Origin of the sequence: Aeromonas molluscorum, from assembly GCF_051376105.1 — a bacterium.
Taxonomy (GTDB): Bacteria; Pseudomonadota; Gammaproteobacteria; order Enterobacterales; family Aeromonadaceae; genus Aeromonas; species Aeromonas molluscorum.
The window spans coordinates 1,021,030-1,251,715 of the sequence record NZ_JBPQCY010000002.1 but is presented as its reverse complement, the minus strand read 5'-3'; the positions used below and the strand labels follow the sequence as shown (position 1 = coordinate 1,251,715).

Annotated in this window: 195 protein-coding genes, 1 tRNA gene, 5 pseudogenes and 3 riboswitches (2 of these 204 running past the window's edge); of the genes and pseudogenes, 72 read left to right on the top strand and 129 right to left on the bottom strand. The window is 60.3% G+C overall.

Going from position 1 to position 230,686, the window contains the following annotated elements; genetic code table 11:
- The 43 genes from ACSMDR_RS16380 to ACSMDR_RS16170 all read right to left on the bottom strand — a co-directional run.
- Window positions 1-428, bottom strand: the 5' portion of a protein-coding gene (locus ACSMDR_RS16380) for a DsbE family thiol:disulfide interchange protein (RefSeq protein ID WP_005907429.1). Its footprint begins 103 nt before the window's first position; only the first 428 of its 531 coding nucleotides appear in the window; it begins with the start codon at window positions 426-428; its stop codon lies beyond the left edge, outside the window.
- Complete coding sequence (locus ACSMDR_RS16375; RefSeq protein ID WP_005907431.1) at window positions 425-2,383, bottom strand: heme lyase CcmF/NrfE family subunit; 1,959 nt, start codon at window positions 2,381-2,383, stop codon at window positions 425-427. Before ACSMDR_RS16375 ends, ACSMDR_RS16380 begins: the two co-directional genes overlap by 4 nt.
- Before the next feature lie 64 nt (window positions 2,384-2,447).
- The gene (ccmE, locus tag ACSMDR_RS16370; protein ID WP_005907433.1) at window positions 2,448-2,942 is read right to left on the bottom strand and encodes a cytochrome c maturation protein CcmE; all 495 of its coding nucleotides are present in this window, start codon (window positions 2,940-2,942) and stop codon (window positions 2,448-2,450) included.
- Between the two features lie 40 nt (window positions 2,943-2,982).
- Entirely contained in the window at window positions 2,983-3,189 is a 207-nt protein-coding gene (gene ccmD / locus ACSMDR_RS16365) for a heme exporter protein CcmD (RefSeq protein ID WP_005907436.1), read from the bottom strand.
- Between the two features lies 1 nt (window position 3,190).
- Window positions 3,191-3,931: a heme ABC transporter permease gene (locus tag ACSMDR_RS16360; protein WP_436468919.1), complete on the bottom strand. Its 741-nt coding sequence runs from the start codon at window positions 3,929-3,931 to the stop codon at window positions 3,191-3,193.
- Window positions 3,932-4,160: 229 nt separating this feature from the next.
- Window positions 4,161-4,829: a heme exporter protein CcmB gene (gene ccmB, locus ACSMDR_RS16355; RefSeq protein ID WP_005907438.1), complete on the bottom strand. Its 669-nt coding sequence runs from the start codon at window positions 4,827-4,829 to the stop codon at window positions 4,161-4,163.
- Entirely contained in the window at window positions 4,823-5,467 is a 645-nt protein-coding gene (ccmA, locus tag ACSMDR_RS16350) for a cytochrome c biogenesis heme-transporting ATPase CcmA (RefSeq protein ID WP_005907440.1), read from the bottom strand. Before ccmA ends, ccmB begins: the two co-directional genes overlap by 7 nt.
- Before the next feature lie 190 nt (window positions 5,468-5,657).
- Window positions 5,658-6,044: a DUF2802 domain-containing protein gene (locus tag ACSMDR_RS16345; RefSeq protein WP_436469338.1), complete on the bottom strand. Its 387-nt coding sequence runs from the start codon at window positions 6,042-6,044 to the stop codon at window positions 5,658-5,660.
- A gap of 80 nt (window positions 6,045-6,124) precedes the next feature.
- Window positions 6,125-6,613, bottom strand: a complete 489-nt coding sequence (locus ACSMDR_RS16340; RefSeq protein ID WP_005907442.1) for a chemotaxis protein CheW — start codon at window positions 6,611-6,613, stop codon at window positions 6,125-6,127.
- Between the two features lie 53 nt (window positions 6,614-6,666).
- A complete protein-coding gene (locus tag ACSMDR_RS16335) occupies window positions 6,667-7,557 on the bottom strand; it encodes a chemotaxis protein CheW (protein WP_436468918.1) in 891 nt (296 codons plus the stop codon).
- A complete protein-coding gene (locus ACSMDR_RS16330; RefSeq protein WP_005912726.1) occupies window positions 7,554-8,348 on the bottom strand; it encodes a ParA family protein in 795 nt (264 codons plus the stop codon). Before ACSMDR_RS16330 ends, ACSMDR_RS16335 begins: the two co-directional genes overlap by 4 nt.
- A 4-nt stretch (window positions 8,349-8,352) precedes the next feature.
- Complete coding sequence (locus ACSMDR_RS16325) at window positions 8,353-9,267, bottom strand: OmpA family protein (RefSeq protein WP_436468917.1); 915 nt, start codon at window positions 9,265-9,267, stop codon at window positions 8,353-8,355.
- Between the two features lie 2 nt (window positions 9,268-9,269).
- Complete coding sequence (locus tag ACSMDR_RS16320; protein WP_005899662.1) at window positions 9,270-10,007, bottom strand: flagellar motor protein; 738 nt, start codon at window positions 10,005-10,007, stop codon at window positions 9,270-9,272.
- On the bottom strand, window positions 10,008-11,135 hold the full coding sequence (locus ACSMDR_RS16315) for a protein-glutamate methylesterase/protein-glutamine glutaminase (RefSeq protein WP_436468916.1): 1,128 nt from the start codon (window positions 11,133-11,135) through the stop codon (window positions 10,008-10,010).
- A gap of 32 nt (window positions 11,136-11,167) precedes the next feature.
- On the bottom strand, window positions 11,168-13,321 hold the full coding sequence (locus ACSMDR_RS16310; protein ID WP_436468915.1) for a chemotaxis protein CheA: 2,154 nt from the start codon (window positions 13,319-13,321) through the stop codon (window positions 11,168-11,170).
- A gap of 167 nt (window positions 13,322-13,488) precedes the next feature.
- Complete coding sequence (locus tag ACSMDR_RS16305) at window positions 13,489-14,229, bottom strand: protein phosphatase CheZ (protein ID WP_005899656.1); 741 nt, start codon at window positions 14,227-14,229, stop codon at window positions 13,489-13,491.
- 10 nt (window positions 14,230-14,239) lie between these two features.
- The gene (gene cheY / locus ACSMDR_RS16300; RefSeq protein WP_436469337.1) at window positions 14,240-14,611 is read right to left on the bottom strand and encodes a chemotaxis response regulator CheY; all 372 of its coding nucleotides are present in this window, start codon (window positions 14,609-14,611) and stop codon (window positions 14,240-14,242) included.
- 121 nt (window positions 14,612-14,732) lie between these two features.
- Entirely contained in the window at window positions 14,733-15,449 is a 717-nt protein-coding gene (locus ACSMDR_RS16295; protein WP_005899651.1) for an RNA polymerase sigma factor FliA, read from the bottom strand.
- Complete coding sequence (locus ACSMDR_RS16290; RefSeq protein WP_040319084.1) at window positions 15,442-16,326, bottom strand: MinD/ParA family protein; 885 nt, start codon at window positions 16,324-16,326, stop codon at window positions 15,442-15,444. Before ACSMDR_RS16290 ends, ACSMDR_RS16295 begins: the two co-directional genes overlap by 8 nt.
- Window positions 16,319-17,764 (bottom strand): flagellar biosynthesis GTPase FlhF, encoded by a 1,446-nt coding sequence (gene flhF / locus ACSMDR_RS16285; protein WP_005899647.1) that lies wholly within the window; start codon window positions 17,762-17,764, stop codon window positions 16,319-16,321. Before flhF ends, ACSMDR_RS16290 begins: the two co-directional genes overlap by 8 nt.
- A 16-nt stretch (window positions 17,765-17,780) precedes the next feature.
- Window positions 17,781-19,883: a flagellar biosynthesis protein FlhA gene (flhA, locus tag ACSMDR_RS16280; protein WP_005899645.1), complete on the bottom strand. Its 2,103-nt coding sequence runs from the start codon at window positions 19,881-19,883 to the stop codon at window positions 17,781-17,783.
- A gap of 495 nt (window positions 19,884-20,378) precedes the next feature.
- A complete protein-coding gene (gene flhB, locus ACSMDR_RS16275; protein WP_005899643.1) occupies window positions 20,379-21,509 on the bottom strand; it encodes a flagellar biosynthesis protein FlhB in 1,131 nt (376 codons plus the stop codon).
- Window positions 21,510-21,565: 56 nt separating this feature from the next.
- Entirely contained in the window at window positions 21,566-22,363 is a 798-nt protein-coding gene (gene fliR, locus ACSMDR_RS16270; RefSeq protein WP_005899641.1) for a flagellar biosynthetic protein FliR, read from the bottom strand.
- A 25-nt stretch (window positions 22,364-22,388) separates the two neighbouring features.
- Window positions 22,389-22,658, bottom strand: coding sequence for a flagellar biosynthesis protein FliQ (gene fliQ, locus ACSMDR_RS16265; protein ID WP_005899639.1), 270 nt, complete (start codon window positions 22,656-22,658; stop codon window positions 22,389-22,391).
- A gap of 135 nt (window positions 22,659-22,793) precedes the next feature.
- Window positions 22,794-23,573, bottom strand: coding sequence for a flagellar type III secretion system pore protein FliP (gene fliP, locus ACSMDR_RS16260; RefSeq protein WP_436468914.1), 780 nt, complete (start codon window positions 23,571-23,573; stop codon window positions 22,794-22,796).
- Window positions 23,560-23,940: a flagellar biosynthetic protein FliO gene (gene fliO / locus ACSMDR_RS16255; RefSeq protein WP_436468913.1), complete on the bottom strand. Its 381-nt coding sequence runs from the start codon at window positions 23,938-23,940 to the stop codon at window positions 23,560-23,562. The genes fliP and fliO overlap by 14 nt, the downstream gene beginning before the upstream one ends.
- Complete coding sequence (gene fliN, locus ACSMDR_RS16250) at window positions 23,937-24,332, bottom strand: flagellar motor switch protein FliN (RefSeq protein ID WP_005899632.1); 396 nt, start codon at window positions 24,330-24,332, stop codon at window positions 23,937-23,939. Before fliN ends, fliO begins: the two co-directional genes overlap by 4 nt.
- A 42-nt stretch (window positions 24,333-24,374) precedes the next feature.
- Complete coding sequence (fliM, locus tag ACSMDR_RS16245; RefSeq protein ID WP_005899630.1) at window positions 24,375-25,445, bottom strand: flagellar motor switch protein FliM; 1,071 nt, start codon at window positions 25,443-25,445, stop codon at window positions 24,375-24,377.
- 7 nt (window positions 25,446-25,452) lie between these two features.
- Window positions 25,453-25,971 carry a flagellar basal body-associated protein FliL gene (gene fliL / locus ACSMDR_RS16240; protein ID WP_436468912.1) on the bottom strand — a complete coding sequence of 173 codons (519 nt, stop codon included), beginning with the start codon at window positions 25,969-25,971 and terminating at the stop codon, window positions 25,453-25,455.
- A gap of 57 nt (window positions 25,972-26,028) precedes the next feature.
- Entirely contained in the window at window positions 26,029-27,828 is a 1,800-nt protein-coding gene (locus ACSMDR_RS16235; RefSeq protein WP_436468911.1) for a flagellar hook-length control protein FliK, read from the bottom strand.
- Window positions 27,829-27,912: 84 nt separating this feature from the next.
- Window positions 27,913-28,353 carry a flagellar export protein FliJ gene (gene fliJ, locus ACSMDR_RS16230; protein WP_005899623.1) on the bottom strand — a complete coding sequence of 147 codons (441 nt, stop codon included), beginning with the start codon at window positions 28,351-28,353 and terminating at the stop codon, window positions 27,913-27,915.
- A 110-nt stretch (window positions 28,354-28,463) separates the two neighbouring features.
- Window positions 28,464-29,795 carry a flagellar protein export ATPase FliI gene (gene fliI, locus ACSMDR_RS16225; RefSeq protein ID WP_005899622.1) on the bottom strand — a complete coding sequence of 444 codons (1,332 nt, stop codon included), beginning with the start codon at window positions 29,793-29,795 and terminating at the stop codon, window positions 28,464-28,466.
- Window positions 29,796-29,965: 170 nt separating this feature from the next.
- Window positions 29,966-30,766, bottom strand: a complete 801-nt coding sequence (gene fliH / locus ACSMDR_RS16220) for a flagellar assembly protein FliH (RefSeq protein ID WP_436468910.1) — start codon at window positions 30,764-30,766, stop codon at window positions 29,966-29,968.
- A gap of 61 nt (window positions 30,767-30,827) precedes the next feature.
- Window positions 30,828-31,889 (bottom strand): flagellar motor switch protein FliG, encoded by a 1,062-nt coding sequence (gene fliG, locus ACSMDR_RS16215; RefSeq protein ID WP_005899616.1) that lies wholly within the window; start codon window positions 31,887-31,889, stop codon window positions 30,828-30,830.
- Entirely contained in the window at window positions 31,882-33,582 is a 1,701-nt protein-coding gene (gene fliF / locus ACSMDR_RS16210) for a flagellar basal-body MS-ring/collar protein FliF (RefSeq protein WP_436468909.1), read from the bottom strand. Before fliF ends, fliG begins: the two co-directional genes overlap by 8 nt.
- Before the next feature lie 101 nt (window positions 33,583-33,683).
- Entirely contained in the window at window positions 33,684-34,001 is a 318-nt protein-coding gene (fliE, locus tag ACSMDR_RS16205; RefSeq protein ID WP_005902844.1) for a flagellar hook-basal body complex protein FliE, read from the bottom strand.
- Window positions 34,002-34,185: 184 nt separating this feature from the next.
- Window positions 34,186-34,560, bottom strand: a complete 375-nt coding sequence (locus ACSMDR_RS16200) for a hypothetical protein (RefSeq protein ID WP_436468908.1) — start codon at window positions 34,558-34,560, stop codon at window positions 34,186-34,188.
- Window positions 34,561-34,702: 142 nt separating this feature from the next.
- Window positions 34,703-35,479 (bottom strand): beta cell expansion factor BefA, encoded by a 777-nt coding sequence (befA, locus tag ACSMDR_RS16195; protein WP_436468907.1) that lies wholly within the window; start codon window positions 35,477-35,479, stop codon window positions 34,703-34,705.
- A 218-nt stretch (window positions 35,480-35,697) separates the two neighbouring features.
- Window positions 35,698-36,774 carry an ACR3 family arsenite efflux transporter gene (gene arsB / locus ACSMDR_RS16190; RefSeq protein ID WP_436468906.1) on the bottom strand — a complete coding sequence of 359 codons (1,077 nt, stop codon included), beginning with the start codon at window positions 36,772-36,774 and terminating at the stop codon, window positions 35,698-35,700.
- A complete protein-coding gene (gene arsJ, locus ACSMDR_RS16185; protein WP_436468905.1) occupies window positions 36,774-38,015 on the bottom strand; it encodes an organoarsenical effux MFS transporter ArsJ in 1,242 nt (413 codons plus the stop codon). The genes arsB and arsJ overlap by 1 nt, the downstream gene beginning before the upstream one ends.
- Window positions 38,016-38,022: 7 nt before the next feature.
- Window positions 38,023-39,039 (bottom strand): ArsJ-associated glyceraldehyde-3-phosphate dehydrogenase, encoded by a 1,017-nt coding sequence (locus ACSMDR_RS16180; RefSeq protein WP_436468904.1) that lies wholly within the window; start codon window positions 39,037-39,039, stop codon window positions 38,023-38,025.
- 10 nt (window positions 39,040-39,049) lie between these two features.
- A complete protein-coding gene (locus ACSMDR_RS16175; RefSeq protein WP_436468903.1) occupies window positions 39,050-39,547 on the bottom strand; it encodes a phosphatase domain-containing protein in 498 nt (165 codons plus the stop codon).
- Window positions 39,548-39,705: 158 nt separating this feature from the next.
- Window positions 39,706-40,032, bottom strand: a complete 327-nt coding sequence (locus ACSMDR_RS16170; RefSeq protein ID WP_436469336.1) for an ArsR/SmtB family transcription factor — start codon at window positions 40,030-40,032, stop codon at window positions 39,706-39,708.
- A 267-nt stretch (window positions 40,033-40,299) separates the two neighbouring features.
- Between ACSMDR_RS16170 and ACSMDR_RS16165 the strand changes: the two genes are divergently transcribed.
- The 3 genes from ACSMDR_RS16165 to rimO all read left to right on the top strand — a co-directional run bounded on the left by ACSMDR_RS16165 (window position 40,300) and on the right by rimO (window position 44,309).
- Entirely contained in the window at window positions 40,300-41,790 is a 1,491-nt protein-coding gene (locus ACSMDR_RS16165) for a SulP family inorganic anion transporter (protein ID WP_436468902.1), read from the top strand.
- A gap of 9 nt (window positions 41,791-41,799) precedes the next feature.
- Window positions 41,800-42,645, top strand: coding sequence for a universal stress protein (locus ACSMDR_RS16160; protein WP_436468901.1), 846 nt, complete (start codon window positions 41,800-41,802; stop codon window positions 42,643-42,645).
- A 335-nt stretch (window positions 42,646-42,980) separates the two neighbouring features.
- A complete protein-coding gene (rimO, locus tag ACSMDR_RS16155; RefSeq protein WP_436468900.1) occupies window positions 42,981-44,309 on the top strand; it encodes a 30S ribosomal protein S12 methylthiotransferase RimO in 1,329 nt (442 codons plus the stop codon).
- 310 nt (window positions 44,310-44,619) lie between these two features.
- Here rimO and ACSMDR_RS16150 read toward each other — a convergent pair whose 3' ends face one another.
- Window positions 44,620-44,844, bottom strand: coding sequence for a DUF6500 family protein (locus ACSMDR_RS16150; RefSeq protein WP_436468899.1), 225 nt, complete (start codon window positions 44,842-44,844; stop codon window positions 44,620-44,622).
- Window positions 44,845-45,203: 359 nt separating this feature from the next.
- On the opposite strand from ACSMDR_RS16150, the gene ACSMDR_RS16145 reads away from it, so the two are divergent.
- The 8 genes from ACSMDR_RS16145 (at window position 45,204) to ACSMDR_RS16110 (ending at window position 64,331) form a co-directional block, all read left to right on the top strand.
- Complete coding sequence (locus tag ACSMDR_RS16145) at window positions 45,204-45,878, top strand: response regulator (RefSeq protein WP_436468898.1); 675 nt, start codon at window positions 45,204-45,206, stop codon at window positions 45,876-45,878.
- Window positions 45,879-45,954: 76 nt separating this feature from the next.
- A complete protein-coding gene (locus tag ACSMDR_RS16140) occupies window positions 45,955-47,316 on the top strand; it encodes an ATP-binding protein (RefSeq protein WP_436468897.1) in 1,362 nt (453 codons plus the stop codon).
- Between the two features lie 139 nt (window positions 47,317-47,455).
- Window positions 47,456-51,400, top strand: coding sequence for a DUF4347 domain-containing protein (locus ACSMDR_RS16135; protein WP_436468896.1), 3,945 nt, complete (start codon window positions 47,456-47,458; stop codon window positions 51,398-51,400).
- On the top strand, window positions 51,397-58,632 hold the full coding sequence (locus tag ACSMDR_RS16130; RefSeq protein ID WP_436468895.1) for a cadherin-like domain-containing protein: 7,236 nt from the start codon (window positions 51,397-51,399) through the stop codon (window positions 58,630-58,632). Before ACSMDR_RS16135 ends, ACSMDR_RS16130 begins: the two co-directional genes overlap by 4 nt.
- Window positions 58,633-58,647: 15 nt before the next feature.
- Window positions 58,648-60,174 carry a TolC family protein gene (locus tag ACSMDR_RS16125; protein ID WP_436468894.1) on the top strand — a complete coding sequence of 509 codons (1,527 nt, stop codon included), beginning with the start codon at window positions 58,648-58,650 and terminating at the stop codon, window positions 60,172-60,174.
- Window positions 60,158-60,952: an efflux RND transporter periplasmic adaptor subunit gene (locus ACSMDR_RS16120; RefSeq protein ID WP_083940379.1), complete on the top strand. Its 795-nt coding sequence runs from the start codon at window positions 60,158-60,160 to the stop codon at window positions 60,950-60,952. Before ACSMDR_RS16125 ends, ACSMDR_RS16120 begins: the two co-directional genes overlap by 17 nt.
- The gene (locus tag ACSMDR_RS16115) at window positions 60,949-62,232 is read left to right on the top strand and encodes an efflux RND transporter periplasmic adaptor subunit (RefSeq protein WP_436468893.1); all 1,284 of its coding nucleotides are present in this window, start codon (window positions 60,949-60,951) and stop codon (window positions 62,230-62,232) included. Before ACSMDR_RS16120 ends, ACSMDR_RS16115 begins: the two co-directional genes overlap by 4 nt.
- Complete coding sequence (locus tag ACSMDR_RS16110) at window positions 62,232-64,331, top strand: site-2 protease family protein (protein WP_436468892.1); 2,100 nt, start codon at window positions 62,232-62,234, stop codon at window positions 64,329-64,331. The genes ACSMDR_RS16115 and ACSMDR_RS16110 overlap by 1 nt, the downstream gene beginning before the upstream one ends.
- 189 nt (window positions 64,332-64,520) lie before the next feature.
- Here the strand turns inward: ACSMDR_RS16110 and glk are convergent, their stop codons facing one another.
- Window positions 64,521-65,489: a glucokinase gene (glk, locus tag ACSMDR_RS16105; protein ID WP_436468891.1), complete on the bottom strand. Its 969-nt coding sequence runs from the start codon at window positions 65,487-65,489 to the stop codon at window positions 64,521-64,523.
- Window positions 65,490-65,839: 350 nt separating this feature from the next.
- Between glk and ACSMDR_RS16100 the strand changes: the two genes are divergently transcribed.
- Window positions 65,840-66,694, top strand: a complete 855-nt coding sequence (locus ACSMDR_RS16100) for a MurR/RpiR family transcriptional regulator (RefSeq protein WP_169510552.1) — start codon at window positions 65,840-65,842, stop codon at window positions 66,692-66,694.
- A gap of 149 nt (window positions 66,695-66,843) precedes the next feature.
- Window positions 66,844-68,283, top strand: coding sequence for a pyruvate kinase (gene pyk / locus ACSMDR_RS16095; protein ID WP_436468890.1), 1,440 nt, complete (start codon window positions 66,844-66,846; stop codon window positions 68,281-68,283).
- Window positions 68,284-68,368: 85 nt separating this feature from the next.
- On the opposite strand, the gene ACSMDR_RS16090 is transcribed toward pyk, so the two are convergent.
- The 4 genes from ACSMDR_RS16090 to psrA all read right to left on the bottom strand — a co-directional run bounded on the left by ACSMDR_RS16090 (window position 68,369) and on the right by psrA (window position 75,694).
- Window positions 68,369-69,394, bottom strand: a complete 1,026-nt coding sequence (locus ACSMDR_RS16090; protein WP_436468889.1) for an efflux RND transporter periplasmic adaptor subunit — start codon at window positions 69,392-69,394, stop codon at window positions 68,369-68,371.
- A gap of 46 nt (window positions 69,395-69,440) precedes the next feature.
- Window positions 69,441-72,503: an efflux RND transporter permease subunit gene (locus ACSMDR_RS16085; RefSeq protein WP_436468888.1), complete on the bottom strand. Its 3,063-nt coding sequence runs from the start codon at window positions 72,501-72,503 to the stop codon at window positions 69,441-69,443.
- Between the two features lie 166 nt (window positions 72,504-72,669).
- On the bottom strand, window positions 72,670-74,994 hold the full coding sequence (locus tag ACSMDR_RS16080) for an acyl-CoA dehydrogenase (protein ID WP_436468887.1): 2,325 nt from the start codon (window positions 74,992-74,994) through the stop codon (window positions 72,670-72,672).
- A 46-nt stretch (window positions 74,995-75,040) separates the two neighbouring features.
- Entirely contained in the window at window positions 75,041-75,694 is a 654-nt protein-coding gene (psrA, locus tag ACSMDR_RS16075; RefSeq protein WP_005907173.1) for a TetR family transcriptional repressor PsrA, read from the bottom strand.
- Window positions 75,695-76,196: 502 nt separating this feature from the next.
- Between psrA and ACSMDR_RS16070 the strand changes: the two genes are divergently transcribed.
- Together ACSMDR_RS16070 and ACSMDR_RS16065 are read left to right on the top strand one after the other, a co-directional pair.
- Complete coding sequence (locus tag ACSMDR_RS16070; protein WP_436468886.1) at window positions 76,197-76,937, top strand: phosphatase; 741 nt, start codon at window positions 76,197-76,199, stop codon at window positions 76,935-76,937.
- Between the two features lie 85 nt (window positions 76,938-77,022).
- A tRNA-Thr gene (locus ACSMDR_RS16065) sits at window positions 77,023-77,098 on the top strand.
- Window positions 77,099-77,112: 14 nt separating this feature from the next.
- Here the strand turns inward: ACSMDR_RS16065 and ACSMDR_RS16060 are convergent.
- Complete coding sequence (locus ACSMDR_RS16060) at window positions 77,113-80,265, bottom strand: multidrug efflux RND transporter permease subunit (protein ID WP_436468885.1); 3,153 nt, start codon at window positions 80,263-80,265, stop codon at window positions 77,113-77,115.
- Between the two features lie 15 nt (window positions 80,266-80,280).
- Window positions 80,281-81,438 (bottom strand): efflux RND transporter periplasmic adaptor subunit, encoded by a 1,158-nt coding sequence (locus ACSMDR_RS16055; protein ID WP_436468884.1) that lies wholly within the window; start codon window positions 81,436-81,438, stop codon window positions 80,281-80,283.
- A gap of 157 nt (window positions 81,439-81,595) precedes the next feature.
- Here ACSMDR_RS16055 and ACSMDR_RS16050 point away from each other — a divergent pair, with 157 nt between their 5' ends.
- Together ACSMDR_RS16050 and ACSMDR_RS16045 are read left to right on the top strand one after the other, a co-directional pair.
- Window positions 81,596-82,324, top strand: coding sequence for a response regulator (locus ACSMDR_RS16050; RefSeq protein WP_436468883.1), 729 nt, complete (start codon window positions 81,596-81,598; stop codon window positions 82,322-82,324).
- A complete protein-coding gene (locus ACSMDR_RS16045) occupies window positions 82,321-83,400 on the top strand; it encodes an ATP-binding protein (protein WP_436468882.1) in 1,080 nt (359 codons plus the stop codon). Before ACSMDR_RS16050 ends, ACSMDR_RS16045 begins: the two co-directional genes overlap by 4 nt.
- 366 nt (window positions 83,401-83,766) lie before the next feature.
- On the opposite strand, the gene ACSMDR_RS16040 is transcribed toward ACSMDR_RS16045, so the two are convergent.
- The 9 genes and pseudogenes from ACSMDR_RS16040 to ACSMDR_RS16000 form a co-directional block, all read right to left on the bottom strand.
- A complete protein-coding gene (locus ACSMDR_RS16040) occupies window positions 83,767-84,999 on the bottom strand; it encodes an MFS transporter (RefSeq protein ID WP_436468881.1) in 1,233 nt (410 codons plus the stop codon).
- Window positions 85,000-85,093: 94 nt separating this feature from the next.
- Complete coding sequence (locus ACSMDR_RS16035) at window positions 85,094-85,864, bottom strand: ABC transporter ATP-binding protein (protein WP_436468880.1); 771 nt, start codon at window positions 85,862-85,864, stop codon at window positions 85,094-85,096.
- Window positions 85,857-86,909, bottom strand: coding sequence for a FecCD family ABC transporter permease (locus tag ACSMDR_RS16030; RefSeq protein ID WP_436468879.1), 1,053 nt, complete (start codon window positions 86,907-86,909; stop codon window positions 85,857-85,859). Before ACSMDR_RS16030 ends, ACSMDR_RS16035 begins: the two co-directional genes overlap by 8 nt.
- 119 nt (window positions 86,910-87,028) lie before the next feature.
- A complete protein-coding gene (locus ACSMDR_RS16025; protein ID WP_436468878.1) occupies window positions 87,029-88,135 on the bottom strand; it encodes an ABC transporter substrate-binding protein in 1,107 nt (368 codons plus the stop codon).
- A 618-nt stretch (window positions 88,136-88,753) separates the two neighbouring features.
- The gene (locus ACSMDR_RS16020) at window positions 88,754-89,632 is read right to left on the bottom strand and encodes a F0F1 ATP synthase subunit gamma (RefSeq protein ID WP_436468877.1); all 879 of its coding nucleotides are present in this window, start codon (window positions 89,630-89,632) and stop codon (window positions 88,754-88,756) included.
- Window positions 89,629-89,868, bottom strand: coding sequence for a hypothetical protein (locus tag ACSMDR_RS16015; protein ID WP_436468876.1), 240 nt, complete (start codon window positions 89,866-89,868; stop codon window positions 89,629-89,631). The genes ACSMDR_RS16020 and ACSMDR_RS16015 overlap by 4 nt, the downstream gene beginning before the upstream one ends.
- 68 nt (window positions 89,869-89,936) lie before the next feature.
- Window positions 89,937-91,319 (bottom strand): annotated as a pseudogene (gene atpD, locus ACSMDR_RS16010) (F0F1 ATP synthase subunit beta); the annotation flags it as partial.
- A 518-nt stretch (window positions 91,320-91,837) separates the two neighbouring features.
- Window positions 91,838-92,869: pseudogene (locus ACSMDR_RS16005) on the bottom strand (MFS transporter); the annotation flags it as partial.
- 184 nt (window positions 92,870-93,053) lie between these two features.
- Window positions 93,054-94,007 carry a LysR family transcriptional regulator gene (locus ACSMDR_RS16000; RefSeq protein ID WP_436468875.1) on the bottom strand — a complete coding sequence of 318 codons (954 nt, stop codon included), beginning with the start codon at window positions 94,005-94,007 and terminating at the stop codon, window positions 93,054-93,056.
- A 495-nt stretch (window positions 94,008-94,502) separates the two neighbouring features.
- Between ACSMDR_RS16000 and ACSMDR_RS15995 the strand changes: the two genes are divergently transcribed.
- Window positions 94,503-95,279: a MurR/RpiR family transcriptional regulator gene (locus ACSMDR_RS15995; protein WP_436468874.1), complete on the top strand. Its 777-nt coding sequence runs from the start codon at window positions 94,503-94,505 to the stop codon at window positions 95,277-95,279.
- Between the two features lie 192 nt (window positions 95,280-95,471).
- Window positions 95,472-96,908, top strand: a complete 1,437-nt coding sequence (locus ACSMDR_RS15990; RefSeq protein ID WP_436468873.1) for a 6-phospho-beta-glucosidase — start codon at window positions 95,472-95,474, stop codon at window positions 96,906-96,908.
- 116 nt (window positions 96,909-97,024) lie between these two features.
- On the opposite strand, the gene ACSMDR_RS15985 is transcribed toward ACSMDR_RS15990, so the two are convergent.
- Complete coding sequence (locus ACSMDR_RS15985; protein WP_005906398.1) at window positions 97,025-97,447, bottom strand: GNAT family N-acetyltransferase; 423 nt, start codon at window positions 97,445-97,447, stop codon at window positions 97,025-97,027.
- Window positions 97,448-97,614: 167 nt separating this feature from the next.
- On the opposite strand from ACSMDR_RS15985, the gene ACSMDR_RS15980 reads away from it, so the two are divergent.
- A complete protein-coding gene (locus ACSMDR_RS15980) occupies window positions 97,615-98,115 on the top strand; it encodes an SRPBCC family protein (RefSeq protein ID WP_042040626.1) in 501 nt (166 codons plus the stop codon).
- Between the two features lie 165 nt (window positions 98,116-98,280).
- Here the strand turns inward: ACSMDR_RS15980 and ACSMDR_RS15975 are convergent, their stop codons facing one another.
- Window positions 98,281-99,558 (bottom strand): NAD(P)/FAD-dependent oxidoreductase, encoded by a 1,278-nt coding sequence (locus ACSMDR_RS15975; protein ID WP_436468872.1) that lies wholly within the window; start codon window positions 99,556-99,558, stop codon window positions 98,281-98,283.
- Between the two features lie 323 nt (window positions 99,559-99,881).
- Here ACSMDR_RS15975 and ACSMDR_RS15970 point away from each other — a divergent pair, with 323 nt between their 5' ends.
- From ACSMDR_RS15970 to ACSMDR_RS15955, 4 genes are all read left to right on the top strand, one after another.
- On the top strand, window positions 99,882-101,345 hold the full coding sequence (locus ACSMDR_RS15970; RefSeq protein WP_436468871.1) for an NAD-dependent succinate-semialdehyde dehydrogenase: 1,464 nt from the start codon (window positions 99,882-99,884) through the stop codon (window positions 101,343-101,345).
- 150 nt (window positions 101,346-101,495) lie between these two features.
- Window positions 101,496-102,773 (top strand): 4-aminobutyrate--2-oxoglutarate transaminase, encoded by a 1,278-nt coding sequence (gabT, locus tag ACSMDR_RS15965; protein WP_436468870.1) that lies wholly within the window; start codon window positions 101,496-101,498, stop codon window positions 102,771-102,773.
- 305 nt (window positions 102,774-103,078) lie between these two features.
- Complete coding sequence (locus ACSMDR_RS15960) at window positions 103,079-103,234, top strand: hypothetical protein (protein ID WP_161618918.1); 156 nt, start codon at window positions 103,079-103,081, stop codon at window positions 103,232-103,234.
- The gene (locus ACSMDR_RS15955; RefSeq protein ID WP_005906408.1) at window positions 103,234-104,580 is read left to right on the top strand and encodes an APC family permease; all 1,347 of its coding nucleotides are present in this window, start codon (window positions 103,234-103,236) and stop codon (window positions 104,578-104,580) included. The genes ACSMDR_RS15960 and ACSMDR_RS15955 overlap by 1 nt, the downstream gene beginning before the upstream one ends.
- A 165-nt stretch (window positions 104,581-104,745) precedes the next feature.
- Here the strand turns inward: ACSMDR_RS15955 and ACSMDR_RS15950 are convergent, their stop codons facing one another.
- Window positions 104,746-105,039: a hypothetical protein gene (locus tag ACSMDR_RS15950; protein WP_005906410.1), complete on the bottom strand. Its 294-nt coding sequence runs from the start codon at window positions 105,037-105,039 to the stop codon at window positions 104,746-104,748.
- Window positions 105,040-105,302: 263 nt separating this feature from the next.
- Entirely contained in the window at window positions 105,303-105,842 is a 540-nt protein-coding gene (locus ACSMDR_RS15945; RefSeq protein WP_436468869.1) for a hypothetical protein, read from the bottom strand.
- Between the two features lie 316 nt (window positions 105,843-106,158).
- Here ACSMDR_RS15945 and ACSMDR_RS15940 point away from each other — a divergent pair, with 316 nt between their 5' ends.
- The 3 genes from ACSMDR_RS15940 to ACSMDR_RS15930 all read left to right on the top strand — a co-directional run bounded on the left by ACSMDR_RS15940 (window position 106,159) and on the right by ACSMDR_RS15930 (window position 108,869).
- Complete coding sequence (locus ACSMDR_RS15940) at window positions 106,159-107,313, top strand: Na/Pi cotransporter family protein (RefSeq protein ID WP_436468868.1); 1,155 nt, start codon at window positions 106,159-106,161, stop codon at window positions 107,311-107,313.
- Between the two features lie 125 nt (window positions 107,314-107,438).
- The gene (locus tag ACSMDR_RS15935; RefSeq protein ID WP_005908215.1) at window positions 107,439-107,909 is read left to right on the top strand and encodes an FKBP-type peptidyl-prolyl cis-trans isomerase; all 471 of its coding nucleotides are present in this window, start codon (window positions 107,439-107,441) and stop codon (window positions 107,907-107,909) included.
- Window positions 107,910-108,110: 201 nt separating this feature from the next.
- Window positions 108,111-108,869: a DODA-type extradiol aromatic ring-opening family dioxygenase gene (locus ACSMDR_RS15930; RefSeq protein ID WP_436468867.1), complete on the top strand. Its 759-nt coding sequence runs from the start codon at window positions 108,111-108,113 to the stop codon at window positions 108,867-108,869.
- A gap of 121 nt (window positions 108,870-108,990) precedes the next feature.
- Here the strand turns inward: ACSMDR_RS15930 and ACSMDR_RS15925 are convergent, their stop codons facing one another.
- Window positions 108,991-109,923, bottom strand: a complete 933-nt coding sequence (locus tag ACSMDR_RS15925; protein ID WP_436468866.1) for a Gfo/Idh/MocA family protein — start codon at window positions 109,921-109,923, stop codon at window positions 108,991-108,993.
- 103 nt (window positions 109,924-110,026) lie between these two features.
- Between ACSMDR_RS15925 and ACSMDR_RS15920 the strand changes: the two genes are divergently transcribed.
- Window positions 110,027-110,638 carry a histidine phosphatase family protein gene (locus tag ACSMDR_RS15920; RefSeq protein ID WP_436468865.1) on the top strand — a complete coding sequence of 204 codons (612 nt, stop codon included), beginning with the start codon at window positions 110,027-110,029 and terminating at the stop codon, window positions 110,636-110,638.
- A 105-nt stretch (window positions 110,639-110,743) separates the two neighbouring features.
- Here ACSMDR_RS15920 and ACSMDR_RS15915 read toward each other — a convergent pair whose 3' ends face one another.
- On the bottom strand, window positions 110,744-110,965 hold the full coding sequence (locus tag ACSMDR_RS15915; protein ID WP_436468864.1) for a hypothetical protein: 222 nt from the start codon (window positions 110,963-110,965) through the stop codon (window positions 110,744-110,746).
- Window positions 110,966-111,293: 328 nt separating this feature from the next.
- Here ACSMDR_RS15915 and ACSMDR_RS15910 point away from each other — a divergent pair, with 328 nt between their 5' ends.
- The 5 genes and pseudogenes from ACSMDR_RS15910 to ACSMDR_RS15890 all read left to right on the top strand — a co-directional run bounded on the left by ACSMDR_RS15910 (window position 111,294) and on the right by ACSMDR_RS15890 (window position 115,563).
- Complete coding sequence (locus ACSMDR_RS15910; RefSeq protein WP_436468863.1) at window positions 111,294-111,884, top strand: dTMP kinase; 591 nt, start codon at window positions 111,294-111,296, stop codon at window positions 111,882-111,884.
- Window positions 111,885-112,339: 455 nt separating this feature from the next.
- Entirely contained in the window at window positions 112,340-113,290 is a 951-nt protein-coding gene (locus ACSMDR_RS15905; protein WP_436468862.1) for an IS30-like element ISAeca1 family transposase, read from the top strand.
- A gap of 332 nt (window positions 113,291-113,622) precedes the next feature.
- A pseudogene (locus tag ACSMDR_RS15900) lies at window positions 113,623-113,889 on the top strand (IS30 family transposase); the annotation flags it as partial.
- 442 nt (window positions 113,890-114,331) lie between these two features.
- Window positions 114,332-114,754, top strand: a complete 423-nt coding sequence (locus tag ACSMDR_RS15895) for a hypothetical protein (RefSeq protein ID WP_436468861.1) — start codon at window positions 114,332-114,334, stop codon at window positions 114,752-114,754.
- Window positions 114,751-115,563 carry a phosphoribosyltransferase gene (locus ACSMDR_RS15890; RefSeq protein ID WP_436468860.1) on the top strand — a complete coding sequence of 271 codons (813 nt, stop codon included), beginning with the start codon at window positions 114,751-114,753 and terminating at the stop codon, window positions 115,561-115,563. The genes ACSMDR_RS15895 and ACSMDR_RS15890 overlap by 4 nt, the downstream gene beginning before the upstream one ends.
- 90 nt (window positions 115,564-115,653) lie before the next feature.
- Here ACSMDR_RS15890 and ACSMDR_RS15885 read toward each other — a convergent pair.
- The 4 genes and pseudogenes from ACSMDR_RS15885 to ACSMDR_RS15870 all read right to left on the bottom strand — a co-directional run bounded on the left by ACSMDR_RS15885 (window position 115,654) and on the right by ACSMDR_RS15870 (window position 122,664).
- Window positions 115,654-117,944 (bottom strand): annotated as a pseudogene (locus ACSMDR_RS15885) (YgiQ family radical SAM protein).
- A 111-nt stretch (window positions 117,945-118,055) separates the two neighbouring features.
- The gene (locus ACSMDR_RS15880; protein ID WP_436468859.1) at window positions 118,056-118,433 is read right to left on the bottom strand and encodes a hypothetical protein; all 378 of its coding nucleotides are present in this window, start codon (window positions 118,431-118,433) and stop codon (window positions 118,056-118,058) included.
- A gap of 86 nt (window positions 118,434-118,519) precedes the next feature.
- Window positions 118,520-121,615 (bottom strand): efflux RND transporter permease subunit, encoded by a 3,096-nt coding sequence (locus ACSMDR_RS15875; protein WP_436468858.1) that lies wholly within the window; start codon window positions 121,613-121,615, stop codon window positions 118,520-118,522.
- Window positions 121,615-122,664, bottom strand: a complete 1,050-nt coding sequence (locus ACSMDR_RS15870; RefSeq protein ID WP_436468857.1) for an efflux RND transporter periplasmic adaptor subunit — start codon at window positions 122,662-122,664, stop codon at window positions 121,615-121,617. Before ACSMDR_RS15870 ends, ACSMDR_RS15875 begins: the two co-directional genes overlap by 1 nt.
- A gap of 189 nt (window positions 122,665-122,853) precedes the next feature.
- On the opposite strand from ACSMDR_RS15870, the gene rssA reads away from it, so the two are divergent.
- Window positions 122,854-123,756, top strand: coding sequence for a patatin-like phospholipase RssA (rssA, locus tag ACSMDR_RS15865; protein WP_436468856.1), 903 nt, complete (start codon window positions 122,854-122,856; stop codon window positions 123,754-123,756).
- A gap of 241 nt (window positions 123,757-123,997) precedes the next feature.
- Here the strand turns inward: rssA and ACSMDR_RS15860 are convergent, their stop codons facing one another.
- Window positions 123,998-124,264: a helix-turn-helix domain-containing protein gene (locus ACSMDR_RS15860; RefSeq protein WP_005904289.1), complete on the bottom strand. Its 267-nt coding sequence runs from the start codon at window positions 124,262-124,264 to the stop codon at window positions 123,998-124,000.
- A gap of 256 nt (window positions 124,265-124,520) precedes the next feature.
- Between ACSMDR_RS15860 and ACSMDR_RS15855 the strand changes: the two genes are divergently transcribed.
- The 4 genes from ACSMDR_RS15855 (at window position 124,521) to ACSMDR_RS15840 (ending at window position 129,217) form a co-directional block, all read left to right on the top strand.
- Entirely contained in the window at window positions 124,521-125,117 is a 597-nt protein-coding gene (locus ACSMDR_RS15855; protein WP_005904287.1) for a hypothetical protein, read from the top strand.
- Between the two features lie 293 nt (window positions 125,118-125,410).
- A complete protein-coding gene (gene ompA / locus ACSMDR_RS15850) occupies window positions 125,411-126,439 on the top strand; it encodes a porin OmpA (RefSeq protein ID WP_005904285.1) in 1,029 nt (342 codons plus the stop codon).
- 394 nt (window positions 126,440-126,833) lie between these two features.
- Window positions 126,834-127,862, top strand: a complete 1,029-nt coding sequence (ompA, locus tag ACSMDR_RS15845; RefSeq protein WP_005904283.1) for a porin OmpA — start codon at window positions 126,834-126,836, stop codon at window positions 127,860-127,862.
- 269 nt (window positions 127,863-128,131) lie between these two features.
- Window positions 128,132-129,217 carry an OmpA family protein gene (locus ACSMDR_RS15840; RefSeq protein WP_436468855.1) on the top strand — a complete coding sequence of 362 codons (1,086 nt, stop codon included), beginning with the start codon at window positions 128,132-128,134 and terminating at the stop codon, window positions 129,215-129,217.
- Between the two features lie 72 nt (window positions 129,218-129,289).
- On the opposite strand, the gene ACSMDR_RS15835 is transcribed toward ACSMDR_RS15840, so the two are convergent.
- Both ACSMDR_RS15835 and ACSMDR_RS15830 read right to left on the bottom strand, forming a co-directional pair.
- On the bottom strand, window positions 129,290-130,984 hold the full coding sequence (locus ACSMDR_RS15835; protein ID WP_436468854.1) for an NAD-dependent malic enzyme: 1,695 nt from the start codon (window positions 130,982-130,984) through the stop codon (window positions 129,290-129,292).
- A 64-nt stretch (window positions 130,985-131,048) separates the two neighbouring features.
- On the bottom strand, window positions 131,049-131,867 hold the full coding sequence (locus tag ACSMDR_RS15830; protein WP_436469335.1) for a helix-turn-helix transcriptional regulator: 819 nt from the start codon (window positions 131,865-131,867) through the stop codon (window positions 131,049-131,051).
- A 177-nt stretch (window positions 131,868-132,044) separates the two neighbouring features.
- Between ACSMDR_RS15830 and ACSMDR_RS15825 the strand changes: the two genes are divergently transcribed.
- Window positions 132,045-133,424, top strand: a complete 1,380-nt coding sequence (locus ACSMDR_RS15825; RefSeq protein WP_436468853.1) for an MATE family efflux transporter — start codon at window positions 132,045-132,047, stop codon at window positions 133,422-133,424.
- Window positions 133,425-133,567: 143 nt separating this feature from the next.
- On the top strand, window positions 133,568-133,816 hold the full coding sequence (locus ACSMDR_RS15820; protein WP_005907960.1) for a YciN family protein: 249 nt from the start codon (window positions 133,568-133,570) through the stop codon (window positions 133,814-133,816).
- 57 nt (window positions 133,817-133,873) lie between these two features.
- Here ACSMDR_RS15820 and ACSMDR_RS15815 read toward each other — a convergent pair whose 3' ends face one another.
- Window positions 133,874-134,992 (bottom strand): GGDEF domain-containing protein, encoded by a 1,119-nt coding sequence (locus tag ACSMDR_RS15815; RefSeq protein ID WP_436468852.1) that lies wholly within the window; start codon window positions 134,990-134,992, stop codon window positions 133,874-133,876.
- Between the two features lie 247 nt (window positions 134,993-135,239).
- Here ACSMDR_RS15815 and ACSMDR_RS15810 point away from each other — a divergent pair, with 247 nt between their 5' ends.
- Window positions 135,240-136,634, top strand: coding sequence for a nucleobase:cation symporter-2 family protein (locus ACSMDR_RS15810; protein ID WP_436468851.1), 1,395 nt, complete (start codon window positions 135,240-135,242; stop codon window positions 136,632-136,634).
- A 93-nt stretch (window positions 136,635-136,727) separates the two neighbouring features.
- Window positions 136,728-137,431: pseudogene (locus ACSMDR_RS15805) on the top strand (lipoyl protein ligase domain-containing protein).
- Window positions 137,432-137,521: 90 nt separating this feature from the next.
- Here the strand turns inward: ACSMDR_RS15805 and ACSMDR_RS15800 are convergent.
- The gene (locus ACSMDR_RS15800) at window positions 137,522-138,898 is read right to left on the bottom strand and encodes an alanine/glycine:cation symporter family protein (protein WP_436468850.1); all 1,377 of its coding nucleotides are present in this window, start codon (window positions 138,896-138,898) and stop codon (window positions 137,522-137,524) included.
- Window positions 138,899-139,003: 105 nt separating this feature from the next.
- A riboswitch (glycine riboswitch) is annotated at window positions 139,004-139,112 on the bottom strand.
- A gap of 5 nt (window positions 139,113-139,117) precedes the next feature.
- A riboswitch (glycine riboswitch) is annotated at window positions 139,118-139,197 on the bottom strand.
- Window positions 139,198-139,617: 420 nt separating this feature from the next.
- On the opposite strand from ACSMDR_RS15800, the gene ACSMDR_RS15795 reads away from it, so the two are divergent.
- Window positions 139,618-140,769, top strand: a complete 1,152-nt coding sequence (locus ACSMDR_RS15795) for a type III PLP-dependent enzyme (RefSeq protein ID WP_005897139.1) — start codon at window positions 139,618-139,620, stop codon at window positions 140,767-140,769.
- A gap of 78 nt (window positions 140,770-140,847) precedes the next feature.
- Here the strand turns inward: ACSMDR_RS15795 and ACSMDR_RS15790 are convergent, their stop codons facing one another.
- From ACSMDR_RS15790 to ACSMDR_RS15760, 7 genes are all read right to left on the bottom strand, one after another.
- Window positions 140,848-141,813 (bottom strand): calcium/sodium antiporter, encoded by a 966-nt coding sequence (locus tag ACSMDR_RS15790; RefSeq protein WP_005897141.1) that lies wholly within the window; start codon window positions 141,811-141,813, stop codon window positions 140,848-140,850.
- Window positions 141,814-141,953: 140 nt separating this feature from the next.
- Entirely contained in the window at window positions 141,954-142,430 is a 477-nt protein-coding gene (locus ACSMDR_RS15785; protein WP_436468849.1) for a peroxiredoxin, read from the bottom strand.
- A 69-nt stretch (window positions 142,431-142,499) separates the two neighbouring features.
- Window positions 142,500-143,006, bottom strand: coding sequence for an NUDIX hydrolase YfcD (yfcD, locus tag ACSMDR_RS15780; protein WP_269077625.1), 507 nt, complete (start codon window positions 143,004-143,006; stop codon window positions 142,500-142,502).
- 144 nt (window positions 143,007-143,150) lie between these two features.
- Window positions 143,151-143,894 (bottom strand): amino acid ABC transporter ATP-binding protein, encoded by a 744-nt coding sequence (locus ACSMDR_RS15775; RefSeq protein ID WP_005897150.1) that lies wholly within the window; start codon window positions 143,892-143,894, stop codon window positions 143,151-143,153.
- 12 nt (window positions 143,895-143,906) lie between these two features.
- On the bottom strand, window positions 143,907-145,001 hold the full coding sequence (locus ACSMDR_RS15770; protein WP_005897152.1) for an amino acid ABC transporter permease: 1,095 nt from the start codon (window positions 144,999-145,001) through the stop codon (window positions 143,907-143,909).
- Between the two features lie 78 nt (window positions 145,002-145,079).
- Complete coding sequence (locus ACSMDR_RS15765) at window positions 145,080-146,267, bottom strand: amino acid ABC transporter permease (protein ID WP_040318980.1); 1,188 nt, start codon at window positions 146,265-146,267, stop codon at window positions 145,080-145,082.
- Window positions 146,268-146,333: 66 nt separating this feature from the next.
- On the bottom strand, window positions 146,334-147,353 hold the full coding sequence (locus ACSMDR_RS15760) for an amino acid ABC transporter substrate-binding protein (protein WP_436468848.1): 1,020 nt from the start codon (window positions 147,351-147,353) through the stop codon (window positions 146,334-146,336).
- Between the two features lie 372 nt (window positions 147,354-147,725).
- On the opposite strand from ACSMDR_RS15760, the gene ACSMDR_RS15755 reads away from it, so the two are divergent.
- Window positions 147,726-147,941: a DUF1107 family protein gene (locus tag ACSMDR_RS15755; RefSeq protein ID WP_040318987.1), complete on the top strand. Its 216-nt coding sequence runs from the start codon at window positions 147,726-147,728 to the stop codon at window positions 147,939-147,941.
- 54 nt (window positions 147,942-147,995) lie between these two features.
- On the opposite strand, the gene ACSMDR_RS15750 is transcribed toward ACSMDR_RS15755, so the two are convergent.
- From ACSMDR_RS15750 to ACSMDR_RS15680, 15 genes are all read right to left on the bottom strand, one after another.
- Window positions 147,996-148,313, bottom strand: a complete 318-nt coding sequence (locus ACSMDR_RS15750) for a DUF2845 domain-containing protein (RefSeq protein WP_040318981.1) — start codon at window positions 148,311-148,313, stop codon at window positions 147,996-147,998.
- Entirely contained in the window at window positions 148,298-149,311 is a 1,014-nt protein-coding gene (locus ACSMDR_RS15745; RefSeq protein WP_005897164.1) for an ABC transporter permease, read from the bottom strand. The genes ACSMDR_RS15750 and ACSMDR_RS15745 overlap by 16 nt, the downstream gene beginning before the upstream one ends.
- 55 nt (window positions 149,312-149,366) lie before the next feature.
- On the bottom strand, window positions 149,367-150,248 hold the full coding sequence (locus ACSMDR_RS15740; protein ID WP_436468847.1) for an ABC transporter ATP-binding protein: 882 nt from the start codon (window positions 150,246-150,248) through the stop codon (window positions 149,367-149,369).
- Window positions 150,249-150,372: 124 nt separating this feature from the next.
- Complete coding sequence (bamJ, locus tag ACSMDR_RS15735) at window positions 150,373-150,984, bottom strand: BamJ family beta-barrel-assembly machinery protein (protein ID WP_005897170.1); 612 nt, start codon at window positions 150,982-150,984, stop codon at window positions 150,373-150,375.
- A 249-nt stretch (window positions 150,985-151,233) separates the two neighbouring features.
- The gene (locus ACSMDR_RS15730) at window positions 151,234-151,956 is read right to left on the bottom strand and encodes a copper homeostasis protein CutC (protein WP_436468846.1); all 723 of its coding nucleotides are present in this window, start codon (window positions 151,954-151,956) and stop codon (window positions 151,234-151,236) included.
- A 43-nt stretch (window positions 151,957-151,999) separates the two neighbouring features.
- Entirely contained in the window at window positions 152,000-152,902 is a 903-nt protein-coding gene (locus ACSMDR_RS15725) for an ROK family protein (RefSeq protein WP_436468845.1), read from the bottom strand.
- A gap of 105 nt (window positions 152,903-153,007) precedes the next feature.
- The gene (locus tag ACSMDR_RS15720) at window positions 153,008-153,514 is read right to left on the bottom strand and encodes a GNAT family N-acetyltransferase (RefSeq protein ID WP_436469334.1); all 507 of its coding nucleotides are present in this window, start codon (window positions 153,512-153,514) and stop codon (window positions 153,008-153,010) included.
- Window positions 153,514-154,320, bottom strand: coding sequence for a M48 family metallopeptidase (locus tag ACSMDR_RS15715; RefSeq protein ID WP_436468844.1), 807 nt, complete (start codon window positions 154,318-154,320; stop codon window positions 153,514-153,516). Before ACSMDR_RS15715 ends, ACSMDR_RS15720 begins: the two co-directional genes overlap by 1 nt.
- Before the next feature lie 146 nt (window positions 154,321-154,466).
- Window positions 154,467-155,441, bottom strand: a complete 975-nt coding sequence (locus ACSMDR_RS15710) for a PstS family phosphate ABC transporter substrate-binding protein (protein ID WP_436468843.1) — start codon at window positions 155,439-155,441, stop codon at window positions 154,467-154,469.
- 182 nt (window positions 155,442-155,623) lie between these two features.
- Window positions 155,624-156,934: a phosphate regulon sensor histidine kinase PhoR gene (phoR, locus tag ACSMDR_RS15705; RefSeq protein WP_040318983.1), complete on the bottom strand. Its 1,311-nt coding sequence runs from the start codon at window positions 156,932-156,934 to the stop codon at window positions 155,624-155,626.
- 8 nt (window positions 156,935-156,942) lie between these two features.
- On the bottom strand, window positions 156,943-157,632 hold the full coding sequence (gene phoB, locus ACSMDR_RS15700; RefSeq protein WP_005897186.1) for a phosphate regulon transcriptional regulator PhoB: 690 nt from the start codon (window positions 157,630-157,632) through the stop codon (window positions 156,943-156,945).
- Window positions 157,633-157,727: 95 nt separating this feature from the next.
- Window positions 157,728-158,144 (bottom strand): VOC family protein, encoded by a 417-nt coding sequence (locus ACSMDR_RS15695; protein WP_005897189.1) that lies wholly within the window; start codon window positions 158,142-158,144, stop codon window positions 157,728-157,730.
- A 147-nt stretch (window positions 158,145-158,291) separates the two neighbouring features.
- Window positions 158,292-159,008, bottom strand: a complete 717-nt coding sequence (locus ACSMDR_RS15690) for a MaoC family dehydratase (RefSeq protein WP_005897193.1) — start codon at window positions 159,006-159,008, stop codon at window positions 158,292-158,294.
- A 551-nt stretch (window positions 159,009-159,559) separates the two neighbouring features.
- On the bottom strand, window positions 159,560-160,492 hold the full coding sequence (gene rlmF, locus ACSMDR_RS15685; RefSeq protein ID WP_436468842.1) for a 23S rRNA (adenine(1618)-N(6))-methyltransferase RlmF: 933 nt from the start codon (window positions 160,490-160,492) through the stop codon (window positions 159,560-159,562).
- A gap of 174 nt (window positions 160,493-160,666) precedes the next feature.
- Window positions 160,667-161,155, bottom strand: a complete 489-nt coding sequence (locus ACSMDR_RS15680; RefSeq protein WP_005897199.1) for a C40 family peptidase — start codon at window positions 161,153-161,155, stop codon at window positions 160,667-160,669.
- Between the two features lie 300 nt (window positions 161,156-161,455).
- Here ACSMDR_RS15680 and ACSMDR_RS15675 point away from each other — a divergent pair, with 300 nt between their 5' ends.
- Both ACSMDR_RS15675 and ACSMDR_RS15670 read left to right on the top strand, forming a co-directional pair.
- The gene (locus ACSMDR_RS15675; RefSeq protein WP_232301930.1) at window positions 161,456-162,148 is read left to right on the top strand and encodes a 4'-phosphopantetheinyl transferase family protein; all 693 of its coding nucleotides are present in this window, start codon (window positions 161,456-161,458) and stop codon (window positions 162,146-162,148) included.
- Window positions 162,149-162,163: 15 nt separating this feature from the next.
- Complete coding sequence (locus ACSMDR_RS15670) at window positions 162,164-163,012, top strand: tetratricopeptide repeat protein (protein ID WP_436468841.1); 849 nt, start codon at window positions 162,164-162,166, stop codon at window positions 163,010-163,012.
- Between the two features lie 188 nt (window positions 163,013-163,200).
- Here the strand turns inward: ACSMDR_RS15670 and ACSMDR_RS15665 are convergent, their stop codons facing one another.
- Together ACSMDR_RS15665 and ribB are read right to left on the bottom strand one after the other, a co-directional pair.
- Window positions 163,201-163,443, bottom strand: a complete 243-nt coding sequence (locus tag ACSMDR_RS15665; RefSeq protein ID WP_005897212.1) for an Lpp/OprI family alanine-zipper lipoprotein — start codon at window positions 163,441-163,443, stop codon at window positions 163,201-163,203.
- Between the two features lie 223 nt (window positions 163,444-163,666).
- Window positions 163,667-164,320, bottom strand: coding sequence for a 3,4-dihydroxy-2-butanone-4-phosphate synthase (gene ribB / locus ACSMDR_RS15660; RefSeq protein ID WP_005897215.1), 654 nt, complete (start codon window positions 164,318-164,320; stop codon window positions 163,667-163,669).
- Window positions 164,321-164,422: 102 nt separating this feature from the next.
- A riboswitch (FMN riboswitch) is annotated at window positions 164,423-164,569 on the bottom strand.
- A 186-nt stretch (window positions 164,570-164,755) separates the two neighbouring features.
- Between ribB and purU the strand changes: the two genes are divergently transcribed.
- The gene (purU, locus tag ACSMDR_RS15655) at window positions 164,756-165,592 is read left to right on the top strand and encodes a formyltetrahydrofolate deformylase (protein ID WP_436468840.1); all 837 of its coding nucleotides are present in this window, start codon (window positions 164,756-164,758) and stop codon (window positions 165,590-165,592) included.
- A gap of 274 nt (window positions 165,593-165,866) precedes the next feature.
- On the opposite strand, the gene ACSMDR_RS15650 is transcribed toward purU, so the two are convergent.
- Together ACSMDR_RS15650 and cls are read right to left on the bottom strand one after the other, a co-directional pair.
- Window positions 165,867-167,135: a DUF945 family protein gene (locus tag ACSMDR_RS15650; protein ID WP_436468839.1), complete on the bottom strand. Its 1,269-nt coding sequence runs from the start codon at window positions 167,133-167,135 to the stop codon at window positions 165,867-165,869.
- A gap of 73 nt (window positions 167,136-167,208) precedes the next feature.
- Complete coding sequence (cls, locus tag ACSMDR_RS15645; RefSeq protein ID WP_436468838.1) at window positions 167,209-168,690, bottom strand: cardiolipin synthase; 1,482 nt, start codon at window positions 168,688-168,690, stop codon at window positions 167,209-167,211.
- Between the two features lie 97 nt (window positions 168,691-168,787).
- Between cls and ACSMDR_RS15640 the strand changes: the two genes are divergently transcribed.
- The gene (locus ACSMDR_RS15640; protein ID WP_436468837.1) at window positions 168,788-169,330 is read left to right on the top strand and encodes a YceB family lipoprotein; all 543 of its coding nucleotides are present in this window, start codon (window positions 168,788-168,790) and stop codon (window positions 169,328-169,330) included.
- Here ACSMDR_RS15640 and ACSMDR_RS15635 read toward each other — a convergent pair.
- Window positions 169,325-169,768, bottom strand: coding sequence for a GNAT family N-acetyltransferase (locus tag ACSMDR_RS15635; protein ID WP_005909419.1), 444 nt, complete (start codon window positions 169,766-169,768; stop codon window positions 169,325-169,327). The two genes, ACSMDR_RS15640 and ACSMDR_RS15635, sit on opposite strands and share 6 nt — an antisense overlap.
- Window positions 169,769-170,047: 279 nt before the next feature.
- Between ACSMDR_RS15635 and ACSMDR_RS15630 the strand changes: the two genes are divergently transcribed.
- Window positions 170,048-170,731: a lytic transglycosylase domain-containing protein gene (locus ACSMDR_RS15630; protein WP_436468836.1), complete on the top strand. Its 684-nt coding sequence runs from the start codon at window positions 170,048-170,050 to the stop codon at window positions 170,729-170,731.
- 91 nt (window positions 170,732-170,822) lie between these two features.
- Here the strand turns inward: ACSMDR_RS15630 and aqpZ are convergent, their stop codons facing one another.
- The 4 genes from aqpZ to ACSMDR_RS15610 all read right to left on the bottom strand — a co-directional run bounded on the left by aqpZ (window position 170,823) and on the right by ACSMDR_RS15610 (window position 175,575).
- The gene (gene aqpZ / locus ACSMDR_RS15625; RefSeq protein WP_005909414.1) at window positions 170,823-171,512 is read right to left on the bottom strand and encodes an aquaporin Z; all 690 of its coding nucleotides are present in this window, start codon (window positions 171,510-171,512) and stop codon (window positions 170,823-170,825) included.
- A gap of 298 nt (window positions 171,513-171,810) precedes the next feature.
- Window positions 171,811-172,332 (bottom strand): crossover junction endodeoxyribonuclease RuvC, encoded by a 522-nt coding sequence (gene ruvC / locus ACSMDR_RS15620; RefSeq protein ID WP_005909411.1) that lies wholly within the window; start codon window positions 172,330-172,332, stop codon window positions 171,811-171,813.
- A gap of 178 nt (window positions 172,333-172,510) precedes the next feature.
- Window positions 172,511-173,788, bottom strand: coding sequence for a GGDEF domain-containing protein (locus tag ACSMDR_RS15615; protein ID WP_436468835.1), 1,278 nt, complete (start codon window positions 173,786-173,788; stop codon window positions 172,511-172,513).
- Between the two features lie 161 nt (window positions 173,789-173,949).
- Entirely contained in the window at window positions 173,950-175,575 is a 1,626-nt protein-coding gene (locus tag ACSMDR_RS15610) for a sigma-54-dependent Fis family transcriptional regulator (RefSeq protein ID WP_436468834.1), read from the bottom strand.
- A gap of 258 nt (window positions 175,576-175,833) precedes the next feature.
- Between ACSMDR_RS15610 and exaC the strand changes: the two genes are divergently transcribed.
- Entirely contained in the window at window positions 175,834-177,351 is a 1,518-nt protein-coding gene (exaC, locus tag ACSMDR_RS15605; protein WP_005898316.1) for an acetaldehyde dehydrogenase ExaC, read from the top strand.
- Between the two features lie 50 nt (window positions 177,352-177,401).
- On the opposite strand, the gene ACSMDR_RS15600 is transcribed toward exaC, so the two are convergent.
- Window positions 177,402-178,208, bottom strand: a complete 807-nt coding sequence (locus tag ACSMDR_RS15600) for an AraC family transcriptional regulator (RefSeq protein ID WP_005898317.1) — start codon at window positions 178,206-178,208, stop codon at window positions 177,402-177,404.
- Window positions 178,209-178,303: 95 nt separating this feature from the next.
- On the opposite strand from ACSMDR_RS15600, the gene ACSMDR_RS15595 reads away from it, so the two are divergent.
- Entirely contained in the window at window positions 178,304-179,203 is a 900-nt protein-coding gene (locus ACSMDR_RS15595; protein ID WP_436468833.1) for a DMT family transporter, read from the top strand.
- A gap of 84 nt (window positions 179,204-179,287) precedes the next feature.
- Here the strand turns inward: ACSMDR_RS15595 and ACSMDR_RS15590 are convergent, their stop codons facing one another.
- The 4 genes from ACSMDR_RS15590 to ACSMDR_RS15575 are packed head-to-tail and all read right to left on the bottom strand — an operon-like array spanning window position 179,288 to window position 184,444.
- On the bottom strand, window positions 179,288-179,980 hold the full coding sequence (locus ACSMDR_RS15590) for a response regulator (RefSeq protein ID WP_005898319.1): 693 nt from the start codon (window positions 179,978-179,980) through the stop codon (window positions 179,288-179,290).
- 3 nt (window positions 179,981-179,983) lie between these two features.
- Window positions 179,984-181,552 (bottom strand): ATP-binding protein, encoded by a 1,569-nt coding sequence (locus ACSMDR_RS15585; protein WP_005898321.1) that lies wholly within the window; start codon window positions 181,550-181,552, stop codon window positions 179,984-179,986.
- A gap of 17 nt (window positions 181,553-181,569) precedes the next feature.
- A complete protein-coding gene (gene maeA, locus ACSMDR_RS15580; protein ID WP_436468832.1) occupies window positions 181,570-183,120 on the bottom strand; it encodes an oxaloacetate-decarboxylating malate dehydrogenase in 1,551 nt (516 codons plus the stop codon).
- A gap of 22 nt (window positions 183,121-183,142) precedes the next feature.
- Window positions 183,143-184,444 carry a 2-hydroxycarboxylate transporter family protein gene (locus tag ACSMDR_RS15575; RefSeq protein WP_436468831.1) on the bottom strand — a complete coding sequence of 434 codons (1,302 nt, stop codon included), beginning with the start codon at window positions 184,442-184,444 and terminating at the stop codon, window positions 183,143-183,145.
- Window positions 184,445-184,704: 260 nt separating this feature from the next.
- Here ACSMDR_RS15575 and slyA point away from each other — a divergent pair, with 260 nt between their 5' ends.
- The 4 genes from slyA to ACSMDR_RS15555 all read left to right on the top strand — a co-directional run bounded on the left by slyA (window position 184,705) and on the right by ACSMDR_RS15555 (window position 187,941).
- A complete protein-coding gene (slyA, locus tag ACSMDR_RS15570; RefSeq protein ID WP_005898329.1) occupies window positions 184,705-185,178 on the top strand; it encodes a transcriptional regulator SlyA in 474 nt (157 codons plus the stop codon).
- 1 nt (window position 185,179) lies between these two features.
- On the top strand, window positions 185,180-186,235 hold the full coding sequence (locus ACSMDR_RS15565) for an HlyD family secretion protein (protein WP_005898331.1): 1,056 nt from the start codon (window positions 185,180-185,182) through the stop codon (window positions 186,233-186,235).
- Window positions 186,236-186,259: 24 nt separating this feature from the next.
- Entirely contained in the window at window positions 186,260-187,312 is a 1,053-nt protein-coding gene (locus ACSMDR_RS15560) for a DUF2955 domain-containing protein (protein ID WP_436468830.1), read from the top strand.
- Window positions 187,313-187,584: 272 nt separating this feature from the next.
- On the top strand, window positions 187,585-187,941 hold the full coding sequence (locus ACSMDR_RS15555; protein WP_005898336.1) for an MliC family protein: 357 nt from the start codon (window positions 187,585-187,587) through the stop codon (window positions 187,939-187,941).
- 515 nt (window positions 187,942-188,456) lie between these two features.
- Here ACSMDR_RS15555 and ACSMDR_RS15550 read toward each other — a convergent pair.
- From ACSMDR_RS15550 to ACSMDR_RS15525, 6 genes are all read right to left on the bottom strand, one after another.
- Window positions 188,457-188,627, bottom strand: coding sequence for a YqaE/Pmp3 family membrane protein (locus ACSMDR_RS15550; RefSeq protein ID WP_005898342.1), 171 nt, complete (start codon window positions 188,625-188,627; stop codon window positions 188,457-188,459).
- A 103-nt stretch (window positions 188,628-188,730) separates the two neighbouring features.
- Window positions 188,731-189,231 (bottom strand): anaerobic ribonucleoside-triphosphate reductase-activating protein, encoded by a 501-nt coding sequence (gene nrdG, locus ACSMDR_RS15545; RefSeq protein ID WP_436468829.1) that lies wholly within the window; start codon window positions 189,229-189,231, stop codon window positions 188,731-188,733.
- Between the two features lie 169 nt (window positions 189,232-189,400).
- A complete protein-coding gene (gene nrdD, locus ACSMDR_RS15540) occupies window positions 189,401-191,518 on the bottom strand; it encodes an anaerobic ribonucleoside-triphosphate reductase (RefSeq protein WP_436468828.1) in 2,118 nt (705 codons plus the stop codon).
- A 580-nt stretch (window positions 191,519-192,098) separates the two neighbouring features.
- Complete coding sequence (gene ligA, locus ACSMDR_RS15535) at window positions 192,099-194,105, bottom strand: NAD-dependent DNA ligase LigA (protein WP_436468827.1); 2,007 nt, start codon at window positions 194,103-194,105, stop codon at window positions 192,099-192,101.
- 100 nt (window positions 194,106-194,205) lie between these two features.
- Complete coding sequence (gene zipA, locus ACSMDR_RS15530) at window positions 194,206-195,336, bottom strand: cell division protein ZipA (protein ID WP_005898350.1); 1,131 nt, start codon at window positions 195,334-195,336, stop codon at window positions 194,206-194,208.
- Between the two features lie 15 nt (window positions 195,337-195,351).
- Window positions 195,352-198,723, bottom strand: a complete 3,372-nt coding sequence (locus ACSMDR_RS15525; RefSeq protein ID WP_436468826.1) for an AAA family ATPase — start codon at window positions 198,721-198,723, stop codon at window positions 195,352-195,354.
- A gap of 107 nt (window positions 198,724-198,830) precedes the next feature.
- Between ACSMDR_RS15525 and cysZ the strand changes: the two genes are divergently transcribed.
- A complete protein-coding gene (gene cysZ / locus ACSMDR_RS15520; protein WP_005898354.1) occupies window positions 198,831-199,595 on the top strand; it encodes a sulfate transporter CysZ in 765 nt (254 codons plus the stop codon).
- 135 nt (window positions 199,596-199,730) lie between these two features.
- On the top strand, window positions 199,731-200,345 hold the full coding sequence (locus tag ACSMDR_RS15515; RefSeq protein ID WP_436468825.1) for a trimeric intracellular cation channel family protein: 615 nt from the start codon (window positions 199,731-199,733) through the stop codon (window positions 200,343-200,345).
- A gap of 76 nt (window positions 200,346-200,421) precedes the next feature.
- Here ACSMDR_RS15515 and ACSMDR_RS15510 read toward each other — a convergent pair whose 3' ends face one another.
- The 4 genes from ACSMDR_RS15510 to ACSMDR_RS15495 all read right to left on the bottom strand — a co-directional run bounded on the left by ACSMDR_RS15510 (window position 200,422) and on the right by ACSMDR_RS15495 (window position 203,765).
- On the bottom strand, window positions 200,422-200,673 hold the full coding sequence (locus ACSMDR_RS15510; protein ID WP_436468824.1) for a DUF3862 domain-containing protein: 252 nt from the start codon (window positions 200,671-200,673) through the stop codon (window positions 200,422-200,424).
- 75 nt (window positions 200,674-200,748) lie between these two features.
- On the bottom strand, window positions 200,749-201,294 hold the full coding sequence (gene mepK / locus ACSMDR_RS15505) for a peptidoglycan L,D-endopeptidase MepK (RefSeq protein ID WP_005892151.1): 546 nt from the start codon (window positions 201,292-201,294) through the stop codon (window positions 200,749-200,751).
- 132 nt (window positions 201,295-201,426) lie between these two features.
- Window positions 201,427-202,911, bottom strand: coding sequence for a L,D-transpeptidase family protein (locus ACSMDR_RS15500; protein WP_436468823.1), 1,485 nt, complete (start codon window positions 202,909-202,911; stop codon window positions 201,427-201,429).
- 86 nt (window positions 202,912-202,997) lie between these two features.
- Window positions 202,998-203,765: a substrate-binding periplasmic protein gene (locus ACSMDR_RS15495; RefSeq protein ID WP_436468822.1), complete on the bottom strand. Its 768-nt coding sequence runs from the start codon at window positions 203,763-203,765 to the stop codon at window positions 202,998-203,000.
- A gap of 326 nt (window positions 203,766-204,091) precedes the next feature.
- On the opposite strand from ACSMDR_RS15495, the gene ACSMDR_RS15490 reads away from it, so the two are divergent.
- The 5 genes from ACSMDR_RS15490 to ACSMDR_RS15470 all read left to right on the top strand — a co-directional run bounded on the left by ACSMDR_RS15490 (window position 204,092) and on the right by ACSMDR_RS15470 (window position 209,546).
- Window positions 204,092-204,643: a hypothetical protein gene (locus ACSMDR_RS15490; protein ID WP_436468821.1), complete on the top strand. Its 552-nt coding sequence runs from the start codon at window positions 204,092-204,094 to the stop codon at window positions 204,641-204,643.
- Between the two features lie 41 nt (window positions 204,644-204,684).
- Window positions 204,685-205,743 carry a glycosyltransferase family 2 protein gene (locus ACSMDR_RS15485; RefSeq protein ID WP_436468820.1) on the top strand — a complete coding sequence of 353 codons (1,059 nt, stop codon included), beginning with the start codon at window positions 204,685-204,687 and terminating at the stop codon, window positions 205,741-205,743.
- A complete protein-coding gene (locus ACSMDR_RS15480) occupies window positions 205,740-206,111 on the top strand; it encodes a GtrA family protein (protein ID WP_436468819.1) in 372 nt (123 codons plus the stop codon). The genes ACSMDR_RS15485 and ACSMDR_RS15480 overlap by 4 nt, the downstream gene beginning before the upstream one ends.
- Window positions 206,111-207,268: a hypothetical protein gene (locus ACSMDR_RS15475; RefSeq protein WP_436468818.1), complete on the top strand. Its 1,158-nt coding sequence runs from the start codon at window positions 206,111-206,113 to the stop codon at window positions 207,266-207,268. Before ACSMDR_RS15480 ends, ACSMDR_RS15475 begins: the two co-directional genes overlap by 1 nt.
- A gap of 190 nt (window positions 207,269-207,458) precedes the next feature.
- Window positions 207,459-209,546, top strand: a complete 2,088-nt coding sequence (locus ACSMDR_RS15470; RefSeq protein WP_436468817.1) for an alpha-amylase — start codon at window positions 207,459-207,461, stop codon at window positions 209,544-209,546.
- A gap of 150 nt (window positions 209,547-209,696) precedes the next feature.
- Here ACSMDR_RS15470 and ACSMDR_RS15465 read toward each other — a convergent pair whose 3' ends face one another.
- Entirely contained in the window at window positions 209,697-210,326 is a 630-nt protein-coding gene (locus tag ACSMDR_RS15465) for a glutathione S-transferase N-terminal domain-containing protein (RefSeq protein ID WP_436468816.1), read from the bottom strand.
- A 192-nt stretch (window positions 210,327-210,518) separates the two neighbouring features.
- On the opposite strand from ACSMDR_RS15465, the gene ACSMDR_RS15460 reads away from it, so the two are divergent.
- From ACSMDR_RS15460 to ACSMDR_RS15450, 3 genes are all read left to right on the top strand, one after another.
- On the top strand, window positions 210,519-211,163 hold the full coding sequence (locus ACSMDR_RS15460; RefSeq protein ID WP_005892126.1) for a response regulator: 645 nt from the start codon (window positions 210,519-210,521) through the stop codon (window positions 211,161-211,163).
- Window positions 211,164-211,270: 107 nt separating this feature from the next.
- Complete coding sequence (locus ACSMDR_RS15455) at window positions 211,271-211,858, top strand: TetR/AcrR family transcriptional regulator (protein ID WP_436468815.1); 588 nt, start codon at window positions 211,271-211,273, stop codon at window positions 211,856-211,858.
- Window positions 211,859-211,986: 128 nt separating this feature from the next.
- The gene (locus tag ACSMDR_RS15450; protein WP_436468814.1) at window positions 211,987-212,838 is read left to right on the top strand and encodes an alpha/beta fold hydrolase; all 852 of its coding nucleotides are present in this window, start codon (window positions 211,987-211,989) and stop codon (window positions 212,836-212,838) included.
- A 69-nt stretch (window positions 212,839-212,907) separates the two neighbouring features.
- Here ACSMDR_RS15450 and ACSMDR_RS15445 read toward each other — a convergent pair whose 3' ends face one another.
- Genes ACSMDR_RS15445 through ACSMDR_RS15435 form a run of 3 tightly spaced genes read right to left on the bottom strand, consistent with a single transcriptional unit; the run spans window position 212,908 to window position 215,705 of the window.
- Window positions 212,908-214,614 carry an ArnT family glycosyltransferase gene (locus tag ACSMDR_RS15445; protein WP_436468813.1) on the bottom strand — a complete coding sequence of 569 codons (1,707 nt, stop codon included), beginning with the start codon at window positions 214,612-214,614 and terminating at the stop codon, window positions 212,908-212,910.
- A 15-nt stretch (window positions 214,615-214,629) separates the two neighbouring features.
- Window positions 214,630-214,959, bottom strand: coding sequence for a lipid-A-disaccharide synthase N-terminal domain-containing protein (locus ACSMDR_RS15440; protein WP_005892118.1), 330 nt, complete (start codon window positions 214,957-214,959; stop codon window positions 214,630-214,632).
- A gap of 2 nt (window positions 214,960-214,961) precedes the next feature.
- The gene (locus ACSMDR_RS15435) at window positions 214,962-215,705 is read right to left on the bottom strand and encodes a glycosyltransferase family 2 protein (RefSeq protein WP_436468812.1); all 744 of its coding nucleotides are present in this window, start codon (window positions 215,703-215,705) and stop codon (window positions 214,962-214,964) included.
- A 290-nt stretch (window positions 215,706-215,995) separates the two neighbouring features.
- On the opposite strand from ACSMDR_RS15435, the gene ACSMDR_RS15430 reads away from it, so the two are divergent.
- On the top strand, window positions 215,996-217,165 hold the full coding sequence (locus ACSMDR_RS15430) for a patatin-like phospholipase family protein (RefSeq protein WP_436468811.1): 1,170 nt from the start codon (window positions 215,996-215,998) through the stop codon (window positions 217,163-217,165).
- Between the two features lie 96 nt (window positions 217,166-217,261).
- Here ACSMDR_RS15430 and ACSMDR_RS15425 read toward each other — a convergent pair whose 3' ends face one another.
- Entirely contained in the window at window positions 217,262-219,214 is a 1,953-nt protein-coding gene (locus ACSMDR_RS15425) for a monovalent cation:proton antiporter family protein (protein ID WP_436468810.1), read from the bottom strand.
- Between the two features lie 128 nt (window positions 219,215-219,342).
- On the opposite strand from ACSMDR_RS15425, the gene ACSMDR_RS15420 reads away from it, so the two are divergent.
- A complete protein-coding gene (locus tag ACSMDR_RS15420; protein ID WP_436468809.1) occupies window positions 219,343-220,248 on the top strand; it encodes a GGDEF domain-containing protein in 906 nt (301 codons plus the stop codon).
- A gap of 95 nt (window positions 220,249-220,343) precedes the next feature.
- Here ACSMDR_RS15420 and tilS read toward each other — a convergent pair whose 3' ends face one another.
- Entirely contained in the window at window positions 220,344-221,693 is a 1,350-nt protein-coding gene (tilS, locus tag ACSMDR_RS15415) for a tRNA lysidine(34) synthetase TilS (protein ID WP_436468808.1), read from the bottom strand.
- Between the two features lie 132 nt (window positions 221,694-221,825).
- Between tilS and ACSMDR_RS15410 the strand changes: the two genes are divergently transcribed.
- The 3 genes from ACSMDR_RS15410 to ACSMDR_RS15400 all read left to right on the top strand — a co-directional run bounded on the left by ACSMDR_RS15410 (window position 221,826) and on the right by ACSMDR_RS15400 (window position 226,524).
- A complete protein-coding gene (locus tag ACSMDR_RS15410) occupies window positions 221,826-223,856 on the top strand; it encodes a M13 family metallopeptidase (protein ID WP_436468807.1) in 2,031 nt (676 codons plus the stop codon).
- 116 nt (window positions 223,857-223,972) lie between these two features.
- Window positions 223,973-224,410 carry a PliI family lysozyme inhibitor of I-type lysozyme gene (locus ACSMDR_RS15405; RefSeq protein ID WP_436468806.1) on the top strand — a complete coding sequence of 146 codons (438 nt, stop codon included), beginning with the start codon at window positions 223,973-223,975 and terminating at the stop codon, window positions 224,408-224,410.
- A 380-nt stretch (window positions 224,411-224,790) separates the two neighbouring features.
- Window positions 224,791-226,524: an ABC-F family ATP-binding cassette domain-containing protein gene (locus tag ACSMDR_RS15400; RefSeq protein ID WP_436468805.1), complete on the top strand. Its 1,734-nt coding sequence runs from the start codon at window positions 224,791-224,793 to the stop codon at window positions 226,522-226,524.
- Between the two features lie 78 nt (window positions 226,525-226,602).
- Here ACSMDR_RS15400 and yjeH read toward each other — a convergent pair whose 3' ends face one another.
- Window positions 226,603-227,892 carry an L-methionine/branched-chain amino acid transporter gene (gene yjeH / locus ACSMDR_RS15395; RefSeq protein WP_436468804.1) on the bottom strand — a complete coding sequence of 430 codons (1,290 nt, stop codon included), beginning with the start codon at window positions 227,890-227,892 and terminating at the stop codon, window positions 226,603-226,605.
- Between the two features lie 160 nt (window positions 227,893-228,052).
- Here yjeH and ACSMDR_RS15390 point away from each other — a divergent pair, with 160 nt between their 5' ends.
- Window positions 228,053-228,478 (top strand): Lrp/AsnC family transcriptional regulator, encoded by a 426-nt coding sequence (locus tag ACSMDR_RS15390; RefSeq protein WP_436468803.1) that lies wholly within the window; start codon window positions 228,053-228,055, stop codon window positions 228,476-228,478.
- Window positions 228,479-228,544: 66 nt separating this feature from the next.
- On the opposite strand, the gene ACSMDR_RS15385 is transcribed toward ACSMDR_RS15390, so the two are convergent.
- Window positions 228,545-229,843 (bottom strand): HAAAP family serine/threonine permease, encoded by a 1,299-nt coding sequence (locus ACSMDR_RS15385; RefSeq protein ID WP_436468802.1) that lies wholly within the window; start codon window positions 229,841-229,843, stop codon window positions 228,545-228,547.
- A gap of 481 nt (window positions 229,844-230,324) precedes the next feature.
- Between ACSMDR_RS15385 and ACSMDR_RS15380 the strand changes: the two genes are divergently transcribed.
- Window positions 230,325-230,686, top strand: partial view of a LysR substrate-binding domain-containing protein gene (locus ACSMDR_RS15380; protein ID WP_436468801.1) — the start only. The gene runs 544 nt beyond the window's last position; 362 of the gene's 906 nt are visible here — the first part of the coding sequence; its start codon is at window positions 230,325-230,327; the stop codon falls past the right edge of the window.

The following is a 230,686-nucleotide window of genomic DNA, read 5'->3' as shown; positions in this document are numbered from 1 at the left end:
AAGGTCTCGGGGGCGCCGTAGACGCCGAGATCCAGGCCCAGCATGCCATCCGGATCGTAGAGACTGACCTTGTAGGGGTCTCCCAGCTCGTCCAGCCACTTGAGGGCCTTGTCGCGCTCATCCTTGTAGTTCATGCCGACTATGGTCACCCCTTGCCCTGCCAGCTCCTTGAGGTAGGTGTGCTCGGCGTAACAGGTGGGGCACCAGGTGGCCCACACGTTGAGCAACATGGGCCGCCCCTTGAACAGGCTGCTGTCGTGTTGCTTGTTGAGATCGTGCAAGTCTTGCAGGGTGAACAGGGGCACCTCCTTGCCGACCATCACGGATTCGAGCTTGCGCGGATCGGAATAGAGCCCCTTGAACAGGAACACGGCCCCCAGCATGAAAATGACGAAGGGGATCAGAAACAGCCAGGTCTTCTTGCTCATGGCTTGATCTCCTCTTCTTCACGCCGACCAAACCGATAACGCTTGTCCAGCATGGCGAGCACGCCACCGATGGCCATGAAGACGCCACCAAACCAGATCCAGCGCACGAACGGCTTGTAATAGATGCGCACGGCCCAGGCACCATTATCAAGCGGCTCGCCCAGCGCCGCATAGAGATCCCGGGTGAAACCGGCATCGATGGCCGCTTCCGTCATCGGCATGCGGCTGACGAGGTAGTTGCGCTTCTCCGGCTTGAGCAGGGCGACCTGCTTGCCGTCACGGTGCACCTCAAGCACGCCCTTGAAACCTTCGTAGTTGGGGCCGTTCTTCTCCTTGATACCGGTGAAGACAAACTCGTAGTCGGCGAAATGCACCCTGTCCCCGGCCTGCATGCGCAGGTCCTTTTCGATGCTGTAGTTCTGGGTACAGGCGATGCCTATGATGCTGACCGCCAGACCCACGTGGCCGAAGATCATGGCCCAGTGGCTGTTGCCGAGCCGGCGAACACCCACTGCGAAGCTGTGCTTGTGGGTGGCGCGCACCCAGGTCTCCTGAATGCTGGTAATGATGATCCAGGCGCCCAGGCCTATGCCAAGCGCGGCCCAGGGTTTGAATGCCTCGGCAAAGAACCAGGGCAGCAGCAGGGCGGCGGCCAGACTCAATACCAGGGCGAGGATGACCTTGCCCTTGAGCTCGCCTACCGCCTGACGGCGCCAGCGGAACAGCGGGCCAACCCCCAGCAGGGCGGCGAAGGGGATGATGAGCCAGCTGTAGATATGGTTGAAGAAGGGGGTACCGATGGAGATGCTCCCCAGACCCAGCTCCTTGTGCACCAAGGGCAACAGGGTACCGAGCAGCACGGTCAGCAGCCCGGCCATCAGCAGTATGTTGTTGCCAAGCAGCAGGGTCTCGCGACTCCAGAACTCATGCTTGCCATGGCTCTTTACCTGGGACCCCTTGAAGGCAAACAGCAGCAGGGAGCTGCCGATCACCGCCAGCAGGAAACCGAGAATGAAGAGGCCTCGGGTCGGATCCGAAGCAAACGCATGCACCGAGACCAGCACGCCGGAGCGCACCAGGAAGGTACCCAGCAGACTCAGGGAGAAGGCCGACAGCGCCAGCAGCACTGTCCAGGCCTTGAAGGTGGCCCGCTTCTCGCTGACGGCCAGAGAGTGCAGCAGGGCAGTGCCCGCCAGCCAGGGCATGAAGGAGGCATTTTCCACCGGGTCCCAGAACCACCAGCCACCCCAGCCGAGCTCGTAATAGGCCCACCAGGAGCCAAGCACTATGCCCAAAGTCAGGAAGACCCAGGCCGCCATGGTCCAGGGACGGGACCAGCGCGCCCAGGTGGCGTCGAGACGCCCGGTCATCAGGGATGCGATGGCAAAGGCAAAGGCAACCGAGAAGCCTACATAACCCATGTAGAGCATGGGCGGATGGAAGATGAGGCCCGGATCCTGCAACAGGGGGTTGAGATCGCGCCCATCGACCGGGAAGAACGGCAGGGTGCGGGTGAAGGGATCCGACGTGAAGAGCACGAAGGCGGTGAAACCAACTGCAATCAGGCCCAGCACCCCCAGCACCCGTGCCACCGCATCCAGCGGCAGGCTGCGACTGAACAACGCCACGGCCGCCGTCCAGCCTCCCAAGGTCAGTACCCAGAGCAGCAAGGAGCCCTCATGAGCCCCCCACACCGCCGAGATCCGGTACTGCAGCGGCAACAGGCTGTTGGAGTTGGTCGCCACATATTGCACGGTGAAGTCATTGTCGACAAAGGCCCAGGTCAGGCACAGAAACGACAGCAGCAACAGCAGGAACTGGGCATAGGCGAGCGGGCGGGCGGCTTGCATCATGCCAATCCGCCCCCACTTGGCGCCAAGCAGCGGGTAGCTGCCGAGCAGCAAGGAGGTGGCGAAAGCCAGGATCAGGGCAAACTGGCCAAGTTCCGGGATCATAATGGGCATCCTTTCAGAATCGAAGAGCGGGCGGCAAGGGGCGAGAGATCACTCAGGCGGCGCATCATGGCTTGCCACCCTGAAGCTGCGCCTCGGTGTAATCCGGTTTGTAGTGCTTCATCCCCTTGAGGGCATCGGCTACTTCCGGCGGCATGTAGTTCTCATCATGCTTGGCGAGCACCTCGAAGGCGGTCACGGTCCGGGCATCCTTGAGGTTGCCCTGGGCCACTATGCCCTGCCCCTCGCGAAACAGATCCGGCAGTATGCCGTCATAGGTGACGGTGACCCGCTCGCCGCTGGCATCGATCAGATCGAAGGCCACCAACAGGCTGTGGCTGTCACGCTTTACCGAACCAGGCACCACCATGCCGCCGATGCGAAGGCGTTGCCCCTCCTCGGGCTTGATCTTGTCCGGCCCCTTGCCCAGCACCAGCTCACCCGGGGTGTAAAAAAGATCGATATTCTGGCTGAGGGCATAGAGCACCAGGCCAATCACGGCGGCAACCCCCGTGCTGATGGCCAAGATGATGGTCAGACGCTTCTTGCGGCGCGGGTTCATAACAGAGTCTCCATCGAGAGAGTGCCGGATGAGGGGGGGATCACAGGGTGTTCTCCATCTGCTGGGCCGCCAGGCGACGCGACTCGCGAGCCTGCTTGTTGCGCAGATCGCTGAGCAGAGTACGGTGTTTGATGCGGGTGGTCACTATGATGCCGACCAGACAGAGCCAGGAGAGACCAAAGGACAGCCACACATAAAAGCCGTAGCCTCCCATGGCCAAAAATTCGCTCAAAGACGAAAAGTGCATGTTATTTCTCCTGCTCGACCAGGGCCTTGACCCAGGGCCTGTGCCACTCGCGCATGATCAGCTCATTGCGAAAACGCATCAGGGTAAGGGCGCCGAGGAAGGTGGCAAAAGCCACTATCATCACCAGCAGCGGCCACAGCATGCTGGGGGCAATGGAAGGCTTGGCAAACTTGGTGATGCTGGCGCCCTGATGCAGGGTGTTCCACCACTCCACCGAGTAGTGAATGATCGGCAGGTTGATGACGCCGACCAGGGCCAGGATACCGGCGGCGCGACCGGCTACCACCTTGTCGCTGAAGGCGTTGTAGAGGGCTATCACCCCGAGATAGAGGAACAATAGAATAAGCTCTGAGGTGAGGCGGGCATCCCATACCCACCAGGCGCCCCACATGGGCTTGCCCCAGGCTGCGCCGGTAAAGAGGGCAATAAAGGTGAACACGGCGCCGACCGGGGCGATGGCGGCCACCGTCATGTCGGCCATACGCAGTTGCCACACCATGCCGATGAAGGCGGCGATGGCCATGGTGGAGTAAGCCCCCATGGAGAGAATGGCGGCGGGCACGTGGAGATAAATGATCCGGAAGGAGTCACCCTGCTGATAGTCGGCGGGCGCGAAGGCCAGCCCCCAGACGGTGCCTATGATGAAGGCGAGCAGACTTATCACCGCAAACCAGGGCAATAAGCGACCGGCCAGCCGATAGGCTTGCTCCGGTTTGGCATAGGGATGCAACCATTTCCACATAGCTCACAAAACCTTTCTGTTATTAATATCGTTGGCGCCGCCTACCTTACTCACTGCCTTCGGCGTGCAAATACCCCGAAAGAAATAAGCGGCGCTCTCCTTGATCCATCGCAACCTAATTGGCCAACAAATGACGACTGCGAGCCAAACGAGCGGGCGCATTATGCCCAGCCAATGCTAACCCAGAGTGAACGAAGTCAGCAGCGGAGTAATTATTCAATGAAATCCGTCAGTTTACACTCACCCTCAGGGAAGCGGAGACGGCAAACGGCGTCATGATCAGGGCGCCCACCAGCATGGCGCCCAGAATGGCGAGCTGGCCGCTATAAGGCAGCCCCAGACCGGCCGCATCAATGGCCGAGGTAGCGAAGATCAGTACCGGGATATAGAGCGGCAGAATAAGCAGGCTGAGCAGCACCCCCCCCTTGCGCAGGGCTACCGTCAGCGCGACCCCGACGGCGCCAAGCAGACTGAGGATGGGGGTGCCCAGGGCCAGGGTCGCCGCCATGGCGAGCCAGGTATTGACGTCCAGAGAGAGCAGCACGGCAATGAGCGGCGAGACAAGCAATAGCGGCAAGCCGGTCAGCAACCAGTGCGCAGTCACCTTGGCCAGGGCCAGCAGTCCGAGGGGATGAGGCATCAGCATCATCTGCTCCAGCGCGCCATCGGCAAAGTCATCCCGAAACAGTCGCTCCAGAGAGAGCATGGCCGCCAGCAGCGCCGCCACCCAGATGATACCGGGTGCTATGCGAGCCAGCAGCTGGGGTTCAGGGCCTATGCCCAGGGGAAAGAGGGTGATCACTATCAGGAAAAACCAGAGCGGATTGAGAATGTCGGCCCGCTGGCGAAACGCCATCAACAACTCGCGATGGATCAGGGTCAACACGGCACTCAGCATGGGGCCTCCATACGACCAGGGGTGAGGGAAAGCGTCTTGAGCCGGCCCTGCATCAGGCTCATGTCCTGATGGGTGGTGAGTATCACAATGCCACCCCGTTCCCCATGGCGCAGCATCAACCGCTCCAGCACCTTGACCCCCTGCTTGTCGATGGCCGTAAAGGGCTCATCAAGCACCCACAATGCCGGTGTATCGCAGAGCCAGAGCCGGGCCAGGGCGACCCGCCTCTGCTGTCCGGCCGAGAGCTGGGCACTGGGGTAGTCCTCGAAACCGGCCAGGCCAACCTGGGCCAGGATCTGCCACAGATCGGCTTCTACGGCGCCGTTTTGATGCAGTTTTTGATAGAAGCTGAGGTTCTCGAGGGGAGTCAGCCCCCCCTTGACCCCGGGCTGATGGCCCAGATAGAGCAGGTTGGCATGATACTCATCGCGGCAGTGACGGATGTTTTCACCCCGCCAGCGTACCTCACCGGCAAAGGGTTGGGAGAGCCCGGTGATCAGGCGCAGCAAGCTGGTCTTGCCCACCCCGTTCGGGCCTTCAATCTGGAGCAGATCGCCGGGAGAAACGGAGAAAGAGAGGTGCTCAAACAGGGTGCGATCTTCACGCACGCAGCTCAGATTGTGAACGTCAAGCAGCATGGGGATGGGTTCAGATGAAAAGTAGCGGTCTGCATGTTAACACAGTATTGGAATGGGTCTTTTCAAAGATAGAAACCGGGCACCGGTTTTGTGGGGGAGATCCCGCCGACGCCTGCCCGGCAAGCAGATGAGGTGCAAAGGGAGACTAACAGGAGAAGAGGCAACGGGAAGGCGACTGCCTTCCCGTGGATTATGAGCGACCCTTGCGCAATGAGATCAACAACTCGGCTTCCGCCTTGGGCAACTCACATTCGTTCATCACCTCGTCCAGATCCGCCCCCAGCTCCACCATCTTGGCGGCACGACTGTAGAGCCGGCGATCCGGATCCTGCAGGGTCAGCTCCTGCTGGCGATCCCCAAGCTGCTGGGCGTGAGCCTCAACCCCTTGCAGGCGCTGACCCATGCCGATGGCACCGGTGTGCAGCTCCATCATCTGCTTGCGCAGGCTATCGAGCTGGCCTTTCAGAGCCGTCGCCTTCGCCTCGGACTCCTGTCCGGCGCGCCGAGCCTGGCGCCATCCGGCCAGGGCAACAGCCAACGCCAGCAGGGACAACCCCAAGGCAATCGCTTCAAGTATCAATTCATCATCCTCATCTGCTCACGCCGGGCCTGCTGCCAAAGAGCGGCAACAACCGGCATCATCCATTGGCCTCAGCCTTAGAGAGAGCCGATATCGTCCCACTCTTCGTCTGACAGCAACTTGTTGAGATCGACCAGGATCAGCAGTTGGCCATCGCGATTGCTGACCCCCTGAATGAACTTGGCGCTCTCCTCGGTTCCCACGGCAGGTGCCGCGTCTATCTCGGAGGAACGAAGGTAAACCACCTCGGCCACGCTGTCGACCATGATGCCGATCACCTGCTTCTCCGCCTCTATGATGACGATGCGGGAATTCTCGCTCACTTCACCACCGGGCAGACCGAACCGGGAGCGGGTGTCGATGACGGTCACCACGTTGCCGCGCAGGTTGATGATACCGAGCACATAGTCAGGGGCACCGGGCACCGGGGCAATCTCGGTGTAGCGCAACACCTCCTGCACCTGCATCACATTGATGCCATAAGTCTCGTTTTCGAGCTGGAAGGTGACCCATTGCAGCACTTCGTCTTCCGCCAGATTCTGGGCAATATTGCGCTTTTGTGTCATGTCTTGTTCCTTGTATGAAAACATCTCGTTCCGGCAACACGGCCGGGTGGCGATCAGTACCCTGTAATATTGACGCCCCGCGCCAGCAGGACCAGCAACTCCCTGACGTGAAGCAGGGCGCACATCTTCTCTTTGACCATGCCGGCGAGCCAGGGGCGTTTGCCCTCCTGATGACGCCACTTGACCTGATCCCGATGCAGCAGCTCGGTCCCCTTCAAGTGATGGCAAGCAAGTCCCCAATTGGACTCACCCAACATGATCAAGTAATTGTAATCAGCGACCTCGAGGTCTTTCTCCGGCATTACCCAGAGTGCGGTATCGACCACACTCATCTGTTGCTCACGCTGGGTCATGATGCCACGGTACCACTTGGGTTGACCGAACAATGCACTCACCTCCCCCAACTGATGGATGCCACCCAGCTCCATCAGCGGCACGGCGAAGGTCACGCCGGCCACTTCGAAGAAGAGGGCCTGGAACTCATTGCCCATCTCGATATTCTGCCAAGGCGCGGCGTCTGGCAGCAGACTCTCGGCAAGTTCGGCGGCCGTCTCGCTCTGCAGCGTCTCTACCGGCAACACGACAGGAACAGGCTCGTACTGGGGTTCAGGCTCGGCCAGCAATGCCTCGGTGACGACAGTCAGCGTCTCCACGTCCGGGGAGGCCTCAACCTCCACATGACTCGCCAGAGCGAAGGGCTCAACCGTCGCCTCCTGGCTCAGGCTGTCCATCTCGACCTGCACCTTGCTCACTTGAGCCAGCAAGGAACTCAGCTGGGCCAGGCGCTCATCTTCCACCTCGACATAGGGGACACGATAAGCCTTGGCCACCACCTTGGGCTGAGGCGCTGGCTCGGGCGCCATATCCTCCTCCAGCAGGAGATCATCGATTAGCAGCGAATGGAAGTAGTCATCCATCGCCCGGGTCTGGGTGACCTCGCTCATACCACCACCTCCTGCACCCGTTTGCGCTCCAGAGCGTCCAGGTGCGTCAACAACGTCTGATAGGCATAGCAACCCCGGCTGGCGGGGGCAAAAATGGAGGGAGGCATGTGCTCCAGGCTGGCATCCCTGAACTTGGTGTCGATGGGGATCACGGCATTCCACACCGCCTCGCCATACTGCTCCTTGATCGATTTCAACGTCAGCAGGGAGGCGCGGGTACGCTTGTCGAACATGGTCGGGATCACGGTAAAACGGAACTTGTCACGTTTGGAACGCTGCATGATCTCGAAGGTTTTCATCATCCGCTCCAACCCCTTCAAGGCCAGGAACTCGGTCTGAACCGGCACCAGAATGCGATCGCACGCCGCCAGGGCGTTGACCATCATGACCCCGAGTACAGGGGGGCAGTCGATCAGCACATAATCATAGCTGTCCTGAATGCGCAGCAGCGCCCGTTTGAGCACCAGCCCCATCCCCTCCCGGTTGCCCATGACCCTGTCCAGGGTCGCGAGCGTGATGGAGGCAGGCAGCAGGCTGATATTGTCAAAGCGCGTCTTCAAGGTCACCTTGTTGATCAGCTCACTGCTGGGTTTTACCGCCTGAAACAGCTCATACAGGGTGCCATCGAGCCGGTCTGAGTCATAGTCGAAATAGGAAGTAAGAGATGCATGGGGATCGGTATCGATCAACAGCACCCGCTGCCCCTTCTGGGCGAGGATCCCGGCCAGTGAGACGACTGTGGTGGTTTTACCTACCCCACCTTTTTGATTGGCAACCGCCCAGACAATCACAGTGTTAATCCTGTCTCGTGGTAATTCGTATGCCGCCGCCCGGTAAGGCAATGACTCTAATGGCTTGTGCATCGGTCTGGGGAGCGCTTTGCTCGACCTGGGCCACGACGGGTTGTGCTGCCGGTGCCGGTGGGGCAACCCAACGCAGGCGAGAGATGGCGACCACGACCTGACGATTCTTTGCCCTGCCCCCCTCGGTCTCATTGCTGGCGAAGGGAGAAAACTCCCCGTAGGCCTCAAAGGCGAGCCGCTGTGGCGCAATGCCCTGACCGATGAGGGTCGTGAGCACCGCCTCGGCCCTGGCCGCAGAAAGTGCCCAGTTGGAGCTGAAAATCTCATTATGGATCTGCTGGTTATCGGTGTAGCCCCGAATCCTCACATAGTTATCGACCGGTTTGAGAATACTTGAGAGGCTATTGAGCAGTGGCGATGCGTTCGGCCCCATAAAGGCGCTGCCGCTCGAAAAAAGCAGGGCAGAATCGAGGGCAATATTGAGCCACTCCTTGTCCTGCTGGATATCGACCAGACCGGCCTCAAGCAGGGGCGCCATCGCCTTGCGCAGCTGGGCATCCAGGGTGGGGAGCGGTTCCCCCTGCTGGGCCATGGGCACCCCGGAGATGGGGGCCAGGGCAATTGCCTGCGCCTGCGAGGGGTCGGGTATGATCTTGTCCGGCGCCGGGGCCGGGGGGACGATGGCGGGCCCCTCCCGCTCCAGCAGTCCCTCGCCCTGCAAAGGACGCGCCTCAAAGGCCTGGGTCATGCCTTCGATCACGACCCGAAACTTGTCCTTGTCGACCATGGCCACCGAATAGAGCACCACGAACAGCGCGAAGATCAGGGTCATGTAATCGGCGTAGGATACCAGCCAGCGATCCAGCTGTTCATGGCCTCGCAGGTGAAGACGATAGCGCTTGCGCATGTTCACTCCCCCTTGAGGTAGACCCTGAGCCGACGCTCCAGCTGCAAGCTGTTCTCGCCATGGGCGATAGCCAGCAGTCCCTCCAGGGTCATCTCCTGGTAGAGGCCATAGTGGTAATGGAAAGCCCGCAGCCGGTTGGCGAGCGGCAAATAGACAAGGTTGGCAAAGCCCACCCCATAGATAGTCGCCACGAAGGCCACGGCAATACCGGCGCCAAGCGCCGCCGGGTCTTCCAGATGAAACATGGCTTGGATGAGGCCGAGCACCGCCCCTATGATGCCGATGGTCGGGCTGTAGCCACCCATGGATTCAAACACCCGGGCCGCATGCTCATTGTGCTCCTGGCTGATATCGATATCGGCCTCGAGCAGCTGGCGCATCTGCTCGACCGGCACCCCATCCACCAACATGGTGAGCCCCTGGTTGGTAAAGGGATCCACTTCACCATCGGCCGCCTCTTCCAGGGCCAGCAACCCCTGCTGACGGGCAAACATGGCCCAGCGTTTCAGCCGCTCCCCCTGCTGGGCGAGATCCCAGGCGGGCGGGTTCAGCACCCAACCGAGCTGGCCAAAGGCCTGCAGCAAATATTGGCGCGGAGTCTGCAGTATGACGGCACCCAGGGTGCCGCCCACCACGATGAGAAAGGCGGGGCCGTCGAGCAGGGTCAGCAAGCTGCCACCATGCCACCATTGGGCTATGGCAATGGCCGCCAGCGCCAGCGCTAACCCAAGCAGCGCCATTTAGCGACCTAACTCGACCAGGATGCGCTGGGCGACCCTGTCCAGAGGCAGAGATTCGGAGGCGATACCCGCCTTGGCGACCGCTTGCGGCATCCCATAGACGACGCAAGAGGCCTCGTCCTGAGCCCAGATAGTGGAACCCTGCTCCTTGAGCAGGCGCGCACCATCGCGGCCATCTGCGCCCATGCCGGTCAGTACTATGGCCAGCACCTTGTCACCATACGTCTTGGCGGCGGAGGCAAAGGTGATGTCGACGCAGGGTTTGTAGTTGACCTTGTCATTGCCCTCTATGATGCGCAACCGGGCACCGGTGCCACGCCCCTCGAGCAACATCTGTTTGCCGCCCGGCGCCAGATAGGCATGACCGGGTTTGAGCACGTCGCCATCCTGCGCCTCCTTGACTCCTATCTGGCACAGGCCATTGAGGCGAGCCGCAAAGGCGGCGGTGAAGGTGGCCGGCATGTGCTGGATCAACAGGATCGGATGGGGGAAATCGATGGGCAGCTTGGTCAACACATTCTGCAAGGCGACCGGACCGCCGGTCGAGGTGCCGATGGCCACCAGCTGATAGCTCTTGCCGCTGCGCTTGAAGCTGGCAACCGGCGCGGTGCGCTCAGTGCCCAAGGCGCGCTCGGTCAAGGCCGGACGTTCGCGCAGGGACGCCGCGCCCAGAGCTGGCCTGGCCGCAGGAGCGGCCGCCACCGGTTGCGGGCGGGCCGACATCATGAAGCGCTTGCGAGAGATCTCTTTGACCCTCTGCTGCAACAGACGTACCGCTTCATCCTTGTCGCGGGCGATGTCTTCGAATTTCTTGGGCAAAAAATCCAGGGCCCCGGCATCCAGGGCATCCAGGGTAGAGCGAGCCCCCTCATGGGTCAGGGAGGAGAACATCAGTATGGGCGTGGGGCACTTGGCCATGATCTCACGCACCGCACTGATGCCATCGAGCACCGGCATCTCTATGTCCATGGTGATGACATCGGGGCGCAGGGCGATGGCCTTGTCTACCGCCTCACGGCCATTTTGGGCCGTGTCTATCACGGTCAGCTGGGGATCCTGATTGATGATCTCGCTGACCCTGCGGCGAAAGAAGCTCGAATCGTCGACGACTAATACCTTGACTGCCATTGTTATTTTTCTAACTCCTTGGACCCGAAGGATTATTGTCTACGCGCATAGGCCTTGAGCAGACTGGGGACATCGAGAATAAGTGCAATGCCGCCATCGCTGGTAATAGTGGCACCCGCCATACCCGGCGTGCCTTGCAACAGGTTGTCCAGCGGCTTGATCACCACCTCTTCCTGCCCGATGAGATTGTCGACCACGAAGCCGACCTGCTGGGTACCAATCTGCACGATCACCACGTGACCGGTCTCTTGTTTGCCATGGCGATTGGCGCCACGGATCAACCACTTGTGCAGGTAGAAAAGCGGGATTGCCTTGTCGCGCACTATGATGGTCAGCTGACCATCCACCACATTGGCCTTCTTCAGGTCCAAGTGGAAGATCTCGTTGACGCAGCCCAGTGGCAGCGCAAAGGTCTGCTCCCCTACCTCGACCATCAGGGTCGGCAATATCGCCAGGGTGAGCGGCACCTTGATCTCGAGACGCGTTCCTTTGCCAAAGGTTGAGTCGATGTGCACCGAGCCGTTCAGGCTCACTATGCTGGTCTTGACCACGTCCATGCCGACGCCACGGCCCGAGATGTCGGAGATCTCTGACTTGGTGGAGAAACCGGGGGCAAAGATCAGGTTGTAAGCATCGGTATCGCTCATGCGGGCCGCGCTGTCGGCGTCGAGTACCCCGCGGCTGATGGCGATGGACTTGAGTTTCTCAGGATCCATACCGGCACCGTCATCTTCGATGCAGAGCAAGATATGATCCCCCTGCTGGGAGGCACTCAGGGTAATGGTGCCCTGACGCGGTTTACCCGCCTTCTCCCGCACATCAGGCATCTCGACCCCATGGTCGCAAGAGTTGCGAACCAGGTGAACCAGCGGGTCGGCCAGAGCCTCCACCAGGTTTTTATCAAGGTCGGTCTCTTCCCCGACCATGATGAGTTCAATGTCTTTCTTCAGGCTGCGGGCCAAATCGCGCACCACCCGCGGGAAGCGGCCAAACACCTTCTTGATTGGCTGCATGCGGGTCTTCATCACCGCCCCTTGCAGATCCGCGGTGACCACATCCAGATTGGCAACCGCCTTGGACATCTCTTCGTCATTGCTGTTGATGCCAAGACTTACCAGACGGTTACGCACCAGGACCAGCTCGCCCACCATGTTCATGATGACGTCCAGGGTCTTGGTATCTACCCGCACAGTGCTGTCGTTTTGGACCGCATTGTTCTCGGAGGCCGCGGGCTTGGCCGGTGCCTTGGCGACTGGTGCAGGGGCTGTGGCCGGTTTAGGAGCGAGCGGGGCCGAAGCCTTGGCCACAACAGGTGCTGCCGCGACCGGACTTGCTGGCACCACTGGCGTGCTGGGCGTTGCAGCAGCAGGCGCGGCCGATTTCATGGTGACGGCAGGACCCTGGCCACGGCCATGGAGTTCATCGAGCAGGCGTTCGAACTCGTCGTCATCGATCAGGGAGTCCACTTCGCTCTGTACCGACGGCAGCGGAGATGGCGTCGGTGCCCCCAGATGCTGACCATGACCGTGGAGCTGATCGAGCAGGGCTTCGAATTCGTCGTCCGTGATATCACCGCTGGCCGAAGGGGCGGCAGAGGGTGCAACCAGTGTCGTCGGTGAGGCGCCCGCCCCGTGCAACTCGTCGAGCAGACGCTCGAACTCGTCATCGGAGATCTCGTCGATGGAACCACCACCCTGTCCGGCCAGGACCGGGGCCGCGTCAGGTGCAGGCTCAGACTCGATGGCAGGTGCCACCGGGCTCTGGTCCGTACTGGCATTGAGCAGTTGCTCTTCCCCCTGGGGCTTGCACAACTCATGGAGATTGTGCAGCAGCTCGGGGGCTGCGGCACTGGTCGGCTCACGGTTTTGCACCTGAACGAACATAACGTTGATGGCGTCGAGGGCCTGCAGGATCACGTCCATCAGTTCAGCACTGAGGGTTCGCTTGCCATTGCGCAGCATGTCGAACAAGTTCTCGGCCCCATGGCAGACATCGACCAATTCGGTCAGCGACAGGAAGCCGGCGCCCCCTTTGACGGTATGAAAACCGCGAAAGATGGCGTTGAGCAGGTTCTTGTCGTCGGGGCGCTTCTCGAGTTCGACCAGTTGTTCAGACAACTGTTCCAATATTTCGGATGCTTCGACCAGAAAGTCTTGCAGTATGTCTTCATCAACTTCGAAGGCCATTCGTCACTCCATTAGAATCCGGGGTTGAACAACAGATCGTCCACATCATCTAGGGTCCGAGCCTGGACAGCAGATCGTCCACATCTCATTTAGGATCCGAGACCGGACTGCAGAACATCCATATCTCATTCAGGATCCGAGGCTGGACAGTAAACTGTCCATATCATCTAGAATCCGAGGCTGGACAGCAGATCGTCCACATCATCCTGACCGTTTACCACGTCATTTCGGGTATGAGGGTTCATGATGGGCCCTTCCGCCTCTATCCCGCTCACGGGTGGCTGGGGAGGGGCAGGCTCAGTCGTCGCGTCACCAAACATGGTCAGCATTTCGATCAATTTGGTTTCAACTTCCTGCACCAGGGTGATTACCCGGCGGATCATTTGTCCGGTCAGGTCCTGGAAATCCTGAGCCATCAGGATATCAGTCAGCAATTGTCGTAATTTATCGGCATCGGATTCAGAAGCCTTAATAAAATCATCCAGTTGATGACACAAAGCCTTGAATTGACCCAGGCTGAGCTCCCGGGACATCAGCGCCTGCCAGTTCGGCAGCACCAACTGGATATTGTCATTGAGGCGATCGGCAATGGGCAGACTGGCCTCGACGGCGTCCATGGTGCGGTTGGCGGCCTTGTCGGTCATGTCGATGACATAACTGAGCCGCTCGCGAGCATCCGGGATCTCCTGATTGGCGAGGGAGGGCAGTCTGGGATCGAGCTGGAAATCGCGCAGTGAATCGTGCAGTTGACGGGTCAGCTGGCCAACCTTGTCAAACAGCATGGCCGCATTAGGGGCACAGACATCGGCGAGCAGTGAATCAGCCGACTCAAACTCCCCCTGCTCCAGATGGGTGACCAGCATTCTCGCTTGCTCGAGGGAGATCATGGCACTCGTTTTGGCCGTCATGGCGGGCCCCTTAGCCGATCCGCTCGAAGATCTTGTCGAGTTTCTCTTTGAGAGTGGCGGCGGTGAACGGCTTGACGATGTAACCGTTGACGCCGGCCTGGGCCGCTTCGATGATCTGCTCGCGCTTGGCTTCAGCGGTCACCATCAACACCGGCAGGTGCTTGAGTTTGTCGTCGAGGCGAATGGCCCTGAGCAAATCGATGCCTTGCATACCGGGCATGTTCCAGTCGGTAACCACGAACTGGTAGTCGCCATTCTTGAGCATCGGCAATGCCGTATTGCCGTCATCCGCTTCATGGGTGTTGTTGAAGCCGAGATCGCGCAGCAAGTTCTTGATAATCCGGCGCATCGTCGAGAAGTCGTCGACGATGAGGATTTTCATGTTCTTGTCCAAATTTTCCTCCTAGAGAGCCGTCGTGGCGGCTTACTTAATGATGCAATAGCGCAGGTTTCAGGGTGCGGATTATGCCTGAGAGTCGGTGGCCAGTGTAGCCATGACACGCTTATGCGTGCCAATCTCGCAGGCGAGCACGCAATCTGTGCATCGCCTGACTGTGGATCTGGCTCACCCGAGACTCACTTACGTTCAATACTTCGCCAATTTCGCGCAGATTCAACTCTTCGTCGTAGTAGAGGGAAAGCACCAGGGCTTCCCGCTCCGGCAAACGGCCTATGTTCTCGGCCAGGGCGCTCTGGAAGCGCTCGGCCGCCAGTTCGTCAAAGCCCAGGTTATTACCCGTATCGGGCCCACCAATCACATCCTCGCTGATCCCAAGATCCTCGATGCCGATGATCTTGCCACAGGAGACATCCTGCAACATGGTGTGATATTCGCCAAGGCCAACCCCCATATAGGCGGCAACCTCGGTGTCGCGGGCATCACGGCCATGGGCCTGTTCCACGTTCTCTATGGCATCCGCTATGGTGCGACTGTTGCGGTGTACCGAACGGGGCACCCAGTCACCACGGCGGATCTCGTCGAGCATGGAGCCGCGAATGCGGATGCCAGCATAGGTCTCGAAACTCGCACCCTTGCTACCGTCAAAGTTGCGGGAGGCTTCGAGCAGCCCAATCATACCTGCCTGGATCAGGTCATCCAGCAAGACACTGCTCGGCAGACGAGCCAACAGATGCTGGGCGATCCGTTTCACCAACGGAGCGTGGCGCTCCACCAGCACATAGGAATCCTGATGACGCAAGTACGCTTGGGCTTTATTCACGAGCACCTTCCTCTGTGATTGCCGGTTTTTGCAGCAGATTTTCCAGGAAGAACTCCAGGTGACCACCGGGCTGATGCGGGATGGGCCAACTGGCAGCCTTGTTGCCCAAGGCGCGGAATGCCAATGCAGCCGGCGACTTGGGGAAGGCTTCAATGATCAACTTCTGCTTGCGTACCGCGGCCCGCAAGTTGGTGTCATAGGGAACACAAGCGACCAATTCCAGGGAGGTATCAAGGAAGCGATCGGTCACCCGGGTCAGTTTGGCATAAAGCTCCTGTCCTTCACGCAGGGAGCGCACCATGTTCGCCACCACCTTGAAGCGGAAGACCCCATGGTCCTTGGAGAGGATCTTGATGAGGGCATAAGCATCCGTGATGGAGGTCGGCTCGTCGCACACCACTATCATGATGTCCTGGGCGGCACGGGTGAAGCTCAACACCATGTCGGAGATACCGGCGGCGGTATCCACCAGCAGTATGTCGACCTGAGTCTTCATCTCGCTGAACGCGCGGATGAGCCCCACGTGCTGGGCTGGTGAGAGCTCAACCATCGACTGGGTACCCGAGGTGGCCGGCACTATCATCATGCCGTAGGGACCCTCGACGATGATGTCGTCCAGGGTGCACTCTCCCGCCAACACGTGGGAGAGGTTGCGATGTACCCGCAGCCCCAGCATGACGTCCACGTTGGCCAGCCCCAGGTCGGCATCCAGCACCATCACCCGCTTGCCTTGCGCCGCCATGGCACCGGCCACGTTCAGGGTGACGTTGGTCTTGCCGACGCCCCCCTTACCACCGGAGACAGCGATCACTTTCACTCGATTATTTGTACGCATTTTGCGCAGACCACTCGCCTGATCCATAGGTATGTTACTCATAAGATTCTGAATCCTCGCCCTCGCCAAAACCCGCACCCCAGAAATAGGGCTCTTCACTCTGCCGGTCCAGCGACCCCATGGCCGCGCCGACGAGCTGGGCTGCGTTGGCAATTTGAATATCTTCCGGAACCCGCTGGCCATCGGTGATGTAACTGATGGGCAGCGCATTCTGGATGCACACGTTAATCACTTCCCCCAGATTGAGACTCTCATCCAGCTTGGTAAGAATGCAGCCGGAGAGCGGTATGCGGCGAAAGTGATCCATGGCCTCTTGCATGACCCGACGCTGGGAAGTCGCCGACATCACCAGATAACTGCGGATCTGCACCTTTGAGCTCTTGACCAGGGTGTCGAGCTGCTCGGTGAGCCTGATATCCCGTTGCCCCATGCCAGCGGTGTCAATCAACACCAATCGACGGTGGCGGAACTGATAAAGGGCGGCCGACAGCTCTTCCGCGTCCCGTACCTGACGCACCGGACACCCCATAATACGCCCATAGGTTTGCAACTGCTCGTGGGCACCGATCCGATAGTTGTCCGTGGTGATCAAGGCTACCTGCTCGGCGCCATACTTCATGGCAAAACGGGCCGCCAACTTGGCGATGGTAGTGGTCTTGCCCACCCCGGTCGGTCCCAGCAGCGCAACGGCGCCCCCTTGACGCAAGATGTCGTCCTCGCTCACCTTGAGCTGTGCCGTCAACACCTCGGCCAACTGGGCCAGTGCCTGATGCACAGAGACATCTTCCGGTATGAGACCTGCCAGCTGATCGGCAAAAGCATCATCGAAGCCAATCTTCTTGAGCTCCTTGATGAGCAAGGCTCGCATCGGCTCACGGCGCTCCACTTCCTGCCACATCAGACCGGAGATCTGGTGTTCGAGCAGCTTGCGAATGGAAGCCATCTCATGACGCATGCCCTCCATCTCCTGGTCGCGCTGGGCCGGTTGCGGCGCACGCTGGGCAGCAGGGCGCGCTTTGGGCTTGGCGGCTTCCGGGGCCGTCCAGTTGCTCTGTTCGGCCAAGGTACGTGGCGCCTGTGCCGGTTGAGAGGCCCCGCGCCCCGCGCCCAGTCCGCTCTGGCCGGGGGTCAGCTGCTGCTGGCGTGCCAACAGGGCAGCCAGGGTATCGGCATACTGCTCGTTCCTGCTCTGCCCGCCTTTGCCCGGCTCCTGGGCCAGGGCTGCGCCGGAAAGCTGGCTGGTCGGGCGCACGGCCTGACGCGCCGCAGACGAAATATTGACACTCTCTTCGTGCAACTGACGGCGAACCGGCAGATCCCTCGGGATGCTGACCTGAGACTGATAGTCTATCGCGGCAACGATCTCGACTCCGCCGGTGACCTTTTTGTTGGACATGATGACGGCGTCCGGCCCGAGAGTCTCTTTGACTTCGGCCAGGGCCGTGCGCATATCCTTGGCAAAAAACCGCTTAATCTTCACCCGTCATCTCCGCTAACTAGTTCTGCCCTACCGCGCTGACAATACGGATCTGCTTGTCATCCGGCACTTCCTGATAAGACAGGACACGCAATCCTGGAATGGCATTCTTGACAAACTTGGCCAGGGTATTGCGTAAAATCCCCGATGTCAGAAGCACCGCCGGTTGACCTTCCAACTCTTGTCGCTGGGTGGCCTCAAGCAGAGAGCGTTGCATCCGCTCCGCCAGGCCCGGCTCTATACCGGCCCCTTCGCCACCACCCGCCTGCAATGATTGATGCAATATACGTTCCAACTCTGGCGCCAATGTAATGACCGGCAACTCGGGGTCCGGGCCCGCGATCTCCTGCACGATCAACCGGCGCAGGGCGATACGGCAGGCCGCGGTCAGCACCTCGGGATCCGGGCTGCGGGGACCATATTCCACCAGGGTCTGCAGTATGGTGCGCATGTCACGAATAGGCACGCCTTCATTGAGGAGATTCTGCAGCACCTTGACCAGGTTACCCATGCTGATCACCTCGGGAACCAGCCCTTCCACCAACTTGCTCTGGTGCCTTCCTATCATGTCGAGCAGTTGCTGTACTTCATCGTGGCCAAGCAGCAGCGCCGCCTGGTTGGAGAGGATCTGGCTCATGTGAGTTGCCACTACGGTGGCGGCATCCACCACCGTATAGCCTAGAGTCTGCGCCTGGGAGACCTGATCCTTGGCGACCCAGACCGCCTCAAGCCCGAAGGCGGGATCCTGGGTCGGGATCCCCTGGATCTGGCCGAACACCTGGCCTGGGTTGATGGCCATCTCCTTGTCGTGGTAGACATTCGCCTCCCCCGTACTCACCCCCATCAGGGTAATGCGGTACTGATTCGGTGCGAGATCCAGGTTGTCGCGGATATGCACAGCCGGTACCAGAAAACCGAGCTCCTGGGAGAGCTTCTTGCGCACCCCCTTGATCCGGTTGAGCAGCTCGCCACCCTGGCTCTTGTCCACCAGGGGGATCAGCTGATAGCCAACCTCGAGTCCGATGATGTCCACCGGCATGACGTCATCCCAGCTCAGGTCTTTCTGCTCGATCGGTGCATCGCCATTGGCCGGCAGCAATTCACCGCTCGCCGCCTTCGCCTTGTTCTGCTTCTCGCGGCGCAACAACCACCAGGCGCCAAGCGCCGCACCACCACCAAGACTCAGGAAGGCAAGGTGCGGCATGCCCGGCACCAACCCCATCATCAGCAAGATGCTGGCGGAGATGACCAAGGCCTTGGGGTTGTCGAACAGCTGGCTCAGCATGGCAGTACCCATGTCCTGATCCGTGTTCTGACGCGTCACTATGATGGCGGCGGCAATGGAGAGCAGCAGTGAGGGGATCTGGGCAACCAGACCGTCACCTATGGCAAGCAGAGTATAAATTTCAGCCGCCTCGCCGAAGCTGAGATCGTGCTGCATCATGCCGATGATGAAACCACCGATGATGTTGATGAAGAGGATCATGATGCCGGCGATGGCATCCCCCTTGACGAATTTGGAGGCTCCGTCCATCGAGCCGTAGAAATCCGCCTCCTGAGTCACCTCGGCGCGGCGTTTGCGAGCATCTTCCTGATTGATGAGACCCGCATTGAGATCGGCATCTATCGCCATCTGCTTGCCGGGCATGGCATCGAGCGTGAAGCGGGCGCTGACTTCCGAGATCCGTCCTGCCCCCTTGGTAACCACCACGAAGTTGATGATGACCAGAATGAGGAAAACGATGATGCCGACCGCATAGTTGCCGCCGATCACCACATTGCCGAACGCCTCGATCACATGACCCGCGGCGTCGCCACCATTATGGCCTTCAAGCAGTACCACCCGGGTCGAGGCGACGTTGAGCGCCAGACGCAGCAAGGTCGCTATCAAAAGCACCGTTGGGAAGGCGGCGAATTCGAGGGGGCGGCGGGTGTAGACGGCCACCAGCAGAACCACGATGGAGAGGGCAATGTTGAAGGAGAACAGGGTGTCCAGCATCAGCGGCGGTATGGGCAGCACCACCATGCCGAGGGAGGCTAACACCAGCAGCGGTGTACCCAAGCCCTTGCTCAGTAGTCCGCGGTACTCTTTCAACCGGCCCAATGATGCCCGCACTGTCATGACGACTCTCAGTTCTTTATCCCAGATGGGCAGATTAAAGCAAACATCGAGCCAATAAAGCAATTTGTTGATTTTAAATGATTTTATTTTGACTGCGTCAGAAGTTTGTCATTTTCGATTTTCGCTAGAAATAGAGAGAACCAGGCCATGGATTGCGGGTGAGGACATCTGAATTGCCGTCATATGCCCGCGTTATTTGCGGCATGCGGTGGGGATATAGACAGATCCGTTCCAAAAAGCGGCAAGTGCCGTCATCAAGTACCCATGTTATTTGCGATATTCGTTGGGAAGAGAGACAGACCCGTTCCAAAAAGCGGCGAGTGCCGTCATCAAGTACCCCATGTTATTTGCGGTATTCGTTGGGAAGAGAGACAGATCCGTTCCAAAAAGCGGCGAGTGCCGTCATCAAGTACCCCATGTTATTTGCGGTATTCGTTGGGAAGAGAGACAGATCCGTTCCAAAAAGCGGCGAGTGCCGTCATCAAGTACCCCATGTTATTTGCGGTATTCGCTGGGTATTGGCAGATCCTTGCCAAGAGGCTGCGGGCGGCGGCCCCGGCCACGGCGGAATTTCTTGAGCTGATAGACATAGGCAAGCACCTGGGCCACGGCGGCAAACAGCCCCTCTGGGATCTCCTGACCTATCTCGGCACTGTGGTAGATGGCGCGGGTCAGCGCCGGGGATGGCAGTATGGGGATCTCATATTCGCGGCCTATCTCGCGGATCTTGAGCGCTATATCGTCCACCCCCTTGGCCAGCACCTTGGGCGCAGCCCCCGGCTTGCTCTGATCATATTGCAACGCCACCGAGTAGTGGGTCGGGTTGGTGATGATGACGTCGGCCTTGGGCACGTCCCCCATCATGCGCCGCGCCGCCATCTCCATCTGCAAGCGGCGGATACGACCCTTGACCTCGGGCTTGCCCTCGGAATCCTTGTACTCGTCCTTGACCTCCTGCTTGGTCATCTTGAGCTGACGGGCATGGTTCCAGCTCTGGAAGGGAATATCGATGGCAACGATGGGCAGCAAGGCGCAACACAGAATGATCAGCATCCACAGAAACAGCTCGAGGGCATCGATGATGCCGCCAGGAAAGGCTTCCAGAGAGAGATTGAGCAGGTGGCTGAACTGACTCGACAAGGTCCACCAGGCAAACAGGCTGATGAAGAGCACCTTGGCGATGGACTTGACCAGCTCCACCCAGGATTGCACCCCGAACATACGCTTGAGGCCGGCAAGGGGGCTGAGCTTGCTCCACTTGGGCATCATGGCCTCGGCAGAAAAGTTGAGTCCACCGAGCAGGGTATTGCCGACGAAGGCCGCCAGCGCCACAAAGGCGAACAGCAGCCCCAGGGGTGCCACCACCTCGCCGATCAGGATGGGCACCATGGCCCCCATGGCATTGGGATCGAATGCCTGCTCCCGCTCCAGGGTGAACCCCATGGTCATCACCTTGAGCATGGCGGTGGCCAGGCGCTCCTTGACCATCAGCAGGCCGAACACGGCGGCCAGCAGCACGCTGGCGGTTCCCAACTCTTTGGACCGGGCGATCTGCCCCTTCTCACGGGCTTGCTGTAATCGCTTGCCGGTCGCCTGTTCACTGCGTTCCTGATCGGAATCAGCCATGGGGGCCAGCTCCGCAGAAACCCAGGGGCAGGTTGCCCCCGCTCAACCAGGCCCCATCAACCATGGGCACCTCCCAGACACTGGGTATCGATGAGCTGGCAGCTCGTCTCCTGCACCCGTTCCCAGAGGGCATCGAAGTGGCCGAGGAAGCCACCTATGGTCAACCAGAGAATGAAGAGCCCCGACATCATGCTGACCGCAAAACCGATGCTGAAGATGTTGAGCTGGGGAGCGGCCCGGGTCATGACCCCGAACGCAAAATTGATGAGCAGCAAGGCGACGATGGCGGAGAGGGACATCACCAGGGCGGCCTGGAACATGACGCCTATAAAGCCAGCCAGAGTACGCAAAGACGCAACCGAGAGGCCCACTGTGCCCACCGGCAGGGTATCGAAACTCAAGATAACCATCCGCAGCATGATGAGGTGACCGTCGAGGGCGAGGAACACCAGGGTCGCCAGCATCAGGTAGAACTGGCCCACCACGGGGGCGGACTGGCCGTTCATGGGATCCACCAGGGAGGCAAAACCCAGGCTGGTCTGCATCGAGATGACCTGACCGGCCAGCACGAAGCTCTCCATCAGAAACTGGGTCATCAGGCCGAGGGCTGCGCCTATCAGGATCTGCTGGCCGAGAATGAGAAAACTGCCGAGGGAGAAGAGCTCGACAGCGGGCATGGGCGGCAACAGGGGAACGATCAGGAAGGTGATGGCCAACGAGAGCCCCATGCGCACATTCATGGGGGCCAGCTTGCTGCCGAACACCGCCATCACCATCAGCAGGCTGCTGACCCGGGCCAGCGGCCAGAGCACGGCGGCGAGCCACTCCAGAATGAGCTGGCTGGAGAAGGTCACGATGCTCGCCCCGGGTCTGTGCGACTCACCCCACCACCTCGGGGATCTGACTCACCATCAGCTGGAAGAAATCCATCAGGCTCTGCAGACCCCAATGAGCACCGGCGCCCAGGGCCAGCAGGGTCACCACCAGTCGGGGCAGGAAGCTCAAGGTCTGTTCGTTGATGGAGGTGGCCGCCTGGAAGATGGCCACCAGCAGACCGACGAACAGACTCGGCAGTATGACGGCACACACCATGATGGTGACCAGCCAGAGCGCCTCGCGAAATACGTCGACAAAGGTTTCCGGACTCATGTTACCAGCTCCTTTCCATTGGCCCGCTTGGCCACCTGCCTGCCGGCCGAGACAGCCGGCCAGAAAAGTCGGCATCAGACCCCAGCCATCCAGCATGGCATGCCAGACAGGTTTCAACGGCTGGGATAGCTGACATCATCCCCCGCTGCCCAGACCAAAGCTGGTCGCCAGGGATCCCAGAATGAGGTTCCAGCCGTCGACCATGACAAAGAGCATCAGCTTGAAGGGCAGCGAGACCAGCATGGGAGAAAGCATCATCATCCCCATGGCCATCAGAATGCTGGCGACCACCAGGTCGATGACCAGAAAGGGCAGAAACAGCATGAAACCTATCTGGAAGGCGGTCTTGAGTTCGCTGGTGACGAACGCCGGGATCAAGACCCGCAGCGGCACGTCGGCAGGCTTGTCCACCTGCACGTTGGCGATCTCCATGAAGGTATTGAGATCCTTGATACGGGTCTGGGCCAGCATGAACTGGTGCAGGGGCAGTTGCGCCTTCTCCAGCGCCTCCTGGGTGGTGATGGTCTCGGCCAGATAGGGCTGCAATGCCTCTTCGTTGATGCGATCCAGCACGGGGGACATGATGAAGAAGGACATGAACAACGCGATGCCGACCAGCACCTGGTTTGAGGGGCTCTGCTGCAGACCTATCGCCTGCCTGAGAATGCCGAGCACCACTATGATGCGGGTAAAGGAGGTCATCATGATGACCACCGCTGGCAGGAAGGAGAGGGCCGTCATCAGCGCCAGCACCTGCAGGGTCAGGCTGTACTCCTGACTGCCGTCCGCCATGGTCTTGATGGTCACAGCCGACATGCCATCCTGGGCCAGTACCAGCGGCGAGAAGAGCACCAGCAACAGCCAGCTCCAGTGACGCTTCATCAATAGACTTTTCATTCCGTTATTCTTTGTCATTGCGCGTCATCAGCTTGTTTAGCTGCTGGGCGAAAGCCTGGGGTTGACGCTCATCCAGCGGCTGCTCCAGACGATAGAGGAAGTTGACCTGCTGGGGAGTCACGCCGAGCAGCAGCTGCTGCTCGCCCACCTTGACCACCAGCAACTTCTCCTTGTAGCCAAGGGGCAAGCTGGCGATCACCTTCATCTGGCCGCCCCCCATCACCTGGGTGAGCTTGCTCTTCTTGAGCAGAAAACCCAGCACCAGGATGAGGCCTATCACCAGCAGGCTGGAGAGTAGCCAGGAGCCGAAGCTCGGCAGTGTGGCGGTAGTCTCTGCCAATGCAGGCAACGGCAACAGCAGTAGCAAGATGGCGGCACGCATCATTTGAGTTTCTTGATCCGCTCTATCTGGCTTATCACGTCGGTCAGCCGGATCCCGAATTTGTCATTGACCACCACCACCTCGCCATGGGCGATCAGGGTGCCGTTGACCAGCACGTCCAGGGGCTCACCGGCCACCCGATCCAGCTCTACCACAGATCCCTGGTTGAGCTGCAGCAGGTTGCGGATGCTGATCTGGCTGCGACCGACCTCCATGGCGATGGTCACCGGGATGTCGAGTATGGTGTCGAGCTTGCGACGCTCCTCGGCACTGATGGGCGCATCGTCTCTCAGCTCTTCGAGGGGAGCCGGTTTGACTTCGGTCGTGACCTGCTCTTCGAGGGCCGCGGCCCAGGCATCGGCCATCAGATCCTGCTCGTCTTCGGGTGTGCTCATCTTACTTCCTTACTGTTCATGATTGGGCGGGCTCTGGGCCTGTTATCTGTGGGGATTTTCTATGCTGCGTTCGAGCTCTTCGAGCTCGGCTTCGCCATCGATGCGCACGCCGCCACGGGTGACCAGGTGCATCTCCGTCTTGACCCCGTCCGGGCGTTTGAGTTTGTCGACAATCTTGAGCGCCACATTCTCCTTGGAGCGCCCCATCTTGGCATGGAAGGTCGGCAAGTCCTCCACATAGACCAGCAGGTTCTCCGGCATCTCCACCGGGATGATGTCGCCGGGTTGCAGCTCCATCAGCTCGCGCAGGGTCAGCTCTGTCTCCAGCAACTTGGCCTTGAGCTCCACCTTGACGTCCATGATTTCGTCACGCAGCGCCTTGCTCCAGCGCACGTCCGTGTCGCCCTTGTCGCTCTGCACACCGGCGTCGAGCAACTCGCGAATGGGCTCGAGCATGGAGTAAGGCATGGCCACGTGGAAGTCGCCGCCACCGCCATCGAGTTCGATGTGGAAGGAGCTGACCACGATCACCTCGGTCGGGCTCACTATGTTGGCCATGGCCGGGTTCACTTCCGAATCCAGATACTCGAAGCCGACGTCCATCACCGGCGCCCAGGCATCCTTGTAATCCTCGAACACCAGCTTGAGCAGCATCTGGATGATGCGCCGCTCCGTGGGGGTGAATTCGCGCCCCTCTATCTTGGCGTGGTAACGGCCGTCGCCACCGAAGAAGTTCTCCACCAGGATGAACACCAGGCGGGCCTCCATGGTGATCAGCGCCGTCCCCTTGAGGGGACGAAAACGCACCATGTTCAGACTGGTTGGCACGAACAGGGTATGCACATATTCGCCGAATTTGAGCATCTGCACGCCATTGATCGACACCTCGGCGGTGCGCCGCATCATGTTGAACAGGCTGATGCGCATGTGACGGGCGAAACGCTCGTTCACCAACTCCAGGGTGGGCATGCGCCCACGGACGATGCGATCCTGGGAGGAGAAGTCAAACTGGGCGACACCGGGATCGCCTGCCGCACCTAACTCCTCCTCTTCGACATCGTCGACCCCGTGCAAGAGGGCATCAATTTCGTCCTGGCTTAACAGATCGCTCACGCTTCACCTATTGCATTACAAAGCCGGTAAACAGCACTTGTTCGATTACGGGGGAAGAGGTCAGGTCTTTCAAGACCCGACGGCACTCTTCCAGTGAGTCATTTCGCAATTTTTCCTTGCCCTCGAAGGTAACCAGCTGCTCGGCGCTGGCTGCGCTGAAGACCCGCAGCAACGTCCCCTCGATGAGCGGTACATGCTGCTTGGCAAGGGCCTCGCTCGGGGCACCTCTCACCATCAACTGCACCTTGATCTGTACCAGCCTGTCCCGGCTCTGGCCCGCCACGTTGAACACGAAGGGACGGGGCATGCCGACATAGAGGGCCGGCAAGGTCGCGGGGTCTTGAACCTGACCATCCGCCTGGGCGCTGGCCTGCGCCTTGCTCGCCTCGTCGCCATCCGAGAGCAGCAACCAGGCGGCAACGCCGCCGCCAATCAGCAGTACCAGCACTATGACTGCCATGATGATCAGCTTTTTCTTGCTGGCCGTCGCCGGGTCTTTTAGCGTGAGTTCGCTATCGTCCGCCATCCCTTGTCCACCCTAGTATCAAACTTGTTCGTTATCATAAACTTAACTTGGGGCGCATCAAGCATAGAAATCAATTCCGCTCTCGTTTGCCGCATCCATGGACAAAGTGAGTCGAGTGACGCCGCTTTCGGCCTCATGTCGGGCGCTATGACCGCCCTCTCGACCGGACTGACCATGGCCCTGCCCCGAGAAACCCTGAGCCTGCTGTTGCGACTGTTGCTGAGTCTGTTGCTGGGTCTGCTGTTGCACGGACGTCTGGCCAAGCTGGATGCCCTGCCCCGCCAGCATCTCCCTGAGCCTGGGCATGGCCTGCTCCAGCATCTCCCGGGTCTGGCCATGTTGCACTACGAAGTTGACACTGGCCTGGCTGTCCTGGCCTAGCTGGATCTGGATTTTCATCTTGCCAAGGCCGAGGGGATCGAGCTGGATCTCCGCCTGTTGCAGCTTGTCCGCCAGCATGACGTTGACCCTCTGCTGCAACTCCGTCGGGGCATCCTGGCTGGCAAGTTTCAGGTGGGGCAAAGAGGGAGCATCGGCACGGGGCTGGTTCAGAGCCGTCTGGCTAACCCGGGGCTCGGCCACAGCGTGCGGCCCTTGATGTTGGCTGGGGGGCACAGCGTCGCCCTCCACCTTCTGACCGCTGGCAACGAAGGACTCGCTGCGCTCAAGGCTTGCCAGCTTGCCCTTGATGATGGGCTCTTTTTTCGCTGACGCTGCGGCTGCGTCGATGGCGGCGGCGGATATCCCCTGAGGCAGGCTGGTCACCGGGGCCTGATTCCCCTGGGATTGAGCCTGGGCCAACACTTGCGAAGACGCGACCAGCGTCGGTGTCACCGAGCTGCCAGTCTGGGGCGCCCCATGCTGACCTGCGGCTGTGACTGGCGTGGCGGCCTGCTTGTCGCCAGCGGTCTTGGCCGCGGCATCCTGACTGACCTCCCCTTCCGTATTCGCTGGCGACAGCGCCCTGTCTTGCTCTTGCTGCTGCGGCCCATGGGACTGAGCACTGGCCGGCAGCGGCCCCCCTTGCTGGGCGAGCTGGGTACCGGCCGCAAAGGCCTGGGCCGGTGTGCTGACATCCGGCTTGCGCCCGGACTCGGTGACCTGCTTGGCGCTCTCAGCGTCTGACCGGACCGCATCGCCCCCTGTCAGCGCCTCCGCGGGCAAAGTATTGGGCAAGACGCCGGACAGGGTCTTGCTGCCCGAATCCACACCGGTCTCGAGCATGGCCGTCACCAGCTTGCCGTTGCGCTCACCAGTCTCTGCTTGTATCTCATCTGCGAGGGCTGGCTGATCCAGGCTCTGGGGCGCAACGGGCTCGCCAGGCTTGCCGGATGTGATTGCGGTTGCTGATGTTGCTGCCGCGCCAGCCTCTGCGAGGCCGGAAGCAGGCGGCAACATGTTGCCATCCGTGGGACGCTGACTGCCTGGTGGCGAGACCAGGCGCGTATCTTGTTTGAGGGAGTCTTGCAGATGAGCGAGGAAAGGGTGGCCGGCCAGGGAGTTGAGCGCCTGAGTGCCGTCCTCGATGACCTCACCCTTAACCTGCTCGACATCTTGGGTCTGAGCGAGGGTTTTGCCTGGCTTGGCGTCAGTCTCTTGACGCGCGAGGCTGACGGCGATGTCCGCCTCGGCCGACTCGCTGTCTGGCTGCAAAGCCTTATCAGCCCCATCCACCTTGACCGTGCCCTCAGCCCGCGTCTCTTTGGAGTGCACTGTCTGCTCCCCTTGCCGGTACTGGCTCATGAGATCGGCAAACTCGGCTTTATCCTCCCCCTGCGAGGGAGCAGCCTGGACAGCCAGGGCACTCTTGTCAGCGCTAGCGGGTGGAGTAATGGGGCTCAACAATGTTTGCATCATCCTGGATTCCGGGGTCTGGGCGCCGATGAGGCATGAATGGGAGTATGGGCGCGCCTTGGTGCGCCATGAGCAACAGAAAGCAAGTTACAGGCCAGAATGCTGGGTTCGGCTGCGCAGGGAGAACTCATCCAGCATCTTCTGCTCCTGACGCTGGGCCTGTTGCTGGGCCCGAACGGCCTGTTTGTCGAGCAGCAGGGCCACCGCCTTGCGTCGCTGCTGGGCCGCCAGCCACTCTTCCCGACGCTGGGTGAGCACCTCGCGGATCTGCAATACCCCTTCATATTGCTGGGTCGCAGCCTGTTCCAGCTTGCTGATGAAGGCGTGGTATTGGGCGTTCTGCTGGGCAGGGATCCCCTGCAAGCCGCGATCTGTCCATTGCTGGTGATAGACCTGACGGTATTGGTTGAGGGCATCTTGCTGCTGCTGATACAGCTTCAAGTCCTGCTGAGCCTTGGCCAGAGAGAGCGCAGCCTGCTGCTCCGCCACCAACAGCCGCTCGGCCAGCAACACCAATCCCTTGCTCATGACTGGCCTCCTGCTGCCACCAGCAACGGCTTCTCGGCCAGTAATACCAATACCTTGCTCATTGACTACCTCGCGCTGGATGAAGGCAGGCTTTCGCCCCGCACTCTGAGTCACTGCATCAACGGCATGGCCACCAGTTGCAGTGCCTGCAGGCCATCATCATAGTGAACGACCTCACGCATGCTTTGTTGCAAGAAGCGATCCAGATACGGCTTCTGGTTGATGGCTCTGTCGATGCGCGGATCCGCCCCCTGGCTATAGGCGCCAATGGTGATGAGATCCCGGTTCTGCTGATAGAGGGAGTAATACTGCTTGAGGGCCCGCGCCAGCCCCTGATGCTCGGCAGAGGTGACCTGAGGCATGACCCGGCTGATGGATTTCTCGATGTCGATGGCCGGATAGTGGCCCGAATCAGCGAGTTCGCGCGACAGCACTATGTGGCCATCGAGAATGGCCCGGGCCGCATCTGCGATGGGATCTTGCAGATCGTCCCCTTCGGTCAGCACAGTGAAAAAGGCGGTGATAGACCCCTGACCATCGCTGCCATTCCCCGCTCGCTCCACCAGCGCCGGTAATTTGGCAAATACCGACGGCGGATAGCCCTTGGTTGCAGGCGGCTCTCCCACGGCCAGGGCAATTTCCCGCTGGGCCTGGGCATAGCGGGTCAAGGAGTCCATCAGCAGCAGGACATTGAGCCCCTGATCCCGGAAATATTCGGCGATGGCCAGCGCCGTCTCGCAGCCCTTGAGCCGCATCAGCGGCGAGGCATCGGCAGGGGCGGCCACCACCACGGCGCGCTCGCGTCCCTCGGCCCCCAGAATATCTTCGATAAACTCTTTCACCTCCCGGCCCCGTTCGCCGATGAGGCCGACCACCACCACATCCGCCACCGAGCCCCGGGTCATCATGCCCAGCAACACGGATTTACCGACCCCGGAGCCAGCAAAGAGTCCCATACGCTGCCCCTGGCCGACGGTGAGCACGGCATTGATGGCGCGCACCCCCACATCCATCGGCTTGTGAATGGGACGACGGGCAAGCGGGTTGATGCGGGTCTGGGCAAATTGCACCGTCTGCGCCGCGATAATGGGGCCCAGTCCATCCAGCGGCTGGCCGATGCCATCGATGACGCGGCCGAGCAGATTCATGCCGACCGGTATGCCATACGCCTCGGTAATGGGCACCACACGGGCGCCGGGGATCACTCCCTTGAGCTGCTCGCTCGGCATCAGGAACAGACGATCGCCGCTAAAGCCCACTACTTCGGCCTCCAGGGTGCCTTCCTGGGTATCGATGCGGCACAGGGCACCGATGGCCGCCCGGCAGCCCACGGCCTCCAGGGTCAGCCCCACCACCCGCGTCAACTTTCCGGCAACCGGTGTCTTGGGGGCTATCTCTCCGACCCGATAACGTTGCAGTCGCTGCCCCAGGCTATTTGTCATCTCAGGTTTCCTTGTGTGTGGTGGCAGGCGGTGCGACAGGGAAGTATCGGGCTCGCGGGCTCGCGGCCTGGCGGCTAAAACCTGACCCTCTCACCAGGCAGTGTTGCAGTCGTTGGCACCAGCGGTTGGTCATGACGGCATCCCGGGGCGACAGGAGAGAGGGCCTTGAGTCAGTCGCGCTGATTGTCGCGCAGGAAGTTGCGCAGTAACTGGTCGATGCGCCCGGAGAGAGCCAGATCCACGCTGGAGAGTTCGGTGGCAAGCTGAATATCCCCAGGCAGCAGGGTCGGATCGCTCTCGAGTCGCCAATGGCGCCGCTCGCACTCCTCCTCGCCGAATGCCGCCACCACCCGGGCAAGATCATCCGGATGCAGGGAGAGGGTGACCCCCTGATTCGAGGCGGGCAACAGGGCCAGTCCCTCCTTCAAGGCACCGAGCAGCAAGGTGGGTGAGGTCACCGCCTCCTGCTTGATCAACGCGCGGGCCAGCTGCATCACCAGGGCGACAAGCTGCTGCTCCACCTCGGCGTCCTGCTCGGCCAGGGGGTCGGCCAGACGGGAGGCGAGCAGGCGCCAGTGGCCCTGCTCCTGCTCGACCAACTCGCGCCCCAGCGCCAGGCCCTCCTCCTTGCCTTGGCTGAGGCCGGCATCGTGACCCTGCTTGAGGCCTTCGAGCTTGCCCTCCTCCAGCCCCTTGGCAAAGCCGGCGGCCTGCCCCTCGGCCATGCCCTCCTCCCAGGCTGCCTGGCGAATGGCTTCCAGCTCCTCGGCCGTGATGCTGGGCGTCGGTTCGGGATCGGGTTCAGGCTCCGGTTGCTGCTCCGATTGACGATACCAATCCTGGGGCAGGCCCAAGGCATTGGTCTCTATCTCGGACTCGACTTCCATCTCTGGCCAACCCCAGGTCTCTATCTGGGTATCGGCCGTGTCAGGCCTGACATATCCGCGCAGCTTGCTGTTCTTGGTATTCATGCTGAGATGAACTCCTCGTCACTACCGGCCTGACTTCACCGCGCAGCTTATGATTCATGGTTTAGAGGAACTCGTCGCCGCCACCGGCGCCCAGCATGATCTCGCCGGCATCGGCCAGACGACGGGCGATGGAGAGGATCTCCTTCTGGGCCGCCTCCACTTCTGAGACCCGAATTGGCCCCATTGCTTCCAGGTCGTCCGCCAGCATCTCGGCGGCCCGCTTGGACATGTTCTTGAAAATTTTCTCGCGCATCTGATCGTCCGAGCCCTTGAGGGCCCGCTGCAACAGATCCCCCGGCACTTCCCGCAGCATGGTCTGGATGCCGCGATCGTCCACGTCGATGAGGTTCTCGAACACGAACATCAAGTCCTGGATCTGCTGGCTCATCTCTTCGTCGGAGTCGCGGATGGCATCCATCAACTGACCTTCGACGTTGGTGTCCAGGTAGTTCATGATGTTGGCCGCCGCCTTCATGCCGCCCATCTTGGCGGCCTGCGCGCCTGCCGCACCGGCAAACTGTTTCTCCATGATGTCGTTGAGCTCTTGCAGCGCCGCAGGTTGCACCTCTTCGAGGTTGGCGATCCGCATCACCAGATCCAGCCGTACCTGCTCCGGGAATTGACTCAGGATCTCGGCAGACTGCTCCGGCTCCAGATAAGAGAGCACTATGGTTTGGATCTGCGGGTGTTCGTTCTGGATGATGCTGGCCACCTGACGCGCATCCATCCACTTGAGGGAGTCCAGACCCCGGGCACCTGACCCCAGAATGATCTGATCCACCAGGTTGCTGGCCTTGTCTTCACCAAGGGCCGCCACCAGTGCCTTGCGCACGAAATCTTCGCTGCCGATGCCGATGTTGGTGTACTTCTGGATATCGTCGATAAATTGACGATGCACCGCCGCCACCCTGTCGTGACTGAAATCGGACATGGAGGCCATGGACATGCCGAGCCGTTGCACCTGCTTGGGCTCGAGATGGCGGAAGATCTGGGCCGCATCCTCTTCGTTGAGGCTCAGCATCAGCACGGCGGCCATCTCTATCCCCGTCATCTGTTCGAGGATCTGGCGCTGACCATCGCTGATGTCGTTGCCGGTCACTTGATTCTTATTTTCTTCAGGCATCTTTGGTTACCCATTCTTTAATGACCTGAGCGGCCAAGTCCGGTTCATTCGCCACCAAGGCTCGCACGGCCTTGAGCAGGTCTTCATCACGATGGAGATCCGGCAGCTTGAGGTGGCCATCGCGCACCCCGAAGATGGGCTCTGCCTCGGCTTGGGCCGCCAGCAGACTCAGTTCGTCGTCGCCGCCCAGCACTATGCTGTTGTCCAGATCCAGCTCGCCATCGGGTCTGACATCCGGGTAGAGCAGGCGCTTGAGCATGGGCCGTACCACAGTCACGATGAGCACTATGATGACCAGCACTGAGGCGGCGATACGCACCGCGCGCCAGAACCAGGGCTCCTCATAGATCGGCAGATCCGGCATCACGTCCAGCTCGGGGCGGTTGAAGGGGATGGCGACCACTTCCAGGGTATCACCCCGGGTCACATCGAACCCCAAACCACCACTGATGAGGCGACGCAAGGTATCAATCTCTCCCTGGCTGCGTGGCTCGCGGGTGACGGCGCCATCGGCACCGGTGATCGACTTGTAATCCACCGCCACCGACACCGTCATGCGGCGAATGCCGCCCATCTGACGTCGGGTATGGCTGACGGTGGTATCGAGTTCGTAGTTGCGGGTCGCCTCTTTGCGCGAACGACCGGCGCTGGCACCGCCCTCGCCCCCATCGGCCTTCTCCGGAATACCTGAGGCGGCGGGTGGCTGGTTGGAGAGGGCACCAGGAATACCGCCATTGGCACCGCTGGCACTGTTCTCTTCCAGGGTCATCTCGGAGCGCACCGCAGGCAGGTCCGGGTTGTAGGTCTTGCGGGTCTGCTCCTGCTGGGAGAAGTCCAGGGCCAAGTCCACCTCGGCGGTGTAGTTGTCCATCCCGAGCACGGGGATCAGGATGGCGTCAATTTTCTGTTTGTACTCCAGCTCCTGCTTCTGCTGCATGGCAAATTCTTTGCGGGTCTGGGCGGAGACCGGATCCTGGGAGCCGGAGTTGAGCAGGCGACCACTCTGATCGGTGACAGTCACCCGGGTTGGCTCCAGACCGTGAACGGCGGAGGCGACCATGTCGACGATGGAGTCCACCTCTCCCTGACCCAACGCCGAGCCCTTGAGGGTCAACACCACGGTGGCACTGGGTTTGCGCTCGTTGCGGGCGAACACATTGTCTTTGGGAATGGCCAGCAACACCTGGGCCTTGGCCACGTTCTGGAACTGTTCGATGGCGCTGGCGAGCTGGCGCTCGCGGCTGAGTTTGAGGCGCTCAGATTCCATGCGCTGACTGACGCCGAAGCTGGAATCCTTGAGCAAGATGGCCTCGCCATCATTGCTGCTGGCGCTGTTGGTACCTAACCCTGCCCGGGTCAACCGCAGTCTGATGTCGCCGTAGTTTTCGGCGCTGACCAGCACGCTCTTGCCATCGACCTGATAGGGGATCTTCTGCTGATCCAGATAGTCGAGGGTGGAGACCAGCTCCTCGGTGCTATAGGTGCCAAGGGGCCGCATCTCCGGCTCCTTGCCCCACAGCAGGATGAAGACGGCGATGGCCAGGCAGATGGCCAGCCCCAGGATCAGGGTGATCTGGCGCAGCACGTCGCTGTTGGAGAGGAACCCCAGCGCCGAACTCTTCTGTTCATTCTCGTCAAGGGCACTCGCCCCTTCATGGTTGATCAGCAGATCGCCATTTTGATCGTTAGCCACGGGTCAGATCCTTATCTTCTGGTCTGGTTCATGAGAAAGGGAGGGAGAGAGGAAGGAAAATGCGCTCTCCAGTACCTGGCCAAATAGCAAAATCAACACCCTTAAACCGGCATGTTCATGATGGTCTTGTAGGCATCGACCATCTTGTTGCGCACCTGTACCGTCGCCTCGAAGGCGATGGAAGCTTTCTGGCCGGCGATCATCACATCGGAGAGATCCACCGATTTGTCACCCATGTCGAGCCGGGTGCGCAAGTCGTTGGCATTGCCCTGCAAGCCATTGACATTGCCAAGGGCCTGTTGCAGCAGCTGGCCAAAATCCGAACTGACCTGACCGCTTGGCTGACTGATTGCAGGAATACCCGCTTCCACCTTGAGCGCCTGCATCTCTTGCATCAGGCTGCTTGCACTAATTTCCATTGCTCTTCCCCAGACAAATCATTGACGCTGGCAAGAGATAAGCAATAAGAGTGCCAACCAGGGTGATTCGCTGCGCATCCGGAAGCTGGAGCAGCGGCGCCCTCAGCCCTGCAGGGCCTCCCGGTACTGCACGCGGAGCCTGGCTGACGCACTCGTCTCGCGGCGTAGCCAGCACTAGCAAGTGCTATCCGAGCAGCAACCGCAGATAGCTGAGGTGCAGATCCCTGTGCTCGTCGGCGGGCAGCTTGACCAGCACCTCATCGTGGAGATAGCGGCTCTTGGCATCGGTTTGTCCCGGATCCACCAGCCCCACCTCCACCAGCTTGGCGACGATGGCAACCGCCAGGGCCATGCACTCCGCACTCTCCCGCCCCCAACCAAAACCGCCATCATGATCAAACAAATCTGGGCGAGCCAGGAGGGGGACGACCTCCTCTCCCCAGACCCAGAAGACCATGGGGCTCCCCTCTTGCAGGCGTAGGTAGATGCTCTGTCTATCCCATTCCCGCTGTTGCACTGCGGCGCTATCCTGTCCAGCCGATGTGGGCTCCTGCTCCATCTTGCACTCCTTGTCTTTCCGATAGCTGTGATTTGCCCATGAAAAAGAGGGCTCAAGGCCCTCTTTTACTGCAAGTAGCGTCATTTAAACAGACAGTATTTCAATATGATATAAGAAAATTGCAGCAAAACTTTCCAGATGGCTACTGCTTGTTCAGATCATCATCCAGCCAGTACTTGGAACCCGCAATACTGGCGGCGAGCAACAGGCCTTTTTCGCCAATCTGGTAGATCGCCATGCCGCCATTGTACTTGGCGGTGAGTCCGGCGCTCTCTTCGCCTGCCACGGCCCCCACCTCGGAGGTCGCCTCCCAGCCCTGATGGACGAAGGCATCAAACCTGGCCTTGTCCTCAAACAGGATCACCTGTTGATAGAACTTGCCCCCCAGGCCTGCGGAGAGGCCGCCACCGAACATCTTCATGTAGGTACGGTTGTTATCCTGGCGGCTGACAGCCACCCCGGCCCCCTGGTTGGTGCTGAGCATCAGGGAAAACTTGCGAGAATCAAACACCGCGTAGCCATAGGCATTGTCAAACAGCAGCTTGGCTGAAGGCTGCTCATTGAACAGCCGAACCAGAGCCGTATCGGCCATGGTGTCGAGGGCGCTACGGGCCTGCTCTGCCGTCGTGGGCTCGACCATCTCATCGAGCTTCTTGTCTGCAACCGTCAGCCACTCCTTGCTGGTCGCCACGCTCTTGTCGGTCCACTCCCCTGCGGTGTTGAACGCCTCCTCCCCCCACTGGGAGGCGGAGTCCCAAGTCTGTTTGGAGAAATCGCTGACATCACGCCACGCCTCCTTGCTGGTCTCACTCACGGCCTCGCCCAGATCGGAGGCGGCGCTCTTGAGCTTGTCCCAATCGGCATGACCGGGCATGGCCACCAATGCCACCATGAGCAGGGGCAGAGTTCGCATCTTCATGACTATCTCCATATCAGATACCCGCAAGGGGCGAGAAGCTGTTTGCCCCCTTAGCATACACCGCCAGGGAGCTCGGCACAGCCCCGCAGGGGCCAAGCCCCTGTTTTCCCGGTCGTTTGTTGATCAGGGGTACAGGCTGTGCACCCAGCGCCAGAGTGCGCAATAGCATGCCTGGCGGGGCGCTTGCCAGATGGCGATAGAGAGTGATCAGGTGTCGCTCATGAGTGAGTCTGCGGAGTCACATAATTGCGCTTCATTCTCAAGGCGACATTGACCAGGGCGATCAGCACGGGCACCTCCACCAGCGGGCCTATGACGCCGGCGAAGGCCTGATCCGAACTCAAGCCAAACACGGCGATGGAGACCGCAATGGCCAGCTCGAAGTTGTTGCCGGTGGCGGTAAAGGCGATGGAGGCGTTCTTGTCATAGGGAATGCCCAGCTTCTTGCCCACCAGGAAGCTGGTGAAGAACATCAGCACAAAGTAGACCACCAGGGGCACGGCGACCCGCAGCACATCCATGGGCAGCTCGACGATCATCTCCCCCTTGAGGCTGAACATCAGCACGATTGTGGCCAAGAGGGCGATCAACGTGATGGGGGAGATGGCCGGAATGAAGCGCTCGCTGTACCACTTCTCCCCTTTTGCCTTGACCAGATAGTGACGGCTCAAAAAGCCTGCCAGGAAAGGAATGCCGAGATAAATCAACACGCTCTGCGCGATATCCAGCATGGTGATCTCCACCGCGAAGCCTTGCAGGCCGAACAGGGGCGGCAGCACGGTGATGAACAGCCAGGCCATGAAGCTGTAGGTGAGGATCTGGAACGCGCTGTTGAGCGCCACCAGGCCAGCACCGTACTCCTTGCTGCCGCCACCGAGATCGTTCCACACCAGCACCATGGCGATGCAGCGCGCCAGGCCGATCAGGATGAGACCCACCATGTAGCCCGGGTAGTCATGCAAAAACACCAGGGCGATGACGAACATCAATATGGGGCCCACCAGCCAGTTCATCACCAGGGAGAGGGTAATGGCCTGACGGTCGCGAGTCATGGTACCCATGGTGGCGTAGTTCACCTTGGCGAGCGGCGGATACATCATCAGGATGAGACCGATGGCGAGCGGCACATTGGTGGTGCCGACCGACATGGCCTCGTTCCACTGCGCCACCTGAGGGAACAGATAGCCAATGCCCACCCCTATTGCCATGGCGACAAAGATCCAGAGGGTGAGATTGCGGTCGAGAAAACCCATTTTTTGGCTGACGGGCAGATCGCCGCAGGCTGTTGTACTCATCACGAGACTCCATGAGGATTGGATGAAACGGGCGGCTGATGGCGGGGCAAACCGATTGAAATCAACGCCGCCAACAGGATAAAGAGGGTGGAGATCCAGAGGCAGGCCTCGAGACCATAGAGCTGGAATACCAGCCCGGAGAGCAGGGTGCCGAGCAGACGCCCCAGGGCATTGGCCATGTAATAGAAGCCCACATCGAGCGACACTCCGTCAGCTCCGGCATAGCTGACGATGAGGTAGCTGTGCAGGGAGGAGTTGATGGCAAACAGGGCGCCGAACACCATCAGACCGCCTACCAGGCTGATGGCCGGATGCAGATCGACATGCAGCGCCAGGGCAATCAGGGCTGGGATCAGGGCCAGCAACAGCGCCCAGCCCATGGCGGCCTTGCCATCGGGTACCCGACCCTCTCGCTTGCCGGTAAAGCGCGGCGCCAGGGTCTGAACCACGCCGTAGGCGATGATCCAGAGCGCCAGGAAGCCCCCCACATACCAGTGATCCCAGCCAAAGGTGGAGGCGAGGTAGACGGGCAGTGCCACCACAAACCAGACATCGCGGGCACCGAACAGGAAGAGGCGGGCGGCGGAGAGGTAATTGATGGCGCGGCTCTTGGAGAAGATCTCCCTGAACCTGGGCTTGTTCTTGGCTTTGCCGAGATCCCGTTTCAGGGTCAGCATGCTGACGCCCCACACCAGCGCCAACGCCAGTGCCATGACCAGCACGGCCCCCTGAAACCCGAGCAGGCTCAACAGGGCGCCGCCAAGGAAGAAGCCCATCCCTTTCAGGGCATTCTTCGAACCGGTCAGGAGGGCCACCAACTGGTAGAGCTGACCCTGCGCCTCTCCCGGCACCAGCAACTTGATGGAACTCTTGGCACTCATCTTGTTGAGGTCTTTGGCTACTCCCGAGAGTGCCTGGGCAGCCATCACCCAGGGCACCGTCAACCAGAGCGGCGGCACCAGCAACATGGCGAGCGCCAGCACCTGGAGGGCGAGGCCTATGTTCATGGTGCGGTTGAGCCCGAGGCGAGCCCCGAGCCAGCCCCCCACCAGATTGGTCACCACCCCGAAGATCTCGTAGAAGAGAAACAGGGAGGCGATGGCCAAGGGGCTGTAGCCCAGCCCATGGAAATAGAGCACCACCAGCATGCGCAGGGCGCCGTCGGTCAGGGTAAAGGCCCAGTAGTTGCCGGTCACCAGCAGATACTGGCGAGCCTCGGGGGAGAGTCGGGTCAGTGCCATGGCCGGGTTATCCTTGCGCCTTGTCCATCCGGCCTACCATGCGCATCAGCTCGGCGGTGCGGTTGGCATAGCCCCACTCGTTGTCATACCAGGCGTAGATCTTCACCTGGGTGCCATTGATCACCATGGTGGAGAGCGCATCTATGGTGCAGGAGCGCGGATCCGTCTTGTAATCCACCGACACCAGGGGGCGCTCCTCATAGCCCATGATCCCCTCGAGCTCGCTCATGGCTGCCGCCTTGAGCAGGCTGTTGACCTCGTCCTCGGTGGTGGGGCGGCTCACCTCGAACACGCAATCGGTGAGGGAGGCGTTGGCCAGCGGCACCCGCACCGCATGACCATTCAGCTTGCCCTTGAGCTCGGGGAAGATGTGGGTGATGGCGGTGGCGGAGCCCGTGGTGGTGGGGATCAGGCTCAGGCCGCAGGCGCGGGCACGGCGCAGGTCGGCGTGGGGGGCATCCAGAATGGTCTGGGTGTTGGTGATGTCGTGGATGGTGGTCATGGAGCCGTGCCTGATACCGAGCTGCTCGTGAATCACCTTCACCACGGGCGCCAGGCAGTTGGTGGTACAGGAGGCCGCCGTCACTATGGGGTGCTGCGCCTTGTCATAAAGATGGTGGTTGACCCCCATCACGACGTTGAGCACACCTTCCTCATTGACCGGAGCAGTCACCACGACCCTTTTCACCCCCTGCGCCAGATAGGCGTCAAGCAAGGCCTTGGTCTTCATCTTGCCGGAGGCCTCGATCACCACGTCACAGCCGGACCAGTCGGTCTGACCTATCTCCTTGTTGCGGGTACAGAGGATGCGGTGGGTACCTATCACCATCTGGTCCCCATCGCTGCTCGCTTCATGATGCCAGCGGCCATGGACGGAATCGAAGGTGATGAGGTGTGCCAGGGAGGCGGCATCGCCAGCCGGGTCATTGATGCGCACAAACTCCACATCCGCCCAGTCGAAGGCGGCGCGAAACGAGAGGCGCCCCATGCGGCCAAAGCCGTTGATACCCACTTTGATGGTCATGCTGTTTTCCTTAATCGGCAAATGAATAGTGGCTGTTGAGATAGTCAACGTGGGGCGCCAGGGTCAGCGCCTTGGGACGCAGCCCCTGCACCAGCGTCTTGACCCTGGCGGGGGCATAGCCTGATTCCAGCAGCAGTATGGCCGCCATCAGCCCAGTACGTCCCGAGCCACCACGGCAATGAATGGCCAGGGTCTGGCCCGCGCCAAGCCGCACCAGCAGATCCGCCTTGTGGTTGGCAAAGGCGGCGGCAAACGGTGCCTCGGGGGCACAATCGTCCTCCACCGGCAGTTGGAACCAGGACAGCCCCAACGCCTCGCACTCGGCGGGCAAGGTATCGGCCTTGAATTCGCTAAGCTCGGCATCGGGCATCATGGTGACTACCGCATCGGCCCCGGCGGCTTGCAGGGTCTTGAGGGAGGCTTGCAGGGAAGCCTCCTTGGTGCCAGGGCAGGGAGTGAAGATAAGGCGGGCGCCATTATCCAGGTTCAGGATGTCAAAAGGGTGCATGATAAGCAGCGGCTCCATGTCTCATTGAAAATGTCTGGTGGATTGAAAAGAGGTCAATGGTACGCAACCTTGGCCACACTCTGCCCCTAGCCACGGGCACAACGACTCGCAGCGCGTCACTGTATGTTGCCACGAGGCGGCGCTGTCAACTCACGAGCTCAGCACTTGGGCTGTGCAGGCACAATGCCGCAGGCCTCGGGGTGACCGGCGCAGCACTCCTCGGTCAGGTAACCAATCAGGCTCTGCATCAGCGCGATGTTGGCGCGATAGCGCAGGTAACGCCCCTCTTGTTCCACCGAGATCAGGCCCGCATGCAGCATGGCTTTCAGATGAAATGACAGGGCGTTCTGGGCTATGTCCAGCTCGCTGGCGAGCTGGCCCGCAACCCGCCCCTCCAAGCCAGCCTTGACCAATAGCCGCCAGACATCGAGCCGCACCCCTGAGGCGAGCGACTCAAACAGCTTGCTGGCGACGACCTTGTTCATTTCAACCATGACTCCCCCCCATTCCAGTAGTTGATTCAACTATACAACTATCATTGAAATGATCCATCCAACCACAACACTTTTCCTCCCGGCCCTGCTTTGTTACCCTGCGCGGCCAAATAATCAGCGGCCCGGCCCTGATGCTGCCTGAGCAGGATGCACGCCAGCGCCCAACAAGATTGGCCATCGCTGGCCCCATAACAATGACTCCCCCCGCACGCCTCATGGGCTCAGGGCGGTGAGCGACAACAGAGCGAGAGAATCGACATGCGCCAACGCATACAACAAGAGTGGTTCGCCAACATACGCGGCGACCTGCTAGCCGGCACAGTGGTCGCGCTGGCCCTGATCCCGGAGGCGATCGCCTTCTCCATCATCGCTGGCGTCGATCCCAAGGTGGGCCTCTATGCCTCCTTCTGTATCGCCGTCATCATCGCCTTCGTCGGCGGGCGTCCCGGCATGATCTCCGCCGCCACCGGTGCCATGGCCCTGCTGATGGTCACCCTGGTCAAGGATCACGGCCTGCAATACCTGCTGGCGGCGACCCTGCTCACCGGGATCTTGCAGATAGGGGCTGGCTACCTCAAGCTCGGCAGCCTGATGCGTTTCGTCTCCCGCTCGGTGGTGACCGGCTTCGTCAACGCCCTGGCCATTCTGATCTTCATGGCCCAGTTGCCCGAACTGACCAACGTCACCTGGCAGGTCTATGCCATGACGGCGGGCGGTCTTGGCATCATCTATCTATTCCCGCTGATCCCGGTGGTAGGCAAGCTGATCCCCTCCCCGCTGCTCTGCATCGTCATTCTGACGGCGATTGCCATCACCATGGGCATCGACATTCGCACCGTGGGCGACATGGGCGAGCTGCCCGATACCCTGCCCATCCTCCTCTGGCCGGACGTGCCGCTCAACCTTGAGACCCTGGCGATTATCTTCCCCTATTCTGCGGCGCTGGCCGTGGTCGGCCTGCTTGAGTCGCTGATGACGGCAGCCATCGTCGACGACCTGACCGACACCAAGAGCGATCGCAACCGCGAATGCAAGGGACAGGGTCTGGCCAACATAGGCGCCGGCCTGATGGGCGGCATGGCGGGTTGCGCCATGATTGGCCAGTCGATCATCAACATCAAATCCGGCGGTCGCGGCCGCCTCTCCACCTTTGTGGCAGGCACCCTGCTGATCCTGATGGTGGTCTTCATGGATCAGTGGATCCGTCAGATCCCCATGGCCGCCCTGGTCGCCGTCATGATCATGGTCTCTATCGGTACCTTCTCCTGGGACTCCATCCGCAACCTGAAAAAACACCCGCTCTCCACCAATATCGTGATGGTGGCCACGGTTGCCGTCGTGGTTGCTACCCATAACCTTGCCCTTGGGGTATTTGTCGGGGTACTGCTTGCCTCTCTCTTCTTCGCCGCCAAGGTGGCCCGCTTCATGCTGGTCAAGAGCGAGAGCAGCAGAGAGGGTGACGAGCGCCATTATCAGGTGCGAGGCCAGGTGTTCTTCGCCTCTGCCGAACAGTTCATCGCCGCCTTTGACTTCAAAGAGGTGCTCGGCCGGGTGACCATCGATCTCAGCCAGGCCCACTTCTGGGACATCACAGCGGTGACGGCCCTGGACAAGGTGGTACTCAAGTTCCGCCGCGAGGGGACCCAGGTCGACGTGATCGGCCTGAACGAGGCGAGCGCGACGCTGGTCGACCGGTTCGGGGTACAGGATAAGCCCGAAGAGATAGAAAAACTGCTGGCCAACCACTAAGGAGAGACCATGACCCATATCCTCGCCTGCCTCGATGGGATCGCCAGCCAGGAGGCCATCTGCGATGCCTCAGCTTGGGCTGCGGCCATCACTGGTGACACTGTGACCCTGCTGCATGTGCTGGAGCGCCACCAAAACGTGCTACCCGACTTGAGCGGCACCATTGGTCTGGGGAGCCGGGAGACCTTGCTGGCCGAGCTGGCCGAACTAGACCAGCAACGCAGCCAGCTGGCTCGCCAACAAGGCAAGTTGCAGCTGGATGCGGCCGCCCATCAGCTGGCGGAGCACGGCATCTTGGCCAATCGCCTGCAACGCCACGGTGACTTACTCGATACCCTGAGCGATTTTGCCGAGCAGACTCGCTTGCTGGTACTCGGCAAGTGCGGCGCCCGGCACGAGGGTGAAGATGCCGTGGTGGGCAGCCAGCTCGAGAGTTTGCTGCGCACCCAGCGCACCCCGGCGCTGGTCGTACAGCGCCAGTTCACCACCCCCACCAGCCTGCTCTTTGCCTTTGATGGCAGTGAGACGGCACACCGGGCCCTGAAGCAGCTGGCTGGCAGCGCCTTGCTCAAAGGCTTGACCTGCCATCTGGTGATGGTGGCCGACGCCAGCGCCGAGCACAGCGCTCAGCTCGATGCAGCCGCCACCTCACTGCGCCAGGGGGGCTGGCAGGTGATCTCCAGCCTGCAACAAGGTGAACTCATCCCGACCCTGACCCGCTATCTCACGCAACATCAGATAACCCTGCTGGTAATGGGGGCCTACGGCCACTCCCGCATGCGCCAGTTCGTGCTCGGCAGCCATACCAGCGCCATGCTGCAAGCCCTGCCTTGCACGCTATTGCTGTTGCGCTGACCATCAGGGCCGCCGCGTATACCCCGGGCGGCCCTCTCCTCACTTGCGTTGATAGACTCACCGCCTGCTTCTGCGCTCAAAGCGGTATCATCGTCCTGTCGCAAGCTATCTGCTTAACGCTGGCATGGGCTCCATTTTTGCAGCCATCCCCAGAAAACCCGCACTGGTGCTGCATTTGCGACTGGGAATATCAACGTCTTCGTACGTTTAACGCCTGCGCCCCCGCTCTTTGACATAAATTGTTCCAGTCAACGCGCCCAGTTGTATAGTTTTTGGTTAACCATTCCGGTAAAATCCGCGCCCTTATAAGAGAGCCACCTAAGAGCGATTGAGCGATGTCCAACACAAAACAGGCCCCCAAAGTAGGATTCGTCTCCTTGGGTTGCCCCAAAAATCTGGTCGATTCCGAGCGTATCCTCACCCAGCTGCGTACCGAAGGGTACGACGTGGTGCCCAGCTATGACGATGCCGAGCTGGTCGTGGTCAACACCTGCGGCTTCATCGACAGCGCGGTGCAGGAATCGCTCGAAGCCATAGGCGAAGCCCTGGCCGAGAACGGTAAAGTGATAGTTACCGGCTGCCTCGGTGCCAAAGTGGATCAGATCCGCGAGATCCACCCCAAGGTGCTCGAGATCACCGGCCCCCACGCCTATGAAGAAGTACTGGGACATGTGCACAAGTACGTGGCCAAGCCGACCCACAACCCCTTCACCAGCCTGGTACCGGCCCACGGCATCAAGCTGACCCCGCGCCACTACGCCTATCTCAAGATTTCCGAAGGCTGCAACCACCGCTGCACCTTCTGCATCATCCCCTCCATGCGCGGGGATCTGGTGAGCCGCCCCATCGGCGACGTGCTGGCCGAAGCCAAACGCTTGAAAGAGGCCGGCGTGAAGGAGTTGCTGGTGATCTCCCAAGACACCTCCGCCTATGGCGTGGACGTCAAGCATCGCACCGGTTTCTATGACGGCATGCCGGTCAAGACCAGCATGGTGGCACTGTGCGAAGAGCTGGCCAAGCTCGACATCTGGGTACGCCTGCATTATGTCTACCCCTACCCGCACGTGGATGACGTCATCCCGCTGATGCGCGATGGCAAAGTGCTGCCCTACCTCGACATCCCGCTGCAACACGCCAGCCCGCGCATCCTCAAGTTGATGAAGCGCCCGGGTACCGTTGAGCGCACCCTGGAACGCATCCAGAAGTGGCGCGAGATCTGCCCCGAGATCACCCTGCGTTCCACCTTCATCGTCGGCTTCCCCGGCGAGACCGAAGAAGAGTTCCAGATGCTGCTGGACTTCATCGACAAGGCGGAACTGGACCGGGTCGGCTGCTTCAAATACAGCCCGGTCGATGGCGCCAAAGCCAACGAGCTGCCGGATCCGGTGCCGGCAGAGATCCAGGAAGAGCGCTTCGTGCGCTTCATGGAGCTGCAACAGCAGGTTTCCATCCGCAAGCTGGCCCGCAAAGTCGGCCAGGAGATGACAGTCCTTATCGATGAAGTTGACGAAGAGGGCGCCACCGGCCGCTCCTTCGCCGATGCCCCCGAGATTGACGGTCTGGTCTACCTGAACGGTGAAACCGGCCTCAAGCCCGGCGACATGGTCAAAGTCCGCATCGATGAATCGGACGAATATGACTTGTGGGCCAGCCTGGTAGGCTAACCCCGGAGACAGAAAGACGCCGGTCAGAACGGTGCCAATAAAAAGCCAGTCAGCCTTCACTGACTGGCTTTTATATTTTCAACTCAAGATGATGCCACGATAAGCATCCCGTGCTGGTCTTGATGTAAGCCACTCACAACATATTATCAAGATAATCCGACTCAATAAGGGTATAACTCTCCCTCTTTAAACTGCTTTTAGGTGACTATGGCCAATATGACTATGAGTCACAGTTTCAGTGGTATTTCTCCTGCACTCTTCACTGCGCCTAAACAGCGATATATGGCCTTGTCCGAACAGGTTGAATAGCTTAGGCATGCTCGCTGGCATAGATTAACGCCTTTATCTTGGTGGCTTTCTCAAAGTGGTCGAGCCTGTGCGTCATGATCCACCAGGTGGCCGCCTCCATGAGCAACTCAGGATCGTCATTCTTGTTTGCGAAAAAAGCATAGAATGACAGGCCCACCTCAGGTCCCTTGCTGGCAATCTTTTTGTCACACACGTCAATGAACTTTCTCTTCAAACTTTCCCGCATTCAGCCTCCATCTATTAATTCCTGTCTTAGCGCACCACGATATTTTTAAACGGTAATGCCATGGTTCATCGGTATGATCATAACGCCCTGCCTCACGGAGGGAAGTGGCGAGAGGAGAAAATCCAAGGCGGGTCAATCAATAGTCCGTTAGCTGACCAGGGATGTAGTGCGCCACTATGCGGGGCCTGGGGAGATTACCCGGGCAATCAGGCGGCGCTATCATGGATTCCCCCCTGTTATCCAGTTCACAGTTAGCGTCGATTCAGTCCCGATACAGGCCTTATCCACTACTATCTGAATTGACTCTACCAGCTTAACCCCCTCTAATTAGCATCTCGGATCTCATGCACGAACATCTTATGAAAATTCTGTTGGTCGAAGACGACAAGCTGCTTAATCATCATCTCACCACCCTGCTCGGTGAGGCGCAAAATCAGGTGCATGGCACCGACAGCGCCCAGGTAGCGTTGCACTATGCCGAGGATTACCCCATCGATGTGGCCATTATCGATCTCGGCCTGCCAGACATGGATGGCCTACTGCTGATCCGCACCTTGAGAGAGCGGCAGATTGCCTTCCCCATCATAGTGCTGACCGCCCGCGGCAACTGGCAAGACAAGGTCGAGGGACTCGAAGCGGGGGCCGATGACTATCTGGTCAAGCCTTTTCAGAAAGACGAACTGCTGGCCCGGCTCAATGCCCTGGTGCGGCGCAGCGCCGGTTTTATCTCGCCCAAGGTACAAGCGGGCGATTACGAGCTGGATCTGTCGCGCAAAGAGCTGACCATCGCCGGCGAGGTGGTGGTGCTGACCAGTTTTGAATATCTGATCCTGGAATACCTGATGCGCAATGCTCGCCAGGTGGTCTCCAAGCAACAGCTGCTCGACCAGCTATATGGTGATGGTGAAGGCGATCCCAATACCATCGAAGTGATGGTAAGCCGACTGCGCAAGAAGCTGGATCCGGATGGGGATATACAACCCATCTCCACCATCCGTCGCCAGGGCTACATCTTCAATCTGTCCTGCAGATGACCCTCGCCTTCTTGCTCACCGTTCAGCCAGGTGAGTCCTTGGCATCGCGTTCCCTGACATTGATAGAGGCCAGCTCATGCCGTTGATCCGCCGCTCCCTGCTGGCCAAGCTGATGCTGAGCACCATGCTGGTCATCGCACTCATTCTGGCGTTTGCCGTCTATGCCCTCTATCTGGCCAAGCAGGAGGAGCTCATCAAGCAGACCAGCACCCAGATGCAGGAGAACCTCTCCAAGCTCTTCTCCTCCAAGCTCCCCGAGAGTCAGGGCCAGCCCGGATTTGATACTCTGGATGAAAGTGCCGCCGATCCCAGATTAGACACCCTGATCTGCCGCGCCGATGGCCAGATAAGCTGGGCCAGTCTGCACAAGCCCGAGGTACTCGAGACTAAAGAGACCCTCTGTCAGGATCTGATGAACTACCTTGGCAAGATGGATCATGACTACTTCTTCAAGCTCATCACCATCAAGAGCGGCAACCGCTACTTCATCTACAGTCTGCGTTTCATGCGCAACCATGGCCAGGGTCCCGTCACCTACTACGTGGTGATGATCGATTCTGCCAAACAATATCAGCAGCATATGCAGGATTACCTCTATCAATGCATTCGCCAGGCACTGCTGGCCTATGCTCTGCTCGGGGCCCTGCTGTTGCTCACCAGCATCTGGAGCCTCTCTTCACTGCGAGCCATGGCACGTCAGCTCGATGAGATCCGCGCCGGAAAGCGTGAATCCCTGTCCCAGGATTACGAACGCGAGCTGACCCCCCTCACCGAATCCGTCAACCAGCTATTGGAGAACGAACGCCAGCAGACTCAGCGCTATCAGCACGCCCTCAATGACCTTGCTCACAGTCTCAAGACCCGGTTAGCGCTTATACAGATGACGACACAAGATGTCGCAATGGGGCGGGAGCTGCACGACAACATCAACGAGCAGATCCTGACCATGGATCAGATGGTGCAGTACCAGCTGCGCCGAGCCGTGACCGGTCGAAAACGCCTCGCAGGCAAGGGGACGGAGCCCGTGCCGCTCATCGAGAAACTGCTGGCCAGTCTCGCCAAGGTTTATCGCCACAAGAAGCTCCAGACCCGTTTTCTGTTTGACGATGATGTCTTCTTCCATGGAGAGCAGGGCGACCTGATGGAACTGATGGGCAACCTGCTCGATAACGCCTGCAAGTTTGCCATCAGCGAGATCCGGGTCCAGGTACACCGCCAAGGCAGCAACCTGCTGATCGAGGTCGAGGATGATGGCCCGGGCATAGAACCGAGCAAATCGCAGCAGATATTCCAGCGGGGAGTGCGCGCCGATACATCACCAGGCCAGGGCATAGGGCTGGCCGTGGTCACCGAGATAGTGCACAGCTATGGTGGCGAGATCCGGGTGGATGAATCCCCTCTGGGCGGTGCCAGATTTCAATTGAAACTGCCTCAATGATTTACACATGAACATTTCATGACCTAGAACAATAGGTTAAGTCACTGCCTTATGCATTTTTGCTCCATGTGGTGCATGGAAAATGTGCCTCATATGTGACATAACTAGAGCCATTCTCTGCCGCACGGAAGCGATAGCCATGGCCAAGCACTTTTCATCTGCAATTCTAAGACCCCATCAACAGATGCTGGCCCTGGAGCCACGCATACTGTTCGATGGTGCAGCCGCCGTCGCCGTGGACCATCAAAGCCAGGATAATCAGGACGCCCCCCAAACGGGGCCCGATCATGCCGAGCCCAGCCAGAGCAGCCAGCCTCGCCAGTTGCTGGTCGTCGATGCCCGTATCGAACAGGCCAGCCAGCTGACCAAAAACCTCGACAGCAACGTCAGCCTGCTTGTCATCGACAGCAAAACCGATGCCCTGACTGCCATCGGCGCCAAACTGGCCGAACTGGGCCAGGTCGACGCCATCCAGATCCTCTCCCACGGCGCCGCCGGGCAATTCACCCTGGGCGATCGCACGATCACGGCAGATAACCTGGCCAGCGTCGCCCAGCAGTTGCAAGGCTGGCAGAACCATCTGAGCGAGAATGCCGATATCCAGTTCTACGGCTGCCGGGTCGGCGCCGGCGACTCAGGCCAAGCCCTGGTCAGTGCCCTGGCCAAGTGGACCGGGGCAGATGTGGCTGCCTCCAGCGACGATACCGGCGCCAGCAACAAGGGAGGAGATTGGGATCTGGAGGTGCGCAGCGGCCTTATCGATCAACCGCTGGCCCTCAGCCGGGAAGCCGTGCAAGGTTTCGACAGCCTGCTCGCCAACGCCAGTCCCGAGACCAGCCTGCCAACGGGCAGCGGCACTGTACTGCTGGGTGATACTTTCGAGTTCACGGTGAATCTGAGCAATGGTGCCAGCCAGATTGGCTATGCCCCCTATGTGGATCTCTACCTGACCAGCACGGGCAAGGATGGCGACGATGGCATCAGCTTCGTCAAGGCAACCTACCTGGATCAGACCCTGAAGTTCCATCAGGTCGTCTTCGACGCTTCCGGCAACGCAGCCCACCCGCTCGCGGTCGACAGCAATGGCAACCCGCTCATCATCAGGGCGGCCGATGTCGGGCTCAGGGCCGGGGATACCATGATAGTGCTGGAGATCCCCTTTGGCAGCCTGAGCCAGGGGCAGCCGGACATTCCCATCGAGGTCACGGCGCGGCTGAGCAATCTGGCCGACACCAGCTACTCCAATGGCTCGCCTAGCCTCATCATAGGCACCCGCAGCGGCTTCCAGTACGGCAATGACTCCCTCAACAACCCCCAGAGCGACCCCAGCCTGGTCGAGAGCAGCATCCACAACTTTGTGGTCAACCCGACGGTAATCAGCTTCGAACAAAGCCTGGACATGCGGGAAGGGGAGACGGCCACCGGCCCCAACTTCGGTCATACCCTGACCCTGACCGCCATTCCGGCCGACGGCCAACCCTTGAGCAATGTGGTCATCACCCAGACCCTGCCCGCCAATATGCAGGTGACCGCCATCATCCCCGGTGCCAACGGCACCCTGACCTCCATCACCCTCTCCGATGGTCGCGTCATCACCAACCCGGCCCTGATGGATGCCGCCATCAATAGTGACAGCCTCTTTATCAGCGCCTTCACGGTCGAATACAGCACCCTGACCAGCGCCACCGATACCCTGGTCAAGTTTTACGTGCCCGATGCCGATGCCAACGGCCAGCAGGTGATAGATCCCAACAGCGGCGATGCGGTCCAGATAGTCATCGATGCCCCGACCGCCAGCGGCGAATGGGTTCCTCTCGACCCCAGGGATCTGATGGCACCGGCCACCAGCATAGATTTCGCAGGCCAGGGGGACATAGTCACCTTCACCGCCCGATCCATCGCCTTGCAAAAAGATGTCACCCTGAGCGTCGATGGCGGCAAGGCGGGTATCAGCCCGGGGGATACCCTGGATTACAGCGTCAAGATGGCGCTGTCTGACTACTTTGCCTTCGGAAAAACTATCTTTGGCGAGGGTCAGTTTGTCGTGACCGACACCCTGAGCGATGGTCAGACGCTGACCGGTGTTCCGACGCTGACCCTGACCCGCAACGGGGTCAGTGAAACCATCGCGCTGGTCTACAGCCAGACCCTCAATGCCGATGGCACCACCAGCATTACCTTCGACATAGGCCAGTCTCTGGCCAACGCCTTCCCGCTGATGAGCTGGCTGGCTGGCGATCTCGCCTTTGACACTGACCAGCAGGGCGCTACGCTGGCACTGTTGAGCTATAGCGCCCTGATCAGCCAAAGCTATACCCCCCCGGCCGGAAACCCCCAAAGCGAGATCAATGAGGGCGACGTGATTGGCAACAATGCCAGCGTCACCGCCACCATAGTAGAGAGCAATGTCAACCTGACCGGTGGTAGCGAGTCTGACAGCTCCCAGACCACCACCCGTATCCCCACCAGCCAGGTCGCCATCGACCTCACCGATATCAATGGCGGCGGTAATCCGGGGGGCGCCGTCGAACTTCACCCCGGCGATGATGTCACCTTCCAGCTCAGTTACGATCTGGTCACCGGGGATTATGAGCAGTTCAAACTTACCGTTTATCTGCCCCTGCCACTGTTTGATGTCAGCGGGATCAACTGGACGGAAGGCACAGGCGCCGGTCAGTGGCACTTCGGCAGTGGTGATACCAACCTGGGCGACATCGTCAGTGTCACCAATGGCCCGGGCAACTCCCTCATCTTCGACTTTGGCAACTATGCCACCAGCGACCTGAACGGCAGCCGTATCGAGATAGCCTTTACCCTGACCGTCGGCGATCAACCCTTCGCCGATCAGCGCGCACTCGATGTGCTTGCCCAGTCAAGCCAGGTCACCACCCTGGACAAGACTCAGCTCAGCAGCTCGGATGTCACCGTCATCACCTCAGTCGCCGAACCGGATCTCGCCATCGGCCACGGCGTCGTCTCTTCCAGCAATGGCACAGTCTCCGGTGCCACTGGCGCCTGGAATCCCCCCGGCTCTGGCGGCATTCCTTTCACTGCCCCAGTGACCGATATCAGCGCGGTGAATGGCGATGTCACCGACATAGACGGCGCTGATGCCCTGCGCCTGTCCACCGCCATCGAGAACCGGGGCGGTGGTGGCGCCTTCGATGTGGTCACCAGCATCAATTTACCCAGCGGCCTCTCCTTCGTGAATGGCTCCCTGGCCGATGCCAACCTGACGATTTATCGCGGCGATGGCACCTTGCTGGTGCTGGGCACCGATTACCAAGTCAGCGGCAATACCATCAGCTTCCTTGATGCGGGAGGCCAAGCCACTCTGCTGGCAGGACGGGATGGTTCAGATGCCGACGTGCTTGGCAGCAACCTCGTCATCATCACTTACGATGTGCAGGTCGCCGATGACATCAGGGCCAGCAGCACCCTGGAAACCAGCGCAGTATTGAGCAACTACGCCAGCATAGATAACGGCAACGATTTTACCCCCACGGACCTGGCCGACACGGCGGGCCAGCAGATCGCCGCCCCCACCCTCAGCATCGACTTCACCGGCGGCGATGCCGCCAATGCCTCCAGTGCGGGGCACACTTCCGGGACCAACCTGGTGGTCGGCGAGAGCATGGGGTACGACATAGTGGTGACCCTGCCGGAGGGAAGCACCCAGCAGCTGGACATAGACGACCTGATCCCCCCGGGGTTCAGGCTCGATACCGGCTACAACGGCGATCTGGGGTATGAGCTCATCACCACAGGATTCGCTGGCACCATCAGCACTCCCCTGCTCGCCGGTCTGGGGGGCACCCTGGACAGTGACGGAGTGGGTGCCCGCTTCAGCTTCAGTGTCAGCAGCGCCGATGCCGACAACGACGCGGGCAACAACAGCTTCACCATCCGGGTGCGTCTCATCGCCGATAACGTCGCCAGCAACCAGGATGGCATCACGCTCAGCAATGGCGCCGTCCTGCACTACCAGGATCCCGATGGTGATGTGGCGGGAGGCAGCGCCCAACTGCGTGATGTCACTGCGACCCCGGCCCCCAATGCCATCCCATCAGCCAGGGTCTGGTGAACCCTCCTCCCGAATACGGTTTCGAACAAGGGGATCTCGTCACAGTACAGATAGTGGTAGACAACAGCGGCCCGCTGGATGCCTTTGACATTCGGTTTACCGATAATCTGCCCGAGCAACTGAACAACTACACGCTGCTCTCCGTCTTCTATGACGGCATCGATGTCACAAGCCAGTTCGAGATAGTGAATAACGTGCTGCAGACCAAGGCGGATGCCGATCTGGATATCGCGGTTGGCAAGCAGCTGGTTGTGAACGTCAGCGGCGTGGTGCTGGCCACCGCCACCGATTTTGCCCAGATCAACAACCAGGCCGAGGTGCAGTGGACCAGCCTGGACGGCAGCGTTGGCACCAGTGCAGACCCAACTGGCGAGCGGACCGGCGCCGATGGTGTGCCGGGCAACGGCATCCTCAATGACTATCGCGCCGTCAGCCAGGGGTTGATCCCCATCGCCAGCGGCATCCTCATCTCCCGGGTGGGCGGGGTGACCGAAACCGGCGGTGGCGCCACGGATGCCATCAATGAGCAGGTGACGGTGGGCGAGATCATCCGCTACAAAGTGGTTGCCCTGATCCCGGAGGGGAACAACGACAACTATGAACTGCGCATAAGCCTGCCCAAGGGACTCAGTTTCCTCGACAAGGATCAGGTACGTCTGGCCTTCATCTCCAATGGCGGGGGGCTCAGCAGCAACCTGGACGGCAGCGCTATCACCAACGCCGATGTGATTGGCAATGGCAGCAGCAGCGAAGCCCAGGCCATATCCCCCACCCTGGCCAGCGAGCTGCAAGGCATGCTGGACGCCGGTCAGATCGAGATAGTGACCGATGCCGATGGCAATCAGACCATCATCTTCCGCCTGGGCGATATCAGCAACCTGGACTCGGACAGTGACCTTGAAGGGATCGCCATCGAGTTCAACGTGCGGGTTGATAACATACTGAGCAATCAGGCTGGCACTCAGCTCGGCGTCATCGCCAAGGACTATGTGGGCGCTGATGCCAACAACCTGACCCAGCGCGGCACCAGCCAGACTATCTATCAGGACATCATCGAACCTGTCTTGGGTAGCCTGGACAAGACGGTGGTTGGCTTTAATGCCAATCCGAGCAGCAACACTGGCAGTGCCAGCGTCCAGATAAGCTTCGAGCAAACTGGCGCCATGACGGCCTTTGAGCCACGCCTGACCGATGGCTTCCCCGGCGGCGGCAACTATGCCCTCACCAGCCTGACCATAGTGCAGGACGGCATCACTTATACCTATGACAGCGGTGACAGCGGCAATAACTTTGGCCTGCCTCCCGGCGTCAGCATCACAGTCACCCAAGGGGGCAGTTTCGCCGTCGATTTCTCCCAGCTGGATCCGGGCGCCAAGGTGACCCTGGTCTATCAGGTTGATTTGCCCAACGGCACCACCATTGCCGGCACCGATGCCACCTTGACCTGGTCCAGCCTGCCGGAAGATTTCACCAGCTGGGGTGGCTCAAGCGTCGGGGCGGATGGGGATGTCGGTGGCGAACGCACCGGCCAGGATGGCGCAGGCAATACGCTAAACAACTATGTGCTCACCAGCGCGGCGGGCCTTGGCATCATCAGCGGCACCCTCTGGAACGACACCGCCAGCGCAGACAGTGATACCAGCCCCGATGGCCCGGGACTTGCCCACCAGGAGGTGACCCTGGTCTGGGGCGGGCTGGATGGCGATCTCGCCACCACTGTGGACAACAAGAACTTCACCACCACCACGGATGACGATGGCCGCTTCTCGTTCGGCATTCTGCCCTCCGGTGTCTACCGCCTCGACGGCCCGGCGGGCAGCACCATCATGGACGCCAGCGCCGGTACACTGCAGATACGCATCGACAGCGATGGCGGGGCACTGGGTCAGATTGGCATCACACTCACCGAGTCGGGGATAGATGCGGGCCAGTATGAAGAGGGTGCCAACATCGGCTATGTGGAACTCAACGACGCCCCCACCCTGGGCAATACCAGCCCGAGCCAGAGCGTGGATGAGGATCTGGATCTCAACATCATCGGCCTCTCGGTCGCCGACATAGATGCGGGCAGCGGCGCCCTGACCCTCACCCTGACAGTGGGTTATGGGGTGCTTTCTCTGGGCAGTGCGACTGGCCTGAGTGTCGTCACCAATAATGGCGGCGCCCAGCTGGTGCTGACCGGCAACTTGGCCGCCCTCAATGCCGCCCTGCTGACCCTCAACTATCGGGGCAATCAGGACTACAACGGCAGCGACACCCTCTCGGTCCTGGTCAATGACAACGGCCAGTTCGGGGACAAGCTCGATGGCGACGGGATCCCCGGCAACGCCGAGGATGCCCTGACCGCCACCACCAGCATCCTCATCACCATCACCATCACCATCAACACGGTCAACGATGCTCCCATCGCCAACAACGACGGCGCCATCGCCGTCGAGGCGGGCGGCACGGCCAACAACCTGCCGGGCAATGATCCCCAGGGCAACTTGATCGGCAATGACACGGACGTGGATATCGCCACCAATGGCGACGCTCTGCACCTGGGCCTGGTCACCAGCCAGGCCACCGGCAACCAGGCCACCCCGAACTCCGCCGATATCCCGGTCACGGTGGAGGGTCAGTACGGCACCCTTTATCTGCTGGCGGGAGGGGGTTACCGCTATGTGGTCGACAACGACAACCCGGATGTCGAGGCATTGCGTCTGAGCGGCGACACCCTGACCGAGCGGTTCGATTACCAGCTGCTCGATATCGCCGGCGCCAGCAGCAGCGCCAGCCTCGCCATCACCATCCAGGGCGCCAACGATGCCCCCGTGGCCAGCGATGACGGAGGCAGCGCCACCGAGCAAGGAGTCGGCCAGGCAGGCACGGACGCCATCGGCAATGTGCTCACCAACGACACCGACATCGATGGGGGAGACGGCAAGACAGTCAGCAAGGCGGCCCTGGGGCCGGTCACGGATCTGAGCCAGATAGTGGATGTGCCCACCGGCAGCACCAGCGCCAATGGCGCCGTGATTGTCGGCCTCTATGGCAGCCTGACCCTGGGGGCTGACGGCAGTTATCGCTATGTGATCGACAATGGCAACGCCACCGTCCAGGCCCTGAGGCAGGGAGACACCCTCACCGAGACCTTCAGCTACCGGGTCACGGACCTTGGCGAGCTGCACGACATCGCCGCCCTGGTGATCACCATCAATGGCAGCAATGACGCGCCGGTGGCGGTGGATGACACCGGCAGTGCCGTCGAGGCGGGGGGCGTCGACAACGCCACCCCGGGCAGCGATGCCAGCGGCAATGTGCTCGACAACGACAGCGATCCCGATTCGGCCAACCCCAACGAGACGAAAACTGTCAATGACGTACGGACCGGCACCACCGCGAGCAGCGGCACTGCCGGTTCGCTGGGCAGCCCGCTCAGAGGCACTTATGGCTCGCTGACCCTCAACAGCGACGGCAGCTACCGCTACGTGGTCGATAACGACCTCCCGGCGGTGCAGGCCCTGCGCCTGTCTGGCAATACCCTGACCGACAGCTTCACCTACACCATGGTTGATGCCGCTGGTGCCACCAGTTCAGCCAACATCACCATCACCATTCAAGGGGCCAACGATGCCCCCACCGCCAGCGCCGATGTCGGCACCGCCAGCGAGGCCGGGGGCCTCAACAACACCACCCCGGGCACAGATGCCACCGGCAACGTGCTCAGCTACGACACGGATCCGGATCGCAACGGTGAGCAACTCACCGTCACCGGGGTCAGTATTGGCAGCAATAGTGCGGCCCCAGGCACCGCGCTGGTGGGCCAGTATGGCACCCTGACTCTCAATGCGGATGGCAGTTATCGCTATGTGCTCGACAACAACAACGCGACCGTGCAGCAGCTCTTGCCCGGAGATACCCTCACCGAACTCTTCGACTATCAGATAACGGATCTGGGTGGACTGACCAGCGCCTCCACCCTGACTATCACCATCCAGGGTAGCAATGACACACCGGTGGCAATCAATGATACTGGCACAGCCGTCGAGGCGGGGGGCGTCGACAACGCCACCCCGGGCAGCGATGCCAGCGGCAACGTCCTCGCCAACGATACCGATCCCGACGCGGCCAACCTGGCTGAAAGCAAAACCGTCAGCGAAGTACGGACCGGCGCCACTACTGGCAGCGGCACAGCGGGCACTATTGGTAGCCAGCTCAGAGGCACTTATGGCTGGCTGACCCTCAACAGCGACGGCAGCTACCGCTACGTGGTCGACAACGACCTCCCGGCGGTGCAGGCCCTGCATCTGTCTGGCAATACCCTGACCGATGCGTTCAACTACACCATGGTGGATGCTGCAGGCGCAAGCAGCCAGGCCAGCCTCACCATCACCATTGAGGGTGCCAACGATGCGCCCACCGCCATCGCCGATGTAGCAACCGCCATCGAAGCAAGTGGTGTCGGCAACAATATTGCGGGTACCAACCCCACTGGCGACGTCCTCCTCAACGACACGGATCCGGATCGCTACGGTGAGCAACCCACCGTCACCGGCGTCAGTTTCACTGGCAACAACGCCGCCCCCGGCACAGCCCTCAACGGGCTCTATGGCACCCTCACCCTCAACGCGGATGGCAGTTACAGCTATGTACTCGACAACAACAATGCCGACGTCCAAAAATTGCTGCCAGGGGAAACGCTCCGCGAGGTGTTCGACTATCAGATGAGGGATCTGGCTGGCTTGGTCAGCGCGTCTACCCTGACCATCACCATTCAGGGTCGCAATGACACACCGGTGGCAGTCAATGATACCGGCACAGCCGTCGAGGCGGGGGGCGTCAACAACAGCAACCCGGGCAGCAATGCCACCGGCAATGTGCTGAGCAACGATACTGATCCCGATTCGGCCAACGTCAACGAGACGAAGACCGTCAATGCCGTCCGTACCGGCACCACTGCGAGCAGCGGCACCGCCGGTTTGCTAGGCAGCCCGCTCAGAGGCACTTATGGCTGGCTGACCCTCAATGCCAATGGCAGCTACAGCTATGTTGTCGACAACAGCCTGGCTGCGGTGCAGGCCCTGCGTACCAGTGCCGATGTTCTGACTGACAGCTTCAGTTACAGCATGGGTGATGCCAACGGGGCCACCAGCTCGGCCAACCTCGTCATTCGCATCGAAGGAGCCAATGACGCCCCCGTCGCCAAGGACAACAATGGCATTGCCGTGGCCGACAACGGCGCCGGAAACGTCAGAAACCCCAGCGGCAACCTGCTCACCAATGACAGTGATGTCGACCGTGGTGATCGCCTGACCCTAACGGCAGGCCGTACCGGTGAAGAGCTGGCCGGTGGCAGCCTGGCCCCCGTTACTCAAGGATCCCCTCTGGTCTTGACCGGCCAGTACGGTACCCTGACGCTCTACCTCGACGGCAACTACCAATATGTGCTGGATATCAACAATGCCGATGTGCAAGGCCTGGGCCCCCTGCAGACCCTGAGAGACAACTTCACCTATCAGGCACAGGATCTCGCTGGCGGCGTCGACTTGGCCCAGCTCACGATCACCATTCGAGGCCGTAACGATGCCCCCGAGGCCAATCCGGATCAGGCCCTGGTGATCGAGGCGGGCGGGCTCAACAACGGCAAGCCGGGCCTGGATCCCAGCGGCAATGTGCTCGGCAACGACACGGATCTGGAAGGAGATACCCTGACGGTGACTGGCGTGCAGAACGCCGATGGCCAGGGGGCCAGCCTTGGCACTGTGCTTCGTGGCCGTTATGGGGATCTGGTCATGAATGCCGATGGCAGTTGGCACTACACCCTGGATAACACCCTGGCCGACGTGCAGGCACTGAGGGGCCCCAATCAGACTCTGACCGAGGTGTTCGATTATCAGATTCAGGATGTGTGGGGCGTCGGCAGCGCCAGCACCCTGACCCTCACCATTCGCGGCAGCAACGATACCCCTATCGCCGTCGATGACCAGGCCACCGCCATTGAAGCGGGCGGCGTGAACAACGCGGGCGCAGGTCTGGACCCGAGCGGTAACGTGTTGGACAACGACACCGACGTCGACAGCCAGGCCAATGGCGAGACCAAGACGGTGCTCACCGTCAGCACGGCCAGCGGCACCCGCGTGAATGCGGGCCAGACCCTGCAAGGGCGCTATGGCCAGCTCATTCTCAATAGCGACGGCAGCTATCGTTATCTGGTCGACAATGACAATCCTGAGGTCGAGGCACTGCGCTCGGCCAGTCAGACCCTCACCGAGGTGTTCAGCTACCGGATGCGCGATCAGGCAGGCGCCTTCTCCGAGGCACGCCTGACCCTGGTCATTCAGGGAGCCAACGACAACCCCGTGGCCCGGGATGACAGCGCGGTCGCAAACGATCAAGTCCAGCCGCCCCACACCTCGGGCAATGTGCTGCCCAACGACGGCGATGTCGACGCCAATGATCCCCTGCAGGTCACGGCGGTACGCAGTGGCAGCGAGAACGGCAGCGGCCAGGCAGGCCAGCTCGGTCAGCCTCTGGCAGGCCGTTATGGCTGGCTCACCCTCAATGGGGATGGCAGCTACAGCTACACCATCGATCTGACCAACAAAGAGGTATTAGCGGCCGCGGGCCTGGGGCAGGTACTGCAGGATGTGTTCACCTACACCCTGGGGGATGGCAGCAATGCCACCGACTTGGCCCAGTTGACCATCAATCTCGATATCTCGGCCCCCTATGTACCGCCTCCCGAGAAAGGCGGGGTTGGCCCCCATCAGCTCGACAGGCAGATAGACACTGCGCAGCAGACGGGGCTACCCGATGTCACTCCGGCCATCTTCATCACCCCTGTGGTGCAGCGGGTCGGGCTGGGACTCGATGCCAGCGGCGATCGCTCCGATGGCAGCCAGCTCTTCTTCGGTATGCCCCAGGAGATCCACAGCCAGAGCATAGGCCATGGCCTGGGCCAGATTGAGGGCACCTTCGTCGGCCAGAGCGTACTGGAAAGTGCCATGGCACAGGAGCTGGATCTGGCCAGCTTCCTCGGCCGCCATGGCCGGGTCGATCTCAATGCCGATGGGTTGCTCAGCGACGAATCCCTGTTTGCCCTGACACCACAAGATATGAAGGCCCCCTCGTCCCAGGGCGAGCGGCCGACCAAAGCCAACAGCTTTACTCGACAATTACAAGATGCCGCAGGGCGTCCCGCCGCACCCAAAGGGGATAATCAACCCTTTGTGACCAAATCAGGCGTTTGATTCTAAGGACAGATGATGCCAAGACACGCTCTTCGACCACTTACTCTCGCATCCACCTTGCTGCTGGGCGCCTGCAGCGCCCTGCCGCCCGAGGTTTACACCCCGCAGGACAAGCAGGAGAGGATCCGTCAGGATCGCAAGCTCATGTATGGCCAGCAGGAGCCCGTCACCCATCCCATCACCTTCTATGAGGCGGCGGCCCGGGCGCTCAAGTACAACCTCGACTATCGCCTCAAGCTGATGGAAGGGGCACTGGCCTCAAACCTGCACGACCTCTCCAGCTACGAGATGCTGCCCCGCGTAGTCGCCTCGGCCGGTTATGCCAGCCGCAGCAACGACTCCGGCGGCACCTCTATCGGTATTGAAGACAGGGAAGAGAGTCTGCGGGCCTCGACCTCCCAGGAGCGTTACCGCGACCTGAGCGGTCTTGGCTTGAGCTGGAGCCTGCTCGATTTTGGCGTGGCCTACTACCGCAGTCAGCAGAAGGGCGATCAGGTGATGATGGCGGAAGAGCGCCGCCGCAAGGTCTCCCAAAACGTGTTGCAAGATGTGCGCAGCGCCTACTGGCGCGCCCTCGGTGCCCAGCGGCTGTTGCCTCAGGTCGACAAGCTGATGGCTCGCACCCAGATGGCGCTCGATTCCGCCCGTCAGGCCGAAACCCAGGGGTTGCTGCCTCGTCAGGAAGCCCTTGCCTATCAACGCGCGCTGATCGACTCAGTCTCCCTGCTCAACCAGCGGCGCCAGGATCTGGAGTTCGCCCGTGCCGAGCTCTCCGCCCTCATGTCCCTGCCCCCCGGCAGCGAGATGGTGTTGGCCGATGAGCCAGAGCCCAATCTGCCGGTCCTGACTCAGCGAGTCGACAGCCTGGAGCAGATGGCACTGGAGAACCGCCCAGAGATCATGGAGGAGTGGTACCGCAAGCGCGCCAACCTGCAAGACATCAAGATTGCCAAGGCGGAGCTTTGGCCCAATGTCGGCCTGAACTGGGGTTATAACTACGACTCCAACAAGTATCTCTACAACAATCACTGGTCCGAAGCGGGTCTGCAGGTCTCCCTCAACTTGCTCAAATTCCTGCAACTGCCTGCTATCTGGAGCCTGGAAGAGTCCCAGGAAGCCACTGATGACGCCCGTCGGGTCGCCCTCTCCATGGCAGTGCTGACCCAGGTCAGGGTCGGGGTGCTGCGCTACAACCTGGCCTCCCAGGAGGTCGCCTTCGCCAACGAGAGTCTGCGGGTCGACGAAAGCCTGCTCAGTTATGCCAAAGCCGCCAACACCAGCAGCCAGGGCTCCGAACTCGAGGTGATCCGGGCCGAAGGCCGTTACCTGCTGTCGCGCTATCAGCGCGAGGCGGCATACTCCCAGGCTCAAGCGGCATGGGGACGGCTCTATAACTCGGTCGGCCTGGATGTGCAGCCCGACGAAATTGCCCAGAACGACATCAAGACCCTGTCTCATGCCATCGAAGTGACCATGAAGCGCCAGGCCAGCCAGGAGCTGATTGGCACCAACAGAGGAGTTCCTTATGCCCTTGCACGCTAAGCCCGGGCGCCCATTCGGGCCCTGGCTGTGGTTGGCGTTCATGCTGCCCCTGACCGCACAAGCCGAGAGCCCCCTCCCGGTCAGTGCCGCCATCCCCAACCTGGGCGCGGCCCAGGACGATCCCAATGCGATCCGCATCCTGCTCGCCGCCGAGTTGGAGGCGACCCTCTCCAGCCAGATGAGCGGCACCCTGGGTGAACTTCAGGGCAGACTCGGTCAAACGGTGAAGAAGGGGGCCACGCTGGCTCGGTTCGACTGCCGGGAAGGGGAAGCTCAGGCCAGAGTCGCCCGCGCTGAATTGCAGATGGCACGCCAGGATCTCAGTGCGAAGAGGAGCCTGCGCAAGCTTGATGCCGTTGGCGATCTCGAAGTGGCCATCGCCTCGACCGGGGTGCAGCGCGCCGAAGGGGCCGATGCCCTGGCCCGTGCCCGCAGCAGCTATTGTGACGTCAAGGCCCCCTTTGCTGGCCGCATCGCCCAGGTGCAGGCCAAACCCTATCAGACCATGAGTGCCGGCACCCCGCTGTTCGACCTGGTCAGTGATGGCCCGCTCAAGGTGCGGCTCAACGTGCCTTCCCGTCTGCTGCCAACGCTCAAGGAGGGTCAGCCCCTCGAGGTCAATGTGCTCGAAACGGGCAAGGCCTACCCGGCCAAGGTGAGCCGGATCAATGCCAGGGTTGATGCCGTGGCCCAGACGGTCGAGCTGGAGGCCAGATTGGAGGCATCTTATCCCGAGCTGGTCGCTGGCATGAGTGGCGTCGCCCGCCTGACCCAATGACGGAACGGCTCCCCTCCCCCCAGCTGCTGCTGGCCCTGACCGCGCTGCGGGACAGGGCCATGGCGGCCACCAGCCTCAACGCCCTCGCCTTCTCCATGGCCAACGACCTCTATCAGTTGTTGCCCTTCCATCAGGCGCTGGTATTCGCCCACCACGGTCAGGCCCAGGAGCTGCTCTGCGTCTCCGGTTTGGCCCGCCCGAGCGAGGACTCCCCCTACCTTATCTGGCTGGCGCGGGAGGCACTGGACCTGCCTGAATCGCTGGTCGACGGCTGGAGTGAATGGTGGCCGGACGGCGTCTTGTGCATCCCCATCCAGCAGCCAGAGGGGGGCAGGCTCGGCCTGGTCTGCCTGCTGCTGGAAGCGGAGCCACCCGCGGCTCTGCTGACCCTGATGCAGGGGGTCTGGCAGACCTGGGCCTACTGCTGGCATAGCCTGACCCACCAGCCACGGCTGCTGGGCTGGCGACCGAGTCGACGCCAATTGCTGCTGGTCGCCCTGGTGGCCGGGCTCATGCTGCTCATCCCGGTGCGCCAGAGCGCCTTGGCCCCAGCCGAGATAGTGTCGCGCCAGAGCCAGGTGATCAGCAGCCCGCTGGCGGGGGTCATCGCCGAGGTGGAGGTGCGCCCCAATCAGGCGGTCAGTGCCGGTACGCCGCTGTTTCGCCTCGATGAGACGACCCTTCGCAACCGTGCGGAAGTGTTGACCCAGGAGGTCGCGGTCGCCGACGCCGAGCTGCTCGCCGCCAGCCAGCGGGCCTTTGACAACCCCCAGAGCCGGCGGGAGTTGACCCTGCTCAGCGGCCGCGCCCAACAGAAGCGAGCCGAGCTCAATGGCGTCCAGTTGCAACTGGGCCGCAGCCAGGTGCTGGCCCCCGCCGCAGGGGTCGCCGTATTCAGCGATGCCAATGACTGGCTCGGCAAGCCGGTGGTGACCGGGGAGCGCATCATGCAGCTGGCGGATCCCGCCCGCCCCGCCATGCGCATTCAACTGCCGGTGGCCGATGCCATCGCCCTTGAGCCCGGCGCCGAGGTGGCCCTCTTCCTCACTGCCTACCCCTTGCAGCCCCTGCGCGGCAAAATATTGGAGACCAGCTATCAGGCACAGACCAACGCCGAGGGTGTGGTTGCCTATCGCCTGCTGGCCAGCATAGAAGAGGCCCCTGATCACGCGCGGCTTGGCCTGCACGGCACCGCCAAACTCTATGGTGAACGGGTACTGCTTGGCTACTATCTGCTGCGTCGCCCCCTGGCCGCCCTGCGCGCCTGGAGCGGGCTCTGATGCTGGACCCCGCCGACTTCCCCCTGCCAGCCCTGCGTGACGACCTGCAGCTTTGCCCGACTGGCCGCAACCCGGATGGGGAACCGGCCTGGCTCATCCAGGACAAGGTGGTCAATCGCTTCTACCGCATCGGCTGGTTTGAGTTCGAGTGCCTGGTGCGCTGGGCCGGACAGACCCCGCGCCGCTTGCAACAGGCCATCGCCGCCGAGACGGCCCTCCACCCGGAGGTAGAGCAGATATTGGGGTTCTGTCAATTTCTCGAACGTCACCAACTGCTGCGTCCCAGCCCTCAGGCCGTGGCGCGACTGTGCCAGGCGAGCGAGGGCAAGGCCTGGCTCACCGGCCGCTGGTGGCTGCACCATTACCTCTTCTTCCGGGTGCCGCTGCTGCGTCCCCAGGCCCGGCTGCAAGCACTGGTAAACCGGCTCGGCTGGCTGTTTCACCCCCTCACTGGCTGGGTTGTACTCGGGGCCAGCCTGCTCGGCATACTCCTGGTGCTGCAACAGTGGGATCAATTCACTCATGCGGTGGTGGAGTCCTTCTCCCTCGATGGGCTGTTCAGCTTCGCCCTCGCCCTCGCTCTGGCCAAGACGCTGCATGAGATGGGCCACGCCCTGGTGGCGACACGCCAGGGGGTCAGGGTCGCTCACATGGGGATCGCCTTCGTGGTGCTCTGGCCCATGCTCTATACCGACACCAGCGAGAGCTGGAAGCTGGCGCACTCCCGCCAGCGGCTCGCCATCGCCAGTGCCGGCATATTGACCGAACTGGCACTGGCCGGGCTGGCCACCCTGGGCTGGGCCCTGTGCGCAGACGGGGCACTGCGCAACGGCCTGCTCTATCTCGCCACCACCAGCTGGATACTGTCGCTGGCCCTCAACGCCAGCCCCTTCATGCGCTTCGACGGTTATTTCATCCTCTCGGATCTGCTCAACTTCCCGAACTTGCATGAACGCGCCTCTGCCCTGGCCCGGGTCGCCATGCGCCGTCGCCTGCTCGGTCTGATGGAGCCCTGGCCCGAACCCTTCCCGGCATCCAAGCGTCGCCTGCTGATCACTTTCGCCGTGGCGACCTGGCTCTACCGACTGGTGCTCTTTCTCGGTATCGCCGTCGCCGTCTATTTACTCTTCTTCAAGCTGTTGGGGATCCTCTTGTTCTGCGTCGAAATCAGCTGGTTCATCCTCCTGCCCGTCTGGCGGGAGCTCAAGCACTGGTGGCAGGAGCGGGCCAAGGTCGCCCGGCCCCGCCGACTCTGGCTCGGTCTCTCTCTGCTCACCCTGCTCACCCTGCTGGCCCTGCCCTGGCACAGCGAGATCAACGGCAGCGGCGTGGCCCGCGCCGAACGGCAACTGCCGGTATTTACCCCCTTCCCCGCCAGACTGGACGCCTTGCGCCCCATTGGCCCGGTCAAGGCAGGCGAGCCACTGCTGCAACTGGTGGATCCGGATTTGGCCTGGAAGGTACGAAGCAATGAACAGAACATACAGAGCTACGGCGCTCGCTTGGGCGGCATGGTGGATGATCCTCAGGGTCTCAATGAACAAACGGCGACGAGAGAGCGGCTGCGGGTGCAATACCGGGAGGCAAGTGCTACCCGCGCCGAGATAGCAAGGCTCAAGCTGCAAGCGCCCTTCGATGGCCTCTGGCTGGATGTGGATCCCGAATGGCAGCCGGGTCAGTGGCTCAATAGCGAGCAAGCGGTCGGCATACTGGTCGATCCCAGCAGCTGGCAGCTCGATGCGTATGTGGCGGCAGACGATGTCGCTCGCCTGCAACTGGGCAGTCAGGTTCGCTTCTACCCGGACGGCGTCCTCGCCCCCCTGTCCGGCACCCTGGTCGACATAGCCCCGACCCGGGCCAGCAAGCTCAAGTACCCCATGCTTAGCTCCCGCTTTGGTGGCCCCATCGCCACCAGCAACCAGGGGCAGGATCTGGTGCCGACCCACACCTTGTTCCTGGTGCGCATCCAGCTCGGGCAGGCTCCCGCCAGCTTGCGCGAGACCCGGGGCAAGGTCGTGCTGAGCGGCAGCGAGCGCAGCCTGCTCGGCGAGGCGGCAACCCAGCTCGCGTCTGTCCTGCTGCGCGAGAGCGGTTTCTAAATCCTCTTTGGTAAGCCCATCAAAACACAGGCATAAAAAAACCGGCCCATAGGGCCGGTAAATACAGTTCAGGCTTTGTCAGGTGACAAACACACTCAGCGGGTGACTCGCTACTCCGCGTCCTGCGGACCTCACGAGTCTTGAATGCGTGGGTTCACTATAAGCCGCCGTGGCTTAATTGGGGCTGAATCAGAGCGCTATCCCCATGGCCTGACGCAGATAGGCGCCCGCGCCGAGCAAGCCCGGCCCCTGATGAGTGATGAGGAAGACCGGTATCTCCTTGAGATAGGGCTTGAAACGCCCCTTGTCTTCGAACGCCACCCGAAAGCCGGAGGCGAGGAAGAACGCCTGGAAACGCGGCACTATGCCACCGGCAATATAGACGCCGCCAAAGGTGCCCATGTTGAGCGCGAGGTTGCCCGCAAAACGTCCCATCAATACGCAGAACAGGCTCAGGGTGCGACGGCAATCGAGACAGGATCCCGCCAGCGCCCGCTCGGTGATGTCCTTGGGGGCCAGCTCGGCTGGCTCGCGACCATCGGATTTGACCAGACCACGGTAGAGATTCACCAGCCCGGGGCCTGAGAGGAAACGCTCGGCCGAGACATGGCCCAGCTCACCGCGCATCACCTGCAACACGGCATCTTCTTCTTCCGTGTTGGCGGCAAAGTCAGTGTGCCCCCCCTCTCCCGGCAGACTCAGCCACTGGCCCGCGGCCTGCACCAGATGCGCGACCCCAAGGCCCGTGCCCGCCCCATAGATGGCCACCGGCTTGCCTGGCTGGGCCTGGCCGCCACCGAGCTGGATCTTGTCATCCTCACCAAGCACAGGCACCGCCATGGAGACGGCGGTGAAGTCGTTGATCACCAGCAGACGAGTCAGTCCCAGGCTGGCCTGCATCTGCTCGATGGAAAATGCCCAGCTGTGGTTGGTCATGGCCACCCAGTCGCCATTGACCGGGCAGGCGATGGCGATGCAAGCCTCACTCACCAGCACCTGATGTTCGGCGAGATAGAGACGGATCACCGCCTCCAGGGAGGGGTGCTCCAATCCGGAATAGGTCTTTGGCAAGGTGATGGTGCCTGAGCTCAATTCACACAAAGCAAGCCTGGCGTTGGTGCCGCCGACATCGCCAACCAGGGCATGGGTATGCTGCATAATCACTCCTTCGTTCCTTCGTTAAGGGCCCGGCAGTGCTGACACCCGAGCTTATTATTTGGCTGGGATTCTACCCGAGGCGCTCCCTGGCGAGGGGAGCCAGACACCACAAACGTGCGCGAGCTCACAGTGTTGTTGCTTTGCAACATTTGTAAGCGGTTTCAAAAGGGTTCTGGAAATTTGTAACTAAAATAACGAAATAATTAGACATGAGTCATACTTTACAGGGCCGAGATTAGTTCCGATAAGCGCTTGTCTTGTATAGTCATCGGCGTAATTGGAAACCTTTTTAGCCCCCTGTTTAGTGCAAAGACACTGAAGCTAAATTACAAGAAAGCCTGGTGGTAATGATGAATACCCTCGATAAGATTACGAACAATCTGGAAAGTTTCAGTAAATCGGAGCGCAAAGTCGCCGAGGTGATCCTTGCCTCTCCCCAGACGGCCATCCACTCCAGCATCGCCGCCCTCGCCAAACTGGCCGATGTCAGCGAACCCACGGTCAACCGCTTCTGCCGTCGTCTCGACACCAAGGGTTTCCCCGACTTCAAGCTGCACCTGGCCCAGAGCCTGGCCAATGGCACCCCTTATGTGAATCGCCATGTCGAAGCCGAAGATGGCCCCGAGATTTACACCGCCAAGATCTTCGAGTCCACCATGGCCTGTCTGGATGCGGCCAAGAACAGCCTGGATATCTCCGCCATCAATCGCTGCGTCGATATCCTGACCCAATCCAAGAAGATCAGCTTCTTCGGTCTGGGCGCCTCCTCCGCCGTGGCCCGGGATGCCCAGAACAAGTTTTTCCGCTTCAACATCCCTGTGGTGAGCTTCGATGACATCGTCATGATGCGCATGAGCTGCATCAACAGCAGTGAAGGGGATGTGGTGGTGCTCATCTCCCACACCGGTCGCACCAAGGCCCTGGTCGAGATCGCCTCCCTGGCCCGCGAGAATGATGCCACCGTCATCGGCATGACGGCCAAGGACTCTCCCCTGGCCCGGGAGTGCAATCTGGTGCTCTCCATGGACGTGCCGGAAGACACCGATGTCTACATGCCCATGGCCTCGCGCATTGCCCAGCTTGCCCTGGTCGACGTGCTGGCCACCGGCTTCACCCTGCGCCGTGGCATGAAATTTCGTGAAAACCTGAAGAAGGTCAAGGAAGGTCTGCGCGAATCCCGCTTTGATACACCTCACTCAGCCTGAGTCGACGGGGGCCCAGTGCCCCCGATAGGTGTACCCGCCGCCATTGTGTAGTATTGTCATTTAGCAACAATATCCCCTCCGATGGCGTTTGGGCCTCTGCCCGCCGGGACAGTATTTCAAGTCATATCAACTTCAAACTGGAGTCTTTCATGCCAAGACGTACAAAAATTGTGACCACACTCGGTCCTGCTACCGACCGCGAAGGGATCCTCGAGGGGATCATCCGCGCCGGGGCAGACATGGTGCGAATGAATTTCTCTCACGGCAGTGCAGAAGACCATATCCAGCGGGCCGAGCAGGTGCGCACCATCGCCGCCAAGCTGGGCCGCCACGTCGCCATCATGGGGGATCTGCAGGGTCCCAAGATCCGCGTGTCCACCTTCAAGGATGGCAAGGTCTACCTGGCCATCGGTGACAGCTTCATCCTGGATGCCGCACTGGGCAAAGGTGATGGTTGCCAGGAACAAGTTGGTATCGACTACAAGAGCCTGCCCGATGATGTAGTGGCGGGAGATATACTGCTGCTGGACGACGGTCGGGTGCAGCTAAAGGTTGAGCGCGTGGAAGGTACCCGCATTCACACCACAGTGACTGTGGCGGGCCCCCTCTCCAACAACAAGGGCATCAACAAGCAAGGCGGCGGCCTCTCAGCCCCGGCCCTGACCGAGAAAGACAAGGAAGACATCAAGACCGCTGCCCGCATGAACGTGGATTACCTGGCCGTCTCCTTCCCCCGTTGTGGCGATGATCTGCGCTACGCCCGCGAACTGGCCCGCGAAGCCGGTTCCAACGCCAAGATAGTGGCCAAGGTAGAGCGCGCCGAAACCGTCGCCACCGACGAGGCGATGGAAGACATCATCCTCGGCGCCGACGCTGTCATGGTGGCCCGTGGCGATCTTGGCGTCGAGATTGGCGACCCCGAGCTGGTCGGCGTGCAGAAGAAGCTGATCCGCCACTCCCGCCGCCTCAACCGTGTGGTCATCACCGCCACCCAGATGATGGAGTCCATGATCAACGCCCCGCTGCCGACCCGGGCCGAGGTGATGGACGTGGCCAACGCCGTGCTCGATGGCACCGATGCCGTCATGCTCTCCGCCGAGACAGCAGCCGGGCAGTTCCCCATCGAGACGGTCACCTCCATGGCCAGCGTCTGCGTGGGCGCCGAGAAGCACCCCAGCATCAATGTCTCCAACCATCGCATGAGCTACACCTTCACCTCGGTGGAAGAGGCGGTGGCCATGTCGACCATGTATGCCGCCAACCACCTGGAAGGGGTGCAGGCCATAGTGGCGCTGACCGAGTCTGGCACTACACCGCTGTTGATGTCACGCATCAGCTCCGGCCTGCCAATCTTCGCCATGTCTCCCCACGCCAAGACCCTCTCCTGGACCAACCTCTACCGCGGCGTCACCCCTGTATTGTTCGATGCCGATGAGAGCCGCCCCGTCTACGAGGTGTGCCGCGAGGCCTTGGAAGTGCTCAAGGGCAAAGGGCTGCTCAAGAGCGGGGACATGGTCCTGCTGACCCACGGCGACAAGATGGAGACCGTCGGCAGCACCAACACTTGCAAGGTGATGATGGTCGAGTAACGAGCCCCATCATGCTGATAAACGGCTCCCGAGGGAGCCGTTTTTGTGGCTGTCATCCCGCCACCAGCCTTGGGGGACTAAGGCATTAACTGCCGCGATAGAGCTCCACCTTGTCCCCATCGCTCAGGGCGCCGGCGCCGCGCACCACCACTCTGTCGCCCTGCTTGAGCGCCCCGCTGATGGCGACCTGGCGCTCGTCACCAAATAAAATGGTGACCGGCACCCGGCTCACTGTCAGGGCATCCCCCTCCCCCTGCACCCGATAGACAACGCTGCCCTCGGTATTGAGCACCAGGGCATCCCGGGGCAGCAGCATGGTCTGCTGCTCGCCAAGGGGCAGGGCGACACGCACCGGCGCCCCTATGATGTAGCTACCCTCCACGGGGGTAAGCCGCAACTCGATGAGGCGGGAGTTGGGATCGGCGCGAGCAGCCCGCTGGTAATAGGTCGCCTCGCCGCGCAGTGCTCCCCCCTCAACCTTGAGCCGGGTCTGGAGCGCCAGACGCAGGGCCCAGTCGATGGGGGCCTGCAATCGGATATCCGGCGCATCGGGATTGACCAGCTCCAGGGCATTCTCCCCTGCATCCACGTGCTCCCCCGGCTGAATGAAGTGATGGTTGACCACCCCATCAAAGGGGGCATAGATGTGGCTGCGCCGGATCTGCTCCTCTATCTGGCGCGCCGCTATGCTCGCCAGCTGCAGCGCCAGACTGGCCTGCTCCACCTCCAGCCTCGCCTTGTCGAACTGGCTGAGTGAGGCGTTGTTCTGTTTGCGCAATTTGTCCTGGCGCTCGAATTCCGCCTTGGCAAAACGCAGGCTGCTGGCCCACCTGGCGTGTTCGGCGCGGGCCTGCTCCAAAGAGAGGCGCAGTGCCGCGGCGTCGAGGCGCAGCAGCTCCTGCCCCGCCTCGACCCGGCTGCCAAAATCGGCTATCCACTCGACCCGACCGCTCTGCTCGGCGCTGAGCATGGCCTGCTGGCGACTGGCCACAGTGCCACTGACCCAGAGGCTGGCCCCGGCCTCCCCTTGCGTCACTTCGGCCAAGGTGACTGGCTTGGCCCAGAGCGGCAAACTGGCCAGCAGGACGACCCCGACAATGATTTTATTCACATCCCTCTCCTTCCATGGATCCGACACTCCTCTTCTCAAGCCCCGGTCAGGCGCGCTGGCGCAGCGGTGCGGTCACGGGCGCCCGCTCTCCCAGACGCAAGAAAGCAGGCAGCAATATCAACGTAAACAAGGTACTGCAGCTCATGCCGCCAACGATGACGGTGGCCAGCCCCCGATAAATTTCACTGCCCGCGCTCGGACTCAGCATCAAGGGCAGCATGCCGAAGATGCTGGTGAGGCTAGTCATGGCGATGGGGCGCATCCGGCTACGCAGTGCATCGGCCACGGCGTCCCCCCGTGCCAACCCTTCCCGCTCGGCCGTGCGGGTCTGATGTACCAGCAAGATGGCGTTGTTGACCACCAGGCCCAGCAGAATGACGAAGCCGATGATGGTGAGCAGATCCATCGGCAGCGGCACCACCAGCCCGCTCAGCTTGAGCGCGACCACGCCACCGACGGTGGCGAGCGGCAGCGTCAGCAATACCAGCAGGGCATCCCTGACCGAGGCAAACAGACCCCAGAGCAGTACCAGCAGTATCACCAGGGCAAACAGGAAGATACTGCCCAGGCTGCCGAGCGCCTGCTGCAGGCTATCGGCATTGCCAAAGACCCGCAACTCTCCCCCGGCGGGTAGCAGGGGGCGGATACGGGCAAAGCTTTTACCCTTGAGGGTATCGAGTACCTGTTCCATGCTCATCCCCTCTGGCGGGGTAATATGCAGGCTCAGGCTACGACGGCCATCGGCGCGAAAGATGCCGGAGGGGCCCATGTCATGTTCGACCCGGAGCAGCTCCCCCAGAGGCACTATGCCACCCCGGGGCGTTGCCAGAGGCACCGCCTTCAGATCGTCCGGGTTGCCCGAGGTCTGCCCCATCAGCAGGATGTCAAACCGCTCGTCGCCATCGAAATACTCGCCAACCCGCAGGCCATCCCCGAAGGTCTGGATGATGGTCGGCATGGGGCCTCGATCCCAGCCCACCTCCGCCAGTCGCCGATCTTGCGGCACCAGCCGCAGCTCGGGTGCAGTGAAGTCCAGGGAGGGCTCTGGCCGCACCTGGGCGCCTGGCAGATCCCCTTTGACTATCTCCATGGCCACCCGTGCCGCCTGGTACAGCTCGGGCAGGGCGCCGCCCTGGAGCAGCAGCTCGACCCCGTTCTCGCTGTCAAACCCGCCAAACAGTGACCCCTGGCCGCCAAAGGCCCGGGTATCGGGAATGCCCTGCAGCAACTCTTTCATCAGCAGGGTTTCCAGCTGCTTGATGCGTCCATCATCCTTGGCCCGCACGCCAATCTGGGCCCCGCCCGGGTAGCGCATGATGTAGTAGTTCTTGAGGGCGGGTTCCTTGACCCCTTTCATGTAGGGGTCGAGGCGGGCTATCAGGGTGTCTATCACTTCTTCACGCTGAGCCCGGAGGTTAACCCCGGGGGTGAAGCTCATCCAGACATCGATGGCGTCGCGCTTCACGTCCGGCAGGTAGTTCATCTTGGGCAGCAGGGCCCAGCTGGCCAGCATCGGCAAGCTCATCATGACGAAGATGATGGTCCAGCGCCGCGCCGGGGTGCGGGTCCAGTGGAGGATGCGCACCGTTGCCCGCCGCCAATAGCAGTCATAGGGATCCGCCAGCCTCTCCCGCCCCATCCAGCGCGACGCCACGGCCGGCAGCACGGAGACGGCCACCAGCATGGAGACGGTGACGGCACTGGCGATGGTGAGCGCCAGATCGGCAAACAGCTGGCCTTCGACATCATTGAGCAGCAGCACCGGCAAAAAGATGGCAACCGTGGTCAGGGTCGAGGCCACCAGGGCCGCCCACACCTGACTGGTCCCGGCCAGGGCCGCCCCCGCCCTGTCGATGTCACCTCGTTCGTGGCGCCGATAGATGCTCTCGAGCACCACGATGGCAGCATCGAGCACCATGCCCACCGCGAACGCTATCCCGGCCAGGGAGATGACATTGAGGGTTCTGTCCATCAGCTTGAGCAGGCAGAGGGTCAGCATGATGCTGATGGGAATGGCGAGGGCGATCATCAGGGTCGCCTTGAGCTGGCGCAGGAAGACCCAGAGGATGGCGCAGGAGAGCAGCACCCCCAGCCCCAGGTTAGCGGTCACCATGTGGATGGCGCGATTGATGTAGAGAGAGGCATCGAACGACTGTTCCATGTGCAGCCCGGCGGGTTCGAGCACCTCGCGGTTGAGCTCGTCTACTTTGGCCTTGATCGCCTCCAGAGCCGCCAGGGCATTGGCGCCGTTCTCCTTGAAGATCTGGGCTGAGATGGCCTGATTGCCATTCTGGATGCGCAGCACCGGGGAGTCTTCCCGGGTCAATCGCACCTCCGCCACATCGCGCAGGTAAATGGGCAGGCCATCGCGCCAGTCCACCACTTTCTCCTTGAGACTCTCCACGTCATAACGGCCGGCGAAGCGCAGCTTGTACTCCCAGCGCCCTATGTCCAGGGTACCGGCAGAGACGTCCCAGCCGGTGGCGGCACGGCTTGCCAGCACCGGGATCTCGACCCCCAGCTCGGCGGCGCGATAGGGATCGAAGCGGATCTGGATCTGGCGGGCATTGATACCATCAATCTCCACGGTGGATACCCCGGGGATGCGCTCCAGCTCAGGTTTGACTCTGGACTCGATCAGCGGCTGCTGATCATCAATGGCACCCTTGGCCCCCGGCAGCTGCTGGATGAAGAAGAAGGTCAGGGTGTCATTGCTGCTGTAGTTGTTGAGATAGGGACCATCTATGTTGTCCGGCAGACTGGAGACCCGGTTCAGGCGAGAGATGATCTCCAGCTGGACCCGCTGCATGTCGGTGCCGATGGCAAACGCCAGATCCATCTCGACGAAGCCGGGATAACTGTTGCTGGTCAGGCTCTTGAGCCCCTGCACCCCTTGCAGCTCCTGCTCGATGGGGTCCGTTATCTCGGATTCCATCTCCTGGGGCGAGGCCGAACGCCAGGAGACAGAAATGTTGAGATGGGGCCTGTCGATGTCGGGAAATAGCTGTACCGGCAGGCTGCCCATGCTGAGCAGTCCTGCCAAAAAGATGAGCACGACCGAGACCGCCACCCAAATGGGGCGTTCGATCGCCGTCTTGGCGAGATTCATTTCATCTTCCCTGATTTTGTTGTTATTGGCCCGCTCCGCGGGCCTGCTTCCTGCCCCAAGGGTAAGGGGGCAAATCATTACACTGGAAATCCAATTAATTGTAAATGCTCGAAATACAAACAAAAAAACCGGCCATCAAGGCCGGTTGAAACAGTAGGAAAAAATCTTATGCCGCGTCGTCGACCCGGGTGGTTTGCCCCATGGACTCGAGCTCGCCGGGGGCAAAATTGTCAACCTGGATGGCCTCGTAACGCAGGGCATCGGCGGCCAGCAGCTGGTCGGCCTCCGCCTGGGTCAGGATGGATTGGGCCAGGGCTGGGCTCACCAGATCAGCAATCGCCAGCTTGCGGGGCAGACGCCCCTCTTTCTGGGCCTGGGCAATCTTTTTCTCCAAAGGTTGCACCGCCACCATAGCCAGGAAGGCACGCTCCATCTGACCGACGGCATCCTGCTCATCCTTGCCCACATAGCACAAGGCGGTGAGGCGATCGCGGAACTCGCCCGGCTTCATCATGGCTTGGCAGATTGAGTGACAACGGTCATCGGCTGGCATCTGATAATGAATGCCAAACGGGAAGACCACGCGCTTGAGCAGGGCGCCAACGACCTTGTTCGGGAAGTTCTGGAAGAAACCATCGAACGCCTTGCCGATAAGGTGCAAGTTACGCTCCAGGGCATACTGGACGAAGGGCAGGTCCGATACCATGCGGCCTTGATCCTCGTAATGCTTGAGGGTCGAGGAGGCCAGGTAGAGATGACTCAGCACATCCCCCAGACGCGCCGAGATCATCTCCTTGCGTTTGAGATCGCCACCCAGCATCAGCATGGATATGTCGGCACAGAGGGCCAGCGCCTTGCTCATGCGTGACAGCTGCTGATAATAACGCGCCGTCTCGCCGCCCACGGGGGCGCTGTTGAAGCGGCCCAGGGTCAACCCCTGGCCAAGGGCACCAAAAAAGTTGCCGGCACCGAAGGCCAGGTGCTTCATCAGCAGGCCGTCAAATTTCTCGAGACCGCGCTCACCGTCCGGATCTGCCGCCGCTTCCAGCTCGGCAAACACATATGGGTGACAGCGGGTAGCGCCCTGGCCGAAGATCATCAGGTTACGGGTCAGGATGTTGGCCCCTTCCACCGTGATGGCGACCGGTATGCCCATGTAGGCGTAGCCGGTGTAGTTCTTGGGACCGAGCTGGATGGCGCGACCGGCGTGGATATCCATGGAGTCATCCATGACCTGGCGCGCCATCTCCGTCATGTGATACTTGGAAATGGCGGTGACGATGGCCGGCGCCTGACCCAGATCCAGCGAACCGGCCGTCATGCGACGCGCCCCTTCCAACTGATAAGTGAGGCCACCGATGCGCGCCATAGCCTCTTGCACCCCTTCAAACTTGCCAATGGACATGCCGAACTGCTTACGCACATAGGCGTAGGCACTGACGGTGCGACTCGCCATGTGGCCACAGGCGGCCCCCAGGGCTGGCAGGGAGATGCCACGCCCGGCGGAGAGACACTCGACCAGCATGCGCCAGCCACGTCCTGCATACTCAGGCCCACCGATGATCCAGTCGATGGGGATGAATACATCCTTGCCAAAAGTCGGGCCGTTCAAGAACGCCAGCCCCATGGGGTAGTGGCGATCGCCGACGCGCACACCGGGGTGACTGGTCGGGATCAGGGCACAGGTGATACCCAGCTCTTCTTTGTCGCCCAGCAGTTGCTCGGGATCGTAGAGCTTGAACGCCAGCCCAAGCACGGTAGCGCGTGGCGCCAGGGTAATGTAGCGCTTGTTCCAGTTGAGGCGAATGCCGAGCACCTCCTCCCCCTTGTAGAGCCCCTTGCAGATGATGCCCTTGTCCGGGATGGCTCCCGCATCGGAACCGGCTTCCGGCCCGGTCAGGGCGAAACAGGGTACGTCCTTGCCATTGGCCAGACTCGGCAGCCAGAAATCCTTCTGGGCCTGAGTGCCATAGTGCATCAACAGTTCCCCCGGCCCCAGCGAGTTGGGCACCATGACGGTGACCGCCACGCTCAGACTCTTGGTGGCGATCCGGGTCACTATGGTGGAGTTGGCTATCGCCGAAAACTCGCGGCCGCCGTAGGATCTTGGGATGATCAGCGCAAAGAAACCCTCTTTCTTCAGATAATCCCAGACAGGTTCGGGCAGGTCTTTGGTCTCGTTGACTATCTTGAAGTCGTCAATCATGGCGAGCAGGGTCTCGACCTGATTGTCGATGAAGCTCTGCTCATCGGCACTCAAGGTCGGCTTGCCGTAGCCATGCAATTTCTTCCAGTCCGGGTTGCCACGAAACAACTCCCCATCCCACCAGACGGAGCCCGCCTCCATGGCCTCGCGCTCGGTGGCAGACAGGGGCGGTAATATCTTCTTGAAGATGCCAAAGACCGGACGGGTCACCAGCTTCTTACGGATAGCCGGGACGCCGAGCACTACCGCAACGGCCACCACCAGCAGGACAAGCAATGTGATCATGGTTCAGTTCCCTCTATTTCACAGTTCCGTTAACTTATTGTTTTGATTAGACAGCCAGGGATAACCTGGTCGACTCCACCGGCGCACCGACACCGGCGGCCAGGTAAGGAATAACGTTGCGCACCAGCGCTTCCACATCGAGACGCTGGCCAAAATCGGCCTGGGCTATGTCGCGCAAGGCATCGGCAGAGGCCATGGTGAAGACCACAGTGCCCAGGGTGAAGTGCAGTCGCCAGAACAAGTCTGCCGGGGTCAGCTCAGGATTGGCTTTGGAAATCGCCAGGGTGATGCGCTGCAACACGGCGCCATAATGACCGGTGATGAAGCGGCGCAGGTGACCCTGGCTATCGATGTAGCCACGGCCCAGCAGCTGCATAAAGATCGCCGGTCCATTGTGGCGTACCGCAACGAGCTTCATCAGGGGACCGACGAAGCTCTCGAACACCTGCAGCAAGGTTAACTCGTCTTGCTCCATGAGGGAGACCAGTTTGGCGTCCAGCTCCGGCATAAACAGGGAGAGATAACGGTCCAGCACCGCCTGGATCAGCTCCTTCTTGGAGCCGAAGTGATAGTTCACCGACGCCAGGTTGACGTCGGCCTCGCCGGTGATCAGACGCAAAGAGGTATCAGCGAACCCCCGCTCGGCAAACAACACCTCGGCAGCATCGAGAATACGGTTCTTGGTATCAATCTTGCTCACTGTGCACCCCACTTAAACGAATGTTTAAAAAGTACGTTTCACAGCCTGGAGTGTCAAGAGAATGTGAACGGAGGTTAGGGAAATGTTTTATTAAAAAACTTTGAACTTTGACCAAAGAACGCACTCTATATCTATGCCACTGCAATTAAACATTAAGTCTCGCCCAACCAGCCTCGTGCTGATTGGGCATTTTTTTATGGCCATGTTCACGACAACGCCTGGAGAACCTTGCCTCTAGGCAGGCGCGCCATCCATTTGAAAGGTAAAAAAGAGATAAAAAAAACCGCCGCAGAGCGACGGTGGGGAAAGAAGGTTGCGTCGTCCTGACCCAACCCATCGATGGAAGTTCAGGCTGCACATCGATGAGCACATACTACCCAAGCATCTCGGGCAAACTTTGTCAGAGTTGCAGGCAATTGTGACAGAGTATGGCAAGCCCTCTTCGTGGCCCCCTTCTCCCCTATTTGCTATGCTGGCGCTCTTGAATATCAAGGGGAACGCCATGAAATACACAGTCGACACCCATACCCACACGGTCGCCAGCACCCACGCCTACAGCACCATCCACGACTACCTGCCGATCGCCAAGGCCAAAGGGATCAAGCTGTTTGCCACCACGGATCATGGTCCCGACATGGCCGATGCTCCCCACTTCTGGCACTTCGTCAACCTGCATGTACTGCCACGAGTCGTCGACGGGGTCGGCATACTGCGCGGCATCGAAGCCAACATCAAGAATCTGGATGGAGAGATCGACTTCCCCGAGCGCTACGAATCCCGCCTCGACATGATCATGGCCGGCTTCCATGAACCCGTGTTTCCCCCTTGCGACAAGGCGACCCACACCCAGGCGATGATCAACGCCATCAAGAGCGGCCGGGTCGACATGATAAGCCACCCGGGCAACCCCGCCTTTCCCATCGACATCCAGGCCGTAGTACGGGCCGCCGCACAATACAGGGTCGCGCTGGAGGTCAACAACTCCTCCTTTATCCACTCCCGGTCTGGCAGTGAAGATAACTGCCGTGCCATCGTCGAAGCGGCGCGGGATCTGGGAGCCTACCTCACCTTCGGTTCCGACTCCCATGTCGCCTTCAGTATCGGCGACTTCGAACATTGCCAACGTCTGGTGACCGAAACGGGCTTCCCCGAGGAGCGGATCCTGGCCCGCTCTCCCCGTGCCCTGCTCAGTTTCCTCGAGAGCCGTGGTCGGGCCCACATACCGGAGTTTGCCGATCTCTGATCCACCCCGTAACACCATGAGCCTACTCATAAAAACGATTCGGGCACATTGACTTGCCAGGGCATTTTCGGGAATCTAGACCGACGCCGATATAGCTCAGTTGGTAGAGCAGCGCATTCGTAATGCGAAGGTCACGAGTTCGATTCCCCTTATCGGCACCATATAAAACAAAGGGTTAGCTTCTTGGTGAAGCTAACCCTTTGTGCATTTTGGCGCTGTGCACTCGCTGGGTCTGCCAGGCTTGTAGGCGCTTCTGCCCCCCGATGATGAAGACAAAAAAGACCGGCACGAAGAAGATGGCCAGCAGGGTACCGCTGATCATGCCGCCAAACACGCCGGTGCCGATGGCATGCTGGGTCTCCGCGCTGGCGCCGCTGGCGAGCATCAGCGGCACCACGCCGAGGGTGAAGGCGAGCGACGTCATCAGGATGGGGCGCAGGCGCAGGCGGGCGGCGGTCACCACGGCCTCGAGCAGCGGGCGCCCTTCGCCGTGCAACTGGCGCGCAAACTCCACGATGAGGATGGCGTTCTTGGCCGACAGCCCGATGATGGTGATCATGCCCACCTTGAAGAAGACGTCGTTGGGCATGCCTCGCAGCATCACCGCCGCCACGGCGCCGAGCAGGCCCAGGGGCACCACCAGCATCACGGAGAGCGGGATGGACCAGCTCTCGTAGAGCGCCGCCAGCACCAGGAAGACCACCAGCGCCGAGAGCAGCATCAATATGGGAGCCTGGGCCGCCGACTGGCGCTCCTGCAGCGATTGCCCCGTCCAGGCCAGGGCGAAGCCCGGCGGCAGCTGTGCCACCAGCCGCTCCATCTGCGCCATGGCGGCGCCGCTGGAAACCCCGGGGGCGGCACTCCCGGAGAGGCGCACGGCGGGGAAGCCCTCGAAGCGCATCATCTGCTGCGGCGACTGGCGCCAGGTTGGCGTCACTACCTCCCGCAGGGGCACCATGCCGCCACTGGCATTGCGCACCCGCAGGCCGAGCACGTCATCGAGCTGCATGCGCGCCTTGGCGTCGGCCTGCAGTATGACCTGCTGCATGTGCCCGCCGTTGGGGAAGTCGTTGACGTAGAGCGAGCCCATCGCCGCCGACAGGGTGCTGCTCACGCTGGTGAACGAGAGCCCCATGGCTTCGGCCTTCTGCCGGTTGATCTCGAGGTGAATGCTCTCGCCGGGGGGCAGGCTGTCGGGATAGACATCGCTCACCACCTCGCTTTGGGCCGCCAGCGCCAGCAGTTGCGCCTGGGCGGCCAGCAGCGCGGCTTCCCCCTGGTTGGCCCTGTCTTGCAGGAAGAGCGTGAAACCCGAAGAGGTGCCCAGCTCGTCGATGGCGGGCGGCAGCAGGCTCATCACTGTGCCTTCCTTGCTGTTGGCCATGGCCGCCTGTGCCAGCTCTGCCTCTTCGGCAGCCGTGGCGCCATGACGCTGATCCCAATCTTTGAGCATGGTGAAGGCCATGGCCGCATTGGGGCCGGCGCCGGAGAAGCTGAAGCCCTGCACCACCAGGTTGGTGCCCAGCGCCTCACGAGAGGCCACATGGGCCTCGAACTCCTTGATGACCGCCAGGGTGCGCTCGCTGGTGGCGCCGGTCGGCAACTGGATGGAGGTCATGAAGTAGCCCTGATCCTCGTCCGGCAGGAAAGAGGAGGGCAGCTGGGCGGCGGCGATGGCCAGCACGGCGCAGAGGGCGATGAAGGCCGCCATCATGCGTCCGCTGCGCCCGACTAGCCAAGTCACCCGCGCGCCGTAGCTCGCCGTGAGTCGCTCGACCCCCCGGTTGAAGGCACCGAAGAAGCCGCGCTTCTCATGATGACTCGGGCTGACAGGGCGCAGCAAGGTGGCGCAGAGTGCGGGCGTCAGGGTCAGGGCAAGGAAGGCCGAAATGAGGATCGACACCGCCATCGACAGGGTGAACTGCTGGTAGATGACCCCCACGGAGCCGCTGCCGAACGCCATGGGGATGAACACCGCCGTGAGCACCAGGGTGATGCCGATCACCGCCCCGGTGATCTCCTTCATGGCCCGCGATGTCGCCTCCCTGGGCGAGAGCCCCTGGGTGGCCATCAGGCGCTCGACGTTCTCCACCACCACGATAGCGTCGTCGACAATGATGCCGATGGCCAGCACCATGCCGAACATGGTCAGGGAGTTGATGGAAAAGCCGGCCAGCAGCATCACCGCGAAGGTGCCGAGCAGCGCTATGGGAGCGACGATGGCCGGGATCAGGGTGCAGCGCAGGTTCTGCAGGAAGAGGAACATCACCAGGAACACCAGCACCATGGCTTCCAGCAGAGTGTGGATCACCTTGTCGATGGAGACCTTGACGAAGGGAGCCGAGTCGAACGGGATTGAATAGGACATGCCCGCCGGCAGGGTGGGGGCGAGCTGGGCGAGACGGGTGCGCACCGCATCGGCGGTACGCACGGCGTTGGCACCGGGGGAGAGCTGGATGGCGGCGCTGGTGGCGGCCACCCCGTTCTCGCGGTTGGAAAACCCGTAGGATTGTGCCCCCAGTTCGACCCGGGCGACATCACCCAGCACCAGCTTGGCGCCATCGGCGCCGGCCCGCAGCACGATGGCGGCGAACGCCTCTGGGGTCGTCAACTGCCCCTCTACCGTGAGGGGGACCGTCAGGCGCTGCCCCGGCAGGGTGGGTTCGTCGCCGATGCGCCCCGGCGCTATCTGCACGTTCTGCTGCTCGATGGCCTGCGCCACCTCGCCTATGGTCAGACCAAAGGCGGCGAGCTTGCCCGGATCCACCCAGATACGCATGGCCTGCTCGGCGCCGAACAGCTGCACCCGTCCCACGCCGTCGATGCGGCGCAGTTCCTGGACGATATTGCGCGCCATGTAGTCGTTCAGCGCAATTTCATCGAAGCGGCCATCCGGCGAGGTCATGCCGACCATCATCAGAAAGCCGGATGAGGCGGACTCCACCTGCAGGCCGTTTTGCCGCACCGCCTGTGGCAAGCGAGGTTCGACCCCCTTGATGCGGTTTTGCACGTCCATCTGGGCCAGCTCAGGGTCTGTGCCCGGCTTGAAGGTAGCGGTGATCTGCGCGCTGCCCGAGGCGTCCACCGACGACTCGAAGTAGAGCAGGCTCTTGACCCCAGACAGCTCGCGCTCAATCAGGCTCACCACAGCGTCGTTCAGGGTCTGCGGCGTGGCGCCCGGATAGGTGGCATAGAGGGTCACCGACACAGGCGCCACCGAGGGATAGCGGGAGATGGGCAACTTGGGGATGGCGATGACCCCCGCCAGCACGATGAAGAGGGCGATCACCCAGGCAAACACCGGGCGATGGATAAAAAACTGCGGCATGAAAATGTCTCCGATTCAGCGGGTGTGGGTACCAGCTTGCTGGCCGGCAACAAGGAGTTGCCAGGGGTGGGCAATGACCTGCATACCCGGTGTCAGGCGGTCTATCCCTTCGATCACCACCTGTTGTCCGGCGCTGAGCCCGGACGCGATGCGGTACTGGCGCGCCACCAGCTCACCGGTTGTGACAGCTATCTGTTGTGCCTGCCCATTGGCATCCAGCACCCACACGCTGGTCTGGCCCGATGTGCGCACTACCGCCTGCTGGGGCACGCTCAGGGCGTTGACATAGCGGGCACGGGGAATGCGCGCCTGCACATAGAGGCCGGGCAAGAGCCGCCGCTCGGGATTGTCCACCAGCACCCGCAGCAGCACGTCGCCGGTCCCGGCATCCACCTCGATGCCGGAGAAGAGGATGTGCCCCTGCATGTCGAGCGGCTTGCCATCGCTGCCGAGGATCGCCACCGTCAGTTCAGGCGCCGCCGACCCTGCCTGCTGGCGCAGGGCGTCCAGCACAGAGGCCGGTTGGCGCACATCGACGTAGACCTGATCGATCTGCTGGATCCTGGCCATGGGAGTGGCATCGGTGGGCGACACCAGGGCCCCTTCGCTCACCAGCGCCTGATCGATTCGCCCGGCAATGGGAGCCTCCACGCTGGCAAATTGCAGGTTCAGCTGGTGCCGGGCCAGGGTAGCCTTGGCCTGAGCCACGTCGGCGGCCGCCTGATCCCGCTGGGAGACGGCGTCGTCATAGGTCTGGCGGCTGATGGCGTCGGTGCGCAGCAGCGGTACCAGGCGGTCAATCTGGATGCGTGCGCGGGCCAGCACGGCCTCGGCCCGCTGCAATGCGGCGGCGGCGCTGTCGACGTCCGCCTTGAAGGGGGCCGGGTTTATCTGGAACAGCACGGCGCCTGCATTGATTTCGGCGCCCTGCTCGAACAGGCGGCGCTGCACTATGCCGCTTATCTGGGCGCGAATTTCGGCGCTGCGCACCGCAGCCACCCGGGCGGGCAGATCCTCGCTGATGACAAGATCCTGACCTGCCAGCGTCATCACAGATACCTGAGGGGGGGCCGGCGTGTCCTGCGCCTGCGGCGCCCCATCGCAACCCGCCAACCCGAATACGGTCATGACTGCGAGCAGGACGCCCGCATACCGCCGTCTGATAAACATCATCCATTCACCTCGTTAAGCCGTCTCCCCGGCATGGTGTTGCCGCGAGAGCACATCGAGCGGGCATTATGGAGAGAGGCTATTGCGAATGATTCGAGGCTTTGTGGAGAATCCATGGAGGCGGTGATAAAGTTCAACCCCACCATTTTCGAGTCCGACCATGTCGTATCTTCCTGCTTCCGCCAGCCCGGCGGCCCAGTCACTGGTACTGATCGCAGAGGACGAAGCCGAGATCGCCGACATCCTCGCCGCCTACCTGCAACGTCACGGATTGCGTACCCTGCATGCCGCCGATGGCCGCGAAGCCCTGGATATGCACCAGAGATTCAAACCCGATCTCCTGCTGCTGGATGTGCAGATGCCACGGCTCGATGGCTGGCAGGTGCTCAGCGAGATCCGGTCCCGTGGCGACACGCCGGTGATCATGCTGACTGCCCTGGATCAGGACCTCGACAAGCTGATGGGGCTGCGCATGGGGGCGGATGACTATGTGGTCAAACCCTTCAACCCGGCCGAAGTGGTAGCGCGGGTACAGGCGGTGCTCAGACGCAGCCAGGCGGCAAAACAGGCCACTGCCCGGGTGCTGCGGGTCGGCCCCTTCCAGATCGATCTTGAGAGCCACGAGGCCAGCCTTTGCCGCGATGAGGGGCAACAGCTGCTGGATCTGACCCTGACCGAGTTCAAGTTGCTCGCCTCCCTGATGCGGGCGCCGAAGCGGGTGTTCAGCCGCGCCGAACTGCTGACCCACTGCCTGCCGGAGGGGGATACCCAGGAGCGCACTGTGGACAGCCACATCAGCAAGTTGCGCAAGAAGCTCGAGGCGCACGGCATCCAGGGGGGGCCGGTCAGTGTCTGGGGTGTCGGTTATCGCTTCGGGGGCGATACATGACATCGGCACCCGGCCTGCGCAGGCAGATCATTCGCTCCCTGGGACTGATGGCGCTCGGCATCATCTCCCTCGCCGTGATCGGCACCTATGTGTTCTACGCCATTGCCGTGACTTATGTGCCTGGCAGCATCTCCGAGAGCTGGATGCCCTCCAGGGTCGAGATGATCTGGATCGGCTCGACCATTCTCATTGCATTGGGGATGGCGCTGTACGTGGCGGTGCGTCTCTCTCGCCGCATCCTGACCCCGCTCAATTTGGTGGCGAACAGCTTGCGAGAGGTGGCAGAAGGCAAACTCGATGCCCGGGTACCGATGGATGAACAGGCAATCGGGGAGACGGCACAACTGGTGCGGGACTTCAACACCATGGCCGAGCAGCTGCAAAGCATGACCCGCGAGCGGGAGTTCTGGAATGCCGCCATCGCCCACGAATTGCGCACCCCGGTGACCATTTTGCGTGGCCGCTTGCAGGGGCTGGCCGAAGGGGTGTTTTTGCCAGAACGTGAACTCTTCGAAGGCTTGCTGCGTCAGGTGGAGGGACTCACCCACCTGATCGAAGACTTGCGGGTATTGAGCCTCAACGACAGCGGCCACCTGGAGTTGCAACGGACAGAGGTCCGGCTGGCCGACGAGCTTGCCGTTGTGCTCGAGGCGTTTGCTCCCCCCCTGGCCGCCAGCGGTTTCACCCTCAAGGGGGAGCTCGATGGCGAGCTCTTTGTCTGTTGCGATGCACTTCGTATCCGTCAGGCACTGATGGCGCTGCTGGAAAATGCCCAGAAGCATGGGGTGCCGGGCCTGCTGACAGTGCGTCTGTATCGCTCAGATACCCAGTGCGTCCTGAGTGTGGAAGACGAGGGGCCCGGCATCGGCGAGGAGGTTGCAGCCCATATCTTCGATGCGTTTCGCCGGGGGGATCCGTCGCGTTCGCGCAAGAGCGGCGGCAGCGGGCTCGGGCTCGCCGTGGTCAAGGCCATTGCCGAGGCGCACGGCGGCAGTGCTGTTTGCCAGCCTACTGGGTGTGGAGGAACGATGTTCATTCTTTCTTGGCCAATATCGGCCAACTCCCAGCTGTCCTGAAATATATCCTACTATTTTGGCCCGACGTTGCTCCAGTAAGTCAGTTCGATGGCCAGCCTTTCAACCCGTATGAGCTAGCACTCGTTAGGCCAAATCTCGCGCATAGTTTTGCTCGCTAAACCCGTTTTGAATGGCAGTAGCTAAGACCATCCGCGGTAGCCAAGCGGTTTAAGCGACAACGCCGCACTATCGCTTTGCTCGGGAACATAGTCAGTACGGTGCCGAGGGTGGGATCTGGTCTCAGGGAGAGAGAAAGAGCGCCACTTTTGTTTAGAGCCCAAGCGATGACATCAGTTGGGCTTTTTCAATGCTTCTTGGGGCAGCGGCAGCAGCCCCAGATCGCCGTTTCCCTCGCAGCGCTAGGTACTATCGGAAGGTGAGAGATGTGGCCTCGTTGGGCGGTACCCGCAGATGGCGGTATAAACCCAATCCAGCTACCAGGCCAATCAACCCCAGAAGCCCCCAGATAGCGACGATAGGTCGAGATCCCGCGTCCCCCAGCATGAATCCAATCAGCAAATTACCCAGCAGCGCCATACAGCCGCCAGCACTGGCATAGAAACCGTAGTAGCTACCCAACTGAGCCGCGGGAGCGTAACGGGGCAGTTGGGCTGCAAACAGCGGGAAGCAGAGAATGGAGCCGATAGAGAGAAGGGTGACTTGCAGCAGTACCGCAGGGACAGGCCAAGGAGCCAGCAGCGGCAAGGATAAGTAGCTGGCCCCCATCAGCCCGATGCCCAACCCCATGGCGAGCGGCACCCCCAGGCGGCGCTCCACCAGACGGGACGCCGGCAGCTGGAGCAGGACGCCTATCACGGCCGAGAGGGTGAAAACGCCGCCGAGCAGATGGGTAGCGTCTGGCAGGCTCTGGATGTGTGCAGGTAATGCCAGATAGAGCTGATGGAACAGGACCTGATAGCTGCCCGCCAGCAGAGTGAACACCATGAAGGGGCGCTGGCGCACTATGGTGCCCCACTGGCGCAGGATGGCGCCGCGCGGAGTGTGGGTGTCTACTGGGCGTTTGGGCAGCACCCGATATTGAAGCACCCCGAGCAGGGCGAACAGGCTCGCTGCCAAGAGCCCCGTCAGGGCATAGCTCTGCTGGGTCAAGGTGAGGCCGACCAGGGGGCCGAGCAGCATGCCCGCCTGACTGGCGAGATTGTGCAGAGCGAAGGCGCGCTGACGCTGACTAGGCGCGCTGCACTCGCTCGCCAGATAGGCCTGGGCGCAGGGGGTGAACAGGGCCCCGGCAAAGCCGGTCAGGGCCGCTGCCAGCAGCAGTATGGGCAGGGATTCGGCCCAGCCCAGCAGCGCGAACCCGGCCGAGCGCACCAGGCAACCCCAAACAATGGCGGGGTGATAGCCGATGCGATCCCCAAGGGTTCCCCCCAGCAAAAAGAGCCCCTGCTGACTGAACACCCGCGCCCCCATGACCAGACCGCAGGCCCAGCCGGCAAGGCCAAGCCCGCTGCCCATGTGCTGAGCGAGGAAGGGCAGCATCATGTAGAAGCCGAGGTTGAACGCCAGACCATTGATGATGAGCAGGCGGGCAGCCGGGCTCATGCCCTGCCAGTCCCGCCAGTAGGAGGTGCGGCTCATGCTCTGTTCACCCGGGGGCCGAGTATCGACAAGGCAACCTGGCAGGCCTGAGCACCGCTTGCGATCCGCGGCCAGCACCTCGCTCTCGGACACATCATGATTGTCTGCGCACGGTGCGAAGGAAGGGGATGCCGCTCTGATCGTGGCTTATCTGCACCGGCACCTGATAGAGGCGCTCGATGAGGGCGGCGTCGAGCACCTGGGCGGGGGGGCCGAAGGCTTGCAGATCGCCCCCCGCCAGCACGATCAGCTGATCGGCAAACTGGGCCGCCAGGTTGAGATCGTGCAGCACCACCAGGGTGATCCACTGCTGCTCCCGGGTCTGCTGGCAGAGGTGCTCCATCAGTTGCATCTGGTGGTGAAGGTCGAGGGCGCTGACCGGCTCGTCCAGCATCATGATGCGGGGATCGCGCAGCAGCACCTGGGCGAACAGCACCATCTGGCGCTGGCCCCCGCTCAGGGAATAGAGGGGGCGATCGGCCAGATGGGCGATGCCAAGGGCCTGCAGGGCGCGGCCGGCAGCCAGGATGTCCTCGTCTGCGAGGCGCATGGATAGGCTATCGAGGCGCCCCAGCACCACCACCTCGATGACTCTGAGGTCCAACTCCAGCTGGATGTTCTGGGGCATGTAACCAAATTGCTGACGCCACTTGGTCATCGTCATCTGGCGCGGCGATTGCCCGGCCAGGCTGATCTCGCCGGCGGCCGGGGTCAGTTCGCCAAACAGGGTGCGCAGCAGCGAGGTCTTGCCGGTGCCGTTCGGGCCAATGATCACATGGACCTGGCCCGGGTGCAGGGTGATGCTGAGATCCCGCAGCAGGGTCTGCTGGCCGAGAGAGAGGGAGAGTCGGGATATTTCAAGCACGTTTACGCCCCCTGCCGAGGATAAGCCAGATGAAGAAGGGCACGCCAATGAGGGCAGTGACGATGCCGATGGGAAAGAGGGCGCCCGGCACGATGGACTTGGAGAGCACGGAGGCGGCCGACAACATGCAGGCGCCACACAGGGCCGACAGCGGGATCAGGAAGCGCTGATCTTCCCCCACCAGCATGCGGGCGATGTGGGGTGCTACCAGGCCGACGAAGCCGATGATACCGACGAAGCTGGTGGCGGTGGCGGTGAGCAGGGCGACCAGGATCAGGGTTTTCATGCGCAGCCTGTCCACGTTGACCCCGAGGCTGCGGGCCCGGGCCTCCCCGAGGCGCAGGCTGGTGAGGGCCCAGGCATCCCGGTAGATGAGCAGGGTGCAGATCAGAGTGACAGCAGCCGTGATGGTCAGGGCATCCCAGGTGGTGCGCATCAGGCTGCCAAACAGCCAGAACATGATCTGCTGGTTGAGCTCGGGGGAGGAGAGAAACTGCAGCAGGGAGAGCAGGGACTGGAACAGAAACAGCAGGGCGATGCCCGCCAGGATCAGAGTCTGGCTGCTGACGTTGCGCATCATGGCAAGGCCAAACAAGAGGCTGGCGGCAAACATGCACAGGATGAAGGCACCGGCCGGAATGGCGACCAGGGGCGGCAACCCGAGCCCGCCGGTATAGAGCGCCAGCGCCGCGCCCAGGCCCGCTGCCGCCGCAAGCCCCAGCGTGTAGGGGCTGGCCAGGGGGTTGTCCAGCAGGGTCTGCATCTGGACGCCGCCAAGCCCGAGCGATGCGCCGACCACCAGGGCCATCAGGGCGATGGGCAGGCGCATGTCATGGACTATGGTGCGGGTCATGGGATCGGCCTGGGCGGGGGAAAAGAGGGCATCGACCACTTCTCCCAGCGGCAGCAGGGAGGGGCCGGTGGCAATATCGAGCACCAGGGTGATGCACAGTACCAGGGTCAGCAGTGCCAACCAGTGCCAGCGGCGGCGCTCCCGTTGCCGTTGACGGATGAGGGTCTGCTGGAGGGCAGCCAAATCATTCATGATAACCATCCTGAAACGGGCACTCTCAAGGAGCGCCCGCAAGGGTTAAAGAGGGATGACGAAGAGAGACTTTCCCGACTCGGGTCGGGAAAGTCCGGCCCGTCAGGTTTAACCTGCCATTACTTGATTCCCAGCATAAAGGTGCCCTGGGGACGGATCGGCAGATAGTGTTTGTAGAAGTTCTGATAGGTGGCCAGGGGATCGAGATCCTGGAACAAGTCGGGATAGAAGGCCTTGGCCATGAATTCGATCAGGGCGGCATCCATGATGCTGCGGGTAGCGCCGTGGTAGACCGCATAGAGGCGACCCTGTTGCACGGCGGGCAGCTCGCGCCAGCCCGGACGGGCGGCAAAGCCTGCCAGACGCTGGCGCACTGTTTCGGCAGATACATCCTGACCGACCTGCATCGCCTCTGCACTGCTGACGCTCTCGTAGCCCGCCATCAGGATCACCTCGGGTTTGCTCGCCAGCAGTTGCTCAGGGTGTATGGGGCCCCAGCGATCGACGAAGGGAGCCGCGATGTTGTCACCGCCGGCCAGCAGGGCCATGGCGCCCCACATGTCCTTGCCATAGGTGTAGCTGTACTCGGCGGGGCCCTTGTCCCCCAGCTCGATGTAGACCCGGGGCGGCTGGCGCTTCGCGGCGGCGATGCGCGACCGGATGGTATCGATGGTGGCCTTGTACTCGTCGGCCATCTTCTGGGCACGGGCCTCCTGGCCGGTCACCTTGCCAAGCAGCAGGGTGCTCGCCATGTGGCGGGCCAGGGTCTGGGCGTTGTAGTCCACTACCACTACCGGGATGCCCGCCTGCTCGAGGCGTGGCAGATCCGCGCCGAGGGCTTCGTATTGCCACTGGGCCAGGATCACCAGGTCGGGTTTGACCGCCAGGGTCTTCTCGATGGAGAAGCTCTGATCCTGCACGTTGCCAAGGTCGGGCACCTTGGCCAGTTGCGGCTGGCTGGCGACATAGAGAGACCAGATGGCGGGGCGAGACTTGACGAACCAGCCACGGGACATGCCCACCAGGCGATCTGCGCCACCCTCACCGGCCACGGCCAGATAATCCTCGGGATAGAAACCGAGCACGATGCGATTTGCCGGGAGGCTGAGGGCGACCTTGCGGCCCATCACATCTTCCACTTCAACGGGGGTGGCGGCCTGTGCCATCCAGCTGGTTAGGGCTATCTGGGCAAGAAGTACAAGCTGCACTATGGGGATGCGAAACATTTGTCGAGGCCTTCCGGATCTTCATAAAAAAAAGGATGATAATTATTACTATTAAGTTGTGAGGGAGCAATAGGTTTCTAATGGTCACTCCTGCTGGCAAAAATGGGGCGTTGTTTCCTACATCCGCCACCCCTCCCCCAGCCCCAAGTGACCGCTACACTCAAGGCTTTCTGACAGGCAACCATCGCTCCCGAGGCGGATTCGGTGTCGCACCCTAAACCTTGGGTTTAAGCGCCAATGTGGAAGTCATCTCGATGAGTCGTCACCGCATCGCCTCTTCCATCATCTGATCCATGCTCCCCATCGCCTTGCGCAGTCCTTCGTCAGTGCAAAGGCCACAGGTTTAACCACTGCTTACTAAGCCATATAAAACAAATGGTTAAGTTCATTTAGAAGCTAACCCTTTGTGCTTTTTGCGAGTTGGCCCAACAGCGCGCATCACATACCCGTCTCTGGCAATTCCCCCCCCCCGCCGCCGCTTGACCATTAAAAAGTCACGGGTACACACCCCGTCATAAAGCCAGAAGGGAGCCGCATCATGATGCGGCTCCCTTTGTCATGTCCGGCACTGGCGAATTGGGGCCACTCGCTGTCGGTTGAAGGGTCGATAACCCGTATTTAGCTATCAGGCAGCGCATCGAACCCCGAGATCACATCGAACAGCTCTTCGTCGATGGCCCCTTGGCGAAGACGGTGAAATTCACTCTCAAGCGTATCGAGCAGCTCGCCAATGTTCTTCTCGGCGCGTTGCATGGCGGCCAGGCGACTGGCGTTTTCACTCGCGAGCGATTCGGCGCATGCACGATACAAAGAGACAAAAAGATACTCACGGATCAGGGCCATCTGGGTGGTCAGGTTGCGATCGAGCAATTCGGGCCGTTGCTTTGTCGGCCAGCGGCGGGCCACCAAAGCCTGCTGCCAAGTGGCATCGAGGGGGAGCAGTGGCTGACAGATTGGCTCGTAAAGCGATCCTGACTTTGGGCGATTGTGAAACACGAGGATCCTGCTGACATCTCCGCGCTCGCGCAGGGATTCGGTTTCGATCAGGATGTCGCTGACCAGCGCGCTGATCGCCGAGATGGCACTGGGCAGACGAAAGGCCCGTCCCAGGGTGAAATCACTGTCATCGAGGCGTGAGCGGATCCGATCGCCCGCTGTCCAGATGATGTTGGCGCCCGGCAGCTTATCCAGGGTTTCACTGACAAACTCAACCAAGGATTCGTTGAACTGCCCGACCAGCCCCTGATCGGAACCGAAGACGACCGCCCCCACAGGCCCACTCTCCTGCTCGTCGGCAGGCCGACCTGCCCCTTGCCATTGGCGCAAACTGGCAACCAGGCCGAGCTGAACCGCGCGGTCATAATCATCCAGTGAATGCACCGCACTCTCATACTGACCAATGCTAGAGGCGGCCATCGCCTTCATCGTCCGCACGACAGATTCGAGATCGCGGGCACTGGCTATCTGGCGGCGCAGGTTGGCGGCAGTTTTACTCATTCGCTCCCCTCGTCAGCCGGCAGGAACTGGGCGAGCACCTGCCGCGCCAGGTCAACTATCTGGGTGCGATCCTCATCCGCGATGGCGTCGGCGCTTTCCAGACGGGCACTGTGTTCAGGGGATAGCTGATCGGCGGCCTCGCACACGGCGCGCTCGGCCTCACCCATCTTGCCCAGTGGGATGGCATCAAACAGCCCCGCACTGAGCGCCAGCAAAATCGCTATTTGCTGCACCATGGGGAAAGGCGCAAATTCCTGTTGTTAGTCGCATGAGCCTCCGAATTCTCCTTGTCGCTGTCGGCTTGTTTGCGGTGCGCTTCGTCGATGGCACCGATCATATAGAGCGCACTCTCCGGGAGATCCTTGAACTCATCGCGCAAAATACGCTCGCAGCCATCCAGCGCATCATCCAGGCTGACCTGGCGCCCCTGCATGCCGGTAAACTGTTCCGTGGTGAAAAACGGCTGCGTCAGGAAGCGCTCCAGTCGCCGGGCGCGCGCCACCACGTTGCGGTCCTCACTGGATAACTGTTCGAGGCCCAGCATGGCGATGATGTCCTTGAGATCGGCGTATTGCGCCAAGGTACGACGGACCTCCTGTGCCAGGGCGTAGTGACGCTCACCTATGATGCCCGGCGTTGCCATTTTTGAGTTCGACTGCAAGGGATCGATGGCCGGATAGAGCCCTTCGCTCGCCCGTTTGCGCGACAGCACTATGGATGCGGAGAGATGCGAAAAGGTATGCACGGCGGCCGGATCGGTGAAATCATCCGCGGGCACATACACGGCCTGGATAGAGGTAATGGCACCGGTATCGGTATTGGCGATCCGCTCTTCCAGCTGGGCCAGCTCAGTGCCCATGGTCGGTTGATAGCCAAGACGGGCAGGCATCTGCCCCATCAGCCCGGAGACCTCCATGCCGGCCTGGATAAACCGGAAGATGTTGTCGACAAGCAACAGCACATCACGGTGTTCGTCATCACGGAAATACTCCGCCATGGTCAGCGCGGCATGACCGACCCGAAATCGTGCCCCCGGGGGAGCATTCATCTGCCCGAATACCATCACCATGTTGTCGAGCACGCCTGCGGCCTTCATGTCGCGATAGAGCTCCTCGCCCTCGCGACAGCGCTCGCCGATCCCGCAGAAGATACTGACCCCTTTATGCTGACCCAACATGTTGTGGATCATCTCGGTGAGCAGAACCGTTTTGCCAACGCCAGCACCGCCGAACAGACCGGCTTTACCGCCGCGCTCCAAGGGCATGAGCACATCGATAAGCTTGATCCCGGTGAGAAAAATCTCGGGCTGCGTCGAGCGACGGGCCAATGCCGGAGGGGGGTTGTGTACACTGCGCCAGGTAACGGCAGGGGGAGGAAGACGATCAATCGCTTGACCAAAGACATCGAACATTCGTGACAGGATTTCTTGACCGACCGGGGCCAGCAAGGGTCCACCACTGTCGTTCACCAGCGCGCCCCGCGCCAATCCCTGGGTGGGCGTCAGGGCAATACCACGTACTCGCTGTGCATCCAGCTGCGCCTGCACCTCGATGACTATCTCACCCTCGGCCCCAATCCTCAGCAAGGAGTGGATGGGGGGCAACTGTTGTTCGAAGCAGACATCCACGACACTGCCACGCACCGAGACGACTGTGCCCATATTGGGCGGTGCTCTCTTGTCTGCCATAGAGACTCCCTGGCGGCTCGCACTTAGACCATGGCGAAAAGATAGCCAGCCTGTCACTGACCGCACGGGCAAGAAAGAGAGCGTTTAAAGCTCGGCAAAACGGGTCTTCATCGTTTGGCGACTTGCTACGGGACGATGTGATCTTATCAGGACCACTGCCCTGGATATGTACGTTAACGAACAGACAACACGCTATCTCGACCGCGCAGTGTCAGCGGCGTCGAACATTGCCAGCATCTGGCGAGCGAAACAGGATCCCCCAAGGCGCGGCTCCTGGCCGCGCTCCCAGTCATGATGCCGATGGCGTCTGGATGGTGCGGGGTGGCCGCACGCGCCGACGAAGGGAGAGACTCCAATCCGAACGGAAGGCCCCTTAATAGGTGCTGGCCGCGATCCCATCGACAGCCTGATTGACCTCAGTGACTCGCGGCTTGCGCCGCCTTGCAGGCTTTACCGGCGGCCAGCAGCAAGCCGACCAGCGTCAGCAGGGCGGCAAAATAGCCGACGCCCAGCCAGCCATCGTATTGCCAGGCCAGCATGGCGCCGCTCGAACCCAAGGTGCCGCCGAGGAACATGCCAACCATGAACAGGGTATTGATCCGGCCTCTGGCCTCCTCCCTCAACCCGTAAATAAGATGCTGATGGGCAATCAGCGCACTCTGTACCCCCAGATCCAGCAAGATGACCCCGACGGTGAGCCCGATGAGGGAGAGCCAGGTCTCAAAAACCAACCAGGCGAGCAGCGTCAGCAGCGCCCCCGTCATGATGACGGGCCTGGCCCCCAGCCGATCGGCCAGCCGTCCTGCCAATGGCGCCGCCAGCACACCGGCGGCTCCCACTACGCCAAAGAGCCCGGCGGCATCGGCGTCCAGCCGATAATCAGAGTGTGCCAGATAGAGCGCCAGCACAGTCCAGAAGGCACTGAAAGAGGCAAACAGGGCGGCCTGGGTCAGGGTCGCCTGGCGCAATCTTGGCTCCTGGCGCCAGAGGGAGGCCAGCGAACCCAGCAGGGCGCCATAGCTCATGGGGGTACGAGCCAGACCCAGAGGGATCATCTTGGCCATCAATGCGGCGCCCAGCAAGGCAAGGGGCACGCCGAGCCAGAACATGGTGCGCCAGCTGGCATAGGCGGCCACAAAGCCCGCCAGGGTGCGACTGAGCAATATACCGCTCAGCAAGCCACTCATCACGCTGCCCACGATGGCACCGCGCCGGGCGGGGGGTGCCAGAGAGGCTGCCACCGGCACTATCTGCTGGGCGGCGGTGGCGCCTATGCCGAGCAGGGCCGAGGCCACGACCAGCATCCAGGCACTGCTTGCCGTGGCGGCAAGCGCGGAGGCGATGGCAATCAGGCCAAACTGGCCGACGATGAGCCAGCGCCGCTCAACAAGATCCCCGAGCGGCACCAGAAAGAGCAGGCCGGCGGCATACCCCAGCTGGGTTAGCATGGCGATCAGTGCCGTGGCGGTCTGGCCGGGGAAGTGGCGGCCAATTACCTCCAGCATGGGCTGGTTGTAATAGATGTTGGCAACGGCCAGACCGCATGCCATGGCCATGGCGAAGACGAGACGCCCGCTGACCCCTGATGCGGGCAAACCCGCAGAACGCTCTGTGACTCTCATGACCTGTACCCTGACGATGGGTTGAACGGGAGCCGTGCCTGAGCACGGCCGCTATGATGCATAGCCTAGTGAGTCAGGCTCGCCCGCAGTAGAGGCTCGCAGCCGATAACAGTTATTCCTCCTGGGAATGGATGGTCGTCTGGCTGGCCTTGTCACTCGCCCACTCCGACCGGGATCCCGCCAGGCTCGGCAGGGCGGCAACGAAATCGACAAAGGCGCGAGCCTTGGCGCTCATCAGTCGCCCAGAGGGATAAATCGCCCAGAGATCCAGGGCGGGCAACTGCCAATCGTCGAGCACGGTCACCACCTCCCCCCTGGCCAGCTCGGGGGCAAACATCCATTCCGATGTAATGGCAAGTCCCAGTCCGGCCAGGATGGCGGCGCGCAGCCCCTCGGCGGCCGAGACAGTCAGTCGCCCCCGGGTCGTCAGCTGCACCTGCTCTTCGGCGCGGCGAAACAACCAGCGCTGCCCGCCCCCCTGACGCAGACTGTAGACCACCACCTGATGGTGCAATATCTCCTGGGGCGTCCCAGGCTTGCCCATGGTTCGAAAGTAGTCCGGGGTGGCCAGCACCTTCATCTGACAGCGGCTGAGCTTGCGGGCCACCAGACCGGAATCGTCCAGATCCCCGAGCCGCAGCGCCACATCTATCCCTTCGGCAATCAAATCCACGTTGCGATCGTTTAGCACTATGTCAATCTCAAGCTGTGGATGCGCCGCCAACAGACGGTCCAGATGGGGGATGATATGCACCCTGGCAAAGGTCACGGGCGCGCTGATCCGCAGGCGCCCAGAGAGACCAAGCCCCGACGCCTGTACCTGGGCCTCCGCCTCCTTGATATCTTCCAGCGCCCGCTGGGCGCTGATGTAATAGGCTTCACCCGCCTCGGTCGGGGTCAGGCGCCGGGTCGAGCGCAGCAACAGCCTAACCCCGAGTCTGGCCTCCAACTGCGCCACTATCTTGGAGACGGCAGGTTGGCCCAGATTGAGCCGACGAGCCGCCGCCGAGAAGGAGCCGGTTTCGACCACAAGTACGAATATTTCCATGGCGCCCAGTCGGTCCATACACACTCCAAAAATCTGCTGCATCTTGCTGCGTTATCCCATCAAGATACTCCCCCGCCACCGGTTTCCCTAGCCCGGAGACCGTTGGTTTGAGTCATATATGCTCGCCTTGTCATCGTCTGTCCGCACCATCAATATCGGTGAAGAAGTGATGCGCCAATATCAAGCTAAAAAATAGTTCAAATACTTAACACCCCAGTCAGAGTGACAACAAATAGAAATAATAAAGCCATTGTCTTTTTAATATATTTTTAATCACAGGAAATATAAAAAACCAAGCCTCCTCCCCCTGATAGGAAAAAACACACAAACCGCCATAAACATATATCGTCAATCCAGTGACTGCATGTAAATACATGGCTGCCTACCCATGATTCAATACTGATCACTGTGCACAGCGGGAAGAGATAGGCTTGATGGCACCTGACGCCGCCTTAACGTCGCCCAACCAGGGGACGCAGGTTAAGATTTACAAGGGGCATTAGGGTTGTCATCATGCAAAATCTTGGTTTTCCTGATAGCGACTCGGCGGTTTTCATCATGTTCAATCATGTCTCCCTCTCCACCTTCAACGAGCTGGAGCTGATGGTGTATCACTACGTCATCAAGCACAGGGAACAGGTCCCCTATATGCGGATCCGTGAGCTGGCAGAGGCTGCCGGGGTCTCGACCACCACAGTGCTGCGCTTTTGCAAGAAGCTAGGCTGCAGCGGTTTCTCCGAGTTCAGGATCCGCTTCAAGCTCTCTTTGGAGCAAGACACTGGCTCAGTTACCCGCTTCGGGGTCAATGAGTTGATGAGTTTCTTCAAGAGCATCAACAACCCCGAGTTCGAGACGCTGATCGACCAGGCCGCCGCCCTTATCTCAGATGCCGAACGAGTGCTCTTTGTCGGGGTCGGCACCTCGGGCTCCCTCGGAAAATATGGCGCCAGATTCTTCTCCAACGTCGGCAAGTTCAGCAACCATATCGATGACCCTTATTACCCTATTAGCACTGACACCTTCAACAAGGCGGTCGCCATTATTCTCTCTGTCTCGGGGGAAACACCGGACATGTTGAAGTTGGCGCAAAAATTCAGTTTTCACAAATGCAAAATAATCAGCATCACTAATAGTGAAACCTGTTCTCTTGCCAAATTGGCAGACTTTAACCTCTCCTACCATATGCCACAACTCCTCATCGGCCAGAACCACAATATTACAACTCAAGTTCCCGTCGTTTATATCCTTGAGACCATAGGCCGCCGTTTGACGACCAATCCACCCGCCTAAAACAGCTTGTTTTTTCATTGTGACAAATCACTGATGACCTATTTCGTTATATCGTGACTTTGTTATTTGCTTTGCTACCATCAGCCATCGCACCTCGCCCAGAACCGCGCCCAATCATGGGGCTCTTACCGATAGTTCGGCGAGGAACAACCATGCCATGCCCTTATTCGGGCCTTGATGAGAGAGAAGCCAATGAAACAGCAAGGATTACCAAAAGACTTTCTGTGGGGCGGCGCAGTAGCGGCCCATCAGGTGGAAGGGGCCTGGGATCAGGGCGGCAAAGGACCCAGCATAGTCGACGTGCTATCGAGTGGTGCTCATGGGGTCGACAGGGTCATCACCGACGGCATACTGCCCGGCTATCACTATGGCAACCATGAGGCGGTGGATTTTTATCACCACTACCAGCAGGACATAGCCCTGCTGGCCGAGATGGGCTTCAAGTGCTTCCGCACCTCCATCGCCTGGTCGCGCATCTTCCCCAAGGGCGATGAGCTGGTTCCCAACGAGCAGGGCCTGCAATTTTATGACGACCTGTTCGATGAGCTGCTCAAGCATGGCATAGAGCCTGTCATTACCCTCTCCCACTTCGAGATGCCCTGGCACCTGGTCAAGGAGTACGGTGGTTGGAAGCATCGCAAGCTGGTCGAGTTCTTCGTGCGCTTTAGCGAGACGGTACTGCGCCGCTATCAGCACAAGGTCAAATACTGGATGACCTTCAACGAGATCAACAACCAGCGTAACTGGCGCTCCCCCCTGTTTGGCTACTGCTGCTCTGGCGTTATCTACAACCAGGAACCCAATCCGGAAGAGTGCATGTATCAGGTACTGCACCACCAGTTTGTGGCCAGTGCCCAGGTGGTCAAGCTTGGCCATGAGATCAATCCCGCCTTCCAGATTGGCTGCATGATAGCCATGGTGCCCCTCTATCCCTACTCCTGCCATCCGGACGATGTGATGTATGCCCAGGAAGCGATGCGCGAGCGCTTTCTGTTCAGCGACGTCCATGTGCGTGGCGCCTATCCGAGCTATATCCGCAAGGAGTGGCAGCGCAAGGGTTACCAGATAGCCATGGAGCCCGGTGACGAACAGATACTGCGAGAGGGCTGCGTCGATTACATCGGCCTGAGCTACTACATGAGCAATGCGGTACGCGCCCACCACCAGGGCAGTGGCACCGCGCTGTCAGGCTTCGAGGGCGGGGTGCCCAACCCGCACCTCAAGGCATCGGATTGGGGCTGGCAGATAGACCCGGTCGGCCTGCGTTACAGCCTCAATATTCTCTATGAGCGCTACAACAAGCCCCTGTTCATCGTCGAGAACGGCTTCGGCGCCCTGGATATGCCGAGTGAAAGCGGTGAGGTACAAGATGACTACCGTATTGAATACCTCAGCGCCCACATCGCGCAGATGAAGAAAGCGGTGATTGAGGACGGGGTCGAACTGATGGGCTACACCCCCTGGGGCTGCATCGATTGCGTCTCCTTCACCACGGGGGAGTATCGCAAACGCTACGGCTTCATCTATGTGGACAAGCACGACGATGGCAGCGGCAGTCAGGCGCGCAGCAAGAAGCAGAGCTTCCACTGGTACCAAGGGGTGATAAAGAGCAACGGTGAAACGCTCTGAGCTCCCCCAGGGGCCAGCTCATTGGCTCCATCAAGATAAGAGAAGGGCTGCCTCAGGGCAGCCCTTCTTCATTGTTGAAACCATGGATGGCCGATGAGCTCACCGACCCTTATGGATCAATAGAGGCAGAGCCTGCGCCAGGGCCCGGTGACCTCGCACAATCCCGTCTCCTCGGTCGGCTCCCAGCCGAGACGCCGATAGAAGGCAATGGCGGCGGTATTATTGATGGCCACCTTGAGGGAAGCGGGTCTGGGCAACTCGGCCAGTGCCTTCTCCAGCAGGGCACGCCCCATCCCCTGACCATGCCAATCGGCGGAAACATAGAGATGATGAACGAAACTGTCTGGCGCCCAGATGGCGATGAAACCGCAGGGAGTGCCCCCCTGCTCTGCGACCCAGATCTGCTCGCCGCTGATCTGCTCGGTAAAATCTTCCAACGCAAATTGCGAAGGATCTACCCAATGAAACGTCTGGCGACGTCCTTTTTGAAACAGACGGGATAATGGTGCCACATCCGCTTCAGTCATGGCTCTGATCATCAACCTTTCTCCCTTGCATGGCCCGGCTCGAGCACGCTATTGGCTATCAGCTTACCCCAGATGGGTGACAGGAACCGGTTCACAAGCAGGCGAGCTGCTGTTAATTTGAACAGATGAGGGGCTATACTGCCCGGGTCCCGCCTACGGATGTGTGAGGTTTGCCGACCATGGATAACAAGCAACTTGAAGGTAACATCTTTATTCCCGCCCACCTAGATGATGTCTGGCATGCCTGGACTACGGAGAGCGGGCTGCGCAGCTTTCTCGCCCCTGAATGTCTGATGGTGGCCGAACCCAATGGCCCGTTCGAGATCTATTTTCGCCCCGACGCCCCCCATGGTGAACGGGGCAGCGAGGGTTGCCGGGTCATGGCCGTCATGCCCCATGACCTGCTCAGTTTCAGCTGGAATTTCCCCCCCCATCTGCCCCATGTACGCCAGCAGAAGACCCAGGTCAGCCTGCGCTTCGTGCCTGAAGACCAGGGTACCCGCCTCCATCTGCTGCAGACCGGTTGGGCCAATGACCCAGACTGGGATGAGGGCTACGACTACTTTCGCCATGAATGGTTGGACGTCGTACTACCCCGCCTGCAATACCGTTTCACCCACGGTCCCATCGACTGGCACAACCCCCCCAGCGGCCAGCAGCTCAAATGCCTGGCGCAGTAACCGCCAGCTTTCTTGCGTCACAAGCAACGCCGCCCAGGGGCGGTGTTGTTCTTATGTGACAGCCAAGGCCCTTGATTGATGGGTCACGCAGCCCGCGAAAATAACCCTGAAACACCAAGGCCACCCTGAGGTGGCCGTGGTGTTGGCGCGCCGAGAGCCCCGCGATCAGACCCCCAGCCGATCCCGCAGGCTGTACCAGGCGGCGCCGGCGGCGGTGAAGGGGATACGGAACAGACGCCCCCCCGGGAAGGGGTAGTGAGGGAGCTTTGCGAACGCATCGAAGCGTTCTGCCTGGCCGCTCAAGGCTTCGGCCAGCAGCTTGCCCGCCAGATGGGTACAAGTGACGCCGTGGCCGCTGTAGCCCTGCATGTAATAGATGTTGTGGCCGATGCGGCCAAACTGCGGCAGACGCGACATGGTCAGCAAGAAGTTGCCGGTCCAGGTGTATTCCACTTTGACGTCGGCCAGTTGCGGGAAGGTCTTGAGCATCTTGGGGATGATCAGCCGCTCGATGTCGGCGGGATCCCGGGCGCCATAGACGACACCGCCGCCGTAGAGCAGCCGGTGGTCGCCTGTGGTGCGGTAGTAATCGAGCAGGTAGTTGCAATCTTCCATGCAGTAATTCTGCGGCAGCAGTTGCCGGGCCCGCTCTTCCCCAAGCGGCTCGGTGGCGATCACCTGGGTACCGCAGGGCATGCTCTTGCCCGCTAGCTCAGGCACCAGATTCCCCAGATAGGCATTGCCCGCGACCACCACGAAGCGCGCCTTGACAGCCCCCTTGGCGGTGCGCACCAGCGCCGGTTGCCCGGGCTCTATGCTGGTCACGGCGGATTGCTCGAAGATGCGCCCCCCTTGGCTGCGGATGGCCTCGGCCTCCCCCAGCGCCAGGTTGAGGGGATGGATATGGCCACCCCGCTTGTCGAGCAGGCCACCGACGTAGCGATCGCTACCCACCACCTGACGGATCCCCTCTTTATCCAGCAACTCAAGCTGATCGTTGCCCCACTTCTGCCAACGCCGCTGCTGGGCCTTGAGCTCGTGCAGCTGCCGCTCGGTATCGGCGGCAAAGACGCCTCCTTGCTGCAAGTCACATTGAATGTCGTAGCGCTTGATGCGCTCGCGAATGATGTCACCGCCCTCGAACAGCATGCTGCCCAGCAACTTGGCCTGATCCGGCGGACAACTCGCCTCTATGTTGTCGATATCGCGGCTGTAGGAGTTGACTATCTGGCCGCCGTTGCGACCGCTGGCGCCAAAACCGACTCTGGCCGCCTCCAGCACCACCACCGAATAACCCTTCTCAACCAGATGCAGGGCACTGGAGAGACCGGTATACCCGGCGCCTATGATGCAAACATCACACTCCAGTTGTTCATCGAGACTGGGGAAAGGCGCATGGGTATTGGCACTGGCGGCGTAGTAACTCTTCACATGTTCGGTCATGATCCCTCTATCCTCACACGATTGCGCTCAATAATGGCTGAAAATGAGGCCTTGCCTGGCCTCTTTTTGGGGACAAAAACGCAGTGGCTGCGAGTCGGGCGGACAGTGCCACCCGTTCATTATTTTGCACACCCATAACCAAAAACCTCTCTATAACACCACTTCTAGCACGCCAACATCGCTGTGGGCAACCGCATTTAACACTTGAAAAACAAAACCGCGACCATTATGGTCATCCAGTGCTTATTATTCTATACAGTTGCGTCCTGGGTTATTTCCTGTGATCTCATCCCGAACGCCCTGAATCTACCGCCGAGGCCCCCATGTCACAGACAGCGCAGCTCGAACCCCAGACTCACTCCCTTGCCTATATAGATGGTCGCTGGTGCCAGGCCCATAGCGGTCGCCAGTTTGAGGTGACCAACCCGGCCACCGGCGAACTCATCACCCTGGTGCCGGACATGGATGGCGCCGATACCCAGGCCGCCATAGAGGCAGCCCATGCCGCTCAGCCTGCCTGGGCGGCACTCACCGCCAAGGAGCGCAGCGCCAAACTGATGCGCTGGTATGAGCTCATCATGGCGGAGCAGGATGCCCTGGCGCGGCTGATGACCCGGGAGCAGGGCAAGCCCCTCGCCGAGGCCAAGGGGGAGGTCGCCTACGGCGCCAGCTTTATCCAGTGGTTCGCAGAAGAGGGCAAGCGCGCCTACGGCCGCACCATACCGGGCTTCAGTAGTGACAGGCGACTGGCCACCATCAAGCAGCCGGTCGGGGTTGTTGCCGCCATCACCCCCTGGAACTTCCCCATCGCCATGATCACCCGCAAGGCAGGCCCAGCCCTGGCCGCCGGTTGCACTATCGTCATCAAGCCCGCCGCCGAGACGCCCCTGTGCGCCCTGGCCCTGGCAGCACTGGCCGAGCAGGCCGGCATCCCGGCGGGGGTGCTCAACGTAGTCACCTCCCATCAGGCCGCCATCATAGGGGATGAGCTCTGTGCCAATCCTCTGGTGCGCAAACTCTCCTTCACAGGTTCAACCCGCATCGGCAAGCTCTTGATGCGCCAATGCGCCGACACCATGAAGCGCGTCTCCCTTGAGCTGGGCGGCAACGCCCCCTTCATCGTGTTCGACGATGCGGACTTGGACGCCGCCGTGACCGGGGCCCTGGCTTCCAAGTACCGCAATGCGGGCCAGACCTGCGTCTGCGCCAACCGCATTCTGGTGCAGGCCAGCGTCTATGACGCCTTCGCCGGGAAGCTGGCCGCCGCGGTGCGCGCCTTCAAGGTGGGCGATGGCCTTGGCGAAGGCAGCCAGATTGGCCCCCTCATCAACCAGGCCGCCGCCGACAAGGTCGCCACCCTGGTGGAACAGGCTCAGGCTGCCGGTGCCCGCGTGCTGGTAGGTGGCAAGATCCACGTTGCCGGCCCCCTCTTCTACAGCCCGACCATATTGACCAACGTCCAGGCCGACAACCCCATACTGCAAGAGGAGATCTTCGGACCCGTCGCCCCGCTGGTGCGCTTTGAGACCGAAGCCGAGGCCATCACCATCGCCAACGACACCCCTTATGGGCTGGCCGCCTACTTCTATGGTCGCGACATCGCCCGGGTATGGCGAGTCGCCGAGCGCCTCGAATACGGCATGGTGGGCATCAACGAAGGGATCATCTCTACCGAGCTGGCGCCCTTTGGCGGCATCAAGGAGTCAGGCCTGGGCCGGGAAGGCGCTGCCGAAGGACTCGATGAGTATCTGGAAACCAAATATCTCTGTTTCGGCTCCATTGCATAACAAAGCAATATGGTGAATTATTTATTCACTAAAATGGCACACCGGACCAGCAGTGCCATGAGATGAGACAACCTAAGGATGGGGAGCGGCAGCCAGACTGCCGACTCATCAACATACAGTGAGGGGCTAGCCCCTGATGGGAGAATCAAGATGAGCAATCAATCCTGGCAGGCACGTCGCGAAGCCGCCGTGGTCAACGGCGTTGGTACCCTGATGCCGGTCTTTATCGACAAGGCACAGAATGCCGAACTGTGGGATGTGGAGGGCAACCGCTACATCGACTTTGCCTCGGGTATCGCCGTGCTCAACACCGGCCACAACCATCCCAAGGTGGTGGCCGCGGTACGCGAGCAACTGGAAAAATTCAGCCACACCTGCTTCCAGGTCACGCCCTACCCCGGCTACATCGAGCTTGCCGAGAAACTCAATGCCCTGGTGCCGGGATCAACCCCCAAGCGTACCCTGTTTCTCTCCACCGGTGCCGAAGCGGTGGAAAATGCCATCAAGATAGCCCGCGCTCATACCGGTCGCAGCGGCACCATCGCCTTCAAGGGCGGCTTCCATGGCCGTACCATGATGGGCATGGCGCTCACCGGCAAAGTGGTGCCCTACAAGACAGGATTCGGCCCCCTGCCGGGGGAGGTCTATCACCTGCCCTTCCCGGCCGATTATCTGGGCGTGAGTGAGGCCGATGCCTTGGGGGCGCTCGACCTCTGCTTCAGTGCCGACATAGAACCAACCCGGGTCGCCGCCATCATCATAGAGCCGGTACAGGGTGAAGGGGGCTTCTACCCGGCCTCCCCCAGCTTTATGCAGAGCCTGCGCAAGATCTGCGATCAGCACGGCATCGTGCTTATCTGTGACGAGATCCAGAGCGGTTTTTGCCGCACAGGAAAAACCTTCGCTACCGAATACAGCAACATCGAGCCAGATATCATGACCCTGGCCAAGAGCCTGGCGGGGGGCTTCCCGCTCTCGGCCGTGGTTGGCAAGGCGGATATCATGAACGCCGCCAAGCCCGGTGGATTAGGGGGCACCTATGCGGGCTCCCCCATCGCCTGCGCCGCCGCGCTGGCGGTGCTCGAAGTCATTGAGGAGGAGCAACTCAACCTGCGCGCCCAGGCCCAGGGCGAGCAGATAAAGGCCCGGCTGCACCGGCTCGCCGAGCGGTTCGACTGCATCGGCGACATTCGCGGCCCGGGGGCCATGGTGGCCATGGAGCTGGTCAAGGGGCGCGATGCCCGGCAACCTGACCCCGACCTCACCAAGCGTCTGGTGGCCGAGGCGGGCAAACAGGGGCTGGTGCTGCTGGCCTGCGGCGTGCGTGCCAACGTCATCCGCTTCCTGGCACCGCTCACCGCGTCCCAGGCGCTGGTTGACGAGGGGCTGGACAAGCTGGAACAGGCGCTGGCCGCCGCCCTCTCCTAGGCCGGGTGCCGCGACCGACCACCTCAGCCCGGGCCCAGTGCCCGGGCTGAGTGTTTACCCCGGAACAAGCCCCTGAACTTGCACCAAATATTTGCACCATACCGCGCTGCCATGGGTTGTCATCCCCGTCCATCTGGGGCAAAATGCGCGCCGCTAAAATAACCGACTTGGTTGCCAAGTCGGTTATTTTCATTTTGTTGTTTACCACCATACCGAGGCCGGGCCTTTTCCCGGAAATGATATCCGGGGTCGCACTCATAGATGGCGCGAACCCACCCATGATTTATGCCGCTATGAGGAACAAGATGGGGCTCTCTTATACTTCGTCTCCGCTCGCCGGAGTCAGCCTTGGCAACGCGATTGCCAACGACCTCTGCACCACTCCATCGAGTGTGCGTCTGTTCAGTCCCCTGGCGTCTCGCCATGACCATGCCCTGGCGGCAATGCAGGAGGTTCGCTGATGTCTGATGCACCGGTTCGCCTCAAAAAAACCCTCAAGCTGTGGCAAGTCGTGGTCATCGGCCTCGCCTACCTGACCCCCATGGCGGTGTTCGACACCTTCGCCATGGTCTCCGACATCACCAGCGGCCATGTTGCCACCTCCTACCTGCTGGCGCTGGCCGGGATCCTGTTCACCGCCATCAGCTACGGCCATCTGGTTCGCAAGTATCCCTCTGCCGGGTCGGCCTATACCTACACCCAGAAGACCTTCCATCCCTACGTGGGCTTCATGGTGGGCTGGTCGTCCCTGCTCGATTACATGTTCATGCCGATGATCAACATGCTGCTGGCCAAGATTTACCTGACCGCCATGTTCCCCGGGGTCGAACCCTGGATCTTTATCTTCGGACTGGTGAGCGTGATGACCATGCTCAACCTGCGCGGCATCAATCTGGTGGCCAACTTCAATGGCCTGATCGTGCTGGTGCAGGTTGCCATCATACTGGTGTTCCTCGCCCTGATGGCCCATGCCGTCTACTTCGGCGAGGGGGAAGGCACAGTGCTGAGCAGTCGTCCCTTCTACTCGGATCACACCGCCCTGCTGCCGCTCTTTACCGGCGCCACCATTCTCTGTTTCTCATTCCTGGGCTTCGATGGCCTGAGTTCGCTCAGTGAAGAGACCCCCAACGCCGGCAAGGTGATCCCTCGCGCCATCTTGCTGACCGCCCTCATTGGCGGCATCATCTTCGTGCTGGTCTCCTACTTCCTGCAGCTCTACTTCCCGGACATCAGCCGCTTCAAGGAGCCCGATGCCGTGCTGCCGGAGATCGCCCTCTACGTCGGTGGCAAACTGTTCCAGAGCATAGTGCTGGTCAGCACCACGGTCGCCGTACTGGCCTCCGGCATGGCGGCTCACGCTGGCGTGTCGCGGATCCTCTACGTGATGGGGCGCGATGGCGTCCTGCCCGAGAAGGTATTTAGCTACGTGCATCCCACCTGGCGTACCCCGGCCATCAACGTACTGCTGGTCGGCGCCCTGGCGCTCTCCGCCGTCTCCTTCGATCTGGACATCGCCCTGGCGCTGGTCAACTTCGGCGCCCTGGTCGCCTTCACCTTCGTCAATCTGTCGGTGATCGCCCAGTTTTATGTGCGCGAACAGCGTAACAAGACCCTCAAGGACAACGTCTGCTTCCTGCTGCTGCCCCTGTGCGGCGCGGCCACCATAGGCCTGCTCTGGATCAACCTGGAGCTGAGCTCCCTCTACCTTGGCCTCATCTGGGCTGCCCTGGGCCTGGTCTACCTAGTGCTGCGCATCAAGCTCTCCCAGGCGCCGCTGCGAGAATACGAAGAGGCGGAGCTGCAATAAATCGCGCCCGTCACACCTTGCAAACAGAAAGGGGAGCCATCGGCTCCCCTTTTTATCCCCCCCAATGCGACGCAAAGGCGCTCTCCACCAGCGGTCTCCCTTTGCCAAGACCAGCAAAAGGGAGCCTTGGCTCCCTTTCATCGACATCTTGGCTCGCGCTAATGCTTATTTGATCACGGCCTTGCTCGCCGCCTTGGCGGGGTTGTCGACGACGTTGCCGACCTTGTTCCTGGAGTCAGAGACCGAGTCCTTGGCATCGGAGACCTTGCCTTTCTTGTCATCCAGACCGACAGAGTCCTTGGCCGTTTCAGCGACGGAGCAGCGCCCGCCAACCCCGACCGTGGCCTTCATGGCCGCACCCTTGACCGCCTTCTCAGGGGTACAATCCGGATTGATGACTCCCGCCTGGGCACCCAGGGTGATCAGACTGAGGGAGAGACAGAGCAGCAGTTTTTTCATGACAGACCCACTTTCGATGACGAATGAATATCTGCCAGTGTAGGGCGATGTGTGCCGGGAGCAAGGTGCATCCGCTCGCCCCCCTTACCTGGGTGGCTTGCGCCACGAGAAGAGACAGCTCATCTACAGGTCCAATCAGGCCCGGTTATCTGGCCAAGAGGCCCCGTAAAAAAGGGGCCGGCCCGCCATGGCATCGAACATTCTCGAAGCGTCTTGAATTGTCGCAACCTGGCGAAGATCGCTTACCCGGCGATCCGCTGAATTTATCGCACCAGACGCCTGGCGGCCGCCCTGCCGGGATTGTCCACGGCATTCTCGACCCGCTGCTTGCTGCTGCGCGCCTTGCGATAGGCATCATCCACGCCGCTCGCCTGGGCTGCCTTGCCCTTGGCATAGCCCGCCGGATTGTTCACCGCATTCTCGACCCGCTGCTTGCTGCTGCGCGCCTTGCGATAGGCATCATCCACGCCGCTCGCCTGGGCTGCCTTGCCCTTGGCATAGCCCGCCGGATTGTTCACGGCATTTTCGACCCGCTGCTTGCTGCTGCGCGCCTTGCGATAGGCATCATCCACGCCGCTCGCCTGGGCTGCCTTGCCCTTGGCATAGCCCGCCGGATTGTCCACGGCATTTTCGACCCGCTGCTTGCTGTTGGCCGCGGAACAGCGGCTATTGATACCCGTAGCGCCATTGACGGCCGATCCCACCGCTACCTGTCCGGCACTGCAACCAGAGGAAAGGACGTCAGCCCGAGCAGAAAGGGAGACCAGGATCAGGGGAACTAGCAAGAGAGACCCGTGCTTCATGACAGACTCGCGATAGCTGAAAAACGACCGCCAAGTCTAATGGCCTGAGGAGTGAGCACAAGCATTGATGAGTGTGACTCAGCAGCCTGACCAGGCAAAGCACACTCAGTTTTGTACCCAACCGGCATGCTGGTCGAGGGGCGTACCAGGAATAGCCTGACCGCTTGCCATCCCTGTCAATGGGCGCCCCGAGGCGCGCCAACTGTCATCAAAACATCATCAAAACGTCACTTTGTCATAAAAGTGTCATCGAGCCTTGTTGTAATGCGCCGGTCAAATTCATCAGCAGACGGCCAGCGCCGTCCCAAGAGGCTTTATGCACAACCCTGACTCCTTGCCGCAGCAGCACAACACCTCCCATCGTGCGCTGTTCCACTGGATAACTGTGATAGCGCTGGTCTACCTGATCCTGGTGGCGGTGGGCGCCGTCTCTCACGGCTTCAAGTTGTTCTCCGGTGGCGCCGAGGGTGCGGCCGAAATCTTTGCGTTTGCCAACAACCCCTTCGTCGCCCTGCTGCTCGGCATCCTGGCCACGGCCCTGGTGCAGTCGTCCAGTACCGTGACCTCCGTCATCGTCGGCCTGGTCGCAGGCGGCCTGCCGCTGGCCATGGCCATTCCCATGGTGATGGGCGCCAACCTCGGCACCACCATCACCAACACCATCGTCTCCATGGGTCATATCCGCGACAGAACCGAGTTTCGCCGCGCCTTTGCCGCCGCCACTGTCCATGACTTCTTCAATTTGATGGCCGTCTTCATCTTCCTGCCCCTGGAGCTTGCCTTCGGCCTCTTGCAGCACAGCGCCGAGTTCCTGGCCCATCTGCTGGTCGGCTCGACCGACATGTCGATGAAAGGCATGGACTTCATGAAGCCGCTGACAGCGCCAGCCATGCAGCTCATCGATGCCGCCGTCGCCTTCTTGCCCGGCAAAGGCCCTGCCCTGGCCACCATCGCCATCGGTATCCTGCTGATCCTGGGGTCGGTCACCTACCTTGGCAAGGTGCTGCAAAAAGTGCTGGTTGGTCGCGCCAAGGCGCTGTTGCACAAGGCGCTGGGTCGTGGCCCCCTCACCGGTATCGCCTCGGGCACCCTGGTGACCATCATGGTGCAATCCTCCTCCACCACCACCAGCCTGATGATCCCTCTGGCCGGCGGCGGCGTCTTCACCACCCGCCAGCTCTACCCCTTCACCCTGGGCGCCAACATAGGGACCACCATCACGGCCCTGCTGGCAGCCACCGCCATCGGCGGCAGCGGCGCCGAACTGGCGCTGACCATCGCCCTGGTGCATGTGCTGTTCAACGTCTTCGCCGTGGTGCTCATCTATGGGCTACCCTTCCTGCGCGACCTGCCCATCCTGGCCGCCGAGTGGCTGGCGCGGGTCGGCAGCGAGAACAAGTTGCTGGCACTGGGCTATGTGGGAGGCCTCTTCTTCGCCCTGCCTGCGCTGATGATGGCGCTGGCAAAATGACCCGCCCCCGGGCTTAACTGAATGGATTGATTCGGCAAGGAAGGGCGCCATTGGCGCCCTTTTGCTACCCCCGTTCGACTCACTGGGATAAGATATTCATCTCATTGTCTTGCAAGGATTTAGTGATGAAAATTGTGTTAATCGCCGTCCTGATCGCCCTGGCGGCGTACTACTTCTACTCCAGTAACAACAACAAGAAACTGGCCGAGGAGAATATCCGCGCCGGCGATCTCTTCCTCGCCGAGAACAAGGCCAAGCCGGGCATAGTGACCACAGAGTCCGGCCTGCAATATCAGGTACTGGCCGAAGGCGAAGGTGGCATGCACCCCAGCGCCAGCAGCAAGGTCAAGGTGCACTACGAGGGCAAACTGCTCGATGGCACCATCTTCGACAGCTCCATCGCCCGTGGCGAGCCCATCGAGTTTGGCCTCAATCAGGTGATCCCCGGTTGGACCGAAGGGGTGCAGCTGATGACGGTCGGCGAGAAGGCTCGCTTCTTCATCCCGTCCAGGTTGGGCTACGGCAACCGCGCCACCGGCAAGATCCTGCCCGGCTCCCTGCTTATCTTCGAAGTGGAGCTGCTCGCCATCGACTAGCAACACCATGAACGCACCGTAAAAAGGGAGGCACTGCCTCCCTTTTTGTTTAGCCTTCCCGTCTGTCCCCCAGCCATCTGCCTGCCCGATTATCAACCCTGAGTGAAGAGTGATTACACACCTAGCCTAATTGTTCACCACAAAAAGGGGGCGGATAATGACTTCATCGCCTGCCAAGGCCCCCTCTGATGGAGCACTAAGATGTCCCCTGTCTGGTTTATCTCCCACGGCGCACCGGATCTGGTACTGCGCGACCAGCCTGCCACCCGGTTCATGAAGGATCTCAGCCTGGGGCCGCTCAAAGGGCTGGTCGTCATCTCGGCCCACTGGTTCAGCCGCGAGCTGGAAGTCAACGTGGCGCACAACCCGGCGCTCATGTATGACTTCCATGGCTTCCCCGATGCCCTCTACCGCGTGCGCTGGCCCGCCAGCAGCCCGGCATGGCTGCAACAGGCAGTGCAGGAGACCTTGCAGCAAGGGGGGCTGGCCGCCAAACCGACCCAGCGTGAGCTGGACCACGGCGTCTGGTCACCGCTCTCCCTGCTCGATGCCAGAAGCGAGATCCCCCTGGTGCAGATCTCCATCCCGGCGGGCATGGACACGCGCGCATTGTGGCAACTGGGCCAGGCGCTGGCACCGCTGCGCCAACAAGGCATTGGCATACTGGCCTCCGGCGCCATCACCCACAATCTGAGGGCGCTCGGCCCCGATGGCTCCCCGCCCCCCGTCTGGGCCAAGGCGTTCGTTCACTGGCTGGAGGAGAAGATGGACAGTCAGGACAAGGCGGCCCTGCTCGACTATCGCGACCAGGCTCCGGGGGCGGTGCAATCCCACCCCCATGACGATCACCTGAGGCCGCTGTTCGTGGCCCTCGGCGCGGCAGGGGCAGACAAATCGGTCCGGCTGCATGATAGCTGGGACTATGGCAGCCTCTATATGGGCAGTTATCGCTTCGGTTAAGCCCACGTCATCCCACGATAAAATCGCCCCATAAAAAAGCAGAGGAGCCATGGATCCTCTGCTTTTATTGCGCTGGTTGTGCGCATCAGCGCCTGATATTGACCGGCAGGCGGGGATCCCGTTAGCGAGACGGCTCGCCCGCCAGCAGTTGCTCCGCCTCTGTCACCAGCTGCTCGGTCAACTGATGACTGCGCAGATAGCTGTCGATCAGGGACTGGTCGGCCCGGCCCCCTGCAATTTGTTCATACCAGTGATCCAGCATGGCGGCGAAGCCACGGCGCGCCAGCACCGGTTGCCAGTCATTGGCGGCCAGGGTCTGTACCACCTGATCCCGGGCTTGGGTGCCTTGGGTGCAGTTCTCTATCTGGAGTGACAGGTTGTCGCCATAGAGGCTGATGCGCTCCTCGCCGACCCCGGCGCTGCGGTTCATGCTGCCACTGACCGCCACCTGCCCGCTTTGCCAGGCGACGCTCACCCCGGCCAGCATGGCCGGGTCCTGCGCGCTGGCTCTAAATACCCGGTGCAGGGCGCCACTTGGCAGGCCGCCATAGTGGCAGAGGCTGTCGAGCACATGGATAAAATCATCGAACAGGAACTGGCGGGGCAGCCCGGGCAGGGCGTGGCGGTGCTTTTGCCAATGCAGCTCGGTCACCGGCTGTGCCCGCCCAGCCGACAGCGCAGGCAGGTAGCGGCGATTGAAGCCCACAAACAGCGGGCAATCTTGCTGCAACGCAAGCTGGCACAAGGCCTCTACCTCAGCGGCACTGTCGCACAGCGGCTTGTCGACGAAGGTGGGAATGCCCGCCAGCAGACTTCGTCTGGCCAGATCCCCGTGCACCGCCGTGGCGGCATGGATCATCACCCCGTCGGGGCGGCTCTCCAGCAGCGCATCCACGTCGGTAAAACACTCGGCCACCCGATACTGGCGGGCCAGCTTGTCGAGCACAGATGGACTCCGGGTGCAGAGCAGCGGCGTCACCCGCTCATCGCTGGCCAGCAGTGGCAAATAGGCCTTCTGGGCGATATCACCCAACCCAATCATGGCAATACGCATGATGTTATCTCTCCCTCAAGACTGCGCCCAGCTTACCCCATCCTCTTGTGAGTTATGAAGCGATGGGCTAGCGTGGACTCCCTTTTTCCAAGCCCCGACCAAGATGACGCCGACTCTCTATCTGCTGCGCCACGGCCAGACCCGCTTCAATGCCCAGCAACGACTGCAGGGCCACTGCAACTCCCCCCTCACCCCATTGGGGGAACAGCAAGCCCGCGCCATGGGCGCCGCCCTTCGCCAGCAGCTGGACGACCCCGCATCCTGGACCCTCTATGCCAGCCCCCTGGGACGGGCCATGCAGACCGCCCGCCTCGTCTGCGACGAACTGGGCATGAGCCATGACAGGATCCGGGTCGATGAGCGGCTCAAGGAGCTGGGCCTGGGGGAGTGGGAAGAGCGTCGCCTCGACGAGATCCGCCCCCTCTGTTTTGCCCTGCAAACTGGCGAGCCGGACTGGTACCTGCAAGCGCCAGATGGCGAGGGGCTAGCCAGCCTGCAAGCGCGCTGCCACGACTGGCTCCATGATGCAAGTCTGGGCTCCCGGCGCATCGCCGTCGCCCATGGTTTGTCCGGCATCATGCTGCGCGGCCTCTATGCGGGATTGAGTCACGAGGCGCTCTGGCAACAGGAGCTGCCGCAAGATGCCTTGTTCCGCCTGCAAGGGGGAGAGATCACCCGCATCCCCTGTCAGGCGGCGCTACTGCCCCAGATTTAACGACACAAGCGGCGCGGCTTTAACGAAACAAGCGGTACTGCTGTGACGAAACAAGCCGCGCAAGCGTCAACATGACAGCGGGCCAAGAGGCCCGCTGTCAGGATGTCAGTTTTTGGACTTGCCCCGCTCATCGACCAGTCTGCCCAGACGGGCGCCCAGTTCAGAGCAGAGCATGGCGCAGGCGATGGCAGCGACCATCTGGATAACGTCAAACCCCTCCCTCTTCTCAAACAGCGACGGGGCCAGCAAATTGAAGGCGATGATCCCCATCAGCAGCCCGGTGCCACTGCCTATCTTCTCAAGCTTGGATTTGACTCTGACCGTCATCTGACTACTCCTGTGCAGGGGACAAACGCCCGCCTTGATGTTGATCGGGGATGGTCATCATGCCCTCCCCCTATCAATGAAACCTGGCCGCACAAGATAGCAAAGCCGCCCCCGCCTGACTGCTTTTATCGCCTCTGCCGCCAGGCTTTGATGACAGAGTTCAAAAAACGAGAATTCTCTGATAGTTGCCTCACTTTTGCTGCTCGCTTGGGAGGCTTCGTTTGGCTTACCATAGCCATCCAGAACCTGTTGAACTGCGATGGGTTGCTGCCCTCGCTGGTCAATGAAGCATATTGGAAGCTGTAATCCACGGGCGGTAGCGTGAGATTTGGTAGCTTTACGCCTCATACAAAAAGGTGGGTGTCCCAAAGGGATTTCCTTTTCCTCCTTTTTTGGTAAGCTATCTCCATGGAAAATATGGGAACCTAGAACAAGTTCATCCGAAATTTTCATTTTGTATGCATTAGACAGATTTGAATCTAGAGATAAAATAATTAATTTGTTGGATGCAGGCCATATTGTAATATGTGATAGATATTCTTTTTCTAATATTGCTCATCAAAGTGCAAGGGCTCCCCAAAATGAAAAAAAATCTATGGCAGAATGGGTCAGTAAAGTAGAGCATGAAATACTTGGTCTTCCTACTGCTGACTTAATTCTGTTTCTAGACTCGACAACGGAGTGGTCACAGGAGCTTGTTTCAAAAAAAGACAAGCGTATCTATACAGATAAAACTCATGACATACAAGAATCATCTAATGAGCATCTGAGTGAAGCGCTGATACAATTTAGGGCGCTTGCAGAAAAAGAAGATTGGACAGTTATTCCTTGCTTGAATAGTAGCAATGCTATGCGTTCTATATCAGACATTCATCAGGAAATTTTCAAATATGTCACAGATTTTATTAAACATCGATAAATATATTTCTGGTGATTCGCATAGACTTTTTATAAATTTAAGTCTTGGTTGTTCATCTCAGTGCAGCTATTGTTATTTGCCGATAGAGGGTTTACCATTATCCTCTCACAGCCTTGGTTTGAATTTAATAAAAGCTGAATCCCTATTGGAACTACTAGAGAATGATTCTCGCTTTATCTCTGGCCCTAACGGGACAATAATCTCTATAGGCTGCTTCTCTGAATGCTGGGACGCGACCATAAAATCAGAAACAATTATTTTAATACAAGAGCTGCTTAAGTATTCAAATCCTATTCAATTTGCAACTAAGCGCCGAATAGATGAAAACGATGTAAAAAAAATAACGGAGCCGTGAATTCAGATAATAAGTGCAATGCCCATGGTGCATAGGAGAGAGGCGGTCAACTACCAGTTAGGGTACGCTTCTTCTCGCCAAAGAAACAAAGCGATACACCATGAAATACCAGCAGTTGACCGAGGGGCTACGATACCAGATTGCCTGCCTCCGTGACCATGGCCTGTCACAGGCCCGCATTGCCAAACAGCTCGGGGTTCATCCATCGACTATCAGTCGTGAGCTTCGTCGTAATTGTGCTGGGCAGGCCTATCAGCCGCAGCAGGCTCACCAACTTGCCACGGCACGACGGCTGACGAGTCAGAAGCGTACTGTCCCGTCTGATACCATCGACTTTGTTTGCATGGCGCTGGTCGCGGACTGGAGTCCCGAGCAAATCAGTGGCGTTGGAGACATGATTAACTGCCCGGTTAGCCACGAGTGGATATACCGCTATGTGGCACGCGACAAGGCCAACGGTGGCACGCTATACCGGCATCTGCGTCAGGGTCACAAACGCTATCGCAAGGGTAAGAACAGCAAACGCAGTGTCATTCCCAATCCGGTATCGATTGATGAACGCCCTGCGATAGTCAATGAGCGGAGCCGTGTGGGAGATTGGGAAGTCGATACCGTGTTGGGTAAGCAAGGCAGCGGTGCAATAGTGAGTCTGTTGGAGCGTAAGAGCCGGCTCTACCTGGTTCAATACGTTCCCAGCAAAACAGCCAGCGCGGTGGCGGACACCATTATCAGCATGCTGAAACCCTACCAGGCACATGTCCATACCATCACAGCTGACAATGGTAGCGAGTTTGTCGAACATGAACGTGTTGCAGCAGAGCTGGAAGCGCAGGTGTACTTTGCGCATCCATACAGTGCATGGGAACGGGGACAGAATGAGAATAGCAATGGTCTGCTGCGGCAATATGTGCCCAAAGGCAGTGATTTGAGTGTGGTGACAGCAGAGGCACTGTCAGCCGTCGAAAAGCGGCTGAACTTCAGGCCGCGCAAATGGGGATTTAAACAGCCACAGGTGGTTTTTGACGAACTTCTGAAGCAGCCTGATTTTTAATCGGGAATTGCACTTCGAAGTTGAATTCGCGGCATCCTAAATGGAATAGGCAGGTTGTTGCATACATTAGCAGTGCTACAATCACCTATTGGCGAGACTATGAGAAGGGAACTACACCACCAGACTTTAGATTTCAGCGGTGCAATACAAGACATTGAAAAATACACCAGCATTGAGTGTTGATGTTGTTGAGGTGATAAGAAGACCAAAATCAATTGCACGCACCTGCTCATAGTTGAGCATAACTCTGATTCCCATTACAAAACAGCCAGCGCGGTGTACACCATTATCAGCATGGTGAAAAAAAACCAGGCACATGTCCATACCAAAACACAGCTGACAATGGTAGCGAGTTTGTCGAACATGAACGTGTTGCAGCAGAGCTGGAAGCGCAGGTGTACTTTGCGCATCCATACAGTGCATGGGAACGGGGACAGAATGAGAATAGCAATGGTCTGCTGCGGCAATATGTGCCCAAAGGCAGTGATTTGAGTGTGGTGACAGCAGAGGCACTGTCAGCCGTCGAAAAGCGGCTGAACTTCAGGCCGCGCAAATGCTTGGGATTTAAACAGCCACAGGTGGTTTTTGAATATTTTTAATCGGGAATTGCACTTCGAAGTTGAATTCGCGGCATCCTAAATGGAATAGGCAGGTTGTTGCATACATTAGCAGTGCTACAATCACCTATTGGCGAGACTATGAGAAGGGAACTACACCACCAGACTTTAGATTTCAATCTTTCAAGAATTGTAAATCAAATGGTATGAATGCCTGCCTCTATATAAAACCAGTACTTCAGGGAATTACAATACAAGACATTGAAAAATACACCAGCATTGTCATTGCGGAGAATGTTGATGTTGTTGTAGGTGATATATTTATTGAAGACCAAAATCAATTGCACGCAACTCCATCCCCCATATCAGACCTGCTCATAGTTGAGCATAACTCTGATTGTCATTACATTAAGAATAGCCTTAGCAAGGTCTGTAACGTGTATACCAACAGTACCAACCACCTTCTTGCATCGATAGGTTAAATATGAAAAAAAACATTGTAGAGAAAATAGTCTCATATGTCGAAAACACATCAGACATCAGTATCTCTGAATTCCTTAAAAAGGATAATGATAACTTTGAATTAACAATATTCTGCCTTGGCATTGTCAATTCAAAAAAAGATATAATTCTATACAAAGATGGTAAAAAAATAATATTTTATTCAGCTCAAGATATAATTATGGAGGCTGCGATAGATGGTGAGAAATATTTATGTCAAGGTACATCAGTAAAACCATTATACGAGTTATTAATCGCAATACGTATACATGAAGTAGAGTCGTATGAGATATTTAATTACCCTCCTGATATGCGTGAACAAAGATTAAAATCCATTTATAGCTACTATGGCATTAGCGGACAAAATATAGACAAGCTAACTCAATTGTGGATGAATACTAAATGAATCCAAACAATATTTGGGGGGATATTAGTTTTAACGACATAATTTTATGGCTTCTTTCTCTTTCAACATTAATATTTATACTTGATAGCTTGGGGTTATTACCAAGATTTATTGCTAGATATCTAGCAAAAAACCGTATGGATTCAACATTAAAAGCTCTAGATGAAATAGGAGCTCATATATCTTGGTATAAAGAGAAAACCCCATTCAAGAATTTTCAAATCAGGGTATGTGAATGCTTAAACGGGGAGCCTGAATATGTTGTTAGATTACAGGGTTTACTTGAAGAGCATACAATATCATCAGGAGTAAATATTGGAGAAACAAGAAGTTTCTCAACAAATGCTTTCTATGATGTTATTGGGAGCACAACATGCCCTGATGTTGCAATAGAATATGCGAAAATTCTTAATACATTCATGTCTGAACATGAAATTAATAGATTTGATATAACACCAAAAGATGGCGCTCCGCTGTTGGGGTATGAGCTTGCAAAAATGAGAAAAACACCATTTATATTGGGTGTTTGTAAAAAGGGAATGGTTGTTAACAACGATTATAAGAGCCATTTCGAATTAGACTATCCATTAACGTTAAATATCAAAGACAAGCGAATACTTCTAGTCGACGATAGCACAACAGGTGGAAGAAAAATGCTTTCTCTCGCGGAGAGACTTCGTCAAGAAGGCGCCATCATTGAAAATGCCATTATATTATTTGAACCTCAGGGAAAAGGTGCCAGAGAGGCATTAAAGAAACTGAAGATAGAACTACATGCCATAGTTAAGGGCCCAAAGGGTAAAATATAATGCCCCATCAAATAATGAAACTCCAAACTAAATAAAAAGGCGACCATCTGGTCGCCTTTTTACTATCTATCGCTTTCCAATCAGAAAATATCACCGTGCCGGTCGCTTGGCGCCGTTGCCTTTTGCGGCAGGCTTTGGGCTGCCGGTTTGCCAGCGGGTTTCCCACCTGCGCCTGCCGCGGGCTTGCCGTTGCCAGCGCCTTTCTGCGACAGGGAACCAGCCGGTTTGCCATTGCCCGCCTTGTTGCCAGCCCCATTGCCCCGCTGATGAACGTCTCTTTGTTGAGCAATAGGGCTGTGGCGGGTCAGGGCCGGTTTCAGGCCCTTGTTGAGACTGCGCTCGGCCTTGACCTCGCCGCGTCCTTCCGGCGGCACCAGGCAGCTCGGGCCGTTGCCGATCAGATGGCCCTTGCCCATCTCCAGCAGGGCCTCGCGGATCATGGGCCAGCCGGCCGGATCGTGATAGCGCAGCAGCGCCTTGTGCAGGCGACGACGACGCTCGCCCTTGACCACGAACACGTCCTCACTCTGGCGGCTGATCTTGCCGAGGGGGTTTTTCTCCGTGTAATACATGGTGGTGGCGTTGGCGAGCGGCGACGGATAGAAGTTCTGCACCTGATCGAGCTTGAAGCGGTTCTCCTTGATCCAGAGTGCCATGTTCACCATGTCTTCATCCGTGGTGCCCGGGTGGGCCGAGATGAAGTAGGGGATCAGGTACTGCTCTTTACCCGCCTCTTTCGAGTACTTGTCGAACAGCTCCTTGAACTGGTAGTAGCTGCCCATGCCCGGCTTCATCATCTTGGAGAGCGGCCCCTCCTCGGTGTGCTCGGGGGCAATCTTCAGGTAGCCACCGACGTGGTGCTTGGCCAGCTCGCGGATGTAGCGCGGATCTTCCACGGCGATGTCGTAACGCACCCCTGAGGCGATCAGTATTTTCTTGATCCCCTTGATGTCGCGCGCCTTGCGGTAGAGATCGATGGTCGGGGTGTGGTCGGTGTCCATGTGCGGGCAGATGGTCGGCCAGACGCAGGAGGCGCGGCGGCAGGTCTGCTCGGCCTTAGGACTCTTGCAACGCAACTTGTACATGTTGGCGGTGGGGCCGCCCAAATCCGAGATGACGCCGGTAAAGCCCGGCACCTTGTCGCGGATCTCTTCGATTTCTTTCAAGATCGACTCTTCCGAGCGGCTCTGGATGATGCGCCCCTCGTGCTCGGTGATGGAGCAGAAGGAGCAGCCGCCGAAGCAGCCGCGCATGATGTTGACCGAGGTCTTGATCATCTCGTAGGCCGGGATCTTCTCTTTGCCATAGGCCGGGTGCGGCACCCGCTGATAAGGCAGGCCGAACACGCCGTCCATCTCGTCAGTTTCGAGCGGGAAGGCGGGCGGGTTGACCCAGATGATGCGATCGCCATGGGACTGGGCGAGCGCCCGGGCGCAGCCGGGGTTGGTCTCGTGGTGCAGAATGCGCGACGCATGGGCGTAGAGCACCTTGTCTTCCTTTACCCGCTCGAAGGCCGGCAGCTTGACGTAGGTCTTCTCCCAGGGCTTTTGTTTAGCGGGCTGCACCAGGATGGGCTTGGCCTCCTGCTCCATAGGAGCCGTGCCCTCGTCATCGCTGCAGGGCGCCCCTTCCATATAGGGGTTCATGATGGGATCGATGCGGCCGATACGGTCCAGCTTGCTGGAATCCACCCCGCGCCACTCCGGCAGCGGCTCCTTGCGGATCACGGCGGTGCCGCGAATGTCCTGCATGGTGGCGATGGTCTCCCCCGCCGCCAGACGGTGGGCCACTTCGATAAGCGGCCGCTCGGCGTTGCCGTAGATGAGGATGTCGGCCTTGGCATCGAGCAAAATGGAGCGGCGTATGGTCTCGGACCAGTAGTCGTAGTGGGCGATGCGGCGCAGGGACGCTTCGATGCCGCCGATGACCACGGGGACCTCCTTGAAGGCCTCCTTGCAGCGCTGGGTATAGACCAGAGTTGCCCGATCCGGCCGCTTGCCACCTATGTCCCCCGGGGTGTAAGCGTCATCGTGGCGCAGCTTCTTGTCGGCGGTGTAGCGGTTGATCATCGAATCCATGTTGCCCGCCGTCACCCCGAAGAAGATGTTGGGCTTGCCCAGGCGCATGAAGTCTTCTTTGGATGACCAGTCCGGCTGGGCGATGATGCCAACCCGAAAACCCTGGGATTCGAGCATGCGGCCGATGACCGCCATGCCGAAGCTGGGGTGATCCACATAGGCATCCCCCGTGACCAGGATGATGTCGCAACTGTCCCAGCCGAGTTGGTCCATCTCCGCCCGGGACATGGGCAGGAAGGGGGCGGTGCCGTAGCACTCTGCCCAGTAACGGGGATAGGAAAACAAGTTGGTAACCGGCTGCATTTTGAACACCTGGAACAATTCGGGTCGCGCATTATACCGGCAGAGCCCACCGGGGGCGATGGCTTTTTATCCCTGTTAAGGCAAGGGATAAGGCCATCGCGGAGGATGGCCTTAGAGGGGACGCAAGGCAGGGGCGCGTCGGCGCCAGAATCGGTGCTGATGGCGCAGCCAGAGCTGATGACCCCCCAGCAGTACCCAGAACAGGGCGGGCAGCAGGAACAGGGGGTGGGTCGCCTCGCGCAGCATCAGCAACCCCAGCAGGATCATGACGAAGGGGCGGCTCTCGTAGAGCCAGAGCGGCCACGCCTGCTTGCGCTTGCCATCATTGCGTGGCTGGCTGAGCTGATACCAGACCAGGCCGCCGACGAGATAGACGGACAGACCCGCCAGCAGCAACCTCGCCTGTTCACTCACTCCCATGAGCAGGAGTCCACAACCCAGGCAGAGCAAGGGCGCTGCCTCACGACGTGACAACTTCAAGATGAGCATCTCCGGTAGACCATGACTTCAATGTAGTCAATGGCGGCCTGGCCTGCGTCATCGGGTCACCAGATCGCTCCATATGGTGGGGCCCGTCATACTCGGGGCGCGGTGCCGATGGCCTCATCAACCTGCTGGCTGCGCTGACCCGTCATCCCGGCCCGCCTGGCAAGCAAGTGATAACAGGCGGGGATCAGCAGCAAGGTCACCAGGGTCGCCAGACTCAGGCCAAAGAAGACCACAGTCCCCACCGTCATCCGGCTCTCATAACCCGCCCCCATGGAGAGCATCAGTGGCACGGCCCCTATCACGGCGGTAAGCGAGGTCATCAAGATAGGCCGCAAGCGGCGCACGGCACCGGCAATGATGGCCGCCTCGAAGGTTTCACCCCGCTGGCGCAGCTGGTTGATGAACTCCACGATCAGGATGCCGTTCTTGGTCACCATGCCAATGAGCATGATCAGACCGATCTGGCTGTAGATGTTCATCTCCTGCCCCGTCAGCCAGAGGCCGAGCAGGCCGCCGAAGATGCCGAGCGGCACCGTCATCATCACCACGGCCGGGGTGATCAGGCTCTCGAACTGGGCCACCAGCACCAGATAGACCACCAGCAGCGCCAACCCGAACACCAGGGCCATCTCCCCCTGGTTATCGCGATAATCCTTCGAGTCACCGGCGTAATCCACCGTCATGCCAGCCGGTAGATGTTCATTGGCCCAGCCATCGAGCAGGTCCAGGGCTTCGCCCAGGGTGTGGCCCGGGGCCAGATCCGCAGTCAGGGTTATCGCCTTCTGGCGCTGGTAGTGATTGAGCCGGTTTGGACTGGCCACCTGCTTGAAGCTGGCCAGGGTTGAGAGACTCACCATCTCACCGGTGGCGGCTTTGAGATAGATGCGGCTGAGATCCGAGGCGCCATTGAGCTTGGTCTGATCGGCGCGCAGATAGACGTCATACTCCTCGCCCCTGTCCACATAGGTGGTCTTGGTGCTGCCGCCGAGCAGGGTTTGCAGGCTGTTGGCCACCGTCGACACCGGGATCCCCAGCTCGCTGGCCCGGTCACGGTCTATGGTCACCTGCAGCTCAGGGGTCTTCTCGGCGTAATCGAGATCCGGGTTGGTCATCAGGCCGCTCTGCTGGGCCAGCGCCTTGAGCTGATTGCCGACTTGGTTGATCTCGCCATAGTCGCCCCCTTGCAACACAAACTGTACCGGGGCGGTCGAGCCGCGTCTGAAACCGGGCTGGAAGGGTCTGATGGTCACATCCGGGATATCGGAGAGCAGGGTCGCCAACTCCTTGGTGAAGGCGGTGGCATTTTGCTCCCGCTTGGCCCAATCGGTGAGCTGGATGATGGTCATGCCGGTCTGGTCGCCCCCTCGCCCGAAGGCCGGGGTGCTGAAGCTCATGGCCTGTACGACCCCTTTGCCGAGCAAAGGCATGATGGCGGCCTCGACCTGCTGCATGTTGCGTTTCATCCGCTCTATGCTGGTGCCCTCGGCCCCCTTTACGAACACATAGACGACGCCTCTGTCCTCGGTCGGCGTCAGGTTGGCAGGCAGCAGCTTGATGAGGCCGACACTGCCGACCAGACAGAGCAGCAATACCAGCAGGGCCCAGCCAGATCGGGGCAGCAGCCAGCCGAGCAGGCGGCGATAGTGCTTCTCGACCCGGCCCAGCACGCGATCCAGGGCCGCGGTCAGCGGGTTGGTGGTCGCCTTGGCCCGCATCAGCCAGGATCCCATGGCCGGCGTCAACGTCAGGGCGACCAGAGAGGAGCAGATCACCGCCAGTGACAGCAGGATGGCAAATTCGGTAAAGAGCCTGCCTACCATGCCATCCATGAAGGCGATGGGTACAAACACCATCACCAGCACGGCCGTGGTGGCGATGACGGCAAAGCCCACCTCGCGGGTGCCGTGCCAGGCCGCCAGTAACGGAGGCTCGCCACGTTGCAGGTGATGGTGAATGTTCTCCACCACCACGATGGCGTCATCCACCACCAGGCCGATGGCGAGGATCAGTGCCAACAGGGTGATGAGGTTGATGGAAAAACCGAGATACCAGGCGCCGATAAAGGCCGAGATCAGCGATACGGGTACCGTGATGGCGGGAATAAGGGTGGTGCGCCCCTGCCCCAGGAAGAGATAGAGCACGGCCACCACCAGCAGGGCGCTGATGGCGAGGGTGTAGTAGACCTCTTCGATGGACTGTTTGATAAAGATGGTGGCGTCGTAATCGACCTCCAGGCTGGCCCCTTCCGGCAAGAAACGCTGCATGGCAGTCATCTTCTGCTCTATCCCCTGCGCCACCGCCAGGGGGTTGGCGGTAGACTGGGGAATGATACCTATCCCCAGGCTCTCCTTGCCATTGCGCTGGTAGGCGCTGTCTTCGTTCTTGGCCCCCACGTCCACGTCGGCAATATCGGCCAGATAGACCGGCTGGCCATTGGCGGCCGTGGTGATCTGCAGGCGGCGAAAATCCGCGGCTGTGTTGTAGAGCCGCTCTATCTGCACCGCCACCGTCATGCTGTTGTTGCGGATCTCGCCGCCGGGCAGCTCTATATTCTCCCGGATCAGCGCATCCTCGACGTCATTGACGCTGATGCCGCGGGCGGCCATGTCCACCGGGCGCAGCCGCACATACATGACCCGCTCCAGATCCCCCGACAGCATCACCTCGCTCACCCCGTCCACCAGGCTCAGAGGATCCACCAAGACCCGGTTGGCATAATCCGTCATGGCGGTTCTGTCCATCTGGCTGCTGCTGAAATTGAGCCAGATGGCGACATCGCCATTGCCGCTGTCCTTGGTGATAAGGGGGTCATCCACATCATCGGGCAGCTGGGTACGCGCACGGGAGATGGCATCGCGCACATCCGACACCCCCTCAACCATGTTCCAGCCCAGCTTGAACTCCACCGTGACGCTGGAACGCCCCTTGCGGGTCGAGGAGTTGATGTTCTCTATGCCGCTGATGCCCGAGAGTTGATCCTCGATGGGCTTGGTGACCTGGCTCTCCATCACCTCGGGGGCCGCCCCCTCATACATAGTGGTGATGGAGACGGAAGGCGTCTGCACATCCGGCATCTCGCGCACCGTCAACTTGGCGAACGCCACCAGGCCAAACACGGTGAGCAGGGCACTGATCACCACCGCCACCAACGGGCGGCGCACTGACATATCCGAGAGCCACATCAGCCGTTCACCTTCGCCAGATCCTTGACCAGCAAGCCATCCCGCAGGTTGACCAAGCCCTCCACCACGATGCGATCGCCAGCCTTGAGCCCCTCAGTCACCCAGACTTGCTCCCCGTGGGTTTCACCCAGGGTCACGGGCAGGCGCTTGACCCGTCCATCGGCCTCGAGGCGATAGACGAAGCGCTGTTCACCGAGATATTCCACCGATTGGGCCGGGATCAACGTCATCTGCTGGGCAGGCAGCGCCAATTCGACGCTGAGCAGCATGCCGGGACGCAGTTGGCCGGATGTGTTGGGGAAAATGACCCTGGCCTTGATGTTCTGGCTACTGTCGGAGACCCGGCTATCGACCGTCTCCAGGGCGCCGTGAAACGTTTGATCCGGCCAGGCTGAGCTGGTGCCACTCACCGTCATACCGGGTCGCAGCAAGGAGAGATAACGTTCGGGTACGGCCAAATCCAGGCGCAGCCTGGCAAGTTCGTCCAGATGCAGCAGGTTGTCGCCATTACTGACCAGCGCCCCTTCGCTCAGGTCAATCAGGCTGACGGTGCCATTGAATGGCGCACGCAGCTCACGCAGACTCAGCTCATAGCGAGCCGCCGCCAGCCGGGCCTGGGCCATGGCGACGGTGGCCTCCTGGCCTTCGAGCTCGGAGCTGGTCACGGCACCACGGGCCACCAGACGTTTCATGTCGCGCAGCTTGCGCTCCTCGTCACGTACACTCGCCCCCTGCTCGGCCAGTTCGGCCTGCTGCTTGCCAATGTCGAGCTGGATCAACAGGTCTCCGGCCTTCACCTGCTGGCCAGAATGGACCGCGATGCGAACGATGCGCCCCGTCACTTCCGGGCTCACCATCACGGCGCGATTGGCGACCAGCTTGCCGACCAGCTTGAGCATGGGCTCGGTCAGGGTCTGACTGACGGTCTGGGTTCGAATATTGATCGGGTGAGCCGCGCCCTTGGCAGCGGGCGCGCCAGAGCGGTAATACCAGCCCCCGATAATCAGCAGAGTGAGCGCCGTGAGCAACAACAAGCTACGCATTTTCATTGATGGATCCAGCAAACAAGGGTATGAATTTCACAATAGAGGGCCATTCTAGCCCCAGTTCTTGCCGTGACTATGTATAAGTGTGACAAAAGGTTACAGGTGAAGTACAAGCTTTAACCGCCTGGACCCCGGATACACAGCGTGCTCGGTCATTCATGCGGCAATTCACCATCATCAAGGAGCAAAACAGTGGCACGAAGACCCAGATTGGGGCTCGCCCTTGGTAGCGGCGCCGCAAAAGGCTGGTCGCACATCGGTATCATACGCGGCCTGGAGCGGCTCGGGGTCAAACCTGATCTGGTGGCCGGTTGTTCCATTGGCAGCTTCGTCGGGGCGGCCTATGCGGCGGGCTCCCTCGATAACCTGGAGGAGTGGGTGCGCGGCTTTACCCGGTTGCAGGTGGTCAGCATGCTGGATCCCGCGCTCTCTGGCGGTCTGTTTCGCGGCGAGAAGGTGTTTGGCATCGCCGGCGGCCACTTGGGGGAGCCCAGCATCGAAGAGCTGCCCATGCCATTTTCCTGCGTCGCCACCGAGCTCGATACCGGCCGCGAGATCTGGCTCAAAGAGGGCCCCTTGCGCCAGTGTGTGCGCGCCTCCTGTGGCATGCCGGGCCTGCTGACCCCAACGCTGCTCAACGAGCAGTGGCTGATCGATGGCGCCGTGGTCAATCCCGTCCCCATCTCGTTGGCCCGCGCCATGGGCGCCGAGGTGGTGATCGCCGTCAACCTCAATACCGATATGCATCAGCCCTGGGATCAGGAACCGGATGAGGTGATCGAGCCCCAGAGCGGCTTGTTCGGTCAGTGGTTCAACCGGGGGGGCAACGGCAGCCCGACCCCGCCCGGCATGTGGAATGTGATGAGCAGCACCCTCAACATCATGCAGGAGCGGATCACCCGGGCCCGCATGGCGGGGGATCCACCGGAGATCCAGCTCTGCCCCCGCCTTGGCAACCTCTCCATCATGGATTTTCACCGGGCAGGAGAGGCCATTGATGAAGGCGAGGCTTGCGTCGAGCGCAACGCCCATCAGCTCAAAGAGGAGCTGACCCGGCTCGGGCTGCTGCCTGCCACGCCAGACCCCTCCCCCTAAGCCAGGATGCCCCCGAAAAAAGAGCGCCACCAGGCGCTCTTTTGGCACGCCCTCTCTGTCTGGAAGAGCCCCAGCCCCTTGAGCATGACGCGCTGGCGCGGCCGAGGTGTGTCGCTGGATGAAAAGAGCCGCTGAATCAGCTTATGCATTGTGCTCATCGCGATGGATGGGACCTGATGGGGGAGTGACGGGCAAAAAAATGCCGCCCTTGGGCGGCATTTTCATGGGAGCAATCTCAGGCTTAGCCTTTGACGAGATCGTCCGGACCAATCTGACCAATCTCGGCGACCTTCTTGTCGGCGAGCAGCCAGAGAGTGAACTTGTGCAGTTCCGGGTGATGAGCCAGGGCAACCAGGAAGGCGCCACCGACTTCACGGTAACCGAGTTCGTAGTTTTTCAGGGTGGTGGGGGGAACACCCAGCAGATCAGCAAACTTGGGACGGCTCAGGCCGACGGCTTCGCGGATCTGGCGGATCTTCTTGCCAACAGTGTCAATGTTTGAATTCATAATGGTTCCATACTCCGTATGGCGGATTGACTCCGCCTTATTTTTCGCGACGACTCGTAGTCAAGTGTATCAGTTTTGAACGGACTCGTTATGGTCGAGCCTCTATCTTATAAACGCCTTTTGGCGACAACCCTTAAAAACCTCGGGGATGTTAATCGCTCAATCGCTCGAGGTAAACAGTCTCGAAGAGAAACCTTTATGAAGGCCTGTTGGATCCTCCGTATAATCGACTGACTATCTATAACGAGTAATAAAAATGGCGTTTCCTGGAATAATATCCCGTCTACATCCGAGTCCCGCCCCGCAGGATCTGGCCCTGCAACTGCAACAAGGCCAGCATTATCGGGCGGAAGCCTTCTTATTACCTGCGTCCATGATGGGGCTGGCCAGCGAGATCTCATCGGCCCTGCCTGAGCGCATCAGCCTCTACCTGAACCAGGAGCAAGCCGGATTAACGCTACGTGGCCATGACGGCGCCTTGCACGCGGACGGCACTCTTAAACTGCATAATGGTCAGCACATTGAACTGGCCAAAGCGCCCGGACAAGGCAAGCTGGTCCCCGAATCTGGCCTGCGGGAGATGGGTCTCTGGCTGGAGGCGGGCCACAATCACTTCATCTGTCCTGCCGCGCTGCAACCCGTCGCGCGCGCCATCCTCAATATCTGGCCTCTCGACCCTTATCTGGCAAAACATTTTTTACTCAGCTTCACTCCGCTGCTCGAGTCGGCTACCGAACAAGATTTACTCGCCGTGCTGACAGCACGCCTGGACAGCGCCATCCCGCAACCAGACTGGGTTGAGGCCTATATGAAGCTTGAAAAGCGGTTGCATAGGACTTACTTAGACCACTGAACAACGAAGCTGAACCCCAGCTTGCGTGAGCGACACAATTTGGCTTATGCCTCTTTTGTGAGCTTGATCATGGTTTGAAATGGGAATACAGTGCGCATCGTCATCGGATTGACACCCTTTTGGGGTGGGTGAAATGTGTGCAAGCACGCCCCCCCTCTTCATGGATGAGAGAGATCCCGGATAACACGGGATCCCTGTCAGACTCCTTGCCATCGTTGGCAGAGCCTGCAGCTTACATAAATCAAAAAGTGCGAAGCACGTGATCAACGTGCCATCTCAACGAGGATATATTTATGATGAAAATGGCCCCTTCCCTGATCGCCATCGCTATGGCCACTCTGGGTGCTACTGCTGCTAACGCCGCTGACGATGTCTACTTCGGTGCCGGTGTTGGTGCTGCTCACTTCAACGGTCTGAACAACATCAACGGTGTTGACGATGGCACCGAAGATGCAGCCGCAGCCAACGCTTTCGTTGGTTACAACTTTACCGAGAACTTCGGTACCGAACTGGGCTACCAGTACGCTGGCCGTGGTAACACCGAAGGCTCCCGTTACGAGAACCAGGGTGCCACCCTGTCTGGTATCGCTCGTCTGCCGGTTGCCAAGGATCTGTCCATCTTCGCTGAAGGCGGCGCCTACTGGGCTCACACCGACGGTCTGGAAACTTCCGACACTCGCGTTTCCCCGCTGGCTGGCCTGGGTCTGACCTACAAGCTGAACGACGCCCTGGATCTGCAGGCTCGTTATCGCTACATGTGGAACGTCTCTGACCTGTCCACTGCTGCTTACAACACCTCTGATGACAACTACAAGTCCAACCAGAGCGTTGCGACTATGGAAGTGGTTTACCACCCGTTCCGTACCTCCTACGTTGAGCCGGTTGCCGCTCCTGTTGTTGAAGAAGTTGTGGCTCCGGTCATCGTTGAGAAGAACTTCACCATGAGCTCCGACGTGCTGTTTGCCTTCGGCAAATCCACTCTGAAGCCTGAAGGTGTTGATGCACTGAACGGTCTGTACCAGCAAATCATCGACGCTCAGCCGAAAGACGGTAGCGCCGTAGTTGTTGGTTACTCCGACCGCATCGGTTCCGACGCTTTCAACCAGAAGCTGTCTGAAGCTCGTGCCCGTACCGTAGCTGACTTCCTGGTCGGTAAAGGCATGGCCGCTGGTAAAGTGTCCATCGAAGGTCAAGGCGAAGCGAACCCGGTCACTGGCAACCAGTGTGACGGTATCAAAGCCAAGGCTCAGCTGATCTCCTGCCTGGCCCCGGATCGTCGTGTTGAAGTCCGTGTTGCTGGCGTGCAAGAAGTTCAGCAGTAATCTCTTCGAGATTCTGACTACAAGGGGATGCATCGCATCCCCTTTCGTTTTTTTGGCCAGCTAGCGACAATCTCTGTCGGAGCCCTACCCCGCTTTTATCTCCCCACCCAGCCCTGCCCCCTCATAACGCTGCATATTCGTTCAGTAACTTGATCAACGTGAGCCAAAAGAATACAGTTATCACGCTTGTAAGGTATTGGATGAATTATTAAAAGTGCCTCTACCGGTTAGTTGTCCACGGAAGCCGTCGCTGCCGTGAGTAGCCAGGAGTCCTTCATATTCATTCATGCTGTCCGTGCTACAACACGGAGATATGCCATCCGGTTTCCCGGGTGCGTTGCATATGACTAAGAGTGCTCGCCAATGATGCGGCAAACTCAACGAGGATATAACGATGAAAATGAAAGTGGCACCGACCCTGATTGCCCTGGCCCTCGCGGCTGCCGGCAGCACCGCAGCCCAGGCTGCTGACAACGACTGGTACACCGGTATCGCCGCCGGTTGGGCCTATACCCACGACCTGGAAGACTTTGGCAAGAACGCCGATGTGGACAAGGACGCAACCGCGCTGAGCCTGTTTGGTGGTTATAACTTCACCGAAAACTTCGGTGCCGAGCTGGGCTACCTCTATGCCGGTAAAGCGGGCATAGATGGCGTCGACTTCAGCAGCAAGGGCGCCACCCTGTCCGGGATCGGCCGCCTGCCCCTGGGCGACATCTTCTCCGTGTTTGCCGAAGGTGGTGCTTATGTCTTCCACGCCAACGGCAACAACCAGAGCGACAACGGCATAGCACCGTTGGCCGGCCTGGGTCTGACCGCCAAACTGTCTGATCTGATCGACGTGCAGGCTCGCTACCGCTACATGTGGGACGTGGGTGACGAGAACAAGACTGGCAACAACATGATCTGGGAAACCGACATGAGCGTGGCCACTCTGGAACTGGTTCTGCACCCGAACCGCACCTCCTATGTTGCTCCGGTCGCCGCGCCAGTGGTTGCTCAGCCCGAGCCGGTCATGGTCGACAAGAACTTCGCCATGAGCTCTGACGTGCTGTTTGCCTTTGGCAAATCCAGCCTCAAGCCGGAAGGGGTTGATGCCCTGAACGGCCTGTATCAGCAGATCGTTGAAGTTCAGCCCAAAGATGGCAGCGCTGTGGTTGTCGGTTACACCGACCGTATCGGCTCCGACGCCTATAACCAGAAGCTGTCAGAAGCCCGTGCCCGTACCGTGGCCGACTTCCTGGTTGGCAAAGGTCTCCCCGCTGGCAAAGTTGCCATCGAAGGGCAAGGCGAAGCCAATCCTGTGACTGGCAATCAGTGTGACGGCATCAAAGCCAAGGCTCAGCTGATCGCCTGCCTGGCACCGGATCGTCGCGTCGAAGTGCGCGTGACTGGCGTACAGGAAGTGCTGCAGCAGCAATAATGACTGTGTGAAGCCCTGCTAGCAGGCTGAATACCGTTTATTAAAAGAGGAGGCCATGGCCTCCTCTTTTATTTACATGAAGTTTTCAATCGAAGCTGTTTCGTCATGTATTATCCTGGAGCACCTTGATGCTCACCATCACTCCGGTCTTGAGATCCTGCTCACAGCCCAGGCACTCTAAGTCTGTGTTCAGCCACGCAAAATCATGGACGGTGGCTATAACTAGATGGTGCGTAACAACTCTTGCACAACAAAAAAGAGGATAAGCAATGAAACCAAGCCTGTTATCAGCACTGATTGCCGTGGCATTCGCATCAGCTGCAAGCCTTCCTGCCCAGGCCAACGACTGGTACGTCGGCGGTGGCGGCGGAGTATCCATTGGCCATGATCTGGATGATCTGGGTAGTGACGTCGACAAGAATGACACCGCCTGGAGCCTGTTCGGTGGCTATAACTTCACCGAGAATTTCGGTGCCGAACTGGGTTACCTCAACACCGGCGACTGGAGCGTCGATGGTGAGCAGTTCAGCAGTCAAGGGGCCACACTGTCGGCCATTGGACGCCTGCCTCTGGGTGACATCTTCTCGCTCTTTGCCGAAGGGGGTGCCTATATCTATCAGGTCGACACCATCAATGGCTCGGACAATGATTATGCCCCTCTGCTGGGGCTGGGCATGGGGGCTCAGCTGACCGACTGGCTCGACCTGCAGGCCCGCTACCGTTATATGTTCCGGGTCGGCGATGACCCCGACAATGGCAAGCTGGGCAGCGGCACTGATCGCTGGGTCACTGACGTCAGCGTCGCGACTCTGGAGCTGGTATTCCATCCGAATCGCCATGCCTATGTGGCGCCGGTCGCTGCGCCCATGGTGGCGGCGGCAGTCGCTCCGGTGATGGTCGACAAGAGCTTCTCCCTGAGCTCGGACGTGCTGTTTGCCTTCAACAAGGCAACGCTCAAGACCGAAGGGAGCAGTGCCCTGGATGATCTCTACCAGCAGATCGTCGAGGTCAATCCCAAAGATGGCCAGATCACCGTCATGGGCTACACGGATCGCATCGGCTCTGATGGTTATAACCAGACGCTGTCGGAAGCCCGGGCCCGTACCGTGGCTGATTACCTGATCGGCAAGGGCTTGCCTGCGGATCGCGTCTCGACTCAGGGCCTGGGCGAAAGCAACCCGGTCAGCGGTAGCCAGTGCGACGGTATCAAAGCCAAGTCGGATCTGATCACCTGCCTGGCACCGGATCGCCGGGTCGAAGTCAAAGTCACCGGCACCCAGACCGAGCAGACGCCAGCGCCGGTCGAGCCGCAGCCCATGACGGAACCCATGGATAGCGAGCCAGCTAAAGCCTGACAACCCCAGCCTCTGTTGTGCAAACAAAGAAGGGATGCCTCGGCATCCCTTCTTTCATTCCAGCCTCTTTCGTTAGAAGGAGGTACGACGATAGCGTCGATACAGAGGGCGCCAGAAGTTAGCCTCTATGGCCTTGTCGATCACCTCGTCCGGTGTCTGCACCGCCTTGCCCTGCAGCATGGCGGTCTTGGCCACCATCTTGGCGATGTAACGGGATACCTCGTGGATATCCGCCAGATCCGGCAGCAAGGAGCCCTCCTCGCCTTTCACCAGGGGAGAGCACTCCGCCAGGGCGCGGCTGGCCGACATCAGCATGGCATCCGTCACACGCTTGGCGCCGGAGGCGATGACCCCAAGGCCGATCCCCGGGAAGATGAAGGAGTTGTTGCACTGGGCGATGACATAGCGCTTGCCCTTGTATTCCACCGGGGCAAAGGGGCTGCCGGTGGCGACCAGCACCTGACCATCGGTCCAGCGAATGAGATCCGCCGGGGTGGCTTCCACCCGGGAGGTCGGGTTGGAGAGCGGGAATATGATGGGGCGAGCACAATGCTTGTGCATGGTCTTGACCACCTCCTCGGTGAACAGACCAGGCTGGCCAGAGACGCCGATCAGGATGTCAGGGCGACCGTGTTCCATCACCTCCAGCAGAGAGATGTTGTCCCCCACCGGCCAGTCGGCGATCCGCTCCAGCGGCTGGGAGAGGCGACGCTGGAAATCGAGCTGGTTCGGGATCTTGTCGGTGATAAGACCGAATCTGTCCACCATGAATACCCGACCTCGGGCCTCACCATCGCTCAAGCCTTCGGCCTTCATCTGCGCCACTATCTGCTCGGCGATACCGCACCCGGCGCTGCCGGCGCCAAGGAAGGCGACCCGCTTCTCGGAAAGCTTGGCCCCCGAGGCCTTGCAGGCGGCGATGAGGCTGCCGAGCGTCACGGCGGCCGTACCCTGGATGTCATCGTTGAAGCAGCACAGCTCGTCCTTGTAGCGGTTGAGCAGTGGCATGGCATTGCTCTGGGCGAAGTCTTCGAACTGCAGCAGTATGTCAGGCCAGCGGCGTTTGACCGCCTGGATGAAGGCATCGACGAATTCGTAGTACTCCTCCCCCGAGATGCGCGGATGACGCCAGCCCATATAAAAGGGATCATTGAGCAGCTGCTGGTTGTTGGTGCCCACATCCAGCACCACCGGCAGGGTATAAGCCGGAGAGATACCGCCACAGGCGGTGTAGAGCGACAGCTTGCCGATGGGAATGCCCATGCCGCCTATGCCCTGATCGCCCAGGCCCAGGATCCGCTCACCGTCGGTCACCACTATGACCTTGACGTTCTGCTTGGTGGCGTTTTGCAGCATGTCATCGATCCTGTCCTTGTCGGAGTAGGAGATGAAGAGGCCACGGGCACGGCGATAGATGTTGGAGAACTCTTCACATGCCTTGCCCACGGTCGGGGTATAGATGATCGGCATGATCTCGGTCAGGTGATCCCGGATGAGGCGGTAGAACAAGGTCTCATTGGTATCCTGAATGTTGCGCAGATAGATATGCTTGTCCATATCATTGCCAAAGGCCATGAATTGGCGATAGGCACGTTCCGCCTGCTCTTCGATGGTTTCAATGTTCTGGGGCAGCAGACCTTCCAGGTTGAAGTTGCTGCGCTCCTCGCTGGTGAAGGCACTGCCCTTGTTGAGCAGCGGCGTCTCCAGCAAGGCGGGACCGGCGTAGGGGATGTAGAGAGGACGTTTCTGATTATTATCTTCAAACATGGTTGGGTACCTTGACGATGTGGCCCCTGGATCCTATGGGCTTAGGCCAACAATTTCAAAGGTTTTAGCCATCGTTGTGCGCCTGGATCAGCCCGGTCAGCACGGGCCTGCGACCGAGGCGGCGAAACTCGCCAGGGGTCTGACCAGTTGCACGGCGAAAACGGTTCGCAAAGTTGGCGCCATCGCTGTAACCGACCCGCCCCGCCAGCTCGCTGAGGGGCCAATCGGTATAGAGCAGCAACTGGCGCGCCTTCTCCATGCGCAGCCCGGTCAGCCAGGCCATTGGCCCCATGCCAAACGCCTGCTGGCAGAGCCGGTGCAGGTGCGGCGCCGAGCAAGCCAGCAGGCTGGCCAACTTGGCCACAGTCCAGGGCTCATCGAGTCGCCCCTCCACCAGACGCTGCAAGCCCTGCAACCTGCCGAGGGGCGTGCCCCTCGCCTCGCCGCGCAGTACCCGGGCCAGCAGGGTCAACAGCAGGGAGAGCAGCTGAGGTTGCAAGGCCGAACGGCTCCCCTCGGTGTGCATCAAGTGCAGCAGCTGACGCAGTGACTCCCCCTCGCCACTCACCCAGCAGTGATGGCCGAGCCGATGCAGATGATGCCAGCGCGGCACATCGTCGAGCAGGATCCAGCTGGTCTGCCAGCTGTGGCCATCGAGCCGAAGGCCGCCGGGCAAGGCCGCAGGCAGAAACACCAGGGCGCCTGCCGGGATGGGGCTCTCCCCCTGTTCGGTCAGCAAGACGCCCCCCTCGCTGTGGCTGAGCAGCAGGATGTGAAAGGCGGGCTGATTGCGCTGGATAAGATAATGATCGCGCAGCACCGACAGTCCGGTGAGGAAGATCCCCGCCTCGCCCAGCAGAGGCAGCCCCTCGCGTCCCAGCATGCGCTCCTCGCAACTCTGCGCTATCTCAAGACACTCCCTCTCGAACACCGCGGCTCCTTAATCGATAATGGATAGTTTTGCACAAACAAGACGATAGCCACTCACAGCGGCCGCTCCCGTACTTCCACTTATGATATCGAGCATCAACCTTATGTTTCCACGACCCGGTTAACAGTAATGAACAATTGGCAAGCGATTTTCAAACAAACCACCGACAAGGAATTCATGGGTAGACTGTGGCGACTGGCACTGCCTGTCTCCCTGCAATCCATGATGTTCTCCCTGCTCGGTCTCATCGACATCATGATGGTGAGCCAGCTGGGTGCGACCGAGGTTGCCGCCGTCGGCTTGGGAAACCGGGTCTTTTTCTTCAATCTGCTGGTGGTCGCCGGCCTCTCTGGCGGCGTCTCTGTGCTGGCGGCGCAGTACTACGGCCGCAACGACCTGAGCGGAGTGCGCCGTGCCCTGGCCCTGGCTCTGCTCAGCGCCGTGCTGGTCAGCCTGCCCTTCGCCCTGCTCTATACCTTTGCCCCCGGCAGCGTGCTGGGCTTTGCCAGTCAGGATCCCGTGCTGCGCCCCCTGGCGGATCAGTATCTGATGATCACCGGCGCCACCATTCTCTGCACCGCGCTGGTGGTGCCGCTGGAGGCGGCGCTGCGCTCGGTCGGCAATGCCACTGCCCCGACTCACATCGGCCTTATTGCCATCGTCGCCAACGTGCTGCTCAACTATGCCCTCATCTTCGGTCACTTCGGCTTCGAGGCCATGGGCGTGGCGGGCTCGGCTTGGGGCACCACGCTGTCACGCCTGCTGCAAACCGCGCTGCTGATTGGCTACGTGATGCACAAGGAGGCTCGCCTGCTGCCGCGCCGGCCCGACTGGCTGCTGGCCCTCTCGGCCAAAGAGGCGCGTCGCTTCGTGCTCATCGCCCTGCCCCTGCTGCTGCACGATGGCCTCTGGGCCTTCGGCATGTTGCTCTACGGCTTCCTATACGCTCACCTGGGGGTGGACTCCCTGGCCATCATGACCACGCTCGGAGCCCTGGAGGGGATCCTCATCTCCCTCTTCTTCGGGCTCGCGGTGGCCTGCGCCACCCTGCTCGGCCATCGCCTCGGCGCCGAGGAGTATGACGCCGCCTGGCTGCAATCCCAGTTGCTGCTGGTGTTGGCCCCCCTTGGTGCCCTGCTGGTTGGCCTCTTCGTCTGGTTCATGCAGGCGCCCCTGCTGCTCTGGATTGGCAACCTGCCCGCAGAGCTTCTACCCCAGGCCGGCCAGGTGCTTGGCATCCTCTGTCTCGGCATGCTGCTCAAGGTGTTCAACATGGTGGGGATCGTCGGGATACTGCGCTCGGGGGGAGATGTTAACTACAGCATCTTCATCGACATCGTCAGCATGTGGTGCATCGGGCTGCCCTTGGCCTGGCTGGCGGTAAGCTGGCTCGGCTGGCCGCTGACCTGGGTAGCGGCCGTGGTGTTGCTCGAGGAGGTGAGCAAGGTGTGGCTGGTGCATCGCCGGGTACAGCGCCGCCGCTGGCTGCGCAACCTGGTGACCAGCTGAGGGGGCTCCCGGCCCTCGATTGACTGGTTTGGTGCGCCTCGCTTTGCAGCAGATCAACATCTGAGGGGGGCCATGGGTGTATGCTGTGCCCATCGGTTTTGCGGGGCGGGCCCTGTGCCAGGCCCCAGGTTAGGAGAGAGACGATGCACACACCAAAAGAGACCCTGAGTCAGGAAGCCCTGCTCACCCTGGCCAACGACATTATCCGCAGCCATGAGGACTTCATCCACGGCATGCGCGCCGATGGCGTGGAACAGCGGGGAGACGTCCTGGTGTTCAAGGGGGAGTATTTCATGACCGATGATGGCACCCCGACGCCCAAGACCATGGCGGTATTCAACATGTTCAAGTACCTGGCCCACCAACTCTCGGACAAGTACCAGCTGGACTAAACAAAAAGGGATGCCTTATTGGCATCCTTTTTTGTTTGGAGTATCAAGCTATTGCACTCAAGCGACGCTCTGATCCGGGGCTACCGGCTCTCCCGCCACGCAGTTGCGACCCGCCACCTTGGCCTGATAGAGTCGCTCGTCGGCCCGATTGAGCAGGCTCTCCGAGGATTCGGCAGAATACATCAGTGCCACCCCGATACTGACGGTCACCTCGAGCAACTCCTCGCTGGTCGGGCTCTTGATGAGGCGCGCCTCCACCGCCAGACGCAGCTGCTCGGCAAATTGCATGGCCTGTCGCCCACTGCTGCACTTGGGCAGCAAGATGACAAACTCCTCCCCGCCGTAGCGGCCGAGCACCATCCCCTCCTCGAGCTGCTCGGCCAGGCAGGCGGCCACCTCCTTGAGCACGGCATCCCCCGCCAGATGACCAAAATGATCATTGATGCGCTTGAAGCGATCGAGATCGAGCAGCAGCAGGGCGAAGGGTTGCTGCTGGTAGAGAAAACGGGCACGGGCCTGCTCCAACTGCTTCATCATCAGTCGCCGGTTCATCATGCCGGTCAGTTCATCCGTGGTGGATTCGCGATAGAGCTGCAACAGCATATTGAGCTGGCCGCACTGTACCCAGGCACTCGCCAGGGCGAACAGGGCAAGCAGCCAGAACTGATCCAGGGTCGCGGCGCTCCAGAGAGGCTGGCCAAGCAGCAGCCAGTTGCCTCCCAGCATGGCCACCATGATGCACGCCGCCAGTTGCAGGCTGAGGGAGAGGGGCACGGGGAAGATGGCGAACAGGCTGATCAGCAGATAGGGAAAGGCGGAGTAACCGGCCTGGAGATCCTGCTTTGAATCGAAGCTTGCCAGACAGAACAGCGAGAACAGCATCATGACTGTCATCAGATAGCCAAGAGCCAGTTTCATCCGTTCCCGACGAAAGTGGATCAGATAGGAGAGCGGGATCAGCGGCGAGAGAGCCAGCAGACAGAAGGCGCGCGCCTTGAGCAGATGGGCAAACTGTTCCTGGTTCAGGGTCAGCCAGTCAACCCCCCCCCAGACTGGGATGCCAACCATCAACAGGCAGGTGAGCAGTCGCAGCCTGACCGTCATGAATCCCATGCGGGTCAGGGTGAAATCTTCCGAATGCGCGCGGGCACTCCAGAACTCCGACAGCTTCAACATCCAGAGTCTCCAAGTCGTGAAAGAGGGCTCATTCTACGCCTACGCATGGCAAAAACCCATGCCATCAATGGGTTTTACCGCTCACATCCCGCATCCAAACCGGCGGATCATAATCTTCGCACGCAAACGTTTCAACCTTACGACAAATAAACCCGTTTATGGCCAATTGCCGCTGGATCTCACCTTTTCAATCACTACAATAGCCGCCAAATTCCCTCCCCCTCCCCCATAAAATTTCGAGGTATCTATGGAACAGGCTGCTCTCAAGAGCGCTCCCGACGAGCCGCAGCGGCGCCCCCATCCGGATCTGGTCTACGGCATCAATGAGGTTCCCCCCCTGCCCCAGACCCTGTTCGCCGCCCTGCAACACATGCTCGCCATGTTTGTTGCCATCATTACCCCGCCCCTCATCATCGCCAACGCCCTCGGTCTGCCCGCCGACGACACCCGCTACATCGTCTCCATGTCACTGGTCATGTCCGGCATCGCCTCCTTTATCCAGACTCGTCGTTTTGGCCCCATCGGATCCGGTCTGTTGTCGGTGCAGGGCACCAGCTTCAACTTCCTCGGCCCCATCATCGCCTCGGGGCTGGCCCTCAAGCAGGCCGCCATGCCCACGGACGACCTGCTCGGCACCCTGTTTGGCACCATGCTGGTCGCCGCACTGACCATGGTGGTGCTGAGTCGCTTCCTGCATCTGGTGAGTAGGGTCATCACCCCGCTGGTGACCGGCATAGTGGTGCTGCTCATCGGCCTGACCCTGATCAAGGTGGGACTCATCAGCATGGGCGGCGGCTACGGTGCCCTGGCCGATGGCAGCTTCGCCAGCCATGGCAACCTCTTCCTCTCCCTGCTGGTGCTGGGATTGATTGTGCTGCTACAACGCAGCCACAACCCCTGGCTGCGCCTCTCCGCCATCATGATTGCCATGCTGGTCGGCTATGGGGTCGCCTTGCTGATGGGCAAGGTGCAGGCGCCAACCTTCGAGGGGCCGCTGCTGATGATCCCGCAGCCACTGCGTTATGGACTCGGCTTTGATTGGCAACTGTTCGTGCCGCTGGCCATCATCTTCGTGGTCACGGCGCTGGAGGCCATTGGCGACATGACGGCCACCTCGGATGTCTCCGGCGAGCCGGTCAGCGGCCCTCTTTACATGAGTCGCATCAAAGGCGGCGTGCTGGCCGACGGTTGCAACTCCATGCTAGCGGCCATCTTCTCCACCTTCCCCATGTCCACCTTCAGCCAGAACAATGGCGTCATCCAGCTGACCGGCATGGCCAGTCGCCACGTCGGTCTTTTCATCGCCGCCATGCTGGCCCTGCTTGGGCTCTTCCCGGCGGTGGCCAGTCTGGTACAGCAGATCCCCGAGCCCGTGCTGGGCGGCGCCACCATCGTCATGTTCGGTACAATCGCCGCGGCCGGGGTGCGCATCATCTCCCGCGAGGAGCTCGACCGACGCGCCTTGATGATACTGGCGGTATCCCTCGCCATGGGACTCGGGGTCGCCCAGGTACCCGAGGTGTTGCAGCACCTGCCGGAACTGGCCAAGAGCGTCTTCTCCTACGGCGTCGCCACCGGCGGCCTGACCGCCATCATCTTGAATCTGCTACTGCCCAAGCGGCTCCCAGCCGGGACCAGATAATCAACAGATAAGCCCCCAAGCCCCGCTAGTCGGGGCTTTACCTTGCCTGCGAGTGGCGTTAGGGTGCACTCTCCTGGTCAACGGATACCCGTCATGCCCTACACCCTGCTCGCCTTGCCTTCATCACTGCCCCCGGATGCCACCCTGGCTCAGGATCAGCGCTGGCTGAAGGAGTGCGCCCATCACGGCCTCTGGCCCACCTGTGGCAGGCCCCCCAATGTCTCATCGTTACCCGCAAGGATACCCGGCTGCCCCATTACGCCGCGGCCTGCCAGCAGCTCGCAGCCGAAGGCTGGCCCGTCCATGTGCGCGACAGCGGCGGCACCGCCGTGCCCCACGGTCCTGGCATTCTCAACCTCTCCTTGCTGCTGCCCCGCACCGCTGCGGATCTGGCCCACTACTACCGGCTGCTGGGCGCACCGCTGCTGACCCTGCTGGGAGAGCATGGCCTGGAGGGGAACTACGACTTCGTGCCTGGTTCGTTTTGCGATGGCCAATACAATCTGGTGATCGAGGGTCGCAAGATAACGGGTACCGCTCAGCGCTGGCTGGCACCTGGCCAGGATCACGGCGGCGCCGTATTGGCTCAGGCCATGCTGTTGGTGGCGGGCGATGTGGATGAAGGCACCCGGATGGCAAGCCGCTTCTATGAACTGGCAGGCGGGGAGCTACGCTTTGCGCCCGGCACCTCGACTACCCTGGCCCGTTGCATTGGCTGGCAAGGCAGCGATGCGCAATTGCTCGACAACATTCGATCACGGCTCAAGGAGCTGCTGAGCACAGCCCTGATACCCTGACCCTCTCCCAGAGAGGAAACAGCTCAACCACAGCGCCAATAAAAAGCCACGACAGGGGTCGTGGCTTTGCTTTTTCAAGGCAGGTTCAGGTCAGACGGTTTGTGGCGCCGGCTCGGGTTCAACATCTCTGCCCCGAGCAAAGTAAGCCTTGGTCTCGGCGATCACCACATGGCGCAGGCCGATGAGACCGATGAGGTTGGGCACCGCCATCAGGCCATTGACGATGTCGGCCAGCAGCCAGATCATGTCGAGATGGAGGAATGCCCCCCCCGCCACCAGCCCCAGATAGATGAGGCGATAGGGCTTGATAGCCCGAGTCCCGAACAGATACTGAGTGCAACGCTCACCGTAGTAGTTCCAACCCAGGATGGTGGTAAAGGCGAAAAACAGCAGTCCTATGCTCACCAGATATTGGCCTATGTGCGCATCCAGCCCCTGGGCGAAGGCGGCACTGGTCATGGCGGCGCCGCTGAGATCGCCGCTCCAGACGCCGGTGACCACCAGCGTCAGGCCCGTCATGGTGCAGATGATGATGGTATCGAAGAAAGTGCCCGTCATGGAGACCAACCCCTGCTCCACGCAGGAGTTGGTCTTGGCTGCCGCCGCCGCGATGGGGGCTGAACCTAGACCCGATTCGTTGGAAAACACCCCCCGCGCCACTCCGGACTGGATAGCCAGCATGATGCTTGCACCGACGAAGCCACCGGTCGCGGCATGGCCGCTGAAGGCGCTGCTGATCACCAAGGCGACCGCCTCCGACAAGGCACCGACATTGTTTACCAGCACCCCGAGACAGGCGGCGATATAGAAGAGCGCCATGAAGGGCACCACCTTGCTGGCGACGCTTGAGATGGACTTGATCCCACCCAGAGTCACCAGAGCGACCAGCAGGGTCAGCACCAGGGCAGTCCACTCACGGGGCACCGAGAAGGAGATCGTCATGGCGTCGGAGATGGCATTGACCTGCGGGAAGGTGCCTATGCCAAAGAAGGCGACGCCTATGCCAAACAGGGCGAACAACTTGGCCAGCCACCGGCTGCCGAGCCCCTTCTCCAGATAGTACATGGGGCCGCCCGCCATCTGGCCGTTGCTGTCCAGCTGTCGATATTTGACCGCCAGCAGGCACTCGGCATATTTGGTGGCCATGCCAAACAGGGCCGCCATCCACATCCAGAACAGGGCGCCCGGGCCACCTAGCTTGATGGCGGTAGCGACTCCGACGATGTTGCCTGTGCCTATGGTGGCCGAGAGCGCGGTACAGAGCGCGGCAAAACTGGAGACATCCCCCTGTTTGCCTTGGCCCTGATCACGACCAAACACCAGCTTGAGGGCCAGGGGCAGCCGTACCAGCTGCAGCAGGCCGAGGCGAAGAGTGAGATAAACACCGGTCCCGACCAGCAGGATCAGCAGGGGTGGCCCCCAGACAAGATTATCGATGGCCGTCAGGGCCGATTGAATTGATGACATGCATCCTCCTTAAAAAACATAAATTAAGGAGGAGAAGGATGATCTTCCCAAATAGTCACGATCGCCAGAGGCGATCGGATGCGGGCTAAGCCCAGGTACAACCATCCCATCCCCTCTGTCCTTTTGCCTGAGAGTTTCCGGTCTATTTATCATTGATAAACAAGACCTTGCTCCTTCGGCGCCCGATTAAACGGGTCTCTCCAGAGTATCGTCCAGTAGCAGTCCACACCGGTTGCCCGGTACCTGAAAGATTTACTTCTTCGGTGGATGGTCCCCCATCGCTCTCCTGCTACCTTCATCCGAACTAGTTTTGGATTAGGCAGCGGCATATTAGTCCAAAATAATGTGACCTGTCTCGCAGAAATCCCTGTTTTTCTCTCTGGCGTCCCAACTCCGGTAAAAAGTAAACAGATTGTTAACTATCAATTAGTTAGCCCACAGCTGACCCAAAAGCTCTCCTTGAATCCAGAACACCCTTTTCGCAGCGGATATCAATTTCCCCTTTCGTCTCGACCAGAAAATCTTGCCAACATAGACAATCAAAAAGCTTGCATGACAAATCAATAAACCGATAATTGCGCGCATATCCAAGCAGTAACCATGAAAGTTATGCAGCTTGCTGGATAGGTCCCTTCCGGACCGCTCGCCTGAGCCGGCCGTTGCCGTCTCAACAAACCAAGGCTAGGGCAACTCCGCCCCCTAAGGATGATCAAAAGACAATGAAAGAGACCCTTGTGGCACAAGATTACCGCCAGCTGGTTGAACAATTTGGCTCTCCCCTGTTGCTGCTCGACAAGGCTGCCGTACGCCGCCAATATCGGGCTCTGTCTGCCGCCCTGCCCGAGGTGCGCCTGCACTACGCGCTCAAACCCCTGCCCCATGAGGCCGTGGTCTCTGTGCTCAAGGAAGAGGGAGCCTGCTTCGATCTGGCCACCAATGGCGAAGTGGATCTGGTGCGCAGCCAAGGGGTTCGCCCGGGTCGCTGCATCCATACCCATCCCATCAAGCGCGACAGCGATATTCGTTATGCGCTGGAATATGGCTGCACCGTCTTTGTCTATGACAACCCTCTGGAACTGGACAAGTTTCTGCCCTACAAGGATGAAGTGAAGCTGCTGCTGCGCGTCAGCTTCCCCAACCCCAACACTAAGGTCGATCTCTCCAAAAAGTTTGGCTGCACCCCGGAGCAGGCGCTGCCCCTGCTGCAACTGGCTCAGGCCAAAGGCCTCAAGGTGATGGGACTCTCCTTCCATGTCGGCTCCCAGGTGCCCAACAGCGAGCGCCATGTCCAGGCCATCGATGCCTGCCGCGAGATCATGGAACAAGCCTGGGATCTGGGGCTCAAGCCTTGGGTGCTCGATATCGGCGGCGGTTTCCCAGTCGATTATGAGGGAGGCGAGTTCGATATCGATGGCTTCTGCGCCCCGATCCGTGCCGCGCTTGCCAAGCTGCCAGCAACAGTGCAGAAGATTGCCGAACCGGGCCGTTTCATCAGCGCCCCTGCCATGACCTCGGTATCGAGCGTGATGGGCAAGGCCCACCGCGGTGACAAGATCTGGTACTACCTGGATGATGGCCTCTACGGCAGCTACAACGGTCAACTCTATGACCACGTCACTTATCCGGTCAGCACGCCTTATGCCGGTGGCGAGCTGCACAATGCCGTGCTCTCCGGCCCGACCTGTGACAGTGTCGACGTGATCCGTGACGGCATCATGCTGCCGGACCTGGAGATTGGTGAGCTGGTGATAGGGAAAGTGATGGGGGCCTATACCTGGGCATCGGCATCGACCTTCAACTTCTTCCCCAAGGCCAGTATCCTGATCCTCGATAGCAGCCAGCAGAGCCAGAAGCTGGTCGCCGTCGCCTGAAGGGTTGGGCCATGACGCCGACATAGAGAGGGGGAGCCATCGGCTCCCCCTCTTGTTTGCATTGTCATGCCAGCATCATCAGAACTGGCTGGTCAGCAGCCAACCTGTATAAGCAAAGAAGATACAGAGCAAGATCCCCCCTTCCACCCGGTTGATGCGGCCCTTGCCTTTGCGGCCCAGACACATCACCAGCAGCAGCAGGGTCAGCCCCATCATCAGGCTCCAGTCACGGGTCAATACGGCCGGATCCACATCCAGAGGCGCTATGCCGGCGGCGATGCCGACCACGGCCAGGGTGTTGAACAGGTTTGAGCCGAGCACGTTGCCGAGCGCCAGATCATGCTCCTTCTTCTTGATGGCCATCAAGGAGGAAGCCAGCTCGGGCAAGGAGGTACCAATGGCCACTATGGTCAGACCGATGACGAGATCGCTGATGCCAAATGCCTGAGCTATGGTCACCGCGCCCCACACCAGCAGGCGGGAAGCGCCAACCAACAGCACCAGACCCACGATCAGCCAGAAGATGGCTTTCTTGAGGGGCATGGCCTCGCTGTCTATCTCCACATTGACATCGGCGTCCAGGGCATCACCCTTGCCGGTGATCCCAGCCCAGATGGACCAGCCCATCAGCCCCACGAACACCAGGCCCAGGATGAGGGCATCGCCACGACCCAGATGACCGTCAAGCAGCAAGGCACCGGTCAGCAAGGTGATGCCGAGCAGTATGGGGATCTCTTTGCGCACCACCTGGGAGGAGACGGCGATAGGGCTGATGATGGCGGTCAGCCCCAGGATCAAGGCGATATTGGTAATGTTGGAACCATAGGCATTGCCCAACGCCAGAGCGGGGTTGCCCTGCATGGACGCCAGGGCCGAGACCACCATCTCGGGGGCCGAGGTACCAAAGCCAATGATCACCATACCGATGAGCAGGGGCGGCATGCCCGCATAACGGGCGGTGGCCGCGGCACCATCGACAAATTTATCCGCACTCCAGACCAGCAGGGCCAGTCCGGCAATCAGGGCAACAAAAGCCAGGGTCATACGTCTTCTTTCCAATCGGGGTTGAGCTTCAGGGCGCCATGACAGTCACGGCATCAACAGGAACGGCGACCCAAGGGTCGCGTCGGCGCCAGTGTAACCGAGGAATATCGGTTTTCAAGGGTTAACTCAGCCTTGATTAACTATCCCAGCAGCGCGAGCAGGGAGTCGGCATCCGAGACTTCGAACTTGCCGGGCGCCTCGACATTCAGTGCAGTGACCAAGCCATCCTCGGCTATCAGGGCAAAACGCTGGGCACGTACACCGCCAAAGGATCCTGTCTCTTTCTCCAGCCCCAGCGCCCGGGTCCAGCTGGCATCGCCATCGGCCAGCATGGTGATGGCCTGCGCATTCTGTGCCTCGCCCCACGCCTTCATCACGAAGGCATCATTGACCGATAGGCAGTAGATGGCATCGACGCCCTTGGCGCTGAACTCATCCGCCTTGACCACATAACCGGGCAGATGGGCATTGGAACAGGTCGGAGTGAAGGCGCCGGGCACGGCGAACAGCACCACTTTCTTGCCCGCAAACAGCGCCTGGGTATCCAGTGTCTGTTTGCCTTCGGTGGTGAAGATGGTGAATTCGCCCGCGGGCAGGGATTGGCCAACTGAGATCATGATGAGTCTTCCTGACGGTATATGATGACGAGCAGTCTACCTCAGATGGACGCACCGTGCAGGAGTGTGTCAGGCACCGCCTCTGGCCTGCCAATGCGCGAGAGCTATCAGGGAGTCCGGGGTAAATTCGGCGGCCCGGTTGGCGATCTCCGTCAGACTCATCCAGTGGACTGCGCTTACCTCTTCGGCCTGCAACTGCAAGGGCCCCTGATAGTGGCAGCTGTAGAGATAGCCCCACACCTTATAGTTGCTGCCCTCGGCCAGGAAGCTGCCGTGTTCGTTCAGCGGTATATCCAGAATGCCAAGCTCCTCCCCCAGCTCGCGCAGGGCACTGGCAAGCGGCACCTCGCCCACCGTCATGACGCCGCCAGCGCAGGCATCCAGCATCCCTGGGCAAAAATCCTTGCCGAGGGTACGGCGCTGCACCAGCACCTGTCCCTCATTCCCAAGCACCAGTATGTAGCTGGCACGATGGCGCAAGTTTTCGCGGCGCACCCTCGCCCGCTCGGCCACCTCAATGACATTGTCATGGTCATCGACCACTTCGACCCACTCCATGCTGCTCTCCTGAGCCATTTTATTGCTAACGCCGCAGTATACATGGAGAAAAAACGTGTCGGATCAGCCACTGGTCTATTTTCTCGCGTAGCGTGCCCGCGTTGACCGTTTAAAAAGAGAGGACACCCGCAGGTGTCCTCTCGATGACCGCACCTCTGCCCCTCAGTTGTGCAGTATTTGAGAGAGAAACAGCTTGGTGCGCTCGGACTGGGGGTTGTCAAAGAACTGCCCTGGTTCGTTCTCCTCCATTATCTGGCCCCGATCCATGAAGATGACTCTGTCCGCCACCTGCTTGGCAAAGCCCATCTCATGGGTGACGCAGAGCATGGTCATTCCTTCGTTGGCCAGCTCCACCATGACGTCCAGCACCTCGCGCACCATCTCGGGATCGAGCGCGGAGGTAGGTTCATCAAACAGCATCACCTGGGGGTTCATGCACAGGCTGCGGGCGATGGCGACACGCTGCTGCTGACCGCCGGAGAGCTGTCCCGGGTACTTGAGCGCCTGCTCGGGGATCTGCACCCGCTCGAGGAAACTCATGGCGATCTCCTCGGCTTCCCGTCGTGGCAGTTGCTTGACCCAGATGGGCGCCAGGCAACAGTTTTCCAGTACGGTCAGATGGGGAAACAGGTTGAAGTGCTGAAATACCATGCCCACCTCGCGGCGCACCGTCTCGATGTTCTTGAGATCCGAGGTGAGCGCCAGCCCCTTGACCAGGATGTCACCACGCTGGTGCTCCTCCAGCCGGTTGATGCAGCGGATCATGGTGGATTTGCCGGAGCCCGATGGCCCGCAGATGACGATCTTCTCTCCCTTGCTGACACTCAGATTGATGTTGCGCAACACATGGAACTCGCCATACCACTTGTTGACGTCCTTGAGTTCGACCACATAGTTGTTTTCCATAATCAACAGCTCCTAACGCTTGTGGCCCGTGTGCAGCTTGCGCTCCAGGTAGATGGAATAACGGGACATGCCAAAACAGAACATCCAGAAGATCAAGGCGATGAACACATAAGCCTCGGTGGAATATCCAAGCCAGTTGGGATCGGCCAAGGCCACCTTGGAGATGGCCAGCAGATCGAACAGCCCGATGATCAACACCAGGCTGGTGTCCTTGAACAGCGAGATGAAGGTATTCACTAGAGAGGGTATGGTGATCTTGAGTGCCTGAGGCATGATGATGAGCCCCATCACCTTCCAGTACGAGAGGCCCAGGGCATCCCCCGCCTCATACTGCCCCTTGGGGATCGCCTGCAAGCCACCGCGCACCACCTCGGCCACGTAGGCCGACTGGAACATGATGATACCGATCAGTGCCCGCAGCAGTTTGTCGAACTCCACCTCCCCCGCCACGAACAAGGGCAGCATGACGGATGCCATGAACAGCACGGTAATGAGCGGCACAGCACGCCAGAACTCGATATATACGGTGGAGAGGCTGCTGATGATCGGCATGTGGGAGCGGCGGCCAAGGGCCAGCAAGATACCAAACGGCAGGGCCACTGCGATGCCCACTACCGCCAGCACCAGGGTCAGCATCAAGCCCCCCCAACGGTTGGTGTCAACGTTTTTCAACCCAAAACCACCGTGCAACAGCACATAGGCAAGGCAGGGAAACACCAGCAGGGTAAAGAGTGCCAACCACCCCTTGCGCGGCGTCTTGGGCCAGATCAGCAGCGCCAACAAGCCGGCCAGTCCAACAAACACTATGTTAACCCGCCAGCGTTGGTCGATCGGATAAAAACCGTAGATATACTGGCCAAAACGACTTTCGATAAAGAGCCAGCAGGCCCCCTCTGGGTCACAATCAGCCCGACCGTTGCCACTCCAGGTCGCGGAAATGAAGGCCCAGTCGATCAGGTGCCAGAGTGCGGGCAGCAGCAGATAGGCCAGTAGCAGGGTCACCAAGCCATTCCACCAATTGGGAAACAGATTGGCGCGCAGCCAGGCGAGCAGGCCGCGCCGGTTGTCAGGCGGCGGCAAAGCCTCTTGCATCTCAGTGACGAACATAGCGCCCCCTTGTCATATGCCAAACACCGCTAGTATGAAGGTGATAAGTGCCAGTCTCTTGCCTGTCATCTGGCCTCATCATCGTTCCACCAGCGCCATCTTGCGGTTGTAGATGTTCATCAGCACTGAGGTGCTGATACTGATGACGAGATAGACCCCCATGGTCATGGCGATCACTTCAATGGCCTGCCCAGTCTGGTTGAGGGTGGTACCCATGAATACCGAGACAAGATCCGGGTAACCGATGGCGGTCGCCAGGGACGAGTTCTTGGTCAAGTTGAGATACTGGCTGGTGAGCGGCGGAATGATGACGCGCATCGCCTGGGGAATGATCACCAAGCGCAGGGTTCGGGTCGTAGAAAGCCCCAGGGCCGAGGCCGCCTCCGTCTGGCCATGACTGACGGCCAGTATGCCGGAGCGCACTATCTCGGCGATGAAGGCCGCCGTATAGATGGTCAACGCCAGCAGCAGGGCCGCCAGCTCTGGCAACACTGTCAGGCCGCCGCGAAAATTGAAGCCCTGCAAGGAGGGCAGACTCCAGGCAAGCGGGCTGCCCACCAGCCAGAAGGTAGCAAGCGGCAGCAACAGGATAAGCGCGAGGGAGCTGAGCCAGACCGGGAAGATTTGCCCCGTCAACTCCTGGCGACGGTGTGCCCAGCGCCGTATGCCCCAACTCAGGATAAGGGCCAGCAGCAAGGCCCAGAGCACATAGCCAAATCCCTCCTCGAACAGGGGCTTGGGTATGTAGAAGCCACGCACGTTGAGAAAGGCCAGATCGCCCAGATTCACGCTCTCACGCGGCGATGGCAGGGTCCGCAGTACCGAGAAGTACCAGAAGAAGATCTGCAGCAACAGAGGGACGTTGCGGAAGGTCTCGATATAGACGGTTGCGATGCGCGACACCAACCAGTTCTTCGACAGTCGCGCCACCCCGATGACGAAGCCGAGCAGGGTCGCCAATATGATGCCCAGCACGGAGATGAGCAGCGTATTGAGCAGCCCTACCACGAAGGTGCGACCAAAGGTGTCAGTCTCGTCGTAGGGGATCAGGCTCTGCAATATGCCAAAGCCGGCCGTGTTGCCGAGAAAGCCAAATCCTGTGGTGATACCACGGGCTTCCAGGTTGGTCAGGGCGTTATTGATGATGTAGAACAGGAAACCGAGGACTGCCGCGACGGCCAGACACTGGAAGATCAGCGCCCTCACCTTCGCGTCATACCACCAGCGGCCCTGTTCCTTCCTCTGGTCGTGCGATTGTGACGCCATAGGGGTTACTCCGACAAAGCCAAGGCAAGAGGAAAGCGGGGGGCTCTAAGCCCCCTGCCAGAATACCTAGCGAATGGGTGGTGCGTACATGAGACCACCCTTGTTCCACAAGGCATTGATGCCACGGTCTATCTTGAGTGGTGAGCCGGCACCGACGTTGCGCTCGAACATCTCACCGTAATTACCGACCTGCTTGATGACGTGATAAGCCCACTTGTCATCCAGGCCGAGTATGCTGCCCTTGGGATCCTCAAGCCCGAGCAGACGGCGTATATCCGGGTTGGTGGATTTAAGCATCTCATCCACGTTGGCACTGGTCACTCCGGCCTCTTCGGCGTTGAGCAGCGCAAACATGCTCCAGCGCACCACCTTGAGCCAGGGCTCATCCCCTTGGCGTACCACAGGTCCCAGCGGCTCCTTGGAGATAACTTCAGGCAGCACTATGGCGTTCTCCGGCTTGGAGAGCTTGATCTTGAGGGAGTAGAGCTGGGATTGATCCGAGGTCAGCACATCGCAGCGCCCGGCCTCAAAGCCCTTGACAGTCTGATCCGAGGTATCGAACACCACTGGGGTATATTTCATGCCACCGTTGGCACGGAAATAATCGGCCAGGTTGAGCTCGGTGGTGGTTCCAGACTGGATGCAAACGGCAGCACCATCCAGCTCCTTGGCACTTTTTACCCCTAGGGTTTTGGAAACCATGAAGCCTTGACCGTCGTAGTAGTTGACCCCGGCAAAGGTGAGACCAAGCGAAGCATCACGGGTCATGGTCCAGGTGGTGTTGCGCGAAAGTATGTCAACCTCCCCGGATTGCAGCGCGGTGAAGCGCTCCTTGGCGGTAAGGGAAACATATTTGACCTTGGTTGCATCCCCCAGCACGGCGGCGGCGACGGCGCGGCACACATCCACGTCCAGGCCGGTCCAGGTGCCCTTGGCGTCCGGGTTGGAGAAACCGGGCAGACCATCCCCGACCCCGCACTGTACGAACCCTTTCTTCTTGACCGCATCCAAGGTGCCTTCAGCCCAGACATTGGCCGCCGTCAGCGACAACGCAACCAGCACGCCAATTTTATGTATCTGTTTCATATCACTCTTCCCTGTGGTTCAACTCACATTTTCATCACCGCAGCCTGCCGATGACACGTTTCCTTTCCGCACTTTTTGCAGCTTATCCAGCCCGAAAAAAGCCTGTCAATCGGTGCAAACAAGCACTGGACTGGTGCAACAGCACAAAATATCCAGATGGCCCGATATACATGTTGTGAATAAAAAATAGACCCATATCGCCCAAATAGCATACTAATGATACCGGTAATGGCCATGCGGATCTTTTTTGTGCTTATTTGCCAGCGCCCCAAAAGGGGGCGACACTTTTTATTACAACTGACTCATATGGTTCATATTTTTGTCATGACGCACCGTCATAGTGGGCCCTGTCCAAACGAGAAGGTATATCTGATGAAGGTGTTCAAGAGCTTGTCCCCCCGCCAGATAGCACGCCATGTGAAGAGTTTTCACCGGGGCAGTTTCATGGTCGAGGAGATGGGGCTGTTTGAATTTACCAGGGGTGAGATCACTCTGGAGAACCTGCGCTGCAACAAGACGTTGAGTCTGGCAACCAGGGTTAACCGGGTGCTTCGTGGCCTGCGTCAGGACAACTTATTGTTGGGATAACTTCCGCGAGTCTTATTGGTCCTTTGCTTCCATATTCTTTTTTCGGCCCGCAGGTCACTGACCGCGCGGGCCGTCTTCTATTTCCGTGATGACACCATTCTCGACGGTGACAAACTGCATGAACTGGCTGCTACCGAAGTTATAGGTCCAACGCTCCGCGTACTTGACCGTCATGCGGGCACCAAAGCCATTCTCCTCATAACGGGTCAGATCTTCCCTGAGCATTGGTTGGCCGCACCGCACCAGCAGGATGGCCGTGCTGTCTCCCTCCGTCAGCAGATCGCGCTTGCAGCGCAGTGTGCCGGCGCTGACAGGCAGTGCCAGCGCACACAGCAGAAGAAGCGAAAGCAGACTCTTCATTTGGCGTTCCATCTGAACAGGGCGGCACCCAGGGTGACGCAACACAGGGTGAACAGGCCTATCTGGGTCAGCATGCCTGTGACCTCTTGCCAGCCGGCCCCCTCCAGCATCACGGCCCGTGCCGCCTCAATGATCTGGGTCAGCGGCAATCTGGCCGCCACCGCTTGCAGCCATGGGGGAGATCCTTCCAGTGAAAACCAGACACCGGATAAGAACATCATGGGCAGACTGATGAGATTGAGCAAGCCGCTGGCCAGCTCCTCATTCTGGATGCGGGCAGCCACCAGCAGACCAAGGGAAGCCATCGCCGCCCCGCCCAGCAGAGTGATGAGCAGCAGTAACCAGCCAGAGCCAAGCAGGGGGGTGCCGAGCAGCCAGTAGGCGACCAGAAATACCAGCAGGCTCACTACCAGCGTGATGGCGACCCTCGATAACAGTTGGGCACAGAGAAACTCGGTCGCGGTGAGCGGGGTCGCCCTCAACCGCTTGAGCACACCGTTCTTGCGATAACGCACAATGACATAGCCGACCCCGAACAGGCCGGAGAACATCAGATTCATGCCAATCACCCCCGGCAGCAACCAGTCCCCATAGCGAATGGCCTTACCCGGCAAGATATCGCGCACCAATGGGGCCATGCTGATCTGCTTGAGCAGGTACTCGGCCAGCCCCCCACTCGGCGAATCCGGATTGACCCAGTAATTGCCCCCGGCAGGATTGAGCAGCAAATCCAGTTGATGGTGACGGACCTTGAGCTGGGCAGAGGCCAGGTCCTCATACTTGATCAGCTTGAGCTGCGGTATGGTCTCGAGGGCCTGGTAGGCAGCGGGCAGCGTCCCTACGACGCCGAGCTGGAGCAAGGGTTTCTGGTTGCCGGTGAAGATAAGGGAGAAACCCAGCACCAGCAGCAGGGGCACCGCCATGTTCCAGACCAGGGCGGCGCGATCGCGCACAAACTCCAGATTTCGGGCATAGAAAAGGGCGGCAATGCGCCTCAGGCTGTCTCTCATTCCAGGCTCCTTGCCATGGTTTCGCCCAAAGAGGCATAGGCCAACAAAGCGCGGTTCATGCCCCGCTCCTCAGGCTATGGCCGGTCAGCTTGAGAAAGAGATCCTCCAGATTGGGGGAGCGGATCTGCATGCCAGTCAGGGGGATCTGCAACTCGATCAGGCGCGGCATCAGGGTTGCAATATCGGGGCAAGTCAGCTCCATCAACTCCCCCTGCCGGCTAAGCGGGAGTGCCAGTTGCATCAGGGCCGGGTGCGCAGGCAGGCGTACCAGCACCCCATCGAAATGCTGATCGAGCAGCGCCTGTGGGGTGTCCAGGCTCAGCAGGCGACCTCTGTCGACGATGGCAATGCGATCGCACAGCTGCTGCGCCTCATCCATATAGTGGGTGGTCAGCACTATGCTCTTGCCCTGGGCCTTGACTGCCTTGACCCTGTCCCAGAAGTGGTGACGAGCCTGGGGATCCAGGCCGGTCGTGGGTTCATCGAGAAACAGCAACTCGGGGTCGCCAAGCAGGGCCAGGGCCAGCAGCAGTCGCTGGCGTTGGCCCCCGGAGAGACGGCGACTGTCCCTGTCGACGAAGTCTTCCAGGGCACAGAGGTTGATTAACAACTCGAGAGGGAGCGGTTTGGGGTAAAGGCGGGAGAAGAGGCGCAAGGTATCGCGCACGGTCAAGAAATCCTGCAACGCCGTGTGCTGAAACTGAATACCGATGCGCGAACGATAATCAGGGCCGGGGGGCGCGCCATGAAACAGGATCCGGCCACTATCCGGGGTTAGTACCCCTTCAAGCAGCTCTATGGTGGTGGTCTTGCCGGCCCCATTGGGGCCAAGCAGGCCGAAACAGCTGCCATCCGGGATGGCAAAGCTCAGGCCATCGACCGCCTTGACGCCGGCGAAATGTTTGACGAGATCGACTACTTCGATGATGGCCGACATGGGTTCCCTCCCCCCTTGACTCATCCGACTATAACGAAATCCGGAGATCCCTCCCACCTTCGTCGCCATCGGGCCAAAAACAAACGGCGGCCCGAAGGCCGCCGCTTGCATCGAGCAGACTGGATCACAGAATGTCCAGCAGCTCCACTTCGAATACCAGCGCGGAATAAGGTGCGATGGAACCGGCACCACGGGCGCCGTAAGCCAGATCATGCGGGATGAACAGCTTCCACTTGGAGCCAACCGGCATCATCTGCAGGGCTTCAACCCAACCGGCGATCACGCCAGTGACCGGGAACTCTGCCGGCTCACCGCGGGCAACGGAGCTGTCGAATACGCCACCATGGGTGAAGGTACCATGGTAGTGCACACGCACGGATTGACCGGCAACCGGCACTGCGCCATTGCCCTCAACCATGACTTCGTACTGCAGACCGGAATCGGTCACCTGAACGCCATCGCGCTTGGCATTCTCGGCCAGGAACACTTCGCCATCGGCGGCGGCGGCCTTGGCGGCGACTTCCTGCTCGGCTTGCATACGGTTGGTGATCACCTGGAAGGCGTCATTGATATCATCACGGCTGACAGCGAACTCCAGACCGTTGAGGGCATCTGCCAGACCTTGCTGCAGGGCAGGAATATCCAGGCCGGCGAAGGCTTGCTGAGCCAGCTGATCACCCATGTTGCGGCCGATGCCATAACTGGCCTTCTGTTCGATAGAGTCGTATTGGGACATTGAGATTCTGCTCCGGGTCCATGTGTCAAAAGAGCGGATATGATAACAGAATTTTTACCGAGGTGCTGCCGCCAAGGCCCATGCCGGCACGCCCTTGTGACCTGGCGCTCCATTCGGTTGCAGAAAGGGCCAGGCTGCGTCGGACTTGAGGCAACCCCCTTCCGGCGAACAGATCCAGATGGCAGATTCGACTGGTGACAACAAAAACGGCCAGCAAGGCCGGCCGTTTTTCTCTGCACCGCAACCTGCTTATTGGTCCAGCAGAGCCCGCACTGCGGCAACCTTGGCGCCATCGGTGATGTTGATCCGGCCATCGTCCGAGGTCCCCATGTTGACGCCATGGGGCACCATGCCACCGCGCCAGCCCATGCCGGACATATGCACCTCACTCACCCCGGTAAATTCCAGGATGGTTCGCACGTTGTCGGCATTGACCCCGGCCCCCGGCATCAGGCTGGCGCGCCCCGCCAGGGCCTGCGCCATGGCTTGCAGGGTTTCCAGACCCGCCAGGGCGGTCGATGCATGGCCAGAGCTCAAAATCCGCTCACAGCCAGATGCGACTATGGTCTCCAGATCGGCGCGCCAGTTAGCGCTGAGATCGATGGCGCGGTGGAAGGTGACGCCCAGGGGGCCAGCAGCCACCATCAGCTGTTGGAGCTCAGTCGCGGGCACACGCCCCTGTTCATCGAGCAGGCCAACCACCACCCCTTGCAGACCCGCGGCGCGGGCTGCGGCTATGTCTTGCAGCATCAACTCAAATTCGAGTTCGCTAAAACAGAAATCCCCGGCACGGGGCCTGATCATGGCATAGATGGGAACACGGCCATGGCGTGCAGCCTGCTGCATGAAGCCATAGGAGGGAGTGAGCCCTCCAAGCCCGAGGGCCGAGCAGAGCTCAATACGGTCTGCCCCCGCATCCTGAGCGGTAAACAGGGATTCAAGGTTATCGATGCAGACTTCGAGACGGGTCATCATAACTCCTCGTGATGGATGAGGTGAGACCCGTCATCGGGTCTCACAGATGGAGCAGCGCCGCACCACGTACCCCGCCTGCACCGCCGAAACGGGCCTGGCGGATCTCGGGCAGAGCCACCCCGGGCAGCAGGTGCCCCGGCAGGCGCAGCGGCAATTGTTCATAAAGAGCGGCCAGGCCACAGAGGCCACCACCGAGTACCACCACGTCCGGATCCAGCACGGAGAGTGCAGTGGCCAGCCCCGCCGCCATGATTTCGAGCCAGCAATCCAGGGTTGCGACCGCATGAGGCTCTCTGGCCTCGAAACGCGATACTATCTGCTGGCCGGAGGCGCGCTCGCCACTCAGATGCAGGTAGAGACGCTCCAACCCCGTACCGGAGGCATAAGTTTCGAAACAAGCGAGTCGACCACAGCCACAACGTGGGCGAGGCAGGTCGGGGTACTTCATCAATATGGTGCCGGGCAGCGGATAGTGACCTATCTCCCCCGCCAGCCAGTTGCGGCCCTGAACCAGACGGCCATTGACATAGACGGCGCCGCCGATGCCGGTACCAATGGTGACCGCCAAGGCCGCGTCGGCTCCTTCGGCTGCCCCTTGATGCACTTCGGACCAGAGGAAGCAGTTGGCATCGTTATCGACCCGCACCTCGCGATCGAGCCTGGCACCCAGATCCGCTCCCAGATGGCGGCCGTTGATACAGGGCAGATTGGCGGCCACTATGCTCTTGTCGGCACGGTTGAGGATGCCCGGAAAGCCGATACCGACGGTGCCACGCACGCCATAACGTTTATCCGCCGCCAGCACTCGGCCAAGGATGATCTGTTGCAGCGACTCGTAGTCGTCCCCCGGGGTCGCCAGACGCTCCTCGTGACACAGGGTCAAGGCACCGTCATAGACGGCAAACGCCACCTTGGTACCACCTATATCGAAACCGTAATACATGCCCACACTCCCTTGCAGCTGAGAAAACGACTCTGTTCCAGAGCTGGTCATTGTATTAATTCGCAAGAAAAATAAAGTGACCCACCCCGAAAAAACGGAGCCTAGTCACAAGTCGCGGGACATTTTTTGCTGCAGGCAGGGTCGGCCCTGCTGGCTCAGAGTGCGTTGGACGCCATCGAACTGAAAACCGCGGCGCAGGTAGAAGCCTTCCCCCACCAGGTTGCCTGTCAGCAGCCAGAGGCTGACTCGATCATACCCGGCTCGCCGCATCTGCATGGCCACCGCCTGCCAGAGCCGCTTGCCATAACCATGACGCCAATGGGCCGGATGCAGATAGAAGGCGCGGATATGCGCCTCGGGACCCGTCTCGCCATCCTGATGCCGCCAATAGAGCAGACCCACTACCACCCCCTGAACACAGACCAGCATGGGCCTTGGGTCATTGCTTCCCAGCCGCCTGCGCCACAACTGCAAGTGCACACTCGGGGATAGGTTGTCGAGCAAGTCGGCGCCCAGTATTTCGCCATAGGCGGCCAGCCAACTGGCTCGCTGCAACACCGTCATAGCGGCGGCGTCCTGCTGGCGGGCCATGCGCAGTGTCACCTCCGGCATTACCTTTTGCACTGGGGAGTCAGGCCGGCGGCACGGGCCTGTTGGTAGAGGGGGGTTGCCGTTGCAAGCTCGGCGCTCAGCTCACTGATCCGGCTCTCATTGCTCGGGTGGGTGGAGAGCAGCGCGGGAGGCGTCTTGCCCCCGGCGGCCTGCCCCATGTTCTGCCACAGCGGGATAGCCTCGGACGGGTTAAAACCGGCGCGAGCCATCAGATCCAGCCCCAGCCGATCCGCCTCACTCTCCTGCTCCCGCCCATAAGGCAGGCTCACGCCGACCTGAACACCGAGCCCGAGCGCCGCCATGGCCGCACTGCCGCCCTGGCTGCTACCCAGGGCGGCATCGGCGACCGCCAGACCCAGCCCGGTCAGCTGATCACGGGAGAGACGCTCGTTGGAGTGCTGAGCCAGCACGTGTGTCAACTCGTGGCCGATGACGGTGGCTAGCTGATCCTGATTCTTGGCCACATTGAGCAGGCCGCTATAAACCCCGATCTTGCCGCCAGGCAGGGCGAAGGCATTGACCTGCTTGGAGTCAAACACCACCACCTCCCAATTGCTTATGCCATAACTGCTCGGCACCTGAGCGGTCACCGCCTTGGCGACACAAGAGACATAGGCATTGAGCTTGGCATCCTTGCTCACCTTCTCCTGCTGCTTCATCTGGTTAAAGGAGTCAGCCCCGAGTTGGTTCATCTGCTGAGGAGAAAAGAGCAACATCTGACTGCGGCCCGTGGGGGACTGGGCACAGGCGCCGAGCAGCAGGGTGCTGGCGGCCAGCAGTGTCACTTTGGAGAGAGCAGAGATCATCAACAGGATCCTTGTAGCTGGGAATGTCCTATTTTCGGGAAAGGTGGCGCCGCGCGCAAGTGACTATGATTTGTCGCCCTCATTTACGCCCATAAAAAAACGAGCCCGATTGGGCTCGTTTTTGGCACTCTTGCCAAGAAGCGGTATTACATCATACCCAGCTTCTTCAGATCGGCTTCGACCACCTTGGCCGGCACCGGTACATAACCGTCTTTGGCGACGATGGTCTGGCCCGCTTTGGAGAGGATGAGTTTGACGAACTCCTGCTCCATCGGGGCCAGCGGCTTGTTCGGGTGCTTGTTCACGTACAGGTACAGGAAACGTGACAGCGGGTACTTGCCGGTGATGGCGTTGTCGGCGTTGGCTTCGATGAAGGTCTTGCCATCTTTGGACAGGGGCACGGCACGCACGCCGGAGGTGACATAACCGATACCGGAGTAACCTATCCCGTTCAGGGAGGAGGAGACGGACTGCACCACAGAGGCGGAACCCGGCTGCTCGTTCACGCCGCTCTTGAAGTCGCCGTCACACAGGGCGTGCTCCTTGAAGTAACCGTAAGTACCGGATACCGAGTTGCGACCAAACAGTTGCAAGTCCTTGCCTGACCAGTTGCCATCCAGACCCAGATCAGCCCATTGGGTGGCGGCCTTGCTCTCGCCGCACTTGAGGGTGCTGGAGAAGACAGCATCAACTTGCTGCATGGTCAGCCCCTTGATGGGGTTGTCCTTGTTGACGAACACGGCCAGGGCATCGACGGCAACGCGAATAGCGGTCGGCTTGTAGCCATAACGCTTTTCGAATGCTTCCTCTTCACCTGACTTCATGGCACGGCTCATGGGGCCGAACTGGGAAGTGCCTTCGGTCAGGGCGGGAGGAGCGGTGGAGGAACCAGCGGCCTGGATCTGAACGTTGACGTTCGGATAGACGCGTTTAAATTCTTCGGCCCACAGGGTCATCATGTTGGCCAGGGTATCGGAACCCACGGACGACAAGTTGCCGGAGATGCCACTGATAGGCGTGTATTCAGGCAGATTTTTGTCGACGCCGTAAGCCATAGTGCTGGCAGAGAACACCACTGCAGCAGTAACACCGATAACAGCAGCCAATTTGTTGAGTTTCATCCAATCTCTCCAAAATTACAGAAGGTCCGTTCTTTAAGACGGCGCCAGTATCTGACCTGGCAGTGACAAATTTATGTCTTATTCATGACGCTTTGATGACAGTCAACCAGATAAGCCAGAAACATAAAGGGCCGCTGCTGCGGCCCTTCATGTTCATAAAAAATAAAGACAATCAATGGGTTCTATTTTGCGATCGCAGACTTTGCCACCACCAGGCGCGCCGGGATCAGGAAACTGAAGCGACTGCCCATGCCAACCCGGCTATCAATATCCAGGTGAGTGTCGTGATGACTCAGGGCATGCTTGACGATGGCAAGGCCAAGGCCGGAGCCGCCGGTGTGGCGCGAGCGCGCCTTGTCCACCCGATAGAAGCGCTCGGTCAACCGCGCCAGATGCTCAGAGGTGATCCCCTCCCCCTCATCGCTCACCGCAAACAGTGCCAAGGCCCCCTGCCTGCGCCACTCCACCACAATCTTGCGACCGGGCGGCGTGTAGTGGATCGCGTTGTAAACCAGGTTGGACACGGCACTGCGCAGCTGATCCTCGTCACCGAGCAGCCTGAGATCCGGCTCGACCAAGAACTCGATGACGTGTGCCCTTTCTCCGGAGAGCGCCCGCGCTTCCTGTTCGAGCAGAGAGAGCATGGCCGGCATGTCGACCCTGCGGGAGAGGTCGATATCCGGCGCAGCCTCGATGCGCGACAGGGTGAGCAGCTGGTTCACCAGGTTATCCATGCGCACCGTCTGCTCCATCATGACCTTGTGGGCCTTGGCCCACATAGCCGGAGGGGGCGGCTCTTCGGTCATCTCAAGATACCCCTTGAGCACGGTCAGCGGGGTACGCAACTCATGGGAGACGTTGGCCACGAAGTGTTTGCGGGTCTTCTCCAGGCTGCGCAGCCGGGTCACGTCCCGCACCACCAACATGGCCTGATCCTCGGCGTAGGGCATGATGCGAAATTCGAGAAACTTCTCCTCGTTGATGGGGGAGTGCATCTCGAAAGGCTCATCGTAATCACCCTTGTTGAGATAACTGACGAAGCTGGGTTGGCGGATCAGGTTGCCGATATGCTGGCCCGCGTCCTCCGGCCAGCGAAAGCCGAGCAACTGTTCGGCCAGCCGGTTGCACCAGAGGATGCTGCCATCGGTGCGAAACACCACGGCGGCATCGGGCAACGCTTCGGCACCCTCCCTGAAACGGCGGATCAACCCCGCCAGCTCACGGCGTCGCGCCCTGTGACGCTGTTGCAGCTTGTAGATACCGTTGAAAATGTACTCCCAGCTGCCACTGCCGCTTGGCGGCACCAGGCTGCGATCGTGCCACAGCCAATCAGAGAGCCGCTTCTGGAAACGGTAATGCCAAGCCAGATGCAGGCAGGTGGCTGCCAGCAGACTCAGGGCCAGGCAATCCATCAACCATCCAAACAAGACGAAGGGCAGGTAAAAAAATGCCATTCGCCACAACTGTCGCCGCCAGGCGTAGGGTTGCAACATAGCTGCCTCTAGAGACGGGTGGAGAAGCGATACCCTGCCCCGCGAACCGTCTGGATCAATCTGTCGTGGCCCGAGCCTTCAACTGCCTTGCGCAGCCGGCGAATGTGCACATCCACCGTCCGGTCTTCCACATAGACGTTGGTGCCCCAGACGTTGTTGAGCAACTGTTCACGGCTGTAGACCCGCTCAGGATGGGTCATGAAGAAGTGGAGCAACTTGAATTCTGTCGGTCCCATATCCAGCGCCTTGTCTTCGGCACTGACCCGGTGGGAGACGGGATCCAGCTTCAAGCCCTGTACCTCAATGACCTCGTCCACCGAGGTGGGCGACACACGACGCATCACGGCATGCAGGCGAGCAGTCAGCTCCTTGGGAGAGAAGGGTTTGGTGATGTAGTCATCGGCTCCGGCCTCCAGGCCGCGCACCTTGTCCTCTTCCTCACCCCGGGCAGTCAGCATGACCACGGGGATCTGGCGAGTCATCTCATCTTGTTTGAGTTGCTTGAGGAACTGGATACCGCTGCCCCCCGGCATCATCCAATCCAGCAGGATCAGTTCAGGGTAAGGCTCGCACACCTTGGCCAGCCCCTCGGCGAAATCCGCCGCCTCTATCGCTTCGTATCCTTTCTGTTCCAGTACAAAACAGAGCATTTCGCGGATCGGTGCCTCATCCTCGACCACCAGTATTCGCTTTGCCATATCCCTTCTCTCTCCTCATGAAGATTGGTGCGCCAATTATTAGAATTTTGTATGACACTTTTATGACTTTATGACAGCGAGGAGAATAAACGTTTTCAGTCGCGACTGTCAGCATGGCGCGCCAACAGGTCCCAACGGTTGCCACTGATATCCTCAAACACCACCACAGTGCCGTAACTCTCCTCGCGCGGCTGTTCACAAAAGTGGACACCGGCGGCACGCATCCGCTCGTAATCTCCCCAGAAATCCTGAGTCTCCAGGAACAAAAAGACCCGGCCGCCCCCCTGCTTGCCGATATGAGATGCTTGCTCGGCATTGGCGGCCCGTGCCAACAGCAGGGCGCAGCCAGCTTGGGTCGACGGGGCGACCATGACCCAGCGCTTGCCTGGTTTGCCCGGCTCATCGAGAAGCGTGTCTTCGAGCAAGGTGAAGCCGAGGGCCTGGGTGAAAAAAGCGATGGCGGCATCATAGTCTGCGACCAGCAGGGTAAGGGCGCCAAGGTGAGAGGCCATGGGGAGTTCCTTATGACAGCGAGGATCAATGAGTGTGAGAGGCCCGGCAGCCAGACAGCAAAACAGGGCCGGATGGCCCTGTCATTATACCTGTCGGTACGCTGGCATTAACAGCGCGTCATGGGCGCGAGCCCCTGGCCGCCGAAATCAGAAATAGAGGCGGGCGACAGATTCGATGACGCAGCCGGGGCGACGTACCCCTTCTATCTCAACCTTGATCTCTTTGAGCAGTTCGAGTCCGCCCTTGATGGGAGTCACTCGAATGAGTTTGGTACGGGCCCGCACGTTACTGCCCACCTTGATGGGATAGGGGAATCGCACCTGATCCAGGCCAAAGTTGACCACCATGCGAGCAGTGGGGAACTCGGGGTTCTCCTCATCCACCGACCCTGTCAGTCGAGGCAAGAGCGCCAAGGTCAGAAAACCGTGGGCTATGGTGCTCTTGAATGGCGATTCGGCGGCGGCGCGATCGGGATCTGTGTGTATCCACTGGTGATCGCCAGTGACGGCGGCAAACTGATTCACCATATCTTGGCTGATGTGGAGCCAGTCACCGACATGGGTCTCCTCGCCGACCTGGCTGTGCAGGCGTTCAAATACCAGCGCGGCCTCCCCGACCAGGGCAATACCGGGCTGCGGGGCAACCTGACCGTTCACGACCTGACGCTGCTCGGATTGCTGCTCAGCCTCGACCACCGGCTGACCATGGGCGTCAAGCACCCGCCCCAGCAAGGGGTGAAGGTGTGCTTTTTGCTGAAACTCACGCCAGTAGTCACGGATAGCCGGCGAGAGCCAATCCTTGAGCTCAAAGGGGTGCTGCGCCAAGATTTCGCGCTTTCGCTTCAGAAAATCGACCACTTTCATTAACCAATTCCTATCTCTAATTAACCAACGAACAGGTCTAACCAGTCCTATTTTATGAAAGTTTCAGGTGCAAGTGCAAAAAAATCTCGGCGTACAGCTGTACCGGCAGCGAAAGTGACCACTCACATGGACCGCTCAAGCCGCGCCAGTCCTGCGGAAAAACGATTATCTGCTTTCGGGTCCCTTCTCCAGATAGCATCCGATGAAATGGCCCAAGTGCCTCATCAAGGCCGCTATTCCCCGTCATCTGACGGGGAATCTGACGAATGAAGCCCCTGCCGGGGAACGTCAGGGGTTGGCCATTAACGGGGAATGGTACGATAACGCAGTGGGTTCAGCGCCAGGGCTACAAATAATCAAAGGGGCGCAGGGCAATCCCCCATCGCCCCCTAGGCTGGCTGTCAGATGCGGTGAGAGCCTGTCTGAGAAGGCTGTCAGTCTCTCGGCCAGAGGTTGTCGGCTTCAGACTCGCAATGCAGCACGGCGAGCCACAGGGGCTCTCCTGCTCACTCGGTTCAATCTGTTCAATCTGTTCAATCGCTTCAGTCGCTTCAGTCGGACCAGCTATTGTCGCTTTGGAAGCTCCAGGCCAGGATCCGGCTCTGCTTGTTGCCCAAGTTCATCTCGATCACTTGCTGTCGTTTGGCTCCTGCCTGACTGATCGCCAGCCTGGCCGCCGCTAGGTTCTCTTTTTTCGAGACCAGTGAGCTGAACCAGAGACATTGGCCGGCAAAATCCCGGCTCTCCCGGATAAGCGAAGCGAGAAAGGCCGCTTCGCCCCCATCACACCACAGCTCGGCCTTCTGACCGCCAAAGTTGAGCACAGGGGTTTTGCTGTCACTCTCGGCCTTGCCCAGGTTGCGCAGCTTGCGGCGGGTCCCCTCGCTGGCCTCGGCCAGGGAGCTATGAAACGGCGGGTTGCACAGGGTCAGAGTGAAGCGATCCCTGGGCCCGATGATGCCATGGAATACCCGGCGAGCATCGGTCTGCAATCGACACTCAATCTGCTTGCCAAGGCCATTGCTGAGCGCCAGCAAATTGGCCGCCTTGACCGACACGGGATCGATGTCGGCCCCAACGAAGCGCCAACCATATTCGCGACAGCCAAGCAGTGGATAAATGCAGTTGGCACCCACCCCTATGTCGAGCACTCTCACTCCCTTGCCGGTACGCGGCGCCTCTTCCCCCTCGCTGATGAGGTCGGCCACATGGTGCAAGTAATCGACCCGCCCCGGAATGGGCGGGCAGAGGTAACCTGCGGGCAGATCCCAGTGGCGTATGCCATAGTGCAACGCCAGCAACGCCTTGTTGAGCGCCTTGACGGCGGCAGGATCGGCAAAATCCAGGGTACGAGTACCATGGTCGTTGGTGAACACGAAGGGGGTCAGTTCGGGGGTGTGCAAGCAGAGAGCCGCCAGATCATAGGGAGCATGATGGCGATTGCGGGGATGCAATCCGGCTTTGGTCGCTGTCTCTCGGGTCATCTGGGGCCTAGTCATCTGGTGCCAGGTCAATCCTGGCGAAAAGCGGGCCCACACTATAGAGAGTCGGCCTGCAAAAGTCTAAATGATGGCCATAAAAAACCGGGCCGCCAGGGCCCGGTTTGAGTGAGGTTGGAAAAACTGTCCGTACTGCGAACGGTTTGTCCAGCCTGGCTCTTAGATCTCGATGCGGCGCGCTTGCCAGAATTTATTGCGCCAGTACTGATTGTCCAACCGGGAGCGGGTTACACCGGCTCGGGTCGAGGCGTGAATGAACTCGCCATTGCCCACATAGATGCCCACATGATTGAGTCGGGAGCTGATCTTGAAAAATACCAGGTCCCCTTCAACCAGTTCCTGCTTGGAAACTCTGGTGCCCTCGTGCACCTGAGAGCGGGTATCACGTGGCAACTCAATGCCCACTGCGTTGCGATACACTTCACGGGCGAAGGCGGAACAATCTATGCCGCGTTCACTGGTACCACCGAAACGGTAGGGAGTACCACGCCACTCTTTGAATACAGTCAGAATTTCGTTTACGTCAGGTGTTTGGTTGACTTCCGGTTCAACCACGGGCTCCATCATGGAGACCTCGATCTTACTAGCGACATCAGGTTGGGGTGCCGAAGCACAACCCACCATGCCGAGTGAGACCAGCAGTAGCATCAGGTAACGCAATCCTTTATCCCCGCAAAGTTGTTAAAACTTGTTAAAATACGGCCTTTGGCAGGCAAATTATGAAATGCAACAGTCCTCGACTATATCCAAGAATCCTATCGAGGCAAGTGAAAATCCCTATCAAGCTCACACTTTTGCAATAAAATGCGTTATTTTTCATCATTAATGTGAGGATAGCCAAACAAGATACCCTGCCGACAAGCCGCTGCAGACCAGTTACTGTGTGCTATTTATCCCTGCTTTATCGATTTTTTGAAGTGAATAATGATGACAACTACGGATCTGTTTTTGTTAAATGCTACCAACGTGGCCCAAACCCAGTTGTCTGGCCTGGAGCCATGGCTCAATGCGTTGCAGCGCCAGCAATGGCAACAGATAAAGCAGCCCAGGCGCCGCCAGGAATTTCTCGTCAGCCGAGCTGTGCTTAACCGGTTATTGACCTCCCATCTTGGCCAGGACCCGCAAAACCTGCACTTTTACACAGGCCCCCATGGTAAGCCCGCCCTCACCGGCCCCGGGCAGGATCATTGCCATTTCAACCTGAGTCACAGCGGCGACTGGCTGGTGATTGCCATTGGTGACCAGGGGCCTCTTGGGGTCGATCTCGAACTCGGTCGCCGCGCTCGCTCCCCCCTGCCCCTCGCCCAGCGCTTCTTCGCTGCAGCCGAATATCAGTACCTGGCCGACCTGCCACAGGCCGAGCAGAACTCGGCTTTTTATCGACTCTGGTCGCGCAAGGAGGCCGTGCTCAAGGCTCATGGGGGCGGTATAGCCGCCGGACTGGATAAAGTGGAATTTGTACCGCAGCAGAAGTGGCGCCTGCTCAACCACCTCGACGGGGTCGACTACCGGGTCCATGACTGGCCCTGGCAGGGGGGCTGGCTCAGTCTCGCGGGCAGGACGAGTGACGTGCACCTGCATCAGCTCGATGAATGTCTTGAAATCATGACAGGACAACCCCATCTTGATAAAAACCCCTAGCCAAGAGCCAGTCTCATGATCGTTGACATCCATCCCCAGAATTTCCAGATCGAGTTGCTCGATGCCTCCATGCAAAAACCGGTCGTCATCTATTTCTATGCGCCGCAGATGCCGGAATGCCAAGGGATGACCCCCCTCATCGAACAGCTTGTGGGTGAGAACAACCCGCAGGTCACCCTGGCCAAGGTGGACATGAACGACCCCCAGCTGCAACCGCTGGCCGGCCAGCTTGGTCTGCGCGCCCTGCCCGCTCTGGTACTCTTCCATCAGGGGCAACCGGATGAGCAAGCGATACTGGAGGGTCCGCAAGATGAAGAGACCCTGCGTACCTATTTCGCCGCCTTCTCCCCCAAGGAAGAGGAGGAGCTGCTCAAGCGAGGGCAGCAGGCCCTTGCCGAAGGACAGGCCGATGAGGGCTATGTCGATCTCGCCAAAGCCCATCAGCTGGCAGGAGATCGCCACGACATCCATCTCTGGCTCATTCAGGCCGCCCTCGATCTCAACCGCCTAGACGAAGCCGAGCAGCGACTCGCTCAAGTACCCATGGTGGCCCAGGATGACCATTATCAAACCCTTTGCTCCCGCCTGGCCCTGGCGCAGCAAGCTGCCGACAGTCCAGAGCTGCGCGCCCTGGAGGCCCGTTACCAACAGATGCCGGACGACTTTGCCCTGGCCCAGGAGCTGGCCGTACTTTACAGCCAGGCAGGGCGTCAGGAAGAGGCGCTCACCCTACTGTTGACCATACTGCAACGGGATCTCGGTTTCGGTGAGGCGAGAAAGACCTATCTCGATATCCTGGCGACCATGGGAGCTCACCCGGCAGTGGCCGGTTTCAGACGCAAGCTCTACAGCCTGCTCTATTGAGTCGTACTTGCACAATGAGATGACAAGAGAGGGCTATGCCTGACGGCGTGGCTCTTTTTTATCAATGGCATCATGGAAATGGATACAGATGGGGCAAAAACGCGGGATAAATAGCGGAATTTGGCAGCGAAAGGCAAATTTTTGGCAAAAAAAAATGGCGCAGAGACTGCGCCATTTTTTCGCATGAATTACTTCTTGTAGGAAGTAGCCATGTTGTCCAGACGCTGGTTAGCGCGCATGGCTTCTTGGTTGGCTTGAGCAACATCAGCGGCCATTTTGGATTGATCAGCACGAACAGCGCTAACATCTTGAGCCAATTGGTCAACTTTGTTAGACAGGTTCTGTACGGAGGTTTCCAGTTCGCTGGTGTTAGCACAACCGCCCAGCAGGGCAGACAGACCAACAACACCTACCAACAACAATTTTTTCATTTTTAAAGCTCCCTTGAGCTCGCCAGACGTTTAGCAAGCGGCGTGATTATGGCACAAAAAAATCTTACTTTGGATAGGCCCCATCACAGATAAATGCACTAAAACCCTCATTTTTTTTTCTTCTTGCACGATGTGCGCAAATTTCAAACAAAACGGGGCCTCAGTGATGAGGTTCGAACAAAGCGTAACCAAAAAATGCCCTTATTACAATTTCGTATGGAACTTAGGCAGAACGTTCAGTCAACATCTGACGATACTGCACCAAATCCTCTATGGTCAGCACCGGCATCTGGTGCTGGCGGCCAAATGCGACCAGATCAGGCAGACGGGCCATGGTGCCATCGACCTTGGTCAGCTCACACAGCACACCAAAGGGTTTGAGCCCGGCCAGCTGCATCAGATCCACGGTCGCCTCGGTATGACCACGACGGGTCATGACGCCCCCGTTGCGAGCCCGCAGCGGGAAGACGTGGCCGGGGCGATTGAGATCGGATGGCTTGGCGCCATCGGCAATGGCGGCACGTATAGTGGTGATGCGATCGGCGGCGGAGACCCCTGTGGTGACCCCCTGAGCGGCTTCGATGGTGACGGTGAACGCCGTCTGGTATTGGCTGGAATTGGCCTCGACCATCATGGGTAGTTCGAGCTGGCGTACCCGCTCTTCCGGCAGGCAGAGGCAGACGATGCCGGAGCACTCGCGGATCATCATGGCCATTTGCGCATTAGTCATGGATTGCGCGGCGAAAATGAGATCCCCTTCGTTCTCGCGATCTTCATCGTCGGCCACCAGTACACCGCGACCGGCACGCAGGGCGGCCAGGGCCGCTTCGACTCGTTCGATGGGATGACCAAATTCACTGAGTAAAGACTGATTCATGGTAAGACTCCGTTAACTTCACAAGTACCAGAATCAGGGCATGGAACAGACAGAGAGAGGCATGCGGCGGCTACCCGAAAGGGCCACGCGTGGAACAGTCTGTCTTATCCTCTTTCATCCGGACTATGACCGTCGGCTCCGGCATCTCACCGGATCTGCTGACCCCGGCCTGTGGCCGGGCGCTCGCGGGCTCCCCGAGTCAATCGGGATACCGCCGGTGGGGAATTTCGCCCCGCCCTGAGAATAAGCGCAGACAGACTAAAGAAATTTGTCGCGCTATGCCAGCCTGACGATGCAAAAGCCAGTCGGTAGCGAGATTTGACGCCCAGACTGTCCATTGGCTTTTCCTTTATGGCATAGTGCCTCAAAAAACAGGCCCAGCGGGCGCGCTGCCCCGCCTGGACGGCCATCACAATAATGGAAACGATGACAGACATGGAAAAGAAAATACTGCTCACGGATTGCCCCGATGCCAAGGGCCTCATCGCCAAGATCACCAACATCTGCTACAAGCACCAGCTCAACATCAACAAGAATGACGAGTTTGTCGATCACGAGAATGGCCGCTTCTTCATGCGCACCGAGCTGGAGGGACGTTTCAACGACGAGACCCTGCTGGCGGACCTGGATGATGCCCTGCCCGCCGGAGCCCTGCGTCGTCTGGTCAAGGTGGGCAAGAAGCGGATCGTCATATTGGTGACCAAAGAGACCCACTGCCTCGGTGACATCCTGATGAAGAACTACGCGGGCGCCCTGGACATGGACATAGTGGCGGTGATCGGCAACTACGACACCCTCGCAGAATTGACGGGCAAGTTCGACATCCCCTTCCACACCGTCAGCCATGAAGATCTGAGCCGCACCGAGCACGAAGAGCAGGTTCGCGCCATCATCGACGGCTATCAGCCCGACTACGTGATCCTGGCCAAATACATGCGGGTGCTGACCCCCAGCTTCGTCGAGGCCTATCCGCGCAAGATCCTCAATATCCACCACTCCTTCCTGCCCGCCTTCATCGGCGCGCGTCCCTATCGGCAAGCCTTTGATCGCGGCGTGAAGCTGATTGGCGCCACCGCCCACTTCGTCACCGACGATCTGGATGAAGGCCCCATCGTCGAACAGGACGTGATCCACGTGGGTCACACCTTCAGTGCCGAGGGCATGGCCAAGGCGGGTCGGGACGTTGAGAAATCCGTACTGAGCCGCGCGCTGGAGCTGGTGCTCAACGAGCGGGTCTTCGTCTATGGCAACAAGACTGTGGTGTTCAAGTAACAGCACCATGCAAAAAGGCCCCGCGGGGCCTTTTTTGTTATCGGAAGAGATGCGGGTACCCTGCTCAGCCCCTTCTCTCCCTGGTTACTGCGGCGCACCGTCACGGCTTATCTGCGAAACGGATAACCCCTCAGCCCTTTCATCTGTCTATCCCAGCGATGGCCCCATCATCGAAATGCGGCGTATCACAGTGCTAGATCATCGACAACCTGCACATGTAGCTGGCAGTGGCGGCTTCACCCCGGGTCCAGCCGCCACGGTTAGCACCAAGCTCTCAGAGCGGCAACTCGTTGACCGTGAGTTTGCCCTCTTGCAGCTTCAGCTCTGCCTTGAGGTTGTTCTGCTGCGCCTTGAGATAGCCCAGTTGCTGGAGCTGCACCAACATAGGTGCCAGCTGAGGCACTGCTTCCCCCATTCCCTCGCTCAGGCTGAGTTTGAAGAAACCGGAGAGCGCCTTCATGCCATCTTCCTGCCCTGCCAGATTGGCCAACGTAGTCGACGCCAGAGTCAATTGCCCCGTGAGCGAGGCTGGCTCGCCATTGAGCCGCGAGCTGAGATCGGTAAGGGTCAGCGTCAGGCCACGACCCAATACCTGATCCAACGCGACGAGCAGGGCTTGCTGATCCAGATTGCCCTGGGCGCTCAACTCTTGCAGCGCCTGGTAACCCGCCAGATCCAGCCCCTTGACCTCAAGATCGAGTTTGGCATCGGTCAGGGCCAGGCTGTCCGTGTCGTTGGTCATGTCCAGGGCGGCCAACTGGATCTGGTAACGATTGGACAGGGTGTCAGCATCCTCCCCTTCCAGCCTGCTGTGGCTGGTGAGACGCTGCAATGAGACGTTGATCCCCTCTTGTGGCTGCAGTAAGGAGAAGCTGGCCAGCGTCATTGCACTCTGGGGCGAGAGCCAGCTGCCATCGACATCCCTCAGCTCGGCGCTGCCATTCAGATCTGCCAGCATCATGTCAGCCCCGCCCTGGGTCTCATGGAGACTCATCCCCGCCCAGTTGAGGGTCATGTGGCCATTGCCGACCAGATCACCGCTGTAATCGGCCTGTAACGGCTCAAATGTCATCTTCCCCTGCTCATGCTTGAGGCTAAAAGCCCCTATGTTGAGCTTGCTCTGATTGCCCTGCGTCAAGAGGTTGGTCAAACTGGTCAGTTCCAGACGCCACTCCTTGAGCCCCTGGGACGCCAGCAGGGGTGCCAGGGATCCCTGTTCGGTATCGAGCAGCAATTGGCTCTTCACATAGAGCGGCAGGATCACGCCCTCCACCTTGAACGCCAGCACGATCGGCTCCCCATGACTCAACTCGCCATCTAGCTGGGCCAGTGCGTCCGGGCCTATGATGAGACGCGCTTCACCGTCCCGATGCCATAAATCGCTGCGGCCCTGCTGCCACTGCAGCTCTATCCCGCTCTGCTCGCGCAGCTTGACGATCTGCTCCGCCAGCTGGCGATCAAATTCATTGCCCGTATACCAGCAGGCACCCAAGCCAGCCCCTATCAGAGCCGCGCCTGCGACACCCCAAATCCACTTTTTCATCAAACCATCCATTTCAATCATGCTTGCAGGCACTTTACGGGGCTGACTGCACGGCGGCAAGGCCATCCCGCACTCACAACAAGGGGCTGAACAGGTAGAAAATGTTCTCCATCACCCGCTTGTACCAAGGCCGGGCACGCCAGTCGACCAGCACCATGGGCGTCGCCTCCTGCATGTAGCCCTCGACCAGCTTGCTCAGCTGGCCGACAAATTCGGGATTGTCGACCAGCAGAGTGACCTCGAAGTTGAGCCAGAGGCTGCGTCTGTCGAGGTTCACTGTGCCAACCAGGGCGAAATCATCATCGACCAGCACGCTCTTGGTATGCAGCAGACCGGCGTCGTAGCGGTAAATTTCCACGCCCGCCTCCAGCAGCTCCTCCATGAAAGCGTTGCAGGCATGGTTCGCCATCAGGGAGTCATTGCGGTCTGGCAGGATCAGCTGTACTTGCACGCCCCTTGCCGCCGCCGAGGAGAGCGCGGCCGCAAGGGGATCGTCTGGCACGAAATAGGGGGTCGTCAGCACCAGATGGTTGCGGGCCTGATAGATGGCGAGCAACAAACTCTGCTGGATGCAGTCACCGCCGACGAAGGGGCCGGACGGAATGAGCTGGGCACGATAGTTGTTTTGAGGCCAGGATTCGGGGTCATGCTGCAGGCTGTCGAGCAGCCGCTCCCCGGTCTCCATCTCCCAGTCCCAGACGAAGATGGACCACATCAGCGGCACTATGGGCCCCTGTACCCGGATCATGATATCGACCCACTGGCCTATGCCGGCATCCTGTTTGAAGAAGCGCGGATCCACCAGGTTCATGGAGCCTGTGTAACCCACCTTGTCATCGATCACCACCAGCTTGCGGTGCATGCGCAAGTCCTGGCGCTGGAAGGGAATTCGCCAGGCACCGACCGGCAGCACCTCGACCAGCTTGACCCCGGCCTGGCGCAACACCTTGGGCCAGCGCGAGCGGAAGAACTCCTTGCTTCCCACTGAATCGAGCAGCAGACGACAATCCACGCCGCGCTGCGCCACCTCGCACAGGGCCTCGCATACCTCGTCCGCCCAGCCGCCAGGGTGCCAGATGTAGAACTCCAGATAGCAAGATTGGCTGGACTGACGGATGTCCTTGGTTATCTCGCGCAAGATCCAGTCCGGCTTGTGAAGCAACAGCATGCGATTGCCGGAGAGCATGGGCATGGCGAGTCGCCCCTGGATAAGATCGTGCAGGGGCTGGGCCTTTTCGCTCACCTCGCAGTGGTGCTGCGGGAAGAGTCGGGCCAGATGACGGATCCACTTGGCATAAGGGCGGTACATGGCCTGAGCACGCTCGGCACGGCGCTTGCCAAGACGCACCTCGCCAAACAGCACATAGAAGCCGACGCCGGCAAAGGGGATGGCATAGATGAGAGAGAGCCAGGCGAGAGAGACCCCGATAGGGCGACGCTTCATGACCACCCGCAGGGAGACGCCAGCAACGATGACGGTGTGAAACAGCAGCAGCAGCAGCCCCAGGAAACGGGAGAACAGCAGATGCAGGTCATATTCCAGAGTGTTGAACACGGGAACTCCTATGGCGATGAGATGAGGGCGGCCAGGAGATCCCGCCGAGCTGGGATGATATGCTGTCGAGCCAATCCCATTCAATCAGGACACACACATGATCCTGCACGCTATGTTGCTCAACCTGGCCATGTTGGGCCAAGGCTCATATGACATCAGTGAACAGCAAATCAATCAATACCTGCAATCCCAGGTTCAGGTAGACAAGCAGCTGGAGCTGCCCGGCATCATCAAGGCTCATGTCCAGCTGGAACAGAGCGATGTCCAGATAGGGCGTCAGAGCCCGGACACTGCCCGGGTCTTTGGCAAGGGAAAACTCAATATCACCCTGCCTGACAGCACCAACTACGATGCCCGTCTTTCCATGACCTACGAGGCAAGACCGCGCTATGACAAGACACAAGGTGCCCTGTTCCTGGATAACATGAAGCTGCTCGAGTACAAGCTGGAGCCTCTGGAAGCGGAGCAAAAGTTCGGATTCATGCTCAACATGCTGCTAAAGAGCATGGAGAAGCGGCTCGAGACCCAGCCGGTCTATCGACTCGACGACAAGGATCCTCAGCAGGTCTGGCTAAAAGACAATCTCATTGGTCTGGAGCTGACCCCGGGCACCATACATCTGCTGACCAAGGGCTCATAGGGCCACGGCATACTCACCGGGATAGCGGATCAGCAGCTCTATCTGGTAGCCCTGCTGGTGTTGCTTGATGAAATGGCTGTGGAGGGGCCCCTTGAGCTCCTCCAATGCCAGATCGACGAAGCCAACCTTGTGATAGAAGGGCTGCTCGAATGGCAAGGCCTGGCAGATGATGGGCTTGCTGATCAGATCCTGGCAAGCCAGCTGCAACAGCCGGGAGCCCAGCCCCAGAGACTGGTAGTGGGGAAGCAGGCGAAACCCGCAGAGATGGTAATACTCTTCTTCTTCGCGCAGCCGCACGGCGCCAATCAACCAGTGAGCATCGCGCACCACAAAGATCCTTTCGCTCAAATCAGGCATGTAATAGGAGAATGTGGTTTCGTAATAGTCCCTGATCAGGGAAAGATCCGCATCACAATACTCTTCGAAAGTGAGCTCCATGGCTCGGCCATCCATCAAAACACGCTCCCCTATCCGTTTGCCGCACTCGGCGCCCACTCAGCCAATCTGATTAGACCAGCCAGCCGGAGAAGATAGCACGGGGTCGGGCGACAAAACAGCGAGCACTGCGTGCTTTGTGAATAAGCGCGAACCAGCCCATTGAGAAGCCTCTTTTGTCGCAATTTTTCTCTCTCTGACCCGGCGCCTCTTGTTGGACATCCTTGTTCTTACGAGGGTTGGATGCTTTACTCAACTGGCACCGATACAAGGAGTACCACAGTGAACACAAGGATGTTGCTCACGATTTTACTCGCCGCCAGCTTGCCCGCCTGGGCTCAGTCCCCTCCCCCAGCCGAGGTGGTGATGTTGAGCGTCGCCCCTCAGAAACCCTCGGCCAGCAAACAGTTCCAGGTCTACAAATCCCAGCAGAGCAACGGGGTCACCCGTTACTCGGACATCAAGCCGGAACAGGGGCATTTTGAATTGCTGCTGTTCAACGACTGTTTCGCCTGTGACCCCAAATCAGGAGTCAACTGGAACACAACTGGCCTCTTCCTCTACGACTATGCCAGCACCATACAGGCCGCGGCACACACCTATGAGGTGGATCCTGCCCTGATCCGGGCCCTGATCCACGCAGAGTCAGCCTTCAACCCAGTGGCAGTCTCGCGCAAGGGGGCCATGGGGCTCACCCAGCTGATGCCCGCCACCGCGCGTGAACTGGGGGTCGGTGACCCCCTGCTGGCGGAACAAAACATCTTTGGCGGGGTCAAGTATCTCTCGGGCCTGCTCAAGCAATACAAGGGGGATGTGGCCCTGGCCAGCGCCGCCTACAACGCCGGCGCCGGCGCCGTGCAGAAATATGGCGGCATACCCCCTTATGCCGAGACCCGGGCCTATGTTAACCGGGTCCAATTGCTGCATCAGCGTTACCTCACCATGATGAAGGCAAAGGGGCTCTGACACCCTCTCGCCTCGCCCCCGCTCCTGAAACAAAAAGTTCCTGAAACAAAAAACACGCCAGATGGCGTGTTTTTCAGTACACAAAAGGGGGCTATTTCTGCTCGGTCGCCACCATGCGGTAGGCCAGGGCCCCCAGGATGCCACCCACGATAGGTGCAACCCAGAATAGCCACAGCTGGCTCACCGCCCAGTCACCCACAAACAGCGCCACACCTGTACTGCGCGCCGGGTTGACCGAAGTATTGGTCACCGGGATGCTGATCAGGTGAATGAGGGTCAGACAGAGACCGATGGCGATGGGGGCAAAGCCCGCCGGCGCCCGGCTGTCGGTCGCGCCCATGATGACGAACAGGAAGAAAGCGGTCATCACCACTTCACATACCAGGGCCGCCAGCATGGAGTAACCACCAGGGGAGTGCTCGCCAAAACCGTTGGAGGCAAAACCGGCGCTCACATCAAAGCCGGTCTGGCCGCTGGCGATCACAAACAGCACGGCACCTGCGGCTATGCCGCCCAGTACCTGAGCCACTATGTAGGGCAGTACGCCGCTAGCCGGGAAACGTCCGCCGGCCCACAGACCCATAGTCACGGCCGGGTTGAGGTGGCAACCCGAGATGTGCCCAATGGCAAAGGCCATGGTCAGCACGGTCAGACCAAACGCCAGGGAAACCCCGAGCAGACCGATGCCCACATCCGGAAAGGCTGCTGCCAACACCGCACTGCCACAACCGCCCAGCACCAACCAAAAGGTGCCCAAAAACTCTGCTGCATAAGGTCTCACGATAATTCTCCTGATTGATCAATGTCTTCTATGACAGAAGCCTCACAAGAGCCTGCTATCACAGCAAGTGTATTATCGAGATATGAAGGCGGATGACGAGGGGGCCTTTTTCCGGCAAAAATGTGATACTCATCACAAGTTATTGTTCTTGCAGCAAGATATCCCTATATAGAATAAGGAATTACACGGTGGTTTCAAAAGAATACGACAACTTCTGGCAGCCTTGGGCAAGAAAAAGACATTCAGGGCAACATCACGCAATGGTGGGCGGCATGGCTAGCACAATAGCGCGTCCGGCTTAGCGATAGCGACCGCGAACGGAGCCTGACACCCGGCCAGCCATCTTGATCAGGCTCTGGCGGGTATGAAAATGACAAAGGGCGACCCCCAAGGCATCGGCCGCATCGGCCTGAGGCGTTGCGGAGAGCTTGAGCAGATGAGTCACCATGTGTTGTACCTGCTCCTTGGCGGCGCCCCCTGTGCCGACCACGGCCTGCTTGATCTGGGTGGCCGAATACTCGCTCACCGGCAGGAAGGCATTGACCGCCGCGACGATGGCGCTGCCACGGGCCTGGCCCAGCTTGAGGGCAGAGTCAGGGTTGCGGGCCATGAAGACCCGCTCTATGGCAAATTCGTCCGGTTTGAACTGGGTGATGATCTCGCAGACACCGTCATAGACTTGTTTGAGGCGCTCTGGCAATTCACCGCAATCGGTACGAATGCAGCCCGAGCCCAGGTATTCTGCCTTGCCGGCGACGATGCGCAGCACACCGTAGCCCGTGATCCGCGAGCCGGGATCTATCCCCAAAATGATACTCATGACAGCTGTTGTTCCGAAGGCAGATGATGGGCGCCAAGATAGCACAAAGTCGCGCCCCCTTGGCCGATGCCTTGCAACCAGTACTGCCAGCCTGGCTGGCCAGCCATCGATTGGCACCTGTTGCCACCGGCAGAGGCGGTGTCAAAAGGCGCTTAACCTCTCAATGAGGTATTCCTCTCTAACCCACTTCCACCCGGTTACGCCCCGTCTCCTTGGCTCGATAAAGCGCGTCATCAGCTCTCGCCAGAACCTGCTCCAGGGCGTCACCACGACGCTCGGCCACCCCGAGTGAGGCGGTAATTCTCAATGACTCTGGCCAGTGCTCATATCCTGCCAGGGCGACGCGGATCCGCTCTGCCAGCGTTCGCGCCCGTGCCTCTTCGTAGTGCAGGCAGAGCAGGATGAACTCCTCCCCACCCCAGCGGATCAAACGGCACAGACTATCGCAGCAGACCAGCACCTCGCTGACCAGGTGCTTGAGCACCTCATCACCAATGGCATGACCATGGTTGTCGTTGACTAGCTTGAAGTGATCGAGATCCAGATAGATGACACTCAGCGGCATGTCTCCCAATTCATTGAGCAGACTTTGACCGCCGAGTCGATTGAGGGCGCCGGTCAGGGGGTCATAGCGCGCCTCCAGCTCGGAGCGGCGGCTCTGTTCGGACAGAGTCTGGTTGAGCTGCTCGGCCTGCCGCCAGGCCGCCCGGGTCCGGCGCAGCTTGTCGCGCAGCACCAGATGCTGCACCAGAAATACCAGCAGGCCATAACCCAGCCAGAAGGCAAGCAGGCTGCGATAGAAGAGACCCGCCTCGAACCAGGGACCGTAGAAGACGAGCTCCTCCACCTTGAGCCGGTAATGGCCCATGGGCATCTCGGCGCCGCTGGCCACCTCGATGGCGAATATCCGGCTCAAGTCAGCGCCTTGCTGCAGCAGCGGGATCCGATAGTCTTGGACCCACCAGGTGGCGGGGCTGAATACCGTGAGCGGGATCTCCAGGCGCAGCGCGTCTTTGTGGTTGCGAAACAGAACTTCATTGACCTTGTGGGAGACGGGATCATCTCGCCGGGAGTAGCTGGGATCGTAGTTGCGCAGATAGATACGCCACTCCTGAGGCTTGGGGCCATCGATACTCATGGCCAGGGTCATCCGGCTGAAACCGGACAGATCCAGCCCCTGATCTGGCTCGCTCAGGGTGAACACTATCTCGCAAAACGGGTAACGATAGTCGGCGCGCAACTGGCAGTCGATACCAGCGGGCTCATCTGGCAGCAAGCTGGCCTTGGAGCCCCCCTGATGAACGCTGTCATCCAGCGCGCTAATGACAACCCGCTCCCTCTCCAGCACATTCAACTGCCGTTCGGGTCCGTACTCGAACAGGGCGATCGCCACCAGGGTCAAGAGCAACAAAGGCCAGAACAGGCTATCGATCAGCAAGGGGCGAGGTGAATTCATGACAACTCCGAGACGATGAGAGGCTTACTCTACATCAGTCAGGGGCACACTGCCCTGATCCAAATCCGCTCTCTCGATAAAAATATTAGTAGTCCAGCGTCTACCGCAAGCCCTCCCGCCAGATAGCTCGCAGCCCGGAACGCACTCACCACATCAGCGCCTTACACGACGCCCTTGCGTGCCAGACGCCGATAGAGGGTAGTGCGACTGATACCCAGTCGCCGCGCAGCCTTGCTCACGTTGCCATCACATTCGGCCAGGGTGCTGGCGATTTGCCTGTGGCCAGCCTCACGCAAGCCATGAGGCACATCCTCCGCGACCAAGTTGCCTGGCAGTTGCAAGTGTGCTGGACGGATCCACCCCTCCCCCTCGGCCAGCACGCAAGCCACCTCGAGGGACTGCTTGAGCTGACGCACATTGCCAGGCAGGGGGTGAGCCAGCAACCGCTGCTCGGCCTCCTCCGTCAGCTGCAATGCGGGATCCATCTCGGCCAGCAAGCGGCCCAGCAATTGACGTCTCTCCTGGGGTGGCCACTCCCGCCAGGGGGCGAGCCGCTGGCGCCAGCCGCACAGCCGGTAGTAGAGATCTTCCCGAAAGGTACCGGCACTGACCATGGCACCAAGATCCCTGTGGCTGGCGCAGATCAGCCAGAAATCCACCGCCTCGGGCCTGTGGCTGCCAAGGGGGGTCACGGCGCGCTCCTGCAATACCCGCAGCAGCCGGGTCTGGGCCAGCAGCGGCAACTCGCCTATCTCATCGAGCATCAGAATGCCCCCATGGGCGGCGCGCAGATAACCGGCGCTGCCCTGGCTGCGCGCGCCACTGAAGGCTCCGCCCACATAGCCAAAGAGTTCGGCCTCCACCAGATCGGCGGGCAAAGCACCGCAGTTGACGCACACCAGAGGGGCGGCGGCCCGGCTCGATGCTTGATGCAGGCGTCTGGCCATGTGCTCCTTGCCGCTGCCCGTCTCCCCCTCCAGCAGCAAAGAGATGCCCCGCTCCAACATCTTGAGGGGCACATTCTCCTTGCTTTCTACCTGCAATCGAGGAGGCGGGATCCGACAGATCTGATGTTCACGCAGCAGTTGACGACCATCGAAGGCATGCTGGCCTAGCCAGAGCCGACCGGCCCGATTGGCACCAAGCAGCTCTCCGGCTTCCCCGAGTAGCAGGCGCGGTGACCACAGGGTCTGGGGATCGAGATCCACCAGCCAGCCGGGACGGCGGGCCAGCAGGGCATTTTCCAGCGTCATGGCCAGCAGACGCACCGTGCCCAGCATGTCGCCACCGTGATGCCGGGCATCCGAGGAGATATCCAGTACGCCAAGCAGGTTGCCGTCCGGCGCCAACAGCGGGCAGGCACTGCAACTGAGAAAGCTGTGCTGGGCGAAGAAGTGCTGACTGCCAAGCACTTGCACCTCATTGCCCTCGGCCAGGGCTGTGCCGATGGCATTGGTGCCCTTGCTACCCTCCCCCCAGCGGGCACCGCTGCGCAAGAAGATACGTTCGGCGTGGCGGGCAAAGCTGTCATCGCCGCTGGCGGCGAGTATGGCGCCTTCACCGTCACAGAGCAGCAACCGACAGGGTCTTCCTGCCAGCAGCTGGATGAACAGGGGCAGCACGAATCGCTCGAAACAGAGCACCAGCTCCCGACTCGCCTCCAGCCGGGCAGACAACTCCCCCTGAGGCAGCAGATCCAGTTCTGCGCTCTGCTGGCGACTGAGCCCCTGATGCAGGCAACGCTGCCAGGAGCGGTGAATGGGGTCGGACACGGGTAGTTCGCGCATGATGCCTCCTGTTCAGAATCGTGACAGTCGTTACAGCGTGTGTCCCGTTTTGGAACAATAGGGGACGACTTGCCAGGGTCACTGGTTAAACAAGATACGCCGCCAACCGATGTTTGATAACGTTTTTGTAACTTTTAATGGGCAATGTTGACCCTTGGCACGACCCTTGCGATGTAAGTGCGATGACAAGTTTGCAAGCAAGCAGCGGCTCATCCCGGCACGGACCGGGTAACACACACCACACACAAGGAAGATGCCATGATCTATACAGCACCCGGCCAGGCAGGCGCCCTGGTCAACTTCAAGTCCCGTTACGACAACTTCATCGGAGGCGACTGGGTCGCCCCCCGCAGTGGCCGTTACTTTGAGAACATCTCACCGGTGGATGGCCGTGTGTTCTGCGAGGTGGCCCGCTCCGATGCCGCCGATATCGAGCTGGCGCTGGATGCCGCCCACAAGGCCTTTGCCAGCTGGAGCAAGACCAGCGTCACAGAGCGCAGCAACCTGCTGCTGCGCATCGCCGATCGCATCGAGCAGAACATCGAGGTGCTGGCCATCGCCGAGACCTGGGAAAATGGCAAGGCGGTGCGCGAGACCCTGGCTGCCGACCTGCCGTTGGTGGTGGATCACTTCCGCTACTTCGCCGGCTGCATCCGTGCCCAGGAGGGATCGGCTGCCGAGCTGGATCAACACACCGCCAGCTATCACTTCAAGGAGCCCATCGGCGTGGTCGGCCAGATCATTCCCTGGAACTTCCCGCTGTTGATGGCGGCCTGGAAGCTGGCACCGGTGCTGGCCGCAGGCTGTTGCAGCATACTCAAGCCCGCCGAGCAGACCCCGGTCACCATCATGCTGCTGATGGATCTCATCAAGGACATTCTGCCCCCCGGCGTGGTTAACGTGGTCAACGGCTTTGGCGCCGAGGCGGGTCAGGCACTGGCCACCAGCGACCGGGTCCAGAAGCTCGCCTTCACCGGTTCCACCGAGGTGGGTGCCCACATACTGCGCTGCGCCGCCGACAAGCTGATCCCTTCCACCGTCGAGCTGGGTGGCAAGTCCCCCAACATCTATTTTGCCGACGTAATGGACCATGAGAGCCAGTACATCGACAAGGCGGTGGAAGGCATGCTGATGACCTTCTTCAACCAGGGCGAGGTATGCACCTGCCCCTCCCGTGCCCTGGTGCACGAGAAGATCTACGACGACTTCATGGACCGTGTGCTGGTGCGCGCCCGGGCCATAGTGCAGGGCAACCCCCTGGACACCGCCACCCAGGTGGGGGCGCAGGTGTCCCGCGAGCAATACGACAAGATCTTGAGTTACATGGCAATCGGCCGCGGCGAAGGTGCCAACATGCTGATCGGCGGCAATGCCGCCAAGGTAGCGGGCCTGGAGGGGGGCTTCTACATCCAGCCCACCATCTTCTTTGGCCAGAACAAGATGCGGGTATTCCAGGAGGAGATCTTCGGGCCTGCCCTCGGCGTTACCACCTTCAAGAACGAGGCCGAAGCCCTGGCCATTGCCAACGACACCCAGTATGGGTTGGGGGCAGGCCTGTGGACTCGCGACAGCAATCTGGCCTGGCGCATGGGCCGCGGCATCCAGGCTGGCCGGGTCTGGGTCAACTGCTATCACGCCTACCCGGCCCACGCGGCCTTTGGCGGCTACAAGAAGTCGGGGATAGGCCGCGAAACCCACAAGATGATGCTGGATCACTACCAGAACACCAAGAACCTGCTGGTGAGCTACGACATCAATCCCCTCGGCTTCTTCTAGAGCGAGCACCACCATAACAAGGGCGCCTTCAGGCGCCCTTGTTGTTCAGGTCAGCTTTCCCGCTCGCTCCCCATCCCTCCCAGCTGCTGGCGATAGCGCTGGGGCGAGCAGCCCAGCTCCCGATTGAACATGGCGATGAAGGCCGAGGTGGAACCATACCCGAGCCGCCAGCCTATCTCCTGCACCGGCAGCTCGCCCTTGAGCCAGGCCAGCGCCCTGAGCAGACGCAGCCTCGCCCGCCACTGGCCAAAATTCATGCCGAGTTCACGCACGCAGCGCCGGGCCAGGGTGCGCTCAGTGCTGTGCAGCTGCTGCGCCCACTGGGCCAGGGTACGCGGGTCGGCAGGATCGCTGCGCAGCGCCGCCAGCATGGGCGCCAGCAGCTTGTCCTGACTCATGGGCAGATAGCTGTCCTGGCAGCGGGTGCGGGTCAGCTTCTCGATCAACAACTCGGCCTGATGCACGTCCCAATCATCGGTCATGTGGCCGACGCGGCGATCGCAAAAATCCGCCAGCAGTGCCTTGAGCAGGGGAGTCAGCTCCAGCAATCTGGGCTCGGGGGGCAAGCGCCGGGCCAGCGCCTCGCTCACATAGATGGAGGTGTAATCCAGAGCCTGCTGGTTGTAAGCCGAGTGCAGCATGCCCGCGGGCACCCAGATGAGGTAATCGGCCGGGGCCACCAGTCGATGCTCGCCCACCACTATCTCCATGACTCCCAGACTGATCAGGCTGAGCTGGCCCCAGGGGTGGCTGTGGGCAAGGCAGGCATTGCCCGCCTGGATCTGGCTGTAACGAAAATAGAGGGGGTTGGGAGGCGCCAGGGCGCTATCCAGCGCCAGATAGGGGTGGGATGACACGGCTTGTCCTTTTCACGGGATGAGTTGTCAGTTTTACGTTACTTGCAATGATAAAGACAAGAGTAGACTGGCGCCATTATCATGAGGAGTCTGTGATGCCCCTGTTTTCCCCCCTGCTGTTCCCACTGATGGCCGTCTTGATCTGGGCCACCAATACCGTGGTCTCCAAGGCCGCCGCCACCCTGGTCGATCCCGCAGCCATCTCCTTCTATCGCTGGCTGATCGCTGCCCTGGTGCTGACCCCCTTCTGCCTGCCCCAGCTGTGGCGCCGTCGCCATGAGATACGCCCCTGGCTTGGCAAGCTGCTGGTACTGGCCTCTCTTGGCATGGTGCTCTATCAGTGCCTAGCCTATTACGCAGCCCACAGCACCTCGGCCACCAACATGGGGGTAATAGGCTCCCTCATCCCCCTGCTGACCCTGCTGCTGGCCACCCTGCTCTTTCGTCAACGTCCCGGACGCCAGGCCTTCATCGGCATGAGCCTCTCCCTGGTGGGCGTGCTCTGGCTACTCGGTCAGGGAGACCCTCTGAGCCTGCTGCGCCAAGGGATCAACCCGGGGGATGCCATGATGTTGCTCGGATCGGCCAGCTATGCCCTCTACGGTCTGCTGATCCGTCGCTGGCAATTGCCATTTGGCCCCTGGCTCAACCTCTACCTGCAGGTGCTGCTGGCCGTCGTTCTACTCATACCGGTCGCCGCCAGCGCCGATTCTCTGGCGGTCTCGGTCCAGGCCTGGCCCCTGGTGCTGTTTGCCGGGATCGCTTCCTCCCTGCTTGCGGCCTACTGCTGGCTGCAAGGGGTGACCAAGTTGGGCGCCGAGCGCACTTCTGTCTTCATGAACCTGATGCCGCTGTGCACGGCGCTGATCGCCGTCATCACTCTGGGAGAGCCCATCCATGGCTATCACCTGCTGGGGGGCGGCCTGATCCTGGCGGGGGTCATGCTCTCCCAGTTCAAGCCAAGGACGCGCCCCGCTCTGGCAGAAAGGGCATAAGCTGGCGTGAACGGCCATGACAGCACAATACAAAAAGGGAGCCTGGGCTCCCTTTTTGTATTGTGCTGTCAAAGAGGCGCCGACTCAGCTGCCCTGGCGCCAGTGGTAACGCCGCTCCGGCCGACCACGCTGGCCGTAGTTGAGATCCACATCGACCCTGTCTTCAGACTCCAGATACTCCAGATAGCGGCGCGCCGTGGTGCGGCTCAGGGAGAGTCGCAGCGCCACCGTATCGGTGGAAAATGCGGTCTCCGGCTCACCGGCCAGCAGTTCCAGCACCTGGCGCAGGGTGATGGCATCGATCCCCTTGGGGGTATCGCGTACCTCCCTGGCCTGGGGCCGCCCCTTGCCCATCAGCTTGTCCAGATCGCTCTGCTCAAACGGACCCTGTTCGCACAGGCGGCGATGCAGGGTGAGGATCTCGTCCAGGCTCTGCTGAACGCGAAACAGCCGCAGCGGCTTGATGATGTAATCTTGCACCCCCAGATTGAGGGCCTGCTGTATGGTCTCAACGTCGCAGGAGGCAGTCACCATGATGACGTAGGCCTCACGATTGTGGCTGCGCAGCCGGTTTACCCATTCGAGGCCTGATCCATCGGGCAGGGAGATATCCACCAACAGCAGTTGCGGCTGGGCCGCACGCATCATGAGGTCAGCCTGGGTCAGGCTTTCGGCCCGCCCCAACAGGGAAAATCCGGGGGTGGAGGAGACCAGCTCGGCCAAGATGGCACCAATCCGTTCGTCATCCTCGATCACCAGCGTGAAAATGGGCGCCATAACTCACACCAATTGGTTTTTATTCAAATAGATACCGAACAGAGTGGTCTGCTCGGCGGTGCGACGCCATTCTATCACACCCCCTCGTCTGGCCACCGTCTCCTTGACCAGGAAGAGGCCCACCCCGTGATCGCCGGTCTGGCGGCTGACGCCGTAATCAAACAGGTGATCCGCCTGCGCCTCATCCGGCCCCTCACCACTGTCCTCCACCTCGATCACCAATCGCCGCCCGAAGTCATCCAGCGAGATGAGCACCCGGGGGGGGCGCTGCTGGCGGTTGGTCCAGGCGGCGCGAATACCGTTGTCGAGCAGGTTGCCGATGAGGGTGATGAGATCCGCCGACACCGCCGCCGGATACTCCCCTAGCGCAGAGTCGGGATCCAGCACCAGCTCCACCCCCAGCTCCCGCGCCCGGCTGAACTTGCCGAGGATGAGCCCCGCCACCGGCTTGTCTTCGATGGCTCGCAGCAGATCCTGCAGCATGGTCTGGCAGGCCTCGTTCTCCTGCTGGATAAGCTCCACCGCCTGATCCACATGACCGAGCTGCAACAGCCCGGATAGGCTGCTCAGCTTGTTGGCGAACTCGTGGGTCTGCATCCGCAGCATCTCGGCATACTGGCGCAGATGGGTCACCTGCATGCCGAGGCTGCCAGTCACCTCGGGTCGACTGAAGATGAGCAGACGACCGGGCACCTTGCCCTCCACCGCCTGCCAGCGCCCCACGAATGCTTCCCCGTGCACGGTGAAACCCAGCTCGGTCTCCATCTGGGTCAACACCGGGGCCAGCAGCGGCGACAGCTCCGCCAGGGGCTGCCCCAGCAGGGCATGACGCCCGGTGCCGGGCAGACGCAGCTGGTAAACCGCGGCGCTGTTGAGCATGCGAATGCGACCCCTGTTGTCCAGGGCAATCACCCCCTCCGAAATATGCTCCAGTACCAGATCCTGCAACATGAAGCGATTGACGATGGCCTCGGGTTCCAGATCCAGCAGGGTGCGGCGCAGCAGATGCAGTACCCACAGAGCCAGCAGCAGGCCACAGCCCAGCACGGCAAGGATGGCGCAGACCAGCAGAGTGATCCGCTCCAGATAGATGCCCTCCACCGTCTGCATCAGGTAACCCACCACCACGGCGCCGAGGGCGCGTCCATCCGCCCCTATCACGGGGGAGAAACAGCGGATAGACGGCCCAAGGGTGCCAGTATCCTTGGAGCAGTAGCTGAGCCGCTCGTTGAGCGCAGGCCAGATATCTTCACCACGGAACAGGCCGCCGATGCGCTCGGGCGAGGGGTGACTGAGGCGGCGGGCATGCGCGTCGGTCACCACCATGTAGGCCGCGTCGGTGCGATTGCGGATCCCCTCCACATAGTCGCGCAAACCGGGATCGCTGCCCTGCTGCAGGGCCTGCACCACCCGGTTGTCCGCCGCCAGCACCCGTGCCAGATCGCCACCGCTCTCCTGCAAGTTGCTCTCCAGCAGGTGGCGGATAAAGAGGGCGAGCAGGCTGCCAAGGATCAGGATCAGCAGCAAGGAGAGCCCGAGGGAGAGGGTGACCAGTTGGTGACGCAGTTTCATCGATTAGCCTTGCAACATCAGGACGCTGACCAATAGTGCGGACGCCACCAGGTCTGGTCAATGAGCGGCGCGGGATCGCCGCCAAAATCCGCCAGTCCTTCGTCACGGGCGGTGAGGGCCACGGCCCTGGCAACCGCGCGCGCCACCTCCCCCACCTGCTCGATGGGGGGCAATAGCCGCCCCTCAGTCAGCGGGTAGGCGCCTACCGCCCGCACCGCCGCCTGCAACATGCCGTCACTGATACGGCGCGCCTTGACGGCGCAGGCCCCCAGACCAATGCCCGGGAAGACATAGACGTTGTTGCACTGGGAGACCACCCGCGCCTCCCCATCCACGGTGACGGGGGCAAAGGGGCTGCCGGTGGCGAGCAGGGCGCGCCCCCCGATGGCCTGCCACACCTGCTCCGGTGTCGCTTCGGCGCTGCGGGTCGGGTTGGAGAGCGGCAGGATCACGGGGCGCTCGCACGCTTCTCCCATGGCGCTGAGCACGGCCTCGTCAAACAGGCCGCCCTGGCCGCTCACCCCGATCAGCACGCCGGGGCGCAGCCGCTCAATGAGCCCGGGCAGCTCGGCGCAGGCCTCTTGTGGGGGGCGGGCAAAGGGGCGCTGGGAGGAGGTCAGATTGGCGCGGTCCAGGCAGACCAGGCCATCCTGATCAAACAGCTGCACCCGATCCGGGCTACCCGCCAGCCTGGCCAGCATGGCGGCGATGCCGCAGCCCGCCGAACCGGCACCGACGATCAGCACAGGGGTATCGGCCAGGGCACTGCCAGCTTGTTGCAAACCTGCCAGCACGCAAGCGGAAGCCACTGCCGCCGTGCCCTGAATATCATCGTTGAACATGCACAGTTCATCGCGATAACGGGCCAGGAGATTGGCGGCATGCTTGCCGGCGAAGTCTTCGAACTGCAACACCACCTGGGGCCAGCGGGTGCGAATGGCCGCCACCACCTTGTCCATGAAGTGGTAATAGGGTTCGCCATCGACCCGGTTGGCCTGCCAGCCGAGGTAGGAGTCATCCTCCAACAGCTCGGGGTTGTTGGTACCCACATCGACGCACAACGGCAGGGTTCGCGCCGGGTTGATGCCCCCGGCGGCGGAGTAGAGCGCCAGCTTGCCGATGCAGATCCCCATGCCGCCGATGCCGAGATCGCCGAGCCCCAGCACCCGCTCGCCATCGGAGATGACGATGACGTCCACCTCCTGCTCCACCGACGCGAAGATGGCGTCCAGATCGTCCCTGTCATGCCAGGAGAGATAGAGCCCGTGGCTGCGCAGATAGAGATCGCTGTGGCGCTGACACGCCTCCCCCACCACCGGGGTGTAGATGATGGGCAACAGCTCCGGCAGGTGGTGGCGTACCAGATCATAAAACAGCACAGGGTTGTCTTCTTGCAATTGGCGCAGCAGCAGGTGCTGATCGAACGGACTCTGCATGGCGCAGATCAGACGGTAGATACGGCGGCGCTGTTGGGCCAGGGACTCCTCTTTATGGGGCATGCGCCCCATCAGGCCCTGTCGCTTGCGTTCTGCATAGGGCAGGCTGGTGCCCATCATGATGTCGTTCATATTCGTTTCCTGTATCAGGTTTTCAAGCGAGCAGAGAAATAAGTCCGGTGGCCAGAATAAGCATCACGGCCCCCCCGAGGCGGGAAGAGATCTGGGCAAAGGGCATCAGCTTCATGCGCTGGGCCGCCGACAGCACGGCCACATCCCCCGTGCCGCCCATGTTGGCCATGCAGAGACCACCGGTGATGGCCGCCTCTATGGGGTAGAAACCTATCATGCGCCCCACCAGCGCCGCGCCCAGGGCACCGCCCATGACGGTGACCAGCACCATGATGAAGTAGGTGACGGAGAAGGCACCGATGAGCTCGGGGATGCTGGTATAGGCGACGCCTATCCCCACCAGCAGGGAGGGGGTCAGATTGGTGACGACGAACTGGTACCAATCGGCGGCGGCGCGCTCGTAACGGCGGGGCAGCAGGCCGCTCACCTTGATGAAGGCAACCGCCAGTATCATCAGGGCGAAGGGGTGCATGGGGATGAATTTTCCGAGCAGGGAGCCGAGCACGAACATGCTGGAGCTGATGAAGAGCCCCATGCCGAGGCTCTCCAGGGTCGGCGCCTCAACCTGCTCCTCGACAACCTCCTGTTCTATCTCCTTGATCATCAGCTGGCCATTGCCGGTCAGGGAGGGGTAGCGACGACCGAGCCGTACCAGCAGAGTGCCGACCAGAATGGCCAGGGTGTTGGCGATCACCACGGCGGGAACCATGCGCGACAGCAGATCCGCACTGGACATCTGCAACGGGCCAGAGAGGATCTCCACCAACGGCACGGCACCCGCGCCCATGCCGCCCCCCATGATGGGCAGGCCGATGAGCAACACCGCATTCTTGAAGCCGTAACCCATCAGGCTACCAACCAGACCGACACTGAGCAGGGCCAGGGCGACCCCCCCGAGGATCACCGGCAGGTAACGCATGGCGGCATTTTTAAGCAGGGCACTGCTCATGCCAAGCACTGAGCCGGTCACCAGGCTGGCGATGAAGAAGTTGAGAAAGCCGCCCTCCTTCATGAAGCCGATGATCACCTGACCCGCCTCGACCGGCAGGATCCGGTATTCGAACAGGGCGGCGCCGCCGAAGATGGCGAGTATGGTGCCGCCCCCCAGGTACTCCCGGATGGGCATGATGCGATCCCCCAGCTCGGTCAGCAGGGTGCCGAGCACGAACATCAGCGCCAAGGCGCCGACCATGCCGAGCGGCAGGGATCCGTTCCAGCCTGAAAAGAGGACGCAAGCAGCAAGCCCGAGAAAGATCATCATGGGCATGCCGGCGATTTGTTGATTGCCCCAGGGGGCGGCTTTCGAGGTAGAGAGGCTTTTCATTGTTATGCTCCAGCGTGTGAGGTGGCGCTACTCTAGTGCTCCTCCCCCTGCCTGTCGGTTAGCCCGGCTACAAAGGCATATAAAATCATTAAAACCTTAAACGCCATGGCCTGGCCGCCATCCGCCAGCGGCGCCCCCTCGCCACACCGCCGCCTCTCCCAGGCTCCATGCCCCGCTTAAACAAGATCTCGATCACACTATTTACTTAGCCTGCTAATTAAATATAATGGTTAGCATGCTAAGTAAGTGGAGGGTGAAATATGGTCAAGGATCTGGAAATACTGCGTGAGTTGTCATTGGCAGAGCAGCTGGGACGACTCAGTCGACTGTGGCGCACCGTGGCCGATCACGAGCTGGCCCCCCTTGGCCTGACCCATCCCCGCTGGACCGCCTTGTGGAAGCTCTCTCGCCTGGGCGATCGCCTCAGCCAGAAGACATTGGCCGAAGCCCTGGAGATAGAACTCCCCTCCCTGATGCGCACCCTGGGCCAGCTGGAAGAGCAGGGATTGATCGAGCGTCACTGCTGCCATCAGGACAAGCGGGCCCGCATCGTCAGCCTGACTGCGCAGGGCAAGGCGCTGCTCGATCAGATAGAGGATCGCATCATGGTGGTACGCCGCGAGCTGCTCGGCGGCATCAGCAAGCAGGAGCTGGCCAAATTCGAAGAGATCATTACCCGCATATCGACCAATGCCATCGACAAGCTGGAACAACAGAGTGAAGAGAGAGAATAAGATGACACCGGATCAACAATTTGCCCGCTGGATAAAGTACTCAATGGTGGGCTTCGTGCTGGTTTTTGCCTATTTCCTGCTGGCCGACATTCAGATGCCACTCACCCCCCAGGCCATGGCAACCCGGACAGTCACTCGCATCACTCCCCAGGTCAGCGGCAAGATAGCCGAGGTGGCGGTGCACAACAACCAGGCGGTCAAGCAAGGTGATCTGCTGTTTGCCCTGGATGTCGAGCCGTTTCGCCTCGCGGTAGAGCAGGCCCAGCTCGCCCTCGATCAGGCCATGCAGGACAACCGCCAACTCGATGCCAGCCTGGAGGCCGCCAAGGCGGATGTCAGTGCCAACCAGACAGACTTGGATCAGAAGGCCCGGGATGCCCGTCGCCTGGATACCTTGTTCGCCCAGAAGCTGGTTTCCACCCAGCAGCGGGATCAGGCCAACAGCGCCTGGTTGACCGCCCGCGCCAACCTGATGGCAAGTCAGGCTCGTCTCGAGCAGATCAAGGTCAGTCGCGGCCTGGCCGGGGCCGACAACCTTCGCCTGCGTCAAGCCCGCAACAAGCTGGCCCAGGCCGAACTCAATCTCGCCTATAGCCAGGTCATGGCTCCTCAGGATGGCATAGTGACCAATATGCAGCTCAAGCACGGCAGCTTCGCTGCGGCTGGCTCGCCCCTGCTGGCGCTGGTATCGGACAAGGTGGATCTCATTGCCGATTTTCGCGAGAAGAGTCTGCGCAATGTCGGTCCGAACGCCCAGGCACTGGTTGCCTTCGACGGTGAACCTGGCCAGATCTTTCAGGCCAGGGTCAGCAGCCTGGATGCCGGGGTCAGTGCCGGCCAGTTCGATGCCAACGGCCTGCTCGCCAACCCGATCGAATCGGATCGCTGGGTCCGCGATGCCCAGCGCCTGCGCCTGCACCTGACCCTGGACAAGATGCCGCTGGGACTGCCCACCGGTGCCCGCGCCACCGTCCAGCTGCTGCCGGACAATGGGCTGGCAGCCCTGTTCGCCCGTGGCCAGATCCGGCTGCTCAGCCTGCTGCACTACATCTATTGATTCATGACTGACCGAGCCCGCACCATGGCAAACAGCACAGTGATAAACCCGGTTTTATGGCACAGGCCCCTGACGGGCAACGAATTGCGCCAATGTCTGCGCATCGCCTTTGGCAGCACCATCGGCTTTCTGCTCTGCAAGCTGTTTGGCTGGAACTACGGTGTCTTCTTCACCGTCACCCCCATGCTGCTGCTGGGCATGGTGCCTGTGATGAACGGCCATGCCGCCCGCCAGCTGATCGCCTCTGCGGTCACCTGTGGTCTGGAGGTCGGACTGCTCGGCGGCCTGTTTGGGGCTCATCCCGCCCTGATGACTCCCATTGCCTTCCTGCTGTTCCTCTATCGTTTTGCCGCCATGTCCAGAGGCAGTCTGTTTCTGTTCGGTGCCAACGGCGTGCTCAGTTTCAGCATCATGCTGCACTTTGCCAGCTACCCCAGTACGGATCTCAATGATCTCATCTTCAGCAATATATGGGCGAGCGTGCTCTCAGTGCTGATTGCCTACCTGATGACCGCCCTGCTGCCAGATGTGGAGCCCCGCCCCCGTCCCACGGCCCAGCCCAAGGCGCCACACCGGATGCGACATGAAGCGCTGCTGGGGGCTGGCGTTGCGACCCTCTCCTTCATGGTGTTCCAGATATTCGACCTGCGCGACTCCATGTCGGCCCAGGCCACCACACTGCTGGTGCTGTTTCCCATGCACTGGAACGGTGCCCTCGGTTATGCACGGCGCCGTGCCATGGGCACCCTGCTCGGTGTCAGCTTCGGGATCCTGAGCCAGCTGGTGCTCTATGACTGGTCAGGACAGCTGATCCTGGTCGCCCCTCTGCTCTGGCTGGGCGCTATGTTGTTCAGCCACGCCCATGTCAAGGAAGCCAGCGGTTCCGGGGTCGGTTTCGGCGCGCTCACCACCCTGGGCATCCTGTTCGGCCAGTACCTGACACCGGGTAACGATCTGGTGTTCAGTGCTCTCTATCGGGTCAGCAGCATCATGTTTGCCATCGTGGCGACCCTGCTGGTTTGCTACTTGCTTCATCATCTCCTCAATCGATTCGAGGCGACCCGCTTCGGACACTGACCCCTATTCGACTACTGTAATGAGCCCATGGATGAGCTTTGTTTTGCCCCGACACCTGTCGGGGCTTTTTTGGGAAAGATGCGGCCCCCGCCATCATGAACAGAGCCACCGGTGGGGCCGCATCAGCTCAAAAATGTCGCAACCTGGTCCCTGATGTCATGGTACGACCGACCCGGACCCCTTAGCCCTTGCCTGAATATTCTGCTCTGTTAGGCTTTAGGGTCAGGCTATGGGTTCAGTCGAACCCGAACCTCATTGATGGAGTCTTCATTGTGATATTTCTGCGCTTTTCTCTGCCGGGCGCCCTGCTGCTCGGTCTCGCTGGCTGTGCCCCGGCCCCCCATACTCTCACCGTCACAGGAGGCGACCCCATCGCCTATCAATGTGCCAATGATCAGAAGGTCCAGGTGAGCTATTTTGGCCTCTCCGATGACAGCCTCAGCTTCGTCAAACTGGCCCTGCCAAATGGCAAGGATTACACCCTTCCCCAGGTCGTCTCGGCCTCGGGGGTCCGCTATACCGATGAGCATGAGGCCGTCTGGTGGAACAAGGGAGAGGAAGGTTTTGTCGAGATGCGCGACAAGGCTGGGGAGTGGCAAAACGTCTATAGCGACTGCAAACAGCAATAATGAAAAATCCCGGCCTGGCCGGGATTTGTTATTTCACCTCGATGTTGAAGCGACTCACGACGCATACCGGTATGGCGCCCGGGTTCTGCTCGGCGGCCCGATAGCGCACCTTGGCCAAGCCCGACAAGGCGGGTGCCGCATGCCGGGGGCTCAGATGCCAGGATCTCCGGGCTGAACAGCTTGCCATTGGGGTTGATAAGGCAGCGGATCGCCACATGTCCCTTCATTGCCCCCCTTGCCGCAACCCCCACGGGGCGACTGATCCCAGGTCATATCGAGCGGCGGCTGGTTCAGCGTCACGGGGCTCGGGGCCGCAGCCCCCAAGCAGGCCGAGCACGGCGGCCCAAGCGGGACATTCACACGCATTCAACGCGCCCTGTTGCATCAGACTAGGATGAAACGGCGCCAGCAACCGCCATGGTTGTCCGCCGGTTGCTGGCACGAATCAACCCCATTTGAGCAAATAAAAAGCCAACCCGGTCGGGTTGGCTCAAAATGCAAAGGACTTGCTTGGATCAGGCGCGCTTGTCGCTGACCACCAGCCAGAGCGCATGCACCATGCCGGGCAGGCCGCCGAGCAGGGTCAGCACTATGTTGATCAGAAAATGCAGGCTAAATCCTACTTGGATAAAGGCACAGACCGGGGGTAAAAAGATGGCAAGCAAGATTTTAAGCACGTTGTTCATCACATTCTCCTGTGAGTTTGATGCCTAACAGTAAGCCCACAGTCAGCAATTGGCAAAGGCTAAGTCGGGGCCAAATGACAGCAGCCCCTGCCCCGCGTCCCCATCAGAGCAGATTGCGCAGTGGCGCAGAGCGGATCAGCGCCGCGATCTGATGAACCTGCTGATTACTGCTGCCCCGCCACAACAAGCCAGGATCGGCCAGCGTCTGCTCGAATCGACCATCCACCAGCACGTCCAGCAGAGCTGCCAGCTGCCACTGCGCCTCATCAAGCGCCTCGAGCCGATAACCGGTCCAGCACCAGATATCCTTGCCCGGGCACTCGGCTCGTACCCGATTCACCAGCGCCAGCACCTGAGGCACATTGGCAGGATGGAGCGGATCGCCCCCCGAGAGCGTCAAGCCACGACGCTTGATCCGGCCATCGTTGAGATCCGCGATGATGCGATCGCTCATGGCCGAATCGAATGCTTTGCCACCATCGAGGCGCCAGGTGCTCTGGTTGTAACAGCCGGGACACTGGTGCACGCAGCCGGAGACAAACAGACTGGCGCGGGTGCCGGGACCATTGACCACATCGACCGGGTAATATTTGTGGTAGTGCATCTCCCCCCCTCTTCTTCTCGCATCCAATACCGGTTAAAGAGCCGATAACGGCGGCCTCCGGCATTACTGTCGAGCCAGCGCCGCCATCTTCGGGGCTGACCGCAATCAACAAGGGCTCAAAAAGAGCCCTTTCATTTCCATCAGCAACCAACGGCCCCGTCATGCTCGATCACAGGTGTTTGACCCGGCGTTTCACTTCTTCCTGCTTGCCCGCATTGAAGGGACGCGCATCCGGGCTGCCGAGGTAGCCGCACACCCGACGGGTCACGGAGACCTTGGCCGGATCGTGGTTGCCGCAGCGCGGGCAGGTGAACCCCTTGGAGGTACACTCGAACTCGCCGGTGAAGTCGCACTCGTAGCACTCGTCGATGGGGGTGTTGGTGCCGTAATAGGGCACCTTGTCATAGCTGTAGTCCCAGACGTTCTCCAGCGCCTCCAGATTGTGCTGCAAGTTGGGATACTCGCCGTAGCAAATGAAGCCACCATTGGCCAGCGGCGGGTAGACAGCCTCGAAGTCGAGCTTGTCATAGGGATTCACCTGCTTCTCCACATCCAGATGGAAGCTGTTGGTGTAATAACCCTTGTCGGTCACCCCGGGTACCAGGCCGAACTCCTTGGCATCCATGCGGCAAAAACGCGAGCAGAGGTTCTCGCTCGGGGTGGAATAGAGGCTGAAGCCATAGCCGGTCTGCTCCTTCCACTGCTCGGTCGCGGCCTTGAGGCGGGCGATGATGGCAATGGCCTTCTGCTGCAACTCTGCGCTGTCAAACAGGTGGACATCGGTGCCAAACAGGGCGTTGATGGTCTCGTGCACCCCGATGTAGCCGAGCGAGATGGAGGCGCGGCCATGTTTGAAGATCTCGCTGACGTTGTCATCGGCCTTGAGACGCACCCCGCAGGCTCCCTCCATGTAGAGGATGGGAGCGACCCGGGCCTTGACTCCCTCCAAGCGCTCGATGCGATACATGAGGGCTTCTCTTGCCACCTCAAGCGCCTCATCCAGCAGTGACCAGAAATCACTCTCGTCCCTGGACTTGAGTGCGATACGCGGCAGGTTGAGGCTCACCACCCCGATGTTGTTGCGCCCCTCGTGGACCAGCTCGCCCTTCTCTTCGAAGGCACCGAGGAAGGAGCGACAGCCCATGGGCGTCTTGAAGGAGCCGGTTACCTCGACCACCTGATCGTGGTTGAGGATGTCCGGGTACATGCGCTTGGTGGCGCACTCCAGAGCCAGCTGCTTGATGTCGTAGTTGGGATCCCCCACCTTGTGGTTGAGACCGTCCTTGATGGCGAACACCAGTTTCGGGAACACCGCCGTCTTCCGGTTCTTGCCAAGGCCGGCGATGCGGTTGCTGAGGATGGCACACTGGATCATCCGCGACTCCCAGCTGTCCCCCAGACCAAAGCCAAAGGTGACGAAGGGGGTCTGACCGTTGGCGGTGTGCAGGGTATTGACCTCGTACTCCAGGGACTGGAAGGCGTCGTAGCACTCCTTCTCGGTGCGCGCCATGGCGTAGGCATCCACGTCCTTGATCCCCCACTCCTCGGCCACCTCCCTGTGCTTGTGCCAACTGATGGTGACATAAGGCGCCAGCACCTCGTCGATGCGGTTGATGGTGGTGCCGCCATAGATGTGGCTCGCCACCTGGGCAATGATCTGGGCCGTGACGGCGGTCGCCGTGCTGATCGACTTGGGCGTATCTATCTCGGCGTTGCCCATCTTGAAGCCGTGGGTCAGCATCCCCTGCAAGTCGATCAGCATGCAGTTGAACATGGGGAAGAAAGGGGAGTAATCGAGGTCGTGGAAGTGCAGATCGCCGCGCTCATGGGCCTGCACCACGGCTTTGGGCAGCATGTGGCTGATGGCGTAGTGTTTGGCGACGATACCGGCCAGCAAGTCGCGCTGAGTCGGGATCACCTTGGCATCCTTGTTGGCATTCTCGTTGAGCAGGGCCGCATTGGTCTGCTCCACCAGGCCACGGATCTCCTGGGCCAGGCGGCCACGGGCCTCCCGAGCCTGATCCCGGTCGTGACGGTATTCGATATAGGCGCGGGCGATGGCCTTGTCGTCGGAGGCCATCAGATGATTCTCGACCCGGTTCTGGATCTCGTGAATATCGACCTCGGCGCGCCCCTCAAGCTCCCTCGCCACGGCCATGGCGACCGTATTGGCCAACCCGAGATCCCCCTGGCCGACCGCTTGGGCTGCTCGCCCGACGGCGGCTGCAATCAGTTCGACAGCAAAAGGCGCACGGCATCCATCACGTTTGATCACTACCGGTTTCATTTCTCATCCCCGCAAAATGGCCGCACCTCGTCGACCCGATAAACGCTCCCGGCCTGCCTCGGCTCGCGAGGGCGAGACGAGACCAGCCGGGCCTTGGGCCCCTGGCTGGCATCTGGGAGTGCTGAGGTTATCCACAGCTTACAAACACAACATATGGGATGTTTATCTATTTAATTCCCTATATGTGGTGGCTATTAGGCCCCAAAGCCGAAGGCGCTTTCTTGATCCAGGACAGGTTTTTCGCCAGCTGCTCAGTTAGGAAACAGCGTCAAAAGAGCACTTTTTACCGCTAGGCCAGAGCCACTCTGGCCTAGGAGCTGATCCCTCCCTCACAAAGATTTGTGGTCCCTGATGCCAACCGCGATCACTGCCGATCTGCGACCAGCAGGGCAACGCGGCGGCGCCAGAATGGGAGACTGTATAGCGACAGCAATGTGCTGCCGCAGCAGATGAAAGAGGGGTTGAATGGATTGGGCGTCGTGGGCGCCGCTCACAGGCGCGGGCAGACAAGGGGAAGAACCCATCAACAAAAAGACCCGACCAAGGCCGGGTCTGCAGCGTCTCAGGCAAGGGATCCTGCTCAGGGCTGGATAGCGGCTTGCAACTGCTCCTCGGTCCAGATGGTGATGCCGAGCTCCTGAGCCTTGATGAGCTTGGAGCCCGCCGCCTCACCGGCCACCAGCACGTCCGTCTTGGCCGACACAGAACCGGCCACCTTGGCGCCAAGGGCCTGCAGGGCCGCCTTGGCATCGTTGCGTGACAGGGTGGTGAGGGTGCCGGTCATCACGAAGGTCTTGCCCGCGAAAGGTTGTTCGGCCGCCTCTTTGCGCTCAATCTCCGGCCAGTGGATACCGGCGGCCAGCAAGGCGTCGAGCACCTCGATGTTGTGGGGCTGGCGCAGGAAGTAGTAGACATGCTTGGCGACTACCTCCCCCACATCCGGCACGGCTAGCAGCTGCTCGACGCTGGCGGCGCGCAGGGCATCCAGGGTCAGGAAATGATTGGCCAGGTTCAGGGCCGTCGCCTCGCCCACTTCGCGAATGCCAAGGGCAAACAGGAAACGGGGCAGGGTGGTACTGCGAGCCTTGTCGATGGCGGCCACCAGATTGAGGGCGGATTTGGGTCCCATCCGCTCCAGACCCGCCAACTGGATGGCGTTGAGGCCAAACAGATCCGCTGGCGTCTTGACCAGCCCTTTGTCCACCAGTTGATCCACTATCTTGTCACCCAGACCATCCACATCCATGGCGCGGCGAGCGGCGAAATGCTTGATGGCAGCGGCCCGCTGCGCCTCGCAGAACAGGCCACCGGCGCAGCGGGCCACCGCCTCGCCCTCGTGTCGCTCCACCGCCGAGCCGCACACGGGGCAGGCGCTGGGGAAAAGGATCTCCCGGGCATCCGCGGGACGCTGGGCAGCCACCACGGCCACCACCTGGGGGATCACGTCCCCGGCCCTGCGTACTATCACGGTATCGCCGATCATGACGCCAAGACGCTCGATTTCATCGGCATTATGCAAGGTCGCGTTGGAGACGGTGACGCCGCCGACGAACACGGGCTTGAGCTTGGCCACCGGGGTGATGGCACCGGTACGACCGACCTGGAACTCGACGTTCTCCAGCAGGGTCATCTCCTCCTGGGCCGGGAACTTGTGGGCGGTGGCCCAGCGCGGGGCGCGGGCCACGAAGCCGAGTTCTTGCTGAAGAGGAATGCTGTCAACCTTGTAGACGACCCCGTCAATTTCATATTTCAGGGCGTCACGGCGAGTCAGAATGTCGTCGTGGAATGCCTGACAACCCGCCGCCCCCTCCATCAACTTGACCTCGGGGCTCATGGGCAGGCCCCACTCCTTGAGTTGGCAGAGCCGGGCAAAGTGGGAATCGCCTAACAGCTCGCCGCCAATGCCAACCCCGTAGGCATAGAAGCTCAAGGGGCGGCTCGCCGTGATGCGGGAGTCGAGTTGTCGCAGGCTGCCAGCAGCGGCATTGCGCGGGTTGACGAACACCTTCTCCCCCTCGGCCAGGGCTTTCTCATTCATCGCCTCAAAACCGGCCTTGGGCATGAATACCTCACCGCGCACTTCCAGCCGGGAGGGCCAATCCTGGCCACGCAGCTGCAGCGGGATCGCCTTGATGGTGCGCACGTTGTCGGTGATCTCCTCCCCCGTGCTGCCATCGCCCCGGGTCGCCGCCTGCACCAGCCGCCCCTCCACATAGAGCAGGCTCACCGCCAGACCGTCCAGTTTGGGCTCGCAGCAGAAGGTGAAGCTCACCTCGCGCTTGAGGCGATCCCTCATGCGCTGCTCGAACGCCACCAGCTCTTCGCTGCTGAACACATTGTCCAGACTCAACATGGGGATCTCGTGACGCACCTGATTGAAGGCCGTCAGTGGCGCACCGCCGACCCGCACGCTGGGGGAGCTTGGGGTTTTCAGCTCGGGGTGCTCGCTTTCCAGCGCGATCAGCTCGCGCATCAGGCGGTCATATTCGGCATCAGGCACAGTGGGATTATCCAGCACATAGTACTGATGGCCATAGTCGATAAGCAGTTCACACAGTTGACGGTGGCGGGTGAGGGATTCGCTCATGAAAAAATCTCGACTGTGGTGGAAATAATAAGTTAGGCGGACAAATAAAAATGCGGCACCCAGGTACCGCACTTTTTATTCACTCGATAGCGCGGGACTCTCAGTCGCGGCTGGCCTCGAAGGCGGCCAATTCACGGCGATACCGGTCGATAGTCTCATCGCTGAGCGGGCTGCGCTCCATGTCGGTCAGCATGGCATCCAGATCGCTGGCAAGCTGATCGGCGGCTTGCAACAGGTGTTCGAAGGCGAAGGCCACATTGCTGCGCAGGGGCAGCTGCATGAACAGGGAGACCCCAGGCGTATTGAACTGCTCCATACGGTACGGATTGAAGGTACCTGGCTTGACCATATTGATCATGGAGAACAGCACTTCACCGTGCCCATCGAGCCCTTCGTGGCGGTGGAAGATATCCATTTCGCCGAACTTGAATGCCAGGGATTGCAGGGAGGCCAACAAGGCAGCCCCTTGCAGCTCCTGACCGGGGCGAGCCATCAGGTTGATCACATAGACATCCTGCCAAATCTTTTCGACGGGGGCGCGATCCTGCTCTGGCTCGTCATAGACGGGGGCGTAGACAGGTGCCTGCACGGGCGCGACCCTTGCCTCGGCGCGGGGCTGCACTCTCGCCTCTGCCCTTGGCTCAAACTGGGGCTCATCAAACTGCGGTTCGACATGCTTTGGCGCCTGACGGGGTTCGGCACGCACGGTCTGTTCCCCAAAGCTGAGGCCACTGGTGTAGGCCGGCTCGGGCTGAGGTTCGTCGTCAAACGGCTGCAACGCGGGTTCGTGCTGGGGACGAGAGCGATAGACAGGGGTGCGGCGATTGACCTGGGCGGGCTTGCGCACAGGCTCCGCAGGCGCTGGCTCCTCGTAGATCTCCTCCTCCTCGTCATAGACAGGAGGCGGCGCGACGGGACGGGCGACCGGTTTGCGCGGGGCTGGCGGCGGCAACTCGTCCTCATCATCATCGAGGTAGTCATGGCTAGGCGCGGCTTCGGGCTGCAGCTTGGGCTCAGCACGGCGGCCAGCACTGACCACGCGAACCTGGCCAACGCCGTCGCTATCGAAGGCATCGCTATCACGATCCCGTGCTTTGGTGTCCATCCGGTTCAAGGGTTTCTCCTTGATCGGGGACTGACGATTCTTCCTGTTGCTCCACAACCCGTGAATGAGCAATGCCGCTATGGCAATCCCGCCCAAGGCGACCAAGATGTAACGCAATTCCTGCATTAGCTGCTTCTCTTTCTAGTTTTGCTCAGCCAAAGCGACGGCTTCACCGATATCAACCGAGACAATGCGTGAGACACCAGGCTCTTGCATCGTTACGCCGATCAGTTGTTCAGCCATCTCCATGGAGACCTTGTTATGACTGATGTAAACGAACTGTACTGTGCTCGACATCTCTTTGACAAGAGAACAGAAGCGACCGACGTTCACTTCATCGAGCGGTGCATCCACCTCATCCAGCAAACAGAAAGGCGCTGGATTGAGTCTGAAGATGGCAAAAACCAGCGCCAGCGCGGTCAAGGCCTTCTCCCCCCCGGAAAGCAGGGCAATGGTAGCATTCTTCTTACCCGGAGGTCTTGCCATGATACTCACCCCGGCCTCTAAAAGATCGTCGGATGTGAGCTCCAGCCAAGCGCTCCCGCCCCCAAACACCTTGGGGAACAGGGATTTTAAATCTTCATTGACCTTATCGAAAGTGTCACGGAAGCGTATTTGTGTCTCTTTATCAATTCTTTTAATGGCTTGGCCCAAGGTTTCCAAGGCTTGCTCGAGATCCTGGCACTGATTTTCCAGGTAGCTGGCCCGGGTTTTCGCCTCCTCATATTCCGCCAGTGCCGCCAGATTGATGGCACCAAGTGCAGCCACCTGACTCTCCAGAGTCTGGATCTCCTGGCGCAGGGCCGTGCGATTGGCGGCGATCAGCACCGCCTGGTCGAGATCGATCAGCCGCACCCCCAACTCCTCGAATTGCTCATGCAGCCCCTGACGACGGGTCAGGTTGCGTTCACGCTCGAGGCGCAGCTGGGCCAACTGCTCTTGCAGCGTCACCAGCACGTTGCGATCCGCTGCCCGGGTCAGCTCCAGCTCGGCCAACGTCTGATCAAGCTCGGCGATGCGTTGATGGCAGGCCAGTTGCGCCGTCTCCAGACTGCGCTGTTCATTGAGCAGGGGCGACAGATCCTGACCCACTGTCTGTTGCGGGGCCTTGAGCTGCGCCAATTCCAAGCCGAGCCTTGCCAGCTCTTGCTCGCGCAGCGCAATGATCTGCTGCTGATTCTGACGTGCCAGCTGCAAGCGTTGGCTGCTCGCCAGTTGCTGCTCGCGGCGCCCCCGCGCAGCCTCCAGCTCCTGCTCGGCTCGCCGTCCCAGCTCCTCTGCCAGTTGCCGCGCTTCACGCTCAGCCTCTCCTTGCGCCAGATGCTCCTGCAACTGGGCATCAATCAGCTCAAACTCCCGGGCAAGCGCTTCGCTTCGACTGGACTCAGATGCCTGCTCGGCATCGAGGCGGCGCAGCTCCTCACCAAGCTGGCCCAGGCGCAGTAACCGCTCCTGGCGCTGCCCCTGCTGCTGACTCCAGGCTTCGCGCTGGCGCTGCCAGTTCAGCTCCTGCTCGGCCAGCATCCGGCTTTGCGCTTCATGGGATGCCTGCTGTTGCACTCGCAGTCTATCGGCCTCTTGCAGGGCATTGATCAGCCTGCGGCGCTCACCATCGGCCTGGCTGCGTTCCTGGTGCAATCGTTCCCGCTCCCCTTGCAGAGCCAGGGGACCCAGAGCACCCTCCTGACCCAAATCGGCCCAGTTGCGCCCGAGCCAGTCTCCTGCGGGGGTGAGCACAGACTCCGCCGCCGCCAGCTGTGTTTGCTGCTGATGGGCCGCCGCCAAATCCTGCGCCAGCCAGATGCCATTGAGAAATGCCGGGATATGCGTCCCCGCCACTTCAGCCCCCAGCGTGCCTGGCACAGCGGGTTCCGCCGGGCCAATCCAGAGCCCTTCATGACCCTCGGGGCAAGTATCAGCCGCGCTGGCCGTGATCCAGCGACCCAGTACCTTGTCCAGGGCCTGGGCCCAGGTTGGCGAAACCTGCAAGCCATCGGCCAATTTGTCGCCGCCCAGTTGCGGACCCAGGATCTGATCCAGGGTGGTGAGCCGGGCATCGAGCTCGCGCAGCAGACTGGTCTGTTGCTGCTGCCGTTCATTGAGCCTCTGATGATGGGCACTGCTCGCGCGGACTAACTCGGCCAGCTCCCCGTTCTTGGCGCGGGTCAGCTCGAGCTCGCGGCCCAGAGCCTCCAGTGCGGGTTGCAAGTCCGGTTGACCGGCCAGGGGATCCCCTTGCTCCTCCTCGAGCTTGAGGCGAGCAAGCCGGGTCTTGGCCTGCAGCTCCTGCAGACCATTTTGCTGAGTGCGAGTCTGATTGAGGTTGGATTGCAGCTGAGCCTGTTGCTGCAACCATTGCTGTTGCCGCGCCCGGGCGCCCTCCAGGGCTTCGCTTGCAGCCAAGCGCCGCACCTGCTGCTCCTCAAATAACTGCTCACATTGCTCGAGCCGGGCCTCCTCCTGCTCGGCCGTCAGCGCCTGGGTGGCCTGTTCGGTCAAGAGTTCGGCCAGTTGCCCCTTGAGCCCTTCGATGCGCTCGGTCAGTGCGATGCTGCGCGTCTGCCAGTCACGCCCCAGTTCATCGCGATGAAGTTGCTGCTGCTCGAGACGTGCGATGGCCTGCCCTCCGAGGAAGAGCTGCTGCTGGCGCGCCGTCTGCTCGGCCTGGGCCTCCTGGCGGGCCACCGACAGGCTGATGTGGTGGCTATCGTCCTGGCTGCGCTTGGCATCGAGGGCGGCAATGGCAAGATCCACCTTGGCCAGCTCCTCCTTGGCCTGGGCCAAGCGGGTCTCCAGCGCCCACAGCTCGGAGCCAATCAGTTCGGCGCGGGCGGCGCGCGAGCGGCTCTTGAGCTGGGTGTAGTGTTCGGCGGTCTGTGCCTGGGCTCGCAGATGGTCGAGCCTGCTGCCCAGCTCGCTGCGAATGTCACCGAGCCGTTCCAGGTTCTCCTGGGTATGACGAATGCGCAGTTCGGTCTCCCGGCGCCGCTCCTTGTAGCGAGAGACCCCTGCGGCCTCCTCCATGAACAGCTTGAGATCTGCCGGGCGCGACTCCACCAGGCGACTGACGGTACCCTGCTCTATGATGGCGTAGCTGCGCGGGCCAAGACCTGTGCCGAGGAAGAGATCGGTGACATCCTTGCGCCGACATTTCTGGCCATTGATTTCGTAATGGTTGCTGCCATCTCGCAGCACCTCGCGGCGCACCGAGATTTCGCTGAAACGGCCAAACTCACCTGGCACTCTGTTGTGGGGATTGTCGAACACCAGTTCGACCGAGGCGCGGCCATGGGGGCTGCGATTGAGAGAGCCATTGAAGATGACGTCTGTCATGTTCTCGCCGCGCAGATGGCGGGCCGAGCTCTCCCCCAGCACCCAGCGCACGGCGTCTATCACATTGGATTTGCCGCAGCCGTTGGGACCCACTATGGCGGTCATGTCAGCACTGAGCACTATCTTGGTCGGCTCGACAAACGACTTGAAGCCGGCGAGCTTGATCAATTTCAGACGCATGTAGGCCTATATCCGGACTAAATAGTGGGGCGGCGGGTCGATGACTTTACCAAATCAATGGCTTGTTTGTAATATGCAGGCTGTTCCCTGTCATGGATGGAGCTCATATGAGCCAATCACGCCCCCTAGTCAAAGACTCAATCAGCGGTGCAGACTACTTCCTGCGCGGTTTCTCGCTGATCCGTCAACCGGGTATTCGCACCTTCGTGCTGATCCCGCTGCTGGTCAACTTCCTGCTGTTTTCCGGTGCCTTCTACGCCCTGCTGCTGCAGCTCGATGGCCTGTTCGCCTGGTTGCACCAGCAGATCCCCTCCTGGCTATCCTGGCTCGATTACCTGCTCTGGCCCATCGCCCTGCTGACCATACTGGTGGTCTTCTCCTTCCTGTTCAGCTCGGTAGCAAACTGGGTGGCCGCTCCCTTCAACGGCCTGCTGGCCGAGAAGGTAGAGCAGCAGCTCACCGGCCAGACCAGCGCCGAAACCGGCATGCTCGACGTCGTCCGGGATGTGCCGCGCACCTTTGGCCGCGAATGGACCAAGCTGAAATATTACCTGCCCAAGGCGATTGGCTGCCTGATCCTGTTCCTGATCCCGGTCGTGGGCCAGACCCTGGCCCCGCTGATCTGGTTCCTGTTCAGCGCCTGGATGATGGCCATCCAGTATGTGGACTACCCCTTTGACAACCACAAGATAGACTTCGTCACCATGCGCGATGCCCTCAAGCAGCGCCGTGGCAAGTGCCTGAGTTTCGGCGCCCTGGTGACCCTCTTCTCCGCCATTCCCGTGGTGAACCTGTTCGTGATGCCGGTGGCCATCTGTGGCGCCACCGCCATGTGGGTCGATCAGTACCGGGATGAGCAGATCAGAGATTAAGGGGATAGTTTCATAAGTAAAAGAGGGGGCGATAGCCCCCTTTTCATTACTTAATCTAATGTGAATATGAGAGTGCTTGTAGGGCTGGCACAGGCTTGTTAGGATGCGGGCCTTTCTCGAACCCGGGTATTTCTTATGTTACATGCACTCTTCTTGCTCGGCCTGGTCGCCGAAGGAATGACGGGCGCGCTGGCGGCGGGCCGTAGGCGAATGGACCTGTTTGGCGTCGTCATCATCGCGTCGGCGACGGCCATCGGCGGCGGTACCATACGAGACGTGCTGCTGGGGCATTATCCCCTGCTCTGGGTCGAGCACCCCCTCTACGTGGTGCTGGTCGCTGGCGCCGCCCTGGTCAGCGTCATCTGCGCCCCCTTGATGCGCTACCTCGGCAAGCTGTTCATGGCCCTCGATGCCCTGGGACTGGTGGTCTTCTCCATCTTTGGCGCAGCCAGGGCGCTGGAGATGGGCCATGGCGCAGGTATCGCCTGCATCATGGCCGTGGTCACCGGGGTCTTCGGCGGTGTGCTGCGCGATTTGCTGTGCCAGCGTATCCCGCTGGTGTTTCGCCGTGAGCTCTATGCCGGCGTCTCCCTCATCACGGCCGGGCTTTACTGCCTGGCTCTTGCACAGGGTCTGCCTAATGATTGGGCGGCATTCGGCGCCATTGGTATTGGCTTCGTGCTGCGGCTGCTCGCGGTTCGCTTCAAATGGGGACTGCCCACCTTCAACTACCAGTATGCTTCCCACTAAGCAGTAGACGCCTTGCTGGCCCGCTGAAAAACCGCCAACAAAAAAAGCGCCAAATGGCGCTTTTTTGTTGGCAGGCTTATTTGATCCCGTCGGAGCTGAAGAAGGTCGCCTTGTCGGCAATGAAACGGATCTTGATATTCTGTTGCTTGTCGCCCCAGATGCAGCTGGTCGTGCCAAGGGCATCATCGCAGCTGTCCGCCTTGCCAAGAATGGCGCTCGCCTCGCTGTAGCTGATCCCCATCTTGAGCTTGTCGTAGTTATCACGGTTGACCTTGCCGCAACCTGTCAATACCAGGGCCACCAAGGCACCTACCAGGATCTGCTTCATATTCTTCTCCTCTGTATGAGGCATCAAGCCTAGCAGCTTCCCCTTGCCCCTGTCAGCCAATGAGACCAACTGGGTCTACCAGCTGCGCACTGGACCCGTATCCAGGTGAACGAAATTGTCGCGGGGGTAATACCCCACGCCACCCACGTTCAATTGCAGCGCCGCTTTGCGCAACTGAGCAAGCTGCACCCCCGGCAGCCGCACATCGACCGCCTGGCCAAGTACATGATAGCTGTGCTTCGCCACGCCCTTGCTGCGCCTGTGCTTGGCATTATTGGTGGCCGGAGAGCGGTAACCCGAGATGAGCTGGATCTCGCCCTGATGGCCGAGACGCTGTTGCAGCAGATAGAGCTGATCAAACAGCTTGCGGTCTATGTTGAACACCTCATCGCGCCTGTAGTCGCGCAGCAGATGGTTAAGTTCGGCCAGACCGTCCGGCAGATAACGCCCCTTCTCCCAGTAACTGGCCTTGACCCGCTCACCGGTGTTGAGGTTGAAAAAACTCAAATCGCGACTGTTGGTGCTGCGGCTCGCCTGGGCGGGAAAGGAGAGCAGGCTGGCCCCCATCACACAGCCAGCCCCCAGTAGCAGGCGGCGTCGGCTTATCTCTTTGTCGAGCATGTCGGCTCCGTCTGAGTGTGAATAAATTTAAGACAACCGCTCGAACTTAACCGCCGCCTTCCTTTCATGTCAAACCTTAATCCGCCAACAAAAAGCCCGGCCTGAGCCGGGCTTGCTAGATTGTGCACGGGATCACAAGGCACGGCTCTGATAGCTGACCCGATCAAATCCATAGATATCGTTGCGCAGTTGCTGACGACCCTGCTCGTCGAGCCAGCTGCTCCAGTAAACGGTAAATACCGGCGTTGGCGTACTGAGCGGTAGCCACTTGGTCTTCTCTTCCTTGAGCAGGCTGGCGACCTTGTCTGGCTGATAGCGGGAATCGGCAAGCAGCAACTCGGCCAGATCATCGGCATGTTCAACCCGGATGCAGCCCGAACTGAAGGCCCGGGCCCCCTGTTCAAACAGCCCCTTGCGCGGAGTCGAATGCAGATAGATGGCATCGTTGTTGGGCAGGTAAAACTTGTAGCGACCCAGCGCATTGTGATCGCCAGGTTTTTGCCGCAGGCGGTAGGGGAAGCCTTGAGCCAGGGCCTGGTGCCACTGCTCCTCGGTGAGATACTGTGGATTGCCGGCACTGTCGGTCACCTCGAACTGCTCGCGGGACAAGTAGCTGGGATCGCGACTCATTTTCGGCAATATGTCTTTGTTCAAGATGGATCTGGGCACATGCCAGGCCGGATTGATCACCACGGATCGGATCTCGCTGGCCAGGATAGGGGTTTCCCGCTCTTCCTTGCCGACGATGACCCGGCTGGTGAATACCTCGCCGCCCCCCTGAACCACACTCAAGCGATAATCGGGAATGTTGACCAGCACATAACGACTGCCGACCAATTGATCCACCAGATCCCGGCGCCAGAGATTGCGCAGCAGCAAACTGGCACGAACCACAGGGCCGGTATTGAGCCAGGCCAGGGTACGGCGACCTATGATGCCGTCGGCAGTCAGACCGTGCCGCTGCTGGAACAGCTTGATGGCCTGTTCGGTCTCGGCATCATAAGCCTGATCCTGATGGGCGGGTGCCGCATCGCCGAGTTCATTGAGCATGGCGCGGATCTGGCCCAGTTCCGCGGAGGTATCGCCGCTGCGCAGGGTCGGCATGGCCAGGGTTGGCCAGGTCGTGGCCATGGGCAGCGCCAGCAGCTTGTGCACCTTGGCTCGCACTGCCTCATACTCGGCTACCTGCGGTCGCAGCGCCCGCACCTGATCGAACAGGTCGCCGCGATTTTCCACCGGATCCGACGACTGGGAGAGATCCAGCTTCTGGGTCTTCAGTTGCTCGCGAGAGACCAGGTCCATGGCGCGCCACTGCTGCTGGAAACGGGCCAGCTTGCCGAAAGCCTCATCATAGAAAGGCCCCCGTCCCTGTTCGGGCATGGCATTGAGCCGTTGCCACAAACGCTGAAATTCAGGATGCAACTGGGCCAGTGCAGCCTCTTGCAACTGATGTTCCAACTCCTCTCTTGCCTGTTCGGTTCTGCTATCCCTGTACCATTCATGGGTGCCTATCGCAGTACTCACCACCACGGGGGTCTCGGTGGCCTGTGCCTGCCCCAGCGGCAAACAGCCCAGCCACATCAGGTTTGCCAATGCCAGCCAATACTTCTTTCCCATGTGAACCTCAACTAGATCCGAACATTGCCATCCAAGTCAGAGCGACCCTCTCAGTGGCCCATGATGCGACAATAACTACAAACTGACTAGGGTGTCTGTGTGTAGCGTTGCCAAATACGCCCATACTGCCCGGACTGGCGCAGCTGCGCCAAGGCAAGATTAACCTGCGTCACCAGGGCTGGTGAGACGCTTCGCTTACTGAACATGAAGAAGGTGGGCAGGCGAGCGACCGGTTGCTCTGCCATCACCACCTTCTGCCCAAGCCCGGCATCAATGAGCCCCTGATGGGTTGCCAGCCTATCCCCGAGAAACCCATCGATACGCCCCAGCAGCAATTTGTGATAATTCTGGCTCTCTCTGGGTACTGCGCTCACCTGATGGGAGTGGCGAGCAAGCAAGGTGATCAGCTCATCCCCATAGAAATAGCCGCGGGTTACCCCCAATCGCTGGCCCTGCCCCAGCCAACTGGCAAGGCTGTTCCCCTGCCCCTGAGTCCCGATATCCTTTATTAGCCAGAGCCCGGTTTCCCCGGGGTTGTAGGCATCGGAAAAGATCCCGTAGACGGCCCGTTCTTCATTGATGAACGCCTCCATGGCGATGTCTATTTCGCCAAGCTTCACCCCCTGGAGCACCCGCTTCCAGGGCCGTTCGACATAGGTCAGCTGGCAGGGGATCTGGGCCATCACGGCCTCCAGCACTTCGATGGTAAAGCCCCGCATTCGGCCACCATCATCACGACTGTGATAGGGGGGCCATTGATCGTAACCAACCCGTAGCGGGTGCGGGCAGAGGGTCGCCGCCCACAGGGCTGGCGAGAGCAACAACGCAATCAAAGGGAGTAGCAAACGGGTCATGGGCCATCCTTGCGCACAGAGTCGCGCCATCATAAGGGGATATGTGGGGCAAGGCGACCATCTCAGCCAAAAAATTGGTGTCAATTGATGACGCACTGGATCCTGCCCAGCCGGGACCTGATCACCCTCTTCAAAACCCGCTGAGCGGTTCCGGGCAAGGGACAGCGCAAAATCATGCCACGGCACAGGGTGCCGGACATGGATGGTGATGAGGAGTTACAGGGGTTAATATATGAACAAATATTTTTTTGTGATCCACTATGCTTTTTTTGCAATTGGATTAGCATATGCGCGAGTTAGCCTCCCCCTAGGGCGTAGAGAGTAATATGACATACAAAAAGTTCGGTTTTATCGCAGCCATCCTCGCCTTGAGCGGCTTTTATCTCTACACCCTCTATCTGGCTGCCCACCCCAATGTGAGCCTGGCCTATCGCCTTTATTACCTGGAAGGCAAGACCCGTTTCTGGGAGCACAACTCCAGCATGACCTATCGCATGGGCAACGAGCTCAACCTGACCAAGCCGAGCCGCTTCCTCTCCAGCGAGGGCTGGTCCAAAAAGCCAAGCGAACAAGGTACCCAGCTAAAGGGTCAGGGCGGTCTCTATTTCTTGCTGCCCAAACAGGCTAAACCGTCAACTGACCAGAGTGATCTCACCGTGCAGGCTCGCATCAACAGCCCGCAAGCCGGTGCCCTGCTCAAAGTGGCCATGGGTCATGACTTCGTCACCACCATCAAGCTGGCCAAGGCGGGCTTGAACGAGATCAACTTCCAGCTGCCCGGTGAGGCGCTGAGCCAGGATCCCAAACAGCTCAACTTCCTGGCTCTCTCGACCGTGACCCCGCTCAATGTCGAATCGGTGCGACTGAGCACCGAGTAACAGCCTCCTCTTTCATGCCCCTTTCCTACAAGGACAGCCCCATGTCGCAAGCCAATTTCCGACTCTCTCTGGTCGTGCCCGTTTATAACGAGGAAGAGAGCATTGATGCCTTTATTGCCGCGATAGACTCAGAGCTTCATGCCATCAAGGAGCATCTTGAGATCGTCTTCGTCAACGACGGCAGTCGCGATCGAACTCGTGAAGTCGTCGAGCAGGCCATCGCCCGTGATCCCCGGGTCACCTTGGTGAATCTGGCGCGCAACTTCGGCAAAGAGGCCGCCATGACCGCAGGCCTGCACCATGCCCGTGGCGATGCCATGGTTCCCATGGATGTGGATCTGCAAGACCCCCCCGCCCTCATCCTGGAGTTCGTCAAGCTGTGGCAAACCGGCGACTATGACACTGTCTATGGCATCAGGGTCGACCGCAGCGCCGATACGCCGATGAAGCGCATCACCGCCGGCGGTTTCTACCGCTTCTTCAACGCCCTCTCCAGCGGCACCAAGCTGCCGGAGAACGCCGGTGACTTCCGATTGATCGATCGTCGGGTCGTCGAAGCCATCAAGCAGCTGCCAGAACGCACCCGCTTCATGAAGGGGCTGTTCGCCTGGGCCGGTTTCCGTGCCGTAGGCGTGCCTTACGAGCGCCCCGCCCGCCATGCCGGTGAGACCAAATTCAATTACTGGAAGCTGTGGAACTTCGCCCTTGATGGCGTGATGAGTTTCTCCAGCTGGCCGCTGCGGGTGTGGAGCTATGTCGGGGTCGGCGTTTCCTTCGTTGCCTTCCTCTACATCCTCAAGATAGTGACTCAAGTGCTCTTCTTCGGCATAGACGTGCCCGGTTACGCCTCGCTGATGTCGGTGGTGCTCTTCCTTGGCGGCATCCAGTTGCTCTCCCTTGGCATCATTGGCGAATACATTGGTCGCATGTTCGTGGAAGTGAAACAGCGTCCTATCTACCTGATTGAAGGGGTCTACGGCCAATATGCCGCCCTGGAGGCGAGCAAGACGCCCGCCCCCAAGGCCAAGAGCCGAGCCAAGACCAGCAAGCCTGAGCAGGCTGACGCAGCAAAAGCCGGCCAGGAACAGGATCCTGCATGATCTCCCGCGATGAATTCTGGCGGTTAGTGCGCTTCGGCTTCGTCGGTGGTGGCGCCACGCTAGTAGATCTGGGCAGCTCCTTTGCCCTGTTCCACAGCTGGCCCGGCATCAATGAGCATGTGGTCACCACACTCGCGTTCTCGGTGGCCTTCTGGTTCTCCTTCTTCGGTCATAGGTACATCACCTTCCAGAAGCAGGGAGCCGTCGGCAAGTTCCTGCTGGTTGCGCTCTTCTCGTTAGTAGTGCGCAACCTGATCCTGAGCGGCCTGCTGTTTGCGGGGCTCTCCGGTCTGCTGCCGGTGGTCATCGCCACCTTGACGGTCACCATACTGACCTATGTCCTCTCCCGTATCTGGGTATTCGCTTGATGAATGACGTGACCAATCTCACACCGCCAGCCGCGGTGCCCTATCGTCCCTCCCTGCGCATCAGTGGCCATGACTGGCTGCTGATCTTTGCAGCCTTTGCCCTGAGTCGCATCGCCTTGTATGGCATGGGTTACTTCGGCGTCCAGCTCTACGGCAGCCCCATAGGCCCCTTCCAGGCTTACTGTCAGTTCGACTGCGTCTGGTTCCAGCGCATCATAGAGAACGGTTACGATCTCTATCCACGCTGGCTCAGCAAAGGCAATGCAGCCAACTGGGCCTTCATGCCCCTCTACCCCATGTTGGCCGGTGGCATCTCCAGCCTGCTCGAGGTCGAGAGCCTGTTTGGCCTGATGCTGGTCGCCAACCTCGCTTTTTTCGCCAGCCTGCCACTGATGCTGCTGGTGCTGCGTCAACTCAAGCTCGGGGATGAAACGGCCCGCTTCGGGGTCTGGCTGCTCGCCTTCTCTCCCTTCTCGGCCTATTTCGTATCCGGCTATACCGAGCCCATGTTCATGGCGCTCATGCTTGGCATGTTCCTGTTCGCCTACCGGGAGCAGTGGATGATGGTGGCCGTACTGGGGATACTCATCTCCAGCACCCGCAACCTGGGGGTCATGATGGTGTTCCCCGTGCTGATCCTGGCAGTGCAGGCCTATGGCATCCGCGAGTTCCTGCGCTTTAGCGAGCGGACCCTCAAGGTGATACTCACCCTCTGGCTAATCCCCTTCGGCCTGTTCGCTTACATGGTCTACCTCTACCATCTGATGGGGGATGCCTTGGCATTCAAGCACATTCAGGTTGCATGGGGTCGCCACATGGACAGCCCACTGGACTGGTGGATGAGCGGCTTCGAACTCGGTGGCCGCAAGGCCTACCTCTCCATCATGGTGATGTTCGGCTGGGCCCTGAACGGCTATCTGTTCTACAAGAAGCGCTGGGCCGAGGCGACCCTGATGTTCATCTGCTGCACCATACCGCTGATGACAGGGCTCAATGCCATGCCGCGCTACATGTTTGGCCTCTATCCGACCCTCCTGGCGATCATCTTGCTGACTCATCGCTGGCCCGCCATCCGACCGGCGGTGCTCTGTCTGTCCGGCATGGTGGCGTCTTTCATCGCGGTGGCCTTCGTCAACTTCAAGTTCTTCACCGTCTAAATCGCTCATGACCAGAGCAATATGCCGACCCTGAGGTCGGCATATTGCTATCTGGCGCCCCTCCGACCAGGCCGCCCCCCTTGAAAGCGTTGCCATTTGAACCGAGTTCACAGATCCCGGTTGCCGTTTACCACTCCCTCCTGACGCCCCTTAGAATGAGTCATCCCACTGCTAGACAAAGGAATGGTTCATGCGTCTCCCCCCTCTGTTGCTCGCCCTGCTGGCCCTGCCCGCCTGGGCGGCCCCCGACCTGCACCTCTATGTGGATGGCAAGGCAGTGCCCGCCACTCTCAGCATGACCGGGGGCGTGCAGCAGTTGACCCATCATCTGGCCAAGGGCAGCCACCAGATCCGCATCAGCGACACCGGCAACAGTTGTGGCACCAGCTTTGGTCCGGACGAGGCGCAACCACTGCCGTTTGGTACGGCGCAGCCCATGGACACCTGCGCCGGGAGTAACAGCTTCGCTCTCAAGGTGATGCTGGCGGGGGATTATCAGTTCAGCTTCGACCCTCAGACCCCCAGCCTGAAAGTGCTGCGCGCCACCAAGACGAGTACCTTTAAACGTCATCCCCCCGAACAAGCCTGCCTTGCCTGGGATGGCGGCCCTGTTACCGTCTCGTTGCAAGGGGTCTGGCCAGATGGTACCCGGCTGCGGGATGCCTATTCCCGGCAAGAGGCCGTGGTCAGTCAGGGCAAGCTGACCCTGACGCCCAGCAAGGATAGCGGAGGCCTGCTGCTGCTCGAACCTGCCACGCCCCCTGAACCCGCCCCCTTCGACTGGGATCAGGCCAATGTCTATTTTCTGCTGACCGATCGCTTTGCCAACGGCGATCCCGGCAACGATCACAGCTTTGGCCGCCAGAAAGATGGCCAGGATGAAGTAGCCACCTGGCATGGGGGAGATTTCAAGGGGCTGACCGCCAAGCTGGACTACATCAAGGCACTCGGCATCAATGCCATCTGGATAACGCCCATGGTGGAACAGGTGCACGGCTTCATCGGCGGCGGTGAGCAGGGCAAGTTCCCCTTCTATGGCTATCACGGCTACTGGGCGCTCGACTTCACTAAAATCGACCCGAACTATGGCGATGAAGAGAGCCTCAAGAAACTGGTGGACGAAGCCCACCAACGTGGCATGCGTATCATCCTGGATGTAGTGATGAACCACGCCGGTTATGCCACCCTGGCCGACTTGCAGGATCTTGGACTGACGACGCTGGCTCAACATACCGACAAGTTGCCGAGCAGATGGAGCGAGTGGCGCCCGAGTAGCGAGCAGAACTGGCACGACTACAACCAGTTCATCGACTATCAGTCACCAGCGTGGAACAAGTGGTGGGGCCCAGACTGGGTGCGGGCGGGTCTGCCAGGCTACCCCCAGCCCGGCAACGACGATGTCACGGGCACGGTCGCCGGACTACCGGACTTCCTGACCGGGTCCACCAAGCAGGTGGGGCTGCCCCCTCTGCTCGCCGCCAAGCAGGATACCCGGGCCAAGGGGCTCCCTAATGCAAGCGTCAGCGATTACCTCATCGCCTGGCACACCGACTGGGTACGCCGTTTTGGTATTGACGGCTTTCGGGCCGACACCGTCAAACATTTGGAACCCGAGGTATGGCTAAAGCTCAAACAGGCGGGCAGTGCGGCCCTCAAGGAGTGGAAGGCGAACAACCCGACCAAGAAGCTCGATGATCTGCCTTTCTACATGGTGGGCGAGGTGTGGGATCAGGGGGTCAGCAAGGATTTCTGGTACCAGAATGGCTTCGATGCGCTGATCAATTTCGATTACCAGCGTGAGGCTGCCCTGCCCCAGGCCCAGTGCCTGGCCAGCGCCGAGCCAACTTACGCCAGCTATGCCAGTCGCCTCAATCAGGACTCGGACTTCAATGTGCTGAGTTATATCAGCTCCCACGATACCAAGTTGTTCTTCGGGGACTATCAGGATGTGGCGCTGCAACGACGGGTCGCCAGCAGCTTCCTGCTGCTGCCCGGCGCCGTCCAGATCTACTACGGTGACGAGTCGGGCCGAGGGCTGGCCAAGGATGGTGGCGTCTTCGATCAGGGGGTCCGTTCAGACATGAACTGGCAGGAGCTGGCCAGCGGTGACAAGGCCGAACTGGTCAAACATTGGCAGCGACTCGGCCAATTCCGCGCCCGGCATCCGGCCATCGCCGCCGGCAGCCATCGCCAGCTATCCGATGTGCCCTACAGCTTCTTGCGGGAAAAAGGGGCCGACAAGGTGGTGGTGGTGTTCGCCGGACGCGAGCAACCCTAAGAGCCAGCCTGATCATCACTGACTCGCACCGACCACGGTCAAGAGTACAGGCAGGTGGAAAAATCCACGAGGGGAGCCCAGGCTCCCCTCGTTCATGCCAACCATCTGATGACAAATACCTGAGCTGGCGCCCGATTCAATCACGCAAGTTTAACCCTGCGACTTGGCGGCCAGAGCAGGCCAATCCTTGCCGGCTCGCGCCAGGGTCTCCTGCCACAAAGGCCAGGCCAGCAGATGTTGCTGATAAGCCCCCGCGGCCCCCGGCAAGGCAATGCCGTAGTTGAACAGACGCTGGGCCATGACGGCGTAGAAGGCATCAAGTATACCCGGAGCGCCGAAGTAGAAGCTGGCGCCAGCCTGGGCCCAGATCACCTGCAATCTGGCCAGTTCGGACAAGGCTTCCAGAGGCGGCTCCTGTTTGCGGGGCGCCCCCAGAAAATAGGGCAAGCGACTGCGGATCTGGCCAAAGCCGGAATGCAGCTCGGCGCACAGGCTGCGCGCCAGGGCACGCCGGGCAGGATCCGCCGGATAGAGCCCCCGATCCGGACAGAGCTCATGCAGATATTCGGCGATGGCCAGGGAGTCATGCACCCGCACCCCATCATGCACCAGCCAGGGCACCAAGCCTGCCGGGGCCTGCTGTTTGAGCCTGTGCAGGGCCGCTGCATCCTTGAGTCCGAATGCCTGCTCGCGCCATTTGAACCCTGTCAGCCCGAGTACCAGCGCCGCCCGCATCGCCCAGGTCGAGCCCGTGCCGACCGTCAATACCATCTCATCCATCTTGCTCTCCTGCATCGCCAAGGTTCCGGGCCACCCAATCACAGGCGACGAGTTGCTGGCTGCTTGTTATTGCCTACTGATAGACATAGCAATTCATCCCGGCTGACCGTCACATTTGTCGGTCTGCGTGTTTGACCACCATGGGGGGCGATGCTAGTTTGATGTTCCAAAACAAATAGTTAACATCGAGCCATGGACAGCCAATTTACCATCGTCATCGCGGATGACCACCCCCTGTTTCGGGGCGCCCTCTATCAAGCCGTGCACATGGCTATCAGCGATGCCCAATTGCTGGAGGCCGACTCCATCGACAGTCTGGCTCATCTGCTGCGGGATCACCCCGAAGTAGACCTGTTGCTGCTCGATCTCAAGATGCCGGGAGCCAATGGCTTCGAGGGGTTGGTACATCTGCGCGGTCAGTATCCCGACCTGCCTATTGTTGTCGTATCGGCCTCGGAAGAGGCCTCCGTCGTACAGCAGGTACTGCGGCTCGGAGCCTTGGGGTTCATCCCTAAATCCTCCTCGATGAAGCAGTTGGTGACGGCGCTCAATGCGGTCATCGCCGGTGATACCTGGCTGCCAGAGGGGGTTTCGCTCAGGCCAGAGAGTGAAGATGAGTCCAGCCTGGCCAGCAAGCTGGCCAGCCTCACCCCCCAGCAATACAAGGTGCTGGTGATGCTGCGCGATGGCAGCCTCAACAAGCAGATAGCCTGGGAGCTCAATGTCTCAGAGGCGACCATCAAGGCGCATATCACCGCCATCTTCCGCAAGCTCGACGTCAAGAATCGCACCCAGGCGGTGATTGCCCTGCAGCAGCTGGATATCAAGGATAACTGAGCGGCGTCTTCTCACTGCCGGATCGTGACTTGTCTGCTGTGCAACTGTGGCTCGCAAAAAGTACGATCGTCCTATATGCTGTCACGGGATCGACACCGAGGTGATGGATGAGCAAAGGCCGACTGACCCGTGAGACTATTTTGCAGCAAGGTTTCGAGCAGGCGAGCCTGCAGGGGCTGGAGAGTCTTACCATCGGCTCCCTCGCCAGCCGGTGCGAGATGTCCAAGAGCGGCCTGTTCGCCCACTTCCAGTCCCGGGACAATTTGCAGATAGCCGTGCTCGAATATGCAGGCCAGGTGTTTCGGGATCGTGTGATCCAGCCGGTCCGCCAGCAGGCACATCCCAATCAGCAAGCCAAGTTGCGCGCCCTGCTCGAGGCCTGGCTTGCCTGGAACCAGAGCTTCGCCGGACGCTGCATGTTTCTCGATGCCTGGACCTCGGCCGAGGAGGGTGAGGTACAGCAAGCCGCCCGCCAGCTGGTACGCTTCTGGCTCGACTATCTGGCCCGCCAGATTGCCGCAGGCCAGGCCAGGGGTGAATGGCGCGCCGAGATGGATCCCTGGCGCGCCGTCTATCGGCTCTATGGCCTCTATCTGGGGGATCTGGTGTTCGGAGCCCTGGCCCTGAGCGAGAACCCCGAGCAGCATTTCTGGCCCGAGGCAGAGGCGCTGTTGATCAGTTGGCGGCCAGACTGATCGCGCTGATGCCCTTCATCGATTCAGTGTTTTCAGCATCTTTTTTTTAAAACCGATTAAAAAGCACGACCGTACTCAAAATAACAAAACAGCCGCTTCACACCGGCGCACCACAGGAGTGACCGCCCATGAGCAGCAAGATCTACTTCAATACCCGCCGTTTCAGCCCAAGCAAGTGGCTGCTCGGTCTCGGCACCCGCTTGCATCACGGCCTGGCCCCCGCCCACGCCAAACGCACCGCCAGCAAGCTATTGCTGACTCCAAGTCGTGTCCAGCGCGACACAGATCTCCCCGCAGGTCTGGTGCGCCAGGCCGTGCACACCAGCGAGGGGCAGCTGATGAGCTATCGCCTCGGTCAGGGGCCGGTCTGGCTGCTGATGCATGGCTGGTCCGGCAGCGCCAGCCAGCTCTACCCTCTGATGGAACAAGTTGCGGCCCGGGGATTCACCGCCATCGCCTACGATCACCCCGCCCACGGCCACAGCGAGGGGAAAACCGGCCATCTGCCCCGCTTCGTGCGCGCCCTGGACGAAGTGATCGAACGGTTTGGGCCCATCGCCGGTGTCATGGCCCACAGCATGGGAGGTGCAGTGGCCCTCTCCAGCCGTCACCCTCGCCTGCAGACCTGCCCCCTGTTGCTGGTCGCCCCTGTCATCGACTATGTGCCCCAGCTCTACGCCATGGTGGCGCGATCCGGTTATTCGATGCGGCTGTTCGATGCAGTGGTCAAAGAGATCGAGCAGGAGTATCAACACCCCTTGAGCGAAGTGGATCCTCTGGCAGCCCTGGCCAAACGCAGCGGCCCTGCCCTCATAGTCCACGACGAGCAGGACAGGTTTGCCCCCCATCAGGACTCTCTGCGCGCCAGCCAGAATGGCCGCACCCGGCTCATATCTACCCAAGGTCTGGGTCATGGTCGCATACTGGCGAGCCCGCCCCTGTTTGCCGCCTTCGTCGAGCTCAGCCAATCGGTGAGCTGAGACCCCGGGACCGGAATAATAGAGGGGAGCCGTGGCTCCCCTCTATTATTCCGCGCGGCATGAGTGGGCTCAATAGACCAGCTTGGGTGCATAGAAGAAGGGCTCGATAGTCGGCGTCCCTCCCCGGCACTCGGGACGCAGCGCATCGGCACTGGCCAGCAACCAGTCGGTGCGGTGGCGATAGCCCAGATTCATGGTCTGCTCGGTGTCGAAACAGACACTGATGATGTTGCGCGAGCCCAGCACCCGGCGCCCTGGCATGGCCTCAATCCAGGCGGCAGCTTCCCGCCCCTGCACCCGGTTCTCCTCATGGTAGGAGTAGTGCCAGAGCGGCTGGCGGGCGAACAGCAGATGCTGCTCCTTGAAGCCGACCAGCAGCAGCTGATCTCCCCTGGGCACCTCTTGCGCCGCCTTGACCATGATCTCCTCCGGGGTGCGCACCTCGTTGAGCCGCATCGCTATCTGGGTGGAATAGAGCAGCCAGCCGAAAGCCAATGAGCCGAGGATCGCTAGCAGCGGGGCGCGGCGCAAGGTGCCATTGATCACCAGCAGACCGAGACCCAGGATCAGCAGTGGCAACCAGGGATGTGCCCCAAGCTCGGCCGCCTTGGCGGCCAGCCTGGCATTGAACATCAAGGCCAGGGCACCGCCAATGCCCACCAGGGCGAGCAGCCAGCCCAACCCCTTGAGCAGCCGTGCCGGCCAGACCCGGTCAAGCAGCTGACTCAGCCAGGGCGCCGCCAGCAACGCCAGCACCGGAGTGCCCGGCGTGATGTAGACGCCGCGCTTGCCCGGTGAAAGAGAGAAGAACAACAGCATCAAGAGCAGATAGCCGAGCAGCAGTATCACCCGCCTGTCACCCTCATTGCGAATGGCACGAGTCCAGCAGACCGCGAGCCAGGGCAGCAAGAGCGAGACCGGCAGCCAGAAAGGGGGGATCACCGAGGTGAAGTAGTACCAGAGGGGTTTGACGTGATGCCAGGAGTTGGCATAACGGGTCACCGTCTGGCGCAGCAAGATGTTGTCACGATAAGCCTGCAGCACAACATCCCCACTCGCGGCCACGGTCGCGACCATGGGCAGCAACCAGAGGGCGACGGCCAGCAGCATGGCCAGCGGGCCCAGCAAGCCTTTGAGCCAGGCGGCGCGGCTGGCTTGACGCAATTGATCTCTGTGCGTCCAGATAGCCGGGATAAGCACCAGCACCGCCAGTATGCCGACCCCCTTGGTGATGATGCCAAGGCCGGCGGCGAACCAGCCGAGGTAGTACCAGCGCCAACCGCCGCCCGTGAGCAGGAAACGCAGGAAACCATAGAGCCCCAAGGTAATGAAGAAGCTCACCAAGGCATCTATCTGCGCCGTTTTGGCCTGCAGGGTGAACTGGACGGTAAAGAGCAGCAGCACACCCGCCAGGAACCCCATCTGGGCATTCCACAGGCGGCGCCCGAGATCCCAGGTCAGCAGCAGAGTGCCCAACCCCGCCAGCAGGGAAGGCAGCAAGAAGGCCGCCTTGAGCGAGCCTGTCACTAGATAACCGAGGGCAATGCCCCACATGAACATGGGTGGCTTGTCGGGATAGATCTCGCCACCACGCATGGGAAACAACCAGCGGCCGCTCTCGACCATCTCCTTGGCGACCAGGGCAAAACGAGGCTCGTCGGCGGGCCAGGGGTCGCGCAAGCCGATCCCCGCAGCCAGTATTACCAGCGCCAGCAGCATCAGCCAACCGAGCGTCTGGCGCGGAGATGCCTCCAGTAAAAATCGATCACTTATCATGGCAATCCTTTGTCATCAGTGAGTCGCCCTGTCCCGACGCCAGCCGCGGTGCTTGACGTCCAGATAGAGGCTGTAGAGCGCAGTGAAGGTGGGAAACAGATTCTGCAAGACGCCGACCGAATCTTGCTTGGGAGAAAAGATAAAATAGCTCAGCGTCATCAGGCTGCCGAGTATGCTCATGTACCAGAACAGGCGCGGGATCACCGGCTTGCCTGCCCGCTTGGAAGCGATGAACTGCACCAGCCAGCGCCCGCCAAACATCAAGGCACCCGCATAGCCGATGAGTTTCCAGCCGGTGACATGCAACCCTGTCCACAGCAGCCAGTCAATCTGGGTCTCCAGCATAGTCAATCCAGCAGCTCCCTGACTCGGACTACCTTGGCCCTGCGCAGCAACCAGCAGACGCCGATCACATCCACAAGTCCGACCCAGAGCCGGTTCCAGACCCCGTATTTGGACGTTCCGGCCTGACGTGGCCTGTGGTTGACCGGGTAAGAGGCCATCTTGCCGCCATAAGCCTGGATCAACGCCGGAATATAGCGATGCATGTGGTTGAAGCAAGGCAACGCCAGATAGCGCTCACGCCTGAGGGCCTTGAGACCACAGCCGGTATCGGGGATGCCATCGCGCAGCAAAAGATCACGAAAGCCGTTTGCCAGTCGGGATGAGAGTCGCTTGACCCAATCATCCCGGCGATTGACCCTGTGGCCAATCAAGCCCACCAGCGCAGGATCCGCTTCATTGCGCCCCATCAATTCGCGCAGCATGCCGGGAATATCGGCCGGATCGTTCTGGCCATCACCGTCCAGTATCACCAGCCAGTCGCCACGGCTATGTCGCACCCCGCTCAGTACGGCAAAGCTCTGACCCACTCCTTGCTCATGGCGCAGCACTCTGAGCCGGGGAAAATTTTGCTTTATCCGGGTCAGAATGGCAAAACTGTCATCGGTGCTGCCGTCATCGACATAGATGAGTTCATACTCGAACTGGCTATCCATGGCCTGACGGATCTCGCCGATCAGGGGGGCCAGGTTGTCCCGCTCGTTCTGCGCCGGTATAACGATGGAGACGCTGATTTGCGCTGATTGCATTAATGGGGCCTTTATTGATTTCGCAACACGATTCACATTAACCCACGACAGGGCTGAACTGGGACTGGATTTACTCTGACTTTACACATGGCCTTAACCACTTTTACCAATAATGTTATAGACTTGTAGTCAACTCACTGCCCAGTTTTGCTCACAAAAATGACGCCGATATGACGTCAATCTGCCCCTTGCAGGCGCTGGCAGAGCTCAGTTTTCAAGATAGGATCCGGTCGGCGGCTCTTGTTTTTAGCGCCACAATATAACTCATAAGAGTCCTAGAGACATCTGCTATGGCCAAACCTAATACAGCCCTGCTGTTAACCGGTGGTGGCGCTCGCGCCGCCTACCAAGTTGGCGCCCTCAAAGCCATCGCCGAACTCTATCCTCGCAATCAGGGGATCCCTTTCCCTATCTTGTGCGGTACCTCGGCCGGCGCCCTCAACGCCACCGCCCTCGCTTGCCATGCCTCATGCTTTCATCTGGGAGTGCGTAAACTTGAGTGGGTCTGGCGCCGTTTCGAGACGCGCCACATCTTCGATTTTCACCCGGGGCGTCTGCTCTGGCGTCTGCTCTACGAGGGATCGGCTGGCCTGATCCATCCGGACCCGAATCGCGCCTTCAACCTGTTCGACAATAGTCCACTGCGCAAGCTGCTCGAGCAGCTCATCGACTATCACCGCATCGACGACAATATCCTCTACGGCAGTCTGGAGGCCCTGGCCATCACGGCATCGGATTATGAGAGCGGTCTTAGCACCACTTTCTTTCAAGGGCGCTCCCAGCATCATCCCTGGGAGCGGGAACGCAGGCGTGGCATTCGCACTCTGATCACCTCAGATCATCTGATCGCCTCCAGCGCCCTGCCCTTCATCTTCCCGGCCACCCGCATCGGCGACAAATTCTATGGCGATGGATCCATTCATCAGCTCAGCCCCCTGAGCCCGGCTATCCATCTGGGAGCAGAGCGGATCCTGGCCATTGCCCTGGCGCCGCCTCCCCAACAAAACCAGAGCCAATATCGGGATCGGCTGACCAGCTCCCACATCGCCAGCCGCCTGCTCGATACCGTGTTCACCGACACCCTCAATTCGGATCTGGAGCGCCTGGGCCGCATCAACCTCACCCTGTCACTCATTCCAGAGCGGGACAGAGCAAGACTGAAACTCAAGACTGTGGAAGCCTGCGTGCTCAAACCGAGCCAGGATCTCGACATGCTGGCGCTCCCTTTTCTGGCACAGTTGCCGACCAAAATGCGCCGCTTGCTGCGCGTATTGGGAGTCAGAGGGGATGAAAACAGCAGCCTGGCCAGTTTTCTGATGTTCGTACCCGGCTACTGCCAACAGCTCATCGCCCTCGGCTATCAAGACACCCTGGACGACAGAACCCGGGTGGCTCACTTCCTCGACATCGATAGTCAGGCCAGCGCCCCGCCAGTCACCGCAGCCCAACCAGCCCGATAGCAGCCAGCCAGGCCCTGTTCTTTCTCCGTCTGCGCCGTCTGCTGATTGGCGGCCCTCCAGCCCCCCAACATGCTCCCACCGTCTGCCCGGCCTGCCTCAATGTCCTTCCAGCAACCGCTGTTCCGCCTGCTCTATGGCGGCATTGGTACCAAAGAGCACCAGGGTGTCCCCCACGCCCAACAACAGCTCAGCCCTGGGCTCCAGCACGTCACCCCCACGCTGCACTTCCTTGATGTGTACCGCCTCCAGGGCCAGCTCCTGTACCTTATGGCCTATGGCCCAGGCCTGCTCGCTCAACACCAGCGGGTGCAGTCGCTCTAGGCTCTGATCCCGTTCCAGATCCGGGGCACTCTGCCCTCCCCAATAGAAGCCGTGCAAGAAGGAGTACTGGCTGTTGCGCTCCTGCTCCATGCGCCGGATCACCCGACCTATGGGCACGTCGCAGTGCAGCAAAAGGTGAGACACCAGCATCAGGGTCCCCTCCTGGGATTCGGGTACCACCTCGTGAGCCCCCGCCTGCTTGTACTGCTCTAGCAAGCGATCATCCTGGGTGCGTACCACTATCTTGACCCCTTCTGCCAAGCCGGGGATGAGGGAAAGCATGGCGCCAATTCGCTTGGCATCATCGAAGGTGACAATCACCAGCCGGGCCCGTTGCAGGCCAGCCGCCAGCAGGATCTCCCGTCTGCTGGCATCACCAAACGCCACCTGTTCCCCCGCCAGCTTGGCCTCGTTCACCCGCTCTGGGTCCAGATCCAGTGCCAGGAAGGGGATCCCCTCCAGCTTGAGGAAGCGGGCGCAGGTCTGACCCGCTCGGCCAAAGCCCGCGATGATGACGTGACCACTCTTGCTAAGGCCCGATTGGGCCACTTCTGATTGGGAAAGCAGGGAAGATCGCGTCAACCAGCGCGCCAGCTCCTGGGAACGACCCACCAGCCAAGGGGTAATGGCAATAGAGATGACGCCAATGCCGATCAGCAGGGAGACGATATCCTGGCCGAGCAAGCCATGGTTGAGCGCCAGGGCCAGCAGCACGAAGCCAAACTCGCCAACCTGGCTGAGCATGATGCCCGCCGCCATGGCATCGCGTTTCCGCTCCCCCATCAAGCGCCCGGCCAACAGCACCAGCACTGACTTGAACAGTACCAGCAGCACCACAATCCCGGTCACCTGCCACCAATGGTGTGCCACCTGTTGCCAGTCCATGGCCATGCCGATGGTGATGAAGAAAAGCCCCATCAACACGTCGCGAAACGGCTTGATGTCTACCTCCAACTGGTGACGGTAATGGGACTCACCCAGCATCATTCCCGCCAGGAAAGCCCCTAGCGCCATGGAGAGCCCCATCCACTGGGTGAGAGAAGCTGCGAGCAGAGCCACCAGCAGGGCGCTCAGCACGAAGAGTTCGTCCGAGCGGGCCCGGGCAACCTCATGAAACAAGGAGGGCAACAACCACTTACCCACCGCCAGCAGGCCGAGCAAGGCCAGCAGGCCCTTGATTGAGGCCCAGGCAACGGCAACCAGCAGCGCATCGCCCTGGGCCTCGGGCTCGGCCAGTATGGGGATCATCACCAGCAGCGGCACCACGGCCAAGTCCTGAAACAGCAAGACGCTGACCCCGAGCTGGGCACGGCGGGTGTGAAGCTGCTTTTGCTCCCCAAGCTGCTTGATCACCACCGCGGTCGAAGAGAGGCTGAGGGTCCCCGCCACTACCAGAGCCTGTGGCAAGGTCAAACCCCACCACCAGCCAATCCAGCAAAACAGCGCCGTAGTCAGGATCACCTGCAGGCCACCCACTCCGATTACCAGGCTACGCATGGCGATGAGTTTGGAGAGGGAGAACTCGAGGCCGAGGGAAAACATCAGGAAGACCACCCCAAGCTCCCCCAGAGTGTGCATCATGGCTTGCTCAGTCGCCCACGCCAGACCATGGGGGCCGAGCAGGATGCCTGCGATGAGGTAAGCGAGGATCGCCGGCAGGCCCAAGCGCCGGAAAACCGCCACCAACAACACGGCTGCAAACAGCAGAGTCAAAAATTCCGTATACAATTTTCCCTCCTATTTTATTGACTTAAGTCTAGTCAGCCGGGGTTGGCCCTATAGAACATATTTTGGGCGCGGATCTTGCAATGCTTGACACCATGGTGGGCCAAGGTGCCGCTAGGTAAGGAAAAAGAGTGGATAATTCAACATCGTGGAGAGGGGCCAACGCCTCAGTCGGTTATGACGCAGCACAGTGGATCCGCCAACTGGATCACCTGACGCCCGTGATAAGTCAGCCAGCCCATGGCTTGCTCGAGCGCCTGCTCGGTCAGCAGACCTTGAGCGAGCTGCTGGCAATCTTTGCCCGCACGGCGGCAAGGATTGTCCGCATCCACAGCCTATGCCTAGAGGGCACCAACCACCACAGCCTGATCCAGTGCCTGCCGCAAGATCAGCTCAGCTTGCACAGCCAGCAATTTCCGCTCAGGGATGGTCAGGGGATCTGTCTGGGCCAGCTCCATTATCAGCTGGTTCAGGCCCCCAACCAGCAACAGATCGATGAGTTGCAGGCCTGCCACCGCCAGTTCGAGTTGGCGCTGCCTCTCTATCTGCGGCTGGCAAATCTGGAGCAACAGGTGCGTCTCGATCACCTGACCGGGCTTGGCAACCGGGCCTACTTCGACGAAGCCCTCGGCCGCGCCGTCGAACAGCACAGCCGGGATCCCCATGGCCTGGTATTGGTGCTGCTGGATCTGGATCGCTTCAAGCAGGTCAATGACACCTGGGGCCACCCGGTCGGCGATCTGGTGCTCAGCCGCTTCGCCCAGCTGCTGCAACAGTGTATCCGCGCCACGGATCAGGCATTTAGGATCGGGGGTGATGAGTTCGCCCTGCTGCTGCAACCGGCCGATGCCGAGGCCTGGCGCCCGGTATGGCTACGTCTGCAACAGATGCTCAACAGCCACCAGGAGCTCGCCAGCTTCGAGGTCGGCTGCTCCCTGGGGGCCGCGCACTGGCTGCCGGGCATGAACGTCTACACCCTGTACGAGACCGCCGACAGCCACCTCTATTCCCGTAAAAAAGCCGGCGACGTGGTCTAAAGGCCAAGCAATGAGGTAGGTCTGCAGGGAATAGGCAAGCCAGGGGCCTGCGCTGCTTAAAAACACCGGGGCGGCCAATGGCCGCCCCGGTGTTTTCATGGCAAGGACTCAGCCTCGGTATCGCCCGGGGAGTCCAGCCTCTGCCAGGCCAGCCCCAGATTACCCGTGCGGGCAAATCCCTCGCAGATAAAGAGATCCAGAGCCGCCGCGGGCGTCTCCCCATAGAAGATCATGGGAATACGCCCCCGTTGCCAGGAGGGCACGCCGTACTCCTGCCACAGCTTCTTGAGGCGGCGGCTTCCCCCCCGCCCCTGAGGGGTCAGGGTCTGGCCAGGCGCCACCGAGAAACGAATGGAGAGCGGCTCATCCGCCTCGGGCAGCCTCAGTTGCCCCTCGGTACTTATCTTCAACTGCAAACTGCCAAGCCTATCCGGCAAGGTCACCAGGACGTCAGGAACCAGAGGGATCTGCTCGGTCAGGGGGGCGAGATCCGGGCGCACCAGATGGAGCAAGCCCTGGTAGCGGCGACAACTCACCCGACCCCAATTGAGTTGAGGGTTGGCGTCCGGACGTGCCAACACCAGCTCGTCCCATAGCCGGGCGAGCTGATCCCGGGCTGGCATATCGCCCCCCTGCCGCCGGATCCAGTGACGGAGCAGATTGTTGCGTCTGGCCGGGCTCAACTCATGGAGCGGAGCGATGCGCAGCGCCTCCCCCTCTCCCGCCAATCGCCAATCCTCGGCAGCCAGCTCTTCGAGCAGCGCCTGCTGCTCGGCGCACAGCGCCATGCTGCGGGCTGCCGTCTGGGCGATCGCCGGCCAGCGTGCCCTGAGCCCGGGGATCACTCGCTGGCGCAGGAAGTTGCGATCGTAACTCAGGTCCTGGTTGCTCTCATCCTCCACCCAACTCAGCCCAGCCTCGCTTGCCGCCTCGGCCAGATCCTGCCGACTCACCGTCAGCAAGGGCCGCAGCAACGCTCCTTTGCCAAAAGGCTGACTGGGCAAAATACCGGCTAGCCCCCGTGGGCCGGCACCACGCTTGAGTGCCAGCAGCAGGGTCTCCAGCTGATCGTCCTGATGATGGGCCGTGAGCAACCATCCCCCCGGGGCAAGCGCCGCACTGAGCTGCCCATAGCGGGCGGTGCGGGCCTGAGCCTCCAGGCTTTCGCCATTACCCCGGTTCAGTTGCACCCGTGCGACCTGCAGCGGCACACCGAGCTGCCGACAGAAAGCGGCGCACTGCTCGGCCCAGGCATCGGCATTGGGACTGAGCCCATGGTGCACGTGCAGAGCACGCAAGGGCAGTTGCCGCTCGCGGGCGAAACGTTCGGCCAGCAAGAGCAGCAGGGTGGAGTCGAGACCGCCGCTGTAAGCCACCAATAAGGAGCTGGAACTTGTCGGCGTCGGCAGGGTCTGACAGAAACATGAATAGAGTTGAGAAATCATAGGCTTCCCCGGAATAGACGGGCCGATCTTAGCAGAGTCGGGCTTATCAAGCTGTAACCGGGCTGCTAGAGTGAGACTCGCCTGCTCTAACCCTGAGCAAGGACGCTAATAACTCGAATTGGAACAAGCAAAATGCACAACAAAAAAAGCATACTGGCCGGATTGATCGGCTTGGCTTTGCTGGCAGGTTGCAGCCAGGGGCCTGCCCAGGATCAGGCCCACTCAGGGCTGACTTTGGCCAACATGGATACCAGCGTAAAACCCGGCGACGATTTTTTCCGCTATGCCAACGGCCATTGGCTCGCCAGCGCCAAGATCCCCGATGACAGACCCGCCGACGGCGCTTTCTATACCCTGCGCGACAAGTCGCTTGCCGATGTTCGCACCCTGATAGAAGCGCTGCCCAAAGACGCCCCCCAGGGGTCGGAAGCCCAGCAGATCCGTGATTTCTACGCCAGTTACCTGGACAAGGGCGGCCGTGATGCCAAGGGCCTGAGCCCGCTTCGCCCCATGCTCGCCGAGTTGGATCAGGTAACGGATAGCCGCACACTGGCCCAGGCCCTGGCGCGAACCGGCAAGGTTGGCGGCAGCGCCCCCTTCGGTTTCTGGATAGGGCCGGATGCCAAGGCGCCAACCCGGTACAGCGTCAACATCGGTCAGTCCGGCCTCGGCCTGCCGGACAGGGACTACTACCTCAAGAACGATGACGCCAGCGTGCACCTGCGCCAGCAATACCAGCAACACATCGCCGGCATGCTGACCCGGGCCGGTGAACCCGATGCCCAAGGCAAAGCCAAGCAGATACTGGCCCTTGAAACCGCCATCGCCCGCATCCAGTGGGACAAGGTCGCACTGCGGGACAGGGAGAAGAGTTACAACAAAGTCGCCACCGGCGACCTCAGCCGCCTCGCTCCCCATATCGACTGGCAGAGCTATCTCAATGAGGCGGGCATCGCCAATCAGCCGACGCTGATCCTGGGCCAACCCAGCTACCTGCAAGCTCTGGATACACTGATGGTGCAGACCCCGGCAGCCCAGTGGCGCAACTACCTGAAGTGGCAACTCATCAGCGACTACGCCCCCTACCTCGACAGTGGGACCGACCAGGCCAACTTCGCCTTCTTCGGCACCGTCCTGAGCGGTACTCCCAAGCAGCGCGCCCCCTGGGAGCGAGCTCTGGCGGTGCTCGATGCCCATCTGGGCGAGGCCGTCGGCAAGCGGTATGTGGCGCAATACTTCCCCCCCGAAGCCAAGGCCCGCATGGAGCAGCTGGTCGAGAACCTGCGCATCGCCTATGGCCAGAGCATCGATACCCTCGACTGGATGTCGCCAGCCACCAAGGCGCAAGCCAAGGAGAAGCTCGCCAAGTTCAGACCCAAGATTGGCTACCCGGACAAGTGGCGGGACTACAGTGCCATCCGGGTCGAACCCGATGATCTGATCGGCAACCTGCTGCGAGCCCAGGCTTTCGAGTATCAAGAAAGCCTGTCGCGCCTTGGCACTCCGGTCGACAAGGATCGCTGGTATATGTCGCCCCAGACGGTGAACGCCTACTACAACCCCAGCAACAACGAGATCGTGTTCCCGGCCGCCATACTGCAGCCCCCCTTCTTCGATCTCAACGCCGATGATGCGGTCAACTATGGCGCCATCGGCGGCGTCATCGGCCACGAAATGGGCCATGGTTTCGATGATCAGGGCGCCAAATCCGATGGGGACGGCGTGTTGCGCGACTGGTGGACCCCGACCGATCTCAAGGAGTTCAGGTTCCGCACCAGCCGGTTGGTTGCTCAATACAACCGCTTCGAACCCATCGCGGGTCAGTTCGTCAACGGCCAGTTCACCCTGGGGGAAAACATCGGCGATCTGGGCGGCCTCACCATAGCCCACAAGGCCTACCTGCTGTCGCAGGGTGGCAAGGAGGCCCCCGTACTCGATGGCTTTACCGGCGAGCAGCGCTTCTTCCTCGGCTGGGCCCAGGTGTGGAAGGGCAAGTATCGCCCCGAGCTGATGCAGATGCTGCTGAGTTCGGATCCCCACTCCCCGCCCGAATACAGGGTCAATGGCGTGGTGCCGAACATCCCCGCCTTCTATGAGGCGTTCAAGATAGAGCAGAGTGACAAGCTCTATCTGGACCCGGCCAAGCGAGTCAAGATCTGGTGATCACCACCTCGTCTAGGCAGATGAAAAGCGCCGGGCAGAGATGCCCGGCCCACCCGTTTCCATCCGTGACTGGCAACTCATGCTTGCCAGTCAGCGCAGTCAAAAGGGTCAAATCGATGAAAACCTTGCTCATGACACTCGGCCTGCTCAGCCTGCCACTGGCCGGCCAGGCGGCGGAGGGTTTTTTCAAGCAGCTGACACTGCCCTCAGGTCAGGTGATCACCGTCAACGAGGGACGCGGCGAACCCGCCTCCACCGGCAGCTACGACGTGCGCCTCTACTCCGGCGCCAACCCCCAGTTCCCGCTGGATCAGTTCATCGACGGCAAGGTATTGCCCCGCGATGGCAGCATCAAGGATCTCAAGTTGCAGGATCTCAACGGTGACAAGCAGCCCGAACTCATCGTCATCATGGAGAGTGTCGGCAGCGGCAGCTACCTCAGTGCCAATGCCTTCATCATCAATCCGCAGGAGGGGCTCGACCTCTTCAACCATGTGGAGGGATTGGCTCCAAACGATGATGTGATCCAGGCACTTAAAACCCCCAGGGATTAATGGACAATCAAGCGGGCAGCTCACCACGCTGGGCTGCCGCCTTGCTTGCGACCAACAATCAAAGGCAATTCCCGCGGCACCCATCACAAGATGGTGACGTGCCCGCGGTCTCCAATGGACGCTCATTTTCTCTGCGCTTATAATCGCCGCACAGTGCCATAACAAAACACAAGGAGGTAAAAAATGGTTATCCAAGCGTGTCCGATGTTCTCGGCCCGCCTGTTCGGCACATTCCCGTGCTCTTGCCTGCATACCATCGCGCTGCGATAGCGGGTTCGAGCAAAGCCGACTCCCTTCCCAACCGAGACCTTTCTCGACCGTTGTTGCCAGCGCTCCTGATGACAGGGATTTCTGATCCCGAGATTTGAGAGAGCAAGAGCATGACAACCCTGATGAGTACCCATTCCCTGCAAATGAGTGCGGGACATCTTCCGTTATTTGACAACCTGGACCTGAGCATCCGCAGCGGTGATCGCATTGGCCTCATCGGTGCCAATGGCTGTGGCAAGAGCACACTGCTCGCCCTGCTGGCCGGTCAGCGTCAACCCCATGACGGACGCATACACAAGGCCACCCCCTGCCGCTGTGAATTCGTGGCCCAGCATCTGCCTGTGCAACTGCAAACGCTCAGTACCCGCGCCGTGCTGTTCGATGCCCTGGACAACGAAGCCGACCAAGGGTGGCAGGTGGACAAGATGTTGACCGAGCTGCAACTGGCAGAGCAGGCCGACCTCCCGGTCAACGCCCTGAGCGGTGGCCAGCACACCCGTTTGCAGATTGGCCGCGCCCTGCTGCGCCAGCCCAACCTGTTGCTGCTCGATGAACCCAGCAACCACCTGGACTTGCCCGCCCTGCTCTGGCTGGAGCGCTTCCTGCTGGCGTGGCGCGGCGCCTTCGTGCTGGTCTCCCACGATGGGCGCCTGCTCGATCGGGTGACCCGGGATACCCTGGTTCTGCGGGATCGACGCCTCTATCGCTTCGCCCTGCCCTGCAGCCAGGCGAGGGCAGCCCTGGCCGAAGAGGATGAGCAGGCCCGCCTGCGCCGGATGGATGAGCAAAAAGAGATCGACCGCCTGAGCGCCAGCAGCAAGCGCCTCGCCATCTGGGGACGGGAGCATGACAACGAGAAGCTGGTGCGCCAGGCGAAATCCATGGAGAAACGGGTGGCCAGACTGCAGGAGGAGCAGAGCGTGGTCGGGGCGGATGCCCCCTGGCGCCTCGAACTGCACGGCCAGGCCCTGCCCGCCGATGCCCTGCTGCGGCTCGACGCCCTCGACGTGCGCCCCGCCCCCGGCTTGCCGCCGCTGTTGCGGGCCGAAGATCTCTGGCTGCGCGCCGGCGACAGAGTCGCCCTGCTTGGCGCCAATGGCACGGGCAAATCCTCCCTGCTTCGCCAGTGCTGGGGCGAGCTGTCCGACCAACTGCCGGCTGAGGGCTGGTATCGCCACCCCGGCGCCAGCATCGCCTACTACGATCAGTCCCTGCAGCAGCTGGACGACGACGCAACCCTGACCGATGCCCTCTATCCCCTGGCGCCTTTGCCGGAGGTAACGCTGCGCCAGGCCTTGATCCGGGCGGGTTTCCCCTACTCCCGCCACGGCCAGCGAGTGCATGGCTTGAGCGGGGGGGAGCGGGCCAGACTGCTGTTCCTCGCCCTCTCCCTGGCGAGCCACCATCTGCTCTGGCTCGATGAGCCCACCAACCATCTGGATCTGGCAGGCAAGGAGGAGCTGGCCGAGGCGCTGACCGGCTTTGCCGGCGGCGTATTGCTTGTCTCCCACGACCGGGATCTGATCGAGCGCAGCTGCAACCGTTTCTGGGTGATCAGGGAGGGCCGGATCCACGAAGCCCACAGCGCCGAGCGGGCCTATGCCGAGCTGCTCGGCGATGCGCCCTCGTTGGCTGCAGACAAGGCAAGCCTGGCCGCCTCCGCAATGGTGCAGGCCCCGGCCGGCCCGGCGGATAACGAAGAGGAGCTGCTGGCCCGCTGGTATGAACTCGATGCCCTGCTGGCCGCCGATCTCGCCCGCAAGCCCAGGCACCAGACCCCGCGGCTGCAGCAGAGCTGGCGCGACGAGCTATCCCTGATCGCCGAGCGGCTCGGTCTCCACTGAAGGCCAATGCCAACCCAAAGGAAGAAGCCCCGCACTGCGGGGCTTCTTCCATCTAAAACCGATGTCATTTGACGACCGTTATTTGATCACTGAGCAGGCCCCATCATCGACCGCGCCTTGGGGCTGACGATACCTGCGTCGCCACCAGACGAAGAGACCATAACCCAGGGTCAGCAGCAGGGCATAGATGCCCTCTGCGGCCAGGGCGACCATGACGGCCGCGCAGAGCAAGGCACTTAACCCCGCCAGCCACTTGCCGCCGCCTGCCAACAGGCGCCAGCCCGCCGCCATGCAGAGCAGATAGATCAGCACAAAGTTGCCATTGGCGTAGCGGATCAAGGTATCAAGGGGCAGCCGCCACCAGAGGATCAAGGTGATCGAGGCGACACAGATGCCGAGCACCAGACAGAGCGCCCGCACCGGGGTTCCCCTCGTAGACAAGGTTGCCAGGGGAGCAGGCAGCTTGCCTTCGCGCGCCATGCTCCAGATGAGGCGGGCGAACCCTTGCAGGTAGATGTTGATGCTGGCAAAGCAGGAGAGATAGCCGAGGATGGCAACCAGCCACTTGGCGGTCGGGCCGAACAAGAGCGCCAGAAGGGTCGGAATGGCGGTGGCATTCTTCGCCTCATCGCCATAGAGACCATATTTGAGCACGACCAGGGAGTGGATCCAATAGATGAGCCCCGCCAGCAGCACGCCACCGAGCAGCGCCAGGGGGTAGTCACGCTCCGGTTTTTTGAACTCCTCACCCATGTGGGCGAAGGCTTCCAGACCGACGAAGCACCAGAACATCACCGCCAGCGCCGTGGCCATGGCGGGCCACTCACCGGCGTCTGGCAGAGGCTGAGCGGCATCGCGCCAGCCAATCTCGCCCTTGAGGGCGATAAGCAGAGTCAGCCCCACGATGGCCAGAGCGATCAGCAGTTGCAGATTGCCCGAGGATCGCGCACCGCGCAGACCGAGCAGCAAGACGCCAAGCAGGGTCAGCAACTGTATCGCCCACAGGGTCAGCTCGCCGAGTGCGAACAGGGCATGCCAGAATCCTGCCGCTATGGTCAGTGCGGCAGGCAAACCCACCGGCAGCACGGCCAGAAACAGGAAGGCGGAGTAACGTTCGGCCCCGGCCCCAAAGGCCTTGCCGATAAGATGCGGCGCCCCGCCCGCATGGGGATAACGCCGCCCGAGCCGGGCGAACGTAAAGGCGATGGGTAGCACCAGCACGATGAGCAGCCCCCAGGCCCAGAGCGAGGCTCCCCCCGCCAGGGAGGCCGCGGCGGCAGGTACCACGAAAATCCCGGTACCAAGCAAGGAGGTCGCCAGCAACCCCATCCCCTGCCACAGTCCCAGATCCTTCTTTAAGCTCGACATTTTCCGTTGTCCGATGTGAAAATCGTCCACCATGTTAGGCCAATTCGGCCTCGCAGGTAAGTCATCAGACTGCCGCTTGGCAGTGGTGAAGTGACGGTTATCACCGCCATTTCGTCGGCCATAACCGGGGTGCGCAGGAAAGCAGCAGCAAAGAGGCAACGTGGACAAATACGACGACAAGATAGTGGCCCTGCTTTCGCAAGATGGTCGGCTCAGCATCAGCAAGCTGGCCGAGACGGTGGCGCTGTCCCGCTCCGCGGTGAGCGAGCGGCTCAAGCGCCTGGAGGAGCGAGGCATCATCCTCGGCTATCGCGCCGTGCTGGCCGAGCCCCAGGGCCAGATCAGCGCCTTCTTCGAACTCAGCTTTCGCACCCCCCGCTGCGAGCAATATGGCGCCCGCATCGGCCAGATCCCCGAGGTGCGGCTCTGCTACAGCATCAGTGGCGACACCGACATGCTGGTGCAGGTCAGGGTGGCGAGCATGACGCGGCTCGACGCCATTCGCCAACAGTTGGAGGCCCTGCCCCAGCTCAGCATGATCAAGACCCATACCATCTTGAGCGAGCTTGTCGATCGCACCCGTTGAGCCAGTTCAGGGATGCCCAGACAACACAAAGCCGCCCGAGGGCGGCTTTGTGTTGATAACGCTGACTCAGAACAAGAGGGAGTAGAGGATGCCGGTCATGGCCAGCACGCCAATCAGGGTCACGAACAGGTTGCTGGGCTGGCCCGCAAACTTGCGCATGGCCGGTACCTTGGCAATGGCGTACATGGGCATCAGGAACAGCAGCATGGCGATGATGGGGCCCCCCAGGGATTCGATCATGCCGAGTATGCTGGGGTTCACCGTGGCTACGGCCCAGGTGGTCAGGATCATGAACAGGGCGGTGACCTTGTTGAGCCGCGTGCTGTCAATCGACTTGCCACGTTCACGCAGCATCTTGACCATCAGCCCATTGAAGCCCTCTTGTGCCCCCAGATAGTGACCCAGGAAAGACTTGCTGATGGCGACCATGGCGATCAGCGGCGCCAGGGTGGCAATCACGGGATTGTCGAAGTGGTTTGCCAGGTAGGAGAGGATGGAGATGTTCTGATCCTTGGCCGCCAGCAAATCACTTGGAGAGAGTGCCAGTACGCAGCTGAACACGAAGAACATCACGCTCACCACCATCATGATGTGGGCGCCCAGCAGGATGCGGTTGCACTTGCCATCGGCTCGCTCACCGTAGCGGCCCTTATTATCCACCGCAAACGACGAGATGATGGGCGAGTGGTTGAAGGAGAACACCATCACGGGAATGGCCAGCCACAGGGTCTTGACGAAGTCCCCATTGAGGGCGTCGGACAAGGCCGGCGCCTCGCTGATGATGGCACCATTCCAGTGCGGAACCAGGTAGAAGGCCAGCCCCATGAGGGCGATGACGAAGGGGAACACCAGTATGCTCATCGCCTTGACGATAAACTTGCCCCCCAGACGTACCACGGCCATCAGGGAGAGGATCAGCCCCAGGGCCAGCAGGGCACGGGGTGGCGGCGTCATGCCGAGCTGATGGATCATCAGGCTCTCCACCGTGTTGGTGATGGCAACGGCGTACATCAGCAAGATGGGGTAGATGGCGAAGAAGTAGAGCAGCGTGATGAGCTTGCCCGCCATCTTGCCAAAATGCTCCTCGACCACCTCGGTGATGTCACCATCCCGGGTCGAGCCAGAGAGCACGAAGCGATTGAGGCCACGGTGAGCGAAGAAGGTGAGCGGCAACGCCAGCAGGGTCATGGCCAGCAGCGGCCAGAGTCCGCCGACCCCGGCATTGATGGGCAAGAACAGGGTGCCGGCACCGATAGCTGTACCATACAAGCCCAGCATCCACACCAGATCAGCCTTGTTCATGCCAGTGGCACGGGAGCCCTGGCGCGGCAGACTGCCTTCTACTGCAACATTCATCTCGGACATGAGTCGTTCCTGTAGTTTGAGAATCGAATTTCTGGCTCACGGCAAGTGCCGCCTTGTTCCGACTCCCTGGAACCCTGTGTCCACCCTGGATCTGGCTCGAACCGTGGCGCAATCCGGCAAGCGTTACCTGATTGCAACAAGTGGGGCGATAGGGGGATTCACTTTGAACCATGTCACGGCGCTGTTCACACTCCGTTAACCCGCATCGCGTTGATGGGGTCACTCTAAATTAAACATCTCGTCAAATCACAGATAAATTTGAAGAATTAAACAAAAGTTTGACTTAAATCGTGTTTGCAGCGCCTTGAATCACGCTTCCTTTCCAGCTTGATGAAAAACCGTTAACAACTCAGGGGAACAGCTTGGTGACGCCCCTCTGCCAATGAAACAAACTGCTTACATCCCCTCCGCTTGGCACCCAAGTTGTGCGCCGCCTTGCCCTGGCGTACCCTGTTGCTCACCATTTTTCCGTTGAATAGATATGGCCGTTACCCGTACCGATCTCGCCGAACTGGCCGTGTTTGCCGCCGTCGCCCGCCATCAAAGCTTCAGCAAGGCGGCCCTCGAACTCGGCGTCTCGGCCTCCGCCCTGAGCCACAGTCTGAAAGGGCTGGAGACCCGCCTGGGGGTCAGACTGCTCAATCGCAGTACCCGCGCCGTGGTGCCGACCGATGCGGGCCAGCGGCTGCTGGAGCAGTTGCTGCCGACCCTGAACCAACTGGCGACCGCCCTCGAGGAATTGAGCCGCCACAGCGATGAACCGGTCGGCCGATTGAAGATCTGTGCACCGCGCAGTGCCATCGACGAACTGCTGGCCCCGGTGCTTATCGACTACATGGTGCG

What these genes read in the sequence shown, in the direction of transcription:
- ACSMDR_RS16375 (WP_005907431.1), bottom strand. Translation starts at nt 2,383, where the DNA reads ATGATCCCGGAACTTGGCCAGTTTGCCCTGATCCTGGCTTTCGCCACC.
- ccmE (WP_005907433.1), bottom strand. Translation starts at nt 2,942, where the DNA reads ATGAACCCGCGCCGCAAGAAGCGTCTGACCATCATCTTGGCCATCAGC.
- ccmD (WP_005907436.1), bottom strand. Translation starts at nt 3,189, where the DNA reads ATGCACTTTTCGTCTTTGAGCGAATTTTTGGCCATGGGAGGCTACGGC.
- ACSMDR_RS16360 (WP_436468919.1), bottom strand. Translation starts at nt 3,931, where the DNA reads ATGTGGAAATGGTTGCATCCCTATGCCAAACCGGAGCAAGCCTATCGG.
- ccmB (WP_005907438.1), bottom strand. Translation starts at nt 4,829, where the DNA reads ATGCTGAGTGCCGTGTTGACCCTGATCCATCGCGAGTTGTTGATGGCG.
- ccmA (WP_005907440.1), bottom strand. Translation starts at nt 5,467, where the DNA reads ATGCTGCTTGACGTTCACAATCTGAGCTGCGTGCGTGAAGATCGCACC.
- ACSMDR_RS16340 (WP_005907442.1), bottom strand. Translation starts at nt 6,613, where the DNA reads ATGACACAAAAGCGCAATATTGCCCAGAATCTGGCGGAAGACGAAGTG.
- ACSMDR_RS16335 (WP_436468918.1), bottom strand. Translation starts at nt 7,557, where the DNA reads ATGAGCGAGGTCACCCAGACCCGGGCGATGGATGACTACTTCCATTCG.
- ACSMDR_RS16325 (WP_436468917.1), bottom strand. Translation starts at nt 9,267, where the DNA reads ATGCGCAAGCGCTATCGTCTTCACCTGCGAGGCCATGAACAGCTGGAT.
- ACSMDR_RS16320 (WP_005899662.1), bottom strand. Translation starts at nt 10,007, where the DNA reads ATGGCGCTGCTTGGGTTAGCGCTGGCGCTGGCGGCCATTGCCATAGCC.
- ACSMDR_RS16315 (WP_436468916.1), bottom strand. Translation starts at nt 11,135, where the DNA reads ATGGCAGTCAAGGTATTAGTCGTCGACGATTCGAGCTTCTTTCGCCGC.
- ACSMDR_RS16310 (WP_436468915.1), bottom strand. Translation starts at nt 13,321, where the DNA reads ATGGCCTTCGAAGTTGATGAAGACATACTGCAAGACTTTCTGGTCGAA.
- ACSMDR_RS16305 (WP_005899656.1), bottom strand. Translation starts at nt 14,229, where the DNA reads ATGACGGCCAAAACGAGTGCCATGATCTCCCTCGAGCAAGCGAGAATG.
- cheY (WP_436469337.1), bottom strand. Translation starts at nt 14,611, where the DNA reads ATGAAAATCCTCATCGTCGACGACTTCTCGACGATGCGCCGGATTATC.
- ACSMDR_RS16290 (WP_040319084.1), bottom strand. Translation starts at nt 16,326, where the DNA reads ATGAGTAACATACCTATGGATCAGGCGAGTGGTCTGCGCAAAATGCGT.
- flhA (WP_005899645.1), bottom strand. Translation starts at nt 19,883, where the DNA reads ATGACAGTGCGGGCATCATTGGGCCGGTTGAAAGAGTACCGCGGACTA.
- flhB (WP_005899643.1), bottom strand. Translation starts at nt 21,509, where the DNA reads ATGGCTGATTCCGATCAGGAACGCAGTGAACAGGCGACCGGCAAGCGA.
- fliQ (WP_005899639.1), bottom strand. Translation starts at nt 22,658, where the DNA reads ATGAGTCCGGAAACCTTTGTCGACGTATTTCGCGAGGCGCTCTGGCTG.
- fliP (WP_436468914.1), bottom strand. Translation starts at nt 23,573, where the DNA reads ATGACAAAGAATAACGGAATGAAAAGTCTATTGATGAAGCGTCACTGG.
- fliO (WP_436468913.1), bottom strand. Translation starts at nt 23,940, where the DNA reads ATGATGCGTGCCGCCATCTTGCTACTGCTGTTGCCGTTGCCTGCATTG.
- fliN (WP_005899632.1), bottom strand. Translation starts at nt 24,332, where the DNA reads ATGAGCACACCCGAAGACGAGCAGGATCTGATGGCCGATGCCTGGGCC.
- fliL (WP_436468912.1), bottom strand. Translation starts at nt 25,971, where the DNA reads ATGGCGGACGATAGCGAACTCACGCTAAAAGACCCGGCGACGGCCAGC.
- ACSMDR_RS16235 (WP_436468911.1), bottom strand. Translation starts at nt 27,828, where the DNA reads ATGATGCAAACATTGTTGAGCCCCATTACTCCACCCGCTAGCGCTGAC.
- fliJ (WP_005899623.1), bottom strand. Translation starts at nt 28,353, where the DNA reads ATGAGCAAGGGATTGGTGTTGCTGGCCGAGCGGCTGTTGGTGGCGGAG.
- fliI (WP_005899622.1), bottom strand. Translation starts at nt 29,795, where the DNA reads ATGACAAATAGCCTGGGGCAGCGACTGCAACGTTATCGGGTCGGAGAG.
- fliH (WP_436468910.1), bottom strand. Translation starts at nt 30,766, where the DNA reads ATGAATACCAAGAACAGCAAGCTGCGCGGATATGTCAGGCCTGACACG.
- fliG (WP_005899616.1), bottom strand. Translation starts at nt 31,889, where the DNA reads ATGCCTGAAGAAAATAAGAATCAAGTGACCGGCAACGACATCAGCGAT.
- fliE (WP_005902844.1), bottom strand. Translation starts at nt 34,001, where the DNA reads ATGGAAATTAGTGCAAGCAGCCTGATGCAAGAGATGCAGGCGCTCAAG.
- ACSMDR_RS16200 (WP_436468908.1), bottom strand. Translation starts at nt 34,560, where the DNA reads ATGGAGCAGGAGCCCACATCGGCTGGACAGGATAGCGCCGCAGTGCAA.
- befA (WP_436468907.1), bottom strand. Translation starts at nt 35,479, where the DNA reads ATGAAGATGCGAACTCTGCCCCTGCTCATGGTGGCATTGGTGGCCATG.
- arsB (WP_436468906.1), bottom strand. Translation starts at nt 36,774, where the DNA reads ATGAGTACAACAGCCTGCGGCGATCTGCCCGTCAGCCAAAAAATGGGT.
- arsJ (WP_436468905.1), bottom strand. Translation starts at nt 38,015, where the DNA reads ATGGCACTGACCCGACTCTCCCCCGAGGCTCGCCAGTATCTGCTGGTG.
- ACSMDR_RS16180 (WP_436468904.1), bottom strand. Translation starts at nt 39,039, where the DNA reads ATGACCATCAAAGTGGGTATCAACGGCTTTGGCCGCATGGGGCGCCTC.
- ACSMDR_RS16175 (WP_436468903.1), bottom strand. Translation starts at nt 39,547, where the DNA reads ATGCACCCTTTTGACATCCTGAACCTGGATAATGGCGCCCGCCTTATC.
- ACSMDR_RS16170 (WP_436469336.1), bottom strand. Translation starts at nt 40,032, where the DNA reads ATGAACAAGGTCGTCGCCAGCAAGCTGTTTGAGTCGCTCGCCTCAGGG.
- ACSMDR_RS16165 (WP_436468902.1), top strand. Translation starts at nt 40,300, where the DNA reads ATGCGCCAACGCATACAACAAGAGTGGTTCGCCAACATACGCGGCGAC.
- ACSMDR_RS16160 (WP_436468901.1), top strand. Translation starts at nt 41,800, where the DNA reads ATGACCCATATCCTCGCCTGCCTCGATGGGATCGCCAGCCAGGAGGCC.
- rimO (WP_436468900.1), top strand. Translation starts at nt 42,981, where the DNA reads ATGTCCAACACAAAACAGGCCCCCAAAGTAGGATTCGTCTCCTTGGGT.
- ACSMDR_RS16150 (WP_436468899.1), bottom strand. Translation starts at nt 44,844, where the DNA reads ATGCGGGAAAGTTTGAAGAGAAAGTTCATTGACGTGTGTGACAAAAAG.
- ACSMDR_RS16145 (WP_436468898.1), top strand. Translation starts at nt 45,204, where the DNA reads ATGAAAATTCTGTTGGTCGAAGACGACAAGCTGCTTAATCATCATCTC.
- ACSMDR_RS16140 (WP_436468897.1), top strand. Translation starts at nt 45,955, where the DNA reads ATGCCGTTGATCCGCCGCTCCCTGCTGGCCAAGCTGATGCTGAGCACC.
- ACSMDR_RS16135 (WP_436468896.1), top strand. Translation starts at nt 47,456, where the DNA reads ATGGCCAAGCACTTTTCATCTGCAATTCTAAGACCCCATCAACAGATG.
- ACSMDR_RS16125 (WP_436468894.1), top strand. Translation starts at nt 58,648, where the DNA reads ATGCCAAGACACGCTCTTCGACCACTTACTCTCGCATCCACCTTGCTG.
- ACSMDR_RS16120 (WP_083940379.1), top strand. Translation starts at nt 60,158, where the DNA reads ATGCCCTTGCACGCTAAGCCCGGGCGCCCATTCGGGCCCTGGCTGTGG.
- ACSMDR_RS16115 (WP_436468893.1), top strand. Translation starts at nt 60,949, where the DNA reads ATGACGGAACGGCTCCCCTCCCCCCAGCTGCTGCTGGCCCTGACCGCG.
- ACSMDR_RS16110 (WP_436468892.1), top strand. Translation starts at nt 62,232, where the DNA reads ATGCTGGACCCCGCCGACTTCCCCCTGCCAGCCCTGCGTGACGACCTG.
- glk (WP_436468891.1), bottom strand. Translation starts at nt 65,489, where the DNA reads ATGCAGCATACCCATGCCCTGGTTGGCGATGTCGGCGGCACCAACGCC.
- ACSMDR_RS16100 (WP_169510552.1), top strand. Translation starts at nt 65,840, where the DNA reads ATGAATACCCTCGATAAGATTACGAACAATCTGGAAAGTTTCAGTAAA.
- pyk (WP_436468890.1), top strand. Translation starts at nt 66,844, where the DNA reads ATGCCAAGACGTACAAAAATTGTGACCACACTCGGTCCTGCTACCGAC.
- ACSMDR_RS16085 (WP_436468888.1), bottom strand. Translation starts at nt 72,503, where the DNA reads ATGAATCTCGCCAAGACGGCGATCGAACGCCCCATTTGGGTGGCGGTC.
- ACSMDR_RS16080 (WP_436468887.1), bottom strand. Translation starts at nt 74,994, where the DNA reads ATGATCACATTGCTTGTCCTGCTGGTGGTGGCCGTTGCGGTAGTGCTC.
- ACSMDR_RS16070 (WP_436468886.1), top strand. Translation starts at nt 76,197, where the DNA reads ATGAAATACACAGTCGACACCCATACCCACACGGTCGCCAGCACCCAC.
- ACSMDR_RS16060 (WP_436468885.1), bottom strand. Translation starts at nt 80,265, where the DNA reads ATGCCGCAGTTTTTTATCCATCGCCCGGTGTTTGCCTGGGTGATCGCC.
- ACSMDR_RS16055 (WP_436468884.1), bottom strand. Translation starts at nt 81,438, where the DNA reads ATGATGTTTATCAGACGGCGGTATGCGGGCGTCCTGCTCGCAGTCATG.
- ACSMDR_RS16050 (WP_436468883.1), top strand. Translation starts at nt 81,596, where the DNA reads ATGTCGTATCTTCCTGCTTCCGCCAGCCCGGCGGCCCAGTCACTGGTA.
- ACSMDR_RS16045 (WP_436468882.1), top strand. Translation starts at nt 82,321, where the DNA reads ATGACATCGGCACCCGGCCTGCGCAGGCAGATCATTCGCTCCCTGGGA.
- ACSMDR_RS16040 (WP_436468881.1), bottom strand. Translation starts at nt 84,999, where the DNA reads ATGAGCCGCACCTCCTACTGGCGGGACTGGCAGGGCATGAGCCCGGCT.
- ACSMDR_RS16030 (WP_436468879.1), bottom strand. Translation starts at nt 86,909, where the DNA reads ATGAATGATTTGGCTGCCCTCCAGCAGACCCTCATCCGTCAACGGCAA.
- ACSMDR_RS16025 (WP_436468878.1), bottom strand. Translation starts at nt 88,135, where the DNA reads ATGTTTCGCATCCCCATAGTGCAGCTTGTACTTCTTGCCCAGATAGCC.
- ACSMDR_RS16020 (WP_436468877.1), bottom strand. Translation starts at nt 89,632, where the DNA reads ATGAGTAAAACTGCCGCCAACCTGCGCCGCCAGATAGCCAGTGCCCGC.
- ACSMDR_RS16015 (WP_436468876.1), bottom strand. Translation starts at nt 89,868, where the DNA reads ATGGTGCAGCAAATAGCGATTTTGCTGGCGCTCAGTGCGGGGCTGTTT.
- ACSMDR_RS16000 (WP_436468875.1), bottom strand. Translation starts at nt 94,007, where the DNA reads ATGGACCGACTGGGCGCCATGGAAATATTCGTACTTGTGGTCGAAACC.
- ACSMDR_RS15995 (WP_436468874.1), top strand. Translation starts at nt 94,503, where the DNA reads ATGCAAAATCTTGGTTTTCCTGATAGCGACTCGGCGGTTTTCATCATG.
- ACSMDR_RS15990 (WP_436468873.1), top strand. Translation starts at nt 95,472, where the DNA reads ATGAAACAGCAAGGATTACCAAAAGACTTTCTGTGGGGCGGCGCAGTA.
- ACSMDR_RS15985 (WP_005906398.1), bottom strand. Translation starts at nt 97,447, where the DNA reads ATGATCAGAGCCATGACTGAAGCGGATGTGGCACCATTATCCCGTCTG.
- ACSMDR_RS15980 (WP_042040626.1), top strand. Translation starts at nt 97,615, where the DNA reads ATGGATAACAAGCAACTTGAAGGTAACATCTTTATTCCCGCCCACCTA.
- ACSMDR_RS15975 (WP_436468872.1), bottom strand. Translation starts at nt 99,558, where the DNA reads ATGACCGAACATGTGAAGAGTTACTACGCCGCCAGTGCCAATACCCAT.
- ACSMDR_RS15970 (WP_436468871.1), top strand. Translation starts at nt 99,882, where the DNA reads ATGTCACAGACAGCGCAGCTCGAACCCCAGACTCACTCCCTTGCCTAT.
- gabT (WP_436468870.1), top strand. Translation starts at nt 101,496, where the DNA reads ATGAGCAATCAATCCTGGCAGGCACGTCGCGAAGCCGCCGTGGTCAAC.
- ACSMDR_RS15960 (WP_161618918.1), top strand. Translation starts at nt 103,079, where the DNA reads ATGGGGCTCTCTTATACTTCGTCTCCGCTCGCCGGAGTCAGCCTTGGC.
- ACSMDR_RS15955 (WP_005906408.1), top strand. Translation starts at nt 103,234, where the DNA reads ATGTCTGATGCACCGGTTCGCCTCAAAAAAACCCTCAAGCTGTGGCAA.
- ACSMDR_RS15950 (WP_005906410.1), bottom strand. Translation starts at nt 105,039, where the DNA reads ATGAAAAAACTGCTGCTCTGTCTCTCCCTCAGTCTGATCACCCTGGGT.
- ACSMDR_RS15945 (WP_436468869.1), bottom strand. Translation starts at nt 105,842, where the DNA reads ATGAAGCACGGGTCTCTCTTGCTAGTTCCCCTGATCCTGGTCTCCCTT.
- ACSMDR_RS15940 (WP_436468868.1), top strand. Translation starts at nt 106,159, where the DNA reads ATGCACAACCCTGACTCCTTGCCGCAGCAGCACAACACCTCCCATCGT.
- ACSMDR_RS15935 (WP_005908215.1), top strand. Translation starts at nt 107,439, where the DNA reads ATGAAAATTGTGTTAATCGCCGTCCTGATCGCCCTGGCGGCGTACTAC.
- ACSMDR_RS15930 (WP_436468867.1), top strand. Translation starts at nt 108,111, where the DNA reads ATGTCCCCTGTCTGGTTTATCTCCCACGGCGCACCGGATCTGGTACTG.
- ACSMDR_RS15925 (WP_436468866.1), bottom strand. Translation starts at nt 109,923, where the DNA reads ATGCGTATTGCCATGATTGGGTTGGGTGATATCGCCCAGAAGGCCTAT.
- ACSMDR_RS15920 (WP_436468865.1), top strand. Translation starts at nt 110,027, where the DNA reads ATGACGCCGACTCTCTATCTGCTGCGCCACGGCCAGACCCGCTTCAAT.
- ACSMDR_RS15915 (WP_436468864.1), bottom strand. Translation starts at nt 110,965, where the DNA reads ATGACGGTCAGAGTCAAATCCAAGCTTGAGAAGATAGGCAGTGGCACC.
- ACSMDR_RS15905 (WP_436468862.1), top strand. Translation starts at nt 112,340, where the DNA reads ATGAAATACCAGCAGTTGACCGAGGGGCTACGATACCAGATTGCCTGC.
- ACSMDR_RS15895 (WP_436468861.1), top strand. Translation starts at nt 114,332, where the DNA reads ATGAAAAAAAACATTGTAGAGAAAATAGTCTCATATGTCGAAAACACA.
- ACSMDR_RS15890 (WP_436468860.1), top strand. Translation starts at nt 114,751, where the DNA reads ATGAATCCAAACAATATTTGGGGGGATATTAGTTTTAACGACATAATT.
- ACSMDR_RS15880 (WP_436468859.1), bottom strand. Translation starts at nt 118,433, where the DNA reads ATGCTCATCTTGAAGTTGTCACGTCGTGAGGCAGCGCCCTTGCTCTGC.
- ACSMDR_RS15875 (WP_436468858.1), bottom strand. Translation starts at nt 121,615, where the DNA reads ATGTGGCTCTCGGATATGTCAGTGCGCCGCCCGTTGGTGGCGGTGGTG.
- ACSMDR_RS15870 (WP_436468857.1), bottom strand. Translation starts at nt 122,664, where the DNA reads ATGAAAATGCGTAGCTTGTTGTTGCTCACGGCGCTCACTCTGCTGATT.
- ACSMDR_RS15860 (WP_005904289.1), bottom strand. Translation starts at nt 124,264, where the DNA reads ATGAATTCAAACATTGACACTGTTGGCAAGAAGATCCGCCAGATCCGC.
- ACSMDR_RS15855 (WP_005904287.1), top strand. Translation starts at nt 124,521, where the DNA reads ATGGCGTTTCCTGGAATAATATCCCGTCTACATCCGAGTCCCGCCCCG.
- ompA (WP_005904285.1), top strand. Translation starts at nt 125,411, where the DNA reads ATGATGAAAATGGCCCCTTCCCTGATCGCCATCGCTATGGCCACTCTG.
- ompA (WP_005904283.1), top strand. Translation starts at nt 126,834, where the DNA reads ATGAAAATGAAAGTGGCACCGACCCTGATTGCCCTGGCCCTCGCGGCT.
- ACSMDR_RS15840 (WP_436468855.1), top strand. Translation starts at nt 128,132, where the DNA reads ATGAAACCAAGCCTGTTATCAGCACTGATTGCCGTGGCATTCGCATCA.
- ACSMDR_RS15835 (WP_436468854.1), bottom strand. Translation starts at nt 130,984, where the DNA reads ATGTTTGAAGATAATAATCAGAAACGTCCTCTCTACATCCCCTACGCC.
- ACSMDR_RS15830 (WP_436469335.1), bottom strand. Translation starts at nt 131,867, where the DNA reads ATGCTGGGACGCGAGGGGCTGCCTCTGCTGGGCGAGGCGGGGATCTTC.
- ACSMDR_RS15825 (WP_436468853.1), top strand. Translation starts at nt 132,045, where the DNA reads ATGAACAATTGGCAAGCGATTTTCAAACAAACCACCGACAAGGAATTC.
- ACSMDR_RS15820 (WP_005907960.1), top strand. Translation starts at nt 133,568, where the DNA reads ATGCACACACCAAAAGAGACCCTGAGTCAGGAAGCCCTGCTCACCCTG.
- ACSMDR_RS15815 (WP_436468852.1), bottom strand. Translation starts at nt 134,992, where the DNA reads ATGTTGAAGCTGTCGGAGTTCTGGAGTGCCCGCGCGCATTCGGAAGAT.
- ACSMDR_RS15810 (WP_436468851.1), top strand. Translation starts at nt 135,240, where the DNA reads ATGGAACAGGCTGCTCTCAAGAGCGCTCCCGACGAGCCGCAGCGGCGC.
- ACSMDR_RS15800 (WP_436468850.1), bottom strand. Translation starts at nt 138,898, where the DNA reads ATGTCATCAATTCAATCGGCCCTGACGGCCATCGATAATCTTGTCTGG.
- ACSMDR_RS15795 (WP_005897139.1), top strand. Translation starts at nt 139,618, where the DNA reads ATGAAAGAGACCCTTGTGGCACAAGATTACCGCCAGCTGGTTGAACAA.
- ACSMDR_RS15790 (WP_005897141.1), bottom strand. Translation starts at nt 141,813, where the DNA reads ATGACCCTGGCTTTTGTTGCCCTGATTGCCGGACTGGCCCTGCTGGTC.
- ACSMDR_RS15785 (WP_436468849.1), bottom strand. Translation starts at nt 142,430, where the DNA reads ATGATCTCAGTTGGCCAATCCCTGCCCGCGGGCGAATTCACCATCTTC.
- yfcD (WP_269077625.1), bottom strand. Translation starts at nt 143,006, where the DNA reads ATGGCTCAGGAGAGCAGCATGGAGTGGGTCGAAGTGGTCGATGACCAT.
- ACSMDR_RS15775 (WP_005897150.1), bottom strand. Translation starts at nt 143,894, where the DNA reads ATGGAAAACAACTATGTGGTCGAACTCAAGGACGTCAACAAGTGGTAT.
- ACSMDR_RS15770 (WP_005897152.1), bottom strand. Translation starts at nt 145,001, where the DNA reads ATGTTCGTCACTGAGATGCAAGAGGCTTTGCCGCCGCCTGACAACCGG.
- ACSMDR_RS15765 (WP_040318980.1), bottom strand. Translation starts at nt 146,267, where the DNA reads ATGGCGTCACAATCGCACGACCAGAGGAAGGAACAGGGCCGCTGGTGG.
- ACSMDR_RS15760 (WP_436468848.1), bottom strand. Translation starts at nt 147,353, where the DNA reads ATGAAACAGATACATAAAATTGGCGTGCTGGTTGCGTTGTCGCTGACG.
- ACSMDR_RS15755 (WP_040318987.1), top strand. Translation starts at nt 147,726, where the DNA reads ATGAAGGTGTTCAAGAGCTTGTCCCCCCGCCAGATAGCACGCCATGTG.
- ACSMDR_RS15750 (WP_040318981.1), bottom strand. Translation starts at nt 148,313, where the DNA reads ATGGAACGCCAAATGAAGAGTCTGCTTTCGCTTCTTCTGCTGTGTGCG.
- ACSMDR_RS15745 (WP_005897164.1), bottom strand. Translation starts at nt 149,311, where the DNA reads ATGAGAGACAGCCTGAGGCGCATTGCCGCCCTTTTCTATGCCCGAAAT.
- ACSMDR_RS15740 (WP_436468847.1), bottom strand. Translation starts at nt 150,248, where the DNA reads ATGTCGGCCATCATCGAAGTAGTCGATCTCGTCAAACATTTCGCCGGC.
- bamJ (WP_005897170.1), bottom strand. Translation starts at nt 150,984, where the DNA reads ATGTCCCAATACGACTCTATCGAACAGAAGGCCAGTTATGGCATCGGC.
- ACSMDR_RS15730 (WP_436468846.1), bottom strand. Translation starts at nt 151,956, where the DNA reads ATGACCCGTCTCGAAGTCTGCATCGATAACCTTGAATCCCTGTTTACC.
- ACSMDR_RS15725 (WP_436468845.1), bottom strand. Translation starts at nt 152,902, where the DNA reads ATGTATTACGGTTTCGATATAGGTGGTACCAAGGTGGCGTTTGCCGTC.
- ACSMDR_RS15720 (WP_436469334.1), bottom strand. Translation starts at nt 153,514, where the DNA reads ATGCCGGAGGTGACACTGCGCATGGCCCGCCAGCAGGACGCCGCCGCT.
- ACSMDR_RS15715 (WP_436468844.1), bottom strand. Translation starts at nt 154,320, where the DNA reads ATGATCTCTGCTCTCTCCAAAGTGACACTGCTGGCCGCCAGCACCCTG.
- ACSMDR_RS15710 (WP_436468843.1), bottom strand. Translation starts at nt 155,441, where the DNA reads ATGAAACTCAACAAATTGGCTGCTGTTATCGGTGTTACTGCTGCAGTG.
- phoR (WP_040318983.1), bottom strand. Translation starts at nt 156,934, where the DNA reads ATGTTGCAACCCTACGCCTGGCGGCGACAGTTGTGGCGAATGGCATTT.
- phoB (WP_005897186.1), bottom strand. Translation starts at nt 157,632, where the DNA reads ATGGCAAAGCGAATACTGGTGGTCGAGGATGAGGCACCGATCCGCGAA.
- ACSMDR_RS15695 (WP_005897189.1), bottom strand. Translation starts at nt 158,144, where the DNA reads ATGGCCTCTCACCTTGGCGCCCTTACCCTGCTGGTCGCAGACTATGAT.
- ACSMDR_RS15690 (WP_005897193.1), bottom strand. Translation starts at nt 159,008, where the DNA reads ATGAAAGTGGTCGATTTTCTGAAGCGAAAGCGCGAAATCTTGGCGCAG.
- rlmF (WP_436468842.1), bottom strand. Translation starts at nt 160,492, where the DNA reads ATGACCCGAGAGACAGCGACCAAAGCCGGATTGCATCCCCGCAATCGC.
- ACSMDR_RS15680 (WP_005897199.1), bottom strand. Translation starts at nt 161,155, where the DNA reads ATGCTACTGCTGGTCTCACTCGGCATGGTGGGTTGTGCTTCGGCACCC.
- ACSMDR_RS15670 (WP_436468841.1), top strand. Translation starts at nt 162,164, where the DNA reads ATGATCGTTGACATCCATCCCCAGAATTTCCAGATCGAGTTGCTCGAT.
- ACSMDR_RS15665 (WP_005897212.1), bottom strand. Translation starts at nt 163,443, where the DNA reads ATGAAAAAATTGTTGTTGGTAGGTGTTGTTGGTCTGTCTGCCCTGCTG.
- ribB (WP_005897215.1), bottom strand. Translation starts at nt 164,320, where the DNA reads ATGAATCAGTCTTTACTCAGTGAATTTGGTCATCCCATCGAACGAGTC.
- purU (WP_436468840.1), top strand. Translation starts at nt 164,756, where the DNA reads ATGGAAAAGAAAATACTGCTCACGGATTGCCCCGATGCCAAGGGCCTC.
- ACSMDR_RS15650 (WP_436468839.1), bottom strand. Translation starts at nt 167,135, where the DNA reads ATGAAAAAGTGGATTTGGGGTGTCGCAGGCGCGGCTCTGATAGGGGCT.
- ACSMDR_RS15640 (WP_436468837.1), top strand. Translation starts at nt 168,788, where the DNA reads ATGATCCTGCACGCTATGTTGCTCAACCTGGCCATGTTGGGCCAAGGC.
- ACSMDR_RS15635 (WP_005909419.1), bottom strand. Translation starts at nt 169,768, where the DNA reads ATGGAGCTCACTTTCGAAGAGTATTGTGATGCGGATCTTTCCCTGATC.
- ruvC (WP_005909411.1), bottom strand. Translation starts at nt 172,332, where the DNA reads ATGAGTATCATTTTGGGGATAGATCCCGGCTCGCGGATCACGGGCTAC.
- ACSMDR_RS15615 (WP_436468835.1), bottom strand. Translation starts at nt 173,788, where the DNA reads ATGAATTCACCTCGCCCCTTGCTGATCGATAGCCTGTTCTGGCCTTTG.
- ACSMDR_RS15610 (WP_436468834.1), bottom strand. Translation starts at nt 175,575, where the DNA reads ATGCGCGAACTACCCGTGTCCGACCCCATTCACCGCTCCTGGCAGCGT.
- exaC (WP_005898316.1), top strand. Translation starts at nt 175,834, where the DNA reads ATGATCTATACAGCACCCGGCCAGGCAGGCGCCCTGGTCAACTTCAAG.
- ACSMDR_RS15595 (WP_436468833.1), top strand. Translation starts at nt 178,304, where the DNA reads ATGCCCCTGTTTTCCCCCCTGCTGTTCCCACTGATGGCCGTCTTGATC.
- ACSMDR_RS15590 (WP_005898319.1), bottom strand. Translation starts at nt 179,980, where the DNA reads ATGGCGCCCATTTTCACGCTGGTGATCGAGGATGACGAACGGATTGGT.
- ACSMDR_RS15585 (WP_005898321.1), bottom strand. Translation starts at nt 181,552, where the DNA reads ATGAAACTGCGTCACCAACTGGTCACCCTCTCCCTCGGGCTCTCCTTG.
- maeA (WP_436468832.1), bottom strand. Translation starts at nt 183,120, where the DNA reads ATGAACGACATCATGATGGGCACCAGCCTGCCCTATGCAGAACGCAAG.
- ACSMDR_RS15575 (WP_436468831.1), bottom strand. Translation starts at nt 184,444, where the DNA reads ATGAAAAGCCTCTCTACCTCGAAAGCCGCCCCCTGGGGCAATCAACAA.
- slyA (WP_005898329.1), top strand. Translation starts at nt 184,705, where the DNA reads ATGGTCAAGGATCTGGAAATACTGCGTGAGTTGTCATTGGCAGAGCAG.
- ACSMDR_RS15565 (WP_005898331.1), top strand. Translation starts at nt 185,180, where the DNA reads ATGACACCGGATCAACAATTTGCCCGCTGGATAAAGTACTCAATGGTG.
- ACSMDR_RS15560 (WP_436468830.1), top strand. Translation starts at nt 186,260, where the DNA reads ATGGCAAACAGCACAGTGATAAACCCGGTTTTATGGCACAGGCCCCTG.
- ACSMDR_RS15550 (WP_005898342.1), bottom strand. Translation starts at nt 188,627, where the DNA reads ATGAACAACGTGCTTAAAATCTTGCTTGCCATCTTTTTACCCCCGGTC.
- nrdG (WP_436468829.1), bottom strand. Translation starts at nt 189,231, where the DNA reads ATGCACTACCACAAATATTACCCGGTCGATGTGGTCAATGGTCCCGGC.
- nrdD (WP_436468828.1), bottom strand. Translation starts at nt 191,518, where the DNA reads ATGAAACCGGTAGTGATCAAACGTGATGGATGCCGTGCGCCTTTTGCT.
- ligA (WP_436468827.1), bottom strand. Translation starts at nt 194,105, where the DNA reads ATGAGCGAATCCCTCACCCGCCACCGTCAACTGTGTGAACTGCTTATC.
- zipA (WP_005898350.1), bottom strand. Translation starts at nt 195,336, where the DNA reads ATGCAGGAATTGCGTTACATCTTGGTCGCCTTGGGCGGGATTGCCATA.
- ACSMDR_RS15525 (WP_436468826.1), bottom strand. Translation starts at nt 198,723, where the DNA reads ATGCGTCTGAAATTGATCAAGCTCGCCGGCTTCAAGTCGTTTGTCGAG.
- cysZ (WP_005898354.1), top strand. Translation starts at nt 198,831, where the DNA reads ATGAGCCAATCACGCCCCCTAGTCAAAGACTCAATCAGCGGTGCAGAC.
- ACSMDR_RS15515 (WP_436468825.1), top strand. Translation starts at nt 199,731, where the DNA reads ATGTTACATGCACTCTTCTTGCTCGGCCTGGTCGCCGAAGGAATGACG.
- ACSMDR_RS15510 (WP_436468824.1), bottom strand. Translation starts at nt 200,673, where the DNA reads ATGAAGCAGATCCTGGTAGGTGCCTTGGTGGCCCTGGTATTGACAGGT.
- mepK (WP_005892151.1), bottom strand. Translation starts at nt 201,294, where the DNA reads ATGCTCGACAAAGAGATAAGCCGACGCCGCCTGCTACTGGGGGCTGGC.
- ACSMDR_RS15500 (WP_436468823.1), bottom strand. Translation starts at nt 202,911, where the DNA reads ATGGGAAAGAAGTATTGGCTGGCATTGGCAAACCTGATGTGGCTGGGC.
- ACSMDR_RS15495 (WP_436468822.1), bottom strand. Translation starts at nt 203,765, where the DNA reads ATGACCCGTTTGCTACTCCCTTTGATTGCGTTGTTGCTCTCGCCAGCC.
- ACSMDR_RS15490 (WP_436468821.1), top strand. Translation starts at nt 204,092, where the DNA reads ATGACATACAAAAAGTTCGGTTTTATCGCAGCCATCCTCGCCTTGAGC.
- ACSMDR_RS15485 (WP_436468820.1), top strand. Translation starts at nt 204,685, where the DNA reads ATGTCGCAAGCCAATTTCCGACTCTCTCTGGTCGTGCCCGTTTATAAC.
- ACSMDR_RS15480 (WP_436468819.1), top strand. Translation starts at nt 205,740, where the DNA reads ATGATCTCCCGCGATGAATTCTGGCGGTTAGTGCGCTTCGGCTTCGTC.
- ACSMDR_RS15475 (WP_436468818.1), top strand. Translation starts at nt 206,111, where the DNA reads ATGAATGACGTGACCAATCTCACACCGCCAGCCGCGGTGCCCTATCGT.
- ACSMDR_RS15470 (WP_436468817.1), top strand. Translation starts at nt 207,459, where the DNA reads ATGCGTCTCCCCCCTCTGTTGCTCGCCCTGCTGGCCCTGCCCGCCTGG.
- ACSMDR_RS15465 (WP_436468816.1), bottom strand. Translation starts at nt 210,326, where the DNA reads ATGGATGAGATGGTATTGACGGTCGGCACGGGCTCGACCTGGGCGATG.
- ACSMDR_RS15460 (WP_005892126.1), top strand. Translation starts at nt 210,519, where the DNA reads ATGGACAGCCAATTTACCATCGTCATCGCGGATGACCACCCCCTGTTT.
- ACSMDR_RS15455 (WP_436468815.1), top strand. Translation starts at nt 211,271, where the DNA reads ATGAGCAAAGGCCGACTGACCCGTGAGACTATTTTGCAGCAAGGTTTC.
- ACSMDR_RS15450 (WP_436468814.1), top strand. Translation starts at nt 211,987, where the DNA reads ATGAGCAGCAAGATCTACTTCAATACCCGCCGTTTCAGCCCAAGCAAG.
- ACSMDR_RS15445 (WP_436468813.1), bottom strand. Translation starts at nt 214,614, where the DNA reads ATGATAAGTGATCGATTTTTACTGGAGGCATCTCCGCGCCAGACGCTC.
- ACSMDR_RS15440 (WP_005892118.1), bottom strand. Translation starts at nt 214,959, where the DNA reads ATGCTGGAGACCCAGATTGACTGGCTGCTGTGGACAGGGTTGCATGTC.
- ACSMDR_RS15435 (WP_436468812.1), bottom strand. Translation starts at nt 215,705, where the DNA reads ATGCAATCAGCGCAAATCAGCGTCTCCATCGTTATACCGGCGCAGAAC.
- ACSMDR_RS15430 (WP_436468811.1), top strand. Translation starts at nt 215,996, where the DNA reads ATGGCCAAACCTAATACAGCCCTGCTGTTAACCGGTGGTGGCGCTCGC.
- tilS (WP_436468808.1), bottom strand. Translation starts at nt 221,693, where the DNA reads ATGATTTCTCAACTCTATTCATGTTTCTGTCAGACCCTGCCGACGCCG.
- ACSMDR_RS15410 (WP_436468807.1), top strand. Translation starts at nt 221,826, where the DNA reads ATGCACAACAAAAAAAGCATACTGGCCGGATTGATCGGCTTGGCTTTG.
- ACSMDR_RS15405 (WP_436468806.1), top strand. Translation starts at nt 223,973, where the DNA reads ATGAAAACCTTGCTCATGACACTCGGCCTGCTCAGCCTGCCACTGGCC.
- ACSMDR_RS15400 (WP_436468805.1), top strand. Translation starts at nt 224,791, where the DNA reads ATGACAACCCTGATGAGTACCCATTCCCTGCAAATGAGTGCGGGACAT.
- yjeH (WP_436468804.1), bottom strand. Translation starts at nt 227,892, where the DNA reads ATGTCGAGCTTAAAGAAGGATCTGGGACTGTGGCAGGGGATGGGGTTG.
- ACSMDR_RS15385 (WP_436468802.1), bottom strand. Translation starts at nt 229,843, where the DNA reads ATGTCCGAGATGAATGTTGCAGTAGAAGGCAGTCTGCCGCGCCAGGGC.